Below are 230,686 nucleotides of genomic sequence, written 5' to 3' on the forward strand. Positions count from 1 at the left end.
TTTACAAAACTAGATTCGTTGTTTAATACTTCAATTCTCATTCCATTATTATCTGTATATGTATTTATCCGCACTTTGTCATCTATAAATTCCTCATCATACAACCTATAACTTGGATCCCCTATTATTTTAAAACACGGAAAATCTTTTTCTTGTGCTCTTATGCAACTATTAACAATATTGCACGCTTCCCCTAATGATTTACCAACTTTAATTAGATAATTAAATAAATAGTTCACCCATGTGTTTGTTCCTTTTACCAATGAACTTCCTACATATGCAATTGAGTAACCGTCTAGAGCATTTAATGAAATAGAGTATTCTATTTCTACTAAAGCTTTTGATATTTTCAATGTAGAGCATGAATTTGAAAAGATAATAGGAGATTTAATTTTAGAAGCATCTATTACATTAGGTCCATTAAACTTTTTTCTATAACATAATCCATCAGTGCTACATCCAGGTAACAAAGATTCATTTTCAACTTTATGTTTATATTTATTACTTTTTCCACATATAACAGCATCGCTCAAATGAATACAACAATCCCTTCCATGAGCTACAATATTAAATACTCCTATTATTTCCTTATTATTTGCTTCAAAAGTATCTAAACTACATTTAGAATCTATAATTAATTTTTCACCACCTATTTCCCTATGAATTAAGTTGTCAACACTATTGTAAATGACGTAACTATTGAATTTATTAAGGTTATATAAATCTGTTTTTATGACCAAATTAAGAGTTTCGTTGAAATTTCTTCCAGTCATAATTCCATAACTTGCTTTTGAAAAATTTTTTCTCATTGAATTTATACTGCTAACAATATTTTCTATGGTGTTTATGAAACTATAAGTGAAAATCTCAGGATTTCCAAAAAACACTAAATATTTAAAGCTTTTTTTATCAATCTTATCTAGATCGCTAATATCATCTAAGATAAATAGTGGGACCTTATTTAATATGGAGTATAGTAATGCTGGAATAATAAATTTTTCATTATCAAAGCATATAACTACTTTATCCATTTTAAAATATTCGGTATTTAATAAATTTTGGCTCCCAATATTACAGAAAGCATTATAATCATCTTGAAAAGATGTTTCACTTTCTGTAATTCTATCTAAATATATTTTTTTTCCATTTGTCATAATATCTTTTTTATCGTTGTCATCGTTATTTAAATTCTCAATATTCGCAAAATCATCATAATTAATAATACTTATTTTATGTTTGGATATATCTTCGAATATACTTACATCAACATTAGTTCTATAAAATGGATATATTTTTTTCTTCGTATTATCATCTATAACATACTTTAAAACACTTGATATCTCATCAATATTATTGCATTTTATAAATTTTATCTCATTCATCAATATAACCTTCTCTAAATTTTTAATTAGGAGTTATTATTTTTAATAACTCCTAATTAAATACTTGTTATTTTATCATTCTAGACTCTACATAATACTTCTTTTCATTAGCTTCACCCATAGAAAATGTTTTTCTTGGTAGTTTTCCATCATTAATAACTGTTTTAAATAAACTGCTTTTTTCTATTGATGGTAAAATAATTCCAGCATTATTTTTCACCCTTGCTAATTTTATTGTCTCTTCTTCTCCATGTATATAATCAACGTCTGCTTTTAAATTGTTTTTTATAAAATTTTGTATAAAATCTTCAACTATTGTTACAATAAGAGATTCTTCCATATTATTTATTCTCAATACTTTATTATAATTATTAGTAGTAAAGATAAATTCATTAGAATTGATTTTATCCTCGGAAATATTTCTGATATCTTCTACATCTGTAGAATTAAACTCAACATTCCTATTTTCTAAATATTTCAATAAATTTTTATATAAATTTTCCTCATCAATATTAAATATTACTCTATGTATAGGCGATAGTTTTAATCCACTATCATGTAAATTGACAACTTCCACTAATGCATATCTTGAAGGATGATCTAATAGATTTTCATTTATGCTATTTTTCTTAATATTTTCCCAATGTAATTTTGCAGTTGCTAATGAATGATTTCCATCTCCTACTGCAAACAATAATACATCTTCTTCTGTATTATATTTTTTCTTAAATACCTCTTCAGTTGCTAATTCTGAAAAACCTTCGATAATTTTATCTATAACTTTGCTATTTTGAACACTGTATCCTTTTAAGTTTCCTCCACCTTTCATTAAATCAAAATCATAAAGTTTTTCTAAGGAATTCAAATTATCACTAATTATAGAAAAAATACTATCTTTCGGGTCATCTATTAACAACATTATATGCGGTATTTCAATTGAAGCATTTTTTCTTATTTTTACTCTTGGCGGAAGTCTTTCAATAATAGTATCCTCTGTAGCTCTTATCAATGATTTCGAACCTTTTTGAAACTCATATTTTTCTAAATCAACCGACAATATAAGTCCCTTTCTTTTCCCAGACTCTTTTGTAGTTCTTTCAGTATAGATAAAGCCTGGTTTTTGCCTTTCTAAAATATTTTTTTGCAAATATTCTTCCATTGTGTCATTAATAATTTGTATTCTTTTTTCAATATCTTCTTCATTTTGTTTCAAAAAAACCTCTGGAAAAATTAAATTTAATGTAGAAACTTCATCATTAACAATTTTCTCCACTTCACTCCAGTAATCTGGTTGTGAAGTAAATTGATCACACGCTACAATAGCCCATTTAAAATAATCAACTTGATTGTATGGTAATAAGATTTCAGGAATTTTGATTCCAATATTTTTCATTATTTTTGCCTCCTAAAATTTATTTTTTGTACGTTATTATTCTAACATAAGCTACCATAAACTTATACAAATTCTCCAAGTTTTATATTTGTGTAAATTTCAGTATTTACAAAGTTTTTATAATAATTTTTTCCAACATTGAATCTTGCTACCAATCTATTGATTTGTTTACAAAGATACTCTTGTAATTCTTTATCATCATAAATATCAGATTCAGCTATTTTAGGAATCCAAAAAATTAATCCCATAATATTTATTTTCAATGCAACAAAAAATGATTGGAATTCAGCACAATTAGGCAAGTACTTCCTGTCAATATCTTTTAAATAACTCAAAATGAACTTTTTATAATTTGTACTTAAATTAATTTTAGTTTTAGGGGAAATTCCATTTATTATATTTTCTTTACTTATTGAATTTAATTCATCACCAAATCTCATGCTTGCTGCTACTCCTAAATCAAACCTTATGCTGCTCCATCTACTTAATTCAAAATCAATATATCCATCAATTTTTTCCAAGTTAAATTTGTTAGGTTTAAAAAATGAATTATTAGGACTCATATCTGAATATTGTAGTATTAAATTTTTATTAAAAAATTTCTTTTGCTCACTTATTATTTCTATTAAAAACTCCTCAATTCTTTTTTCCCATATAGAATAAGTGTGCACTAATTTAGGATATTTGGTGTTATATGATTTTATTTGATTGCTAACTAATTGAAAATACTCGAGATTTTTTTCTGCATTACATAAGTTGTATAAATTTATAAACTCATTCTGTAAGAAATATTTATTTTTTATTCGTTCAATTACAAAACTTCTATCTAATTCTATTTGTAAGAATGATTTAATCACGTCCATATCATTCTCAGTAATAAAATTTACAATTTCATCGAATGAATACTTATAAAAACAGTTATCCCATTTAGCTTGTAAATGACCAAATTCTTCTGCAACCCCATCTTTATATTGAAAGTGTTCCCATTCACTCCAATCTAAACAGTCTCCTTGAATTCCTTTGCTAATACTCCATATTTCTTTTTCTTTTGTTTTATACTCAAAAAAACTTGATCCTGTTTTCGTAGATAAGGGTATATCGGTAAGTAACCCATTATTATTACAAACAGTTTTTATGGCAATTTGTAATAATAAACTTTCATATTCTTCATTCACCAAAATTGCACTATACTTACGTGCTGCAAAAAAATCAACGCTACCATTGCTAACAAATTTAAACAATATAGTTCTATTCTTAGACCCATTGCATTCCCAACACTCACTTACAGATCCTTTGATACCAAACTTCAACATCATTATATCTTCTAGAATTTTTTTATACATAATCGGTTATCTCCTATAAAGTGATTTACGCAAGAAATGTTTATTTGGAAATTTTTAATTTTATATTTTTAATAGCATACATAAATAATTCTTCTATTTCATTAAATCCATAATTATATTCCTTTTGAGGGTCCTTTAACAAATTAATATCTCTGTTTATAAACATTACATGTCCTGCCCCTCTCTCTGATTTACTAGAAAACTCAACCTTATCCCCCTTATTGTCATAAATAGTAAAATCAGCTAAATACTTTTGAGATATATTTTTTAGTTCATCATAACCAACCACTTCTTCTAACACGCCAGTTTCCTCAGACCACACATTTAGCATTATAGCTGGATTAAGATATATATTTTTTTCATTGCTTATAATTCCACACGCTTGATTGCATAGGTATGAAATCGAATCAAAACCTGTTGCTTCATACCAAAAAGTTTGCATATATGCTCCACCAAATCTTGATGCTCCTTCTAAAAGAGTAGCTCTCACAGGTACATTATTATAAATTATATCTGCTTCATTTACTGAAACCTTCTCTAGCCTAAACTCATAATGTATACAACCATACTTTAGTCCGAAAGCATCTGTTATTTTTTGAGCTTTAATTTTGATGATCTCTTGAAACTCTCTAGATAACTTAGTTGTCCTCCACATATATTCTCTTCCATCCTTATCATCAGGTATCAATTTATCAGTAATACCATATACATGTAGTTGACCTTCATTTAAGACTCCATCAACGCTTAACTCATGGACACTAAACAATTGCTTAAGCATATCATCTTCACATATATAAGTATTTAGCAACTCTTCAATTACCATATAATAATTTTCTACATTAAAGCCAAACAATTCATTGCAAAGAGGATCTTTCAATGCAAATTCCCATGATCCCAAATAGAATTCATTCCATGTTTTTCTCAAATCATCTATGGATGTAATTTTAGTGCAAAACATACTCCCTGTACCTATAGGCGGTTTTAAAAATGCCTTTTTATTTTTATCTAAAAACTCTTCCTTTACTATCTTTTCAGCCATCTCTAAATTATATATTTTATAGCATTTAGGGGCGTATATATCACTACTATATAATGCTTCTCTCATCATCCACTTATTTCTTGTAATTAAGCCTGAAGAAATACTATTTCCTCTTAGATTATAAATATCACATATTCTATTTGTAATTGGAACTTCGTCTTCACCAAATGATACAGCCCCTAATAGTTGAACAAAATTATTTTTTAGATATTCATCCAAGTTTTTAAATAAACTTTCTTGATTCTCAAAATCTGATACCAATACTTCATCTACATAATTTGCCACGTAATCTTCAGATTTATTGGCTAGAAGCATTACTTTTACCCCTGACTTTTTTCTCCATTCTGATAATAATTTCAGATTTCCTTTTTTTGATCTATTATGATAATATACACAAATTAACACTTGATTTTTTAACATAGCTATTCCTCCAACTATAAATTAGATTTTAATTAGCCAAATTAATTGCATATTTGCATTTAACTCTCTAAATTACATTTTAAATACTCTACATAGAGTTTTATATTTTCATAAAATTTACTATTTAAATTATATTTATCGTATATTAAAATTTTATAGATATTGTCTTTTTCATATCCCAAAACTAAAAATCCTAACCTATATTTATTGGCAATTCTTTCATACAATTCTATTAATTTAAACTTTATTGCAAAATTAAAAGTGACAAAAGGTGTTTCTGTAGGCAATTTAAATATCTCTGTGAATAGTTGATGAACTGTCAACGTTATTAAACATGAACCACTAATTCTTAAATTAGCCTCTAACAAGCATACATCAAACTCATTACTTTCTTTTAAATATCCTGCAAATCCTTCTAATGATATAATAAAATCTTCTTTCAATTTATCGAATAATGATTTACATAAACTCAATAGTGGTTGTTCTAGTTTTTCTATAATTCTACCTTTTAGATTTTTCTCCATATTACCCCAGGCAAATCCATTACCTATATCTTTTTTATCACTAATATTAATTATTACAGGCAAAAATTTTTTTGAAACATCATTGGTATTTATTACTCCTACTTGTATATTGAAATGATTCATATTTTCACTATTAAATTTTGTTCCTATATCTTGTGCTATTTCTAATTCAAAACTGTTATCAATTATACAATTAGGTCTAACTAAATTATTATAAGATTTATTTATTATGTTGATTTTTTCAAAATCTTTAATTATTTTTTCTACATCATCCTTAACATTTAGCTTTAATACAGTACTTCCACTTGTTCCATCTAGTTTAAGCCAATATTCCACTCCTATTTTTCTAATTAATTTATCGAATGATTTCTTTTCATCTTTTTTAAATACATTCCCAAGTGGAATTAGACTTTCATTAAATATTCCACTTTCTTTAATATTATACAAAAAATTTCTTGGACTAAATTTTATTAATTTAGAATTTACATAAATATTTATGCTATTCTTTTTAAGAACATCATGATATTTTGTATAAAAAGGAGTAAAATATTTATAATTCGATAGTATTTTTCTTAGTTCGTCAGGACTTATTAAAGTTATTTTTCCATCTAAAAAATCACTCAATTTAGTCATTGATAAATCTATATTATTATTCAATGAGTAAGCTATAGCTTGGACTACATTTCCTGATTTACTCCAATGTATATTTTTCAAATCATTTATTACGTATATCTTATTTATATCTTCTAAACTTAAAATGTTTTTTTCTATCCATAAATTTAATATACCTATTTGACCTTCTAACGCACTATTACTCACCAGTGATATGTTGTTACCCTTTGTAACTAACAATGATAATACTTGCAAATAATAATTATATCTCATATCTATTTCTTTTATATTTAAACTATCATTTTCATTTTTGATATCTAGGAAATTATCTGAATAGACATCTCCTAAAAATGACCAGTCCAATGCAAATTTCGCTTTATCATTAAATATTTTCAGCAACATAGATTTTCCATTTAGAAATTCTTCTTTTGCCTTTTTAAATGCCTCTATATCACTTTTAGAAATTTCACCTTTTTTTAAAATTTCATCTCTGCAACTTATTATAATTTTTTCTGATGCCATATTTTTATTTAAATCTTCAACTATCTCATCTAAAGATACATAACTCTTCATCTTTTTATCTTCCCTTTCACAACTGTTGGAATTATGCTGAGTTATTATTTCATATGTCAAATTTCATCGAAACGCAGTTAGAATCTACCTGTTACCAAGAATGATTGCACTTTCCTCTTGTTGTCAATCCGCAGAAGTTTACTGTATCTATCAAGGATAATTCTTGCCACTACATTGCTATGTTCTTGACTGATATAGAAAACTTCTTCAAGTACTAAAATCTACTGAGAAATAATCACTTATACTATTTATCCAAGTAACCTATGTTATTTTCTAATGAAAATTTATAAAAATATTTTGCTATAGCAACATCATAAATAGCCATTCCCATTGGATTAAACATAATTAACTCTGAATCTTTATAATCTTTTAAACAATTATTGCACACTACATCAACAATACTTTTAGTCATTTCTTTTAATAAGCCTTTTTCCTTACTAAAATTTTCTATATCAGTATTCTCTCTACACACTTCTTCCCAATCATCAACTATTATAGAGTTTTTCACCTGTTCATAAACATCCGTTTTGAAATCTCGTAGTGAAACATTTAGTATTAATGAGCCTTTTTTAGGGGGTAAATTTATATATGATTTATCTGCAACAGTGCATGTTATAAATATGTCCGAGTCTTTATAAACTTCCTCCCAACTATCACATACCTTTAATTTTTCATCATTTTCAATTTCACTATTTGAATTGTTTTTAAATTTTATATCATAAATACATATTTTTTTAATTTTTTCCCCTAGTATCTCTTTGCACATTTTATAGTGAGTTTGTCCTATCGGTCCCCAACCTATAATTCCAACATTTACATCTTTTAAATGCCTAACTTTATCAAAATATTTTATTAGCGTACCACTAACTGATGCTGTTCTAAACATACTGATTAAGGCAGTATTTATAATTGCTTCAGGCTCTCCAGTCTTAATGTCATTCAGAACAATTACACTATGAGCTCTTGGGATTCCAAAATTAATATTTTTAGGAAAACTTGCAATCCACTTAATTCCTGATGATTGTATATTACCTCCAACATATGCCGGCATAGCTATAATCCTATTACTCATATCATTAAATCTTAAGTAAGGTTTTATAGGTTGTACAGTTTCATTATTGTTAATAGCATCTGTAGCTTCCTCTATGCAATTTATTAATTCGTTCCAATTAAAATTAATACTCGAAATATCTTTTTCATTTAAATATAGCATTACTATCACTCCTCGGAAATTTTATAAATCATGTCAAAATATCTATCCCCTCTGTCTGCAAAGACTGCTACAACATTGGGAACACCGTCAATTTTATATTTTAAAAAATATTGATGAATGGCTTGATATACTGAACCAGATGATCCACCTGCAAAAATACAATACCTTTTTAGCAGCTCATTGCACATATTTATCGAGTCTTCTTCACTAACTATAACCACTTCATCTATGATAGATTCTTCTAATACAGGTGGTCTTATGCTTGAACCTATTCCTGGTATCTTTCTATTACATTCCTCTTGCCCAAAAACTTTTGATCCAATAACATCAACAGCTATAACTTTCGATTCTGGATATTTTTCTTTTACAGCCTTTGATATTCCAGTTATTGTTCCCCCAGAACTTACCCCTATAAATATGTAATCAACCTTTAGGCTTTCACATATTTCATAACCTATTGTTTCTTTGTAACAATCAGCATTTAAACTATTAGCATACTGATTAATCCAATAGGAATTCGGTGTTCTGTCAATTATTTCTTTGACCTTCTGTAAACGTGATTTAAGATACCCTCCACTTTCATCAGCATTAGTAACTTTTATAAGTTTTGCTCCTTGTGATGATATTAGCAATTCATTTATTGGTAATATCTTAGGGTCTATTACACATATAAATTTAAGTCCCAATTCTTTGCAATATGAAGCTAGAGCAATACCAAAGTTTCCTGATGAAGATTCAACAATTGTTGTTTCTTTATTTATAATTCCATTCTCAAGTAAATTTTTTAATATTTTAGATGCTGCTCTGTCTTTTATACTTCCAGTAGGATTAAATCCCTCAAGCTTTGCAAATATATTTGCATTAATTTCTTCATTATTTAGTTTTACTAATGGTGTATTACCAACATTATTTATATATCTGCTTATGTAACTCATATTTCCTCCTATTTTGTTGTTTTTAGTGTTAACCGTATTATAACTATCTATATGTAATTAATATACTCCTATTGATTTATAATTAATAATTAGATATTATTTACAATACACCTCAAATTAATAACATTGTTAGTATTTTAATCAAATATTAACAATGTTATTAATTTAAATAAGATATTAACACTTATTCTTTTTTATGTCAATATATATGTATATATATCATATTTTCTAAGTATTATATAACATTAAAATTTTAATATATTCTGAATAATATACAATTTATTTAAAATATATTATCTAATACTTTGTTTATTTTCTATTCGTGTGGTCTAAAACCATCGACTTAATACGGTGTCTTTTGGAATTAAAATAAACTATCCATACTTATTTATATGAAAGATGATTAGTATGGAAGAATACAATAAAGGAAGTCATAAAGTATATGATATAAAGCTAGATTAAAGAGTACCTTAAGCACAACTGCCCCACCTCTTTAACCTAGCTTCTTTCTTTTATCTATTTATAAAAAGACTTCGGATACCCCTCCCAATACCTTCAAAACCAGTTATAGTACTAGCAAGCAAAGTCTTAATATCAACCACCTTATCTCTCCCTGTGTAATCTATCTTTTCGCAGATAAATACAAGATCAAGGCAATGGATTAAGACTCGTTTAGGTGCACTAGCTAGATTTTCGCCTGCTCATTGTACGGACTTGCGACAACTTGGAATATTTTTTTAAATTCCACCTTAAATCTTTATCAGGAACTATATAAAAATCTACCTAAAGAAACTATTGCAGAAAAAATAATTAAACTTAGAAAAACTCATAACTTGTTTAGCTGATATCTTGGGTTACATTTGGATACTATTATTGGATGGGAAAAAAGAGTGTTTCCTAAACCTGAGAATGTTAAGCTTTTATGTGAGATGTTTTCTATTCCTATGTGGTATTTTCATGAATATTATTCTATATACTATAGTAGGTATAAAGATAAGATCAGAGGATGGAAGGATAGAAATAAGTATTCTTATTCTAGGCTGCTGATATTTTAGGGGTATCTCATTCTGAGTTTGCTCGGTTACTTAGTGGTAAGATTAGGCTTTCTTATGATATGTATTTGAAGTTAAAAATATTGGATGTATTTTAAATATTAAATAACTTTAGCATTAATAGTACTAGAGAATCATCGTATCTAAAAAACAGATATCACTTCGGCAATCCTATATGAATTGATAAGTAATATCTGTTTTATCTCTTTTCTACTAATGTTAGCTGATATTTCTTGTGTTATTAATTATATGGTTATTCCACAGAAAGTATTCTTAACAAAGAATTAGGTAATTTTTATTGTAATAGAATAAGACAGGCACCTTAAATCCTATAGTGGAAATATATTTACAGCTTATTGCGGTTTAATCATCGTATAGATTAAGTAAAATTTTCAATTAGCAACTTTATTACATAACAAATTTTTTATAAATTAACTTTTTATCTTGCAAACAGGGTACTCTTCCAATTTAGTATTAAGTGTTTTGAAAAGTTCACTTGTAGTTGAAGTTCCTGAAGTTTCTGATGCTGTATCATTAAGAATCTCATCTAAATTATTATTACATTCAGTATACTGTACTTGTTGTGCTTTATCTAAAAATGCTTTAAACTTTAAATAATCTTGATTTTTTTCCTCTAATACCGATGCCTTTAGCATGCTAACATATGTCTCAAAATTAAAATTAAAAGTTAATTGTCGTACTTTTGAACAATCACTTGTAAATTCTGTCTGACTAGTATTAATTGAAATGTAATAATATTTAACTTTAGGGATGTAAATAAAGTTAGATTCATCTATCGGCACACCTTCATGGCACTGAGCCATTAACGCTAGTTGATAATTCTTACTAGTTTGATCCCAACAATTTTTCAGTGTTTGTCCTACACCTTGGATAAACTTTGTAGCATCATTTGTAATAGAGTTAGGAATTTCAGCAGCATCAAAAATTTGCTTAAATACGTCTACACTAAAACTCTTAATATTCTGTGTATTGCTATATGTTTCACTTGTAATTTTAAATCCTGAAAATCCACCTGCATCAACTAACATCTCTTCCATGTAATGTGTTACACTCCTATCCCATTGGGTACTAGGATATGCATCTCCTGGCAATACTTTTGCTGGATTTTTTGTCAAATATCTATATGTCTTATTTCTTAGTGTAGCATAAAAGCTACATACATTATCGCATAACTGTCTGCCTACCTTATATTGATTACAATTATTTATAAAAGAGCTTGACAAATTTAGAAATGAAATTAATCCATCAGAATCTTGAAAATTACTTTGTGTATTCTGAACCTCATCACTAGCAAATACCACCTTTTCACCTAAGATTAACTCTAACTCAGTGTTTGAGTTTAACATAATATATTCCTCCTAAATTAAAAATATAGTTTTTAAAAATTCTTTCATTTTGATTTTATATATTACTTTTTAACTTTCTTAGTAATATGTTTAAACTAAATACTAGAGCATCCGGATCGCTATGAGATTATTATAATTGATATTTAAATGAACTATTTATATTTTTCTACGTAATGCAAAATATTGGTTTAAAATACACAAATTACAACTTAAGATGCAATTACTTTAAAAATACAATAAAAGTAGCTTTCTTTATTTTATAGAAAACTACTTTTATCAATCTTATATATTTAATTATTAAAGATTATGTTACTTTTTAGTAATTTCAAGTTAAATGACAGCTAATTGTATGTATAATAATCACTGACTTGCTATTACCTTGCTCTCAAGATAAAAACCAAATGTAGCTACTTCAGTATCATTTTCATGTTCATCTTTATATACACATATAAACTCTCCATCTATATAAACTACTTCTCTATTAAAACCTGCATTTCCTTTAAAGTAAAAAGGTGGTTTAGATGCCTGGTCTACAGACGTATCAATATTTCTATATTGAGAACCTTTTGCTAAAACTGCACTTAAACTTTGTTTATCCTGTGTAATACTAAAATAGCAATTAGATCCAGTTTTTTTTGCTAGAAACACTACATTATTATCAGTATAATTTTCATTGTTAATAGTACTATTAATATCATTAATAGCTTCAGCTTGAGCACTTACGGAAGATACAGAAAATGGATATTCACATAAAACAGTAGGTCTAGGTTCTTTAATATCATTACTATGTTGTAAACCCTCAATTTGTAAAGCTTTATTATTATCAGCTAAAAGTTCCTCATTAATATTTTGTGAAAAATTAGTAAGATTAATAGAAAACTTTTCAGAATTATAAGGTATTATTTCTAGCCAACAATTTTCAACATCCCCACCTAATCTTAAATCGGAGTCTATGATGATTTTTGACATACGGGTATCTAAATACATTTGCCCTGTTACTCCTTCTAATAACTTAGAAAGATCTGGAACCCAATTATTTGCATCTAGAGTAACTGACTTTTGTAAAGGTTCTATAGTTATTTCTACAGATTGCATTATACTATCCTGAAACTTTGGATCAAAAATTATTGATATATTATTTGACATTATACTAATTCTCCTTTTTATATTTAGTGACGAGAGGCTTTTAGACCTCTCACTAACTTATTTTTCATTTTGAATACGCTTCTTTATAAAGACAGGCTAACTATTTTAATTGTTTTATATCATCATAAAGCAACAAGACTCTTAAAATTACCCATATAACTCCTTCTTACAGTTACATTAAATTGCAAATCTTCATCTATTATTAATTTGTATGTATTATTAAACCAAGGTATCACTTCGGTTATTTTCTTAATATTCACAATAAAGCTTCTATGACACCGAAAGAAATTATGTTCATTTAATCTATTTTCATAATAATTAAGAGTTTCTTTACTTTAATTGAGGCTTTTATCCTTTGAGGATCGATGGGTTTTTGTATATAATCAACAGCATTTAATTCAAAGTCTTTTATTGCATATTCATCATATGCAGTAACAAATACAATTTTGATTTCCTCATCATGTGATAATATTCCCCGGCAACAGCTAGTCCATCAACTTAAAGAGAAAAACTCCCAAAGGAATATAGTAGCCAATAGAAATTATGCCATAACTATTTAATATATCATTACCAGCGATTAGTATTACAAACAATACTGCACTAAATACAAGAAAAGAAGATTCTCTTTTCTTCAACAATGCTTTTGCAAGAACAATGAGCAAAGTAACTAATATAAATATACCTATTATTTCATAAGGTATAAAAAATAAATTACTATATTTTTCTACCAAAATTATAGTTATTACAGGAAAGCATAATCCGATAACTTGTGAAAATCTCAAAAACCCTTGTGGTATATCCAATGGAAATAATGATAAAATCCCATTATTAATATACTTCCCAAAAGAAACATATCAACATATTCTTGGGTGTTATTTTGGTTATTAAGTATATTGATATCACCCAACTCTAACCCCGTTACAAATCCACCATAGGCATATCCATAATTTGAAACTTGAACCGTTATGTAAAACTGTCTGTTTTGAGGATAGATTGATATTAACTGTGGTTTGAACGTGCTTTAGAATTATTGTCTTTATAACTAACAATACCTGCCTGAAAAACTTCGTTATCATCTACCCATATTCTGCAAGCAGAAATAAACGCCTTGGTATTAATAGCAAGGTCTTGAGAGAGATAGTCAAGGTCAACTAAGAGTCTGTATGTACCATATCATTCATTAGGGAATTTCTTCCCTTTAAGTTGATAGTTTGTCCACGAACTATCAACTACTACAATGTCTTTTTCATAGAAAGTCAGTCCCTAATTAAAATTCTCTGGATAAAGCAGTTTATTCCAATAAAATTCCCATTTACCACTAAAAAAATTGTTCCATCCTTTTTAAAATCCCAGTTGGAAAGTTTAAACTCTCCCCCAATAGCTTTTGGTGTTTTTTTACTTGCTAATTGATACTGTTTGCATCCCAAAAAGAAATTTAACATTAGAACCATAATAATCAATGCTAAGATTACTTTTAATAAAATTTATATTAAGGCATATATGAAAATAGTTATTTTACCCTTAATATTAACAGATATAAATTAATTTGTATATCATTTACACATACATATTTTACAATATAATGATTTTATTAACAATATAGAATCCTTTGTTTTGTATTAACTTTAATTAATTGGCTCTTATACTTTATTCCCTATATTAGGTCTACTAAACAACTCTGGCTCTCGTGACACTAAAATAATTTCATTGCATGTTATCCTCATTTTTTGTATTTTTTTTACTAAAATAGCAATTATAATAATGACATAGCAATCCGGATGCTGAAAGAATTAATTTTAATATCTATCATGATTACAAAACAATTAATAGAAAGAAGGTTTTAAAATGCAAAACTTAGAAGGAACTTGGACATGTATTGATAACGGAACATATTTTATTAGATAAAAGGAAAATAATATTTATATAAATGGTAGTAATTTTGATGCTACAAGTAACGAAAAGTGGGTAAACGTAGGTTTTGGTATTATTAACCCAGATACAAGTTCAGTTGTAGTTTATTGGAGTGATACACCAAACAGTACATCTCAATCATACGGAGTTGAATATTTAGATGCTGGCAAAGAAGGTGTAATTACTAAAAAATCTGGTAGTAGTTATGGATATGGTAACTTTACAAAAATCAAATAAAATTTTTATAGAACAAAGCGTGTCTCAGGACACGCCTTTTTTTTACCACTCCCATTTTTTTTCACAACCCATAATTCTTAGTCGTACCAATACTTAAAAGGCACTTTTTTATGGCAAAAAAAGTTCTAATTCCTATACAATCAGGACCACCCGTCAAACGGGTGGTTTGCTTTAGCCCTATAAGGGCATGTTACTGGCCGTGCTACTCGCACATTGAGCGGTTTGCCAACCGCATACCTTTACTGGCTGCACCTAAAAGGTGCTTTATTTTTTGCCTTTGTTTACTGATTCACCCGTAAACGGGTCAATAAATTCTTTCAAGCTCATTTGTTCATATGCTAAATCTTCCTGTATTTGATTCTTTATGTATTCTTCTATTATCTTTTTGTTTCTTCCAACTGTATCAACGTAATAGCCTTTACACCAAAATTGCCTATTCCCATATTTATATTTCAAATTTGCATGTCTGTCAAAAATCATCAATGAACTCTTACCTTTCAAATACCCCATAAACTGAGAGACACTTAACTTCGGAGGTATACTTACAAGCATATGTATATGATCCTTACATGCATTTGCTTCAATAATTTCTACTCCTTTATGTTCACATAACTTTCTAAGTATTACCCCTATATCCGCTTTTATTTTTCCATATATGATTTGTCTCCTATACTTTGGTGCGAAGACTATGTGATATTTACAATTCCATTTACTATGTGCTAAACTACTATTATCCATTACGGATATACCTCCTTTGTACTTTTGGTTGTGGTCGGCAAACCTACTACCATTTTACATTGGAGGTATTCTTTTTTTCTACTCATCGCTAGAAGCTTTTTAGAACCACAGGTAAAACCTGTGGTATTCGTAAAACAATAAAGAAGCCCGTCCTAAGGCGCGTCCTTCTCCCATTCACACTTCTAGGCAATAGCCTGTAAATGGCTGTTTACAGTTAAAATTGCTTTATTTATAAAAGGATCTTGGGAATCCTTCCCTATACTTTCCTCTAGTCTGAATACCCCCAATCCCTTCAAATCCAGTTATAGTACTAGCAAGCAATGTCTTAATATCAACCACCTTATCAATACTTGCATAAGCAATCTTTTCACAGATAAATACAGGATCGAGGCAATGAATTAATACCCGTTTAGGTGCACTAGCTAGATTTGCGCCTGCTCACAGTACCAAATTGCGATAATTTGGAAAATATTTTCAAACTACACTTTAAATCTTTATCAAGAACTGTATAAGAATCTTCCTGAAGGAACTATTGCTGAGAAAATAATTAAACTTAGAAAAACTCATAACTTGGAACGCCATGAATTAGCTAATATGTCTAGATTACATTTAGATACTATTATTAGATGGGAACAAGGTGTGTTTCCTAAACCTGAGAATGTTAAGCTTTTAGGTGAGATGTTTTCTATTCCTATTGTATATTTTGATGAATATTATTCTATATATTATAGTAGCTATCAAGATAGGATAAGGGAATGGAAGGATAGAAATAGGTATTCTTATTCTATGGCTGAGGGTATTTTAGGAGTGTCTCATTCTGGATTTGCTCGGTTGCTTAGTGGTAAGATTAGGCTTTCTTATGATATGTATATGAAGTTAAAAACTTTGAATGTGTTTTAATCCTTTACGCATTAACTATTTTCATATAAACACAGATATTAAGTTTAGATTCCTCTCTCTCTAAACTTAATATCTGCTATTCTTATAGTTATAAAATTCTTTCATTATTGATTCGCAAATAATAACTATAAGTTCCTTTCTTTTTTATTTAACTTTGTATCTATAATATATTGAGGTATTGTATTCTTGTCTTCCTGCAATGGAACTCGGGAAAGCTTTCGTAGCAAACTTTTGATAGCATAATAACAGTACCACCTTTGTGATAGCCGCATTACGAAGCCATACCGATGTGTTTCGCAAATCGAACGGACATACATAAGAATCTGGTATAAAGCAATTTTGGCACGGTCATTGTTGTTAATAACTAAGGGCTTGCCGCTTATTTCACTATATCCGGAGATGAAATCTGGTTCTTTTTCTACATCCTCATATAACATTAAAGCTGAGGAAAAACTAGCAAGAGGATCACCAAAAAAACTGCGTTCAAAATCTATAACACCTGATATGTGGAATCTCTTTTTTTTCACTAGAAAGATATTTCCTGCCCACATATCGAAATTTACTAAGCTTGGCGTATGAACAGCATCAAGAATTTCCATTCTAGAGTAGACAGCTCTTCTAATCTCAGTATGTGGAAGCCGAATACCCTGTTGTTCAGCATCTGTCAATGCACTATTCATCATAGCGGTAAAAGCCTTACCCCATGTATTGAAGCGTCCATTTTCGTCATCATTGATATATCCAAACCAATCACCTTTAACACTATGAAGTGCAGCAGTGTATTGACCAAGCTCTCTCATTAACGTAGGTTGCTTAATTGTCCAATGTTCAAACCATACAGTTCCTACAACCTGCTCCATAAAGAAGTAATCACATGGAACCTCCGCTCTGGAAAAATCATGTGCATAAACCTTTGGAACCGGAATCTGTACATCTTCTAAAAGCTTATATACATAAACCTCTGTGCGCAGAATATCCTTTTCATGTTCTGTCACTTGAGCAGAAGCATTTGGTCCTGTTTTTAAGATTAACCCCTTGCTCAGACTTTTGCTGCCTTCAATCAGATAAACTGTATTGAAGGTACCGCCTTTCAATTCCCTGATTTCCGTTATTTCCGCATTTGGAAAATGTTTATGAACCAATGTGACAATCAGCTCAGCTGAAAACATATTTTTTGTTGAAGTTTTCATAATGTTCCCCCTTTCTTATGCAGTTTCAGTAGAAAATTGACTGTTATACAAATCTGCATAGAAACCATTTTGTTTTATTAATTCTATATGTGTTCCCTGCTCAATAATTGTTCCGTTGTTCATGACTAAGATGTGTTCGGCATCACGGATTGTAGAAAGCCTGTGTGCTATAATAAAGCTGGTTCTGCCTTTCATTAAAGCATTCATAGCCTTTTGGATTTCAACCTCGGTACGGGTATCTACGCTTGAAGTTGCTTCGTCCAGAATCAGTATTGCAGGATCGGCGAGTATCGCTCTTGCAATTGTAAGCAACTGTTTTTGTCCAATAGATATATTGGAAATTTCATCATCCAAAACTGTATTATATCCATGTGGAAGTGTACGAATAAAATGATCGACCCTTGCTGCTTTAGCAGCTTGCACAATTTCCTGTTCGCTGGCATTTTCTCGTCCATATGAAATGTTTTCCGCTACCGTTCCAGTAAAAAGCCAGGTGTCCTGAAGAACCATGCCAATCATTGAACGTAGCTGCTTACGACTCATATCCTTAATATCCGTACCGTCAACCATTATTTTGCCGCCATGCAGTTCATAAAAGCGCATCAAAAGATTAACTAGGGTAGTTTTTCCTGCACCAGTGGGACCTACAATAGCAATTTTACTTCCAGCTTTCACATTGATGTTGATATCATCCATCAATATGGCATCATCATCATATCCAAACCGAACATGTTCAAACTGAACTTCACCTTTTGATGAAGGAAGCATGGAAACAGTATCCTCATCAGGTATTTCTTCCGGCTCATCCAGTATCTCATATACACGTTCAGCAGCAGCAACCGCTCCTTGCAGGGAGTTGATAACGTAGGCCAGAGTCATTATTGACTCCGAAACCTTATTGGTATACTGGAAAAATGCGGGGATGTAACCAATGGAAATACCACCTTGCAAAACTAGAATAGCACCGCCCACGGCGACAACAACATAACCCAGGTTATTCAGAAACTGAATTATAGGATTAATGATATAAGTGATAAATTGAGCTCGTATGCCAGTTTTGAGTAGATTCTCATTTAACTCCTTTGCAGTTTTTATCATTTCATCTTCTAGGTTAAATGCCTTGACAACCACATTTCCAGTAAAGGCTTCTTCAATACTAGCGTTCAGTTCTCCAAGAGCATTTTGATTATCTGCTTGATAACGCTGGGTTTTCCCCGAAATCACCCCTGCAATGACAAGGCTAATAAAGACGGTACCCAGTACAATTAGCGATAAAAAAATGTTGATAGAAAACATCATTATAAGAGCACCGATAATGCCAACCACCGAGGAAAGCAATTGTGATAAGCCTTCTTGCAAGGTATCTGCCACTTTTTCCAAATCGCTTGTTATACGACTTAATATATCCCCCTTTTTGTGGGTGTCATAATAGCGTAGTGGCAACTTGTTCAGCTTTGTGCTGATTCTTTTTCTCATGGAAATTGTCAAGTTCTGTGCAATGCCCGCCATAACATATTGTTGCAGATAACCGAATAGAGCTCGTACCAAAAATATGGTAAGCAAGGAAAACATGATAAAACCCATTGTTGACAGGTTTAATTGAAATGTCACACCTGTTGACACCGCATCCTGAACACCATCAGAAATCTGATTTATGGCTTGTGCAAGCAGCATGGGATAGATGATACCTAAAATAGAGCTTATAACGATACCAAAGAGTACGGTAATTATTTTCCATTTTTGCACCATCAATTCCTTGATAAGCCGGGATACGGTTCCTTTAGTGTTTTTATTCTTAACGACACTTTTTTGCTTGTCCACGTTTCTTCCTTCACTCATGCCAATCCCTCCTTACTTAATTGAGATTCTGCTATTTGCTGATACACCTGACAGCCATGCAACAATTCATTATGAGTTCCCTTACCAGCTATCCTGCCATTATCTAGAACAATGATTTGATCAGCATCCATTATAGTGCTAATACGCTGTGCTACAATGATAACTGCAGCGTCCGCAGTTTCGCTTTTCAAGGCAGCCCGCAATTTCGCATCTGTTTTGAAATCTAATGCTGAAAAGCTGTCATCAAATACAAATATCTTAGGATTTCTGATGATTGCTCTGGCGATTGAAAGCCGCTGCTTTTGCCCACCCGAGAAATTTGTTCCCCCTTGTGATACGGGCGAATCAAATCCTTTATCCAAACCAGCTATAAATCCATCTATTTGAGCTATTTTAGTAGCATGGAGCATTTCTTCGAATGTTGCGTCCTTTTTCCCATGCAGGAGATTGTCAGCAATTGTTCCACTGAATAAAAACGCCTTTTGCGGAATATATCCGATTTCGCTCCTAATTGTCTGAACAGAGAGGTTACGGATATCCTCACCATCAATGAAAATGTCACCTTCCTGTGGTTCATAGAACTGCATAAGCAGATTTGCAATTGTTGATTTTCCTGAACCAGTGCTGCCGATTATAGCAGTCGTCTGCCCTTTACCCGTGCAGAAGCTGATATCGTGAAGAACAGGCTCATCTGCACCGTTATACCCAAATGTCACATTTCGAAATTCGACTTTTGTAGTGCTTGAATTTTCATTTTGTTTGGTAAGTTCTTTGGATAAAGATGATTCAATATCTAATACGGCGTTGATTCGCTCTGCACTGATATTCGCTTTTGGGATCACCATAATCGCCGCAATACCCATGATTAAATATGTCAAAGTAATCGTAGCGTATTCAATGATTGCGATAAGATCCCCCAACTGCATCATACCAGAAGATATTCGTAGTCCTCCCACCCATATAATCATCAGAGTGCATAAGTTCATAATGAGAATGATTAGTGGCATCAATACGGCAAACAGCTTGTTGATGCGTATTCCCAGTTTGCCATAGTCTGTGAAGGTTTCATCCATACGTTTTTTTTCGTAACCTGTTCGGCTGAATGCCCGGATGACCCTAACACCAATAATCTTTTCACGGACACTACGGTTCATATTGTCCAGTAAAACTTGTAGTTTACTAAACATAGGCACTGCCTTTTTGCTTAAAAGCAACGCCAGCAGAATCACAATTATCATTACTCCCACAATGGAAAAGGCCAGTATACGGTCTTTTGAAAAAGCCAGTATTAATCCAGCGATAGTCATGAATGGAGCAGGAAGCAGCATTTCTACCACTGTGGAAAATGCCTGCTGTATTTGAATGACATCATTGGTGTTTCTATTAATCATGGACGCTGTACCAAAACGATTAAAATCATTAAAGGATAAATCCTGAATCTTACGAAATAAAGCATTTCGAATGTCCCTACCTATAAGTGCAGCATTATGTGAAGACAGGTATGTCTCTAAAATTGAAACACCAACAACAATTGCCGCTGCCAAGAGCATTACACCGCTGATTCTCCAAATGTAATTCAGATCTGCCCCAATAATGCCTTTGTTCACAATCTCTGCAGTTAATGTAGGAATATAAAGTGTTCCTAACACTTTTAATAACAATAATACCAGCATAGCAGCGACCTGCTTTTTATATGGCTTTAAAAAACGAAAGAGTTTTATCATTTCAACCTCCTGTACCCGATCATGATTTAAATTGTGAATCATCTAGGCTTTCATTTATAGTTATATGTTCCTTGAAAGTATCCGCATAATCTTTTATCATATCAATGGTAAGCTGCATTATTTCAGGAGGCATTTTCTTAAAAGCTGCTTCTTCAGCTTTTACAACCCTCTCCATTATTCCTTTTGCATATTTCTGCCCAGACTCGGTTAATTGTATGGTCTTATTCCGGCGATCTACAGCTATTTCTTTTAGTTCGACAATTCCCCGTTTCCAAAAGTCGCTAATAACTGTGTTTACAGTCTGTTTTGGTAAATATGTCTGTTGACATATTAGTTTTTGCGTGCAATTTTCAGGTGTCCAGTAGATAATCTCTAGCACTGAAAAACTCACATATGATAGCTCAACAGATTTTGCATACTGCTCATACAGTTTCAAAATCGAGTTCCAGCTATCATTAAATTGTCCAATCAGTTCCCTTGTATTAATTTCATCCATGTGGTATCTCTCCTTCATCTGCAATTAGTCCAAATCAATTATAGTCCTAAATCATTACTATTCTTATTTAAGATTAATTATAGTATGTATTATGGTGATTGTCAATCCAAGAATAATAAATTTGCCTAAGCTTAGAAGAAACCTTTTATATTGATATCTTCCAACCCAGTTAATGTTCTCTTCTTATGATTTACTATTTATTTTGACCTTTATTTTTTATGCAATTTTTTGTTATTTTTATCACTTGAAGCCTCCTGAGAAATTATAGCAATTCTCTTGTGAACTTTTCTTAAGCTAAAATATCTTTAAGTTTTTCAGTTTATTATATTAATCTACATTTTTGATTTTTTTAGAGTCTTCTACTATCTTGACATCTAAAATATCTAAAATAAAAATAAATAAAGGTATCCCTAACAATAGCCCCCACATGCCCATAAACTCCTTCCCAAGAATTAGTATTGCAAATATAAAAAATATTGGTAAAGAAGTTTTGTCAGATATTAGTTTAGGATTTAATACATAACTTTCAAAGCTATGTAACAAAGCAATCATTATAATAACAGATATTAATTTAGTTACACCACCAATTTTGAATGCTATTAAAGAAAGTGGTATTAAGGATATTATGACCCCAGCAACTGGTATAAAACTTAATACAAATATCATAAATCCTAAGCCTATTAATTGTGGAAATCCCATAATCCATAAAGCTATTATGGAAAGAATAGAATTCACTAATGCTATTAAAAATTGAGCCTGTATTACCTTTCCAAAGGAATTTATGAAATTTGTGCCAAAATACTCAAGTCGATTATAAATCCTTGATACCTTACTTGCTTTAAATTTGTATAAAAATTTTTTTACTCTTTCTATATCTAAAACGAAAAGCATACTTAATATTAATGAAATTAATAAATTTAAACTTCCCTTCAATAAAGCTTTACCTGTAATGACAACCGTATTCATAAATGTCTCATAAGATTTTGATATATTAATTTGTTTAGTTAAAAATTCTATATATTCAGACCAACTATCGGGAATCTCAATTTTTGATATTTCTCCGTATATAATTTGGACTTCTTCTATAATTTCAGGAGTATATCTAAAAATAATAAATCCCATTAATCCAATAATAACAACATATAAAACAATTATTACAACAGTTCTTGGCAAATGTAATTTACTTGCAATATGTTTTTGTAAATTATACATTAAATAAGAAAATATAAAGGTAAAAATAACTAAATTCAATAAATCCCTCATAAGGTATATTATTAAAGCTATAAGTATAAATTTAGCACTAGCTCTTATTACGCCCTTTGAAAATTCTTCTTTTTTAGGCTACATATGGTAATCCCTCCTTTTTAAGCAATAATACTTCTCTTAAATCTCAATAGTCTACTACATAAAAGTGTTAGGTATTTTTTTATTTTTAAGTACTACTCTAGAAAGTTTAGTTTAAACTAACTACTTAAAATTAAATCTTTTTTAACTTAAGTTTTGATACCATCAGATAAGCAAGAACTATAATTAAAATATTAGATAGAACTATAGATATCCTAGTGCTAGGTACAAATAAAGAAAATAATGCAAGAAAAGAACCTGCAAGTGTTATTGGTATTCCAGTAAAAGTACCATCAAATTCACTCACATTATATTTGGCCAATCTATAGCAACCACATATTATATAAGTCAGTATGAAAATAACTCCAGTAACTCTAAGAATTTGATCAGAAGGAATATACTTAACAAATAGCAATATAGCTGGTGTAACTCCAAAGGAAATTAAATCTGCCAAAGAATCTAGTTCTTTCCCTAATTCACTATGCACATTTAAAAATCTGGCAATCCTACCGTCATACCTGTCAACTAAAGCAGCTAATATTATAAGTATGGCTGCTCCTAAAAAATTTTTATTTAAAATTTCAATTATTGAAATAACCCCAAATGATAAATTTATAAATGTTAATATGTTTGGTATATACTTTTTAAACATGTTTTTACTCCTTTTGTTTGGATTATCAAATTACATACTTTTGTTAATTTGCCTAACCTGTGATAGCTTACTTATAAGTTTATCTTTATAAATTATTACAAGTACAAATATCACTAAAGTTACAAATGAAATTATTATTGTCGATATATAGTTTCCGTAATGAATATTAGCGCCTATACTAACAGAAGCTAAAAGCCAAGGGAATCTACTAATAAGTAAAATTCCAAAGAATTTTGCAGGTTTAATTGGTGTTAAACCTGCTACGTATATTAGGAAGTCTTTTGGTAACCCAGGTATAATAAAAAATATAAATAAAGTAATAGAGAATCTTTTACTGTCCATAATATCTAAAATCAATTGAGATTTTTTCTTTTTAATGAGCTTTTCTATAAAAGAAGCTCCTATTAATCTTGTAAAATAAAAAGCTATAATAGATCCAAGTAATATTCCTAATATTGTATATAATAAGCCTAGAGGCGTACCGTATATATATCCACCAGCAACTTGAATTATTTCACCAGGAATAGGTGCAATAATAGTTTGTAGTATTTGAAAAGAAACGAACATTATAACTCCAAACTTACCAGTAGAAACTATATAATCCCTGAACTTATCAAGTGATACAGTAATTTCAATGAGATACGGTAAATATTTAATAATTAATACAACTGCTAATCCTCCCAATAATGCCAATAGTATTTTTCCTATTAATACAAACTTTGTTCTATTCATAATTTTCTCCTTTCTTTGATGAATTTAATAATTAATAGTTTATCTATCACATCTTAAGATTTGCATATATTAAATCTTAAGAATTCTTAAGTCATCTTAATATTATAGATTTAAGATGGAGTGCATTATATACTAATAACAAGTGGAGGTGATTAATAAATACTATGAGAAATATCTTAATTGCAGATGATAATGATGAGATAAGAGAAATCGTTGGAGTTTTATTGGAGAGTGAAGGTTACAATGTAATAGAGGCTGTAGATGGCGAAGATGCTATAAACAAAGTTGATGGAAGCATAGATTTAATAATACTTGATGTAGTGATGCCTAAGAAAACAGGGTTTAAAGCATGTATAGAAATTCGAGAAAAGACAAGTGCGCCTATTTTATTTCTAACCGCAAAATCTCAAGATTCAGATAAATGCATGGCATTTTCTGCTGGAAGTGACGATTATCTCTCAAAACCATTTTCATATACAGAACTAGTATCAAGAGTTAAGGCATTGCTTAGAAGATACTATGTGTATAAGGGAAAAGAAACAATCGATGTAACAGGTTCAATTGCTATTAATGGATTGAAAATAAGTACAACATCAAATGAAGTTTCAATAGATGACCAGGAAATCGTTTTGACGGAAATCGAATACAACATCCTTTTAGTAATGTCTCAAAATCGCAAAAAAATTTTTTCAGTACAAAATTTATATGAAAGCATTTGGAAGGAACCATATTTTTATTCTTGCAACAATACGGTTATGGTTCATATAAGAAATTTACGAAGCAAATTGGAGCTAGATCCGCAGAATCCTAAATATATTAAAACAGTTTGGGGAAAGGGGTACAGGATTGAATAGAAAATTTCTTTCTACTAAGTTAGAAGTTAAATTAATAATATCACTAATATTTTCATTTATTATATCTGTTTTTATATTTCTTTTAGCACAAACACTAGGTGAAAAGTTATTAAATAATTACTTTGATAAAACTTCTTTTCTCACAAATCAAAAAATTCAGGCTATATCAGAGTTTAAAACATATGTAATAGATAATAATTTATCAATAAATGATTATGATAAAATAAAAAGCTGGACTCGCAAAAATAAGTATGTGAATCTTTTTATTTATAAAGATAATAATTTAGTTTATTATCCTGATAAAAATAATGAATTAACCAATTATGAACAATATAAAGAAAGGCCAATTTTCGCAAGTGATACTCTTGTTGATATATCATTTACTGATACGAATGCAAAAATATATATGGAATGCTTTTTCGAATATAAGTACTACTATATTTTAATCTTCTTTGGTGTAGCAATATCATTATTTTGTTTTATACTTCTTATATTATTTTTCATTAACAAAAAAATAACCTATATTGGACTGCTTGAAAATGAAATAAAAATATTAGAAGGAGGAGATTTAACATATCAAATTACTATAGATAGCAATGATGAACTTTCCTCATTAGCTCAAAGCATTAATGATATGAGAAAATCCTTTATTGAAAGATTGGAAAATGAAGATGAAGCAAAACTCGCAAATAGTGAATTGATTACAGCATTGTCACATGATTTAAGAACTCCCCTCACAGCTTTAGTGGGTTATTTGGACATAATTGAATATAAAAAATATAAAACCGATGAGGCTTTTAATCAGTATATACATAATAGCAGAGAGAAAGCATATCAAATTAAATACCTATCCGATAAGTTATTTGAATATTTTATAGTATTTAACACATGTGATGTTTTAGAACTAGAATCTTTTAACGGAAACGAACTATTAGAACAACTAATTCAAGAACAAATTTTTATGTTGGATAATAAAGGGTTTCTATTCAATATTGTTTCTTGTGACACACCTTTTTTTCTTGAAGTAAATTTAATATCAATACGAAGAGTTTTTGATAACATTTTTTCTAATATTTCTAAATATGCTGATAATTCTAAGGCGGTTAAAGTGAATTACTATGTTGAAAATAGAAAATTATTTGTTACTATAGAAAACAAAATAAATAATTTAAAACCAGTAGCCAGCACAGGTATAGGTCTAAAAACATGCAAGAAAATTATAGAAACTCATAACGGTAAAATCGATGCTAGAAAAACTGGAAACATTTTTGGAGTTAAGATAACTTTAAATATAAACATATGAAAAAGTAGCTATGCTACAATAGAGGATTTTTTATAATAAAAACAAGTAACTATTTTGATAATAGGGTACCTTGTAATCATGTAAAACTACACCATTGTAGTTGATAATTTCAAAAAATTTACTCACCCCAATTTTTATTGCATAATATATTTTTTTAGAAAAGAATTAAATGTTAATTACTATGCATTTTATAATATAGCTTAAGAAGTATTGACAAAATGAGAAAATAGTAAGCAATGGAACAAATATGCTTCATATCAAAGATTCTAAGTTGGTATCTTAATAAATTCCTTCTTTATACAATTTTCTTTATATAGTTATATTATTTTCGTATGAGTTTTTTTAATCATGGTCTGAAATCTCATAGTATAGAGCACCGCCTTCTTCATAGAGGTATTCGTATATCACTTCACAATAATTATCATCTTTACGCTGCATTTGCTTGTATCACTACTCTAATTCATATGAGAAATCACGAGTATAAGCTATATCATCAACTTTCCCACTAAGAAACTCTTTTGTTATGTCCATCATAAAATCAATATTAGGCAGACTCAATGCTAGGTTCCTCCTTTATTTTATTAAGTTTACTTATACTTTATTAATTCTATAAAGACAAAATTCTAATAATCAAACATTTTAATATATGAATTTAAAGCTAGGTGAAAAATCCTTAAGCATAATTGCTTAACTTCTTTAACCTAGCTTCTTTTTCATCTATTTATAAAAAGACCTCGGATACCCTTCCCTATACTTACCCCTAGTCTGAACACCACCAATACCTTCAAAGCCAGTTATTGTACTAGCTAATAAAGTCTTAATATCTACCACCTTATCAATACTTGCATAAGCAATCTTTTCACAAATAAATACAGGATCGAGGCAATGAATTAAGACTCTTTTTGGTGCACTAGCTAGATTTGCGCCTGCATCTAGTATTGCTTCATAATATGATTGGCAAGCTCCAGCGAAAATAACTAAATTATCATAGTTAGGTTCATAGTCCCTTAATCTTGCTACAGATTCAACAAAATACTTTGAATTTCTATAATTATTTATATTCTGATAGTCTTTTACATCCTTATGAATTCCATCATGGCCAGTTATCACTACAATCTCAGCCTTTGTTTCCTTTACCAATTGGACAATTATATTAGGTTGATCTTTCTCGGCTACAACCCGCCCCTCAGCAACCAAGTCAAGTTGTTTGTATACTTTCATACATTCATTTAAATAACGAGGATCTCCGTCTACATGTAGTATCTTCCCTGGTCTTCCAAAAGTTAATTCATTGTCCTTTGGACTTTTATTAACTTCCTTTACTTTTTTTTTTATTCTTTCTTTATCGGTAGGCTCAGTGCAAGGTCCATCGCCTCTACTCATAATTATAGATTTAATCGTTTCATTTACTTTCTTATTAAATAACTGATCTATACTCCCATGCATTTCTTCATCTACTACTTCTAAATCATCTTCTGGAGAATCTGCAAGTATTCTAATGTTAAGTCCAGAAAGCTCATAGATAATCTTTCCTTCAACTTCTTTTTCGCCAACAATTTTAAATATCAAGTCTTTCCCATGAGATTTTCGTGCTACACTATCTCCTATCTTCATTTGTAGTTCTCCTTATAGTTCTGCTCAATATATTCTATGTAGCTTTAAAAGACTTTGTACCAAACACTTCGCCCAAAATTCAGTGACCATACTGCTTAAATTTTTTATTCTCGGCACCCTATTAGTTGCTTAGTTTAAAAAGAAAAAATCCCTACAGGATTTCTAGTTATGAAAATTTCATATCAAAGATTCTGTAAGGATTTTTATATATTTTTCTATAAACTATCTCTTATGATTCCTTTGTTTCTTCCTCAAAATTAACTACATAACATTCCTTAAACTCATTTAAAAAGCTTCTAAAACTATCAAGTTCTGCTATTAACGCTTCAATTTTTTTATCATAAACCTTTTGTCCCCAGTTAACTTCGTTATAATAGAATCTATTTGAAAGTCTCCAGAATCTTTGAGGAAACATTAAAAATGAATAAATAACTTTATACTCATCTCTCATGATAGGCTTTATTGAATTATATCCATCGATTATTATCTTAGCATAACTTATATCCCAATTTACTCTTTTACATACTTTCGTAATAAAGCCAGCAATATCATAAGCTCTTATTTCTCTTTTGCAGTAATCAAAATCTATTATATTTACGTTGTTATCTTTGTCCATGATTATATTATGGTATGTATAATCATGGTGGCATAAACTTTTATCTTCTTCTGCTATTCTGCATAGTTCTGGATAGATTGATGAATCTAGTATAGCTTTTGCTTCTTTACCTAGTGCCTTAAACTCTTCATAATTCTTTATATAGCTCAAATCAAAACTGGTTTTCATGTTCTTTTTTCTTGCCATGTCTCTCATCTTATCCAAGGCTTTAGTCCTTTTTTCCATAAGCATAGGCCATCTTCCTATATCTGTCTTAAGTTTACTATTCTCTGGTGGATCATATCCTTTTGATGCTTCATGTAATTCTGCCATTGCCTTTGCTGCTAGGGTTAAATCATCTATATTTGAAAAGTCACACTCTCTTCCTTCTATCCATTGAGACAAGGTATATATATCCTCATTAACCGAGGCATATATACTTCCGTCTACGTTTAGACAATACCTATCAACTTTTGTAAAACCTTTATTTATCAGATGCTCTTTTGCACCATAGACAAATAGCAATTTTTGCACGCCATAGTTAATTTTCTTAAGGCATCGATTTCCCTTATTGGTCTTCAGAAAGTAAACGCCTTTATTAGGTTTTATGGCTTCAATCTTAATCCCAAATTGTCTTTCTATTTCCTGCTCCCTCATCATTATTAATCACCTCGATAAATTTATAGTTTTGAAGCATCTTAAAGCTTTTATAGGGTTTTCAATTCTAATAGTTTTTCTATATATAAATTATCCTAAAACCCTATACAAAGCTCTTAATCATATTAGAACTCTGCAATATCTTGCCTGCCAAATGGATATAGTGAGCTTGTAACTATATAAAGTGGGTAAGTTATTTTCATCTTCATTCATTTATATGTAAAAATCCTACTAAATAGAATAACCCTCTACAAATTAACATTTTCTTTAGCTATTAATATACTAATATAAAGATGTTTTTGAAAGGATACTACTATGAAGGTTGGATTTGATTCTAGACCAGCTAAATGGTATAGAGGAACAGGCATCGGAACCTATACCTACCAACTGATAAATTGGTTCAACAAAATAGATAAAGAAAATCAATATACTCTCTTTATTCCAGATGATTGGGATTTCAACTTTGCTTTCAAAAAAAATTTCACCTACGAAAATATAAAAGGTAACGCCAATGATAGCTTTTGGGATCAGGTTAATATTCCAAACATAATCGATGATAAAAAGTTATCTATTTACCACGTTCCACAAAACGGTGTTGGTCTCCCAAAAGAAAAAAATTGTCCTTTTATAATAACTCTTCATGATGTAATCCCTTATAGAATGCCTCAAACTTGCAGTGAAAGGCTTGTTTCAATTTTTAATGAAGAGCTTCCAAGAATAATAGCAGAGTGTGATGCTATAATAACTGTTTCGGAATTTTCTAAACGTGATATAACACGAACCTTAAACTTCCCAGCAGAAAAAACCTTTGTTACCCATCTAGCTGCTGAGGATTTCTATAGACCAAAGGGAAAGAGTAAAAGCAGAGCCTATATAAAGAGGATTTATGGTATAGATGGCGATTTCATTTTGTATATTGGAGGTTATAGTCCAAGGAAAAATATTATTGGACTAATCGAAGCTTTTAGTAAAGTTGTACATCTTTATAACCGTGATGTAAAGTTAGTCATTGGTGGAACAAAAGGTCGTTCCTATGATAGATATAAGCAGAGAACCATCGATCTTAAAATAGAAAATAAAGTGATTTTTACAGGTTTTATTCCTCTAAGGGATATGCCTATTATGTACACTGCTGCAAAGCTTTTTGTCTATCCCTCCTTCTATGAAGGCTTTGGTCTTCCTCCTATAGAAGCAATGGCTTGTGGAACTCCAGTAATAGCCTCTAATTTAACCTCTATACCAGAAATAGTTGAAGATGCAGCTCTTCTAATGGACCCTTATGATGTAGATGAACTTTGTTCTGCTATGCTATTAGTTCTTATAGATAGAAAAGTTCGAAAGGAACTTATTATTCAAGGCTTGAAAAAAGCAAAATCCCTGTCTTGGAAAGCTACAGCTGAAAAAACCATAGATATCTATAAAAAGATTACAGATATAAAACTTCCACCTAAAGAACTTTTGGAGTGTTCAACCAACTTATTTTTACCATCAAGGAGAAAAAAGTCCAAATGAATAATAAATATAAAAAGCTGTCTCATAAATCTGTGACAGCTTTTTATATAACTAGCTTCCACTAGCCCCTTGAATATACTTTCCATAGAATTCCTTTAAGAACTCTTCTCTTTCTTCTTTTTCGAATAATTTTCTATCTAATTTATATAAATAACTTTCTTCATCCCAATTCTTTCTTCTTGTATAATAATCCTTACATAATAAATAGAAATCCTGCGGAAATAAAAGCATTCCATAAAGTACAGCGTATTCTTCGCTAGAGAGCTGACTTATTTCATTATAACTATCTATTATTATCTCTGCCTTTTTCATGTCATAGGCAAAATTTTTTAAGACTTTATTTATAAAATTACATAAATCATGAACTCTTAAATCAATTAGTGCATAATCAAAATCTATAAAATATGCTTCATCTTTCTCTATTAGTATATTATGATAAGCTAAATCATTATGACATATCGCAACCTTTTCTTCATCATTACAAAGAGTGTGATATCCCCACTTTTCCAAGAATTCTACACTTTCTTTTGCTTGATTAATATAGTAATCTATTTCGCTAAGTACCGTTTGGTCAAATTTTGTTTTTTCTTCATATTTATTTACGAGAGTTTTAAAAAACTTAAGTTCATTAGTCTCTCTTTTAACATTTGTAATAAAATCAAGTTTTCCCCTTACTTTTTCAAACTTAGATTTAAACCCTATAGATGCTTTATGAAGCTGAGCAATTCCCTTTGATGAAGTTATTAAATGAAATGGATTGCTAAAATCACACTCATTTCCTGGCTCTACTTCTAATAATACGTAACAACTACCTTTAAAAATTACATATAAATCCCCATTTGACGCAGGAGTAAACTTAATGGTCTTTTTAAAGCTTCTATTTATATAATCTAAAGCTTCCTTTAAAAAATTTATTTGATCAATAGTATAGTCAACCCTTTTTAGAATCTTTTCACCTTTATCGGTACTTAAAAAGAATACTTTTCTAATAGGATAAAGATCCGTAACCTTTAAATCGTATGCATCAAATAATGCTGTGTCTAAGTGATACTTTATTAAAGCACTTTTATCCTTGTATTTTATGTCTACCATATTTCTCCTCCTCTTAAATGAGACTGTCTCCGTCTCTTACTATAGCCTTCTTCAGTTTCTTCAAGTACTCATCATAGCCTAATTCTTTTCTATTTAATCTAAAATGATTTACCCATTTAAAATATTCATAAGGGAATGAAACTAAAGCTTTAATGAGCTTTTCGCTACAAGTGTATAAACCATTATAATCACAGAAATCTTCTATAATTGGACCTAACTCTACATCTAGATGTCTTTTTCTTATTACTTTAATCATAAATACTGCGTCCATCTCCATAAAGTTATAGGAGCATTGATCTAAGGAAACAACTTGTATATGCGTATCTTTCCTTTTTATATTTGTCATCAGTACATTTCCAATTGAAATCTCGTTATTATCCATGCTACGTCTTAAAATAGAAATATATTCGTTAAAAGTAACATAACTAAGACTTTCTTTTGCCTTAATTCTAGATTTCTTATCATTACATAATATAAACTCTTCAACTGGATTAAGTTCTTTTTTACATTTTAGTCCTTCAATATACCTTTTATACCTTCTATATAAAACCTTTGTCTCTTCAACATAATGGCCTGTATTATTTCTGAAACTTCTTACTTCTATCCCTCTATAATTTGATGCTATTCTGCTAAAATCACTTAAAGTATATAAATGTTTTCTTAGGGCTTCTTCATAATAGTCTCTATCATCTATTTCTATTTCATCAACGGTGAAAATATTAAAATCTTTTAAATAATCTTTAAAATTATCAAATGTATTATCTTTATTTATCGTAGAGGTTTCCTTTTTATTTACATTTCTTAATATATTCTCCATTTTCAACCTCCCATTTTGTATTTCCTCAATTCTCCTACAAACTCTTGTTTATCTTCTCTATCATCTAGTATTTTGCTTAACTTATTTATGAAAAATTCTTCTCCCCAAGGATGTTTCTCCCAGTAATACTGTATTCCTACTTGCCAAAAATCTTGTGGAAATTCCATAAATGCTGCTATCACTGGGATCTCTTCTTCTTCAACCTCGTTAATACTAGAATATTTGTTTAATATCATTTCTGCTCCTTTTATATTCCATCTTCCATTTTTTAAGCTTCTAAGAATTAAACTAGCTAAATCGTGAAGATGAGTATCAAGAATACAATAATCAAAATCTATTACATATATTTTTTTATCTGCAAATAGAAGATTATGATGAGCAAAATCATGATGACAGAATCCATTGGTTTTTATATGTTTTTCCATAATTTGAACATACTCTGAAGATAATAGGTTACTAATAGCTCTTTCAGCCCTTAAAACTTCTTGTTCTATTTCCACTAAATACATATAGTCAAATTCACTTTTTATATCTTTGTCCAATATTCTTTTTTTGAAATCTAATATTTCATCTTTTCTAGTTCTAAAAGTTTCTATCCACTTAAACCACCCAATTCTTGGGTTCATATTTTCTGTTACTTTAAAACCCCTACTCTTAATATGAAGTTTAGCTAAAACCTCTGCTGCACTGATAATATCTAGTATATTATCATAATTACCTATTCTCGCTTCCTTCCAAGGTATTAAATAGGCAAAACAACTTTTAATTTCAATATAATCTTTATTAGCTATAGTCTTTATTATAGGGATACTTCCTTCAAAATTATTTTCATATAAATGCTTCATAGCACTGATGATAAAGAAAAAATGTCCAAAATTATATTTTATTGTTTTTAGGCAATACTGTTCATTTGGGCAGATAACTTTATATATATTTTTTAATTTAACTACCTCTATTACCCTTATTGGATAATTTTCTTCTATAACTTTTTTAACAGCTTCCTGCTCCATAAGTTACCCCTATTCATTGTTTCATTAATCAGTATATGTTTTTTCATTTTAACTGGTGCTAAATTAGCACTTTTTTAAAATTTCGTAATATTAATATATATATACACAGTTTTAATGAAGGAGGATTTCAATGAAGATATCTATCGATGGTAGAGGAATTAATTGGTATCACGGTACAGGGATAGGAACATATACAGACAACCTCATTCAAGGACTGCTTTCAATAGATAAAACTAATGAGTACCTACTTTACTGGGCTGGTGAAAACTACGACAATTTTAGAAAACCAAATTGTTCTGTAGTTATGGCATCAAATAGACATCATAAATTTTTTGAAGACGTATACTTCCCTCAGAATAATAAGTCTAATAACATAGATTTACATCATATACCGCAAAATGGAATTGGCTTAAACTCTTTAATGAGCTCTAAAAAGATTGTCACTATACACGATCTTATTCCTTACATTATGCCTGAAACTGTAGGACGTGGATATCTAATAAAGTTTCTTCAGGAGATGCCTAAGATAATTAAAGAAGCCGCTTCAATCATAACTGTATCAAATTGGTCGAAAAATGAAATATTAAGATTTTTCCCTAATGCAGAAAATAAAATATTTGTAACCCATCTTGCAGCAAAGACTATTTTCAAACCTTTAAATAAAGTTTTCTGCAAAGATGTTCTAAAAAGTAAATTTAATATAGAAAATGACTTTATTCTTTATATAGGCGGTTTTAGTCCAAGGAAAAATGTTACTGCTTTATTAAGGGCTTTTTCAAAAATCCATAATTCATTACCTTCTGAATATAAACTTGTGATAACAGGTTCAATCAAAGGTGAAGGATCTACCCTTCCTGAAATCTGTGAAAAATTAAAGATTAGAAATAAAGTTATATTCGCTGGTTTTGTAGATGAGTCAAAACTTCCAATTTTCTATAATGCAGCTTCCTTATTTGTTTATCCTTCGCTCTATGAAGGCTTTGGTCTTCCACCACTAGAAGCCTTAAACTGCGGTACTCCAGTAATCGCTTCAAATGTTACATCAATTCCAGAGGTTCTTGGTGATGCAGCGATTCTTATAAATCCTCTAGATGAAGAAACTTTAGCTACTGAAATTACTGCTGTTTTAAGTAATCCTGAGAAAGCTTTAGCTCTATCTACAGCTGGATTAGATAAAGCTAAAGAATACACATGGACTCAAACTGCTGAAAATACCTTATCAGTTTATAAAAGCACTTATGAGCATCTGTAAAAAAGACTAGGTAGTATTTAAACTTTATGCTTATTAGCTTTAAGTTTAATGCTACCTAGTCTTTTATATCTTTTATTTTTGATTTGTCCACATTTGAATCTCAAGCTTCTCGATTATATATTTCAGTTCTTCTTGAGAATCAAGGCTTATTGTTATTGCCTTTGAAAATAATTCTTCCCTACTTCTGTATTCTTCATAAAAGTCATAATTAAAGCCTCTTATAGCCATATTAGTACATAACTCATAGATCTTATTTTCTGCACCATCAACTCCTACTGAAAAGTCTTTAGAATGATAAATATAGTAATGAGCTGGAATCACCTTAAAATTATCATATAATTTTTTCATATTACTATAATCAGAAGATATGAAATTCATAAAAGCTATAGCTGCATCAATGTTCTGTGAATTTTTATTAATAAAAACGTCGCTACCACCTAATACTACATTTCGATTGCTACCATTATAAAGAGCAGGAAGCTTTTGAAACACTATATTATTAAACGCCTCTGGATAGTTTTTTTCAATTTTATTAATCATCATTGGAGTCACAATAAGCGATATTTCTTTTCCTTGAGCAAAACTTTTAATTGCTTCATCCTCGCTACTCAGGTCTCTATTAAGCTTCTTATTAAAGATTCCTCTTATCAAATCTCCAAGGATCAAGGTTTTTTCGCCTTTAACTTGCTTTTCTATATTAATATTCCCTTGGACTAAAAATATTTTTAATAAGCTATTTAAATTATTACGGCTTAAAGAGAGTAATTTTACATCACCTAAGGTTGGTAATTTATCCCCTAAGGCTAAATAATCCCCGTAAGTATTAATAGAATCTATGTTAACATTCAAGGTATTTATGTAGTTTTTATTATAAACAATAGCAACAGGGGTGGTGTACCATGGAACTCCGTATTGTTTGCCATCTATATTCAAATTGTTTAGCTTATCACCCTTAATATTATCTATGTCTACAACTTCTTCATCATTTAGTGTATATAATGACTCATCATTGTTATCTATAAACTCTTTGGCAACTTCATCTTTTATAATCATAATATCTTTATTTTCTATATTATAATCTGACGTATTCTCTACAGTTACATTGACTGTAGGATATTTATTCTTAAATTCTTGAACAGTAAAGTTTATGTAATCATTATCCCCATCAGCGCATATAACTAAATTTCCTTTTACTACTTTTTCTTTAGTTTCCTTTGGCTTAGAACATGCTGTATTTGTAATTAAAAATATCGCAATAAATACTAATAAGATTTTTCTTATTTCTATCTTCATTTTTTAACTCCTAACAATTTATGTATAGACTTATTCTACATCTTAACCTAACTCATATCAAGCTAATTAAATCACAATCATAAAGGAGCTTTCCAAAGCCTATGTAAACTTGCTTTAGAAAACTCCCTATATTAATCACTATATTTTTCTATATCAATTTGCTAATTTGACTTTTAAATCTCCTATATTTAAGGATAAGAATATTTCTATTTCATATGGCCTAAGCTCTTGCATTTCCTCTGGCATATCTTCTTTAAAGATATAAGGATACTCTTTATCATCATTATAGTAATTTAAGGCTTTGTCAAAATTCTCTCCTACTAACTCTCTTGCGACTCTATAAGTTCTATCATTCAAATAGACATATTTCGGATAATATTTATCTTTATAATAATTCATACCTAAATACAAGGCAGCTAAATAACAGACCTCTGGATTGATCTCTGCTCTCTCACAACAATACATAGTATGAAAAATTTCTTCAAAACTACTACAACGCACCAATAAATTTTTAGCTCTAACCATTCTTCCATAAAGGATATCCATCTGCGATGCAGTCATATATGTGATATGATTTTTAACACTAAATGCTATCTTATTTAATAATTCGTTGGTCGTCCTGGAATAGCTTATATATGCATTAGCCTTACTGAAAAATTCCTCTGCTTGCACTCTATCATTTACAGAAAAATGATGAATTAGCTCTTTTAATTCCTCCATCAACATCCCACCTTTACTTTATATATTATATATATATGATTTAGCTTTACATATATAACCCAGCAATAAAAATCCTAGTACATCTTTGATAATTTATTATAAGACGTCTACAAAATTTTCTGAATTTTACGATAATTAAGAAGGAGGTGATTCTTATGAAGAAAAATTATGTAATAGATACAAATGTAATGATTCATGATCCTAATTTTTATAATAACTTCGAAGACAATAACATTATAATACCAATAATTTGCCTTGAAGAGCTGGATAATATGAAGAAAGAAAGTTCTATTAGAGGTTATAATGCCAGGACAGTTCTTAAAAATATAAATAAGCTCAAAGAAGCTTGTGACGGGAACCTTAGTACTGGTATTCCACTCCCCTCTGGTGGTTCATTAAGAATTGAGATTAATAGACTTCATAACTACAAATTACCTGACAGCATGTATTTAGAAAAAAATGATAATAAAATCATTGCAGTAACCAAATCACTCTCCATAGACAATCCTAATATGAAAACAATTTTAGTTACCAAGGATATTGCTGTATCTATCAAGGCAAATAGTCTAGGAATCGAAGTACAAGATTATAAAAATGACCATGTAGAAGTAGAAACCTTATACAAAGGAGTATTAACTTTATTTGTGCCTAGCGATTTTATTGCTAGAATCTACAATGACGAAATAATAGAATTAGATGAACTTAAAGATTTTTTAAGGGATGAGAATGGTGATTACCTTCTAATACATCCTAATCAATTTGTTATATTAAAAGCTATAGAAGACGAAAAAACTAGCGCTATTACAAAATGTGAATTAGATGATATTTCTGGAAAGAAATTTTTAAAGCATAAAAACGTTGATAATCTTAAATATAAAGGGTTCCTTATAAAGCCTAGAAATCTAGAGCAAAAGCTCACGTTGAATTTGCTTATGGATGATGATATTCCTTTTGTAACAATCTCCGGAAGAGCAGGTTGTGGTAAAACTATTCTTGCCATGTGTGTGGCTCTTGAAAAACTTGAAAAAGGTGTTTACGATAAAATTGTATTAGTTAGACCAACCTCATCAGCTGGCGAAGATATTGGTTATTTACCTGGTACTGAAGATGAAAAACTTAAACCATGGATGGGTCCCTTCTATGATGCTATTGAAAATATACTAAGACTAAAGGGTGATGAAAGAACTGCTAAAGAATTTATCGATGGTCTTAAAAAGTCAGGACTTCTTGAAATCAAAACTTTTACTTATATGAGAGGACGAACCATTTCCAATGCTATAGTTTTATACGATGAAGCGCAGGAAACTACTCCACATATAGCAAAACTTATGTTAACAAGAATCGGTGTTAATGCAAAGATAATAATGACTGGTGATCCATCTGACAATCAAATCGATAATACCCATGTAAATAGCAAAACCAATGGTTTAGTTTATGTTATTGAAAGATGCAAGGAATCAAATCTAACAGCTCACGTGGAACTACAAAAAGTTGAAAGAAGTGCTTTAGCCGAGCTTATGAATAGAGTTTTATAATAAAAATCACCTACTAAGATTTTTCCTAGTAGGTGATCTTTTATTATAAATATAGTCAAACTTTTCTAATTCCATCTTTATATAATGGAAATCTTATGGGGATTATCATTTAACTTATATTTATTATCTTCTTTTTTTAGCTATAAAGATTGCTCCTGCAGCTAATGAAAGGAAACCTAATGAAAGTAATGCTTTCATATCAATAGGAGATCCTGTTTGTACTAATGTACCATTTTGTGATACTTGTGCTTGTCCGCCTGCTCGTACTTGATCGCCAACTTGCACTTGAACACCAGGTTTGCCATTTGGATCTACTGGTGGTGCTATTACTGGATTTGTATTAACTATTTCACCAATACTTAAGAAATAGTCACTATGGTGAGTTAATACTACAGTAACATAATAGTTACCATCAGCATCTTTCTCAGGTATTAATCCTTTTTGTATCTCTTGAATCTTCTTATCTGCTTCTGCTATATCTTCATTATAGTAATAAAGGTTTAATGCTTTGTTTACATCGAATTTTACTGGGTCAACTAATATCCTTATAGTCATTGGTGCTGGTAATTCACCATGGTTTACGAAAGAAATAATTAAAGGATTTACATATTTGCTTTCGATAACGTCTTTATTCTTTGAAACATCATTTAATTTTAAATCTAGTTCCTTACTTGTGTCTTTAACATCTTTTCCGTTGAAAGACCATTTTAATGTAACTCCTGCAGAATTAACAGTATCCTCAACAGTGATATCTACACCTTGTACCTTGTTGAATATATTTTTATCGATAACATCGCCTTTTAATACTAGTAACTTGCTGTTATCAATATTTTTTATTTCATATTGTGCAAAATTACTGTAGTTACCAAACTTATCAAAAGTCTTCGCTACAAATTTGCAATTAGCTTTTACTTCCACAGGTTCTTTGTAAATCTTCCATCCGCTTCCATCAATGTTGTACTCTATTAAATCTAATCCTGGATAATCTGTTGGAGCAGTTACTGTAACCTTAACTGGTTTATATGTATCTTCTTCGTTATCAACAGTTATTGTTGGCTTCATCTTTTCTTTGTCAATAACAGTAACTAGACAAGTTGCTGTTTTGTTTCCTTCTACAGTTGTTACTGTAATAGTTGCTTGTCCTACTGATAATCCTGTTACCACACCTTTAGCATCTACTTGCGCAACCTTTGGATCAGATGAAGAATAAGTTACTGCTGGATTTGTACCTTCTGGTACAGTGGATTCTAATGTAACATTCTTTTCACGACTTAAGTCTAAAACAGCACTTGTTTTATTTAACTTAACGGAATCTGGATCTCCTATTACTGTAATAGTACAAGTTTTAACTACTCTAACATCATATTTTGACTTAGCTGTTATTATCGCTACTCCATCTGATACTGGTGTAACTAGACCATTAGCATCAACTGTAGCTATGTTTGCATCACTACTGCTATAAGTTACATCTGTTTCTGAACCTGCTGGTATAACATCTACTGCTAACTGAACAGTTTCACCCTTATATCTATTTAATGTTGCTTCTGTTTTGTTTAAGTTTATCATTGAAGGTGTTCCAACTACTGTAACCTTACAAGTAGATGGTTTAGTTCTTTGATAAGGTGACACTATAGTTATCGTAGCAGTTCCTTCTGATACTGCTGTTATAAAGCCATTTGCATCAACTGTTGCTACCTTAGGATCATCACTAGAATATTCAACCTCTTGCTCTGTATCTGATGGAAGAACTTTTGCTGTTAATTGAGCAGTCTCACCTTTGACTCTTGATAAAGTAACTTCTGATTTATTAATTTCTACTTCTGTTGGTTCTGGAGTTACTGTTACATTACAAGTTGCAAATATGCTTGGATCACTTACAGATGTTGCTGTAACGATAGCAGTACCACCTGATACTGGAATAATTAATCCATCTTCATTTACCTTTGTAACATTCTCATCACTACTTGTAAATGTAACCTTAGAGTTTGCACCTACTGGAGTTACATTTGTAGTTAGTAAGTGGATTTCTCTCTTAGCTCTAGATATTTTTATATCTGATACATCTAAAGCTATTCCTGTTATTTTAGGTAAAACAATAACTTCACAAGTTGCAAATACTGAAGGATTACTTGCTGAAGATACTGTTATAGTTGCAACGCCATCTCTAACAGTAGGGTAAATTTTTCCTGTTGTTGGATCAATTTGAACAACAGCCATATCACTAGATTGATATACTACATCTTGAATTGCATCTGCTGGCTCTAAAGTTGCTTTTATTGTTGCAGTTTGAGCAACATCTTTTTTCTCTAAAGTTATTGAAGTTTTATCTAAGCTTATTCCTGTTACTTGTGGTAAAACTTGTATTTCACAAGTAGCTTGTGCATTAGGATTGTTTATTGATTGAACAGTGATTGTTGCAATTCCCACTGAGTTTAATTGTATTGTTCCTGATTGGTCTGCAACATCTGCAACTGCAGGATTATTACTTGACCAAGTAACACTTTTATCTGTAGCAGTATCTGGATTTACTATTGCAGTAAGACTTACTTGACCTTGAGCTATACATGCTTTTACACTTGTTTCAGTTAATTGAACATTTGAAACCAATTTAGCTGGATCCTTAACAGTGATTTTAAAAATCTTATTTACAGAGCCACAAGTTACTCTTATCGCAGCTATACCTTCTGCAATACCTGTTACATTCCCTTGTGTATCTACTGTTGCATATGCATTAGCAGCTGTCCATACTAATCCATTATCAGTTTCTGCATTAATTGGGTCAATTGTAGGAGTAATTTTTACAGTTTCTCCTATTAGTATTGAACTTGGTTGATTAACAAATGTTATTGAATTTACTGCTGTTACCCCATAAACTTTAGTAAATTCCGATAATTGTAGCACTGAGAAGAGCATGATAAATGCTACAATTCCACTGAATAATCTTTTAAATTTCCTCATTTTTTCCCCTCTTTTACTTAGATTTACGTCATATTCTTTCAATAAGACGCATAATATTTCTAGAATAGATTACTATATTTTCCACTTAAAATCAACATTTTTACATATTTTTAATTTTATATACTTTTTGTTAACATAGTCACATTTAAGTAAATCCATTTATAATATGTTATCTCGATCCTAGAAAATTCGCATTCTCACTTACTTACAAGCTTGATGAAACCCTATAGATTATCTTTAAATAGTTAAACTTTTATCCTATAAATAGAAATAGTGTGGGAAATATCTACAAAATTCACCCTAAGCATTGGAGAAATTTAGATAAATAAAAAGTCCTACCTATTTGTCAGAATTTATCTAAACACAAGGCAGGACTTTTAAACTAAAATTAATTTAGTGTTCTAAAGAAAAATAACTTGTCTATATGTTTTATCACTGAAACTACATATTCTCCACTTGCTCAACAGTACCTTGTACAATTAAAGGATTTTTATCTGCTCTAAGCCAATTTAATAGCTTTATAACATTTTCCTCAGCTACTGCTGTACATCCTGCAGTTCCCTTATAAGGAGAACTCCATATATGAAAAAATATAGCGCTTCCCTTTCCTTTAACAACATTCTCAGTATTATAATTAATTACAAATCCATATTTGTACAAAGAAATTTGATATAATGCTTCAGCAGAATTCCATCGACCAGCTGAATCTCCTGTTTGCCAAGAATTATAATAAGCTGAATTAGGATCATCTACCCAATAATCATTTGGTGTAATATCTCTAAAACTCAGTCCAGTACCAGGGTTACCAACTTGTCCAAAAGCTGTTCCCAAAGTATATATTCCAATAGGGGAAGTATTATTCTGTTCAGTCTTATTGTAAGAAAAACCTTCAAAACCTATTACCCCAGGACATTCTAAAATTTTTCTCCATACTCCATTCTGTTTCTCAAAAGCTTGCACCGTAACTTGAAGACTACTACTGTAATCATTAGTTACAGTTATAACTTGTTCAGCTGAACCTATACCTTGTATTTTCTCGACTAAAAGTTCTTCTTTTTGGGGATTAGCTGCTACATTATTGCTTACATTTATATTTTCATTGTTTTTTTCTTTTCTTGCTGTTTCCTCAGCTTGAGCAGCTTCTTTAGCTTTGGCTTCTTCCTCGGCTTTTAACCTTTCTTGTTCTGCCTTTTGCTTTGCTTCTTCTATCTTTTTCTTTCCTTGTTCAGCAAGATTATATCCATTATCTTGAAAAGGTCTTACACTTGAACTAACCTCATATTTATATTCTAAATCACTTTCCTTAGCTTCTTCTTTCACTTGACAGCTTGTACAAAAAACAACTAATAAAAAGACCGCTACCACCTTTAAAACTGCTTTTGCTTCCATGTATAGACTCTCCCCTATATAAATTTCCTTATAAAAATCTTATCTATAAATTCCTGATTTATTTAAGAAACTCTAATTTTTTAGCTCATTCTACATTATATATTAAACTTTCTGATTGTTTCAATGGAAAAACTTATTTATGCTTAATAAAAAAACTTATATAAATTTTGATAAAATGAATATTTGTTAACCTAATTGTAAATAATGTAAATAGGATGTTCTCACTAAAATATATAAAATAAAACTTAATCTATATAAGCTCCATTATTGAAACTTCACTAAAATTTTAAGACATATTGCAAAATGGATATAATCTATGAAGCTTCTTTATGGCAACTTATATACAAAAATAAATAGTTTATAGTAATTAAACAATTAACTATAAGCTTATTAATAGGAGGAGTAATTATAATGAAAATATATGTTGATGGTGGAGTTAAATGTGGTGAAATGTATATAAGTGTCTATTCAAATTCACCGCAATTCCCTATAAAATTTTCAAGATTTCTTGGACAAGGTCATATACATGAGGCAGAAGAAGAAGCCTTATATCATTGTACAAAAATTTTGAGTGAGACTGCTAATGAATTAACTGAAGACATAACTATATATTCTGATCAAGTGGCTTTAGTAAATACAATTAACAGAAAAAATATTAGTACAAAAGCATCAAAAACCTTTCCAAAAGCTAAGGAAATTCAAAACTTTTGTGAAGATAAAAATATTACACTACAATGGGTACCTGGCAAACGTAATATTGCCCATACCCTTATAATGGAGGCTTATGAAGGAATGTTTTACGATGAAACAATTCTAGAAACCTCTTACGATAATAGCGTTTATATCGCAGCCTTAAAAAAAGAATTACTGAAAAAAGACGAACTTATAAGAGCTTTATTAAAATTTTGTATGCCTTTATTTTAGAATAATCTTTATTTCTATTGTAAAAGTTCCTCTAAATGTGATATTATTAATATCACACATCACTTTAGTGTGCTAAAGTATTTATAAGTTTACATATAAAAAATTTTTTATCAACAATAAAATTTATATAGAGAGGAACTATGCTTATGAGTAAATATTGGAGTGAAATTACAAAGAAAATCGAGCCTTATGTTCCAGGTGAACAACCAAAGGATAGAAAATATATAAAGTTGAACACAAATGAAAATCCTTATCCCCCATCCCCAAAGGTTATTGAGGCTATTAATAAAGAGGCTACTGACTGCCTTCAACTTTACCCTGAACCAAACTGTGATGACCTTAGAGCTACAGTTGCAAAATACTATAACCTATCTCCAAATCAAATCTTTGTAGGTAATGGATCAGACGAAGTTCTCGCTTTTTCTTTCATGACTTTCTTTAATAAAGAAAAACCTGTACTTTTTGCTGATATAACTTATAGCTTCTATGAAGTTTATGTTCAACTTTTTGAACTTAATCACAAGCTTATTCCACTTAAAGATGATTTTTCACTACCTGTAGAGGATTTCATAACTGATAATGCAGGAATAGTTATAGCAAATCCAAATGCTCCTACTAGTAAACCAGTAGAAATTGATGATTTAAAGAGAATTCTTGAAATTAATAAAAATACTGTTGTAATAGTAGACGAAGCTTATGTAGATTTTGGCGGTACTTCCGTTATCAATTTAATTGATTCTTATCCAAATCTTTTAGTAGTTCAAACCCTTTCAAAATCTAGATCTCTTGCAGGACTTCGTGTTGGTTTTGCTTTTGGACATGCTGATTTAATTGATGGACTAAATAGAGTTAAGAATTCATTTAATTCTTATACTATAGACAGACTAGCAGCAGTAGGAGCAAAAGCTGCTTTTGAGGATGTAGAGTACTTTGATACTATGTGCAATAAGGTTATAAGAACTAGAGAAAGGATATTACCTGAACTTGAAAAACTAGGCTTTACCGTACTAGAATCAAAAACCAACTTTTTCTTTGTTAGCCACAAGGAAATGCCTGCTGAAGAAATATTTAAAGAATTAAGAGCTAACGGAATTCTTGTAAGATTCTTTAATAAACCTAAAATAAATAATTTCTTAAGGATAAGCATTGGTACTGATAAAGAAATGGATACTCTTGTAGAAACCTTGAAAAAAATAATTAATAAATAGATACCTTGACTATATTCACAATAAATCCATCATATTTAGCTATAATTATGCTAACTTTTAATCTATTGGTAAATTTATAATATTTTTTTATTTATATCTAATTAACACAACTTTTATCAAGGGTTTATGGTATACTAAATTCAAACAATAAACCTAAGGAGAAATTCTAATGATAGAGATTAATTTATTCGTTATATTATTTTTTCTAATCAATGTTGGATTAATTGGTACAATAGCATTTTTCATTATTAGATATTACAAAATCAAAAATTGCAATAAATAGTTATTATAAAAAGTTTTTTATAAAGATATTTTATTTGATACTTTTTATAATTTGAGTATCTTTACTTAGTAAAAAATTATCTCAACCACAAAGCACTAGAAAAAAGGTTAAAGCAAGTAAGTTCACTGCTTTAACCTTTTTATAATTTAATTAATGCTTACAGCCACAAGGTCCCATAACTAGGTAGTATAAAGTCTTAACTCCAACACCTGTTCCACCCTTTGGATTATAATCAGAGTTACCTTCTCTCCAAGAACTACCTGCTATATCAAGGTGCATCCATGGAACATCCTTTGCAAACTCTCCGATAAATAATCCTGCGGTAATTGTTCCTGCAAGTTTTCCACCGATATTTTTAAGGTCTGCTATTTCAGACTTAATTAATTTCTTATAATCATCAGTGTTTGGCAATTGCCACATTCTTTCATCTGATTTTTTAGAAGCTTCCTCTAATGCATTATAGAATTCTTGATTGTTAGTTATTACTGCTGTAGTAGTGTTACCAAGAGCTACAAGTACTGCACCAGTTAAAGTTGCAATATCAACTACCTTGGTAGCTTTTTCTTTTGATATTACATAAGAAACTGCATCAGCAAGAGTTAACCTACCCTCAGCATCAGTATTAAGGATTTCTATAGTCTTTCCTGCCATTGAGTTTATGATATCTCCTGGCTTATATGAGCCCCCAGAAATTGCATTCTCACAAGCAGCAACTACAGCCACTACATTTCTCTTTAATTTTTGAGAAGCTATAGTTGTCATAGCACCTATTACTGCAGCTGCACCAGCCATATCAGATTTCATTTCATCCATTCCAGCAGCAGGTTTTAAAGAATATCCACCAGTATCAAAAGTTAAACCCTTTCCTACTAATCCAACTATCTCTTCTTTATTTGCTTCATCTCCAAAATACCTCATAATGATAAACTTTGGTTCCTTAGCTGATCCCTTTGCAACCGCAAGAAAGGCGTCCATTTTTTCAGCTTCTATTTGTGCTTTATCTAATACTTGAACCTCAAAGCCATATTTTTCTCCAAGAACTTTTGCTTCATTTGCAAGTGTTTCTGGATATATAACATTTGGTGGTTCATTCACAAGATTCCTAGCAATAGTAATTCCGTTAATTATAGCCTTTGCTTCATTTAACTTTCCATTAACCTTTGCTTTCATTTCTTCTTTTACATCTGTAACATATACATTTATAGTCTCAGCTTTTTTGTCGCTTTTATATTTGTCAAAGCTGTATGCTGTTAAAGCTAAGCCTTCTGCTATAGCTTTTATTGTTCTTCCTTTGCAGAAATTTTCTACATCTATAAATCTAACAGCAACTTCTTTTGCTTTTATTTCTTTCACCTTGTTATAAGCTTTAGACATAGCTATTCTGATTTTTTCTGTAGTAAGCTCCTCTCTTTTTCCAAGTCCTACCAATATATTGTATTTTAGATCTTCCCCAACATTATAAACAAAAACCTCGCCGTCTTTGCCTACAAACTTCTCCTTTTCTTTAAGTACCTTTAGGTCTTTTAAGTCACTTAAGCAATCTTCAAGTTCAGCAAATATCTTGACTTCAACCTCACTTAATTGTACATCTTTAATTTCAATATTCATGTAATTCTCCTTTCTATTTTATCTAATTATTCCAGATAACTAGATTATATTTTTCAAGGCTTTTTCTTATGTATATGTATTTTTTGTATCCTCTAAAAAATGATACTCCATATTTTTTGTTAAGTCTATACTAAATATCCGCTTTAAAGGGAATTATATTCTACTCTAATTACTTTACTTTCCACTCTAATATTCCTGTAGAATAAGTCCCATTAGCTGTTATTTCAATTCTTATTTTATTTGTTGTTATTGGATCAAAGGTAGTAGTGTTATACTTATTTATCTCAATGCCTAAACCTTTAGCATTAGTTACACTAACCCATGATGTTCCATTCCAGTACTTAATTTTATAAGATGATGGTACATCGATTCCTTGATTGTCTTTAAACCAGTAAAGATCACAACTTGATAGCTTGTAACTTTTACTGAAATCATATTGTACCCATACTACTCGTTTAGATGCTGCATTCTCCACCCAGTTTCCATATACAGCAGCACTTCTATCATTAGAATTTGTTGGCTCAATTCCATCGTTTAAAGCCTTTATATCCTCCCATGGAGAACAATAGGAAGTTGATGGAGTTGCATACTTAGCAAGATTATCAATGGTTGGAGTAGAGGTTGTACCAGATTTAACAAAGGTCATAGTACTTCCTAAATTGCTTATTTGTGAAATGTCTAATCCTGAAGCAGTTCCATTCCACCACTTACAATTTGGCATACTATTATCATTAATTGCAGTATTATATCCACCATGGAATAAATCTCCGTCATGTCCACCATTTCTATTGTATTCCATGTCAAATCTACCATCAGCTTGTACAAGCGATACTAGATAATGTCTATCTGCTCTCATATCATTATAAGAATTATCTCCTCTTTGATCCACATGCCAAACTGCTAATCCTTCATCTGGTACATCTGCATATCTACCAACTTTTTTGATATTTTCAACTAGGTAATATTCTTGAAAATCGTTTCCAGACCATTTATATATTTCTTGATTTGCATTCCCATTAGATAAAGCTGTAATTAGAGAACCATTGTTATATGTATTTAAATCTGTTGTTATATTCCATCCTGATATGATATTTCTACAATATGGATCTGGTGGTGCTGGATTTTTAGGATTTGATGTTCCACTCATAAGACTGTATCCGCCAGTCCCTTGAGAGTCACCATCATAATCATACAAATCTGGATAACTACAAATTAAATGTCCATTTTCATGGCATATAGTATCAATAGCCAAATCACTTCCTATATTAGACATTTCATATCTTGTAATTCCCCCAGTGTTTCCAATCTGTCCTTGATGAGGCCATATTCCTTTTCCCCAAGGTGAATCTGCATTTCCAGCATAAAGAAGGTTTACAGCCTTAACATAGCCATATTGATCTTTTGTTAATGTTGAAAAATCAACTCCAGCTGTTCTTGCCCAATTTGCAGCTTCAGTTGCAAGTTCAACAGCTTTGCTATAATCACCTGCACTTGCATTGACATCATCGTAATATGCTTTAGGGTGTTTCGCTGTATAAAATCCAATTACAGAATTTGTATATAATAATTTACCTCCAGAAACATCGTAAAAATAATCTCTAATAGAGCCGTTGTTTCCAAAACCAGTATAGCCTTGTAGATTAAAGAAATTATTTATTTCTTCTTTTGATATGCTACTTTTTACATCTGGAAAATCTATTAAAATCGTTAAACCCTTTACATTTTCTTGAGATACTAATGTGTTTGCAGCCAAGAAGCTATTACTAACTTTACTCTCTAATAATCCATTGCTAGCTTCAGTACCTGTCACTCCATTTGCATACATAAAACTATTTTTTACATTCGAAGCAACTTTACTTGTAGAATCATCAACTTTCAGCGATTTTTTAACGGCATTTTTCTTTTCTTCCTTAGCTTTCTTACTTATTTTTAAATGCTTGTTAGAATTACTATTAGCTCCAGCCTTTGCTGCAAAGTTCATTGCTTTTGTACTACTTTTCCCCTTATAAACCTCACCAGTTGAAATAAGTTCTGACTGATCTTCATTTAGTTTTGCATAACATATCCATCCATCTTTGTCTGTACATAGAGTATAACCGTCTAAGCTTTCAACTTGTTGATAATATTCATCCCCTGTGACTTTAACCTGTACCTTAGTACCATCTGGTTGTTTTGCCTCAAACAGCTTGTCCTTGCAAGGAGCTCCGTTAACACCAGTAGTGAAAACACAACATACTGCTGCTGTGAGAACTGCACCCATTAAAATTTCCTTAACTCTTTTCATTATAATTCTCCCTTAATAAATATATTTCAAAATACATCTATTTCGCCTATTTATATCTCAGTAATTACTCATAATGTTTACTTCTTCTATTGCTTCAACTCATATATGCTAAAAAAATGCATTTCGATGTCATTACATTTTTTATTTTATTGATATTTATAACAAATATATCATTTTTATTCATAAATGTAAATATAGTTTGTCCCAAAATGAAGGCTTTTCAATTAAATTTGAATGAAAAATTTACTTTCACTATAATTTCATTACATCTACTTCGATAAAAATAGGGAAAATTGTAATAATATAACTCGAGAATCTAACATCTTTATTTTTTAATGCATTACTTGTTTATGCCTACATAAAATCATCTTTTAACGTGCTATTCACTAAAGTTACTGATATTTACTTAATTCTAACCAAATTAAAGTAAAAAAAGTACCCTGCAAGCTAACACAGTCTCTTTTCTGTGTTTGTCTTACAGCGTACTATTTTTTTAATCAAGCTGTCTATTTTAAAGGAAACTCCCCAGTCTCAGGACTGGGGAGTAAGTTCTGCTGGCTAAATCAAAGATTTAGAGCGTCACTTACGGGTTTAGTGAAAAGTATTGGTCATTGGTTATTACAGAAACATGATTCTTTAAATCAGTAGGCTCTATAGTTGACCAATCTTTTTTAAGTACATCCATTCCATCAACATTAACTTGATATATTTGTTCATTAGCACCGTTTTGACCTATTGGTAAAAAGAATGTAATTACTATGTCTTGTGCCAAATTATCCTTTTTAGTAAACTCTTGAGTTTTAATTATAATATCCTTGCTTATTTTATTCATACTTGCCAATACTTTTTTAGAAGACTCATTTGAATCAGCATTAATTTCTATCATTAAGGTCTTTGCTCCTGTGCTTCCAGGTTGCATATCAATGTTATTAATTCTATCTTTTCCTATGTTTGATTTATCTCCATAGGTATTTTTAAGATATTGTGCTATAATCTCCTGTAAGGTTACCTTTTCAGTAGAAGCATTAGTTTCCTTATTATTGTCTGTACCTGTATTTGCATTGGTATTTGTGTTTTTATTGTCTGTATTATTTGTTTCTGTTTTATTTTCTGTAGTATTCTTATTATCAGTTGTATTAGTATTGTTATTTGTATCTTCTTTCTTCTCTGAATCTACTGTATCCTCATTTTTATTGCTTTCAACTTTTCCGTTATTAACTGTACTTCCATTATTACTCTTAGTATCATTGCAACCTGTTATTGCAAATAATGAAGCTATGATCAAAGTTGAAACTAGGACTTTTGTACTTTTATTCATATAGCACCTCTCCTTTTCTTGGGTATTTCGTATCTATATTTTAACACTATCTATAAATTATATCAAAAAAAGATAATGCAAACCTAATATCTTAATTATCACTGCATTATCTTTATGTAATAGATTATTTTTCTATATAATTTGAGATGTTCTTTATCACCATATTTATAGTACCATCTCCATTGCGCTTTATCTCAAACCTAAGCGGATCGTTATAAGCATCTTGATTAATATAAATATCTATGTCTTTATCAATCTTTAGTCTAGCTCTTTTTAGTTTTTTTTCAAGATATTCCTTATCTAAAGCTACAGTCTCTTGCAATCCTGCCTTCTCCATATACTGGCTAAAGCTTGCTTTTGATTCCATAGAATCCTTAAAAAATTCCTCAACTAAATTTGGAATTTTAATTTCGTCATCTTCTTGAAGCTTTCTTCTTATGGTGCGTCTAAAAGCTTCAGCATCATCAGCACTTTCTTTCAAGTTTTCCTGTGTCCACTTTTCAGCAGACTGTATAAAACTTTTAGTCATGTCTCTCTCATTTTGAAAAAAGTCACACTGCAAAAATTTTTCTACGAAATAAGTTTCTTCTTCGCCTTCTGGATTTTTAACCTTTTTATCTAGGACCATCAACCTATGAGCATTGTCATTTTCCGTAACTTTTATGAAAGCACATTTTTGAAGTTTTTGCCCTCCACCTGGTAAACCAGAATATTGCTCAATAATTTTAATGCCAACTTTTTCATCCACTATATCCACTGAATGGGCATAGTTTTTTATATAATCAAGCTTTAAAATACCAACTATATGTCCATACTCTGTTAAAAAATCAACTATAAGCACATCACATGGTCCAGCACAATTATCTTTCATTACGGCAAATAAATTTTGTGCTATAGCTTTTGACATAGAAATAAAGTCAATAGTACTATATCTATAATTATCGATTATAGTCTTTAGTATATTCTCACCTTCATTAAAGACACCATACTTCAATTCTTCGTCTCTTAAAGATTTTTTTAGGTGCTTTAATAAATATTCTTGGACCTCTTCACCTAAGGCTAAAGGAAATTCTGTCAATATCGGTTCCTCTATACTGGTATCAAGAATGTGGATTATCCCTTTGTTTATACTAATGTCATTAATATACTCCACTTTCTAAATCTCCTTAAGTCTATTTTATTTTCTAACCTTTCTAGGGTTCATAGCAAAACATATTCTTATCATTTCTTCGTCCGGAACGATAAGATACTTCACCTTTTTACCATTTTTAGTTGTTATTACTGCATACTTATTTGCATCTTCATAAGCACTTGTATAGCATTTTTTTACTTTAGCATCTTTATGAGCTAATACTTCATGTGAATTTTCTGGTGCCATTATTTCTATATCTTTTACGTCAAAAGATGCAAAAGCTTTTCTTCTTTGCTTATCATATATTACTGAAATATCAAATTCGCTCATAGTAAGCTCATATTCATATTCAATATAGGCATTTCTCTTTACAAAATACATAGCTATTGCTATTAAAAAAGCAAGAATTGCTAAAGCTATTTGTCCAAGCAGCATGCTTAACAAACCAAGACCAAGAGTAAAATAGTGTAATGCTACTGCCACTGTATATATTGCTGGCTTTTTCGATTCTAAAAATTGTTCATGAAATCCATCCATATGTCACACCTCTTCTCTAATGTTACGTTTAATTATAGCATATTTTAAAGGTTTATTTAATATTTTGTGCTATAATAAAATAAATTATTATTTATATATTTCATCAAAGATTCTACATAAAATTCACTTATATTTAAATAGTCTTATGGATTTTTTATATAGTTTCAATGAATAAGAAATATATCTTTATTAGTAAAATTTTTAACCTTGAAGTTTATCCTAGGAGTTGAATTTATGAATGAACTTGAAACAAAAATTATAGATATTTCTGTAGATGATATAAAAGATAAACTAGCAAATATTAATGCTACTCTAGTAAAAAAAGAAAACCAGATAAATTATATCTTTGATTTTGAAGACAGAAGATTATTAGCTAAAAAAGGTTATGCAAGAGTTCGTGTAGTAGAGGATTTATTACACAATAAATCAGTAACTTATATGACTACAAAAAGGCTTATAAGCGAAGAAGTATATAAACTCATGGAAGAAAACGAAACAATAATAGACGATTCTGAAGCTGGAATCAAAATCTTTAAATCCCTAGGTCTCTTAATATGTGAAGAAGTGAAAAAATACAGAGAAAGCTATAGCTATAAGAATACTCTTGTAGAAATAGATATCAATGATAAATCTTTCTGCCCTTTTCCATATCTAGAGATAGAAAGCGAAAGTGAGGATGAAGTAGCTGAAATAGTTAATTTACTTGGCTATACTATGGCAGATACAAACCCTAAGAGCATCTATGAAATCATGAATGATAAAGGCTTATAAAAGAAAGGATAAATTATATGTTTGGTTACGTTACACCTTGTAAAAGCGAACTAAAAATAAAAGAGTATGAAGTATTCACTGCCTACTACTGTGGACTGTGTAAATCTATAAAAAGCAATTTCGGTAATATGCCTCGCCTTGCTTTAAATTATGATATGACCTTTCTTGCAGTATTACATGATTCACTGAGTGATGGCTGTTTAAAACCTACTCAAAGTTTTTGCATTCTACATCCAAAGAAAAAGAAAAAAGTCATAGTAAATACCGAAGCTTTAAACTATGCTTCCTTTTGTAATGTGGCTCTAACTTATTATAAGCTTGTTGATGATGTTGTTGATGATAAATCCTTGAAAAGTAAAGCTCTTTCCCTAGCATTAAAGCCTTACTTTAAAAAGTTCCCAGACAACTATAGACCAATGCTTGACATCATATCCCAGCGACTGAAAGAATTGTCTTCTATAGAAGCTAAGGAGACTTTTTCCTTAGATGAGATTGCTGATCCTTTCAGTGTGTTGACAGGAGAAATTTTAAGTTTCAATCAAGATTCTTCCATCAAGGAAGATTTATACTGGCTAGGATATAATCTAGGAAAATGGATTTATACTATAGATGCCATTGATGATTTGAAAGAAGATATGGATAAAAATAAGTTTAATCCTATTACTAAAATTTATAATAAAGACAACTTATCTTATATTGAATTATATGGGTCTATAAAAGATAGGCTCGATTTTATTTTATTTTCTTGTGGACAACAAACCTTAGAATGTTTTAATAGACTTCCTATAAAAAAGAACAAAAATTTACTTCTAAATGTCTTAGAGTTTGGATTACAAGAGAAAATTTATAAGGTTTTAAAAGGAGTAACTGAAAATGCGTGATTCCTCTGATGTAAGAGTATCCATAGAAAATCATCGCTACGACGTTGCTATGCGCATACTAGATTCATATGATACTAGAGATGCTGAATGGCATTATTTAATGGGAATATGCCATCTAAAAAAAGGCTGGTATGATTCGGGATTAAATTACATTACCCAAGCTATTAATATGGATCCAAATAACATAGAATACAGAAATACATATAACAAAGTCATAAATAGAAATCATAAATATAAAAAAAGTTACTCGCACAGGCACAGACATCATAGCAGAAATCATATGAATTGTACTATTTGTGTTGATATTGATGCTAGTGATAGTAATAATACCTATTATGTTAATAATACTAATGGTGACGATATTAATACTAATACTACTAATAATGATACTATTAATAATAATAACAGTTCTTGCTGTGGTAATAGTGATCATAATACGTCTGACAGTAATTGTTGCTGTGGTGATCATAATGACCAGGAGCGTAATTGTTGCTGTGGCAGTCATAATGAACATGATTGCAATTGTTGTTGTGGTAGTCATAGTGACCATGATTGCAATTGTTGCTGTGGTAGCCATAATGACCGTGATTGTAATTGTTGCTGTGGCAGTTATCATAACCATGATTGTAGTTGCTGCTGCGGTAATGATCATGACTACAATTGTAGTTGCTGCTGTAGTGATGACTAAGCTTGTAAATAAAGAATCTGGCACTGCTAAAATTTACAACAACAACAATTTGTCTTATAATGAATTATATGAGTCTATAAAAAATAGAATAGTTTTCCTCTCACTCTCCTGTGAACAACAAACAGTGGGATGTTTTGATAGGCTCTCTATAAAAAAGAATAAAAATTTACTTCTGAACATTTTGGAATTTGGATTACAAGAGAAAATTGATAAAGTTTATAAAGGAGTGACTGCAAATGCGTAATCCCTATGAAGTATTAGAAATAAAAGAAGGCGCTTCCATGGAGGAAATTACAAGAGCCTACAGGGAAATAGTTAAAAGATATCATCCAGATCAATATGGAAATAACCCACTTAAAGATTTAGCTGAAGAAAAATTGAGGGAAGCAAACGAAGCCTATGAAACTTTAAAACAAAGGGGCTCTAGCTCAAGTAGTAACCGTTCAAACAATAATTATTCTAATAACACTAGCCAATCAGCTGGCTATTCCAATGACAGCTATAATTTTTACAATGAAGTAAGAATGTCTATCCAAAGAGGTCAATATGAATTTGCATTACAAAGACTAAATTCTTGGAACAATAGAGATGCTGAATGGAACTATTTAATGGGCGTATGTCATATGAATAGAGGTTGGTATGACTCTGGTATAAACTATGTAACCCAAGCTATTAATATGAACCCAAATAACTTAGAATATAGAAATACTTATAGCAAAATGACTAATAGAAATCATAACTACAGACAAAGTTATTCTCATAGACACCATGGTCATGGCGGTTTCTGTGGCAACGATGACTGTTGCGATACTTTTTGCAAGATTTGGGCATTAGATACATGCTGTGAATGTATGGGTGGAGATTGTATAGATTGTTTATAAAACTATAGATAGGAGGATGAGTATGAAAGGAAAAGCTCTCTATATATCAAGAGGCGGTATTTTAACTGCTCTCAGCTTTATGTTAGTATACATATCTACAGTTATCCCCACCTCGAGGCTTACAGTTTTAGCCTTAACTTCCCTTATCGTTCCTATTGCAATACTAACAACAAATATAAAAACATCCTTAGTAATTTATATTGCTACTTCTGTTATATCATTGATGTTTTTAGGTTTAAGAGGAAATGTACTTTTATATATTCTTCTTTTTGGTATCTACGGGCTAATAAAACTTTTTATAGAAAAATTTAAAAACCTACCTCTAGAAATTTTTTTAAAACTAGTTTACTTTAACTGTGTTCTACTAGTGCTATGGCTTAGTGCTAGTTTATTTACTGATGTAACAGGAATTAAACTTCCAGAGATACCTTATATCATTCCTATAGCCTTCGTAGTTATGCAATTTATATTTATTGTATTTGACTATGCACTTACTCAAGGAATAAATTACTTTCTAAATAAAATTTACGATAAAATTAAGTTTCGTAACTAAATCCTTAAAAGTTTGTAATAATAACTTTTAGTATTAAGAAATAGACAAATACCTTTGACTAACATAATCATTGTTAATCAAAGGTATTTTTTACTAGCATATGGCAATCTATCTCAAAGTTCTTAACGATAACATCTTATTCTCTTCCTTTCTCCAAAACATTAACTGATATATATTTGTGAAAAAACCACTCTCCTATAGCTATAAGAGCCGCAGACATTAACGCATCTAATAGGGATATTGTCATAGTACCCCATAAAGAATCAAAGGCATATATAATGGCTAATGCCAATACCGCATCTGCAATAGTAGCTATAGTATTATTAGTTGAAGGGAGTATTAATAAATCACCTATTACGTAAGAAATTATTGTAATAAAAGCAGACATATATAATATATCTGTGAAAGCTAAATCAGAAAATAAATAGACAACAATTTCTAAGCCTATTGCTGTCATTGCAAATTTCATAAGTAATGCTCTAACATGTTTCATATACTCCTCCTTCAATTCTTTTATGAAATTAGTTTCCCTAATCTTAAAAAAAATATCCCTTTGTCCGTATAATTATCCAATAAGTTTTGTATCCTCTTGCAGCAACTATGAAATAAATATAGTTTTCCATTAGTAAATATTTTTCACTTACCGCTCTTATTTATCATATTTTTACTACATTTGTTTACCATTTTATTTACTAACATTTTTATCATCAATTCAATTATTGATAAATTTTTTCAGATTGTTACAATGATTTTTACTAACTTTTCTTATCCAATCACCTATTTTTTAAATTTTAATAATTAAATATTTATACGAAACCTTTTAACACTTGTCGTACATTGTCGCATTTATAAAAAAATGTCTTGATATTAATTAATAAACTTGGTAAAATTATATTGTCAAAGCAGATTTTTTTAAGTTTCTTTTACTTGTACGTAAATATTATAGAAGTAAGTATCACTTTAAATCCGTAAAGAGAACAAATTTATTTCTTCTGTAATTTTTATCTGTAATTATTTTTTAGACGTTTTGTAAACGTTTAAAATTTCTCAACTCTGAAACTACTTACTTTTTATTTATGATCCAAGAAAAAGTAATTTTTTTCAGCTTTGATAGCAATCTATAAAAATAAATTTTCAGAGGTGGATTATATGTTTAAAAGAAATGTTAAATTTATTTTCTCAATGATTATGTGCGTAATCATTACTTTAAGTTTTAGTTCAAGCCCAGTTTCGACCAATGTATTAGCTGCTACATCTTTTTCGAAAGGCGCTGATATTGGTTGGCTAAATCAATTAGAAAGCATGGGTGTTAAGTGGCAAAATGACAGTGGAGTTCAACAAGACCCTCTTCAAATTTTAAAAGATCATGGAATCGATTCTATAAGATTAAGAGTTTTTGTAAATCCTCCATCAAACTTCCAATGGAATGGATGTCTACTAGGCTACTCCGATTCAAAGGGTGTAATTTACATGGCACAGCGTGCAAAAAAACTTGGAATGAAAATAATGATCGACTTCCATTATAGTGATCACTTTGCTGATCCAGGCCGTCAAGATATGCCTGCTGCATGGGCATCTCATAGTTTCTCTCAATTACAAACAGATGTATACAGCCATACTAGTTATGTTATGAATGAACTTAAAAAAGTTGGCATCTATCCTGAATGGGTACAAGTAGGTAACGAAACAAACGGAGGGATGATGTGGCCAGCTGGAAGTTCCTCTAACTTTGGTCAATGGTCTCAATTAATAAACCAAGGCTATAACGCAGTTAAAGCAGTAAGTCCATCTTCAAAAGTTATCATTCACTTAGCAAACGGACCAAAAAACAGCTTATATAGATACGTTTTTGATGGATTAAAAAATGCTGGTGCTAAATATGACGTAATCGGTTTTTCTTACTATCCACATTGGGACGGCGTTGATTACACTCAAAGCATCGATGCTTTAGCTTACAATTTAAATGACATGGCATCTCGCTATGGAAAAGAAGTTATGGTATGCGAAGTTGGTGGACACGAAGGAAACCCTAGCAATACTTACAATATGATAAAAGCAGTTATTAGTAAAGTACAAGCTGTTCCAAATGGAAAAGGCTTAGGTGTATTCTATTGGGAACCTGAAGCTAATACAACTGTTCTTCCTGATAAGTATCCACTAGGTGCTACTACTAAAGTAGCTACTAACGTACTTAAATTTACAACTGCTATTGATGCTTTCAAATAATAAATAAATCTAAAAACACTGTTAATAAACCGTATTAACAGTGTTTTTCTATAATTAATTTAATATTATTACTTATGTATTTTACTTGCAAATGCTATTTTCGAAATCTTCAACTGTATAAGCTTTATATGTTTCTTTCAGAATATCACTTTGAGGTTCAGCAGTTTCATCGTTTTTAATCTTAAATCTACCTTGGTAGTCACCTGTAGCTACAAAGCCATCCTTAACAATTGATCCTTGATATTTTTGCAAGAATATTATAGCAGACTCTCCTTCTTTTAGAACTGGAACCCCCTCTAATGCTATCTCTACTTTTTTCCCTATATTTTTTTCAACTTCTTTTGGATCATCAAATTCTTTGGCTGTACTAGGATTTGATTTAACAGTCATAATGCCTCCAGTTTGAAGCATTTTTACCGTATCTCCAGCTTTAACAACATCATTCCCCTTTAAAACCTTTGTAACCTTTACAGTTGATATTGTAAAGGTAATTAAATTTTCTTCAATGTATTCATTACTTATTACAGTACCTTCTACAACTAAACCACTTTCCTGTTCTAAGCTATCTACATCTCTATAGATTTTACTCATCTTACCTGACATATTGACAACTTCTATATTTTCTTTCTCTACCTTAATTTCTTTAAGTTCTTTATTTTCAGCATCATCTTGTGAAATCTCTTCCGCTGAATTATTAGTTGTATTTATTGAAGAAGACTTTGAATCTCCTTTTGAACTTATGGTATTTATTCCATAAAATGATCCTGTTATTGCTATTATTAAAATCGAAGATATTATCAATTTTTTCTTCATACTATTCCTCCTAGTGTATATTTTATGAAGTTTCTAATAGAAAAAGGCGTCATAAGCACGCCTTTTTTCTCTATTAACTAAGTAATTTTTTCTTTAAAAGTGCTAAATCGATGGCATTTACTTTACTATCATTATTCATATCTGCGTTCTTTAAATTTATCTTTGTTGAATTAGCCAGTAAATAGCTCTTAATATTGGCATAATCAATTGCATTTACACGACCATCTTCATTAACATCACCAATTATAGAAATTGTATATGTAGCAGAAGTTATATCAGAGTTTGTCATTCCACTCTTTATTGCAACAGCCTTAATAGTTGTATTTTTTGATACTACTATCGGACTACTATAGGCAGTAGATGAAGCTGTTGGAGTACTTCCGTCAAGTGTATAATATATAGTTGTACCTGAAGTTTTACTGCTAAGTGATATTGTTTGTGCAGCATTGTAACTACCTGCTGCTACACTAACAGTTGGCATTTCTACCTTTGAAACAGCGCTATTCGTTGATATTTGCACTTTATATGGATATCTTGTTCCTACTACATCTAAATCAAATGAAGTTAAATTAAGCATTTCCTTCGGAGTTGCACATACTACAAGATAAACTTTTTCTTCATCTCCTTGTAGATTCAAAGTGTTAGTTCCACTATTCCACATTGTAGAATATCTAGTTTGTCCAGTTTTTGTTTTAGCAACAATGCTTGCACGCCAATCTGCCCCTACTTCTGAACTATTTCCTTGAAAATTAACGACTACCTGCTTACTCTTTAGATCTATGTTAAGTGGAATAATATTATATCCACCTTGTTGTGGAGCCCTTGAGCTAGGAACCTTAAACCATCCATTACTATCATTTTCTAAGGTTGTATAAATTTTATTATAATTTGCACTGTCCTCTGCTATTAATTCATCATAATATTTTTTATAATTAGCTTGTCTCTTAAAATCAAAGGTTACCATTCTTCTAGCATAGCCACCTAACATATCTTTAGCAGATGTTCCAGATAATCTCTCTAATTTCTTAAACATAACTTCATTATTAGTGTCCTTAAACATCGCTTTCATTACTTCAAGACCTAATCCTTTCATTTGGTCAGGATTTTCAGTTACATATAGTAAGAATGGCCAAGCATCATAATAGTTCTTCAAATGTGGAAAGTAGTAGTCTGAGTTCAAGACTATTGGCCTAAAGAAGTCTGAATCAGGTCCATAAACATTATTTCCATACTTATAAAAACTACTTCCTAAATATTGATCTCTGAACCAATTTGCTGTTACTTCATACCAAGGAGCATCGATAACACCACGTTGATGCATAGTAATGGCATGAGCATATTCGTGAGGAACTACCCAACTTGGTGGGTCAACACGCATAGCTCCTGGATGTAAAACTAAGAAAGCAAAGCCTTCTCCGTCAGAAGACATATATGCCCAATCATCTGTAATCTTTGAAAGTCCAGTATTGGATATGTACACATTTGTTTTGTAGTGATTGCTGCTAGTTAGTGGACTATTAACAGATACACTAGTATCTACAAAGCCCATTACATTAACATAGAAATCTCTTATTGCCTCTAGGTTTTGTAAATTACCTTTTACTAATTCTTGATTAACAGTTCCTGTAGTATCACCATTTCCCCAAATTATTTGGAAATGTTCTGAAGTAGCTCTGTTAACTGAATTATCATTCAAATCATAAAAGGAATCTCTTGTTGCACAAGTATAATTTTCAGTCTTTCCCACTGCTGAAGTATAACTTACAGTGAAATTTATTTTAGCTTCTACGGTCTTAACGTTAATTGTGCTACCTAAAATTCCAACTAATAAACCTGCTGCCATCAATATTTGGCAAATCTTTTTCATTTTCATCTTCTTTACCTCTCCTAAAGATTATAAATATTGTCCTTATACAAAGTATTAAGCTTTCGTCTTGGTTCTTTTAACATAATTCTCTCTTCTTATTAGCTATTTTTTCTTATTGCTTAATTTTTCCATATACCATGAATAAAATTCTCCCCTCCCCTTTTATGATTTAAAACTACTCTTTAAGCCTACTCAGGTTTATGTAAACCTTTTCTTTGAACTGGAAACTTTTCCACAAGTTGCGCAGACATTAAAGTTTTCGACTATAAATTTGAGTTATCTCAATAATAAGTAAAACTTACACTTATATATAATCTATAGTTTTATATATCATTTTATATTTATTGTAACTAATTATACATTAACTTACAATATGTAATCGTATTTTTAGAAGAAATATATTACTTTATTAGGATTTTATTTCTATAAAATCTAAAAAACAACCCTTTCTTATGATATAGTAGGATCATTAAGAAAGAATTGTTTCTATTTAATTTATAAAAATCTATAATAAAGCTATCTGCTACTCAGCAGGAACATAACTCTTCAAAAGATTCATTTGGCCTTTAAAAACATATTGCCCAGCTGTTGCAGGAATTAAAATGCTATCACCTTTTTTTACTTCTGTCTTATAACTTGCAGTTTCTAAAGTTCCATTTCCTTCTACACAAGTAAATATAAAAAATCTATCTTCTTCACTATTTTCCTTTAACGTTGCTTTAACTTCATACATTTCTAAAGCAAATTTATCACAAAGAATATAATTAAGCTTTTTATAATCTTGATCTTCATAAGCAATTTGTCCAATACTTGCTTTACCTCTAAGATTCATATTCATTACATCAAGGGCTTTTTCAATATGTAGTTCTCTACCCCTATTGTAATCATAAACTCTATAAGTTGTATCACTATTTTGTTGGATTTCTGCTAAAACTATTCCTTCACCTATAGCATGAATTAATCCACTTTCAACAAAGTACACTTCACCACTTTTAACTTCTATATAGTTCATCAATTCTTCAACTGTTCCATTTTCAATAGCAGTTTTAAACTGATCTTTAGATACACCTTCTTTTGTTCCTAAGATAAGCTTAGCACCTGGTTTTGCATCAACTATATACCAACATTCAGTTTTTCCCAATTCATTTTCAACGCGTTTGCCATATTCATCATCTGGATGAACTTGAACTGATAAGCTTTCATTTGAATTTATTATCTTTATTAATAATGGGAAAACTTCTTTATCAATCTTTTTTCCTAATAACTCTTCTGGATAAGTATCTATAAGTTCTTTCAAAGATTTTCCTTTCAATTCTCCTTCTGCTACAACGCTCATACCATTATCGTGGCAAGCTACATCCCAGCTTTCACCGATGTCACCTTCTGGCAGATTACCCCTAAAGGCTTCCATATCTCTTCCGCCCCAAATTTTATCATAATATAAATTTTCGAATTTTAATGGATACATAATTGTTCCTCCTTCTTATATCCTATAGCCTAATCTATTCATATCGGTTTAACTTGTTTCATACTTAGAATCTTAGTACTCAGTTTAAAAATATTATATATTGTTAAACTTACTGTAAATCGTGCTTATTTTATCGAATTATACTTATCACCATATTTTTCTTTTGCCTTTTTTGTATATTTTAAAACAAAATCAGATTTAGCCTCTGCAGGTAATTAATTTTACTTATTTAACAATTGAAAATCAACACACAATTTAACAATATGTTGAACTATATATTCTTTTTCATATAATACCGTTTATGCTCCATTGGACAATCATCCAATACACCAAAAACCTCATATCCATGCTTAATATAAAAATCTTTTGCTTGAAAATCAAAGGTATCTAAATGAATTAATTTGCACCCTTTTTCTTTGGCAACTTTTTCTACTTCATTTAAAAGTCCAGAGCCATATCCCTCTTTACGAAAATCTTCTTTCACCCAGAGAACATCTATATATAAGCACTTCCAACAGTATAACGAACTGTTTATTCCTGCTATTATATCTCCATTCGAATCTTTTATCATTCGATTGATTGCTAAAAAAGTTGGTTCTTGAGTGAAAGGTACTTTTGAAGAATTATATTTAATTATTCCGTTATCAACTACGTGCCATCCTTCATCTGTACTTTCTTCTATAACATAATTTGTCACAGTTAGTTGCCCCCAGTTTAATTTATAGATTTTTTATACATCTCAATTTACAACTTTATTCCTTTACATAACCTACATCAATTATATATAGGCTTCTTAATTATATAAACAATTACTTAAGAAAAAGATTCAGCTAATGCTGAATCTTTTTAGCTTACAATATTATCTTAAAGCAATTTCATCTCCAGGAACTAGTTCAGAGTTAGCTTTTATATACTCAACAAGTTCATCAAGTTTTGTATAAGCTACTCCAACATGAGTATCAGCTGCTCCGTAGTATATTGCTATTCTATTAGTTTCGCTGTCATGAAGTGTTGCACATGGGAATACAACGTTAGGAACAAATCCTGATGTTTCGTATATCTTTTCTGGTGTTAATATATAATCTCTGCATCTATATAATACTTTTGATGGCTCATCTATATCAAGGATAGCAGCACCCATACTGTAAACATAACCGTTACAAGTCCAGCTAACTCCATGATAAAGTAATAACCACCCTTCTGAAGTTTCTATTGGAACTGCCCCAGCACCGATTTTAGTTCCTTGCCACCAGCCGCTTCCGCCTTTAGACATAACCTTTCTGTTTCTTCCCCAGTGAGTAAGGTCTGGGCTCTCGCTTATGAATATATCACCAAATGGAGTATGTGCACTATCACTTGGTCTGCTTAACATTAAGTATTTTCCATTAACCTTTCTTGGGAATAATACACCGTTTCTGTTGAAAGGAACAAATGGGTTTTCAAGTCTTGTAAAAGTCTTGAAGTCTTTAGTCATACCAAGACCTAAAGCTGCACCACCACCAAATTCTGTACACCAAATCATGTAGTAAGTGTCTTCGATTTTAACTAGACGTGGGTCATATGCATAGCCTGGTTGGAATGGCTTTCCTTCTTCGTCTATCCATTGGATTTCATCATTTTCAACTTCCCAGTTTATAGCATCGTCACTCCAGCCAAGATGAATATGAGCTCTACCATTTTTGTGGTCTGCTCTGAAAATACCTACGAATTTATCACCATAAGGCATTACTGCACTATTATATATTCTTGCACATTTTTTAGTTGGGTTCCATGGCATTATAGGGTTAGTGTCATGTCTCCAAACTATTTCTTCGCTGCCTTCTGGTCTATCCTGCCAAGGCATATTCTTTAATGGTTCGCTTATCATTTTAATGTTACTCACGTTATTACCTCCATCATTTTCATGTTATTTACATATTAAAATATTATATACATTCCACTACATTTCTTAAGTCCACGATATTTGAGTCTGTGTAGAAACTTTGTTGGAACTTATATATTTCTAAATTTCCCTGGACACTTATCGAATACAAGTTATTTTATTGATTTTAGTAACTCTTTTAATTCTGCATCTTCGCAGTTTTCTATAAATTCAAAGTTTTTAGAAATTATTTCACATCTAGCTTCTACACAGCCTCTTGATATTAATGCATCCTTAGGTGTGTTCATGTTGTAATCAAGTAATTGTGCAATTGAAGTTTTTGCTACATGGCATCTTGTATCTGATGAAGCGTAGTATATCAATACTTCTCCATTATCTCTTACAACTAGACCGTTTGTGAATACAACGTTAGAAACGTCTCCTACTCTTTCTTCTCCCATTGGTGCGATTAAATGTCCAGCTGGTGAGTAGATTACCTTTGTTGGGTCTTCAAGAGAAGTCATAAAGCTATATATTACATATCTTAAACCAGCAGCTGTATTTCTAACACCATGAGCTATGTGTATCCAGCCTTTATCAGTTTTTATTGGTGCTGGTCCTTGACCATTTTTAACTTCTTTAATTGTGTGGTATAACTTTTCATCCACAAGAACTTCTTTTTCGATAACAGCATTTTCCATGTTATCAGCTAAGCCCCATGCTATTCCGCCGCCATTTCCAGTTTCAATGAAACCATCTTGTGGTCTTGTGTAGAAAGCATATTTTCCATCAACGAATTCTGGGTGAAGAACAACGTTTCTTTGTTGAGCTGATGCTGTTTTAAGATCTGCTAATCTTTCCCAAGTCTTTAAGTCCTTTGTTCTTACTATTCCACATTGAGCATCAGCACTTGAAGTATCACCCTTTGGTGCATTTGGATCTTTTCTTTCTGAACAGAATAATCCATAGATGTTTCCATCTTCATGCTTTGTAAGTCTCATATCATAGACATTTACGTCTGGGTTTTCTGTTTGTGGTAGTAATATTGGGAAATCCCAGAACTTAAAGTTGTCAATTCCATTTTCACTTTCAGCAACAGCAAAGAAAGATTTTCTGTCAACACCTTCTGTTCTTACTATTAAATAAACTTTTCCGTTTAGTTCAATAGCACCTGGGTTGAAAGCACAGTTAACTCCATCTCTTTCCATTAAGAATGGATTTGTTTCTGGATTTAAGTCATATCTCCAAAATAATGGAGTATGTTCTGCAGTTACTACTGGGTATTTATATCTTTTGAATATTCCATTGCCTAAAGCTTCTTCTTCATTTGGTCTTGTAATTAATTCATTGTGTTCTCTGATTAAGCCTTTTAATCTGTTTTCAAATAAACTGTTCATCCCTATTCTCTCACCCTTCCAACTCTTTGAATTATTTCGTAACACATTCTGCTATTATGATATGGACACTTCCACATACTTACCTTTGGTTCATCATTATAATTTACACAGCTGCTAGGTGCTTTCCAGAACCACTCACCGTTATCATGATCTACTACATGTTTATTTATAAAATCCCAAATCTTTTTTGAAGCTTCAAGATATTTCACATCACCTGTTAATTCATAAGCATTATAGAAACCTACCACAGCTTCTGCTTGTGGCCACCAATGCTTTTCTCTATCAAGTGCTCCATTTTCATGGACTTCATAAATTAAACCATTATCTTCATCTATTCCTTGTTCTAGAGTTATTTCAGCCATTCTAAGAGTTACTTCCTTGCAACGGTTGATTACAGCTTCGTCGCCAAGAACTTCTGCTGCTTCATATAAAAGCCAGCTACCTTCTATATCATGACCATAAGATATTACGTTAGATTTTTGAGTCCATTTTTCATCAAAGAATAATTTAAATTGATAAGTCTCATTGTTTATTATGTGTTTGATTGTTACATCTATCAATTCAGTCAATTTATCTTTAAGAATTTCATCTTTAAAAACTCTATAAAGATTAGTATAAGCTTCTAAAACATGCAAATGAGTATTCATTGATTTCTTTTCATTCATATCTTTTTCGCTTAATCTTAAGTCCTCAAGCAATACCCATGCATTTGAATAAGCTTCAAAATAACCTTGATTTTCTTTGTCATATCCATGTTCTTCAATTAAGAAGAATATTTTTTTAGCATATTCTAAAGCTTCTTGATTTCCGGTAGCTTTATAGTATTCAGTTAAACTATATATTCCAAAGGCTTCAGCGTAGATTTGTTTCTTTCCATCTAATACTGTAGCGTCTGCATTAAGCGACCAGAAAAATCCACCAAACTCTTTATCCCAGAAATTGTTAATCAAATAATCGTATGCATAAGTTGCCATTTCTTTATATTCTTCTTTTTTAAACATTCCATATGCATAAGAGTATGTCCATAGAATTCTAGTACATAAAATAACGCCTTTTTCCGAATTTTTGTTTATTTCTAGTGAATTAGTAATAAATCCATAGAAACCACCATTTTCATCATCCTTAGTATTATTTAGCCAAAAAGGAAGAATATCCTCTAATAATTCTTTTTTTATTTCTTCAACCATACCATTTATTATAGTTTTTTCGCTCATCATACCACCTCGTTTTACATCAACTCAATGTTCATTTGCAACATTACTAAATCAAAATTGTTGCATTTATATTAATAATATATTACATCCCGAAATTTTTCAATAACTATCTAGTAAGTTTTCGAAGTTTTTATTAGTTTTCAAAATGTGAATACTACTTTTTTTGAATAAAAAACTGCACATTTTATGTAACATAAATTGTGCAGTTGTGTTTTTACATCATTAATAGTCTTCCCTAAATAATCTTTCCTACTCCTTTACAGCTCCATCTGTAATACCTGCAAAAATAAATTTTTGTAGGAATAAATATAGTACTAAGGTAGGAACCATAACAGCCATAATACCCGCGCCCATGATGTTCCACTGTGAATTCTGGTCTGATGAGAAAGACATCAGGGCTGTAGAGACTGTTTTTAAGCTAGTTTTTGGCATGTACAAGTAAGGTGTTAACATATCATTATAGATACCAATTACCTTTAATATTATTACTGTAGCCATAGCTGGTTTTAATTGTGGTAGAATTATTGATCTATATATTTTAAAGTAAGATGCTCCTTCTATTACAGCACTTTCATCTAAAGAATATGGTATATTGTCCATAAATTGAAGGAATATATATATCTGTGTTATATCTGCACCAGCATATATAAGAATCGCTGCTAATCTTGTATTAAATAAACCTAAGCCTTTGATGATACTAAAAGTAGCAACTTGAGTTGTTATACTTGGGATAAATGTTGGAATTAAGAATAACAATAGTATTAATTTCTTATGTTTGAAGTTAAATCTACCTAAAACATAAGCAACCATTGATCCTAACATAACACTTAAGAATACAGAGATGACGATCAAAATTACCGTATTCTTGAAGGCAAGAAGCATCTTACCTTTTTCCACTACTTGTTGATAGTTTATTAATGTAAAGTTCTTTGGAAGTTCAAAGATGCCACTGTACATATATTCTTCATTGCCTTTGAAAGATCCGTTAAACACTATAAAGATTGGTCCTAACACCATTATTGATAGTATACCTAACAATAGATAATTTACCGCTTTACCTATTGGGCTTTGTATTTCAACTGCTGTTAAAACTGGTCCCTTCCTCTTCTTAAACAACATCTATAGTGCCTCCTTTCTTTCTTTTAATGCTACATTAGTGATAATAAGTACTACTGCAACAATCGCTAAGGTTATGACGGACATGGCCGAAGCTTTACCAAACTTATTGTATTTAAATGCTATGTCTAGAATTTTGTACACAAAGGTAGTACTGTCACCTGCTGGCCCACCTTTTGTGATAAGGAATGCAGGCATGTATGCTTGAATAGCACCATTTATACATAAAATTAAGTTTAATTCTAATACTCTTTTTACACTTGGTAATGTTATATATCTAATAGCTTGGAAGAAAGTTGCACCATCTAAACTGGCTGCTTCATAAATATCGAAAGGTATTGATTGAAGAGCACCTAAGAATATTACCATAGCAAAACCTGTAAATTGCCATAGCCCCATAAATGCAAGGGAGAAGTTTATAGCATATCCCTCACCTAGCCATTTTATAGCAAATTGTTCTAAGCCGATATTTCTCAAAATTACATTAATTGGTCCATTGTTATAGTCGTAGATATAGTTAAACATATAAGCCACAGCAACCCCATTAAGTATGTATGGCATAAAAATTATTGATTTGAAGAAGTTTCTTCCTCTTAATTTTCCATTAAGAATTATTGCAAGATATAAAGCAAGTAATGTTTGAATAATTCCGATGACTAAATAGGCAAAGTTATTTCCAAAAGTCTTAAGAGTTTCTGGCTCTTTTAATACTTCCGTGAAATTTTGAAGTCCAACATAATTATAACTAGGTTTCATACCATCCCAATCCGTAAAACTCTGTTGGAATAATTTGAGTGCTGGATAATAAGAAAACATTAAAGTCAGTACTATTGGTACTACTAGGAAAACTACTATTAAAATTCTTTTTTGAATCTTTACATTCTGACTTGTAAAGATAGAGAAAGGATTTCTATTTCTTTTGGTAGATGGTAACTTTTCCGTTGTAGGCTGCATAACATCATTTCTCCTTTACTTTTTTATAGAGCTTGGATTTTCATCCAAGCTCCTAAATTGATTCTCATTTTTTTGAGTTTGTTACTTAATTACATTCCTGCACTTTTCTTTGCTTTAGCAAACTTATCATTGTATTCTTTAACAACAGTAGATTTGTCCCCTGTTAAGTAAGCTTGTAATGCAGTGTTTAAGTCTATTTCTGAATTTTTGTAAACATTGTCTATTTCAGTTTTAGTTGCTTCTGGAATTATAATTGTTTTATTAGCTGCTAATAATTCTTTTAATGCTGGATCAGTTTGTTGTCCACCTTTCAATGGAGAACCGCCACCAACAGCTTTTATATAGTTGTCGCCTTCCCACATCCATTTTAAGAAATCTTTAGCTTCTTTTTGGTGTTTAGAGTTTTTAGCAACTCCGTAGCACCAGTCTCCACCTAGGAATTGTCCTTTAGCACCTGGTAATGGGAACATTCCGATATCTTCTAAGTTTGCACCATTCTCAGCCATTTGTGGTAAGTACCAGCTTCCAAGGTAAGTCATAGCGATTTTACCTGAAGCATGATCTTTCTTAAATTGATCCCAGTTAGTTGACATTAAGTCTGGTTCAACATAGCCTTTTTCTTTCATTTTAGCTAAGAAATCAAAGGATTGAGTTAATCCATTGTTCGCTGTAAATAAATCTTCTTTTACAGAGTCATTTGTATAGTTTGCATTTCCAGTCATTTCTATAGCAAATATCTTGTCATTGGCGTATATTGATAAAGGCCATTGATCCTTAAAGTTTGTTCCAAATGGAATTACTCCAGCATCTTTTAATTTTTGGCAATCAGCAAAGAACTCGTCCATAGTTTGTGGAGTCTTAGTGATTCCAGCTTTTTTAAATGCTTGTTTATTGTAGATTATTCCTGTGTATGAAGTAGCACTATTTAAACCATATTGCACTCCATCATCGCCTTCACCACTGTCATAACAATAGATTTTGTCTTTAGTAAATCCTAAATCCGAAATATCTACAAAGTATAAACCGTAATCTGATTTTTTAGCAGATGTAGGAAGTTCACAAACATCTGGCAATTCTCCAGCAGCTGCTCTTGTTTTAAGCGTTTGATCTGCATCCTTAATAGCTTCAATTTCGATAGTTATGTTTGGATTGTCTTTTTCGTATCTGTCTGCCATTTCTCTTAAAGTTGTATCTGCCTTATCCGTTCTATGAGTAGCAAATGTTAATGTTACCTTCTCATCTTTTGAACTACCTTTACTATCTGAAGATCCACAACCAACTAGCACTGACATTGCCATGGCTGCAACTAATGCGATAGATACTATTTTCTTTGTCTTTTTCAATGTAATCCCTCCAAATTAATTAATAATCAATGAATCTAATAACGTTTACAAGTCATATTATAAAATAATATGACTTGTTTTAGTATCACAGTAATTCAGTTTTATTAGCATATATTCAGCACTTAATATAAATTCCTATTTAATACACTTAAAATTAACATTTTTCCAGTTTATCCATTATTAAAAGTTAGCTTCTTTTCAGTTCATCCATAAGCTATTTTAATTTATTTAACCAACTTTATATATTCACTTGGTGATATTCCAACCACTTTCTTAAAGGCTCTATTAAAAGAGGTAACTTCCTGGTATCCAACCATTTCAGCTACTTGATATATCTTATAAGTGGATTTTCTAAGCATTTCTTGAGAGGATTTAATTCTTTTCTCAATTAAATAGTCTATAAAGTTTTTTCCTGTTTGAGCTTTAAACAACTCACTGAAATAATTAGGATTTAGATATACTTCCTCCGCAACTTCCTTTAAAGTAAGCTCCCTATCATAATTTTCTTCAATGTATGTTTTTGCAAGTTCTATTATCTTTGTACTTCTGCTAAGTCTAATATCTTTAATCTCTTCACTCATCTTATAAATTAACACCGGCAATTCTGTCTTCATCTCCCATAATGTTTGTAAATTATCTATTATAAATAAAATCTTATTTTCATCGCTCTCTTCATTGAAATATTGAACCTCTGGTATAAGAGCGATTATCGCACTTATTATGTTATGAAGTTTTCTTCTAAATACATCAGGTGGAACGTTTTTCTCTGCTAAGAAGGTAATTATTCTTTCTACAGCACCCTTCACTTCTTTTGACTTACATATTTCGATTGATTTTATCAAAGCTTCCTCAAGTTCATTGATTTTTTGAAGATCAACACTATTTTCTCTTTCTTTTATTTCATTAAAATCAATTATAGAGTTAAAACCAAAGTAAAATCTGTATGACAAAGCTTTTAGTGCCTGTGGGAAGTACTTCTCTGTAACAGTTATACTTCCATACTCTTCACTGATACCAACTGATGCAGAAATATCCTCTGTATTAATAGCATTTAAAAGAATTTTTATACAATCTTTTATCTCTTCTGGCTCCTCATATTTTATAATTATAGCTATATTCCCTTTCACTTCTCCAAATAAAGTTTTATTACTTAAACCTGCTTTCCTAATAACATCTACAAGTTCTAATTTTAAAGAATCAAAAATATTAGAAATAGGCTCCTTTTCAATAATCATTTTTGAAAAGATATCTCGTCCAATGACAATTGCTCTAAACTTCCCATCCTTATCAAAGTTATCCTTTCCAATTCTAGAAAGCCCCTCTTTGATGAATTCTTGTGAATTGTATATTAGTTTTAATAAATACTTCTCTTCCACTAAGTTTTCTATACCATTTAAAGATTCATTTACTTCTTTTAGTATTAATTCTTCTTTTGTTATGCTAGATAACTTTTCTTCAGCTTCCTTAAAAATCCTCTCAAGTTCATCTTCAGAAATTGGTTTTAAAAGATAATCAACTGCACCTTTTTTCATTACGCTTCTCACATACTTATAATCATCAAAACCACTAAGAACTACTGTGATTATGTTCGGATATAACTTAGAGATTTCCTCCACAAGTTCCGTACCATCCATGATAGGCATCTTTATATCAGTTATAACAACATTTACGTCCAACTGCTCAAGTTGATGTAATGCATTTTTCCCATTAGTGGCTTCTCCAGCAATAATCACCTCTGGGCATTTTCTACTGATTATCTTTATCAAACCTTTTCTTATTATCTTGTCATCATCAACAATTAATACCTTAAGCATGACCTTCTCCCCTTTTAAGAATTATTTCTAACCTTACGTTATTCTCAAACATCTTTTTCTCTTTTTACATCTTGCTATTATTATTGTTTTAATCAATAATATATCTATCAAAATCTTTCATCATTAGAGGTAATCTATGTTTAAAAAAACAAGTAAAATAATTAATCTTTTCAATAACTTATCTCTTAACCTAAAGCTTAGATTATGTTTTTCAGCAATAATCATAATAGTAGTAGTAAACTCCTTAAGTAGCTTTTATTTTTACAGAAAAGATAAAAGCGTTTCTACTGTAGCCTTAGTAGATCAGATGAATAGCCAAGCTATATCAGAGATCAATAATTATATTAATGATTTAATGAATCTTGTTAACATACCCTATTACTATGACAATTTAAACTATATAAAATTTCTTAGTGAAACAGACCTTCAGAATGCAGATTATGCAACCACAAAAAAACTTAATGATATCAACCTTTATATTTCATATATGAAGGATAGTCTTCACTCATCATTTATTTTCGATAAAAACGGCTTGTACACATATATAATGAAATCTACTTCTCTTTCTGGACCCTATAGCTTTTCAACAGAACCTTGGTTTCAAGAAGCTCTCACTAAGACAAGCCCTGTTTTAATACCAACTTATAAGTTACCAGTTTCTGATAATAGCAAAAGTGCTTCTCTAGTGTTCTCTGTTGCAAAGGGCCTAAGATCCTTTGGCTCTGATAAAGCAGTAGGAGTCGTTTTGGTTAACAGCAGTATAGATACACTAAATAAAATTACTGATAAAATGCTTGTATATGATAATCAAAGAATTTTGATTGTTGATAACAATGATTATGTTATCTATGACAGTAACAATGCTTATACTACTGACTATCTTTCTAACATAGATAGTTTAAAACCTCTCGTAGGTATATCTGAACCTAAAAATATCAAGCTAGATTCCACTAACTATTCTATTACAATATTGAAATCTAAAACTGTTAATTGGAAAATAATCAATTGTATACCCCTTTCCTCTCTTAACAAAAACATCATTAAGGTTGAAACTCGAAACTTCACCTTAGCATTTATTGTAATAATAATAATTTTCCTTATTACTTTACTGATAACAAATCAGTTTATTACACCAATAAAGAAACTATCTTTACTTATGAATATAGTTAAGCAAGGTAATTTTTCTATTAAAGCAAAGGTTAAGTCCACCGACGAAGTTGGGCAATTGGTCTCAACTTTTAATGACATGACTACCAAAATCGAAGAATTAATTGAAGAAACTTATGTAGATAAGCTTAATCAAAAGGAACTGGAACTGAGGATGCTTCAAAATCAAATTAATCCTCACTTTATATACAACACCTTAGAATCTATAAGAATGATGTGTGAAATCAACGACGATATAGAAGCTTCAGAAATGACCATGGCTCTTGGGAAAATAATGCGTTACGGCTTATCAAATAAACTTAAATATGTAACCGTTGCCCAAGAAATCGATAATATCAAAACCTACGTGAAGCTTCAGGAATATCGATTTGATAACTTTGAAGAGTTAATTTTCGATATAGATCCTTCTTTGTATGATAATGAAATTGTAAAATTAATCTTCCAACCTATAGTTGAAAATGCAGTATATCACGGTCTGTCCACTTTAGAAACTGGTGGCATAATAATTATCTCAGGATATAAAGACACTGAAAACTGCGATATAATTTTCACCATCAAAGATAATGGCATAGGTATGGATAAAGACACTCTGTCACTTCTTAACGACTATATAAATGAAAGAAATGAAAGTTTTAACAGCATTGGTCTTAGAAACGTAAATATGCGAATTAAGCTTTCCTATGGTGAAAAATATGGAATAACCATCTATAGTGATATAAATGAAGGTACTACTGTAAAAATAATAGTTCCTGAGATAAAAAGTGTATAAAATAAGGAAGTTAGACACTTCCTTATTTTTTTATTTACTTTCTATCTTTTTTTCTACAGCATCCATCCAAGCTTGTGATATAAGTCCAAAACCCGCTTCTGATGGGTGAACCCCATCAATAGTCCAATATTCTGGACCATTTACATTAATAGCTGCACTATTAAATAATCCATCTAGCGGTACCATTACTGCATCAAATTCTGCCGCTAATTCACGTACAGCATGGATTCTTGGATCTAAATCTTCTCTCCAAGCTTTTCTATCTTCTGGGTAAGGTACTACGAATGGTTCCATAATAACTATTCTTGCACCTAATTTTTCTTTTACATCAGTTAATAATTCTCTAACTGTAGCCTTATATTCCTCAGTAGTAGTTGCATCATTTTCATCAAATTTTCTCCAAGTGTCATTGATTCCTATCATAAGTGATACAACTGTAGGTTTTAAATCTAAACAATCCTCTTGCCATCTATTTTTTAAGTCAATGGCTCTATTTCCACCAATACCTCTGTTTAAAAATTTTAATTTTAATTCTGGATACTTAAAGGATAACATTGCTGCAACAATTGACGCATAACCATGGCCTAAGCTGTTTGGATCATTACGGTCACGTCCCCAATCAGTTATACTGTCTCCTTGAAATAAAACTACATCATTTTCTTTTAATAACATTCTCTTCACTCCCATATATATAATATCAATAATAATCATCTACAATTCTTCAAAAACACTTATAGAAATCATCCACAGCTTTGTAAATAATATCAACAGTATTCATACACAATTCTATAATGAAAATCTTAATAACTATTTACAAGACTTCTAATTTTCAATTGTTCCTCTAACTCTTCTAAGGTAAAATCCTTCCTTAGAGTATTTTTTGAAATTATAACTTCCTTTTCAACTCCTGGTGCCAAATCAAAATAGTTATCTTCAAATCTACCTTGATCAGCAATTGATAGTTCAACATACTTAGCAAGATTTTCAGCCTTAAGCTTTACAATAAACTTATCTTTATCATCAATAACCTTTGCTTCTACCTTAGGATCAGCAAGTTCAAAATGTTTTGCCTTTTCACCTAATATTACACCCTCGGATATAATTTTACAATTGTTCTTAAAGGTATAATGTAAATATGTGTTTCTAGCATCAAGGTTATCTTTTATAAATTCAGTGATATCTATCTCCGTTATCATTTGTGCTGAAAGCGGCTCTAAAACTACATCGATACTCTTCTCTAAAAGTACACCTTTCACATTATTTCTAAGAGTTAAATCAACAGTACCTTGTACTTTCTCTAAAGTATCATTAGTAACGTATACCTTGTAACTTTCGGCAGTATCCTCTACAGAAGCTAATACAGGATTAAAGAATCGTTTTGCAAAATAGTGAAGGGCCTTCCAAGTTCCAAGACTATCTATACTTGACCAAGAAGCTACTGGCCAACAATCATTTAGTTGCCAATAAATAGCTCCCATACATCTTCCTCTATTACGTCTAAAATGTTCTACAGCATATTTCATCGCTTCACCTTGCAGTAATTGTGAAACATATAATAATGCATCAAAATCCTTTGGATATTTATAGTTCTGTGCTAGATAATATAATATTTTTCCGTTTGCCGCACCATTCTTCTGATGACTTTCCATTACATAAGAGAAAATATTTCTATCCTCTTCTTTAGTAAAAGTTTCTACAGTTTTTAAACAAGGAAAGCTTTGGAATCCAAACTCTGAAGCAAATCTGAAATAGAACTTTCTGAAGTCTTCAAATGGCTTTAATCCATGCCAAACATCCCAATAATGTTTATCCCCTCTATTATCATCACTTGGATCATCAAAGCTACCTCCAGAAGATGGTGAAGATCTCCAATAAAAAGTATTAGGATCAACTTTCTTTACAACCTCTGGCAATGCAATTTCAAAAAGCTTCACATAATCTGTTTTAAACTTTGATTTTGGATTCCAACCCCAATCAATCCAAGCTGATTCAATTTCGTTGTTTCCACACCATAAACCAAGAGAAGCATGATGTCTTATCCTTCTAACATTATCCTCTGCTTCTTTTACGCAATCTTCCTTAAACTCATCATCCACTTTGTAAACTGAGCAAGCATACATAAGATCTTGCCACACTATAAGTCCATATTCATCGCATAAGTCAAAGAAATAATCTTCCGGGTAAATACCACCACCCCAAACTCTAATACAATTAAAGTTTGCTTCTATGCAATCTTCTATAAGCTTTCTGGTTTTTTCTTTATCACATCTTCCTAGTATGTTGTCTTCTGGAATATAATTTGCTCCCATAGCAAAAATAGAAATTCCATTTATATTAAATTCGAAGCTTTCACCATACTGATCTTTTTCTTGCTTTATAGTTATAGTTCTAAGACCAATTTTATAATCCTTTTTATCTAAAAGCGTCTGTCCACTGAATAAGCTAAACTCAATTTCATATAAAGGCTGTTCTCCATAACCTCTTGGCCACCAAAGTTCAGGATTCTCAATATCAATTAGAATAGACTCATCACTGTTAGCTACAACCTTTTTATAGTTCTTATGAGTTCCATTAGGTTCCTTCACTTCCACAACTATATTTAGATTTTCATCCTCTTTTAAAATCTCATAAGCTACCTTTGCGTCAATTGTAACTTTGTTCTCATGATGAATTTGAGTCATATAAATATCGCTGAATTTAGCTGTGCTGTAACTGTAAATTGAAATTTCTCGCCATATTCCCATATCAGGCAACTGTGGGCCCCAATCCCAGCCAAACATATAATGGGCTTTTCTTATATGGCTATAACCATCAACCGCATCACCAACACCCCAAAGTCTTGCTTCTTTTTGCTTTTCTCTTATATATTTCAATGGTGAAGAAAAAATTATTTCAATTTCATTTTCACCTTCTACAAGCACATCCTTTACATGAAATTCATAGGTTCTATGCATGTTTGTAGTCTCTGCAATAAGTTTATTGTTGACTTTGATTTCAGCTAAAGTATCCAAGCCATCGCACTTTAACACAACTACCTCTTGAGCCAACAATTCTTGATCTATTACAAAACTTCTTTTATAAATAAAATCATATTCTGAATACTTATATGCCTCTTTTTCGTTATCTCTGTAAAAAGGATCTTCAATAATATTTTCATCGATTAATGCTTTATATACGGAACCTGGCACTACAGCAGATATATCAATATCTTTATCTTTGCATTTAAGATTCCAACTACCACTTAAATTAATACTTTTCATTCTTTTCTCCTTTACACCTCTACACATTTTGCACCATTTGTAAACTTCTTTGCACATTGTATATATACTATAATATCGTAAGTCACTAATTTTTTCAACAACTTTAACGTTTTCATATAATGAATTTTTGTGTTTTTTGCCATAGAAATGCACTATTTATGTAACATAAATAGTGCACATCTTATTCTTTGAATTTTACCGTTGTTCTAATAGTAGCTATCTCTAGTTCTCTATCAATATTATCAATTCGCCACAATAGTTCTTCTACAAGCCTCTTTCCAACTTGCAAATTATCAACCTCAGCAGTAGTTAAAGTAACCTCAAAACTTCCGTTGTCAGCAGTTCTATCAAAACCTGTTACTTCTATAGCATTATTCTTATCGCCTAGATTTTCAAAATATTTGTTTACTATTAAAGCGATTGCATCATTAGCACAGACAAAAGCATCTGGTATATATTCAAGTTTAGAAAGTTCATCTGTTAACTCATTACCCCAGTAATAATGATTAGCTGTACTATCTATTATGCATATTTTTTCATCTACTTCTATATTAGAATCGACCAACGCTCTCTTATAGCCAACCCATCTATCATAAATAGTTTTACAGTAACTTACATCACCAATAAACCCTATTTTTTTCTTCCCCTTTTGTATTATATTCTTAGTTATCTTATATACACTATGTTCTCCTTCAACAAGAACTATATCTCCATACATCTCTTCTTTTAACAAATCAATAGAGTAATCTAAAAACACCATAGGAATCTCTAACTTATTAAGCTTCTTTATGTAATCATCGGTAAAAATATTCAAAATAATTATACCATCTACATGGTTATTATGAACATTAGCAGGGATAATAAGGTCTCTTTGATCATCAACATTTATGATATTAAATAATAAATTGCAATTATTTTTATTTAACTCAGCAGAAACACCATTAATTATCCTGTGCCAAAATTCACTTAACTCCCCTGATGCAAATACAGCTATGTTTTTTCTCTTATTAATAAACTCAGCTTCTATTACATCTTTAAGCTTTAAATCAATTTTGGAATAGCCCATTTCAATAGCTTTTTCAACAATTCTAGCTTTTGTATCGTTAGATACGCTTTTGCTATCATTCAAAGCTCTAGAAACTGTATTTCTTGATAAGTTTAAAGCTTCCGCAACATCTTGTATTGTAACCCTCTTCATCTTAGTATCCCCTTTTTTTTATAGTCATATGTTAAAATTCAAACTTCCTTGTTCTTCCGAATAAGTTACCTAGAATCTCCTTAGGTTCTTGTTCCTCACCAATTATAGAATTTATAGCATTGCATATAGGTAAGTCTACATTATAAGTCTTAGATAATAACTGTAGAGCTTTAGCAGTAGAAACTCCTTCTGCAAGCTTACTAAACTTATTTTTTTTAACAAAATCTTCGCCAAATTGTCTATTATTACTATGACTAGAGAATAACGTAGCTTCATAATCACCAAGATGACTAAGACCATATGCTGTCAGTTCATTACCACCCATAGCACGAACCAATTTTGAAACTTCTCTTGCACCTCTAGCCATAAGGGCACCTTTTAAACTTCCATAGCCTACCCCATCAAGCATTCCTGCCGCTATTCCTATAACATTTTTAGCAGCTGCACCAATTTCATTTCCGATCAAATCCTGACCATAATAGAACCTAATAAGATCACTGCTTAATTCATCAGCGATTTTCTTAGTGACCTCTATATTATCAGAACCTATAACCATACAATTTGGTATTCCTGCTACAAAATCTTGCACGTGTCCTGGTCCTACCCAAATAGCTAAGTTACACTTATATCCAACTTCTTCTCTAAAAACTTGAGTCAGTCTTTTTCCTGTAGTACTCTCAATACCTTTCATACAAAGTATAAAAGTCTTTCCTTCAACATTATACTCATTAATTTGTTTTGCAAGTGCTCTTAACTGCTGAGCACTAATGGATATAACGATATACTCTCCAAAGCTTATAGCTTCATCAAGGGAGCTTGTAAGGTTCATTTCATCCTGTAGGGTAAGAAATTGATTTTTTCTTGTTTCCTTTAGTTCCGCAAGTGCTTTTGAGTTTTCCCTTCCCCATAAAGTAACTTTATGGTTAAGCCCACAAACGTACCAAGCAATAAATGCACCCCATCTACCGCAACCTAAAACAGATATATTCAAATCCATCAACCTTTCTAAATTACATTGTATAATCGTTCATTTACTTATTATATCAATATTTCCTTTGAAAAGGACATATCAAATATAAATTATTTATTGTATCCTACAATTCATTATATTATCATAGAATTTATATACATAGTTTTTACACTTTTACTAGCTTTTAAAACTTAATACAACCACTAAAGGGGGCAAAACATTGAATAACTTAATTAACCTAAATAATGAACTAGATAATTTAATTATCTATAGAAACCTATTAGAAGATCCAATAATTCTTTCTTTTAGGGAATATATTAGTACAAATTCAATAAAAGCAAAAAACGATTTCTGTTATCAATTAATAACTTATGGAGAATCCAAAGGATTGTGTGGTAACCTTTGGCAAAGCCACATAATTACTATTCTAATAAATGATGAAAATCCCTTTTCCCTATTAGCAGAAAAAGACGATTCTCAAATCACTTTCGAAAAGTCAAGTTTAGCTAAACTACTAAAGAATGAACTTTCAATAATTAAATCCATATATAACTTGGATTTTTCTTTTCTTGCAATGAGTCAAGAGGACCAATTTCAAATAATACAAAATTATATTCCATCATCTTCTATATCTAACAATAGTAAAGATAACACATTAAGTGAAATTTTTAAAGAGATGCCAATAGAAAATTTAATAAATGCTCTTTATCGCTATTATAATACTAATGGATGTGGAATATTCAGTAGATATAATGCATTTAAATACGATAATAAAAAAGGACTTATCGGTATAGACTCAAAGGATACTGTAAGATTTAGTGATTTAGTTGGTTATAAAATCCAACAAAAGACTTTAATAGATAATACAGAAGCTTTTATAAAGGGCCATCCTGCAAATAACGTTTTGCTTTTTGGAGACAAAGGAACAGGAAAATCTTCTTGTATAAAAGCATTACTTAACGAATATTCTAGCACTAAGCTAAGAATTATCGAAATATCCAAAGAGCAGTTAAAGGACTTTTCAAATATAGTAAGTAAAATAATGAAAAGAGCCTACAAATTTATAATTTTTATGGATGACCTTTCCTTTGAAGAGTTTGAAGTTGAATATAAATATATGAAATCTATTCTAGAAGGAAGTATAGAAGTTAAACCTTCAAATGTGCTAGTTTATGCGACCTCTAATAGAAGACATCTTATTCGTGAAACTTGGAAAGAACGTGAAGAATCTATCAGTGTTTCTGAAGCAATGGAGGAAAAACTTTCCTTAGTTGACAGATTCGGAATAACCATCACCTTTTCAGCTCCTGATAAACAAGAATATCTAGATATAATATTTAATTTAGCTGAAAAACATAATATTCAACTTTCCAAAGAAGATCTAACCCGTGAAGCTCTTCGCTGGGAGATGAAATACAATGGCCGTTCTGGAAGAACAGCAACACAATTTATAAATCATCTTTTAGGTAGATAGCAAACAAATACATTGATTTATTTTTTAATTTAATAGATAAATTAACTTACATTTTTCCCATTATGTAAGCTTTATATACATTATATCTCTTTGATTTATCACTCGACATGATATATAATATTTCTACAGACATTAAAATTCAAAAAAATTTAATCATAATTTGAATCTCTCTTTATGAGAAGTTCATAAAACAAGAAATAAATTTCTATAATAGAAGTTTATTATTATTGACGTTTTAAATTTTTTATCAATTAAAGCTTTCAGTTAAGAACTATTTTGTAACCCTGGAGGTGAACATGAAAACTAAATTTTTTTCGGCATTCACCATACTATTAGTTATTGGTGCTACGCTTTCAATAGCATTCATAGCGTATATGGCTTCAAATGATAAAATATACTCAACTATGGAATACATCGATTCTAAATATTTAGATTCACGCTTTAGTGCTTATTATAAAGATACAAGTAATGCTAATGGGAATCCTAGCCCAAACACTCGAATTCCTAATGCTGTTGCTGGAAATCAACCTATTCAAGAGCCTCTTACATATTTCAAAATAACAGAGGTTCCGAGGATAAATCAACACCCTGAACTTCCAACAGGTTGCGAAGTCACTTCAGCAGCAATTGCATTGAATTATCTAGGAATAAATGTTTCGAAAATAGATCTTGCAAATACTATAGTAAAAAGCCCATTACCAGCAAATGGTGTTGGTAGCCATCCCAATGAAGCTTTCATTGGTTCACCTTATGATAAGAACGGCTATGGAGTATTTCATAGTCCTGTGTTTAATCTAATGAGAGGTTATACAGATAAGGTACAAGATGTCACTGGCATAAGTTTTGAAGACTTGCTGTCTCACATTGCAGCTGGTCATCCCGCTATAGTATGGACTACAACAAATTTAGATGAATTTGAATATACAGATACCTGGAGTGTTAACGATATTCCCTTTACTTGGCCAGGGAATGAACACACTTCAGTTTTAATAGGATATTCTTCAAATCAAGTTATAGTTAATGATCCGTATACTGGTCTTGAAAAAACCTTTGATAAAGCAACCTTTAAAGCTAGATTCGAAGCTCTAGGTCACCAAGCTATAATTGTGATAAAATAATATAATGAATATTAGGATATGTATAAACTACATATCCTAATTATTTTAGTTCAAAATATTCAAATACATTGAAAAATGAATTTTTATCTCATTAACTACATACTATAAGCTTAAAATTTAATAATTTATATTTGATTTAACAATTTAACTCCGGATATAGTTAAGGTATAATATAATATAATACATAAAAATTATTTCTGCTTTGTTTAAGATATAACTTAATTTTCAATTTTGGAAAACTATAGATATGTGCATCATTACAAATACAAACATCTGGAAATTATCATTTTTTCTAAAATACTCCAACAAATTTGAAAGTTTTTTATAATTCGGCGGATTTTTTTGCAAATTTACTCTTTATCTTTTGTGAAAATTGTCATATAGTAAAATTATGTGATTTTTATCATATCATTTATTATTAGATATTATTATCTTATAAGTTAATTAATTCAGGAAAGGATGAACAATATATGAACAGAGAAATAGATATCGAAAAAGTGTTGAAACATGCCATAATAGATGTAAAATTTCAACCAGTTGTATCAGTAGCAAGAAAATCTGTTATCGGCTTAAAAGGTATTAGCTTTGGTGCAACTTTGGATGGAAATTTTATTCCCCTAGATACACTTCTTACAACTGCTAGAAATGCTGATTTAGAAATAAATTTGGACAGACTGATAAGAGAAAAAATCTTTAAGGAATATAATAAGGTATGTACTGGCGACGATAAATTATTATTTTTAAGCATAAACATGGCAATAATCGAACAATTTGTAGGCTCAGGCTTAATACAAGATGTAGTTAATAAATATAATATAAATCCTCAAAACGTAGTCCTTGAAATCTTTGAAAACAATATTGATGATGTAGAAGTCTTAAAAGAATTTATAACTACGTATAGAAGTAAAGGCTTCCTAGTTTCTTTAACTATAGGCTCTGGCTTTGCTAATTTAGATAAACTCTCCAACGTTGAGCCAGATATAATTAAAATCAGTGAAGCTATAACTAAAAATATTGAAGTAGATTTCTACAAGCAAGAAGTATTCAAATCACTTGTTAACTTATCTAAAAAATTAAGTGCTATAGTAGTTGCTGAAGGAATAAATCTAGAGGCTCAATCAATACTTGCAACGGAACTTGGAACTGATATCCTTCAAGGAGATTACTTTGGAGAATTTACAGCAATCAGCCCAAAATTCTTAAAAGCTTGTGCAGATAAGGTGGAATTTACATCTTCTCAATATAAAAAATACAAATCTGAACAAATAACTTATGAACAATCAACTCACAAAGCTTGCGACGACTTATTAACAAGTATCATATATGAACTTTCAACAATAGATATATCTTCATATGACGATAAGCTTCAGGAAGCTATTGATAAGCATACTGACTTTGAATGTTTATATGTTTTAGATAACGAAGGTAAACAAATAACATCCACAGTGACAAGATTTAAAAACATGCTTGCTCAAAATGCATTAGTTTATAAACCAGCTAAAAAAGGTACGGATCATTCATTAAAGAAGTATTACTACTTCCTTAACAATCTTAAGCTAGAGAAATATGTTACAGAACCATATATATCTTTAGCCAGCGGTAACTTATGCATCACTATCTCAGAAAAATTTATAGGTATGGACAACAAAACCTACATCATTTGCATAGATTTCAATCCAAACTATATAACGCTATAATTGAAAAACTAAAGCTTAAATTTGCTTTAATAGAACTTACCCCTCATTCTTAAGATTGAGGGGGTTCTTTTTATAAGACTTCTTTAGCAAGCAAAACTTCCCCCCCTAAAATTAAAGGGTTCCTTTTGTAAAACTTCTACTTTAGTCTGCAAAGTTTACTCCCCACTTCTAAGATTCCTGAGTTTATCTAGAAAAATATACTTAAATCTTTTAGCAACCTCATTACTATTCCAGCAGAAATTTTATTCTAGCATCATCTTTGACAAAATCAAGAGTTTTATCTTTTTTTAATGCTTCTTTTACTAAGATTTCATACTTTTCCTTGCTCCAACTATTGGTTACAATCCATTTTTTATGCCTATACAATTTCGACTTCATTCCATTATCCATGCTGTCTGCTTCATTGATCATATTTATAATTGTCTCTATAGCTTTTTCTTTGTCCTGTTTTTCTTTTGCCAAAGATAAATCTAATGCAAATTTACGGTATGACCCTAAATCAAAGGCTTCAACCAGCTTTTTAGAACGCTCTGTATATTCTTCTACTTCACTAAGTTTATTTTCTTTTAATAACAACTCTATTATAAAAGCTAAAGCTCCCAAAGCTTCATGAGCATGACTAAATAATATTTCTTCATAAACACCGTAAGCTTCATCAATTTTTTTACAGCTTTCAAATAATAATGCCTGTTGAATTTTTTTATAAGTATCCAGACCTAGTTCTGGAATTTTATCTAATAGTTCTTGAGCTTTTTCATATTCTTTCCGTTCTCTATATAGTGCTGCTAAGTCTAATTTTGCCATAGAAGCTGTCTTTTCTTTACTACTTGCTGCTACAAGTTCTAGCCAAGCAATAATTTTTCTTTCATATTTATCTTTTTCCTCAATTTCAGGATTCAACAAATATATTCTTAATACTGTTGATATACTATACATTAACTCATCACAGCTTAGATATTGTTTAATCAAATCACTAGCTTTCTCAAAAGCCTTATTGAAGCCTTCTTTTGATGCCGTTTCGCCTATGCCTTTTGTAAGAATTTTTACTTCTGCATCCGTTAGTTCGTCATCAAATGCTACTAAAGTATTAACATCGATTTTTAAAACACGTGCAAGTGGTGCTAACAGTGTTATATCTGGATATGACATTCCACTCTCCCACTTATTCACTGCTGGTGCAGTTATATTTAAATAATTAGCAACTTGTTCTTGTGTAAGATTTTCCTTTTTTCTATAATTTCTAATAACCTCACCTATTCTCATAAAATCAATTCCTCCATTTAATCAACTTAGGATTTCGTTAATTAAATGATATCAAAGCTATATATTTTAAACAATTGAGCTATTTTCATCTTTTAGTTACTAAAATTAACTATTGGTTAATTTTCTTAACAAAATTTACTTATGATAAAGTATTCAAATTTGCAAATATAGTCTTAATCCAAACTTATCTTATAGCCAAACAATTCCCTTTTTAATATTTAACCAAAATAGTGATATAATTTAAATTAAGTAAAAAAGTTTAATATTTCTTTTACAGCTTACAATATAGAATTTTCTATTGTATCATTATTGAATTGAAAGGATTGAGTAGAATGAGGGATAAAGTTAAAACTATTGGAGGATTAATTGATAAGGTAAGTGTTTCGCTTATAGGTTCTGTTGATGATGAAGGTTTTCCAAATATCAAAGCCATGCTTCCACCAAGAATGCGACAGGGAATAAAATATATATACTTTTCCACAAACACTTCGTCAATGAGAGTTAGCCAATACATAAATAATCCCAAAGCATGTGTATATTTTTATGATAAAAGATTTTTTAGAGGCGTGATGTTAAAAGGCACAATGGAAGTTTTACAAGATGCTTATTCAAAGCAACTAATATGGCGTGATGGAGATGAACTGTATTATCCTGAAGGTGTCACTGACCAAGATTATTGTGTTCTTAAGTTTACAACACAAAGCGGAAGATTTTATAGTAAATTTAAATCTGAGGATTTTGAAGTTGAAGATTAGCTATATAATCGCAGATATATATTATAAAACCAAAAATAAATTTCTTCACTAAACCTTGAAAAGCAAGTTTTATCATCTTACTCAAAACTTTATAAAAGAATACAACTCCCCAAATCTAAAACTGGGGAGTAGGTTCCACTAACAAGTCGTCCTAACCATTAAGATAAAATCTTTTTATAAACCCTTAACCAATTCTCCTAGACGCTTCTTCACATCACCCTTATATAGCCCACCATGATAGCAAATTACTGTTTCGATATCATATTTCATAAGTTTTTCTATAGATTTTATATTGAGTTCATTATTAAAATTGATATCTTCTTTTGTTTTATTAAGTATCCCATCTTCAACATTTAGAATATCTCCAGCGATTAGTAGCTTCCATTGCTGAAAATATAAGCAAATATGTCCTGGAGTATGACCAGGGGTGTAAACAACAGTGATTCCTCCACAATAAGGTAGCTCTTGTCCATCAACCAAGGTTTTATCTACATCTACTCTGCTAGCCTCAAATCCTATTTTTAGTTTTTCATAAAACATCTTTAAGTTATCAGGCAAATAATCAAGCTTCTCTCTTAGCTGAGCAAGTTTAATAGGTGTCTTTTCACCATTTATATATTCTTTTTCTTCCTCATGAGCAAGAACCTCCACCTCACCAGATATTTCTTTTAATATACTAGCACAACTTCCTATGTGGTCGATATCCTGATGTGTTAGAATTATCGCCTCTAGTTTATTAAAAGGTATACCTTCTTTTTCAAAGACGTTACTAATTTCCTGAAATTGACCTGGAAATCCAGTATCAATCAAAAGCAGTGAATCTTTATCCCAGATTACTGTTGGATAAATGACACTCTCCCTTTCCATTATATTTGCCGATATTTCAAGCATATAGATTCCATTTTCAACCTTCATAACTTATCTTCCTCCCTTGACGTAAAATCACAATATACTATAAAATAATCCAAGTATTTTTTTCATATTATATATTGACTTTTAATTACTTTTATGTTATAATTATTAAATATTGTTTGATATATTGTATACAATTATTAGCTGATAGTCAATAGAAATATAAATAAAAAAGGCTATACCGATAGTATAAAATACTTTTTGGTATAGCCTTTCAATTTTAATTATTCTATTTACATTAACGTCTACCAGAAGAATCATAAAAAAATAGTATTTCTTTTATAAATAAGCGGCTTTCTATTTTTTTATTAACCCCCTTACAGGCTTATGCATATCTGTATCTTCTGGTGCATCTGTAACTTTTCCTTGCTTTTTATAATTCTCTTTTTCTTTATCATACTTGTGTTTTAATTTTTCCTTCATAACCACAGTAAATCACTCTCCTTTAAATTTATTGTCTCAAAAAACAAAGGAGTTATTCACCGCTTTTCCTTAAAACAATTCTACAGTTTTATTACCAATACGTCTTCCATAGATAAAGAATTCTTCTCTTACCTCTTCCATTCTTCCCTTTAATGCCACAGGTCCAAAATGCAGGAAAGGTTGTCCAAGTGCAGATCCTCCTGAATAAACAAGCATTCCTTTTACCATCATATGATTTATGATAGTGAGCATAGCCGTACTAGCTCCACCTTGAACATAATCACAAGTTGCAAAAGTTGCCCCTAACTTTCCTTCTAATGATATGTTTTTGGATTCATCAAACCATTTTTTAATTTGCCAACAAGTATTTCCATAATATGTAGGCGTGCCAAAGATAACGGTTTTACTTTCTCTTAGAAAATCTTCATCAACAGAATCAACGCTAAAGACACCTACTTCTATATCTTTTACAGATCTTAATCCATTAGCTATAATGTCTACCATCTTTTTAGTATTCCCCATTTTACTATAGTATATGATAGAAACCTTCTTATTCTCCATAATTTTACCCCTTCCCCTATTAAATATCACATTTCTATTTTATCACGACTTATTTGTAAAAAATATATAGTTTTTCATTTAACTATTATAATTTCATATTGTTTGTATGATCCCCCAAAGGCAATTCCTTAAATTCATTACTCTTACATACAATACTACCATTGGTAACCATTGTTATCAACTTCAATTCAATTCCTTTGCATAAATAATAGAAGATCCACTTGCTATTTTAATAGAAAGAACATTTTTACAACTAAAAATATATAAATTCCAATAATGTTTCTACGCCAAATCCATTTTTTATTGAAAGGATCAATTTATATTTTTTAATTAGAACATTATATACTTATTTTAATTTCCACTTTTGAAAAATATATAAGTTTAAATATTAAAGAAATACATAAAAGAATTCAAAAAAGAAAACTGCAAGCTATTTATGTCAATCATCATAAATAATCGCTTGCAGTTTTCTTTTTGTACTATTGAGGGAATCACCCTATAATACTTAAAATCAATCAATCAATTAATCAATAAAATCAATAAATAAATTTCGGTTGGAAATCTACTTAACTGTTTCTATTGATTAATATATCACCACCATCTGTCACAGTCAATAGTTTTTTTCAAAAATTCTATATTTTTTATTATTAAACTAACTTTATATATTGAATATCATGTCGTTTACCCTAAAACACTGTTGTTTCTTAGCATTTTTTCGGTTGTTTTATATTTCCAAGTCGCTTTTCTTGTCGTATCGTGACATTTCACAAGGATCCCTATATTATTTTATGCATTTCTCCAGGGCTTTAATTCTAATAAGTAGAATTAAATTAAATTTCCACTTAAACTACTACCTTAGTAAAGCCTTAATTAAACTATGTTTTATAAAATACTTAGTGTCCATTGAATTTTAAAACGATAACATTTAGAAATCATTTCTCAAAACCAGATAACTTCAACTAATTTTTAACTAATTCATCAAATTGCCACTATATATTTTTTTCAAAAAAAATTTATTATCTTGTGAAAAAAATAATTATTCCATAGGAATTTTTATGATCTTATAAAAAATCAACTATTATACAAAAACTTTATTATCTTAGAAAAAATAATTATTATATAAAAATTTATAAAATCCTAAAAGAAAAGTCACATCCTTTTATCATTGCATATGTAAAAGCTGAAGGAGGTGGTAAGGATGATAAATAAAATAATTAATTCAACATCCCTTATCCTAGAAGTTGAAAATGGTACTGACAGTAAAGGAGCTACAATTTATAAGAAAAAAACTTTTTCTGGTATAAAGACAAATGCTACAGTTGACGATGTCTTTGCTGTAGCTGAAGCAATCAAATCAATTTTATCCAAAACAACTAAAGGTTATTACTTAAATGAAAGTTCAAAATTACTTAATAACTAAAATTAAAATTGGAGGTAAAAATCTATGGAGTTCTCACTAATCATGACTTTTTTAACAGCTTCAGGAGAAAAAATTAATATGACTATCTCAGATGTAAAACCTAATTTAGCTGAACCTGAAATTTCATCCTTAATGGACGTAATAATTGCTAAGAATATTTTCTTAAACAACGGTAACACACTAACTGGTAAAGCTGGTGCTCAAATCGCTCAAAAACAAACCACTAAAATAGCCCTTCAATAAACTTATAAATAAAAAAACTGCTGACAGCCTTAAACTGTCAGCAGTTTTTTATCGTAAAGATCTTGGTCAAGCTTCTCTTTACTTAAGTTCAGAATAAGCTTTGCATTCATGCAAAACACACACTTTTTATCTTTATTTATCAAAGCAGGATTTCTTCTAAGTAATTCAATAATTTTATCATAAAGACAAAGCAGTTCATCTTCATTTAATCCAGCTCTAGTGATATTAAAACATAGAAGCAAATAATCAAGGAAAGCTTCTTTATTTTTTATTTTACCATTCCAGCTTATAATAATTCTTTTAGCTTCCAAAAGAGTTATTTTAGAGTTTATTATTCTCTCTATAATAGCTTCTTTAGCTACTACAGTAGAGATATTATTAAAGTTTTCTATTTGAGCTTTAAAAGAAAGTCTTTGAGGATTAATCTGAATTGGCTCTATAAAAGCTGAAAGTTTTAATATCAAAGCCTCATAAGTGCTAATCCCTTGCTCCTTAGTAAGTAAGTTCTTCAATTTCCCTATAATAATTGCCTCTTCTTTTGTAGTATTCTCTTCTTGCTTAGCCTTAACTATTGTGTTTACATAAGCCATAATAGCTTTAACGTTAAGTTCTTCATCTATATTGCCGTATTTCGCATCCTCTAAATAGGAAAAGTGTCTTGGAATTATTATCTCTTTGCTATACATTAATTCCTCTAAAGTAAATTCATCAATAGTAAAACCATGCTTTGTTAACATCATTTGGAACCTTATTAGTTTTAATATATTTCCTAGAACAATATTTATCTTATGTATAATATATTGTCTTTTATAATGCACTTCTTTAAAAGCTATGATATTTTCACTGATATCAACTATATATTCAAAAGCATTTTTATTCATATAATTTGCTAATAAGTTTTTGATTTTGAAAGCTTGTACATCTTTCCGATCAAAAGCAATATACCTGTACTTTTCATTTTGCTCTAGAATGTTTATAAGTTCACCAACCTCACAAACTCTATTTCTTGACTCTACAAGCTTTTCATATTTTCCTATTATACTTATTTCTTCTGAAGTTCCACTGCTAAATTTATCTATAATATTTTTGTAGGCTATTAAAATACTATCTTTGTTTTTTACTGCATTAAGCAATTCCTTAACATAATGAAGGTCAAAAGATAAAGTTTCTCGTATCTTTCTATTAACTAGTTCTAGCACCTCTAAGCTACAACTATCAATAGCTACTATTTTTAAAAATTCTTCATTAGCACCAAAATACTGCTTTGCTAAAGCATCTTTTAATTCTCTTGAATAAATGTCTTTCCTTATAAATGCAGCATAAAGAATCTGTAAATTCCCCTTGTTCTTATATAAACTAAAAAACTCTAGCCTTATTTCAATAGGAAGTTCCTGTCGTTTTGTCATTTCTTCATATAAATTCACTTGCTTATCTCTAGGTAAAATCCTTAGAGTTTCTGATAGTACTTTATATTCTTCATCTACTATAACCTCACAAACGCTTAAGTATTTCAAAGCTAACACATAACCAGCTCCTGGAACCTTTTTTTCCTCTAAGTATTTTAACGCGTTTATTATAGAACTATAATTCTTCGTAGCAATTACCCTGTCACAAGCTTCATCTATTATGGCATTTAAAGTTCTTACCTCTATCTTATTTATGGATAGTAGTATTGCTTCACCGATGTATTTTGTCTTTTGAGTTTTTATAAGTTCTGTTAGCAATCCATAATTATCTACCAAAGCTAATTGATAAACATAAAAATCAACATATTTTACTATATTGTCATAATCATCTCTTTTGCAGAAGTATATTATTATAGCTTTTATCATTGAAATAGCTTTTTTCTTCACAAAGTTTTCTTGCCATACAAGCTCTTTTAAAGCTTCTATCAGTTCTTCTAGCTGCTCTTTACTATTTATCCCTTGGTGAGCAATTAAAAGAAGATAAGCATCTTTTATCTCAGGATCATCTTCTCTGTATTCTTGTATATAACTTTTCATCGTTATAAGCTTTTCTATCTTGCTATGTGCTGATATTACAGCTTTTTTTGTGATATCAACAATGGTTTCCTGTATTTCTTTGTAACCCTTATAATAATCAAAAAGCCTTAAGACTTTTATTAATTCTTGCAAATCTTCCTCTTCTTTATATATATTTATTAAATTTACGATGTCTTCTATGGAAATACAAGTCTCTTTGAGATTTATTTTGTTTTCGAGAAGTTTATCTACAAGAATTCTCAAACTATTAATATCATTATTTCTTTTATAAAAATCATAAATAATATTTATAAGCTTAGGCTCAAAAATAAAATCTTTCTTATTAATCATTCTATTGATTATCTTATCAAATTCTAGTATCTCTCCACTTCTGTACAACCTTGCAAGTCTATCATTGAAGACTAAATCAAAGCAGCCTACTTTACTTTCAGCTACCAAAAGAACTTTATCAATTTCCCTATCTTCTTCAGCAGCAATTCTTATATAACTTATACATTGGGCAGATTTTTTAGTATATATACCGAGCCTATACATCTTTATTAAAGCAAAGATTATCTCATCTGTTATCATGGGTACAGCCGTTAATTTCTCTTCATATTTTAAAGAAGTCCACAAATCATTGAACATGCTATTATTTTCTTTTAGTATATCTTGAAAATTTTCTGAGCTGATTTCATAATTAATTAAGTTTTTAATCAATTTCACACCACTACCCTTATTTATTTTCGCTTTTCCTTATATAAAGTCCATTATTGAAGCATTATCAAAATCCTAGGGCCATATTGAAAATTCAAATCTACCCTACGAAGATCCTTTACGAAACCTTATATGACTTATAAGGTTTCACCCTTAACTTGGACTTGGTTTTTATTTCTCTGGAAAAGTAACTACAAATTATCACTTTCTTTTCTTTGATTTAAATAGAATTTTCTCTAACGTCTTCCTAACACTGTTAATGGGAGTATTCTTTTTCTTTCTTCCCTTACTCTTTTTCTTTTTAGCAGTTTTACTTGATTCCTGCTTTTCTTTATCCTTTAAGGAAGACTTTTCTGTAGGTGCCGTTATATATGCTGTAACTTGCACGGTATCCTCACCTTCAGTATCCTGCCAACTGTTAGTGATTGTCTCAGAATTGCTATTTTCTCCTTGGATTACTTTTGTATTACGGTGATTTTCCTTTTCAGCTTCTATAGTGAAATGAACTTTCTCTGTATTGTAATTAGTAATAATAATAATTTCTTCAGTGACGTTGTAGATTTTTTCAACACCACTTGGTATAACTATATCCACAGTTACAGTATTTTCACTACAACTCCCTTTAACAATCTCTTCATTTTTAGCTGCTATATGAATTATCTTTAACGGATAATTGTAAGAAGTAATAATGATTTCTCTTCTAAGTTCCAGACCTTTAGCTTGTTTATAAAGTATTCTAGATTTTTTTTCAAACCCATTATTTATATTGATTCTCGGCTTATCAATTAAATCAACATCTATCAGAAGCTTTAGGATTTCTTCAACACTGTTTTCTTTATTATTTTCAACTACCTTCTCTATCTCATTTACTATATAGCCATAGCCTCTTTTTTTAAGATAAGAAATTAATCCTTTTAAATAATCCTCACTGTTATAAAGCTTTAAATAGCTAATTGTTCTTTTTTTTAGGTCTTCGCCTATAATTTCCTCATACTCCATTCTATCACCCGATAAGGAAGACATCTAAACTCAATTAACAGTTCATAAATATCACTTATACTTTATAGATGTCTAATTAATCCCTTTCTTCACTTTTTCTTTAACAGCATTATTTATATTGTCATCCTTGAAAATTATTCTAACTTCAATTTTTCTATCTTTTTCAGTTGCTTCTTCATTGTATTGATCTTGTCCTCTATCTCGCAACTGCTTAGTGGCATTAGTTTCAAATTCAGACATACCTGAAGCTTTAAATTTATAACCATAGGTATTCTCCAATTCACTGTCCATAGGCATCATAGCATTTAAAAAGCTTACTGCTCTTTGTGTAGATAACTCTCTATTATCAATAGTGTTCCCTATATAATCTGTATGTCCAACTACCTCAATGTATTGAATAGCATTCTCTATATTTTTGTCTTTTAATAATTTAGAAAACACTTCATTAAGCATATTAGCTGTATTAATTCCCTCTTCTTTTAAAGTAAACTGACCTAAATCAAAGAAACTCTCAGTTTTTATGATTATACGACCTTCACTTTTATCAAAATCTATCACCTCAGGATTTGCTTGCTGTTGACTTAGAGCGCTTTCTATATTTACATACAAATCTGCTCTTTCCTCAGCAGTATCCTCTACAAACACTGTAAGATATCCCAAGGCAAGGATTAAAATGAAGAAGAAAACCAAGGCTGTTGAGGTCATAATATCTACAAAGGATTCCCAATAAGATTGTGGTTCATAATTGGCTCTATGTCTCCGACTTCTTGCCTTCATAATATTACTTCCTCTCTAAATAATCCTGTGCAATTTCATCCTTATCAATAGTTTGAAGCCACTGATTAGTCCCTTTAACCATTTGCCCTACTATCAAAGAATTTTTAGCTAGTTCGTTAGTAGCGTTCTTAATAGCATTTAAGGTCATATCTAATTCCTTAACAGCCTCAGTAAGCTCCTTACTTTGATTTACTTCAATATCACCATTATTTTTTGCAGTACTATTCATAAGTTGTGCCAAACTACCTTTTAAAGTTTCCCCAATTTGCTTAATGCTCTCAAGTTGTTTCATTGTAGCAGATTTTAAAATATCCACACCTTCTGTCAACCCTTGATAACTATTAGTAAGATTCTTACTTTGAACCTTTAAGGTTTCTTCGATATTCTTTATATATGAGTTGTTATTTTCAATTGTATTCTGAATCCCACCTAGGTTTTCATCAAGTCCAGAGATATTATCTACAAGCCTTGTAACACTATTATCAAAGCGTGTATTTAAATCCTCTGATATAAGAGCGAAGTTGCTTATGACATTTTTAAATTCCTCAATAGGCGCACTGATATTGCTTAAATTACTATTTATACTTAGGACTATAGAATTCAGCTCATCTGTATAACTTAAAAATTCGTCCTCTGTGATCTTAGAACCTAAACCACCATCTCGACTGTTTTTGATACCTTCTTTTATAGATGTTGATATTTTTTCTGCCATATCATTAAAGGTCTTTTCTAAAGAAGCTACTAGTTCTTCAGATATACTCTTTGATTTTCTTGATCCTTCTACTATAATCACATTATCTAAATAATCTTCAAGTAAATCATAATACTCATCCTTAGATTTTCTCATATTAACTATAAGAGCATTCATAGTTAAAGATACAACTACCCCTACAATACTTGTCCAAAAGGCAGATGCCATACTTGCTATTGGCTGCTGAAGTTTTATAGTAAAACTAACTATACTACTTACCCCTGCTAAAGAATTCTTTGTTTGAGCGATAGCTAAAGTAAGCCCTAAGAAAGTACCTAATAACCCTAGACCTGTAGCAACTGAAGGGATTATCTTTACAAATTCCTCAAAGAGATACATTCTACCCTTTATGTTTTTTGAAATAATTACTTCAGTATTTACATTTTCAATTCCAGCTTTTGCAGATCTCTTAAATTCTTTTACGATGCTTCTAACCTCTGAATCTTTAAATTCTATTTCATACAGTTCTTGACTGTTTACATTCTTTGTCGCCTCTTTAAATCTTGTTGAAAGTCCATTAAAGTAACTCCAGACACTTCTCAACATAAGGATTCCTAAAATAAACACAATTAATGTCATAATTATAACCGCAAAACCTACCTCATTTTGCTCTTGAAAAGATTTTACTAACTGAGTAGTTATGCTAGAAGTATCCACTGTGGTTGCAGTTATAATCTCAGAACCTGCCCCATCTAAATTTAACTTACTTGTATCTATCTTGCTCATATCAAGCTTACTTGGGTCTATCTTACTTAAATCTATCTTACTTGGATCAATTTTACTTAAGTCAACATTACTTAAATCTATGTTACTTAAATCTACGTTGCTCAAAATTTGTTTATCAGTAGTTACAGTTTCAAAACTTATATTATTCAAATCGTTTCTTCCCCCTATACTTCCGTTTCCTATCATATATTTGTTTTTAAACTAAAGCCATACATAATAGTCCATTCTTGCTTTTCGCAAAAACTGTCTATTTACAAGGCCTTATGTATATTTATCAGTTTAATCCATTGATTTTTTCTATAATAAAAAAGGAGTAAATATAATCATATCTACTCTTTTTTATGCAGCAATCTTTAATGTAAACTTTACTCATAGAGTTTCTTTATAAAACTTTACTTTGAACTAGACATCTCTTTTCCGATAATTCGGCTTTGTCTTTGCAAAGATTCTGTATCTTCTATATTGAATATCCTTGCTGAATGTTTTATAAAGTTTTCTGTAGAAACAGAATAATATAGATGCCTCGTAGAATCATAAAACTCTTTGATTAATTCATTTCTAGGCCCCAACTCCATGCCATTTAGAGTATCACACCAATCTTCATTTCTATCATCAGATACAAAGAGAACATCCATATGAGTTGACTGACCAATGGTTATAATTTCGTTCCAAATAATTAGATCTCTGTATCTTTCACCTTCTGGTCTGGCACTATCCATATATCCCGGTGGCATTTTAGTTTCGTACCTTTTCTGTCCTTCTTCAAATAATTCTGCAAGGTAATCTTTTGTAAATTCCTCGCTTACCCTATCATCGAATAATTTTTGCATTTTATCTAAAACAGTGTCTTTTTCCATATAATTATCATCGATGTCTATAGTATGTGAATCTATAATATGCTCAAGTTCTAGCTTTGTATTATTCAAAATTTCTTGTATACTTTCTTGAAGTCTGCCTTCATATTTTATGAAACTATTTATAGCCTGTTTTCGTCCATTGAAGTCTCCAGTATTAATACTTACAATTAGTTTATCAATAGCAAATTCCACTTCACTTTTTAAAGTTTCCTTTACCCTTGCTTTATTTGATATAAGCTTTAACCTGTTAGTATAAAACTCCTGAGCAGATAAATTAGTAAGCATTAATCTATTCTTTAAAATCTCAAGGATTTCAAAATACTTTTTTCTATCAAAATTATCATATATATAAGCATTAAGTAATGAATTAGAATCTAATATTACAATACCGTTCTTTAATAGTTTTTCTATTAATTTATCCTTTTCTACATATTGCGAAAAAACAACTTCTTTCATCTAATATACCTCTATATACACACTTGAAATCAATTATTTCTTTGTGATATTCTCCATAGTTTCTTACTAACATTATACTTTAGCAAATCCATAGTTTACAAGTAAATTTTGCTTCTATCCACAATGTATCAAGGTATCCTTTATATATGCTTTCAAAACTGTTTCTCAGCTTACTAATAAGATTCACTATTTTACCAAGTTCGACAGCCTACGTGTCTCATTAACTTTTTTACGAACACTAAACTTTTGTCCTAAACTCAGTGCTAATATTCCTTGTCCAACATAGTAAATAATTAAGTTTGAATACTCTAAATATTTTAAATTATCTGGTTCAATAAAATCACCTTTGCTGAATAACAAGAATAATAAAATAATGTCTGATACTAAGAACATCATTGCTCCTGTGATAGTCATTATGACAGCTTTTTTATTTCTTAGGTAATATTTATAAAGAGAGATAGCTTTACTTACCATTAGTGAAATTAATATTGTATATCCTATAACTACTAACTGAAGCCCATTAAATTGAAAATCTCCAAATAGCTCAAGAAAAATCATCGGAGAAGCGATGGCTATAGTAATAACAATATCCACTAAAGTTACCTTTCTTAAAGTGCTAAATCCTATAAAATACATTATATGTGCTAAAGCAAAACTACCTACACCATTTATAAATAGAACCCCTTTAATATGCGTTAGATCTAAAGTTAGAAATTTAGGAGTATTATTCAATTCCAAAAATACATCTCCACAGAATGAAAAAATTAACCCAAGCAAAATCCATATAAAATACTTTTTATTCTCTTTTTTAGTCTTATAGCTTACTATTCCTGTAATAACAAAAAGTGCACTAGCCAGTGCCTTTAAAATAACAAAGCTTCCTGTTATAGCAAAAAATTTCATAGTTATTAATGCTAGCGTGGCTACCAACATCAATAGAAAAAATAACATTTCCATAGTATTCCTCCTCCATAAAATGTTATGCTTCTTCCTCATAAATACTGTTATAAATTATTAATAATACTACGTCTTAATAACCCTACCATAGGGTTCCCAGCTATAACTTTAACTAGGTATATATAGCTGATACTACAAATGCTTCTATTAGTTCATTTCCCCAAGATATTACAAGGATAAGTCAACATCTGAAGCTGGAATTCTTTATAATATATTTATTTAATCGCTTATTTTACAATATCCTAAATAGTTTTTATAGCTAATCAAGTTAAAATTTTACTAAAGGACTTTAATATACGACAATAATAATACTATTTTGTTAAGCACATATCAAGACTTTAACTTACTTTGTAAAAAATAAACTTTATGGAAAACGTTATCTTATAGCTATATTCTCTTTATATCTATATAAAACATTACAATAATTTCTAAAACTATTTTTCTATATTTTTTACAACTAATAACTTTTTATTCTATTTCATTGATTAAAACTATAGTTAAGTGCTAAATTAAATTCCTTTGATTTTTTAAAATCGGAGGTATATATATCATTATTACTATTAAAGTAATTATTATTATAAAGATCATTATTTAATAGCATTGGATTTTCCCATTTCGGTGATTCTCCATTTTGGTAAAATTCCACTTTGGTATTTTCACCTATGTGGTATTTCTCCATTTTGGTATTTTCACCGATATGGTATTTCTCCATTGCGGCTCTTTCACCGATATGGCATTTCTCCATTGCGGCTTTTTCACCAGTATGGAACTTTCCTACCTTGGTATTTTTTCCAACATGTTGATTTCCTTCTTTTAAGTTTGCTGAATAACAAAAAGAGAGAGCTTGTCTATCTTTCTCTTTTTTCTGTACTGGATAACTTGAATCCACAGCTTGTTCTTGTTCTTGTTCTTCTTCTACTTGACAACACAAAGTAGTGCCTTCTTCTTTCTGTACTATATAACATGAGCCAACAACCTGTTTCTCCTCTTCTTCTACTTGACAACACGAAGTAGTGGCTTCTTCTTCCTGTACTATATAATATGAGCCAACAACCTGTTTCTCCTCTTCTTCTACTTGACAACACGAAGTAGTGGCTTGTCTTTCTTGTTCTACTGAAATAAAACTATTATCCTCTGGTACTTCATAGACATCATAAACATATCCACCAAGGAATTTTCCAGCTTTTCTTTTGAGAGTTCTTTTTATGTACCCTACCTCTAACAGTTCCTTTATAGTTGAAGCAATGGCAGTTTCCTTATCCTTTGTATGTTTCTTTATCTCTCCTACATAAAATTCCCAATGATCAGGCTTACTAAGGAAATAAAGCATCAAACCTTTTGCTTTAAGGCTTAATCTTTCATCATTTATAAAATCTTTATTAACAATCACATAAGGATTATTTGAATCCTTAATTACTCTATAAATTGGCATAAATATTCCCCTTTTCAATTAGTAATTGAGAGTTGAGAATTATAACTTTACATTTTTAATTATTAATTCTCAATTATATTTATGCGATTATTTCTTTTTGTATCATTTCCAATATTTTATGAAATATTTTGCTTTTTAACTGATGTAATAGGATGATAAAATATATATATTCCAATTAAAAATCTACATTGCTAGTATAAACGGTATTTGAATTTAATGTAGAAACATCATTAGAACTTATATAATACAATTCTACTAGTCGGTCCCTTAATATTTTACAATTATCTTAGAAAAATATATTTTAAGTTTCCACTGAAAAACTTCAACTTTAAATCTGGAGGATAAACTTATGATAAAAGCAGAACTAATTTATTTAAGCTTTCTTATTTTCGCATTGTGGTCAGCATATTCGTTGATTAGATCCAGAAAGCTTAAGGATAAAACTAAAAAAATTAATGAAAAACACATAGTTGCTCTAAAGAATGATAAGTTGACTATTATTCTTGCAATATGTGCTTGCTCTATTTACAGTCTTATAGGATATCTATTTAAAATTGAAATATTAATACCCTTTGAAATTTATAAAAACGGTGGGAGTATTAATTTTGTATTTCCTATATTATTGATTATTACCATAGTGCTGCTTAGACCTATGATAGCTTTTATGATGAAAAAATATAAAGAAAAATCTTAAGTACTTTCAAAAGATGGCTTGAAAGTAGCACAGTTGCCAAACTTAGTTCCTGGATACTAAGGAAGGACCAAATTCATCGCATTTACCTTAGCTATAACTATACATCAAAAGCTCCCATTAGACAATATTTGTATTTAAGTTTGTAACTTTGTCATTTTTGTTAAATTATTAAATTAAAGATAACTTCGCCTTTTGCTATTTTATACAAACTATCTTTGTTATACTATAAAATACTTTAAGATTACTTTGTAAATATTATACTATTCAATATATTTTATAAAGGAGGTATTTTTTTTGATAAAAGAGATCGATGCTAAGGTTTTACTATCTCCTAATAAAAAACCCTCAGGTTGGTTTGGCACTAACTATTTATTCAATATCTATAGAGGCTGCGAACATCGCTGTATATATTGTGACTCTAGAAGTTTGTGCTATAAGATAGAAAATTTTGATGAACTTATTGTGAAAAGAAATGCTATAGAGTTGCTTAGGAAAGAACTGAAAGGTAAGCGAAAAAAAGGCACCATAGGTACTGGATCTATGAGTGACCCCTACACTATCTCTGAAAAAAAATATTCCTTGACTAGAGGATGTCTTGAAGCAATTGCTGAATATAACTTTCCTGTCCATATCACTACTAAAAGTAATTTAATATTAAGAGACATAGATCTACTTGAGGAGATTAATAAAACCTATGCTTCTGTAGCGATTACTATCACTACCACAAATGATGCTTTAGCAAAAAAAATTGAACCCTTTGCGCCGTCATCTACTGATCGTTTCAAAGCTCTTGGTGTTCTTGCTACAATTGGTATATGCACAAGTATAACAATGATGCCTATACTACCTTTCATTGAAGATACTGAGGAAAACATACTTGATATAGTGGAAAAAGCAAATTACTATGGCGTTAAATACATAGTTCCATGGCTTGGGATGTCCCTTAGAGATATGCAGAGATACTATTATTATGAGAAGCTAGATGAAAACTTTCCTGGTATTAGAGAAAAATACGAAAAAAGCTTTGGCAACAACTACAAATGCTCTGCTAGAAATATGAATAAGCTTTGGTATCTTCTATCAGATGCCTGTAACAAGTATGGAATTTCTCTAAAAATGCCATCATACCAAAGCAAAATTTCTTCTGTGCAATTAGATTTTCTAGATAAGCTATAAAAGACTAATGCAGATGATATTACACCCTTCAATGGTATTCCGAGATTTTTTAGCATTAAGCTGTATCGAATAATTAATCTAAAATAAGCCCTATAGAGTAGAAACCTTGGTTTTATACTCTATAGGGCTTTTATAAACACAAATATTTAGTTTAGATCTCTAAAAAATTCATAGCATATTATACAACTTTTGTAAATACTAGTTTCTATTACTCTCCTACTATTTGAGAGATCACATCTTCCTCTTCCCCTAAAAGTTCTTTTTCTATAATTTCTTCATTAATAACTGACTTTTTCAGTGGTAAATTGTACTTTTGTCTAATCAGGTTTTCTATCTCAGAAGCTACAGCAAGATTCTCTTTTAAAAACAGCTTAGAATTTTCCCTGCCTTGTCCAAGCCTTGTTGCTTTATATGAAAACCATGCTCCACTTTTTTCAACTATACCTTCGTTAACAGCTATATCAATAAGGTCACCCTCTCTTGAAATACCTTCATTATACATTATATCAAATTCGATTTTTTTAAAAGGTGGTGCAACCTTATTTTTGATTACTTTTATCCTAGTTCTGTTCCCAAGAATCTCTTCACCTGATTTTAAAGTATCAATTTTTCTTATATCTAACCTTATAGATGAATAAAACTTAAGTGCACGTCCACCTGTTGTTGTCTCTGGACTACCAAACATAATACCAATTTTTTCTCTTAATTGATTTATAAATATAACAACGCACTTTGATTTATTAATTGCAGCAGTAAGCTTTCTTAAAGCTTGAGACATCAACCTCGCTTGCAACCCAATATGAGAATCCCCCATCTCTCCTTCTATTTCAGCTCTCGGAACAAGTGCTGCCACTGAGTCAACAACAATTACATCTACAGAATTTGATCTTACAAGAGCTTCTACAATCTCCAAAGCTTGTTCCCCATTATCTGGTTGGGAAACTAGTAACTCATTTACCTTAACACCTAATCGCCTAGCATAAGACGGGTCTAACGCATGTTCAGCATCAATAAAAGCTGCAGTGCCACCCATTTTTTGTGCTTCTGCAATTACATGTAAGGTAACAGTAGTTTTCCCCGAGGATTCTGGTCCATATATTTCTATTATCCTTCCTCTAGGGACTCCACCAACTCCAAGTGCTATATCTAAAGCCAAACTCCCTGTTGATATAGTCTCAATATCCATTACTGAGGCTTTATCAAGCTTCATAATAGAACCTTTTCCAAATTGTTTTTCTATTTGGCTCATAACTGTTTCTATGGCTTTAATTTTATCATTATTTATATTCACTTACTTTCATCACCTCTCATAAGCCTTTTCACTTTTCCATTTTTTAAAGATTAAACACTATCAACTTGTAATTTTCTTTTTTGTTACCCTAGTTGTTGATTTTTTCTTTACGGTTGTGGACTCTTTCTTTTTTTCTAATTCAGCAGCTTCTAGTTCTTTTTCTTTACGCTTACGTTCTATCTCCGCTTGTTTTATATTCAATTCTTCCATTATATTGTTCTGTATCGTTGTATTTACTGCCTTTAAAAACTTTCCAAATGCATCTGGATATATAAATGCCTTTATTCCTACCTCTTGTTTAAAATCCACCCATACTTTACTACCATCTATTTCATTAATGACTCCAGCACCAAAATTAATGTGTTCAACCCTCTCATTGATCAAGTCCATTTCTCTACCTCCTTAATTTATCCAAATTTAATATCAACACTAATGATTTTTACTTAAAACATAACTTCCAAGTATACTCTAAAGAATCACTTGTAAACGTTTTCATGCAACAATATATAGAAATTTCATTTAGTCTTCTATATATTTTTTATTATTTACTCATAAAATATACTTTCATGAAGCTTACTGGTTCTTTCTTGCAATTAAAAGATAACACTCTTCAATTTATAACTCTTACTTTCTTTATTCCAAGGCATAATACCACCATAATATTTCCTAGCAATTTGTTTTTGTTTTGAAACATCAAGGCTTAGTAGCCTTTGATATGCACTACTAATTGAAGCACGCTCTTCTTCTTTAGTGCTTTTAAAAGTACACCCTTCCCCCTGGCAATAAAAAACATTTAATCTAGTGCATCTTCCATGTTCTGATAATCCACTACACTCTGGCAAGTTAGTTAATTCTAATAATGAGTATTTATTCATGTAAACCTCCCATTCCACAGTATTTTTCAATTGCTACTACTAAACACCTTCTTCCAAGTTATAGGGTTTCCTTACTTGTTGATCTATAAAATCTTTAATCTGTTCCTTCGTCCTATTAAGTGTAATAGCAAGTTCTCCAAATAAATTTTCTTCGGCAATTTTTAGATATTTATCATCTATCATAGTATTTTTCTTTCCTTGTTCTAAGCGTTCCTTTGTTCTTGAGTATGAAGTTTTAATTATTTTGATCATTTCTGTACAGTCATATTTATTCATAACTTCTTTGTATCTTTCTTCAAGCATTTTATCGTCATCAATAAGTAATATTTCTATTGAATCAAGATTCCGAGTTAACTCTTTAGCCTCTTCCTTTGATATTAACTTTCTCATAACAACTCTATCATTATCAACTGGAGTATATATGACACTTCCATTTTTATAGACTTGTTGTAGAGTGTAATATTTTCTTTTGCTATCACCTATATTTATCGCTGGTATTCCTATATCCAATACCCTGCATACTCCATTTCCACCATAGATAATATAATCATTTATTTTAAACATAGTCTTTGCTCCTCTTTTTTCGGATTTTTTTAGATACTAAGTTAGAACTGACAGTTTTACTTTTGTAAACGTTTTCAGGTGTATATATAAAAAAAAGTGCAAAACTGCTCTATCGTTATTGGAGTTTTTATTTCAAAATCTTACAGGTAATGTGTCTGATATGTCAAAATCTCAACTTAAAATTCTCTACTTATATTTTATCAAATAATTTTTAAATTTTGCAAACAATTTTTTTTATTTTATATAAAATTATGTTAGGATATTTAATTTAAAATAGAACCCTACAGAGTAAGAATACTATTATTGCACTCTATAGGGCATTTTTCAACACAAGTCTTTAGTTCTTATTATTCCCCTATTACTTGAGAATTATTAACTTTCTCTGCTTTTTGAGATATTTTAGGCATGATTATTGATAAAACTACCGCTAAAGCAGAGATAATTATAAGTATTATGAATAACCCATGCAAGCAATTGTTTATTGAAAGTTTTACCTGATCACTACTAATAACACTGCTATATGTAGATGATGTATATAAATTACTTGGATCTACTCCATTTATTCCTCGCTGAGTAAAATATTTAACTATGTATAAATTGAATATACTTCCAAATACGCTTACCCCTATAGTTTGTCCCAATGTTCTAAGCAATGAATTAGCTGCCGTCGCAGCACCTCTTTTGTTATACACTACAGATTCTTGGATAACTATTGTTAAGGTAGTAAAAGCACCACCAAAACCAAAGCCCATTATAAAAACATAAATTATTACTAATATTAGGGATGATTTTATTCCTAAGGTCGGTAACAATAATACACTAACAAGTATAATAGCATTTGAAATTAGTATTATTGCTTTTCCACCGTATTTTACTATAGCTTTACCTAATATCACTGAAGATATCAGCCAAGCAAATGACATAGGTGCTAAAGCTAGTCCCGATATTTTAGCATCATATCCCAAGACATTTTGCATATATATTGGCAAATAAACATCCGCCAATATTAGTATTGCTGATGATAAAAAACTTATTATATTTACAATTGCATTGGTCTTTGTAAATATATCAAAAGGAACAATTGGTTCCTTTGCTTTTCTTTCAATTTTATAAAATGCCACTAATAAAATCCCAGTTATAATTAGTGATATTATAATGAATTTATTATCAACAGAACTACTATTTTTCGTGGTTAGAAAAATATTTAGAAATATAAGCATAGCCACAGATAAGGTGATGATTCCTGCAAAATCTATAGTGTGTTTCCTTTTCTCAAAGTTCTCTTGTAGGTTTCTTTGTATCAGTATAACCGATAATATTCCAAAAGGTATATTGATAAAAAATATCCAATGCCAAGACAGAACATCTATTAATATTCCACCAAGCAATGGGCCAGCAAGACTTGCAATCCCCCATACACTGCTTATAATTCCTTGGATCTTTGGTCTTTCTTCTAATGTAAAGACATCCCCAATAATTGTATATGTAACTGTAAATATAGAACCTGCTCCAAGCCCTTGAATTGCACGAGCTCCTATTAACATAAACATATTCTGTGATAGTCCACATAAAAAGCTTCCTGATAAAAATATTATTATTCCTACGGTGAGCACATTTTTTCTTCCATACAAATCTGATAGCTTTCCATATATAGGTGTAGAAATTGCAGATGCTAATAAATATACAGAAAAAACCAAGCTGATAATTTCAAACCCCTGAAGCTCTTTTACTATAGTTGGAATAGCTGTGGTTACAACAGTTCCTTCGATAGCACCTATGAACATTGCCACCAATAGTGCTATTACTAACTTTTTCTTTTTTAAATCCATCCTTTGAATCACTTCCTTTATCTTAAAGTTTCTAACTAAAAACCTTGTCTTTCCTAAAACAATAAATATATGCCCACTAAAATATCACTAAGTTCTATGTAACGATTTAAAGAGTTATACAATTCTCTATATAGCTTCCATTATTGAAACTTCATCGAAATTCTATAAACATATTGAAAAATCAGTATAACTTATGAAGATTATTTATCTCAATTAATATATTAATCAGACTTTATAATTATATAGATAGTTAACTGATTATACAAGGAAATAATGTATAAATTCTCAAAACACACCTACCCTATCCTCCATTTATTGATAAATCTAAGTTTTAACCCTTATTTAACATCAAGGCAATAGAATAATTCTTATTGGTAGACACATAATTAACTCCAAATATTATATATGATTTATTAGAATGATAACTAATTATTTTATGGTGAAAATCATCAATACTATGTAATATAAATCAAACTAATCTATCCAAAAAAGGATAACTATAAAAAAAGCAAAAGTAATACTTCTGCAGTATTATCTCCATCATTTCAAAGGATGAAAGTATACAGATTAAGTACAAAGAAGCTTTTTAAATTACGCTATTACAAAATATGTTTCAACATAGGCTACCATTTGGTCAGCTAAATTTATATAATAATAGACTGGAATCAAATAACTAGAATAAAATAATTTTTTAGCATCAATTTTATCATTTTCCAAGGCTACTATTAAATTTTGCTGTTGCCTTAGACAAATACTATAGCTATCAACAATAAACATAATTTGCTCCGCAAAAAACAAGTCTGGTAAAGAATTTTTATAGGTAATTTTATGTCTTTCTAAGTTGCTTTTAATTATGTTAAATTGTGCTATGTATCCCTCTAAATCTTTATAAATCTTTTGTAATTGTTCCTTAGAGGTTGTTTCTCTTATATCTATAATTGTTAAAGTTCCTCTTACCCTCTTTATAGCTTCAAAATTTTGCACTATATCATTTTTTCCCTTTAGTGCTTCAACCTTTGGACCGTAGGGAGAACTTTGCCCAATTGATAATTGCATCACATTAGACATAGCTTGCAATAATAATTGTTCCTGTGCTGGATTAGCTATATCTAATACTGTGTTTTTCTCGTTCCCAATATTATTAAAGGATGCTTTTGTAAGATTAAAGAGCAATTTTGCAGTTTGTGTATTAGTTATCTTTTCAACAGTAGCTTTCATAGTATCCCCATAGCTTGCCTTGGGACTAATAAATACTATAAGCATCATTACTGCTATTATTTTTCTTATCTTTGATTTCATTATATATGTCACTCCTCTTAAGCTATCGGAATAAATCTATTGCGTTTTTGTAACATATATATCATTAGTCATTTACATTATCTTATTCCCTTCAAAGATTTTTACTGAGAAAATATATAAGCTTATTAGGATTCATAGATTAAAAAGTATTACTTTGTTGCTAGGTTTTGAATTGGATATTTAAGTTTATATAGAAATAAGCTTGGATGCAGTCCAAGCTCATTAATTTAGAAAAGGTAATAACTAATTTTAATTTATGTATAAACTATTTTCATTTACACAAAAGAAACAATATATAATCTAAATATTATTTGAAAACTTCCTCAGTATTAAGGTGAGAACTTTGGCTTTCATCTACTTGTCCTATTTTTTTATAAATATTAGCTAAATTATTACGGAAAATTAATAGATTAGGATGGTTACTTGGTAATACTTTTTCAGCAATATCTATAGCTTTTAGTTGAAATTCTAGGCTTTTTTCTAGTTCTCCTAATCCTTGATATATGCTACACAAATTGTTGTACGATATTGCCATATACAGATGATTTTCTCCTAATGCTTTTTCATTTATTTCTATAGCTTTCTCCTGATATTTTAAACTTTTTTTCATATTTCCGAAATCCTTATATATAAGAGATAAATTATTATATGATGTTGCTAAAGATGGATGTTTTTTTCCTAACATTTCTTCATATATCTCTACAGCTTTCTGCTGATATTCTAGGCTTTTTTCTAACTCTCCTAAATCTCGATATATCATAGATAAATTATTGTATGATATCGCTAAATCTGGATGTTTTTTTCCTAACACTTTTTCTCTTATATCTACGGCTTTTTTCTGATATTCTAAGCTTTTTTCTACCTCCCCTAAATCTTGATATATAAGAGATAAGTTATTGTATGATGTTGCTAAAAACGGATGTTCATCCCCCAACATTTCTTCATATATTTCTACAGCTTTGTGCTGATATTCTGGGCTTTTTTCTGGTATTCCTAAAATTTTATATATACTAGATAAATTATTATATGCTGTTGCTAAATCTGGATGATTTTCTCCTAATACCTTTTCTCTTATATCTACAGCTTTATGCTGATATTCTAGACTTTTTCCTAGGTTTCCCAAATCTATATATATACTAGATAAATTATTGCTTAGTGTCGCGATTCTCTCAGTTTCTTCATCTATATATTTCAATATATAATCACCAAAAATAGTATATACCTTTTTATCTAATGAATTGTCTGTAGGTCGTGTATGTAGCGCTCTTATTATAGCTTCAATCAGTTTAACACATTTATCAGTGGTGGGGTTTAGCTGGTAGCGAATTGTTTCTTGTATTAACGGATGAACATATATTATATCTTTTGCATCAACACTATTAATAGAAATCCAGCCTTTTTTCTCTAAAGAATTAATCTCTTCCATTGTCTCAAGTTCAATCCATTCTACTAGTTCTTGCAAACCGACTTGAGGTAAAATCGAAAGATTCATCAGTATATATTGCTCTTCTTCAGAAATCGTTGATAGATCGAAAATTTTCAACAGTTGGTTAAAAAGTTGCTCTGAAACTATATTTCCATCCTTGATCATAGATACTTTTTCTTTTATTACTTCATTTAGATTAAAGCCCTTATCTAAAAGTATTTCATATAGCTTCTTTATGCTTATCCTTGAATTTTGGGCTGTTTTTGCAAGAAGCTCGATAATCAGTGTGTGACGCGCTGCCAGGCTAATGATCTTTTCTAAGTTACTGTCGTCTTCTTGTCTTTTATAATATTGGTAGAAAAGTTTTTTACAATTATCTTTATTTAAAAACTCTAATGAATAAGTAGAATAACCTTCTATTACCATTCTAGATGTTACAAGTATTCTTATATTATTTGAAATAAGATTTGTTATTTGTAGCAAACTCTGATCCTCTTCATTGTCTACATTGTCTATGATTATTAATGAATTGCTATTATTTTCATCTTCATAATATTTAATAACTTTTTCAAATCGCTGATCTATATTATCATCTTCAATAAAAGAATCTAATTTACATTGGTTAGCAAAAGATTCCTTCAAACTTCCCTTATAATCTATCCAGATGGCACTATTATATTTAGTTTTATACTTATTAAAATAAGACTTACAAAGTTCAGTTTTCCCTACTCCTCCAATGGCACTTACAAGTATAACCATATCACCACTACTAAGTTGTTCATCAACTTCTTTTAATTCAGCCTCTCTACCGATTAATTTAACACCATTTACCGGCAAAGAGGCTGTTATTTTTTTGGCTCTTTTTTCGCCTCATTACCTATATTTATATTGATGGTAGAACCTTGAATATTGTTAGCAGTAATACTTCCAACATTATTATCTCCACCATTAACATTAGTTTGCGTATTCTTGGTTTCAGGATTTTTATCAACCTTATTTGTACTAGGTACTAAATCACAAATTACCCTTGCAAGTTCTTTTATTAATACTTCAAGGGCTTCATGCTTTTGATGTGGATACCAGATACAACTGATCCTATGATTTGCAAGATGCTTACGCCTTTCATTGAATTTAGGTATAAAACTTCCATTTTCGTTCCTCAATTTAGGCAAATATGGCTCATCATCATTAGCAGTTTCCTCTGGAAGTTCAACAAGCGCGAAATGACGCAAGTTTGTACATGCTTTTATAACCTGCAATGTCCTATCATTGCCAAGACCACATCCTAAAAACAACATCATTTTTGAGTGTATTATATCTGTTAACATTTCCGTCATAGGTAACGTTAAATCCACACCTTTTTCTTCTTTACCATATGTCTCATCATATTCTTCCTTTGTTAAAACTAAATGATTGTAGTCTTCTATATCACCGTGAAGTTTTATAATAAGCTTTAACCCCTGTTGAATTGCATTAAGTATTCTATCCTTTTCTCTGGCTGAATGAGGTACTATGTTATCTATTTGTATTTGTTCTTGCATAAATACGGTTTCTATTACTCGGTCAAAGTTTGTAGTAATAATATTTCCCTTCCATATATGTGGAATAAGTTTTATATATTCTGGTAGAGTTACATCTTTCAATTTACTTAATCCAAAAATACGATGTAATTCTAATAAGAAATCATTGCGAACAATTTCTTCTTCTAGAAGTGATGCCGCTTCTTCATACTTTCCCTGATTAAGTAATTGATTTGCTTCCTCAAAAATACCATATTCTTGAGCCAAATTTTTAATAAGACTTGTCCATGTTGGATATATCCAAGCTGATAATCCCGCTCCTATAAAAGGAATTACAGCATTCTCTTTCATTCTTTCAACTAATTCATTGAATACTGTTTTATTTTTCCGATGGCAGCTCATTAGTTCTTCAAAGTTCATTTTTCTCAACTCCTTTTCTATAAATGTCCTATTGTTATTTATTTTTTATAATATCTTTTAACTCACTGATACTAATATCTTGGTTTCTTCTATGAATAACTGCATGACAATTTGGACATATTGGCACTAGATCTGTTTCTGGATCAATTTCATACTCCTGATTTATACTTGAAATAGGTTTTATATGATGAACATGAATAAATTCTTTAGCAATTTCACCATAAATCTCTTCAAGATTGACTCCACAAACAGAACAGTTATATCCATAAATTTCAATACACTTGTTTCTTGCTTTCTTATTTCTTTCATAAGCATTAACATATATCTGTCTAGTTGAACCTTCAATATATCTTTCAGGATTAATAACTTCTTCTGCTAACAAATCAACTTTTGTTCTTATAATTTCAGTAGTTTTACCACTAAAGCTACTCCAAAGTTCTTCTAATTCATTTAAATCAACATCTTTCATTTCAACTCCTGATGCTCTTTGAGACCAATTCATGCTAGGAAAATGCTTATCTAAAATCTCCTTAGAAAGTATCTTTCCCTCATGTGGATTTACAATGCAATCAAACTCAATGTCTACATAGTTTGTATATAAGCCTTCCTCAGCTTTAGTTTCAATCCAATGCAGCGCTGAATATGACGGTTCATTAATCCATCCAGATGCAAATATACCCTTTTCCTCAACTCCAAGTTGAATCAAATATACCCGTGCACCTTCCTCAAAATTTTTTCTTGCTCCGCTACTCCATGAATCTAAATAGGATCCATCCATCTTAATTTTTTCAATTGCATCATTAATATTATGCCAATAATATTCCTCTGGGTTATAAATCATTAAATAAGCTTTATTCCATAAATCCATAATATATTTTGGATTTATCCTCACGCCCTCATTAGCAAATAACTTCTGCCATGCTTTATTATTTCTTGCTGAATCATTACATATCTCTGTAAGATTCCTCTTCACAGAGGGTTTTACAAAATTAAAATAATCCCTACCTTTTTGGCCTGCAAACATACTCATAAATGAATAATTATATGTAGAATACTTCTCTATATTAGATAATTTATAAGGAATTAAATCAGCTATTTCTTGTAATGTAAATACTTTTAGTGGATTCAAATTACAACTTTCTACATTTTTAAGGAACTCCTTAAATAACTTATCTGCCTTATATGACAATTTAATTTTTTTATAACAAAATCTATTTCTAATCATGAAATACCTTCCTCTTATTATAAATATTAATCAAGCATTATGTATTTAAAAATAGCTGGAAACAAATATTGCCTATATAACTGAAGTTATATACCGCGAAAAACAGCATATATGCTACCCTTTATAATCACAATACTTCAAAGTCCTAATTTTACCTCTAAATTATACCATCACCAGCCAATATATTACAACAAACCATCCCTACATATTACTAAGTATACTTATGTATTACAAAAGAAAAAGCCCAGCATCCTGGACTTTTAAATTACTATGCATAATGTTCTAAAAATTCATGTCTGTCTTATCACCAGTGAATGGAAATAAGCTATAGTTAAAAGTTGAAGTTAATTGCATTGGTACTCTGTTAGCTGTAAATTTATCTTAGTTCTTTAAAGCTGGAATAATAATATAACCACTCACGTCATTTACCGATATATCAAACCTATAAACAGGCTGGAAAAAGCCTTTTGAATCTGAAATATAATCTAGTTTCACAGCTTGTACATCAATAGATTTAATAGCTTCATTATTCATAGACTCCGTATATATACAATTCTTGAATTTTCCTTCTTTTATATGATTGTAAGCCTCCGCTTCACTAATAATCTCACAGTCCTTCACAGGCTTATATTCTATTATTTTATTATCTATCCGTGATATAGTTCCATCGTTATAATCCTCACAAGTAAGGATACCATCATAAAGTTCTTCCTCAACCTTGGTTTTTGAGACTTCAAAGGAATAACAATTCCCTTGTTTAGCTTTAAACACTGCCTTTTCAGGAACATCGATGCCAAAATCTTTTAAGGCTGATTTTATTTTATTTTCATCAGCTGTTGTCGCTTGATTTTTTTCTTCCTCTCTATGCTTTGAAAAAGAATATGTAAAGCCTTTAAAATCAATCCATATACTTGTAAATCGATCCTTTGAATAATAGATGATTGTATCATCATAAACATCTGTCATGCTATCATCTATTTCTTCACTGAATTTACCGAAAAATTTTTCTGCAAAATCATAAGCTTCTTCCTTTGTTGCGACCTTAGATGAAAAAACTTCTGCTGTAGAACCTTTGTCATCAAAGGCTACCTCTGAAGTAACAGTAATTCCTTTCATATTCTGTTTATAAGTATAATTCTCTTCCAAATTTCCAAACTCTTGATTATTATAAATAGCAAATATCCCCAGAAAGGTTCCAAGTGTTAGAAGAAGTGGTGATAAACAAGCGGCAACCTTTAAACCTTTCTTTTTCACGTCTTTTCTAAGCAGAAAAATAATCATTATAAGACAATAACCGATGACAGCACCTAAAGTATTATCAAAGATATCATCTAATTCAAAAATCCCTCTTTTCATAAGCAATTGGCAAAATTCAATTATAAAAGTCATTGCAATACTTGCCGCAAAGGCTTTCCAAAAAGTTTTAAGCTTCTCAGACCACAAAGGCAGCAAGATTCCAATGGGAACAAACATAATAATATTTAAGATAATTGGTCTCCACGCCACTTTTGAGAAAGAATTCCAGGCATCTAAATAAGAATTAAATAATTGCAAATCATAGGCACTATAATAATGACTTCCCCTATCTAAAAGTACTGCTCCCACAACTAATATAAAGTAGCAGAAAGATACTGCTGATAATGCCAATTTTCTTTTATTAAGCTTTTTAGTGCCTTTTAACAATTTCTTGTATATTAAAAAGTAGTTAACTGCAAATAATATTGCAATGGCTAAAACCAATACAATTCCTACTTTTAAATAGTTCATTCCTAAATTTGTAATACTATCTAATCTCATTAAATAATTTCCTTTCCTCTAAAAGTTTTTTCTATAATTCATCAAACCGTTAATAACCATTTGGACACATTAAGGATTTCTTATTGAATTATATCCAGTTATTCGTTTAATTTCAACTATATCACAATTTATAACAACTCTAGTTCTAAAAAAATCATATACTTTTCTAATTTATTATTTTGTTATTATTCTTTGTTAACCTTAATATAAATTTTTTCCAACACATAAATACCAGGACATAAAAATCCTATAAAACCAAACAAGTATGAAAATATTTCTGTATTTCCTAACCTACCTCCTATATAAGAACCTATACCTGCTGTTATTAATGAAACTAAAATTAAAACCATATTCTCCTCCTAAATTTATTTGATAAATCGTAATTTTATGGTATATACAGTAAATTAAGTATAACTAGTAGTAACTGAAACCCCAATAGTTACCCTTAATTTAAAAATTTTATAATTCCCTATAAAGTAAAAAAGAGAAGCTAAAAAGCCCCTCAGTAAGATTAAATTCGGTTCTAACTATCTAAAGTTTCTATCTTTACCCGCCAAAAAAGTATAGTAATCAGATAGTATAAAGATAAATGTCTGTATAGTGTAAATAACAAATCGTTCTGTTAAACCTAATATATTTAATTCTAAATTCATAGAAATTGGATTAGAGACTCCAAAGACAGTGATAAGTATTGCCATCACTAAAGCGAATTTTCCTAGTTCCTTCGTCTTTTCCTGCTTTAAGTATCCAAATGCAATGAGGAAAGATGCTGCAATTGTTGTAAACACTACAACCACAGTGACTATAATGTGCATCATATTTTGAAAATTCATCTCTGTTTTATCTCCACTTAAGGGAAATAAGCCATAACCAATCATTGAAGTTATTTGCATTATCATTAATATTATAAATCCACTTCTCAATAACCTGCTGTAGCTAATAAAAGCTTTTTCTATCAACGCCGCTACAAATAAAAACATACATATGCCATAAATAAGCGTAAATACCTTTAATAAATCTGCATTAGGAGCACCATCAGCAGTAAGTGAACTAATATCTGTGGTTATTGGATTATACTCATTCCACAAAATCTGCCCTATAGTGATATGTGCAAAATAAAATAGTACCCCTACCATTCCTAATGGCATTAGTAATCTCCTGAGTTTCTCCATTCTTCTACCTCCAGAAAATATAAGAAATCTTTATTTTAATGCTGGATTTACTATATCTACATCTTGTCCATCTATAGAAGTCTTAAAGCTATAAGCTGGCTGAAAATAAATTCTGCTTCTCTCGGAATATTTATCTCATAACCCTTTAAGGTTTCACATATAGTACTTTCATTTACCTCTAATGCTCCATTATCTCTAATATACCCGCTATTATAATAATATGACATCCCATTAAAATTAATACTTATACTTGAGTTATCATTTAGTGATCCATAAACAACTATATCCCTAAAAACCTTTGTCTTTTTACATCACTTATAATTCTCATTTTTTAACTTACTCCGTTGTAAAAAAAATCCTCCTTGTTCCATTATACTTAGATATCAATTACATTTTCAATTAGATTTTATAGGTTACTACATTTATACCGTAAAAATTTCAAAATTCCTTGAAAGACTGGCATGACGATGTTAAGTAATAAAAATAACGTTAAAATTATCCTTTTCAGTTTCTTTCTTAAATTCTCTACTAAATAAAGCAAGTAAAGACCTCTAATCAACATGTTTAACTGTTAATTAGAGGTGTTATATATGATTTAATAAATTGATTTTCACACTTTATTCAAAGTACTTTTATCAACTAATTTTCTAAACTATAAAATTATATTCCAAATTTCTAACTGTATTATTTAAATACCTTAACTCGTTCTTCTAATGGATTAAACTGCTTTTCATCTGGCTTAGCTGTAGGTTTTCCAAATGGCATTTGCGCTATGAGTTTCCAGTTACTTGGTATATTCCATTCTTCCTTTATATCATTCTCGATAAGTTCATTATAATGTTGTAAAGATACTCCAAGACCTTCATTTTCTAAGGCAGTCCAAACTACAAATTGATGCATTCCGCTTGATTGTTGAGACCAAATTGGAAAGTTATCTTTATAGAGTGCAAATTGTTCTTGAAGCCCTTTAATTACATTATCATCTTCGAAGAATAATACTGTACCGTAACCATTTTTGAAGGAGTTTATCTTTTCTTCAGTAGAACTAAATTGATCTGCTGGTACAATTTTTCTTAAAGCTTCTTTTGTAATGTCCCATAATTTATCGTGATGATTTCCCAATAATAAGACTACCCTTGCACTTTGTGAATTAAAAGAAGATGGTGTGTGCTTCACAGCATGATCTATAATCTCTTTAATCTTATCATCGGAAACAGTAGTTTCCTTGCTAATTCCATAAAATGTACGTCTTTCTGCTACAGCAGTTAAAAATTCCTTTGACATTGTCCATTCCTCCTAAATCTTGTATTCTTTATTAAACTAATTTTTTTTCTTTGACATTTTAACTTTTTTCAAAAATTGATATACCTTATCAATTTTTGTTTTAGTCTATTTTTCTACTCTGCTAGGGATTTATACTCCTAATTAACTTTGCTTAAAGCTTATTTATTATCTTAGTATAACTTATTAATTTATTTACCAAACCTAATACTAGCGTTGTTTTTTCATTTCTAAAATTAGAATATGAGAGGTCTCCTTTACATTAATTGAAATATCTTCCTCAACGATTTCCATGGCATCTCTTTCCTCTAGTTCAATATTATTTATTGCTGAAGTTCCTTCTATTTGAACTAAATATGCTTGTCTTCCCGATTCAACAGTAAAACCTATATCCTTTCCTTTTTCAAGTTCTAAGGAGTAAATATTCATATCTTGATTTATTTTTATTGCTGCATTCCCATCTTTACTTGAAACCATATGAAGCCATTTATTTTCCCTATCACTCCACTGAAATCTATGATCTCCGTAATTTGGTTTATAACCTTTCTTATCAGGTAGAATCCATATCTGTAAAAGCCTCGCTGTATCTTTTGCTAAGTTATGCTCACTATGATAAACTCCCGTTCCTGCACTCATGTATTGAACCTGTCCACGAGATATAGTATTTTTATTTCCCATACTATCACCATGAGTAAGTTCCCCATCCACTACATAAGATATTATTTCCATATCTCTATGTGGATGTGTATCAAAGCCAGTATTAGGCTCAATTAGATCATCATTAATGACTCTTAGTACACCAAAATTGGTATTAGCCGGATTGTAATACTCAGCGAAGGAAAAGTGGAATTTACTTTTTAACCATCCTAGGTCGCTACTGCCCATATTTTTGCCTAATATTCTTCTTAACATCCACTATCACTCCTCTTAAAATTTTAGCAACTTCAATTTTAATATAGTTAATATCAGCCTTAATTGAAGTTATTGACTAAATAAATCCTCTTATATATTTAAAAGATAGTTCATCATGTTAAATAATGTAAACTTGGATATTATTATCTATCTAGTCCTAGCTAATAAAATTAATTTTATTAATCTTAATACTTTAAAGACCAGTTGAATTTTTTATGAACTTCTTTTTATATACAACAGTATATTTTTATACTTAATTACTTTTAGTAAGTAACTTTTAATTAATTATCACACATTCTTTTCTATTAGTCAAGAATGTTTTTCAATAAATAATAATTATTATTTATATAGATACCCGAAACTTAAACTTAAGTTATTCAGAATAAATAAAAATTAGTTTTACTACCGAGATGCGTTCAGATTTACTCAAAACTTTAAATACAACTGGATCTAATGCTCACAATCTACTCCATCATAGATAGACTGCGCCACTTCTTGGTGAATATATTTACCAAGAATATGGCGAAAAATATTCAAATCACACTATTAGACGAATCTAAAGAAATGAACATAAGTTTTTTTATAATAGCTGAATAGTTATAAATTTAAGACTCTATAGCTAAAAATTTAAGCACAAAAGCTATCTAACAACAGAAGGAGTATAGTATCCTCCAAGTGTCTGATTATAGATAATTTGGGGACCAATCATTGGAATATTCACATTTATGGTTATATGTAAAGAGATGGAGTGATTCTGTAAATCAGAATTAAAATTGCTAACTGTAACAAGTACATCGGGATTGTTGTTAGCTTTAATTCTAGTATTTCCTGAAATAGCAATTGGCCCTCCTTGAACATGACCAGCTTTTACTCCTGAAAACCACGAATTATAATTAATTGCAAAGTTGTTATTTCCCATATAGACAAGAGATAATATGGTTCTTATATTCTCTTGTGTGAAAAATACTTTGTAAGAATGTCTTTCTGACTTAGAATCAATAATAGTTTGTGACATAATTAATCTCCCTTCTCATTTTTATAATAGGCTTGAAAACTTTAATGGTTTTCATGAGTTATGTATCAATATGTGATATTATTATCACTATCAAAATAACCTCATTTATAAATATATGAGCTGTATCCCCTAAACTTAACCAATTAGAGTGGTTAATCTTATAAATTTTTTAAACTATCAATTTTATCCTCAGATATGCCAATCATCTACTCTGATTTATCATAAAAAAAATGTATCTCAGCACCTTCTCTTGGCTGAGATACATTAGAGTTTATAATTAAAATTAATTTTTCAATATTTCCTGGAACAATTATTTCATGTAAAATCTATTTTACTGTGCATTCAGTACCATTCACTGTGAACCCAGTTGGTTTGCTTAATACTCCACTATAGTTTATATTGAAGCCAAAGCTTTGAGTACCTCCGTTAGCTGCTATTGTACCATTATAACCTGCGTTAGTTACTGATAAAGTAGTTCCACTTGCTACAAAACTAGCACTCCACATATTTGTTATAGTTTGGTTAATAGGCATTGTCCACTTTAATGTCCATCCATTAATAGGTGTTGTACCATTGTTCTTTATTGTTACATTAACAGAAGCTCCTGATCCCCAACTATTTGTAATAGCATATGTAACCTCAACTGCTGATTGTGGTGTTGTAGGTGTCGTTGGTGTTGTTGGTGTTGTTGGCGTTGTTGGTGTTGTTGGTGTTGTTGGCGTCGTTGGTGTCGTTGGCGTTGTTGTGCTTGACCCACCAATACCTTTTATAAAGGCTTTCATAACTTCTGGAGCATCCCATGTAAGATTGCTTCTATTAAATATACCAAAAGTCTCTGCTTTTCCAGCAACAGAATATCCGTTATCCCACCATATAGGAGTAAGTCCTCTAGCTTTTGCTGACTTAGCATAATATTCTGCATGAGTTACTCTAGCAGCTGTATTATTTTTATTAATAGAGCCCATTTCACCAATAACTACAGCTCTACCATTTTTCACAAACTTATTGTAAACAGCATCAAATTCTGAATCAAGTGAACTCTTATCGTAATCACTTCCCCAAGATGATGTTCCGTTAATATCCATAGCAAAGAAATATGGTGAATACATATGTAAAGATACGATGACTTTGCTATCGTTATTTGGAATCACTAAATCATTTATTGTAGTACTCATCGCAGAAGCTGCAAGAGTTGGTACCATGATATATCTTGTTGCGTTATTTCCTCCAGTTGCTCTAATTGCATTTACAGCAGTTAAATTATATCTATTAACTACTTCACGATTTTCATAAGAACCGCCTGTCCACTCATTGCTTGCGCCTACTGGTCTTGGCTCATTCATTGTTTCGAAAATTAAATGATCACCATATTTTTTGAAGTTATTTGCAATTTGAGTCCAAACTTTTGTAAGTTGCGCTTTTACTTGAGCTTCATTTGCGTAGAAAGGCTTAAGCCATTCATTCTCATGATGGAGATTGATAATAACATACATATCATTATCAAAAGCATAATTTGCTATTTCCTCTACTCTTTTCATCCATGTTTGATCGATAGTATATTCAGGTGCTGCTCCCATATGACCATCCCAAGTTACTGGAAGTCTTAAAGTATTAAAGCCTGCTTCTTTAATTTTATTAATCATAGCGTGAGTTGTCATAGGATTTCCCCAGTTAGTTTCTCCACCTATGGCATCCATTGTATTTCCTAAATTCCAACCAACCTTCATTTCATTAACAATCTGTTGTGCTGGTACGTCACGTACACCTGTAAAAGCAGTAGAACCATAAGCATTTCCACCAGCAATAATAGATGAAGTAGCCATAACAGATACAAAAAGTAATAATTTTCCCCGTGATAATAGATGTTTAATCATTTTTTTCCCTCCGCCTATATAATTTATGAGTTGGTTTAATTTTGCACATATAGAACATATATGTATACATATATGTTACTATATGCATAGCCTATTGTAAAAGTTTTTTTGAAATTTTGAGGATTATTTTGGATTTAAATAAACATATATATATAATTTTACACAAATCACTATTTTATCAAGTCTAAAATGGATAAAAAAAGAAGATACTCCCACATAATTTTCAATTATTATGAGATATCCTCTTTCATATATTCTTATATTTATGAACCTAGTTCCACTTTTCTGCCCATTTTTGAATTTCATTCATAACAGTTTCAAGTTCATGGCCTTTCTCTGTAAGTTCGTACTCTATACGCACAGGAGTTTCTGGATAAACCTTTCTAGTGATTATTCCCTCATTTTCTAGTTCTTTAAACCTTTCCGTAAGCATACGAGAACTCATATTAGGAATTGCATCTGCTATATCAGAAAATCTTTTTTGTCCATTTAATAATACTCGTATAATTAGTCCAGTCCATCTTTTTCCTAATAACTCAAAAGCATTTTCAAACTTTGGACACATATGATACCCTTCCATCTATAATCACCACCCATTTATATCTAGTTATAAAAGTTTTTCAACTACTACACTGATTTATTTTTATTCTAATACATATTTTATCATAGTTACTTAACAAAATTAACTATATTATAATATCTGCCTTATATAAAGTAAGTAAACTATTTTTTTAAAGTTGTACCCCTGCAAACTTACAGTTATGTCTAAATTCCATTAGTGGAATTTCATTAAAACTCTATATAGAAAATAGAAACTATCACTTAGAGTTAGAAAAACTTGTTTTATAAGATGCTTTATACTATTGCATTAACGATTGTTACAAAAATTTAGCCTATATTCATGTATAAATATTGCATTTATTTAATTTTTTTATCTTTTTGTGAACTTTTTGTACATTTTTTCTTCACTATAAGGTATAATAATACATAATTATTAATAATAAGATAATAATGAAAAAATTATGAGGTGACAATTATGTTAAGATTCAAAAAAAGTATTGCTTGTTTAATTACAGCATCTACAGTTATACTTTCATCTGCTATCCCGGCCCTTGCTACAGTAGGTATGACTGAAAGTACAGCTAATGATTCAGTGGCTACAGCTACTGTAATCCCATCAAACTTTGATTTAACCCAAGAAATCCAAGGTTCCATCGAAAATCCTGGAGATGTGGACTACTACAAATTCGTACCATTAAACAGTGCTGGCTATTCAATATCAACCTTAGGCTCCACTGATACCTTTGGATATTTATATGACAGCGATATGAATATCCTTGATGTAAATGATAATGAGTCTTATCCCTACACTAACAACTTTCAGCTATGCTATAACCTTACAGCAGGCAATACATACTACATAAAGGTTAGTCATAAAAATACTACTGACACAGGCAGCTACACATTAAAAATTGATCCTATCTGCAATTATTACAACAAAGAGATAGAATCCAACAATTCGTTTGAAACAGCAACAAGTTTACCTACTGTTGTTACAAATATGCCTGCAGCAATCGGTACAGCAGGTGACGAAGATTACTATTCATTTACCCTTCCTGGTGGCGGTAATTTTACAATTGAAACAACAGGTTCTACAAATACCTTCGGTTCTTTATATGACAGTAACCATAACCTAATTGCTTCAGATGATAACAACGGTGATGATAACAACATGAAAATTGTTTCCGCTTTAGCTGGTCGTCAAACATACTATGTGAAGATAAATCACGCTTCAACAAGTGGGACAGGCAGCTATAACTTGAAAATATCAGAAACTGCTTCAGACTACGATTTAGATGGCAATGATTTTACCTCCGCAAGAGACTTAACCCTAGCTACTAATAATGCTGTGTCGTATTCAGGCTCAGGTATAAATTATTCAGGTGACATAGACTACTTTAAATTTGTACCTAAAAAAGATGGAATATACACCTTCAAAAGTTCTGGTCTAACTAATGTAGATGGAGCTGTTTTAGACAGCAACAATCAAGTTATTAAAAGTGATACGAACAGTGGTCATGATGGCAACTTCATGATAGATGTTTCGCTTACTGCTAACCAAACATATTATTTAATGGTTGCTTCTTCTCAAGGTGTTACTGGAAAGTACTCACTTGATATTGGAAGAGGAAAATGCTTAAATGTACCACAATATCTTCAATTACCACATGATATGCTTTGCTGGGCATCAACTGCATCAATGGCAATATCATATTTAAATCACGATACAATAGATCGTACTTTAGAAATTGCACAAAAGAATGCTAAAACTAATTATGCTTCTTCTAACGAACCTACACTATACGGACCTGACTATTACAAATATCCTTCTGTCTTCAACAAGCCAGGATATCTTCAAGACTGTAGCGGATATATAGATCCAAGTATTCATCCTAGCGTACATACAAGACCATCTGATCTACATCCAGGCGTTGATTATTCATGCGGTTACACACAAGATGAATTAATGCAAAGTATTGATAAAGGATATCCTATAATAGTTATGATTTCAAATGGGAATGGTGGAAATCACTCTGTAATTTTAAAAGGATATATTGAAGATACTAATGGGGTTATTAACACTATTTACAATGATCCACTAGACGGACAGGAACATATGGTTTCAGCTATATCTCCTCTAGGTTACGTAGCCTTCTGTTCTTATACTCCTCCTGTTCCTGTTCCAGACCAAGAACCTGCGAACAATACTAAAGAAGGAGCAGATTATTTGAGTAGTGATCAACCAATTCAAGGAAGTATAGGACAAGCTGGTGATGTTGATTTCTATAAGTTTGGGTTTGGAAACACTCAAAATCGTCAATGCATTTTAGAAACAACAGGTACTACCGATACTTATGCTGAAGTATATGATAGCAATGGAAATCTTGTTGCATCAGCAGATAATGGTGGAGAAGGCACTAACTTTAAAATTCAGTTCACTGGTAGCCCTTACTCAAATTATTACATTAAGGTAAGTGGTACTGGTACAGGCAGCTATACGCTTAGCTATACTACTAACTAAGAGTTATAAATTGACAAATATAAAGCCCATACTACCAGTACCGCAATATTAGTTTTAGGATGGATACTTGTCCTACGGTTAGGTTTAACCAAGAAGAAGTTCGATAACTAGTTAAATAAAAACACCCTACTATCAAATTTACCTCTTGATAGTAAGGTGTTTTTTGACTATTGAATTCTCTTCCCAACAACCCCAAGTCTTCCATCCTCCACATGATATGCACAAGTGGACAATGTTATAAACTCGTCCCTGTATTCTGCTGTAACTCCTGTATCAAATAAAGACAACCTTTTTATGTTAGTATAAAAGTCATTAAACTCCTCTTCACTATTTGCTTGAAAGAATTTGTAATACTTAAATACCTCTTCCGATTTTTTATATACCTTTGATAAAAACACAGCACAAATTTGATACTCTCTATGTTCGTAAATAGTGTCTAGTTCAATTATAGAATGGGTATTGCAGTATTCTTGTTCTTGGAAAAAACTTAGCTTACCAAACATCTCTCCTGAGTTCATATTATGCCCATGAATAATCAGGTTAGTAGAGGGTTTTATATGGTAACTTTCTTTTTTTCCAACACCTATAACACTATCTGTATCAAGAATCAATGAGCCATTCTCGTTCTCTTCTTTGTCAAAACCTTTATTCAAGTAGTAATTTTCATCTTCCATAGTTTGCATAATGGGATAATCTATTTTTGTATCCTCTATCTTAATCCACCCTACAAAATCAGGATTCTTATCATAGATTACTTTATATTTACTTTGTGAATCCTGGGACTTAACTTCAGTCCTCTCATCCTCGTAATCTTGGTTCATATATACCTTTAATCCATCAACAATTTCCTGCAGATGTCTCTTATCATACTGGCTCTGTATGAAAATTGTACTAGCTATAATTAAGGAAACAATTGCTATAGTTCCAAGAAAAACTGTAATAGATCTTCTCATACTACTTATCCCCCTGTTAGACCCAAAATCCCCTCTATTTTTGCAAATTTTCTTACCTCTTCTTACCTAACAGAAGTTTTTTACTATTTATAAACACAGCTGCTGTTCCAGACATAAGTGATACTATAAACAACCACACGAGAGACTTGTCCTCACCAGTGTTTGGGACATCATCAAGAGAATCATCAGCTTTATTTGAATTATTATCTGTCTTTATTGCATTATTATCATTAGTGGAATTCGTATTATTGTTACTATTATTGTTTTTGTCACTGACATTGCTATTGTTGTTATCACTAGTGATTGTAAATGAAGTGGTCTTAATATCAGTGGCACCTGCTACATCCACCCATTCACTTCCATTATAATTCTGCTCTTGATATACAACCTTTAAAGTATAGTTTCCTACATTATTGATTTTAAAGGTAGCTGTATAAGGAGCACTTGTCCATGTTCCATTTGGATTAACGCTCCAACTCACTGGTACATAACGTATATCACCACTGATTGGAGAGGTATTGTCCATAGAGTTACCTGTTGCATCAAAGGTTATATCTGTCCCTACCGTATAGGATGCTCCTTCATTAATTCCAGTTATCTTATTACTTGTATCGCTTTGTATTATATTATCTCTTACTATAATCACTGTAGCTGTTGAACTCTTTGTACTATCCTCTACTGAAGTTGCTTTTACAGTAAGCTTTGATGACGTTTCATCACTACCAACCATTAGTTCACCACTTCCACTGATAGTGGTATTAGAACTATTGGCTCCTTCTACAGTCCATGTAACATTCTGGCTTGGAGCATGAGCTCCTATAACAGTAGCCGTAAAACTTTGAGTTTTTCCCTTTTGGACTGTTGTTGATGTAGGAGATACTAATACTGAATCTATAGAAATAAGATTTTTAATAGTAAATGAGACTGCCTTTGTATCTGTGTCACCTACTATATCCGCCCATAAAGTTCCATCATAATTTTGCTTTTGATATACAACCTTTAAAGTGTAGTTTCCTACATTATTGATTTTAAAGGTAGCTGTATAAGGTGCACTTGTCCATGTTCCATTTGGATTAACGCTCCAACTCACTGGTACATAACGTATATCACCACTGATTGGAGAGGTATTGTTCATAGAGTTACCTGTTGCATCAAAGGTTATATCTGTCCCTACCGTATAGGATGCTCCTTCATTAATTCCAGTTATCTTATTACTTGTATCGCTTTGTATTATATTATCTCTTACTATAGTCACTGTAGCTGTTGAACTCTTTGTACTATCCTCTACTGAAGTTGCTTTTACAGTAAGCTTTGATGACGTTTCGTCACTACCAACCATTAGTTCACCACTTCCACTGATAGTGGTATTAGAACTATTGGCTCCTTCTACAGTCCATGTAACATTCTGGCTTGGAACATGAGCTCCTATAACAGTAGCCGTAAAACTTTGAGTTTTTCCCTTTTGGACTGTTGTTGATGTAGGAGATACTAATACTGAATCTATAGAAATAAGATTTTTAATAGTAAATGAGACTGCCTTTGTATCTGTGTCACCTACTATATCCGCCCATGAAGTTCCATCATAATTTTGCTTTTGATATACAACCTTTAAAGTGTAGTTTCCTACATTATTGATTTTAAAGGTAGCTGTATAAGGTGCACTTGTCCATGTTCCATTTGGATTAACGTTCCAACTCACTGGTACATAACGTATATCACCACTGATTGGAGAGGTATTGTCCATAGAGTTACCTGTTGCATCAAAGGTTATATCTGTTCCTACAATATAGGAAGCCCCTTCTGCAATTCCACTTATCTTATTACTTTCAGTACTTTGTACTAAGTTAGCTCTTATTACAGCTACATTAGCTACAGAACTCTTTGTTGCGTCTTGTACTGAAGTTGCTTTTACTATAAGATTTAACGCTGTTTCATCACTGCCAACCTTTAATTGACCACTTCCACTGATAGTTGTATTAGCACTATTTGCTCCTTCTACAGTCCAAGTAACAGCAGTATTGGGATCATAAGTTCCACTAACAGTAGCAGTAAAGTTTTCTGTATCTCCCTTGTGCATTGTTATTGCCATAGGTGCTACTGTTATAGTATCTACTGTTGGCGGAATTTTAGAAAAAGTTCCTGATACCTGAACATTATATGCTGGCATTGTAAAGGTTCTTGCACTTCCTGTATCTGAAACTACTAAATCATTATTTTTGGCATCCTTTACCGAAACACTTTCAAATTCATAACCGTAATTTGGTGTTATGTTAAGTGTTACTGTATTGCCTCTTGTAGTCTTTGTTGTATCTGCTGCTATTGTTCCATTTTCAATATTACTATCTATTGTAATATCATAGGAAATTAAGGGATAAATCTTGTAAACAGGAAAGTCTCTATAATAAGTCTCCGGTCCATCCATACCTATAGTTTCTTCAGCTACGGTTCTATTTTCTTTTCTTTCAACAACCCAAGTTATCATTCCACTATCTGGCACAATATAACCTGAGGTTTGCAAGGCTGCTTTGTATTCATTGCTGAGCTGTGCATATGTTGGAAGTACATACCCTTGATAACTATTACCACGCACTTCATTATATTGTGCTACTGAATTATAATCTTCTGATAAATAATAGTACTGTTGAGAAGGAAGACTTTTTGAAGCTTTTATATTAGTCCCCTCTGCAAAAGTTGTTGTTTCTCCCACTTGAATAGTTAAATTGTTATCAGCCGCTGATACTGTGGTAATTGGTACATTAAAGAAAATCAATGCTACTGCCATCACCCATGCCAATATACTCTTTTTTAATTTCATAGTTTTCACTCCTAATTTTATCTTTAGCAAGAGATTGTATAATAAGTCCCAAACTCTCGCTAAAATTAATTTATTTTTTATACCTTGTACTAATTTATTTTTCCTCTTGTTTGTACATCAATTGCTTTTCAATACTTCTCATTCTACGTGTAATTATGTATTTCTTTATATAGATGTTCCAGTTTTAAATTTTTATTATGCCTTAGCCCTATATAAATAGCCTGATTCATTGTGATATATCAGCTCATAATTTTTCAGCAATTCCTCCATCAAATTGTGATTTGTACCTGCTGCTTCATTATAAGCAATAATCCATTTTGGCTGTTCTTTTAATACAAAAGCATTGATATCTTCCTTTATTTTCGGATTAGTTTTTGCCATCCATTCTTGCATGGTGTAAAACTTATAGCAAGGTGTAATATCTGTTATGTAATACCACATAGCTGGCACATCATAACCAAAAACTTCCTTTTGTTCATCAATAGGAATATAACTACTAAGCTCTATACATGCTTCCTTATAAGACTGAATATTCGCCTTTATTCTCACTGGATTTTTTCCAAAGTTAATTATTAATCCAAGAACTATAAGATTTAATAAAACTGCCTTTTTCCACTCTTTTTTAAGATACTCTTTTAAATCCTTTGTCCCATGAACCAATATAAGAATACTAGAAAGTGCCATCACAGGAGTTTCTAGCAATAAATAATATTGGAACTCCCTTCCTGATATAAAGATACTAATCACTGTTGTAATAGAAGCTAAAATTAGAAAAACTCCATATTTTCTATTCTTATAAATGAAACATCGTATTATGGAATATCCAACAAAAGCATTAATTAGAATCATCCATTTCTTAAATGAATTGTAAATCAAAGGAATTGTTTGCTTGGCTCTTATCCCTTCTCTGCAGTAATCTAGATTATGTAAGACAGTTGCATATATCATTTCTCCTAAGGTATGTTGTTGTATATGATAAATCACTATAATTCCTGTTATTATGCTTATTCCCACAATAACCATTGCAGCAAAATTAAAAGCTTGTTTTATATTTCCTTTTAACAATGATATACCGATATAAGCAATGACAGAGATGATAAATACAATATTATTAGGTCTTGTAAAGAATACAATTGCTAAAGAGATGCCCAATATCACTCCTTGGTTTTGAGATATCTTTGTCTCGCGACTCTCCATCCAAGTTACAAAAATATATAAGGCTATGATACTAAAAAGATTGGAATATTCCTCTGTATAATTTCCACCATTGAATAGTAAACCTGAAATAATCAAATACAACAATGGCGGCAAAATAGCTGAAGGATTTTTTAGAAGTTTATAAGCGGTTTTGTATAACAAGCATAGAGACATTGCCATAAAAATTATTTCTAGAATCCATACACCTACAGTTCCTTTTACAAAGAGTTGAGGCAATGCATTCAAGAAAAATATCACTGACCCTTTATGGTCAAATAAATCCTTATAGAGAGTTCCACCCTCTGCAAGATTACGTCCCATAAGCAAAAATATCCCGCCATCTTCTCCCATACGTTCTACAAGAGGACTGTTGTTATATGCAAAAAACAACATAGTGATGATTGTAATAAAACTTAAAAATATATAACCTGTTCTTAAGTCTTGTTTACCTGCTGTCACATTCTTCATAGGTTTCTTTTTCTTCATCCCACACCTCCCTCGAAAATATATAGAGTTTCTGATTAAAAATCTACATTGATTTTATCAACAGTATATAAATTTAATGTATATACCTTATTGGAACTTATATAGACCTATATCAAAACAAATTAAGCATTAACGCAAATCAGCATGTCCCCCATAGTAACCTTAAAATATATCCTTGCTACTATCGATAATAAAAAACTTCACTTAATATCAATTTTCACAAAGTATACAATAGTAGATTTATTATATACTTTGTAAGTATTTTTCATAACTAGCCAAGTGGCTAGGTTTTTAAAGTTTTTTTATACATTCCACAATATAAAGATTTCTTTTTTGTATCTATTTTATTACTTTGCATAAATCAACTTTATCCATTTATAATTTTGGAGATACTTTTAAAAGTGCAAAAATAGGACAAGGTCGTGTCTACCTGTCACCTTGTCCTTAAAAATTAATCTACATCATATCTTCCAATTACATGAAACCTATGTTCATATGCTATTTGATTATAATAATAAAACTCTTCAGATGGTTCCTGGAAGCGAACAGTAGCATATTCTCTAGCTTTGTAACCTCTTTCATCTTCAACCTCGTACAAATCTTCAGTACTATATCCATGCTCAGCTAAACTAACATAATCTGCATCCTCAACGGCCGCAACGTTAAGCCCAAAATATCTCATTTTTCTATAATCATATATGTAATTCGGGAAATATTTCTTCCAGTTGCTTGTAAGTTTTTTCAAGTCAACTTCTTCCTTCTCATTTTCCCCTTCAACTGCAAGACCTGCTGCACTAATCAATAAGTTTTTAATGCTCATAAAAGTTTCTTGATCTCTATTTGTATACTCATTTCTAAGATATCTGCACATAAATTCATAAATTCTCCCTGCACATATCATAAATGTATCCATATTATATCTACTTCTAGTTGTATCTAAGTCCCCACTACCAGAACTTTTTTTAGCTTTATAATTAAACTGCAGTGCGAAAGCATCCGGTATATGTCTTATTTTCATATGTCCGATTGCTAGAATTTCTTTCTCCCTAATATTAGGATCTGGACCAAGATTCTTATTACTTTTTCTAAATTTATTATAGCAATCTGTCATTCTAGCAACGTTCATCCAACTTTTCATTCCTGAAAAATGTTCATGTGCAAAAGAATCAGCATAGACATGTAATAGCATTCCAAACTTAATAGGAAGTTTTTTTAATAACCCTTCATCTTTCTTTGCTTTTGCCTGCTGAACCTCATACAATACCTCATCTACCAATTTTGTAACTAATGCTCCATTAGTATCCCCCCTTTCGCATCTTGCTATATTCTCATCAGAGTAACCTGATGAAACCTTTGAAAGTGGAATAAAATGAAAAGGCAAAATTGTTTTTAATTGCACTTTTCTTGACACAGAAGCTACTTCCGCAATTCCAGTAATAACAGGGTCAAACTTATAACCCCTTCTGATTTTATTTTTCCATGCAAATCCATGGTCGAAGAAAAATTGAGGTGGTCTTTTCAATACATTCATGTTGGTTTTCTGAAACTCGAAATCATCTACCATCTGAGAGAATGTTGCAACCTTTTCTGATTGTTCATTATCAAAACCTGCTGTCAAAGCTAGAGACTTTATTAGGTAATAATGAAAATTAATATCCATATATAGTTCTCCTTTCTAATCCAAGAGTTTATATTATTAAGTGACTATTATCTAAATTAGAATTATTTATCTCTAAAATTAAAATAAGCAAAACCAATCTTCATATCCACTTTTTTACAATCAAATTATAACTTTAATCACCCCGGATTATAACTAGCCAAGTGGCTAGGTTTTTAAAGTTTTTTCATTATCCCTTTGTTTAGGACTGAAAATGAAAAACAGACCATTAATCCCCTCCGGATATCAATAGTCTGTAAATATGGGCGTTCCAATAAATGAAATATCTTTCCTAATTGCTACAGTATGTGAATTTGTACAAAAACATTGTTGGAACTTATATATTTTTTAACTGAACTTATTTAGAGCGTTTCTTGGATAATGATAATCAAGTGAAAATTCAAGTTTACTTATCCATAATAACAGCTTTAGAACAAGTCATTTTCGCTTGCTATCTTCACTGCCATAATACGATTTTCTGCATTAAGCTTTTTTAAAAGATTTGCTATATGAAACTTAACTGTCGCAGTACTTATATCTAACCTAGCTGCTATCTCTCCATTGGTGCACCCTTCTGCTATCAGACGGATAACCTCTAATTCTTTTTTACTTAGTTCTTCAAAATCATGTTTCTCTTTTATGTAATTAGGATAGTATATGGCCATTTTCTTCAATTCACTAGTAACAGCTTTTATATACGCAGGTTTTATTTCAGAAGAATTCCAATCAAATTTTCTCCATAGTGGCAACAAAGCTGCTCCTTGATCAGAAATAATATGTATATACGGATATTCCGTTGCCTTTTTCACTGCTACAAGAAAAAGTTCTTCCCACTCTTCACCACGTCTAAATAGGATAATAGCCTTTAAAAGATTTATTTCAATCTGAAGATAATTTCTATGATACAGTTGAGTATATTTCTCTAAGATATTTAAAATATATAAAGCCTCCATATACCTTCCCATACTCACATAAACCCGTGCTTTGGTAAACAAACAGAAACGATCTGTTATATAGAAGCTTTGATGTTCATTAGGAGCATAACTTTCCATCCACTCTGATGTTTTATTTGTCTCCCCCTTCAATAAAGCACAATAAGCAAGACTTGCATGAATATTAGGCAGTATTTCTTTAAACCCAATTTCTTCTGCTTTATCGCGAATATTAATAAGTATCCCCTCAGCAGTATCTGCTTGTCCCTCAGATTGAAAATTTCTTGCCATTACCCCAATTGCTGCATATTGAATACGAATAGATCCTTTGTAGTTAGCATCAGAAAGTCCTCTAGTTAAATAACTCATTGCCTCTGTCTTTTTATTTTTTTCATATAGATTTTCACCCATACATACCTCTGCAAGTCCAACAGATTCCTTTCCAATTACTGCTTCTACTGCTTTTTTCATAACTGGATATAGAATTTTATCGTTTTTAGACCACTTGGAAAAGTCAAGTCCTCCATTTATGACACTTGGCATATTTCCAGTAGGTATTATATTTTCTATACAAATACCATACCTCAAAATATATTTGGACAGGAATATTAATTTTTTTCTTACATCTTCTGAAGTTCCATGTGGAAGTGCTACAAGGGTACGCACATAAACTTTTAAGGCTTCTCCTCTTCCCCCTTTTTTCTTTTCCTCCTCCACTTTTTTCTTTAACTTTTGAAGATATAGGCTACTTTCCTCCACCTTCATTTGATAAGAAAAAAGTAAGGTTTTCACTCCTAAAAGCTTAGGAAATTTCTCCTCCATCTCTTTTGGAAGCTCCTTAAGATAGACTTCACTATTTTTTATAAAATCTCCATCTACATTTTCACTGAGATATATCACAAGCTCTGCAATTTTTTCAACTTGTCCTGCTTCCTTATAACACCTTAATGCCTCATTTAATTCTCGCCTTTTTTCATAGCATTTTCCTGCGTTAGCATAAATAAGAACTCTTTCCTCCTTTGGAAGAGCCATTTGCTTTACCCTTAAAAACTGTAAGAAGAACCTATGAATCTCATAAGTATCTGGTGGAGTGAAAATAAAAAAGCTACTAATTACCATAATACTATCTATTATTTCTTTAGCTTCTTCCCCTAAAACACCTTCTGCCATTTCTAAATTAAATTTCGAATATGCTGACAGCTTAATCATGGCTTCTATCTGTCTTTTCTGCCACCTTATAAAAAGTGTTCTATCTAGATAATGAAAAAGGTCCTGCCTTCCAATTTTATCTATAGCTTCATAATCTCTATAGCCTTCGTTCAAAGTCCTGATAATAGAACATAATGCAATAGGATAACCTTTGGTAATATTCATAGAAAGCCTTACCAATCCTTCTATTTCAGCTTTCTGTAAATTATCAAAAAGATTCTCCTTCTTTAACAACATTTGAATATGCCTCTTCTCTAACCAAAGAGATTCTTTATTTACAATAACAAGTTGTTTTGTTAAATAGAAAGGCTTCAAATAAATAGGTAATGGTGCTCTGCTTAATAGCAAACACTGTAGTTTCCCTTGACCCTTATTTAAATTTGCAAGAAGCTCTACTAATTTATCCTGTGCCGGCTCTTCTAAAAGCCATTGCAAACCATCTAATATAAGTAGTGTTCTAACTCTTGTATTTTTGTTTTTTATTAAGTAGTCCTCAATCTTTTCTAAAAAACCTTCTTCTTCTATGCTAATACTTGTCCATTTGCTAAACTTTCTTTCAGCAAAAGCTTCAGCAACCGAACTTTTCCCAAAGCCTGTCATAGCAAAAAGATAAATCATTCCAAACTGATTTAATTGATTTTTCCATTCTCTTTCCAGTTCTTCTGAAATGGCTATATTTTTTTCCGTAACATAGATTTTATTCATAAGTGCATATACCCCTTTATCAAATATACGGTTTCAATTTAAAATTCAAATTCATTTCAATTTATTTTCTATATTACTAATATTATCGCATACATTCCAATTTATTTAAATTTCCTACTCCAAACTATGTATATTATCCATATGCTGAAATATTATTATAGTAAAGCATGTTGTGTTCTATTAAGGAAAATGAAAATGTTTTCAGACAAAGTTCAAAGTACTACTCTTGATCTAGCCACACATAGAAGTAACCATGAGTATATTAAAACTATCAACACCACTGACCTTGATGACATCTATTTTGTAGACACAAGCCACCACATTACTCTTGATACCATGTTAAGTGACATTTATGATGTTGGTATTGATGATAGTAGTCTGGTAATTTCAACTTATAACGAAAACCTTTATCCAGAGATTTTCTATGAAGATAACCCTGAGGATATTGCTATCGCAGCCTATGATGATTCATCTTTATTAGAGGAAGCTCTTTACCCCTTTAATTATGTTAATATCGATGATTCTGTTAGTGTTGGTGGCTACCATAACAATGATTGGCTCTACTATTGGGCAACTTCAAAAACATCTACTTGATTAATATAACGACCTAGTAGATGATAAAACTTGTATATTTGAATGAACTTTTAATGGTCTAAGACAAATAAACTACTTTTTGCAGCTTTCATTCATCTTAGACCATTTATTTTATATTCTTAATAGAATTTATTATCAGCTATCATAGGTTGTAAGTTTCTAATATACTTCCTTTGCATCTTTAGGCAACTTATGTACATCCCTTAAAAACTTTAAACTATTATTTGCTTCTAGTTCGTTATAAATAATGTTCATTTTATTTGTTACCTCTTTGGCGATATCATTAAATAAATCACACATAATAAAAACAGCTTGCCAAATATCCTCTACCTTTCCAGCAGGATAAGTCTTTAAAAATTTATCCCAGTTATCCTCTTCAAGCCATCTGTACATATACTTTCCCGACTTACCAGCACTAACAGAAAAAGAAGTCTTAAACCCTATCTTCCATTCCAATAAAAGAATTAATTGAGGACGTACGCAATAATTTAGCATATCCATTACGTATGGTATTTCCTGTCGCCATAATCCCTTGGCAACGTTATTTAGACCCCACCAATATTCATTGCAAGTCTCTAAGAATTGACGATTTGTAGGTTGTTTTATCCAATAATCCTCGTCAGTTTCCTTTGGCATTTGTGGTAAACAACTATCCTTATCCAATAATATCTTGCAAAGCCTTTCTTTCTTAATTGTATTTAATACATAGGATAAAGTGCATACATGTAAATCCAATCGATTTCCATCAGCAAACTGAATAAGCCAACCATAGCAGTTTTCTACATCACTTTCGTATTTAGAATTCTCCTCAGGATATTGCATATATAGCCGTTGTCCAAATCTATCAATCCAACTTCTATCTTCGCGAAAGGATTTTGTATCATTAACAACATATATAACATCATAATCCTGAAAAATATCTTTTATGGCATTAGGATTTGTCCTTGATCCATTTATATAAACTGCACGAATCCTTTCATCTTCTTTTGCTGTATTTAATATTAAATCAAACATTTCTTGTTCAGTACGCATTTTAATCCCCCAAGTTTTAATTATTAAATTCATCCAAAGAGACTTGACTATGTATATATTTTTCTCTAAACTCGTCTTCCAAGATACTCATGGTAATCATGTCATAATATTTATGATTATAGAACCAACCATCTCGTTTAATTCCTTCTTTTTTAAAACCTATTTTTTCATATACATGAATTGCCCTTTCATTAAATACAAATGCTTCTAACTCAATTCTATGCAAGTTAAGCATTCCAAAGCCATAATTTAGAGCTAAGATTATGGATTCACTACCATAGCCCTTATTAAACTCTTCTTTTCTGTATATAATAATTCTCATATTAGCACTTCTGTTATTTCTATAAATATCATTAATTACAACTTCACCTACTGCTTTATTTGATTCCTTAGAAAATATTAAAAAATCAATCCTACTTCTATCACTACATATATCTTCTAAATATGTAGTGATATCTGATTTACTAAATATTTGTTGCGTCCCAGTAAAAATCATGGCTTCTATACTACAGTCATCAAAATTTGACCAATATTCATCTGCATACTCTGGGTCCAATTTTTTTAAATAGACTAAATCTCCTTTTAGTTCTAAAAAGTTTCTCGTATCTATTCTCATATCTTATCTCCTTTAAATCATGCCTTCATTCAGCATAAAAATTATTTTTTACATCTGAACAAATCTATTTTTATCTTAACATTGTTATATTTCATATCTTTACTCTTTCAAAAATTTATTTTTCCTGAAGTAAACATCGAAAACTGTTACAAACCTATTTTAAGAAAATAGTCTCAAATCAAAGCATAGGGGGTACTTAGGATGTCATACTAATGATTTTGACAAAAATAAAATTAAATCATCATTATTATTACAAGTAGTGTATGGTTCCAACTGTTTGTTCATAAACCACACACCTGAACCGTCTGGAATATACCCTCTTTTAACGTAAATTCTTTGAGCAACTCCATATCCTGAATGAAGTCCTACTCCAAGAGAAACTGTGTTACTAATTTTTCCTGCTATCTTTTCCGCAACATCAAGGATTATATTTCCAATGCCTTTTCTTTGATATTTTATTAGCACATTAAAATCACAGATTTCTGGAATCTTTCTATCAGCAAACGGTCCCTCTAATGCTTTCGGTAATATGGTTGTGTAGCCTGCAATATCACCGCAAAATTCTGCTATTAATATGTATCTTGCATGATTTTTTTGCTCATTAAAATAATAGTTAAATAGTTCTATTGATTTATTCCACCCCTGCTCCTGAAAGGCTTTAACCAATTTTCTTGCATCCTCTTCCTGCATAGAACGTATTAAGACATCTTCGTTCTTGTGATATATCATTTTTCCCTCCGAATTTTCTTACCTATTTTCTAATTCTTTTAGTTTCAGCATTAATTCTAAAAACCAAGTTTCAGCTATTTGTGGTATGGTTCACCGTCACCACAGCCGGTTATTACATTATTTCTACTTTATTCCTATACCTTTGTTATTATCTTTCTAATATGGCTTTGATACACTTTTATAATATCCTTCACAAATAGGATTAATAGTTTCCCAAAATTTTAAATATTCTGGTTACATTTTAGGAATTCAATAAAAATTATCTATATTATTTTTTGTGTAGCCGTAAAAAAGCAAGGAATTGACAGTGATGCATCGCCTACTCTCATAAAATTTAAATTAGGAGTTGCTTTTATAAGTTCAAAAATGATACAGAATATAAATAATGTTAAAAACGGAAGTATAAAATCAGAATCAATTGTAAGGAAATTCTAACTTATAGCTTCAACCACAATGAGGGACGAACACCACCTATACATTTTCCATCACTGATATTGCCTTTCAATATATTGTTGCCTTGGATACCTATATTACCGTCACCGTGGATGTACACGGCTTTTACATTAACGCGGCCAGGGGACCGAAGCCACCACCAAGTACTCCATTTTTCACCCGGAAGTCTTGCTATTCGTTTACTGTTGTTTTCATCTTTTTTTTCAAACCAGTATCTTTGATTTTTTCCTGGGTTATACAGTTTTGAACTACTATCACCGAAATATTTGCACACTACTTCCTCAATGCTTAATAAAAATATACTATCCTTTGTATCTGCTCCGCCCTTTGAACCATACCACTGATTATCAGGATTTTTATTTATTACCGGAATTATTCTTGATTTATCAGTTACGTTGAATTTATCATAAAATTCACCATTAAGATATTTTCTTAATGCGCAGTCAGCCCATGTTATATCTTTATAAGCATCATGGTAAGCACGCTGTTCTATAATATATTCTGTCATAATCAAAGCCCTATTGTTTTGTATGTCAAGGACACGCCAATTATAACCGCCAAATAATAATGATGAGTCGATTTTTATATCTCCCATTTAAACACTCATTTCTTTGTAATAGGCAATCTCTTAACCTTTAAATATAAACCGTTACACGGTGTACGAGTGAAATTTACCTGTGCTTTTATTCCGCACTTCCCTTGTTTTCTTTAGTCTTTTTGTCTACAAGTTCCATAACGTTTTGTCGCCAGTTACCATCTTTTGATAAAGCATCTTGAAAAGAACAGAAATCCGGGTTGTCGCTTTCTTGCAGTGCAGCTTGGTAAATCTTCAACTGCTCAATCAGTGATAAAATCAGATCAAGGATTAATAATGCCAACCCAATATATAAACAAGACTCAATAAATGAACCAATTATTAGCAAGATTATGCTTGGAATAAATAACCAAAAGAAACGAAAAAGTACATTTGTAATAAACCCAAAAACAAATAAACTTAGCGGATATTTTCTTTCATTCATAATAAAATCTCCTTTCTTTAATTCCGCGACAAATTCCTATTTGACAGTTAGTTTTATCGCTATTAATTTACGTTTTCTATGAATTGATTAATAATTACTATATATAATTATATCTCGCATAAATCATTTGGTAAATCATTGAAATAGAAGAATTTCTCAACCACCGTATATAATCCTAAACTACCAAAAGTATAAACCCCACTACATTATTTGTAGCAGGGTTTGATAATAAAATTATAATATATAAAATCTTCTATTTTAAATTTTCCTCAACCTCTGGAGATATTAATTAAAAGTTCATCCTTAAGGAGTGGTGTACACGCGCCCCAATAGTATATACATAAAACATGAAGGGCTCTTGTACATGCAGTATAAAGCAGCAATCTCTCCTCTTCACAGTTGTAGTTACCATTACCTGCATTATAGATAAGCACTACATCAAATTCTAAACCTTTAGCAAGATAAGCTGGTATTATTAAGGTATCACTTACATATTCGTCATCATCTTTCATTATAACTTTAACAGGAGTCTTGTCTTTTAAGGAATGATATACCTCAGCTGCTTCCTTTGCAGTTCTTGTTATTATGCCAATTGATTTGTAGCCTTTGTCCTTATATAATTCTATATCTTCAAGAATTCTTTTTCTTATGGCTTCTACATCAGAAAAACCAAGTAATAAAGGCTCATCTCCGCTTCTTTCAACACATCCATCAGTAATATTCTTATGAAGAAGATTCCTTGAAAATCTAGTTATCTCTAGTGTAGATCTATAGCTTTTAGTTAAATTTACAATGCAAGTGTTCTCAAGAGGCAATATATTAGAGATATTATTATAACTTCCAACATTCATATATGGATTGATAGATTGGTGTATATCTCCCAATATGGTGATATTAGCATTATTAAAAAGCTGATAAAAGATTTCATACTGCAACGGTGTATAGTCTTGTGCTTCATCAATAATAACATATTTGATATCTGAGGTCTTAGGCATGTCTCCAAAAGCACCTTTTAGATATAACAAGATAGGCTGATCCTCATAATTAAGTGTTCTAGCCTTTAGATTTTCTAATGTATATTTCTTGATTCCATCAACTTCCTTCTCACTGTATTCATTGTTTGAAACAGCAGAAAAAAACTCCAATTTCTCAAAAAGATTTTTATAAATATCTACTAAATCAAATTTTGTCATCTTATCTATGCCGTAGTATAAGTCCTTCATTTCACTTTTTACAGTTTGTATACTACATTCCGTAATTTCTACTTTATCTATATAAGAACCAGAGTCCCTAAGTTCACTAGCAATTTCCTCTACTCGCTGCTTTTCATAAGGCTCTATAAGGAATAATATTCTTTCTCTTATCTTCTTAAGTCTCCTTTTAAGTGGAAGTTGTACATAATCCTTGAAAAATGATTCTTTTAAATCTTCAGCTGATATTACTAGATTATCTCTGAAAATTATATCTTTAAAGTTTCTATCTGCTTTTTCAACATAGTCTACATATCTTTTTAATATCCCAATAAACTCAGTGGAAGACTTATATTTTATGCTATCGATTCGTCTATAATAGTTTAATCCTTTTTTAGCCCCAAGAATATATTCCATCATTGCACTATAATCTTCTTTTTTAAACCCATTGCCAAGTGATTTATGCATATACTCTTTAAAAGTTGTCTGATGCATGTTGTCTTCTCCAAGCTGAGGTAATACGTTTGAAATATAATCGTTAAAAATATCATTTGGCGAAAATATTACTATATTTTGAGCTGTTATTTTGTCTCTGTGCTTATATAAAAGATAGGCAATTCTATGAAGGGCAACAGAGGTTTTGCCACTTCCAGCAGGGCCTTGAACAATGAGATTTTTATACTCCTCATTACGAATCACCTTATTCTGCTCTCTCTGAATGGTCGTTACTATAGCCTTCATCTTACTATCAGTACCTTTACCCAAAATATCTTGAAGTATTTCATCATCAATTTTAAGATTGCTATCAAACATATATTCAATTTCGCCATTATTAATTTTATACTGCCTTTTTAACGTAATCTTTCCATGGATAGTTCCTTCAAGACATTTATACTCCGCGTCTCCAATCTCATAATCATAAAACATACTAGAAATCGGGGCTCTCCAATCATACACGAGAATATCATAATTATCATTAGTGAGATTAGAAATTCCAATATAACACTTCTCTTCTTCCTCTCCAGCTTCAATAAAGTCTATTCTTCCGAAATATGGCGATAAAATTATTTTCTCATATTTATCTTGAAATTTTCTTGCAAGCTCATGCCTTTTCTTTTGAATTTTCATAGTAGTAATGTATTCCATAAAGCCTACAATCTGCTCCATTCCATTACTTATGGAAACAGGTCCTATGTCATTCCAAAGTTCCCTTTGTGTTTCAATAGCGTCTTTTCTATAATTTTCTTTAAAGTTGCGTTTTTTATCAAACTGCTTTTGAGCCTCTTTAAGAACTTCCTTCAGCCATCGATTTTCAACCTTCCATTCATGATCATTCCTATCCATGCGCATCCCTCCTAAACTTAAATAAAGCAAAACTTAATCTAGCCTTTGAAGAACGTTAAAAGCCATAGTTACTACATTCTAGCAGTAGTCCATAGAAATGAACAGTCTATATTTAAGATTTTACATATGCTATAATTAAAGTAGGGATAGAACTTTTCCTATAAAATTTCTTTAAAAGTTATACCATTTTTCTTCTATTATCTTTTTATCAAGCCTTTCAAATAATATTGTAACTTCCTCAATTGAAACCCCACAATTTGGATTAATGGCTTCCCACTTATCTTCATTAATAGCTAACCATGCTTTTATTTTCGCTGAAGATTCTGGTAAAAATGGTGATAGTAAATTTGCTAAATTTGCTATTGAATAAATACAATTGTATATTGTATTACCGCAAACCTCTAAATCGTCCTTTACAGTAATCCATGGAGTCTTTTCATCAAAATATTTATTGATACTTCTTATAAATTCAAAAATTTTCTCAAGTGCAACTTTTAAATTTCCTTGTTCAATAAATTTACCTATAAGATCATATAAACTCTCTATTTCTTTTTTTATATTACTGTCTACTCTTCCATTTGGAATTTTATTATTGAAATATTTTTTAGCAAAAACTAAAGTTCTATTAACTAAATTTCCATATGCCCCTAACAATTCACCGTTATTGCTATTCACAAATTCTCTAAAAGAAAAATCCGTGTCTCTTTTTTCAGGTGAATTAATTAAGAAAAAATATCTTAAGGCATCAGAGTTATAAGCCTCTATTATATCTGGTACCCACACAGCCCAGTTATTACTTGTTGATATTTTTTTACCTTCTAAGGTTAAATGTTCACTAGATATTATCCTTTCAGGTAACTTATTATAACCTATACCCTTTATTAAAGCTGGTAAAATTATAGAATGAAAAGGTATGTTATCTTTACCATGCACATAATATGAAATAGCACTTTCATCCCAAAACTCTTCGTAGGATTTTTTATTTTCCAATGCCCATTTTTTACTCATTGTAAGATATCCTAATACAGCATCTATCCATACATAAACCTTTTTATCATTAAAGCCTTGTATAGGTATATCTATTCCTAAGGATAAGTCCCTTGATATAGCTCTATCGCATAACCCTTCCTTCAGATATCTTTCTGTATTATTTACTGCATTAATTCTCCAGTTTCCTTGAGTCTTATCTAGGTTTTCTTTAATAGTGTTTTGAAATTTAGATAAAGAGAAGTATAACTGTTTTGCATTCTTCACTATTGGTTCACTATTACATAACTTACATTTTCTTTCCGAAAGTTCTAAAGGTTCTAGCAAAGAACCACAATTATCACATTGATCACCTCTTGCTATTGAGTGACATTTTGGACATACTCCTTCAACATATCTATCTGGTAAGAATTGATTGCAGTGTTCACAGTATATTTGCTCTACTTCTTTTTCATAAATCAATCCTTTATTATATAGCAAAAGGATCGCTTCTTGTACTTCCTTCTTATGAAATTCATCATCTGTTCTACCATAATAGTCATAAGAAAAATTTAATTTTTCAAAACACTTTTTAAATTCTCCATGATATTTATCTGCTATATCCTTTGGCGATACACCTTCTTTTTTTGCTCTAATTGATATAGGAGTTCCATGGCAATCACTTCCTGAAACATACAAGACATTATCTCCCTTTCCTCTATAGTATCTTGCTAGTACATCTCCTGGTAATAATGCAGCTATATGACCTATATGTAGTGAGCCATTCGCATATGGCCACGCTCCTCCAATTAAAATATTCATTATATAATTCCTCCTCAATAATAATTTAAAATATAAAAAAACTCCCGTCCTAAGAAATTAATCTTAGGAACGAGAGTTAAACTCCGTGTTACCATCCTACTTCATACATATCTCACAATATGCACCTCATCAAGTACGTCATATAAACCATATGATTATACTCTATCACTATAACGGGTGAACCCGTTGCAGCCTTAATTTTTATAATAAAAATCTCGGTGCATCACTCCAAGGCCATTTTCACTTTAATATCCTTTGCTTCCTCTCACCAATAGAAACTCTCTGTAAAAGTATTCTTAAAGCTACTTTCCTCTTCTTTGCATTTATTGTTATTATACTCTTCTTGATTACATTGTCAATATATTTAATGTAAAAGTGGTAAAAGTCAACATTTCCTAGGTAATTTTTCACCTCAACGCTATAAAATCTAAAATCTTTATTACTTACTATTTAGTTTCTAAAGCTATTTTCCATGCATTATAAAAATCACTAATTGATTGATAACGTTGATTTCTATCATTACTTGTAGCTTTCTTAGCAACCTGAAATAACTTTTCTGATGCTTTCCATTCTTCAATACTTCTATTATAGTTATTTCCTAATAACTCAAAAGCCACTGCTCCCATTGTAAATACATTAGTAACCTCATCAATAGATGCTTCTAATTGAAATTCCTCTGGTGACATAAATCTTGATGAGCCCCACATACGTCCCATTTCATTTTTCACTGGCGATTTTGAATAGAAATCAATATCACAAATTGTTGTTGTATTGGTATCAAAATCATACATTATGCTACCATCATAAAAATCTATAGCAACATACTTTTGTTTAGCAACTTCCTCATGAATATTAAATATAACATCTAGACAGTTCAACTTATGCTTAAGTTCTAGGTTATTGAATTTAACATTAGGTGATTGTGGATGAGTATATTTGGGATATTTTTCAAAGTCCCAATGAGCATGTAGACATTCTCCATTAACCCATTTATAAATACATGCATATCCTTTTCCAATTTCCCCATGCCAAATTAGCTGAATTAAATTAGGATGTTTAATATCCTCATAGATTTGTGCAGAAGCTTTCATTCGCATAATTGCATCTTCCACTTTGCCCTTATACTCTTTTGTACAACAACCAGCATATTTTATAAAATACTTATTTTTTCCATCCTCTATTCCAAAAGCGATATTTCCAGAATCCTGCTCTGAAAAAACCGTAAACACTTTTCCATAGTTACTCAGCCATGAAAAATTATGCTCCTCTTTTAACTGAAACTCACATTGATCAATTGTTTTTAATATCATATAATCCTCCTTAAATATAGAGGGCTATCTTTTAATTTCCCTCCAAAGAATAGTTGTAAAAGTTTTTATAACCATACTACACTCCCCTTTCACTGATAAATTTATCATAATTATATCATTCTTTAGTGAAACCCTCTAATTATATTATTAAGTTGGTTTTACAACATCATCTTTTTATTTCGTAAGCGTGAAAAAACTCTACCTTTACTTAACAATAACTCCAGTAGTTAGCTATAAGTGCTTTCTACTGGAGTTTATTTCTAAACATTATCCTCTGAATGATTTGCAACGTTCCTATCAACTACTCCTTGTCTGAGACATAAAGACCAAATCTCCGTCATCGTTCCCAATATAAAGTGCATAATTTTCGTTACCTAATGTAGCTACGGATATTCCGCCTTTTGTTTTAAAATCATTATCTAAATCATTTCCTACTATAGTTGTTATTATAGAATTTTCAGTGACCTCTTCTTTTGTATCAATATGGTATTGACAAAGATTTCCGTCATTTGTCCCATTGACTTGTAAATAATGATCAACAATGCTTCCTCTAGGTTCCCCGCCAGAAATATTTTGGAGTTCTAAATCTGTCCTCATTGGTCCCCTTAAATCATACACATATATGCTATTTTTTTTATCACTTGCTTTATAAATATATGAGTGGAAATACTTTCCCGGTGAACATATATATCTTGTTGATGTGTATTTCTTTCTTGATACAGTTTCTCCTGTCTCGTATACTTTTTTCACATCTTTATCCAGCCAGAGTAAGACATCAACAAATTCTGCATTCGTAACATAATTCAGTAATATCTTATCATCAATAATGGTAGCAGAAGGTGAGAATAATATCGATGTTGTATTATTTACCCCTTCAATCTTATCTTTACAGCTCCAACTGCCTGGTTGAATTTTATCCAATGGGCAAGTCATATACTTTAACGTATGATCTTTACTGCTGTTATAAAACACATAACAGGTATCATTAAATATAACTGCTGCTGGATTATTGTTTGTAGTTGGTGGATTTTTAGATGAATAAATTGGATAATTTGTCATCCAAGTTTTACTATTTCCATCATAAATAAGCACATGAATACAATTATCAGTTCCTTCAAAAAAACCATATAGCTTGTTCCGTTTCGTATCAGCTATCAATGTTGGATTCTCCTTTGCCTTCGGCTGCATAAAAGATATATCTTTAACATATCCAAGTTTTTTCCAATAAGAAAATATAGTTGAAATAAACCATGCATAATTATCAGCATTCAACACGGCCTTTTCTGGACTCTCCTTTGCCAGTTTCCTACAATTAGTTATACCATATTCATAATCTATAATAGGATTTGTTTTACCTATTCTAACTGTATGTGATAATTCATGGTAAATAGTAGCCACCTGACTATCCATATCCCCATATACTGCTTGCTCATAAAAAGCATTCAATAAAAAAATATGATTTTGATATAGCATATTATAAGGCATTACAAACGCTACAACTCCCTGTTTGTTTTTTTCCGCAACCCCTGGTACACTTTCATTCCAAAGATGATAACTAACTTTATTCTTTAATCTGCCATTGATTCTTTTCATAATGTCTTTTATAAAATTATATTTATCATAGCTATTAAAAATATCTTTAAATTGTGGAGAATTTTCTGTCGTAAATCCAATTTTGTCAACACATTTCTGACTCAGCCTTTTTAACTGACGATGCACTAAAAGCATCATACTTTGTAAATCTGAAGGTTTCAATTCCTGTCTACCATTAGAATACACAGTTCCTTCTCTATAATACAAGACACTCTCTGAATCCCCATAAAGTATTGCTTCTTCGATATCATCAAAAGGAATACTTTTCTTTATTCCCACCTGTACGATACTTTGTACATTAATCTTTACCACATCTGTCTTTATACTTTCCGTCATTGTCAGCATATCTGATAAATGTTCTTTTATCCCAATATTTCTGTTGCAGAAAATACTATATTGACCCACTTTTTTCATTTCATAATAGGAAGAAAGATTATGTTCCTTTTTAAGAGTCTGTCCTGCTCCAATTTTTATAAAATTTGAATCAATTGGTTCCTTGTACGAAAAATACGCACCCATATACATCATGCGTTTTTCGCCATAATATAACTCAACAGAATCTGTGTCAAAATCAACTAATGGTGTATATCGTGGCAATATATAATAATCCTTATCAGTGATATTTGTAAGAGAAAACACTACCTTTACATTTGCATTTGATTCATAACTTGATTTTACTTCCCATGTTGCTTTAAGAATTCCCATAAAATTCCCCTCCATAAAAAACAAAATAATTTGTCATTTTTATTATTTCCAACTAGTGTTTAATACCTCATGTTATCTCAACTATTACAATTGAAGTCATCGTAAATGTTGATGCATCATTATCTGTTTTAATTTTCATTCTATCTAACCTTCTTTTTTCAGATTATCTTTCTCTTTCTTGCCTCGGTAACAGCTGCTGTTTTGCTGTTCACTCCAAGTTTTTTAAAGTTCTGCTTATTATGATATTTTACATTTTCTACTTTAAGTCCAAGTTCCCCCGCGATCTCTGCACTAGAAAGTCCCTCTGCCTGAAGCTTTAGGATTTTAATAGCATTTTCACTAAAAGTTGCACACTCTGTGACTTGTTTCAAATATCCCGGGTAGGCAAGTGCTATCTTTTCTGTCTCCACAAATACTGCCTTATAGTATTGGGTCTTATTACCTTTTAAAGTGAATTCCTTAAGCATCCGGTTTACTGCAGCTCCTTCTCTGGAAATAAGACGTACAAAGTGATAACTTTCTGCCTTAGTTAATACTTTATGTAAATTTTCTTCCCATTTGCCATTGCCCATTCTGTACTGAGTAATGGCTAACAAAAGATCTGCTTCCATGGATATGTAAGTACGATGCATCAGTTCCGCATAATACTGGATACGTTGCAAGAGACTAATCGCCTTTTCATATTTCCCCATTAACAGGTAAACACGTACCTTTGTCAGATACCGAAAACGCTCCATAGTACAGAATTCCATTTCCTCATTTGGTGCCTGCTCCATCCACTCCAGCGCCTCAGCTGTCTTTCCCTGATAGAGACCAATCCGTATCTGCAAAGCAGTTAAATTGGTTAACAGCTTTACTGACCCTTCCTGTTCTACCTTCTTTTGAAAGTTAAGTAACAGTTCTTTTGCATCCTCTGCATGATCATTAATAATATTCAGCCATGCAAAAATCCCTGTCGCCACAAAGCACCGCTCAATCTTACCTCCTGCCTGTGCCTGCATCATGCCCTTATTGGTCAGATTGGCGATTTCATAACTGTCTTCTCCTTTTTCCAGAAAGCTTTCCGCAAGAGCCAGGTTTACTAGTCCTTTCCCATATTTCCCCAAGGTAAATTCTATGATTTTCCCAATACTCTTTGCCAGTTCCTTATCCCGCTTACTCCATTCGCAAAAATCTTTTGCCCCGTTCATCTGGGATGGCAGATTACTGGTAACGGAGAATTCCGGCAGGACGATGTTACTGCTTATTAAGAGGTTTCCTGCATTTTTTATGATATCAATCAGGGTACTGCTTCCACGGTGTGGCAATCCAATGTCCAAATAGACAAGCTGCCCTTTTGCTTCTTTTTTAGCACTTCCACTTAAGGTTCCCTCCAACTGCTTTAATTCCTCATACCAGCGTTCACTTTCTTCTATGTTCAAAAGCATGGACTGGAGCATGCTCATGCCTGCTATCAATTCTACGTTTTCCCTGATTTTTTCTTCCGGCAGGGTAAGATAATATTGTCGCAACTCATAATAATGACCACTTGCTGGATTTTTTCTTGCGTTAAAAATCAACAGTCTGGCAATTCTTTCCGTGTCATGGCATATCTCATACATCTTCAGTGCATTTGGGGTATCGCCTTCCAATTCATAGTAAAGACCTGCATTATAATAGAGTCGTTCCCATCTTTCCTTATGATAAGTCCTGATAAGTCTTCGCCTCATGGAACGCCTCATAGCATGTCTGATTTCATAAATCCTTTTACCACCAGCAGTTTCTTTAAATAGTAAGAAGTTTCCAAGCTGTTCAGCTATGCAGATCATTCTCTCCACATCGCTTCTGCCTGTAATCATTTCTGCCAGATGCTTATCAAACTCATCTACAATACATACCTGCATAAAAAATTCCTGAATTTCTATTTCCCAATGGTCATAGACCTGGCAGTCAAGGTAATCCCAAAAGTCATTTCTCATCCTTTCAATATGGTTTACATCAAATGGTCTGCCATCTGCAAGATCCATAGCAATCAACCTTGCTACAATTCCGATCCCGGATGTAAGTCCCATAATTTTCTTGAAATCTTCTTCTGTAGGCGTTAATCCCCACAAATTTAGATATTCTATCATCTCATTTTCTGAAAGCAATAATTCCTCTTCCTCTATCACCGTGAACACTTTCCGATAATAAACAGGACGCAGCCAGGATGGCATCCTGCTTCTTCCTGACATGATACACCAAATATCCGATCTCCTTGCAAGTATTTCAATCTTTTTTATTAATGCTTCTCTTAACTCATCCGTCCTCAGCTGCTGCAAATCATCAATGACTACAATCTGCTGTTTTTCACTAATAGGAAAATCGATTTCATCCTCCTTCAGCTGCTCTGCAGAATAATAGTGATACTTCCTTTTACCTAAATAATCATGGATAAAAGCCGTTTTCCCACAGCCTGATATCCCATAGAGATATACGGTCTGTGACAAAGTCTGGGCTGCCTTCATCTTCTTATTTGCTATTCTTGGGCGTATGTAGAATCCATCTTCAGCCTGCAATCCAATTTCTAAATACTTTTCTTCCATTTTCATCCCCATCTTTAAAAGTTATACCCCTGTTCTTTTACTATATAATGAAAATTTTACCATATAAAATTTTGAAAAGCCACTCCTCAAAAGGGTAGTTTGTGTGGTAAAAAGATCTAATTTAAATTCAGTTCCTACAATCATAACTAAGCCATCTATACTTCTCCTTAAATCTGTTACGCTACAAGCTGAATAAACAACTATACAATATTCTGTTGATTTAAATTATCTATTATGCTAAAATCCATTTATAATAACATATAGTTTAGTTTTCTAGGGTTCCGCAACTTATTGTTGGCAGGTCCGAGAGAAAACGCACAGTTCATTGTGTACACGGAAGGATAAAAGCCTGGGAGATATTTTAATAATATTTCCTTAGGCTTTTTTTGATTTTTATATATTACAAGGAGTGTGAAAATTATGACATGGTTTTTTTTGATTTTAGCTGGTCTTTTTGAGGTAGGTTGGGCTGTGGGATTAAAGTATTCACAAGGATTTACAAAACTTACACCAAGTATATTCACAATAGCAGGTATGATAGCAAGTTTCTATTTTTTATCCTTAGCATTAAAAAATATTCCCTTAGGTACAGCTTACGCAATTTGGACTGGGATTGGGACCGTTGGTACAGTAATTTTAGGAATACTCCTATTCAAAGAGCCTTTTGATATAATTAGGTTAATTTGTATAGGGTTTATTGTAACTGGAATAGTTGGCTTGAAGCTTGTATCATCCCATTAATTATTATTTCTATTATGGAAGCTTTCTTTAGATATGAATCCAAAGGCTATGGTACTGAAATTAGTCCATAGCCTTCCTAACTTATAAAAAATAAATCCCAACCCGAGAATTTACCTATTAGGATTTATCATTCTTTTGATGAATAAATCGTATTCGCCTCTCTGACCATCGATGCATATACTTTTTTCAATTCATTGAATGCAGTTTTTACTTCATCAGGTATCTCTACATGTGCAATATAGTTTTTCCCTCTTGGTCCATATCCTTCTTCATCATCGGTCAATCTTGGTATTTCACCCATCAAAAGCGTAATGTACCGTTCCATATCCCATATTCCCCATACATCCTGTTCAAATGCTAGTTCATTATCTTTAACAATAACATCTATTTCATATACCGCAAAATTTATAATAAGAATGTCATTAGTAACATACTTTCGGAGACCTGCCTCCATACGATACTGCATAGTTGCGTCCTGAGCAAGAATAATACTCTTAACCGTGATATCATTTTCTTTTAGCAACTTCAACATATATATAATATTGTTACCACAGTTTGTTGACTCACACTCTAAAAAGTCAGGTACAAGATTATATTTATGCTTCAAATACGCTGCAAAAATTTTTGCTTCTGATAGTCCTTTTGTTTCAATGTTGGGAAATTCTTGGTGCATTTTTACACGTAAGGTTTCTGTTGTATGTCCAACACCACCAATAATAATATATTTCTTGGCAATATTGTTTTTCATTGCTTCAGCTAGTATATCACCGCCAGCCATTATACTTCCACCAAACAAAATCATTACATCTGCCTGAGTAATTCCATACTTATTATTTAATTTATTCTGTGTTAGAATTGGGATATCTCTCTTGCCACAAAACTTGCCTAATATGTTTATATATTCTGTAATTTTTTTCTTCATAATCCACCTACTATAATTTCAATTGCATATAGCGATTTTTCAAATATGTTCCAAGTTAATCATTTACTATCAATGCACTATTTATTATTATTTTATATATAATACTTACGTCACAATAAGCTGAAAATATATCTATCAAATTTAATTATTTTTTGAGAGGAGTACTTATATGAAGAAACTATTAATTATTAAAACAGGTACAACCTTCCCCATTATTAGTGAAAAGTATGGTGACTTTGAAGATTTTATAATTAAACAAATAGATTTATCAAAAGAAGATGCTATTGTATGTCCAGTTTACAACGATGATATATTACCAGATTTAAAAGAAGTATCTGGCGTCATAATTACAGGCTCACATTCTATGGTTACAGATCAGGATTCATGGATTAAAATTTTGGAAGAATACTTACGAGAAATAGCTGAAAATAATATTCCAGTATTGGGGATTTGTTACGGTCATCAATTAATTTGCCAAGCTTTTGGTGGTACTGTAGGATATCATCCTAAAGGAAAAGAAGTAGGCACAGTAAATATACAACTAACAGAAGAAGGAAAGAAGGATCCATTACTTAGTGTACTTCCAGAAAACTTTTTAGGTCATGTAACCCATTCACAAACAGTACTTAAATTACCCAAAGGTGCAAAAACACTAGCCTTAAACGATTTTGAAAACCATCACGGATTTGTTATATACGAAAAAATCTGGGGAGTTCAATTTCACCCAGAATTTAATTTAGGAATTATTAAATCTTATATTTTAGAACAAGAAGATACTCTAATTAGGGAAGGACATTCTATGGATACTCTATATAATTCTTTAAAAGATCATGACTATGGGAAAATCCTACTAAAAAGATTCATAAATCTTATTTAAATATATATTGCAGTTAGGCTTTGTAGCTATAATATAGAACATGTATTATGCTGAAATCCATCTATAATAATATATAGTTTAGTTTTCTAGGTTTCCGTAATTTATTTTGTCAGGTCCGAGAGAAAACGCAGCAAAACAGGACATGTCTTGTAAAATTTATCTGTTATCATAATATTAGCAAAAGAACTTGCAAGGATTATTTTGCCGAAAGGAGTGCAGTATGAATTATCTAGATATGATGCAAAGCAGCATTGATTATATTGAAGTGAATTTGAAGTCAGAATTGTCAGCTTTGGAACTGGCAAAAAATCAAGGTTTCTCCCTATTCCATTATTATCGCTTGTTTCAAGGAGTAGTAGGTATACCTGTTATGCAGTATATCTTAAGACGCAAACTTTATAATGCTATATATGAAATTAGCTTAGGTAATAAAATGATTGATGTTGCTTTGAGTTACGGCTTTGAGACTCATTCTGGATTTTTCAAAGCCTTTAAACGTGAATTCCACTGCTCTCCCACTGAGTATCTAAAAAAATATAAGGTGACGAAACCTTATAAAATCAATTTAAGGCAGGAGACATTCATTATGGTTACACATAAAAAATTAAGAGAAGTACTAGCTAATTGGAAATTGAAAGAACCAATTGAAATTAAAGATTTATATTATGGGTCTAGTGGTAATAAATCTGAAAACACTTGGGTTGTCAATGATGATTTTATAATTAAGGTTGGTACAAATATTACAGGCTTAAAACAGCATATTGTTCTATCAAGATCACTTGCAGATGTAGGTCTTGAAACAGCTATACCAGTAGTTACAAAAGATAACACTGATTATTTTATAGATGGCGAATTATACTTTTGCTTAACAAATCAAATTCATGGACATTGTATAAAAAGCGGTGAAATGTACCAAGGAGATTTTCAAGCTAAAGCAAGATACTTAGGCGAGATTATTGGTCAGCTACATTTAATTCTCCAAAAGCAAGATAAAGAAATAATATGCAACGAACCAAATATTTATGAGATTATTAAAGATTGGGCAATTCCAGAGGTAAAAAAACATATGGCAATTCCAAGTAGCTTTTATGATGATTACTTAGAAAATTTCCAAAAGCTTTATATACACTTACCAAAGCATGTTATTCACCGTGATCCTAATCCAAGTAATATTATAATGAAGGATGGGAAATTAGCAGGCTTTATTGATTTTGAATTATCTGAACGTAATATCAGAATTTTTGACCCATGCTATGCGGCAACTGCTATTTTATCAGAAAACTTTGCAGAGAATGATAAAGATAAATTACAAAAGTGGCTTACTATTTTCAGAAATATAATCGCTGGATATGATAGTGTTTGCAAACTATCCGATGAAGAGAGACAAGCTATTCCTTATGTTATCTATTCAATTCAAATGATATTTGTTGCATATTGTAGCAGTATCGATAAACTTGTAGACCTTTCAATAGTTAATCAAAATATGCTTATGTGGTTACTTAATACCAAAGGGCTACTAATGTTATAAAAATTAAGTAAGTTAAATAGCTTGGTGGCTGAATATTCAGTATTATAAAATTAACTTGGTATATCAGAACAACTTAAATATGAAACAGTTAAAAACTTTCTAGATAAAAGTTTCAAAGTTAAAGTACCTTAAGTATTTTTAAATATTACAGTTTTTAATGGCAATAATAGTATTATCCACACCATGGTTCTTTATAGCCATGGTTCCTTATCTTTCTTTAAATTAACCTGTTGTGCTAACAGATAAGTTTTCATTAATAGGATATTTATTCCATATATTTGAGCAGACTTCTCCTAATGAAGATGTCGCCAAATCCTTAGGAATTATTATCCAAATATTAATGTCTTAATCTTTGCTGTATCTATACCTATATTTAAGATTTTATTTATAAAATAACAAAGATTATGAGCTAATATTTTATTTACTATTCTTGTAGCAAAGCCCCAAGTTGACTTTGCAAGAACCCTCTGTATATTCAATTGCTCGGAGAGCTGAGAAAAAGTGGTTTCTATTCTACGACGAGCCTTGAATATGAGTTGCCTAAGTGGTTTTAAAAGTTTAATTTTACTGTTATTACGACTTATGGTTAGAAGATTAATATCCATTATCTCTTTTAATTGCGAAGCAATCTTTTGACCTATATAGCCTTTATCGCCTATTAGTGTATTAACAACTGAATTATCTATAAGTTCCCAGACTGCGTCTCTATCATCAATGTTTGCAGCAGTAATAGAGAAGTCTGTGATATAGCCATCTAAAGCAACTAATGCATGTAATTTGAAGCCGTAATATGTCTCTTTTTTCGAAGCGCATCGCCCGTAGGCAGCCTTCGGCTTAAATGACTTATGAAAGTGAGCTCTACCAAATTTACACACAGGAATAGGCATACTATCTACAATTCTTATTCGATCATATTGATAGTTAAGAAATTTCATAAATTCCTTACGTATTGCATCTGTGACTCGAAATAAGGATTTTCTTACTCTATGAAATCTTGTTCTACTACAAAAATTAGGGAACAGATCTCGTAAGTTTTTAGAACAAAACCCAAACCAAGCTTTTTCAGAGTCAATGGTTAAGAGTTCGCCTACTAAAGATAAAGTAATGATTTCGCTATCAGACATTACTGACTTATCAATATTGCGACGGTTCATAATAAATGCTGGAGTTACCTTTTGGTAAAAATCATCAATTATAACATAAGTGACAACAATAAAATCTTTTAAGTTGTTTATTGTTATGATAAAATCTTTATTAAACTCTGGCATATAAGTTAGCCTCCTATCATTAGATTAGTCGTGTTTTTTAATGATAGGTTAGCAAATATGCTGGAGTTTTTCTATTTGTAAGTATTGCCAACGTATTTAACTAGCACAACGAGTTAAATTATATAAAAAATGAAAGTAGGCGATAATATTGAAAGCAATAGTATATGAAGGCATAAGAGATGTAAAAGTTAAAAATGTTGACGACCCTAAAATTCAAAAGGATGACGATATAATTGTAAAAGTAACCTCAACAGCAATTTGTGGCTCAGATCTTCATTTAATTCATGGCTTTATTCCTAATCTTCCAAAAGGATTTATATTAGGTCATGAAACTATGGGAATTGTTGAAGAAGTAGGAAAAGAAGTAACTAAGGTAAAAAAAGGAGATAGAGTTATAGTCCCTTTCCCTGTTTCTTGTGGCCACTGTTGGTATTGCGAACACGATTTATGGAGCCAATGCGACAATTCCAATCCCAATGGTGAAGTTGGTGGAATATTTGGATATAGTAACACCTACGGCGGATATGATGGTGGGCAAGCGCAATTTTTAAGAGTTCCTTATGCCAATGTAGGTCCTAAAGTTATTCCTGAAAACTTAACCGACGAGCAAGTATTATTTTTAACTGACATACTTCCTACCTCGCTTTGGGGAGTTGATATTGCTGGTGTAAAATCTGGAGATACAGTGGTGGTTTTAGGCTGTGGACCTGTAGGCTTGTTAGCTCAAAAATGGGCAATTTATAAAGGAGCTAAACGTGTAATTGCTGTTGATTGCATAGACTATAGATTAGAACATGCTAAAAGATATAATCAAGTAGAAACAGTTAACTTCCAGCAACATGATAATACAGGAGAACTCTTAAAAGAACTTACCCATGGTGGTGCTGACGCTGTAATTGATTGTGTTGGAATGGATGGTAAAATGTCCAATATAGAAAAAATAGAAAGCGTATTAAAGCTTCAAGGTGGCTCAAAATCTGCTATTGAAATGTCAGCACAAGCTGTAAGGAAAGGTGGCACTGTCGCTCTTGTAGGAGTTTACGGCTCTAAATATAATGGATTTCCTCTAGGAGATTTTTTCGGTAGAAATGTAACATTAAAAATGGGTCAATGTCCTGCTCATTCTTACGTTGATCCGATTTTAGAATTAATCAAAAACGGAAAATTTGATGCAACAGACATAATAACCCATAAACTTTCCTTAGATAAAGGTGAGCATGCCTATAAGATTTTTGATGGCAAGGATGATAACTGTATAAAGGTTATTTTAAAACCTGAAGCTTGACATGGAATAAATTTATTTTTACTTTATTAAAGAACATAAAAGCTATAGTTGTGATGTTCTTGCTCCAACTAATAGAAATAAGATTATGCATTAACTTATAAAAAGTATACACATACACTACAAATATCAAAAGCATAGGAAGACTTATGGAACTAGATTTTATTAGCAACATAAGTCTTTATTATGTTTAGAAAGATTGGAAAAGTAAAATACAAATGAAATAAATGCTATAATTATATATAAATAATTTATTACACAGTTTTAAAATACTAGTTCTATATTTTAAAAAGGGGAATTTTAAGATGGATTTAAAATCATGGAATAATGATTTAAAAAATTTAAGACAAATAATTTTAAAAGAAGATAAGCTTGAAGAAAGTAAGAAGCTTTTTTTCTGTTTACATGCTAGAGTTCATTCATCAAATATATCAGAAATAAATGAAAAAACCTTTGAAGATGAATTATGGGAAAACTTAGATGAGGATAAGTTTAGGACTGCAACAAATGAAAAAGGTCGTACAATTGCATATGGTATGTGGCATTGTACCAGAATAGAAGATATAACGATGAATATATTAGTGGCTAAAGGTGAACAAGTCTTACATAGAGGAAATTGGAAAGAAAAAATTAACTCTGGAATAATAGATACAGGAAATTCACTGACTCCAGAGCAGATATTGGAATTTAGTAAAACTATCAATATGAAGGAATTAAAAAATTATAGAGCCGAAGTAGGAAGAATGACAAGAAATATTGTAAAAAGTCTAACTTTTGAGGATATGAAAAAGACTTTTCAAAAACATCAATTACAACGAATAATAGATGAGGGTGCTGTTTTAGATGTTGAGGCTTCAAATTGGTTAATAGATTTTTGGGGAAAAAAGAATGTATCAGGAATTCTATTAATGCCAGGGACAAGACATCATGTGGTTCATTTAAACGAATCTTTCCGTGCCAAAAAGAAATCTTAACTTATTAAACTTCACCATTTCACTACAACATATATAACGTACACTTTTTTTATTGCCTAAAAATTATATAGGCTTACATTTCTTAATGTAAGCCATTTTGCATATTTTCTATTAACTATTCGTTCCCCCCATGAGCTTGCCTACTATTAGAATTTTCTGCTCCAATCCCAAGTTTCATAAGTTGTTTCAACTTTAAAACCTAAATCCCAATAGAATTGTTGGTCTCCACCAAGCATTCCTCTACAACTTGGAGCTATCTTCATAATACGATTGGCTGCTTCATAAATCAACGCTCTTGCTACTCCCTTTCGTCTGGACCACCATACAACTCCAAGTGGCTCTAATTCACAATAGGGCATTTTTTCATTATACCAGATGATAGCCATTCCCACTGGCTTTCCTTCCTGATCCAAAACACACAAATCAAGTTCTGGTTTATATCCTGGCATTGTTCTCAAGTCATGAAATCCTTTCTCACCAGTCTCTGCAATTGGAAGTGTATAGTTAAAGGAAAACATATGTGTATTGGAAAGAAAAAAGTCTGGTGTTTCATTTCCATCAGCTATTCTATATCCTTCTGGAAGTACAACATCAAATTTATCACCTCTAAATGGGAGTATCAGTGATCTTTCTGTATGCTGTGATAATCCATACCCTCTTTCTTTTGCCATATTTTTTACACAGCTATATTCTTTCGGAATCACAATGTGTAAATATCTACTCTGTTCTTTATAATCATTTGTAAAACAAGATAGATGTGTTTCTGCATGATGAAACATTTTCTCAAGTAATTTGCTGTCTTTCTGTCGTTCTAGCGAATCAAAAAGAAAAAATGCATCTCCGTGCCATACGCCTTCACATATAACTGCTGAAATAATCTTGCCATCTTCTTCCCATATACCAACAGTATGCCTCCAATTATCTTTTACATTTGCCCATGCACTATGAACTCCTCTACAAAACTCATGTCTACTAAAGCTCCATATTGGCTTTCCCCATTGGTAGCTTGCTAAAATAAGCTCTTCTAATTTTAAGAAATCCTCATCTGTATAATATCTAAAAGTAATACTCAAATTAATCCCCCTCTTCCCAGTGTGATTTATAATTACCATTTATAAACTTTCTGCTTCTAATTAAACTTACCCCACCTTTCAAAGTACAATTGCTATTCACAATTTTAGTGAGTTATGCGTTCTCTTTAATTTTAATATCTCCTCACGTTAGAATTAAAGGGAATAATCATTTCTATATCATTCTTTATACAAAAAGCTACTATCCATTATATATAGTCGTAGCTTAATCCTAACTTGCATTCTTAACTATGTGCTAACCTAAAATTACACTAATTATGATTATATTAAGTTTAATTAATACCTATAGTTTCTTAGGCGCTTCTAATCATGTTAATAAGCTATGTTCTATAGTATTAAATGAAAAATAATCATAATTTTCAAAAAAAATACATAAAAGTGCCAACGAGCCCTTTTAAATCGTTGGCTTGTTGGCACCTTTTCTACAACTTGGAGCAAATTATATCTACTCCCATGAAATATTTTCACAACAGATTATCTATTATTTCTGTTGTTATCATTGTTATCATTGTTATTATTGTTATCATTGTTTCTGTTGTTATCGTTATTTCTGTTCTTCTCGTTATTTTTATTGTTATTATTGTTTCTGTTGTTTCTGTTGTTTCTGTTGTTTCTGTTGTTATTATTCATTAGTCTCACCTCCTGACTTTTATATTATTATCAAAAGCAGCTTCCATTATGTATTGATAACAATATAAATTGATATGTGTGTTTTTTACTATCCTATAGACCTGTATAAGATAACTTCAGTTGTACTTTTAGCTTTATCTCTAGAGATATTTCATTACTTATCTCTGTTCATAAAAATATCTCCTGGGAACCCTTTCAGGCTAACTATTTCATTTTTTTCAGCTGCACATTTATCTAAAGCCTTTATAATTTCTTCATTATCTACCATGGGAGTAATATCATGAGTAATAATCCACGAGGTTTGCGAGGGCATAATTGGTGAAATTATCATAATAGGAATTTTAATGCCAGCTTTTCTTAAAGTAAGAGCTTCACTTAATCGAACAACTCCCAAAGCATCAGAGTTATAATTTATAAGTTCATTTGCAATAGGTATCATTCCATGTCCACAAGCATCTCCCTTTAAAACTATCATAAACTTTGTATTGGGTTTAATTAGACTGCGAAGGATATTAAAGTTACGCTGAAGCTGGCTTAAATTAATATATATTTGATTCACTTCAGGTATAGTATGTTTTAAGTCATCCTAATGGTTTACTTCATTAGTCTTTGCGAGATTATATATTATTTTGCTCCCCATATTGCATACCCTTTCTTATACTGTTTAATATATCTCATAGTATAATTCTAGCTATGCTGATTTATTCATCATAACAGCTCATTGATATTACTATTAGGATTTCTATATGACTTTCTTTTTGAAGTTTTCTTCCCCCATTGAATGGCTTGTCTAGGACAATATTGAATACAGGCTGTACATTGCTCACAATTATGCTTCCATACTGGTTTGTCAGTATTAGATCGTATGTTTTTTACAGGACAAATCTTTTCACATAACTTACAACCATTGCAATTATCATTAATCCAAAAATCTTTATCGCTTAAATGAAGATTTTTCACTATCTTGTCTGTTGCCTTAATAAAAACTCTATCAATTAATATATCAATTACTAGTTTACTGAATTCGCATTTGTAATTTTTTCTTTCTCTAATTATTGCAGCTATCTTACCTACTTTGTTCTTTTCTCTCTCAAAAATCTTGTTTTGTTTTTCAATAGAACTTGCCCCATATGCAAAAATATTGTTTCCTGGCATGTTAATTAAAAAACCAGAATTTAATACTCTATCTTTGCTCTGTAATATTTTTCTCAATTTAATTAATACTTCAGCAGAAGCTCCTCCATGAGTTGCTATTGCAAAAACATAAGTATCTTCATTTTCCTGAAAAATATAATATTGTATCCTTATCTATGACCATAAAACTTCTCCTTTTATCAATATCTCCAAGTAATTTTTACTTTGTTTCATTTTCAAAATTGCTTTTTCTAAAATTGATATTTTGATTTCTAATGGTATTATAGGCTAAGTACTATAGTACACAGTCAAGTTCTATTTTTTCAAATAAATTTCTATATCCTCGCACCCTTCTATATTCTTTGATAATATAGTTCCTTTGACTTTTTCAAGTAACTTTTTAGTTTCCTCTAGATTATTTATCTTCTCATTTACTTCATTTATTTTACTTTCAACAATTTTTTTAATATCTTCAATATTTCCACATAATATCTCGTCATGCATCAATATGCTTATTTCCCTTAATGAGAAACCAAGATTCTTAACTATAAGAATAAACCTAATTATTTCTATATCTTTTTTTGAATAAATTCTATATCCATTCTCATCTTTTTTAGGTTCAGAAAGCAACCCAATTTTTTCATAATACCTTATAGTCTCTTTATTTATATTTAATTCCTTAACCAATTCTCCAATATTATAAATATCTTTCATATACATCTTCCTATCAGCAATTTAACATCATTATCTTCTTATCTTAAGTGAATAAAAATGTTCTTTTAATTTTTCCTTTTTTGCTCCTCCAATAATCCGAATTATATTTACCCTTTATTTAACTCTTTTAAACATCGGATGTTCTTTGTTGAATTCAACTAAGTCCCACAAGTTCCCGTATAAATCTTTAAACACTGCAACAGTTCCATAGTCCTGACTTTTAGGTTCCCTAACAAACTCTATTCCTATTTTTTTCATTTCATTATAATCACGCCAAAAATCATCAGTTCCTAGAAAAAGAAAAACTCTTCCTCCCGCTTGATTTCCTATGAAATCCTCTTGCTTTACATTAGAAGACTTTGCAAGTAATATTGTTGTCCCATTTGAACTTGGTGGAGACACTACTACCCATCTCTTTTCTTGCTCCGGCTGATATGTATCTTCTATTAATTCAAAATGAAGTTTTTTTGTATAAAATTCGATTGCTTCATCATAGTCTTTTACTACTAAAGCAATATGCACCAATGATTGAATCATTAATTATCCTCCTCATTCTGTTACAATTAAGTAACAAACAAATTGATATTTACCTTGTACTTAAAAATTCTACGCCCGCCGATTCCTGTTCCTTTAATTGTAACATATTCTGTAAAATTCTATTATTAACTTTATTCTCTTACCTATAATGCGATGTTTTTACATATAAAATAACCCTAATCAAACCATCCTTATACTCTCGATCCTCTAACTAATAATAAATATACGTCCATTTCTAGATACACCTTCAGTTGCATATATTTACATTATATCTTTTAAGATGTATAATTATAAAATAGTTTACATTTTTCTAAATTTAACTTATTTCTAAATTAATTTACATATTTGTAAACTTAAATCATTCTATATTAGGGGGTGAATATAGACGCTTGACACTTTAGGAAAACGTTTTATGGAGATTTATTACTAAAATGTACGTTAAAAATTTAAAAAAGGGGGGAAAGATATAATTTTTTATATCGAATAATAATGAGTAATAAAGTAAAAAAACTCACGTCTTTTATCTTAACACTATGCTTACTGCTGACGCTTCAATTTGTTCAACTTCCAATTCATATGTTTAATAATACAATCACTGCTTCAGCTGCTGCCCTAACAACTTCAAGAATATCTGTTCATGATCCATCAATTGTCAAAGCAAATGGCAAGTATTATCTCTTTGGAACACATAGAACAAATGCTGTTTCATCAAACCTAACATCTTGGAGTTACTTTCAAACAAATACGGACTATGCAAAAGTATTTTCTATTGGAGGCAAATGGGCTTCACACGGAAGCAGTACTTATGATATCAATGGAAACCTTTGGGCTCCTGATGTTATCTACAATCCAACTATGAAAAAATGGTGTATGTACATGAGCGTTAACGGGGACAAGTTCTACTCTTCTATTGCTCTTGCAACAGCTAGCAATATAGAAGGTCCATATACCTATGCAGGAACAATAGTGTATTCAGGTTTTGTTAATTCTTCACAGGCTAGTGAGACAGACTACAAGACTGTTACAGGGAAAACAACTGTAGATAGCAAATACCTATCTAATGGAGCTTGGAATTCATCATATGGTCCTAACGCCATTGACCCTTGCTTGTTGTATGATAAGAACGGAGATCTATGGATGTCCTATGGTTCATGGTTTGGCGGAATCTTTATGCTAAAATTGAACAAGTCTACAGGCTTAAGAGATTATTCTTACACTTATCAAACCACTACAAATGTGTCAGATAAATACTTTGGTACAAAGATTTCTGGAGGCTACGGAACTACTGGAGAAGGTTCCTATATTGTATATGACAAAGCTTCAGGTTATTACTACTTATACGAATCTTATTGTGGCCTTGATGCTACTGATAATTTCAGTGGGTACCACATTCGTCTATTTAGATCAAAAAATATAACTGGTCCTTATGTAGATGCAAGAGGAAATTCTGCTATTTGTAAAAGTGCCAATGATGATAAGTCTACTAAAGGTATAAAACTCTTTGGTAACTACTCCTTTTCTTCCTTAAGCTCTGTGGCAAGCTCTGAACTTAGTTCAAAGGGCTATATGTCTGGTGGACATAACTCTGCTTTCATTGATGATTCTGGTCAAAGATATTTAGTTTACCATACAAGATTTAACAATGGTACTGAAGGTCATCAAGTTAGGGTTCATCAACAATTCCTAAATGAAGACGGCTGGCCAGTAACAGCAGTATATGAATATTTAGGTAGTACTATATCATCATCAGGTTATTCAAGCAGTGATATTGTTGGTACCTATGAATTCGTAAATCATGGTTTAAATGCAACTACTGCCTACACTGGTATGCTAAAGACCTCTAAAGTTTCCTTAAATTCTGATGGAACCATAACTGGCGACTATTCTGGAACTTGGAAAGAAACTTCTGGTTCATATTTCTGTACTATGGTAATAGGCAATGTTACTTACAAAGGAGTATTCTTCAAACAATACAATGAATCCTCAGCTCACAATAACACTATGACTTTCTCTTTGATAGGGTCAAATAATGAATCTATCTGGGGCTCGAAAGTTTCTAATTCTACCATAAGTGCACCTAAACTAGATGGTACCTATTACATCAAAAACTCTTTAAGCGGATTGTACTTAGATATTACCCAGGGTTCTTCTGCTGATGGTACCAATCTTCAACAATGGGGACTTGGAAAATACGATTCACAAAAATTTAAGCTAGTGTCTGACAGTGATGGCTATTACTCTATATTGACTGGTGCTTCTAATTATAAAAGTTGTCTTGATGTAACAAATGGTGCTGCTACTGATGGAGCAAATATCGCTCAATGGACCTATTGGGGTGGCGATATGCAAAAATTTAAAATTGTAAAGGTTTCTGATAATAAATACGCATTTTTAACCAAATGCTCAAATTTTAATTCTTGTATGGACCTTTACAATATGAGTAAAGATTCTGGGGCAAATATTTGTCAGTGGACTTACTGGGGCGGCGATGGCCAGCTTTGGGAACTAGTATCTCCTTAAGATTTATCCACAATGAAAAAACAAACCTCCTCAAGACAATACTTCTTGCGGAGGTTTGTGCGTTATTGATTGCCTATGAAACTCAAAAGATTATATCTTATTAAGTTACAGTAATATTTTTGCATTTGCCTTATTTCCGATATATAATCTTTCTAATAGTTTCTATAGATAAATTAAAAATACCTGCCAATTCTTCCATAGAGGCACCAGCTTCATGCTTTTCACATATTTTCTGGTTTCGTTCCTCATAATACCTTCGTGCACCAGATCCTTCCCCCCATTTCTGTCTTTCAGTAACCAGAGGAATATAGATTGCTTCTCCTGATGCGTATTTCTGAATTTCGCGAAGCAATTTATCTGGCAAAATTTCTGAAGCATTTCTATATTTCATAACTACCACATTCCCAATTTTAAATTTTATTCTATATTCCTCTATCCTTGCTTTAATAAAAATTCTTCCAGATTATCATACTTCCTTAGAACTACTCCACGTCTTTCTATCTCACTAAGGATATATTTCTCTATATCATCTGCACGTTTTTCAAAGGCAGAGAGATTATCATCCTCATAAACACCAAGCAAATCCATCTTTTTTAATCCTGCCTCTTCAGTAAGAATATCAAACTCTACTTGTAAATAGCATCCCAAATGAAAACACTCCATAAACTTATTGTTTTTGCAGGCATAAGCAATGCGTCTGAAAGTATATCTGGCTTCTTCATACCATCCTGCCAGCTCCTCATAATTATAATTTCCTGACTTTACTTCCGGAGTGAACTGCTCGAAAAACTCTCTTGTTTCTTGTATCAAACTATGAACCGCTTTGACTATAACCTCAGTGTCTTTAGCCCTAATAATTTCTTCATAGTCTTTCAGAAAGTCAGTAGGAATTTTCGAAAATGTCTTGAGCTGTTCCATTCTCTCTGAATATCCATAATCCCTCTTAATATAAGTTCCATTAATAATTGCCAGTGCCTGGCTTAGATATTCAATAATTCCTCCCGCAGCCTTTCTCACATTGCCGAGAGACTTTTCAAAGAGCATAGTTTTATATATATCCATTGCTGTATTAATTTTTTCCAATGACTTCATATATATATAATCTTTATTTTTCAGGTTATTAAACATAGTTTTTCTTAGCAATTCAAACCGCTCTCTATCAGCATCATTTCTGGCATACAGGATTTCACTGTCTGCTAAACAAAAGGCAATACCTTCATTTAAGGCTGCTAGCCCCTCTATCCTTGCCCAGGACATTGGAAATAAATCATAGCCCATATCATCAATTATAAAAGTTCTTGCAAGAGAATATCCATGATCGCAAGCCGGTATAAAAAAGTCAAAAGCCATATCATCACCGTCTTCCGGTACCTTACCTATTCCTTTTCTTCCAAGTAGCAGACTAATCTCTCCCTTATATTCTGTTTCTATTTTATTTATAGCCCATACAATTAGATCTTTATCTATTTTTTTCATATATGATATCCTCACAAATTCTTATTTTTAGAATTAACAGCTGTTCTCTATACTTTGATTTTATAGAAAAACATGTAAGTCCACAATGCCATCTATTTCTCTTAATTATTCTCTACCAAAGCGAATAAGCTTTTAGAATCTACTAATTTCATATTTATTTAAAATCATCAGAACATTATCCAAAATTGACTTATATGCTTCAATACTTCCAAGCTTTGCCCAAAACCTCATTCCATCCAAGCTATGACAGAGAGCTGCACAAAGAAATCTTTGATTAAAATTGGAAGTATCCATATTATTCTCTTTATAAAAAGCCTGAAATTCATTTAAAAGATTATAATCTGGAAATTCCATAATTAATCTTGCCAGATCAAAGATGAAATCTAAATAGCTTACCCCTCCCCAATCAATTATTCCTACAAGTTTTAAATTATTAATAATAAGATTGTTATAATGAAAATCTGTATGTGTTAGATATCTTCGACCCTCACAATATGGTGCTAGCTCCATCATCTTTTTATATAAACCCTTAAATATATCATAATCTAAAAAGCTATTTTCAAAGAGGTCATACCATCCTTTCCAAAAGCCCTCCTGTTCTCTGCTGAAAAAGCTTTGTAAGAATCCCGTAAAAGTATCAAAAGTTCCATCTCTATTACTGTCCAACCATCCATAGCCTGTTGCCTCTGCTAAATCAATAGAATGAAGCTTAGTTAAGGCTTCCATAATACTTGGTAGTGTATTTTTTACTTCCTTTTCACTTAATGTATTAATCGCAACACCTTCAATCTTTTCTGAAATAGCATAGTAGTAATTATTAAAGGAACCATTATACAAAAGTTTTGCTAAAGGAAAATCTTCCCCCTTTAAAGCTTCTTGTAAATATTTTTCAAATTTAAATTCTTTATCATCCTTTGAAAAGCGAATTACATAAGCTTTGCCCATATATTTTAAAAAATACACTTTTTTTATTTTCCCTGTAGGAGCTTCTTCTATTTGCTCAACAGGATATGGAAAAATCTTTTCTAACAGAATATTAATCTCATCAAGATCTATCTTTGGCTTTACTGTAGCATATGACATTCAAAAACTCCCCTTTTAATTTTTGTAAATATATATCATTTTATCTAAGCCCTAGATTAATTTATATACTAACTTTGATTATATTTATTTAATACATAAAAGCTGTCCGAAAAGACTTGATCTTTTCTAGACAGCTTACTATAAAAAATATACGTAATCTATATATTCACGAACAAAATCTTCAATATTTTGATTCTTTCTTTTTTGATGTATGGTAAACCCAACACTCTCATACATTCGTTGAGCAGAGATTAAGTCATCATTGGTGGTTACAATAATTTTTCTTACATCATTTTGTATGATTCTATTGACTGCTTCTTGAAGCTGTATTTTGCCATAACCATTGCCTTTGTATTTTGGAACAATGCAGTTATGGCCAATTTCCGCATACTCAGGCATATTTCTCGGATCCCATACAACAAATCCGATGGCTTCATCGTTCAGCGTTGTGATGAACCCACATTTATCTGCAATTTGTAAATTGTCAAAGAAAAAGTTATCACAATCTTGCCAATTAGAATACCAGCTTTGTTCATATCTACAATCAAAGGAATACGCATCTTTCAATAATTGAAAGAGTATTCCTCGATTAAAGTCGCTGACTTTTTTAAACTCAATACTCATGTACTAATCCCCAATTTCTTTATTTAATAAATTTACCTAGATCTTTCTTTTAAAATTATTTTTCATTTAAACTAACATCCTAAGCCTCACCAATTATTACTTCTAATTCTTGTATCCATCAATATAGCATACAAATATGATGGAGCTTGTAACCTTTGTAAAGGAACTGTGTTCACTAATGGCACGTGTTTTAACGCTTCCTCAAATGTAGATTTGCATACAACTCTATTTGTTCTATTTAACTCTATAACATTCCCTTTTACTTTATAAGTAAATTCACCACCTCTAATTTGTCGGAAAACTTGACCTTCACACTCTTCTATTCTTTTCCACAATTCTTCAATAGTCATAATATCATCCCTTAAACAAAATTCTTACTTCCATTAACCTTATGTTAATCTCTTATTTGCTATAAAACAAATTCAATCATTTAGCCTCTAGATTGTTTATATACTCCTTAAACAAATTTCCACGGACCTCAAAGTCCTTAAATTGGTCCCATGCAGCACATGCAGGGCTTAAAAGAACAACATCCCCTTCGCTAGCTGAATTGTATGCTATTTCAGTAGCTTCACCTAAACTATTAACCAAATTACAAGGAATGCCGCATTTCTTAGCAAAGTCCTCTATCCTTATTTTTGCCTCACCAAATGCCACAATTAGTTTTACATTTGATAAATACTCCTTTAGACTATCAAAACTATGACCTCTATCTAAGCCACCTAACAATAATATTGTTGGTTTTGTAAATGAAGATAGTGCAGTTTGAGTTGATTTTATGTTAGTAGCTTTAGAATCATTATAAAAATCTATATTGTTTATAGTTTTAACGTATTCTATTCGGTGCTCTACTCCACCAAAAGTTTTTAATAAATCAGTGATAACCTGATTTTCTATACCTAACTCTTTGACAACTGCAATAGCTGCCATAACATTTTCATAATTATGCTTTCCTTTAATTTTCACTTCATCTAAAGATATTATTTTATCGTTATTATAATAGATATATCCATCAGTTATTGTACAACCTAATTTATTTGAAGAACTAAATGAAAAATACTTTTTAGTAGATTTAATATCCTTTGTTAAGTCAAGTACTTCTTTATCATCCAAATTAAGAATTGCCATATCACTCTTGGTATGATGATTAAAAATTCTTTTTTTCATGCTTTTATAAATATCGTATGATCCATGGAAGTCAAGATGAGCTTCAGATATATTAGTTAATACCGATATATTGGTTTTAAACTCTATTACATTACACAACTGATGGTCTGATACTTCCATAAGCGCAATATCATTATCTTTTAATTGAGATACAAAAGAACAGACTGGATATCCAATATTGCCCATCAAAAATGCATCTACTGCAGCCTTTTTTAAAATTTCATAAATTATCGTTGTTGTAGTTGTTTTACCATTAGTCCCTGTAATCCCAATAATTTTTACCCCTTGTGGAAAATAGCGAAAAGCTAATTCCAATTCATTTATGACAGGGATATTAAGTTTGCAAGCTTTCTCTATATACTTATGATTATTTGAAATACCTGGATTTTTGACTATCATTTCAAAAGTGTTATCAATCAAATCATCAGGATGACTTCCTAAAACAATACTGACACCCAAGGATTGCAATTCTTTCATCTGCTCTAAGTTTTGTTCAGTATTAGCATCATTAACAATAACTTCATAGCCTTTGCTTACTAGCAACTTTGCAGCTTCATAACCACTTCTAGCCATCCCTAGTACAAAAACCTTTTTGTTCGCACTCATTCAATCAACTCCTCTTTAATATCTATTATACTAAATAACAAACAACTAAGTGATGCCATTATTTGAATATAGACCATGCTAATTATTCCTACTGCTACAGTATTAATAATTATTATACATATAACCAACTTACATAAATAACTTCCAAACTACTTCACAGTTTCTGACACTATATAATTATAGGATAACTGAAAAAGAAGAAGAAGCCCAATTCCCAGAAGATTCTCCTTCTTTTTTATTTATGAAATATTTATATAAGTTCTAATAATAAAACTGCATTTTAAGTCCTGTACCCTAGACAAAAACTGGATAAGTTATGAATCAACTTTATTGGAACATATCTACCTTATGCTATTTAAAATAACTCCTTGTAATGCCTTTACTAACAAAGGTATTTCTTTCATAAAATCTCTGACCACCTAAATTATTCTTTGCGGTATCTAAATCTAATTTTTCATATCCCTTTGTCCTTAAATCATTACAAATCATTTTAATAAATTTTGAACCAAAACCGTTATTAGAATACTTATTATCTATCCATAGGGTACTCATATATACTGTTTTGACATTATCTAAATATAGAACCACACTTTCTCCTATTTTTTCACCCTTGTAAATAAAATCAATAACTTCTTTATTGTATTCATTTATTCCATTTTTAATAACTTTAATATCTTCATCTATTTCTACCTGTTGTTTAGTCGTTAAGTCTATAGTATAGTACACATTTTCATGCTCAATCTCGTATCCATATTCTCCTAGCAACTTAGCAATATATATCTTACTTTCATGAAGCTTTCCATGGTATGCAGTACAACTTAAACCTAATACATGATTAAAAGCAAAACAATTATCGAAACTACTATTTTTGAAAAAATCTTCTGCTTTATTAACCAACATCTTTCCAGCTTCATGTCTATCTTCATTGAAATATATATGTCTTATTACTCCAATATTAGGATCATAAACTTTCTTTCCGTTAGTATCCCAATAAATATGGGGTTCTCCAAATTGAATAAATCCCAATATTTCATTATCTTCTTCTATTAAATAGGTTTCTAAGTAATTAAAAATTATTTCTCCATATCTTCTATCCTCTAATAAAGAATATATTAATTCATCAGTAGTTACTGGATAGAAATATGGTATATTTTTTGAAAGTTCATCCCAATAACCTTTTAACTTGCTACAATTTTCTTTATTAACCCTTACTATTTCCATTTTATGTACTCCTCACCTATAGCATATATAACCTTATTTGTGTTTAAATCTTCAATAATAACATTTTATTTCGATTACTTAAGTACATAAACCTAATTTATTTTTGATAAATAAAAATGAGCCAAAACTTAATAGTCTTAGCTCATAAATCTACCTAGGTTTTTCTTTTAAATTTATTCTTCATTACTGTACCTAAAAGTTTTCCTTATTATATTCTGTTGCTGTTTTAAAATCTCAGGAATTTTGTATTTATCAATTTATCTCTTCCAATATGATAAATGTCCAAACTCTTTCCTATTTAGTCTTTGTTATAAGTCCTTTTAAAGGGTACCATTACTTATTATTTTCTTGTTTACCTAGAGTAACGTTATTAGTTCATCAATACGCTTAAAAACCCATCTAAATTAAATACCTCGTTAGTTTCAAATATCTCTGCTAACTTTTCTATATTTTCCTCTAAATGCTCAACGTCTTTAGAATACATGTGCATTATGTCTACTGCATCCTCATCAGTAAACTTTCCACTTTCTATCCATCTAAACAAAAATAATTCCTTAATTATTAAATAACTAACCACTGCTGTTTTCACTTTCGCAAATGCATCATAATCAAAAACAGATTTCATAAAATATCTAAATACAAAGTAAACTAACATGTTTTCAAACTTGTAAATCTTATCTTTATAATATTGATTAAATTCTTTATGTTTATTTAAATAAACCTCTGCATTACCATTTCCCTGCCAAAAACAGTTTAATACCTTGTCCAAGCCTAATGGATCATTAGGGGTTATATGTTTTAATTCTTTGAAGACTTTTAAAAATTCTTCTATGTTATGATATTTAATACTCCCCTTATCTTTATATTTATCTAAAATATCAATAGATTCATTTTTAACGTCGTTGTTTAAATATTTTTCATTAATAGCTTTTATTCCCTGCATATTATCTTCATCTATTACTGCTTGAACTTCACTAATAAACTTGAGAATTAAAGAAGCTCTATCATCTAGAACAATATCACGATTTTGAAGAATATCAAAAACTATTTTTCTACTTTGCAAAAGATTTATAAAAAGCATAGCATTAATATCATGATATGAAGTGATTTCTTCTTGAATTTCACTTACTTGAAACTCTACCTTTTTACAGTCTCTTAATATTATCCGTGCTGCTTCTGGGCATGACAGTGATATCCCTATCTCACGTAAGCCTCCAAACTCTTCAGTGTATCTTGGATACTGCCTACAAGTATAACAAAGACTATCATCTCCAAGTTCAGTATATATATCACACAGTTTGCTTTCATTTAGAAATGCACAATCCTTACCTTTTAATACAAATATATTTTCTCCATCACGATGTATTATCTTATCCCGTAGTGTTTTTCCAAAGTTTCCATCTACCCTTTTGTATTTATTATATGTTTCATCATCGATTACAATTTCCCATCCAGCACAGCAGGTATCTTCACACTGTGAAGCTATGCACTTAAATTCTTTAAAATAATCTGGTACTCGAACCTTCATTTTTTACCTCATCTTACTTATGTTTTTTAAAGTTCCTTGAATATATGTCTATAATCCTATTTTCATAATAAATGTTTCCCCAAACCCAAGTACTTTTAATCACAATTACTATTTATCTGACACAAAAAATCTCTTACTTTTTTAAGTATAGCATATTTTGTATATGTCATATTGTTTAGAAATAAATCTGCAAATAAAAACTTGTAACCACATAGAAAAATTTATTATAATAAATTAACATATACTCAATGAGGTGAATTTTTTTGAATAAACAATCAAATATAGATATAAAAAAATTTATAGACGCGTTCGAAGCTTTAGCAAGAATTGAAAGACATAATCAAACTATAATGGGAATAAAGAAAAGTGAAGCTCGAGTTTTACTTTGTATAGAATTTCTTTCTAAGGAAAAAGGATATAAAGTTAATATTTCAGAAATTAGTAAAAGTCTATCTATTACCTCTCCAAGTACTACTGAATTCGTAAAAAATTTAATTAATAAAGGGTACATAGAAAGACATGTTAATCAAACTGATAAAAGAGTTATTGAAATAACTTTAACTGATGAAGGGAAAAAAATAGTAGAGTCTTTAAAAAAGTATTTTAATTCTTTATTTTCTGGCATTGTAGAAAGATTAGGAGCAGAACAAAGTGAATTACTAATTGATTTATTAGATAAAGTTAATATCTATTTCAATGAATGGTATGCTAGCCCCAAATAGAAACTAAATTTCTATTTGGGGCTAATCTATTTTTTATTAGACCTCTAGAATTACTCTATTGACTAATTATTATAAGCATGTTAGCATATTGCTTAGGTAACCTAACTAATTATTTCACTGTGGAAATATATGAATATATTTTACTCTATTTAACATATTATCCAATATTAAAATAATTAATATGAAAAAAATTATGTAGCTTAATAAACTAAAGCTATATAAATTAAATATAAAAATATAAATTGTTGAGGTGAAAGTTATTGAAAAAGTCCTACATTGTAATGGTATGTACATTCCTAATTGCCCTAGGTTTAATTTCAAAGGCATTTGTATTAAATGAAAGTATAAAATTATTTTTAGTAATATTCTTTTTTGTTGGTTGTGGAGTAGGTTCATTAAGATTATTTGTTAATAGCCAAATTAAAAAAATGAAGGGAAAAAGCTTAATAAGAAAAATTCTCTTCTTTGCAGTTTTGTTGGGTATAGGTATTCCTTTCCAAAATTGGTTCAGAGTTAATGTAATAATGACTATGGATAGAGCCTTTATGCCATGGAATATTTCTATAATGGTAACAGGTGCTATTTTTATTACAACTTTCTTTGGTTTTATAAAAGATAGAATGACTAAAGAAACAATAATTTAGGATGACTTAGAAGCAGTAGCATAATATTTATTTAATCTAATATATTAAAGTTTAAATAAACCTTATCATTTAACGGTAAATGATAAGGTTTATTGTTTTTAATTTCATATTTAGTTAACCATTCTCTACAGTTCTCCTTTGTTGCTATCCAATCAAGTAGAAATTTCGCTATTTCAGGCTGTAAGGATTAATTATTTAGTTATATATTACCTACCTTGAGTCTAACAGTAATAATGAGTTTAGTGAAGTTTTAATTATTCCATTATATTATTATACCTTCAAAATGATCCATTTCATGTTGAATTATTTGCGCTGTAAATCCAGTAAACACTTGCTTTTGCTTCTTAAAAGCTCTATCAAGATACTCCACCTCTATCATTTCATATCTCTTTGTTTTTCTAAATCCAATTAAAGATAAACAACTCTCTTCTGTTTCATAGAGCTTTTCTTTCTTTAATATAACTGGATTTATCATAGGTACAATAATATCGCCTATAGTAAATACCAATATACGCTTTTTTACTCCGATCATGTTAGCAGCCAATCCAACACAATTCTCTAGGTTTGATCTTAATGTATCTATTAAATCATCAACTACTACTATATCATTTTTAGTTGCCTCTTCTGATTTTTGTCCTAAAAACAATACATCTTTTACAATTGGTTTTATCATAATTTATGCCTCTTCCTCAGTTATATTTTTTTATAAAAAATTAAGATATGCTTTTTAAAAATCGTTTTTGGCTTTCTACCATCAAATACTGTTCTTTCCAAGCCTGCAGGTGGTCAATGGCGATCTATGAGATTTTCTCAAGACCTTTGACAGCACCCTACGATTACTCATTTCAATAAAATAGGAATCAATATGTACATGGACGGGTATTCCTGCTTCATTGTATCTATTGGATAAACCTCCACTGTATAATCTGGATTACACTTTATTTTATTATTCTTTGCCCACTTTTTTGCTTCTTTCTGCATTTTCATAAGTTTTTTATCAACTAAAGTATCATGATTTTCTGCATTGAAGGAGACTTTTATGCAATCGCCAGCTGGAATCGTATAGCTAAAATAATCCTGCGAAACATCGGATATCCCAGATACTTCAATACCCACTATATAGTCTGGCACCTTATTCAGGCAGATTCCATACTCAGTATGCTTCTCTAGTCGATTTGGAGTTTTTCTTCTTATTTCCTCCGTGTAAAGTCCCCACATCTTACCCAGACTGTCAAAACTAATTGGTAACCCGGATTTCTGAAGATTTAAACCGGCCACTATAATTGAATCTGATAAGCTGATTATCTCTATTTTACTTTCTTCCACAAACATAATTCACCTCTTCCTGCACCCCTATTGTGCAAATTAAGTTTGAGCAAATGTGACGCATTCACAAACTCGTTATTATATAATCATTGTACTTTTTCCCGTAGAAAACTATAATTCATCACATTAACTCATGGTTCCTTTAATTTCATCCATATTTCCATCGCAGTAATTGTAAAATCCTTTTTCAGAGCAAGATAACATAACTCCCATTCTTCTGAACCTACTACCATTACCTGTACCTGTTTTTTATATGCATGTACCTCTTCCCAGAGATTACCCAATACATCAATGCCCGGTTCACTTCCAAGTCCAGTTCCATATTCAAGCGGTAACTTCTTTGTTTTAGCAATTTCTGTTCCTTTTTTTCTGTATATTTGTTTCAGCCTTTTCTTTATTATCAATATATATTTGAAGACATACTTTGTCCTTCAGCAAAAATAACCTATATCATAATTTTATATAATATAAGTTATTCCTTCAATCTACATATTCAATTTTAATTGATAATCATTACTTTTCAATTCATTTTTATTAAGTTTATAACAATGAAATTTCCTATCATCTATCTTAATATCATTTAAATATCTAAATTCACACTTTTGTATAACTCTGTTAGAAGCTGCATTATGGGTCAAAGCCATTGCATTCAAAACCTCAACATTTATTTCCTCAAACAAATACTTAATCAATGCTTGAACTGCTTGTGCTGTATAACCTTTATTTCTATGATATTTTGAAATAGCATAACCTATTTCCCGATTCGGTTCAATCAATTCATCCTTGGGCCCTGTTAAACACCAACCAACGAATTCATTTGTTTCTTTTAGTATAATTCCCAAATTTAACCATCGGCAACTAATATCAGGAATGGCTTTTAAAAAATCTTTATTACCTTTTATATGCATATTTATTAGCCACTCTTTACGTTGCTCTTTTGTTGCTTTCCAATCTGGTAAGAAATCTGTTATCTCAGGCTGTAATGTAAGATCATATAATTCTTCTAAATCTTCAACTCTAAACTCCCGTAACTATTAATCTATTCTTAACAACACTTATAAATTATTCAAGTATACATACACTAACATTGCATACTAATTTTATATTAAAGGAGTTGTTACTTTGAAAAAGCTATTATACATTACCGTTAACTCTAAACCAGAGAGCTTATCAGCAAGCAAAACCATTGGTAGAGACTTTGTCAATAAATTTCTTGATAAATATCCCGATTTTGAGATAGAAGAGTTAGATTTATATAAAGAACATATACCTAGATTGGAATATGCATATTTTGAAGGTAGAAATTGCGTTGTGAGTGAAGAAGCAGCAAGAAAGCTTCCTGAAAAAGAGCAAACGGAAATTCATAAAATATTAGAGTTATGTAATCAATTTATACAAGCAGATGTTTATGTAATAGCTTCGCCTATGTGGAGTTTATCCTTTCCTGCTCCATTGAAGGAATATATAGATTGTATAGTGCAAGTTGGTAAGACAATTACCTTTCCTAAGAAAGCAGATAAACCTGAAGGACTTCTAAATGATAAACCTAGGACCGCAGTTTATATTCAATCTTCTGGTGGAAACATTGCATGGATGATGAGACCGATGCTTAATAAAGGGTTAGACTATATCGAGGATATTATGAAGTTCATGGGTATAAGCGAATTTGAAAGACTATTGGTAGATGGCACAGGCACTACCAAAGAAGAAATGACAATTGCTATTGAAAAATCTAAGAAAAAAATTGGCAGCATTATCGACAAGATGGATATAAAAGAGACTGTACTTTCATAGACAGTTTTTTTGTAATAAGTATCTTTTATTTCACAACTTAAAACAAATTCTCATTAATTATATTATACATAAGGTTCTGACATCATGCACTAATTCTAAACTTTACACTTAACTGACCAATTAGATTAACTTCCTCCTCACTCAGTTTAATAGAAAAATTAATGAACTCTTATTTTAGAACCACAGATAAAACCTGTGGTATTCATTAAACAAATGGTAACAAGTAGCCCCTCATCCTTGAAGGATTCTACTTCTTACCATTTGTTTAATCTAATGCGATTCTTATGATACTCTTTTATCAAAACCATTTGTATCTCACTTCTATCTTTTATTATGTTATATACCATATTGTCCACTCCTACAATTTAAAGGTTAATTCATAGCTTCCTTTAATTTCATCCATATTTCCATCTTTGTTGTTTCAGAAGTATGTGTTTCTTTACTTATGCTATCCATAACGGGTAGAACATAGACTTTTTTGTAAACCATTAATTGATAATCATAAATATTTTTTGCAAGATTCAACAAATACTTTGATACGTGAAATATATCCAAATGGCTTATCAGGAGCAAATTCTATGGAAGCTAAGAAAACTGTTAACTCCAGATCAAATAACAACTCAGTAGCATCAAATTCATCCTTGGTAATATTATACTTCTTCAATACATCTATTTCATTGAAATTCCAACCACCATATTTTCTTATACCATAATCAAAATTATAGAAAGGTACTGCTAATGAAAGACCAAAATCAATTATAGCTCCAACTTTAGTCACTCCCTCTGAATTAATAGCTATCACATTATGCGTTCCTAAATCTCTATGATTAAATGAAGACGGAACATTGGTAGAAAGCTTTAAAGAACAAAATTCGGTAGCCCTTGAAATTAGCGCAAGCTCATTTTCAGTAAAAATATTAAGTTGCCTAGCATCTTCAATTAATATTTCACTTATTGATAAATATGCCTCTCTCCAAGTAGCGTATTTACCTATAATACTATTTTCATAAATATCACCATAATATGAAAAATTAATATTTCTCATCTTTTCAACGATATCCTCTATCTCATTCGCAATATTTTGCTTTTCACTTTCATTCAAGTCATTCCATATTTCTATAAGGAGTTCTCCTTCAATAAATTCTTCCAATACATATCTGGTATCTATCTCTTCTTTAGTAAAATCATATTGTATTATTTTTTTGCAAGGTATCCCTGCCTTATTCATTAATTTAATGCCTTCTACCTCACGTTCAATTTGGCCACATCGTGTCCTAGGCATTATAGTAGCATTCTCACACTTTAAGAAAAATTTATTATCAGGATTTTTAGTAACAAGATAATAACAAGTATTATTGGCACCTACTGCATAAGGTTCTATAACTTTTAACTTACATTTTTCACCTTGTGATTTTTTAAGTAACTGTTCAACTCTGCCTATAAATTCTTCTGATATTTCTAAATTCATAAAATATCTCCTTTTATTCTATTCATTCCGATGTATTAGCATACTTATTTAAATATAGATTTACAATTATGGTATGTAATGTAGGACCTTTAAGTCCGGTTTAATAAGTCTTTTTTATGACAGGTATCCAAATCTCACATCGACAGCCTGTATCATTATTACCATAATACCTCTCCATTTCAGGGGCATCAGCATGTTCATAACTTGATGCAGGAAACCATTCAGATCCAATTCTTCTCCACATTTCATGAATATCTTCATCACTATTATTCTCAACCTCAAAAATTGCCCATGTTAAAGATGGAATTTCTAGTATTCTAAACTCTGTTAGTATATTTGTATTTGTATCAGTAACATCGCAGCCTATCATGTACCTCATAGAACCATCTTGAGGATTATGATTGAAAAGAACACCAACATCCAAAATCCCATTTTCCGGTTTTCCAGCATTTCTGATTATTTTTGCACTTGTACCATCAGAAATACATTTTGCATAAAACTCAGGAATTTCACTAAAACATCTACCACCGATGATATTTGTTTTGAAATCCTTACCGAATATTTTAAAAGGTTCTTTTTCAATAATTTTATAATTCATCTCTTTATCCCCTTTCAAAGTAACCTGAATTGATAGACTATTAAAGGACTTTAGTTTAACACCTGACTCTCGCGCAGCCGTAGGAGTTATCCCATGAAATCTTTGAAAAGCTTTTGTAAAAGCTTCTGATGTTCCGTAACCATACTTAATGGCGATATCTGTAATCCTTTCCTTTGAAAATGATAGTTCCTGTGCTGCAAGAGTTAATCTCCTATTTCTTATATATTCTCCAACCGTAAACCCTGTCAACATGCTAAACATACGCTGAAAATGGTATGTTGATGAATAAGCGCATTGGGCTATCTTATCATAGTTAATTTCCTCCAAGATATTATCTTCCATATAATTAATAGCGTTCTGCATACTATTTATCCAATCCATAGCTCTCCTCCATATTTTGATAATAACACTTATATGTAATATCTGCCTGTTTTATATTGCTAATAAATGTCCTATTTATAATATTGTAATATAATTTTCAACACTACTATGCTTTCATAATTATTTATATCAACATTTTTAGTGTAAGCGTGAAAATTTCTCCGTAACTATTTTTATAAATATCTTTAATAAACTAAATCCAGTAGAAAGCAAAAAAATGCTTTTCTACTGGATATCATTTTAACCATTTTTACCGTTGAAATTTACGTTCTTAAACCTCACATTTTTTGGAAGTACCTTTGTCTAATGCATGTATTTTGTTAGCATATCTTTGTATTTATTTTCTAGATTACACCGCACATCCGTTAAGTATATCGAGTACTTTTCAATTTTATGAAGCTCTTAGTAAAAATAAAATTTTTGATATAGATTCTCTTGCTCTTATGCGATAACTTCTAAAACTAAAAATCTGCTTAATACTAGCAATATCAACGAGGGCAAATAAATCCTACGTCATTTAGGTACGGTTCATGCCTCATCATCCTAAAATCCATTTGAATTGCATGTAGATTTCTCTCCCCTTATAGCTAATATTGCTAACCCTTCCCTTGACAAAGCCATACATATCCAATAAAATAGTAGATAATTGCATATTATGCTTTGAAAAGAAATAGTAGTATCGATGCATTTTTAGAGAACTGTCGGTTGGTGTAAGACAGTAATGATAAGATATGAACTCGTCTTTGAGCTTGCTGCAGGAAATGGCAGCACGGAGAAAACCGTTATTCTAATTGAGTGAAGGCATTTTTATGCTTTAACTAGAGTGGTACCGCGGAAGTTAGCTTTTCGTCTCTAATTGTGAGATGAAGGCTTTTTTTATTTGAAAAACTATAATACTTAAGGAGTGAATATAAATGGCATACGGAACTTCAATAGATAAGAAGTGGCAAGACAAATGGGAAGCTGCTAAGCTTTATGATTTTAAGGAAGACAGTGAAAAAGAAAAATTATATGTTCTTGAAATGTTCTCCTACCCTTCTGGTGCTCAGCTTCATGCTGGTCATTGGTTTAACTACGGTCCAGTAGATAGTTGGGCAAGATTTAAAAAGATGCAAGGCTACAATGTATTCCAACCAATGGGCTTTGATGCTTTTGGTCTACCTGCTGAAAACTATGCGATTAAGACTGGAATCCACCCTATGGATTCAACTTTAAAAAACATAGAAACTATGGAAAAACAATTAAGAGCTATGGGAGCTATGTTTAACTGGGATCATGAAGTAGTAACTTGCAAACCAGATTACTACAAATGGACTCAATGGTTATTCTTAAAATTATATGAAAAAAATCTAGCTTACAGAAAGAATGCTCCTGTAAACTGGTGCCCAAGTTGTAACACAGTTCTTGCTAATGAGCAAGTTATAGACGGTCACTGTGAAAGATGTGACTCTGAAGTTACAAAGAAAAATCTTACTCAATGGTTCTTAAAGATAACTGATTATGCTGATGAGCTTTTAGATGGTATCGATGGTCTTGATTGGCCTGAAAAAACTAAAGCTATGCAAAAGCATTGGATAGGAAAGTCTAAAGGAGCTGAAGCTACTTTCAAAGTTAAAGATAGCGATTTATCCTTTGATGTATTTACTACAAGGGTTGATACATTAAACGGTGTGACTTATGTTGTTCTTGCTCCAGAAAGTCCACTTGTTGATCAGGTTACAACTGAGGAAAACAAATCAGCTGTTGAAGCTTATAAAGTTGAAACTTCAAAACAAAGTGAAATCGAAAGACAATCAATAACAAGAGAAAAGACTGGTGTCTTCACTGGTTCTTATGCTATAAATCCTATAACTCATGCTGAAGTGCCAATCTGGGTTGCTGACTATGTTCTTGCTACTTACGGTACTGGTGCTGTTATGGCAGTTCCTGCTCATGATGATAGAGACTTTGCTTTTGCTACAAAATACAACCTACCAATAATCAGAGTTGTTGAAGGCGATGAACTTCCATACACTGGCTACGGAAACCTTGTAAACAGTGGGGAATTCAACGGCAAAGCTTCCGATGCTGCAAAAGAAGCTATCGTTAAAAAGCTTGCTGAAAACAACCTTGGAGGCTGGAAAGTAAACTTTAGATTAAGAGACTGGCTAGTTTCAAGACAAAGATATTGGGGTGCTCCAATTCCAATGATCCACTGTGATTCTTGTGGAATAGTACCAGTACCTGAAAAAGATCTTCCAGTTGAACTTCCATACGATGTTGAATTCGCTCCAGATGGAAAATCTCCATTAGCTAAGAGTGAGTCTTTCGTTAACACTACTTGTCCAAAATGTGGTGGCCCAGCTCATAGAGACGTTGATACTTTAGATACTTTCGTTTGCTCATCTTGGTACTTCTTAAGATACGTAGACAATCTAAACAGCGAAAAAGCTTGGGATGTTGACAAAGTAAATGCTATGGTTCCAGTTGACAAATACGTTGGTGGTCCAGAACATGCTACAATGCACCTTCTTTACGCAAGATTCGTAACTAAGGCTCTACGTGACATGGGACTTGTAAACATCGATGAACCATTTAAATCACTTACTCATCAAGGTTTAATCCTTGGACCAGACGGTTTAAAAATGAGTAAATCAAAAGGAAATACAATCTCTCCTGATACATATATCAGCGAGTTTGGTGCCGATGTATTCAGAATGTACTTAATGTTCGGCTTTGACTATACTGAAGGCGGCCCATGGAGTGATGATGCTATAAAATCTATGGCACGTTTCGTCGACAGAGTTGAAAGAGTTATAACTTCTGCTGTTGAAGAAATGAAGAAATCAGGCAAGACTTCAATAGATAAAGCAGAAAAAGATCTTAATTTCGTAAGACACAACACAATAAAGAGCGTTCTATTCGATATGGATAAAATGCAATTTAACACATCAATAGCTAGAATCATGGAATTCACTAACGCTTTATCAAAATACTTAAATGAAGAAGAAAAGAACTCTGCCTTCATTAAAGAAGTAGTTATAGATTATTTAAGAATCTTAGCTCCATTTGCTCCTCACTTTGCAGAGGAAATGTGGGAAACTATTGGTGGAAACTTCTCAATCTTCAACGAAAGCTTCCCAACCTTTGATGAGAAAGCTTTAGTTAAGGATGAAGTTGAAATAGCTATCCAAGTTAACGGTAAAATCAAAGCTAAAATAATGGTTGCAACTGGTCTTGAAGAAGATGTAATTAAAGAAACTGCTCTTGCTGATGCTGATGTTAAAGCTGCTATCGGTGATAAGACAGTAGCTAAGGTCATCGTTATTAAAGGAAGACTTGTTAATATCGTTGTAAAATAGAATATCTTAAATAAAAACCAAGCTAGTATACTGGCTTGGTTTTTTATAAAATCAAATTAATATATTTTTACTTTTTTAATTTCTTCAATACTTAATCCCGTTTATACTAGCTATTGTTTCATCTTCTAGTATATGAAATTTAGTGTGTATTTTATCTACAGGTATTGTCTGAAAATCCACTTTAGCTAATTGATGAATGCTCATAAATTTTTGCTGGCCTACCCCAAACAAACATATCTAACGCTATTTCTTTAAAGCCATATTTTTCATACAATCCAATGTGGTTTGTTGAAAGATATACTTTATCAAAGCCTAAATCTCCAGCTATTCTTCTACCATGTAAAAGTATTTCCTTGCACAACCCTTGTGCTCTTTCCTTTTCGTCAATAAAAATCATTGCAATCCATGGTGATAAGTCTTTTCTTTCCACTAAGTCTTGATTCACCAATGTGTATAATCCAATGATTCGTTGATTTTTGAGCAATATAAAACATTTCGGCAAACTTTCATCGGTGTCCAAAACTTGTTGCACTACCTCAGTGAAATACTTACTTATAGGCGGCCAATTTTTGTTTGCATAGTCGATAACTTCATTAGCAAGTTGCGGTTTTTCATGCAATGAAATAATCTTTATATTTTTATCTATCATTATCCTACTCCTGAAATATAAATAATCTTTATTTCACGTTGATTTGTAAATATATATAATACACTTTACCTATATAATCACCACAACATTTCTTTCACTATATTTTATATACCTTAGAAACCATAATTGTCATTAGTTTGGGAAAACACCTAAAAATCATCAACGGCCCATACTAGTAATTTAGATACATCTCCGTCCCCTTTTAAGATTTCTAGTAATTTTTCAGAACTATCAACCTTTAAATTTCCAATTAAAAATGGTGTAATTAGTTTATACATAAAACAACAAGGCTCCCAAGAAGACTCTACTTCCATGCTAGAAGTAATGTTCATATCATATATTACCTTAAAATTATCACCATCCATGTCACTACTTATCTTCTCAATCAGTGAATCAAAAATATTTATGTATTCTGATAAACAACCAAAATCTAATATCTCTATATTATTGTTATCTACTTGAAAACTTATATAAGCTATCACTTTACCTGAATTATCATAAGCTATTTTACAACTACACGTTGTATTAGATACAATCCATTCTTTCCAATATTCCATACTACGTACTATACTACCATTAAACTTACTTGAAAATTTTTCGTGAATATCAGAAATATCTCTTATATCACCTTCAATATTTAAGTCTCTTATACAATAATCATAACTATCATTATTACACTTATTTATACTAGAATACTTTATATATCTTGGACACTTGTAATAACCATATCTATTATAATATTTTTCATTGTAGTCTCCAGATAGCAAGTACGAAATACAAATGTTTCTATCTTCCATATACTTTATACTCATTTGAACAAGAGTCGTAGATAGCTTTTGGCCTCTATATTCCTCCTTTGTCCCAACACAGCTTATGCCTCCACAGCTTATTTTCATCCCATTAATATAAATATCTCTTACCAAAACCCTTAAGGTACTTAAAAAGTTACCATCAGCATCGACAGCAACAAAAATCCCGTTGATATCTTTGTATGGGTCATTGTACCAATGATTACTAAAGAACTTCTTCGATTCACTTTTGAAAATTTCTTCAACTAAAAAATCAAACCATTTTTCTAATTCATTTGGGTATAAATTTCTAAATACTATCATTATATCTCCCTATTGACTCTATTTCATTATAAATATGCTCATAAATTAATTTTAGCATTTTTAGACATAATCTAGAAGATTACAGTTATTTCTATATTATTCTTTACACAAAAGTTACTCTCCTCAACTCTTCATTAATTCCTTCTTTCATTTTTAGAAAGATTATTCTTCATAAAAAACTCATCTTGTCCTTTTATTAACGCTTTTAGTTCAGAAATATTTTCAGGGCCAAAATTATGTATTGATATTAACTCACTGCCACAACGAAATATTTTTTTGCCATCACTATAAGTATAAGTATATCCTTCCAATTCACCTTTGCATCTTCCACAACCATAACAACCAGTGTATCTACCATCATATTCTTCTATAACTCGCTGTATGCCTTGATTGAAAATTTCTGAATAACCCTTGTTAGCATAAAACTTTAATCTTAGTCCTGGCTTATTATCTTTTATACTATTGTCGCGAATCTCCAATTTCATAATAGTTCTCTTAACCTTGCTTTTTGAAAAATCGAGAATAAACTCTTTTGTTTTCGTCTTTTTAGGTGTATAACCTAATGATATTGCGTATTCTGCAATTTCCCGAAACATCTCCCTATAACTTTCAGGCAACTTAGATATAAAATCCTTAAGTAATTGATTAGTTTTCTCATTACCCATTTTTGTTCCCCCACTACTTAACTAATGTTGATTCTAACTATTCTAAAATCAAATTCCAAGCTATATGACATTTTCTATATTATAACATGGATCCAAATGACAGGTCTCTCCTTTTCTATATACTACTATCAATTACTTTCATCACAAACTTTGCCTCCCATAGGAGTTAAAAAAACATCCTCTCTTCAACTTCTTACTAAATTATTTTAATGTTTTTACTAAGGCACCCCTAGTCTTTGAAAGAAGCTCATTCTTAATGATGAAATTCCATACTGGCTCAAACTTTTTCCAGGCACCTGCATAAGTGAAATGTTTCAATTTCATCTTTATCTCTTCGTGCTCCTTTGATGACTTATATATATTGCTCCACTTATAAAAGTTTTTATATGCTCTATTATATCCACTTTCCATTTCTTCTTTTGTCATATTAGGATGGCTGAACACTAAATGTCTAGTATCATATAATCTCCAATCCTTAGTAATAATCCTCTTATCAGTATCCATTTTATCATATATGGAAGTACCAGGGTAAGGTGTAAGAATGTGGTTAGTCGCTGTGGTTATACCACTACTAACAGCCCATTCTGTCGTTCTATCAAAAACATCTAAGTTATCATCATCCAATCCAAAAATAAAACTTCCATTTATCATTATTCCTAATCTATCTAATCTTTTTATTGCTGCAATATAATCTTTGCCAATATTTGAACCCTTATTTGCTTGAATTAAATTCTGCTTATTAATACTTTCAAAACCAATAAAAGCACTTCTAAATCCAGCCTCATATGCAAGTTCTATGGTATCATCTTGGAGAATAGAATCCACTGTTATTGCACCTTGGAAATATTTATTCATTCCTCTCATTTCCTTAAAGATTTGTCTTGATAACTTTTTATTTGCGAATATGTTATCATCTAGAAAATATAAATGCTTTCCCTTCATACTTTCAATCTCTTCTAATACCCTGTCCACTTTATATGCAAAAAAAGATTTTCCACCTTTGTAAAATGAACTAACATAACAAAATGAACACTTATTAGGACATCCTCTTGAAAAGACCATTGAATTAGGGACTAAGTATTTCTCCTGTTTAAATAAATCCCTCCTTGGAAGAGGAAGATTGTCCAATGACACTTCTCCTTGCTGATAAAATTCCTTACAGTTTCCATCTTTAAAATCCTTTAAAAATTTAGGAAAACTATTTTCACCAAGTCCGAGCAAAATAGTATCTGCATGATTTTTTGCCTCTTCTGGTAATGAAGTGGCATGCAGTCCCCCAATAGCAACTTTAATTCCTCTTTTTCTGTATGAATCTGCAATTTCGTAAGCTCTATACGCATTAGTTATATAGCTTTCAATACAAACTAAGTCTGGCTCATCATTTAAATTAATTTCTTCCACATGTTCATCAACTATTTCTACCTGGTCAGATTCATCACACAAGGATGCTAAAGTAGCTAAACCCAATGGAGGAAACAATGAATACTTTATAGGTCTCCAATATGGACTTTTGGCTTCTTCTAAAGCTGGTAGTATAAATTTTATTCGCACTTATAACTTCTCCTTTGCGTAAAATGATTTTAACTATAATAACCGTATTATTTGCCTCAGGCTGTTAAACCATTTTTAGATTTCATATTAATGATAGCAGAATTATTATCGTTTATCAATAAACTTTTATCATTTAATGCAACCTATTTATTGTTTTGAGTATAATACAATTAAGGTTCGGTGAATTGTAACACGAGTTTCCCATTTGTAGCCCAAGAATCCCATTTTGAAAATGAAGTTCTCCTTTTGTAAGCGAAAGTCCCATTTTGAAAACAAATATCCAATTTTGTAATCCAAAATCCCGGTTAACATACTGTTTTTTCAGGAATTTTGCTATAATTATCTTACTGACATTTAAAAAAGTGCATGCCAAATAGAAGGTCGATCTTCGGTCGATTTTTTGTAATCGGAAAATCCACCCCTGCTGTAGTCATATATAAGGTAAGGTTTGCCGGTAGCCACTACTTATTTATATGTTATTTTTTGAGAAGTGCTGGTTTTAGAATGATTTCCTCAGCTGCTACTGAGAAACAATCTAACCTGTGTAGTAAATCTTCTCCATAGTAAAAGCTGAACGCCTGGAATGGACTCCTGTTGTTCAGCTTTTTTCTTTTGTATGAATTTATATGGTTCATCATAAGACATATGTCTTTTTGGTCTAAAAGCTCAAAAGTAGTCCCTTTAGGGAGAATTCTTCGAACTAACTCATGATTTACCTCTATGGAGCCCTTTTGATAAGGGCTGCTTGGATCACAATAAAACACATAAGTTCTTCTAAGTCCATCAGGTCCAAATTCAATGGCTTTCGGATTGGAGAACTCACTGCCATTATCCGTAAGGATGACTGGAAACAAATTCTTAAACTCTGTTTTTCCTATTACCTGATAAATATGTTCAAAAACATCAATAACCGACTGTGAGGTATTTGAATCACGCACGAACGCCAACATAAGACTAGTATTCACAAAGTGAATGGTTAATAGGACATTTCCACCTTTGCTTCCTATAACGGAATCCATTTGTACAATAGAAAGCTCTGGATTCTTTTCCATAAAGGCTTGAAAATCTTTGTAATTCCGGCCTATACGGCATCCTTTATCAACTTTGAATTCTGATTTCTTGTAGCGTGGTCGATATTTTACCTTGCGTGGTAAGTCAATGTTTCGTACATCAAAGAGGCATGCATCTATGTAGTTATAGAGTGTCTTTTCACTACACATGAGCTCATTTATATGATCGATATATATCTGGTGTATCGATTGACCTTGTTTAATCAGTGGTGAAATCAAAGTATTCAGTCTTGCAAGCTCCGCTTCACTTGAGAGAATTCCACTCCTTGCATCTGATATGTTTTCTTCAAAGGCGGTCTGGGCATCATCTGCATAATACATCATTTTTTTAAGAGTACATCTGTTAAGCTGTCCACACCCATTACAAACATAAGGTGGTTTAAAACTACTTGAACAGATTTCTTCTTCAAACTCTGAACAAAGATCATTGCAGTTGCGACAAATCTTACAGTACTGTGCTGAAGGATGAGTACACTCTTCTTTTTTGCATATACGTTTTAGTTTGCAGCTTGAGCGGCGTTTACAGGTATTGTATGGCCACCCACTGTATCCAGTTTTTATTTCAGTTGCATGCTTTTTTATCTCCTTGGCGATAGTAGTACGATCTTTCTTAACTATCTTGCCAATTGCTCCAAAAGAAAGATTTTCTTTTAAACACGCCTGAATATCAAGGCGTTCTTCGTAAGTTAAATATTTAGACATGATTATCTCCTTATCCGCCACCAGCATAACAAGGATAGCAATCATGTTAAACTATTTCAATCATCAAACAAAAGAAGACCAACCATTAACATTGATTAGTCTTCTAGCATTACTATTTGTAAAGGAAAAATCTATACACCCTTTATCAATACAAACTATATTAATCCTACTAGAAACAAGCCTAATAGCATGGATTTTCATTTTACAATTAAGGTTCGATTTATAATCACGTTTAAATTTCCAATTCACATTGGATTTACAATCCATATTCGATTTATAATCCACAAAAACAAAAAAGACTGGCTCATAACCAATCTTTTTTACAGACCAAAATATACCCTTTTGAATACATATATTTTAAAGCGACTTAATTTACAAAATATCTTTTAGCCTTATCCATAATTCTCATAATACATTCATACTTTGCATCAACATATTCAGAAGGACTATAGCGAAATTTTAGTGAAGCTTCTATTTTTACTTTTTCATATTCTTTAAAAGACTCACTATCAATACGCAAATAATCTCTAAATATCAATTCATCAGAAATATGTTGATTCCCTTTTTGATATATATGTAAGTGATAGTTATGGTTACCTGAATTATCTGGACTTAACTTTACGAAATATCTTCTGTTTTTAATCCCATTTTCTCCTTTAACAAGATATCCATGCTGCTTCATAATATCGTCATATGTGTCGATTTGCTTTATATCATCAACTACAATCATAATATCTATAGTTGGTTTTGCAGACATTCCTTTGATTGATGTTGACCCAAAGTGCTGTATATCCAGTATTACCTTACCAAAGATTTTTGATAGTACTTTCTTCTCCTCTTCATATATTTGAGGCCACTCATCATTATAAGGAACCACAAGCATTTCTCTTAGCATAGAGCTGATCCCTCCACTATTTATACACTAGTATACACTTATTTTCAGCTAGCTTAAAGCACTTCTACTAATATGTGTTTCTAAATCAGCTAATCTAACTGGGATTGGTAATCTACTTTCATTGTTAATTAAATTTAGTACTATTTCTGTAGAAGTTTCTAGATCAATATAGTTACCACATGATATAAATATAGGTTTCACATCTTCTCTTGTTCTAAGGACTCTACCATATACTTCTCCGTTTATTATAATATCAGTGAAGGAGCCTTCTTCATTTTGAGGCATTTGAAAATCTGCTTCATTAACTCTTAAATAACTTTTTGCCACTCCTATAGTTGGTTTATTTAAGAAAAATGACGCATGAGTAGCTATACCCATATGATTAAAATGCAAGTATCCATTACCATCAAAGATAAATATATCAGGTTCCACTACTAATTTTTTTAAAGCTTCCGTAACTAAAGGTAATTCCCTAAATGCTAAAAATCCAGGTATATACGGTACTTTGATTTCTCCTACACTATTAACTTTTTCAACTACCTGTTTTGTATTATAATCAATAACGACTATACAACAGGTGCCATACTGCTTATTTTCTTTTTCCCAATAAGCTAAATCTACACCTGCAACTAGTTTAATACTATTTTTACTAAAGGTATTTTTTAAGCTTATTTTTTTCTTCAATTGATTTTGTATATTAATGAATTCCGATTCCTCATAAATATTAAAATTATGAACTTCTTTTATTTCCATACTATTCTCTTTCCGTTCCTTTAAATTTAAATTACCTGACCTTCTAAACCTGAAAAATGTGATTATATAAGCATATTTTTATTAAAGCAATTAAAATCTTTCTTCATACATATTAAATACCTAAAAATAATATTTGACTTTCAATTATCATAAATTCATTTCCATTTAATACAATATACAGTAAAGTATTTATAACAGCGAGCCATGGAGGTGAATTATATGGTAATTAACGGCAAAGTAGGCGATGGTAGCGCAATGCATACCTTAGTATTAGTAACAGATTCTGGAGAAACTTTACAAGTTAGCATAGATGATGCTACGAAAATAAATTGTCCAAATGGACTTTTTATCGGTGAGAAAGTTTCTGTAGATGTACCTCTTGTTGCAACTTCTATTACATCAGTATAAGAGATACTCTAAAGTAGCAATGTTATGCTACAAGTACTTATTTATACAAAAGTTAATTGCAATTCGTTGTACTACTTAATAAATGAATATAAAGAATGTAAAAGAGCATTTTCCCCTATATAGGATTATGCTCTTTTTCTCCATTTTATAGAGATTTAATTTTAACAATTATATATAATCATTTTCATAAACATTCTCACTAGTTCACTTATCACCTAGAACAAATAAAATTTTCTCAATATCATTTTGCTTCCATATAAAACGCTCTTAACTAGACTATATATTGGCGAAAGAATTCTATTTGTTCATTATTTAGTTTTATAGCTTCCTCTTTTCTTATATTAAGATGGAATACATGATTAATAGACTTATCATTATGTCCATATTCCTTATAGATATAAGTAATCCCTGAATTTTTCAGCTTAGCTAGAAAGCTAGGTTTGCACCCTACTAATATATCATTGACACTACATGTTACAAAGGATATTGGATACGATGCTGTGATATTAGATTGGAAATCCATTTCTCTTTCATATCTGTAGAGTTCTTTACCTAGATAATCTCGTAGCAAATACTTTAAAAATCTATTCATCAATAAATTTCCTTGATTTCTTACCCTATCAAGAGGATCAAAGATTCCACAGTTTAATCCCATAGCTTTTATTTTAATATCCGTAGTTTTAAAGTCAAAGATTTTTGCATATTCTTCGTTAGTAGTGATTGCTGCATATTGAGCTGCAAGCTGTGCTCCTGCTGAATCCCCTACAACAAATAAATTCTCTAGGTCAATTTGAAACTTCTCTGAATTTTCCTTTATCCAATGAAAAACTGAATTCACATCCTCTAAAGCAGCAGGAAATTTATGTTTGGGTGCAAGACGATAGTTAAAGTTCACTACTGCAAATCCATTCTCAGCTAGATTCATACAATAAAATTGATATGCTTCCTTATTACCATATACCCATCCACCACCATGAATAGAGACAATTGCAGGCAGCAACTTAGTCTTGTCAGTTGGAATGTATATATCAAGCAAATGTTCTTCAATTTCATCACCATAGTAATCTATATTGTCATACCTTTTGATATTTTCAGGGTTAATTAGTCCTTTATCTCTTATAGCATCACCCTTTCTAAACAATACATTTAAAACAATTGATGTCGCTGACATTTACCTATACTCCTTATTTTTTCTTAAAATTCCCACAGCCATAACTTAAATTCTTCTTTTAAATTTATTGTCTTACGCTTTAGTGATATCAAAAAAGTGTTTATGAAAACTTGTATTATGCATAAGAGTTTTTATTGATAATATTGCATCTCACATTAATAACCTTAATGATTGGTTGTGGAGGTCTATAGCTCTAATTTAATAATTTTAAGTATCGTCTCTGAATTCTAAAATATCTCCTGGTTGGCATTCTAAAGCTTTACAGATTGCTTCTAATGTTGAAAATCGAACAGCTTTTGCCTTTCCATTTTTCAATATAGAAAGATTGGCCATGGTTATTCCAACCTTCTCTGTGAGTTCTGTTACACTCATTTTTCTTTTAGCCAACATCACATCAATATTAATTATAATCGCCATATTTCCCACCTCATATTGTTAAATCATTTTCTGATTTCATATCTATAGCTTCTTTTAAAAGCCTTTGAAGAACACCAGCAAAGACTGCGATCACTAAAGAAGCAAAAGCAATGATCAATGGAAATGCTACAAGTCCTGGTGCATCATCTGCATCTGCTATAGGAAATAAGAATGGGACTAGCACTATAAATATACTACTGATTACGATTGCACAATATTTTATATTCTTTAACGATCCTACAGATAATTCTGAGAAAGCTTTGTTCTTATCAATATATCTTAAAAGTTTTAAAGCCTGATATAGCGCAACGAAATACGTTATCGCCGATGCATATACACTAATTAAAATTGGATAAGGTATATAACCTATAAATCCAGGCACCCAAAATATACACAAAGCAAGAACTGGAATTCCTATAAGAATAACAGCTATCTTTAAGAAAATTGTTGAATATGATTTCATAAAAAGTCCTCCTGTAGTCATTATCTGTGCACAAAGATTATTAACCTTTATGTCTAATTTCTATTATTATATGTATAGAATAACAGAATCTTTATCGATTATCAATAAATTTTTATTATTTACTCAAACCCACTTGCTATTTCCAATAAGTTTACAATTAAAAGTTCAATTTAAATCCAGCTGTGGTTACAATAAAAAAGAGCAATTCTGACTTATACAGAAATACTCCCTATTAATTTAGCACTACTATCTACATATTTATAGTTTCTGATATTTACTGCTAGATAATCGTTGATAGTAAAACCTTCAAAGATATACCATTCCACATTAATGCCTAGTAAACTCTCATATAAATCATTTAATAATTTCATTTTGAATCATTTTCTCCAATATAATATTGAAATCATTAATTGATTTTTCATTATTTAGTTCCTTTGAAATAACCATTAATTGAGGTCGTATCCTATCTATATTTTCATTGATATATTGATTAGAATTCAGCACAAAAAACTTACTCAAATTCATTACTAATACTCGATATTAATATACCCTTCCAAATAAGGGGCTGCCTCCCCAGCCATCTTTACCTTTTCACCTAAATAAGTACAGTGAAGTTTTCCAGTTCTTTGTGATAATTGCAACGCCACGAAGTCACTTTTATTTAATTTCTTTTGCCAGTAAGGTATTAAAGCACAATGAGCAGAGCCAGTTACAGGGTCTTCGTCTACACCAAGCTTTGGAGCAAAAAACCTTGATACAAAATCAACATCTTTCCCCTTTGCTGTGACAATAACACCATGAGCATCAAGCTTTTTTAGTTCAGCCATATCCAATTGCAAATCAAGAATCTCTTCTTCAGTTTCAAAAACTGCCATATAATTTGTTGCTTTATAAACTTCAATAGGCCTTTTACCAAGGCCTTTGATAAGTTCCTTAGGCGCTTCACATTTCTCACTTTCTATTGACGGAAATACCATTGAAAATAAGTTTCCTTCCTTTGTAACTTCCAATACACCACTGAGGGTATGGAACTTGATATGACTTATATTTTTGTCTAAATATGTAAATATAGCATAAGCAGATGCCAAAGTAGCATGACCACAAAGTTCTATTTCTGCTTTTGGTGTGAACCATCTCAAATGATAATCTTCTCCTTCCTTTACGAAAAAGGCTGTCTCTGATAAATTATTTTCTGCTGCTATTTTCTGCATTAATTCATCACTAATCCAGCTTTCTAATGGACATACTGCTGCTGGATTCCCTTTAAACTGTAAATTTGTAAATGCATCTATTTGATATATTGGTATTCTCATCTATAATTCCTCCTATTATCATTTACTATTTTATATTATTATACCAATTTTTCAGACTATTAGAGTTTCTTTCATCCTTAATATTGCTATGAAAATTAACAGGGCTGTTGCATTAGCATCAACAGCCCTGTTTAAAAACACTCTTTAACCTTTACTTAGATATTCCTCCAATCAACAAATAGCATTTGTTGATCATTATCAGCATCCCAACATTCTCTAATAAATTCAGGATAAAATACAGCTGATCTACATGGGCTGCTTACACCAAATTTTGTTTTAAATATACTAATTGACATAATATCATCAACAAGAACAGCAAATAATTTATTAGGTTGATCCCAATCGGTATTAACGATAAGTGCGTAGTTTGTAGAGCTATTAGCTGCAAAAGAAGTTTTAGTTAATCGAAATTGATTATATAAATCTACTACTGGTACCTTTATTCCCTTTAAATTTATTGTATTATCTTTAAAATCAAATATAGTTTTATCATTGCTAGTAAATCTTATGATTTGTTGAATATATCTTATATTTTCTACAAAGACATTTCCACCTATTCTAGCTTGTAATAAGAATAACCTCATATCTGTAACACTGCTATAACAACTTAATTCAACAGCCTCAATGGGTTCTATTTTTTTATATTTAAATAATTCCATAAGATCACATACAAGCATCCTAATTTCATCCAATATTATAGATACACTAATTCCATCCCAATTTTTAGATACACATTCATTAAGCCTTATCAATTCAATAAGTCCATTTAAAATTAATAAATTTAATTGTTCTAATATATTAGAAAAATCATCATTAATTATTCTTCCATCTTTTATTTGTTCAAGCTTCATGTAAAGCTTATTTGCAATGCACCTTGTTTCATCAGCAACAACGGCAAGTCCACCACCATTTTGTGGTAACTTAGCACTCTCAATAGCAATATCCATTGAAAGTCTCCATGCTCTTTCTGCGTATACTTGCAACTTCCACATTTTTGTATCATCAAACATAATCCAATCCTCCATTCATAGGAATTTAGTAAAGTGTCCTGTTCTTCTTTCTTGTTTAAGTGTGGTTTGGTTTTCTGAAAAATCGAAAAATTTTGCAAAGGTAGGACGTAGCTTTTGAAGTGCCCGACGATGATGTGACAAAACAGTATTCAATTTTATCCCGTTTTTTTCTGCAATTTCGGCAAATGTATAGTTACCATAATACCTTTGGGAAATAATAATTCTCTCGATTTCTTTTAGTATCTCCAAGGATTTCAGCACCTCAGAAGTATCCTCATTTCGCATTATGTCTTCCACAAAATCTTCTTCACTAATAAAATCTAGACAAGCATCTAAAGAGATTTTATATTTTTCATTGTCATCTAGTTTTTTGAAATATTTAAATGCAATTCTTATACAAACAACTGAAAGATACCCAAAATTCTCCTTATCTATACTATAATCTTTATTTTCTAAAAGCGCCAAAAAAGCTTCATCAACTATATCTTCTGCACACTCTGCTATACCTGCTCTGCTCCAAAATTTTGCCTTGATAAACCGTAGAAGCTTGTCTCTTAATTCGCCTCGTTTATCCATAGCTTATCACTCCGTTCTCCATGAAAGGCCTTTCACTATATAAAGGCATATAAATTATCATTTTATTGCAAAAATTTTCAATAACTTAATGATAACTATTTCGTGAAGCTTACATACTAAGCTATATGTACTATTCTACCTGAAACCAACTTACAACCTTATCTTTCTTAAACCCCAAACCAGTTACCAAATTCATAGAATTTATATTGTCTTCTTCTATATGAGCAAATAGAATTTTATTTTTTCAATGACCTTATTTATTAAATCCATTGTTACGATTCTGCCATACCCCATTTTTCTGTGTTCTGGCAAAACGTGAAGAAATCCTATATCTCCATCATCTTGAGTTATTGCCCAGGCAATTAATTTGTCGGATTCTTGTATGCATGAACTTTCTCCATTAGTAATCCTACTCATTTCCTAACCTACTTTTTATTACCTTAAGCTCTTCAATAGAATCATTACTTATGTATACCCATCTTCTATCACTAGTTCCTTTATGAAGTATTGAATCTCCTATCTTCTCCACATAATCAATTTGATAATTCTCAATGAAATTTATTATATCAATATTTTCAATTTCGTCCTTTTTTAAGTATTTTAATATCACTTCTTTTTTGTTGATATTTTTTCACTTCACATAATCTCTAAAGTAAAAAACCTTATCATTTTCTTTGTTCCAGCAATCTTTCCAGGTAACTTTATATCTAAAATCTTGTAAAATGTTTCTTAATTCATTTTCTGATATATCACTTAAGTAAATCTCACTATTCTCTTCATATTCTTTTCCCTCACCATACTCAAATAAACCTCCACCAATTACTTGCAACTTATTATTTTTTAGATATTTTTCAAGGTTATCTCGTTCTATTTGTATGTCATTTTCTATTCCTATTGGCTCTATAACTTTTATCTCTACCCTTATATGTCTAAACTTCTCAATATCCTTGTTAGCATACATTCCATGATCATCATTAAGTATCCTCTCATAATCTTGGCCACTTACCTTAGTAATTTCTGCTCTAAAAACTATCTTAGGTTGAATGAAAGCTGAAAAATAAACTCCAGCTAAAAAATTAAATACCAAAACAATTACTAGTAAACTACTAAAAACGTTCTTTTTATTCATCATATACACCTTTTAAGCTAAAATCTTAAAATAGCTTTTTACTCACTACATATCTAGGTCAATCTATCAGCAGTCCCATGAATAGAGAATCATAGAACTTCCCATTTATATAAAAGTCTCTAGAAATAACGCCTTCATTTTTAAAATTGAATTTCTCATACATCTTAATTGCATTTTCATTGTCTGTTCTAACTCTTAAATTTATTTTTTTAATAATACCTGTTTCCTTTGCCCAGTTAATTAAAAATTGAAGAAGAAAGCTTCCAATTCCTAACCCATGATAAGCTTTTTTTACGGTTACTCCCATCTCTCCAATATGCTTTATCCTAACTTTGTCACCACTTCTAAGGACGATTAAACCAACAATTTCTTCATCAAGTAAAGCCACTGCTAACAAGGAATTCTTTCTACTATTTATGGCTTGAATATTTTGTTGTTCTTTTTCAATAGTTATCTTTATTTCATTCTCTCCAAATGTAAGAAAATCTGATTCTGAACCTATAACCTTTTTATATTGTACTAATTTCTCTGCATCATATAAAATTGCTTTTCTTATAGTTAGTTCTTTTTCATTTTTTAATTTTACTTTTCGCATACTCTTTTTCCTCAACCGTAAATTTTAATATAATAGCCACCTTAAAATCTTAAAATCTATAAAACCAATACTTAGTATCAATTTCCTAATTTAAAGATAATTATATATATTATTATCGTTACATAAATACAATTTCTTTCTAATAATTTTAAATATTACATCATGTAAATATTATACACAAAGGAGTCATATATTATATACTGTGAAAGTATCCTAAAATATATAGCTATTTAAAAAGGTTTTGTATATAGAGTTTATAAATTAAATCTTCACTCATTGAAATAATTCAGATTTTCAATAAAAGTAAGTGCTTAAAGAGTTGAAAAACTTACTAACTTTCTGGGAAAGATAACTTAGGTTATTCATAAAAAAGGAGTGTTAATTATGGTATTTTGCTCAAAGTGTGGATCTAAATTGATGGGGAATGAATTGTTTTGTAGTGTTTGTGGCTCAAAACTTAATGATATAAGTTTAATTGATAAAACAATAAGCTATGAGAAAGCTACTGAAAAACCAGGAGATATTTTTTCTGAAATTACTCCTGTAAAAGCTAGAAACTCTATTTCAATTAGTGACATAATTAAATTAATGCTAGCCACACCAATTACTTCTATTAATAGGCTTGTTCATAGAATTGATAAAAAAGGGATTCTTATTTTGGCTTTAGTTTTAGCTACTGTTCAAGGATTTTTTACAATTTGGAGCTTTAAACTAGTTCTCTCAACCATAGATAAAACCTTCTCTAATTTTTTATCAGATTTTTCCGATGTATCGCTTAGTAATATAGGCAATTCTCTAGAGATACCTTATGCAAGAATTTTCTTTCATGGTGTTATATTGTATTTTATTATTATTATAGTTTTATATTTAGGAATTTATTTTATATTCAACGGAATTCATAAAACCCAAGTTCCTAGCTTTAAAATAATTAAAGCTAACATTCTTTCTACAATACCAGTTTTGAGTTGTGAATTATTATTCTTATTATTTTCATATATTAATACAACCCTAGCATTTATTGTTTTATTAGCAGGAGTATTGGTTTTCTTTTCAGCTTTACTACATAGCCTAAGAAAATTAATGAAAATATCTGACAATGTGGTACTCTATAATGTTGCAGCAATATTCTCTGTAATGTTAATATGTTTTCTTTTTTCTTCTTTAAGGTTCACACTCCTAAACATAGAGAGTTTAAATTTACCTAATTTCATAAGACATTAGAGTATCAAAGCTTTTATAATGAAAGATATCGTAATTTTCTCTTTGAGTTACGATATTTTTTATTTTGTTCAGAAAATGTTTTACATGGAATGTTATAATATAATACAAGCTTATTAACAAAGGAGGCAATATTATTGAAAAATTTGTGCAAAAAAATCTTTATACATATCTTGTGCTTAGTATTAATCCTCACCTATACCGTAACTACTCATTCACAAAAAGTAGTAGCTGGCACTTCTGGCTATATAGCTGTTTCAGCTGGTAATACTACTACAATTGCTTTAAAGAATGATGGAACTGTTTGGTCTTGGGGTTTTAATCAGAATGGTCACCTAGGTGATGGAACTACTTCAAATAGTAATTCCCCGGTGCAAGTTAAAGGTTTAAATGGAATAACCGCTATTTCAGCTGGTTGGGCACATTTCGTAGCTTTAAAAAGTGATGGTACCGTTTGGACCTGGGGTGTTGGCTATAGCGGAGAATTGGGTGATGGTACTAATAGCCTTAGGACTACCCCTGCACCAATAAACGGTTTAACCGGGATAACTGCTATTTCAGCTGGTTGGAATCATACCCTAGCACTAAAAGCTGATGGTACGCTTTGGAGTTGGGGGCAAAACCAATATGGACAATTAGGTACTGGTAACACCACAAACAGTAATATTCCTCTACAAGTTCCAGGTCAAATTGGAATAACATCTATTTCAAGTGGAGGAGGTCATTCATTAGTTATAAAAAATGATGGCACTGTTTGGAGCTGGGGCTGTAATAACTTTGGCCAATTAGGTAATGGTACTAACAGTAATAACCCTACTCCTCATCAAATTAGCGGTTTAAATGGAATAATAAATGTTTCTGCTGGAGTAATTCATTCAACAGCTTTAAAAAGTGATGGTACTGTTTGGAATTGGGGCTGCAATTTTAGAGGCGAATTAGCTAATGGTAATAAGATTGATAGTTATATACCTGTACAAGCCAACGGTTTAAATGGAATAATAGCCATTACAGCTGGATGGGAGTTCTCATCAGCTATAAAAAGTGATGGTACTTTTTGGGTTTGGGGTGTCAATGACTATGGACAACTTGGAAATGGTAGTAAAAGTGATGTTACTTCTCCAATGCAAGTTAGTAGCTTAAGCGGAATAACCGCCATTGATACTGGAGCAACCTATACAGTTGCGTTAAAGACTGATGGCAACATTTTTGCTTTTGGGGAAAATACCTATGGTCAACTAGGTAATGGCACAACTACAGGTAGTACTACTCCAGAGTTGGTGAGTATAGGTGATACATATGTTGCTACTGATAAATCTGCTCTTTCCATTGGTTATGCTAGTGGTGATAGCGATACTAATGTAACGCAAAACCTCTCATTACCTACTACTACAACTAACAGATCCACTATAACCTGGAGTTCAAGTAATCCAGCTATAATTTCTGATACTGGTGTAGTAACTAGACCAACTTATACTGTTGGAGATACCACTGTAACTTTAACAGCAACAATAACAAAAAGTTTGACCACTGATACAAAAACTTTTCAAGTAAATGTCATTGCAAAAGCTACGGATGCAGAGTCAGTAATGTTAGACAACACTTCTCTGCAAATTGGCTATGCACCTTTAGATAGTTCAAGTAATGTTACTCAAAATCTTCTATTACCTACTATTGGAGCCAATTACACAAATATAACTTGGACCTCAACAGATTACACATTAATTTCATCTACTGGTGTAGTAACTAGACCAAGCTTTACAGAAGGAGATGCTACTGTAATTTTAACTGCTACAATTTCAAAAGGACTAATAACTGCTACTAAAGTCTTTAATGTAACAGTAACTAAACAGCCTCCAACAGATACAGAGTCAGTAGCTCTTGATAAATCCTCTCTTAAAGTGGGCTATGCACCTTCAGATAGTTTCGATACTGTTACTCAAGATGTGGTTTTACCTACTCTTGGTACCAATGGGACAACTATAACTTGGAATTCCTCTGATTCTTCAGTGGTTTCAAATGGAGGTACTGTAACTAGACCAATCTATACTAATGGTGATGCTTCTATAACTTTAACTGCCACAATTACAAAAGGCTTAGTAACTGATACTAAAACCTTTAATATAACTGTTATTAAGAATCCTATTACCGATTATGAGGAAGTTGCTTTAGATAAAGCATCCTTACAAATTGGCTATGCTAGTGGTGATAATTCTAATTCTGTAACACAAAATCTTGGTTTACCTACTACTAGCACTAATGGTACTACTATAACTTGGAGTTCAAGCAACCCTTCATTGATTTCAGCTTCTGGTTTAGTAATTAGACCAAGCTATACTAATGGTGATGCTTCTATAACTTTAACTGCTACAATTACAAAAGGTTCTATCAGTGATATAAAAACCTTTAATGTAACTGTTATTAAAAATCCTATTACCGATGCTGAGGAAGTTGCTTTAGATAAAGCATCCTTACAAATTGGCTATGCTAGTGGTGATAATTCTAATTCTGTAACACAAAATCTTGGTTTACCTACTACTAGCACTAATGGTACTACTATAACTTGGAGTTCAAGCAACCCTTCATTGATTTCAGCTTCTGGTTTAGTAATTAGACCAAGCTATACTAATGGTGATGCTTCTATAACTTTAACTGCTACAATTACAAAAGGTTCTATCAGTGATATAAAAAACCTTTAATGTAACAGTTATTAAATTGAATAAAGACGTACAACCAGAAAATCAAGACCAGAATACTCCTCCAAAGGTGGAACCAGTTACTACAGATACAAACTCTGAAATACTTCCTAAAACAGGAACAACTTTTGACTTTATATATTTAACTTTCATGGGGTTATTTTTAATCCTTAATGGTTCATTAATTATTAGAAAAAAACTTAAAACTTCATAGAAAATCCAAGGGAACTGTCAAATAAGACTAGTTCCCTTAAAATTTTACATTATTCTTATTTACATATATTAATAATTACTGTAGAATTATTCTATAAATCGTTTTTTATTGTTAACAAGTAAAAAAATGATTAATATACAAACTTGGAGGAGTAAATAATGGAAAATTTTGTATCATTAACTGAAGTTGAATTACAAGAAGTCGAAGGCGGAAAATTTAAGTGGAAAAAATTTGTTGCTATTGTAAAAGCAGCTGTCCCAATAATTTCAGCTATTGTTAACCCTAACCCATACAGCATAATTAAAGCTATAGCTACAGCACCAGGTAATTATAAAGACCTAGAAAAGGAAAATGTAATATAATCACTTATATTTTCACTATTAAAATTTGAAATAATTTAAATAACCTAAAAGTACTTTTATTGGAGGTAGTTATGATGGATAATTTTTCACCATTAACTAAAACTCAATTAAATGAAATTAATGGCGGATGGAGTTTAAGAAAAGCTTTAAAGAAAATTATTGATGCTATTGTTAAACGCCCACCTGGTCAAGAACTTTAATAGAGTAGTCAGTGAAGGATTGTTTCCTTCACTGACTACTTATACCATAAGCATGCACATTCAGTATGAAAACATTCAATATAAATTAATCTATTCTATCCTACCTTTTATAACATCTTATTCGCTATGCTCAAACTCACAGCAGATTTCATCTCAAATTGCAACTAATACTAAACTTCTAAAAAACTACAGACCTTCACCTTCATGAAATCCTGTAGTTATTTTTGTTATTCTAAATCAATAATATTAATTTTTTTCATAGAAATGTATCTAAAAACATGTATTTTCTAAAATATTAACTTTTCTATACACCTTAAATTTAGTTGTTTTCACTTGATAATTACTTCGCCATTACCAATAATCACGATCCTGTACTCAGGTTTAAGTGGAAGTAAATCATAACTTTTTGAGTTTGGTTCTAATCTAATAGATTGTAATGTACGCTGATCTTCATCAAAAAGAATTATATATGCATTATTCTCTTTGGAAATGTTTTGAATAGTATACAAATTACCCGGTGAAACATTAAAATTAGATAATTGATAAACTCCTTCTTTGAAGTTAGTAACTGCAAATGTAGGTGTTGTAAAAAATATATTGAATACTAGACATATTAAAATTAGCTTCTTAGCACAATTTTTCATTTTATAACCACCTTCTATTTTATAGTTAACTTATACCTTACGATTATAAATATAGTTAATTAAGAAGAGATAAATATTTCTCCATTCCCAATTATCGCAATTCTATAGGAAGATCTAAGCGGAACTAAATTATAACTTCTTGATCCAGGGTTTAAGCGAATATATTGGATTTCAGCTTGATTTTCATCAAAAACAAATATAGATGCATTTTTGTTTGATATATTTTGAACTCTATAAAGACTTCCTGATGAAAAATTAAAGTCAGCAGCTTTATAAACTCCTTCTTTAAAAACATTAGAAGCATATGTATCCATTGTATTAATCATAGTATACAAAAGGCATGATAGAACAATTAAAATAGCGTACTTTTTCATTTACTTTACCCCTTACATGAGAATCGCTATATACGTTAGTACCTCAAATTTTATTATGTGAATAAACTTCAATTATATTCCCTAAAACAAAAGAGACTTCTAAATATCAAAATTACTAACTGTCTTTAGCCTACATTTTTTAATGGCACAGTTTATTTAATGCATGTGAAACTTCACTATGGTAAATTAAAATTATTGTGAAAATACTATATATATTCCATTACTGAAGCTACGTCAAGACTCTGGAGAAATATTGAAAAATCAATGTATTCTATGAAGAATCTTTATTGAAAAGTATATATAAACAATTTCTTTAGAAGTTGTTTATGAAATTGTTATATATTTAAGCTATCATTATATTAATATATAAATTCCAAAATAGAATCTACTTTAAAACCATATATTAAAATTGAAAATTTAATATATCTAATGAAGCATCATTAGATATACTTATATAGCTTGATTCATTAAAAAATTTTTAGTTCTATCTCAAAAGTGGAAGATATTTTTAATAAAAAGTAATTAAGTTGATAAATATCTGAATTTTTAAGTACAGAAAATATATAATATAAGATTTCTATAAAAAACATTTGTGGAGGATATTATGAATAAAAAATTATTACTGATTACATTAATTTCAACTAGTATTATTATTGCAGGTTGTACTAATAAACAAGTTACTTCTGAAACTGTCACTACTTCTAATGAAAGTACATCTAATAATACTAATAACGGAGAAGCTAGTACTGTCGATGATGTAAATACTAATACTAACAACGATAATTCAAATGAGAATTCTAATAATAAAGTACCAATTCAAGTAAATCACTACGAAATTACTCCAGCTGTTTATACAGATAAAAATGTAAAAATAAATTATCCTCAAATAAATAATTTAAGCGATATTAACAATCAAAATACAATTAATCAATTAATCAAAGATGGTGCTCTCTCATACATTAAAAATGGCGTTGATGATGCTTTAAATCTAGAACTTAAATACACAATCACTTTGACAAATTCAGAACTATTAAGCATTCAATATTCAGGCCTAGCATCTAATAAAAATGCTGCTCATCCAAATGATATTTTTTATACTACCAATATAGATATAAACAATGGAAAAATCCTAAGATTATCTGATCTTATTACAATAGATGAGAATTTTATAGAAGCCATAAAAAAAGGCGAATATAAAGGGAAATTTTTCGATTTGGTACATGATAATACTTCTGAAGAAGGCAAAAAATACCTACCATTATTAATGGATTATATAAATCAAACTGATACTAAAACTTTGATTAAAGAATTGAATCAAAGTTATTACACAGAAAGTGGCAAAACACCGCCTTCATCAGCATATTACTTAACAAAAGATTCCATTGGAATTAGTCTATCTATTCCTTTTGCTATAGGTGACCACGCTGAGTTTGAAATAAAATATAAGGATATACCAAATACTATAATCACTGAAAATGCTATATGGAAAAGCTTGTTAAATTATAATTAATAAAAGTTTTTAGTATACTACTTATCTTGATTGCTATAGGTAAAATTTTATCCAGAAAAATTATCCCCAAAGATTAGCTATACTTATCTTTGGGGATAACTCCCAATCACTAATTATTTCTATTTAAATTTTCTAAAATACTCCCTTCCTTTTTCATAGTCTTTTCATATATATAGCTATCAAAAGCTTTAATTCCTCTTCTAGCTAATTTAATAAATAATACTAATTCATAAATAGAAACACCAAATCTTTTCTCATTATGTTAATAAAAAAATCTTAACAAATCATATTATTACAAAATACTTAATATAATACATTTCTTCTGTTATACTATGTGTTATAGTGATAGGATTTATTTCAATCTCCCTACTTCAGGTAGCTTTCTAGAGGTTTTTGTGAAATCTAACATTAAATCTTATTTATGAGTTTATATAATATTCTGGAGGTAATTTATGAAATATGAAATTATTATATTTGATGCTGACGATACTTTATTCGATTTTAAAAAATCAGAAAGAGAAGCTTTTAAAAATACTATGGTTGAATACGATGTAGAATATGATGAAAATTATCATCTTAAAATATATCATGATATAAACAGTATTATTTGGAAGGAACTTGAGGACAAACTTATAACCCAAGAGGAGCTTAAAGTTGAAAGATTCAGAAGACTATCAGAAGCTATAAATAGTAAATTGGATGAAAATAAGCTTGCAAAATCTTATATAAAACATTTAGGCAATGCATCTTTCTTATTTGAAGAGACTCTTGGCCTTATAGAGAGTCTTCATAAGGATTATAAACTTACCATTGTTACTAATGGACTTACTGATGTTCAAAAAAATAGGATTAAAAAGTCTACCATCGCAAAATATTTTCAAGATATAGTTATATCTGAAGAAATCAAAGTAGCAAAACCAGATCCTAAAATCTTTCAACATGCTTTAGACAATATAAAACATACAGATAAAAGTAAAGTCTTAATGGTTGGTGACAGTTTGACTTCTGACATCCAAGGCGGAATAAACTTTGGCATAGACACCTGTTGGTATAACCCAAATAAAATGGAGAACAAAACAGAAATACATCCTACTTATGAAATTTCTAATCTAGCAGAACTGAAAGCTATTCTTGAAGATGAAAGGTCATAAACTTAGGTTTATGATTTTTCATCCTATACGCAGAAATAATCATCGATGTATAGCAGATATTTCTTCTTTTCTCAATCTGCTTCCTTCGTAGATTCACCTCGTATAGCAAGTTGTATATATTGGTGAATAACATCCAACGCTCCTCCATCTTTATTTATTAGCATTATTGTTGTCAATTGTGTAATACTTCTTTAGTATAAACTTTATATTTTTAAGGAAGAAACAACTGGTAATATTGATCGTCCATTCCACACATCACCAACCCCTAATTCCTTTGGTGTAATGTTTTGATAACTTCCATTGATACCTTGAATCTCTATTCCACCAGCTTCTGTAATTGTTATAATGCTATATAACCCCTCTTTATATAAAACGATGTCCTTTAAAAATGGATATTGTTTATGTATTTCATCTGAGTAACAAAAATGTTCATAATCATTACCAAACCAAACATAAGACATTGCATTTAATCCAAAATAATAAGTCTGTCCAATTTTAACAAGAGAATCTCCATGGTCATGCCCATTAACACACAAAAGAACCTTCTTTCCTGTGTTATTTACATTATTAATTATCTCCCTTATATCCTCTCTATTATAGACACCTCTTTTGGCAAAATCATTTTCTAAACTATGATGCGAAAAAATAACAAAATACTCACTACCATCATCTAGCTCACCTTCTAACCATTGAAGTTCAAAATCAGGTAAAATCGGATATATATCTTTTGACTTATCATAATTTCTTTTAAAATATTCTTCATAGCCTTTAAAAGTTTTTATAAAACAAGTATCCAATATTATAAATTTAACTTTTCCGTACTTAAAAGAATAATAACTCTCCTCCATCTTCAAGAATTTCCTAACGCTTTTCTTTGAAAATGAATCCGAGTCATGATTTCCTATTACATGATAAAGAGGTTTTCCTACACTATAAAGTAAGTTTAATAATCCTTGATTTTCTTCTTTTGGACAACAGAAATCTCCAAGCTGAATAATAAAATCCACCTGATCATCTTTTATACTATTAATAAAGCTTTCTATCCTTTCCTCTCCATCATGAATATGCTCATAATGTAAATCAGTAAATACAGCAAATTTAACTTTTCCCATCCTTATACCTCTATAAAATTTATGAATTCAGTAATTAATCATCACTATCCATATTCTATCAATATCATAATAGTCCTTTTCTTTATTAGTTTTTTACCTTATTTAATAATTTTGTATGTAATCCTAGCTAAATCAACTAGTTTACGTGATTCTCTATTAGGTTAAACTTCTTCTTCAATCTAATATTTGCAGCAGAAAAAGAGATAGTACTGGAACAATACTATCTCTCATATATAACTTCTACATACTTTTGCTTTTAGATTTTCAAGAATCTTTTATAATGGGATTGTTGTATGTCGATCCCACGGATCTGTAAAGCCTACTTTATCATGTAAATAGTATATTTTTAGGTTAGGAGAACAACTGCCAAATGCGGTGGGTCCATACATTTCATCACCTAAAGTTGGTGCATCACCTAAAAACTTAACCTCAATTAAATTTCTGCAATCATAAAATGCATTGGCATTAATATTTGTGACACTACTTGGTATTATTATACTCGTTAAATTATAACAATTTGAAAATGCTTCCCGTCCAATACTAATTAAGTTATTTGATAATGTTATACTGTTTAAATTTAAACTAAAGAAAAACGCATAATTGTGAATATCTGTTACAGTATCTGGCATATTAAATGTCGTTGCTTTTCTTCCACGAGGATAAGATAATAAAGTAGATTTAGCTTTATTATAAAGAACTCCATCTACATCTGCATATACTTGATTATTACTACTAACATATATTGCTTCTAAATTTGGACGATTAGCCAGTGACTCCTCGTCAATATTTGTTACGCTACCAGGTATAGTTATACTCTTAAGATATTGACACTCATCAAACAATTCTAATGAAATACTCTCTACGCTATTTGGTATATCAAATGTGGATTTTTTTCGTCCCTTTGGATAATGTAATACTTTAGTTTTAGCTTTATTATAAAGGATTCCATCTATATCTGCATATACTCCATTATCACTATCAACATATATTGATTGCAAATTATAGCAATAAACAAAAGCTAAGTTTCCAATACTTGTTACACTGCTTGGAATCAATATACTTTCTAAACTTTCACAACTATTAAACGCGAAAAACCCAATATATGTTACATTGTTTGATATGGTAATATCCGTTAATTTTTTGCAAGATGCAAATGAACAATTTCCAATAGTCGTTATACTATCTGGTATTGTTATACTTATTAAACTACCACACCAAGAAAATGCTCTGTCTGCAATATCTGTTAACCCAGTTGAAAGTGTTACACTTGTCAAGTTTGTACACTGAGAAAAAGCCTCTTCTCCAAGACTAATTACACTGTTTGGTATTATTATATTTATTAAGCTTGAACAGTTATAAAATGCACTGCTCCCTATAGTTATGACACTATTTGGTATTATTACATTTGTTAAACTCGTACAATTATAAAATGTATTGTTTCCTATGGTTGTGACACTACCTGGAATTATTATACTTGTTAGACTCGTGCAATTAGAAAATGAATCATTTCCCACATATGTAACATTATTTGGTATTTCAATACCCTCTAAACTTGTACAATATTCAAATACATTATCTTCTATCCTTGTTATATTGCTTTGTATCTTTATACTCGTTAATCTTGTACAATTAGAAAATGCACCAGTTCCAATAGTCATTACACTACTTGGTATTATTGTATTTGTTAAATTGTTACACTGATTAAATGCATAATTTCCAATACTTATTAAACCACTTGGCATTACTACATCTATTAAATTATTACACTGATTAAATGAATATTTTCCAATACTTCTTACACTACTTGGTATTAGTATACTTGTTAAGCTTGTACAATTACTAAATGCATTATCTGCAATGCTTGTTACACCATCTGGTATAGTAAAGGTAGATTCAGTTCTTCCATTAGGGTAACTTATTAATGTTAATTTATCTTTACTATAAAGAACTCCATCTACATCTGTATATACTGTATTACTATCATCAACATTTATTGATTGTAAAAGTGGACAGCAATCAAATGCAGAAACTCCAATATTGTTTACACTAGCTGGGATATTTACATTTACTAGATTCCTACAGTTATAAAATACATAAGGTTGGATCGATCTTAACCCATTCTGTATTGTTATATTCGTCAAGCTTCTACAATTGCTAAATGCATAATCTCCTATCCATATTACACTACTTGGTATTGTTATACTTGCTAAACTTGTACAATTACCGAATGCATTCTTACAAATATAAACCACACTATTTGGTATCGTTATATCTGTTACATTATCACAACCATTAAATGCATTTTCCTCAATTTTTGTAACAGTGTCTCCATAAAATGTTGATGGAATAGAAACACTTCCACCAGCACCATAGTAAGCTGTAATTTTGGCAGTACAATAATCACCTTGTTCGTACTCAAAATCACCACAAGTAATGGCTGATGCCAATTGTGGCTTTAATACTGAGATCAGTATTAACAGAGTCATTATCATAGCGCCTATGGATCCAATCTTCCATATTAATCTCTTCATACTAATTCCTCCTTATGTATCGAATATTGTAATTTGATTTTGAATTTGAAAATCATTAATTAATACTGAAATATAAATCACTCATCCCTTTTCTATTAAAAATTTATAAGAGCGATTTTAAAATGCATCTTTCTCTTTTAAATTAATTTATTATACCATTTTATTGATTTTCATACAATGTAGACCTTTTTATATTGTATTTTCCATATATTGATGAATTATTTTATCAATATATATCTAAACTATAACTAACAGGAGTGTATACAAAGAACTTTCTACATTAATATTTAAGTTACAATCTTCATAACTTTATAGTAATCTGAACATTTTATCTTTATTTTTTCTTTATATTAGATTAGAATTATTATTATTAAGTAAAAGTAACAACTATTGTCATAAGAGAGGTAAAACTATGTCAAACGAAATTAATTCTTCTAATTTTATTAGAAACATCGTTGTAGAAGATCTAGAGAGCGGAAAGCATAAAGAAATAATTACACGTTTTCCACCAGAGCCTAACGGTTATTTACATATAGGTCACGCTAAATCTATTCTTTTAAACTTCGGTTTAGCTGGTGAATTTAAAGGAAAGACTCATTTAAGATTTGATGATACAAATCCTGTTAAAGAAGATACCGAATACGTTGAATCAATTAAAGAGGACGTAAAATGGCTTGGTGGAAATTGGGATGCGCTTTTCTTTGCTTCTAACTACTTTGATGAAATGTACAACAGAGCTATTCTATTAATTAAAAAAGGTAAAGCTTATGTTTGTGACTTATCCCCTGATGAAGCTAAAGAATATAGAGGAACTCTAACTCAACCTGGTAAAGAAAGTCCTTACAGAAGTAGATCTGTTGAAGAAAATTTAGATCTATTTGAAAGAATGAGAAAAGGAGAATTTGCTGATGGTGAAAAAGTTCTTAGAGCTAAAATAGATATGGCTTCTCCAAACATCAATATGAGAGATCCTATCATATACAGAATATCTCACTCAACTCATCACAATACTGGTGATAAATGGTGCATATACCCTATGTATGACTTTGCTCATCCGTTAGAAGATGCTATTGAACATATAACCCACTCTATTTGTACTTTGGAATTCGAAGATCACAGACCTTTATATGATTGGGTAGTAAGAGAATGTGAAATGGAAGCTATTCCAAGACAGATAGAATTTGCAAGATTAAATATGACTAATACAGTTATGAGTAAAAGAAAACTTAAGCAATTAGTTGATGAAAATATTGTTGACGGTTGGGATGATCCTAGAATGCCTACTATTTGTGGACTTAGAAGAAAAGGCTGCACTCCTGAAGCCTTAAAGAATTTCTGCTCAGCTATTGGAGTTGCTAAAGCTAATTCAGTTGTTGATTCTCAAATGCTAGATTATTTTATAAGAGAAGATTTACAACTTAAGGTTCCAGCTGCTATGGCTGTAATAAATCCTTTAAAGCTTGTAATAACAAACTACCCTGAAAATGAAACAGAGCTACTTGAAATAGAAAATAACGCTAAGGATGAATCACAAGGTACAAGACTTGTTCCATTCTCTAGAGAATTATATATAGAAAAAGAAGATTTCATGGAAAATCCACCAAAGAAATATTTCAGATTATTCCCTGGCAATGAAGTTAGACTAAAAGGAGCTTACTTCGTTAAATGCAACGAAATAATTAAAGATGAGAATGGCGAAATTATAGAGATTCACTGTACATATGACGCAGAAACAAAGAGTGGTTCAGGATTTACTGGAAGAAAAGTTAAAGGAACTATCCATTGGGTAGATGCAAAAACTTGCGTTCCTGCAGAATTCAGATTATATGAACCATTAATCTTAGATGATGTAGAAGAAAATGAAGGAAAACACTTCCTAGAACAAATAAATCCAAATTCAATGGAAATACTTCAAGGCTTCATCGAACCAACTGCAATCAAAGATGCTAAGCCTCAAGATAAATTCCAACTTGTTAGAAATGGTTTCTTTAATGTGGATACTAAGTATACTACTGAAGATAAGTTAGTATTTAACAGAATAGTATCTTTGAAATCATCTTTCAAATTAAGTTAATCATTTGATTTTTTATTTAAAGTATAGTATAATGCACAAAGAATTGAATAGTAAGCTTAGTTAACGACACATGTGGTGCTTTGCACGTAAATCTGATTACGGTACAAGGTGCTCACATGTGTTTTTTGCTGTTCAAAAATAAAAATAAACGTAAGTTTCCTAAGGAAATTTGCATAAATCCCAAGACCCAAACAAACATTTAGAATGTCACTTAAAGAAAGGAAGGTATTTTTATGCCAACAACAAAGTTCCAAAGGATGGTTTTTGCTTTTTTAACAGTAATAATAACCGTTCATTTATTCGTGTTCTACAATCTTGCTATTAAAATGGGAGGTATGTCTAATCAAGTATTTATGGAATCTTGGAAAGTAGTCCCGATAGAGTTTGCATTTGCGTTTTTACTCGAAATGCTTTTTGTAGGCCCACTTTCAGAAAAACTAGCTTTTCGTGTTGTAAACCCAAAAGATTCTAAACCATATGTTATCACTACAGCAATCATATGTACAACTGTAGCCATAATGTGTCCAACCATGTCCTTCATCGCAACTATTCTATATGATGGTATAACTATAGAATTTCTTGCTCAATGGTTGCAGAAAATAGTATTTAATTTTCCGTTTGCACTTCTTACACAATTATTTTTCATACAACCTTTTGTAAGATTTGTTTTTAGAAGCATTTTTAAAGGTAAACAAAAAAAGTATAAAGTAGATAAAGAACTTGCGTAAATATTATTTATAAAACAAGAATATACTCTTAAAACTCCCACTAGTTATGATTAATAATTACATTTTAGTAATTATTAATCATATTTTCAATTAATCCACACAAATAGAATATTACCCTCGAATTACTTTAATGAGAAGTATATATGTTCAGATGCTGTTTCTACATTAATTCCATAATTTTTTCTATATTACATCAAACATTGTAGATTCTTAACTCTAATATATATTCACATTAATTGAAAGCATCAAGGGGGAAAAGTAATATGAAAAAGAACAAAAAATCCTATCTAATCGTAGCTTTGATGATGCTACTTTCAGTAATTATACCTTCAGTACCAGTTTTAGCATCCTCATCCTTATCATCACCAACAATTCAAATGTATAATTCCAATAAAGAAATAGAAACAAATACAATTTCACCAACTTTTAAAATTATAAATTCTTCATATTCTCCATTAGACTTGAAGGATGTAACAGTAAGGTACTATTATACAAGCGATGGTAACCAAGAACAAAATTTTTGGTGCGATCATGCTGATGCTCTATTAGGATACAACTACGTAGACAATACAAGTAAAGTAACAGGTAAATTTGTTAAATTCCCAAATGGTATAGGAAATTGTGATACTTATCTTGAAATTGGTTTTACAGATGATGCAAGCATCCTTGAACCAGGTCAATCGATATCTATTCAAACTAGAATAACAAAAGCAGATTGGTCAAATTATAATCAATCAAATGATTATTCCTTTGATCCAATAAATTCATCACCATGTGAAAACCTTAAGGTTGCAGAATATTTATGTGGAACCTTAGTATGGGGAACTCCTTATTTTCCCCCAATAATCCATCCATCAATCAGTCCTACAACTGCATCTTTTGATAGAAATTTATTTCCTCAATTTGATATATATGTTAGGTTAACCTTAAACAATACTTCTTTAAGATCAATTAGCAATGGTAACCAACTTCTGGTTCTTGGGGTTGATTTTACTATAAATGGAATTTATGCAATTATAAATAAAGGCTATCTTGCAAAGCAATCCTCTATATCTACAACATTAACTTTTTCATTTAGTGATGGCACTAATTCAAATTTAGAAATCTATTTTGCACAGCCAGATGGAAGGTTTAGTGTTAAACTTGGTTCTGCTACAGGTGCATGTGGAGATACTGTATCAGTTCCTATAACATTTGAAAATGTGAAAGAGTATAGCAAATTAGTAGCTTCCGAATTTAATGTATCTTTTGATCCAAGTGTATTGGAGGTATCCTCAATAACTCCTGGCGATATTGTGACAAATCCAACAGTAAACTTAACATATACTGTAAGTAAAGATACAATTCATTTTATATTTATAGATGATACATTCGGAGAACAATTGATATCAAATGACGGTACTTTTGCTAATATAAACTTTAAAATAAAAAGTGGTTCAGCAGCTGGAGATTCACCATTGAAATTTAGTTCCCCAGGAATATTTGGAGATATGAATTTAAATGAAATTCAAGCTCTTTTGCAAAATGGATATATTCACATAAATACACAAGTATGATTTTGTGCAAGCTTATTAAATGTTGTCTCAAGAAAGGTTATCTGCAATAACTTGTGAAGTTATTTCCTTAGCTAAAGACAATGATAATATATTACAGTATATCATCTTGCCAGATAACACTAATAGTTTAGGAACTATCTGAGGAACAGAATCTGTTCTTCAAGCCCGAAACATCTATATACATTAATTAAAAATATTAAGGAGGAATTAATATGAAAAAGAAAAACATAGCCTATTTAGTCATAGCTTTGATGATGCTACTTTCAGTAACAGTACCTTCAATACCAGTTTTAGCATCCTCATACTTATCGTCACTAACAATTGAAATGTATAATTCCAATAAAGCATTAGAAACAAATACAATTTCACCGACTTTTAAAATTAAAAATTCTTCAGATTCTTGCTTAAACTTGAAGGATGTAACAGTAAGATACTATTATACAAGTGATGGTAACCAAGAACAAAATTTTTGGTGTGACCATGCTGGTGCTCTATTAGGATACAACTACGTAGACAATACAAGTAAAGTAACAGGTAAATTTATTAAAGAACCAAATAGCACACCTAATTATGATACTTATCTTGAAATTGGTTTTGCAGATGGAGCAAGCACCCTTGCACCAAATGAAGAGATATCTATTCAAACTAGAATAACAAAAGCAGATTGGTCAAATTATAATCAATCAAATGATTATTCCTTTGATCCAATAAGTTCAGTACCTACTACAAATGATAAAATTGTAGTATGCATATCTGGAATCAGAGTTTGGGGACCTCCACCGATTTCTCCAATACTCCCTCCATCTATCAGTCCTACAACTGCATCTTTTGACAAAAACGTAACTCAGCAAGCTGACATAAAGGTTATGTTGACCTTAAACAATACTTCTTTAAAGTCAATTAGTAACGGTACCCAAGTTCTGATTGCTGGAACTGATTTTAACGTAAGTGGGAACTACGTTACTATAAGTAAAAATTATCTTGCAAAACAACCCTTTGGAACTACAATATTAACTTTTTCATTTAGTGATGGTACTAATTCAAATTTAAACATATATTCTGTACATCCAGATATAATTTTGAATGTTAAAGTTGGTACTGCTACAGGCACATGTGGATCTAACGTATCAGTTCCTATAACTTTTCTGAACGTGTCAACTTATAATAAATTAGCAGTTTGTGAGCTTAGCGTATCTTTTGATTCAAATATGTTGGAGGTGTCCTCAATAACTGCTGGTGATATTGTAACAAACCCGGCACAGAACCTATCATATACTGTAAGTGGAAATACAATCCGTTTTGCATTTCTCGATGATACATTGGGAGAACAATTGATATCACATGATGGTACTTTTGCTAATATAAACTTTAAAATAAAAGGGACTCCATCTGTTTCAACTTCACCATTGCAAATACCCCTAGGAGTATTTGCAGATGGTCAACTCAACGAAGTTCCATTCAATATACAAAATGGATATGTTAGAATAAATGCAACTGCATAATTTTTGTACAAACTCAACATAAAGTTGTCTTGAGAAAAATCATGTGCAATAGCTTATACTAGTTTTTTCCTTAACAAAATAAAAAATAGTAGCGCCAATCTACAATTGGTTGCTACTATTTTTTATTACTTAATTTAGGTATATAACTTACTTAATCGTTACTTTTATAAATATCACTTGCCTAGCAACTGATTTTATAGATAACTTACAATTTTGAAACAATTATCTGCCTTGGAGATTCTGCATAAAATTTTTTCATATCATATGTTCCATACTTCTCCTCAACTTGAAAACCATTGAATTTCAAATAGCCCTCTAACTCCTGTGGAAAGTATATCCTCATATCTAAGACTTCATTGCTAATTTCTCTATCACCTATTCTGTAACTTAATCTATGCTCTGTTACCTGTGTTTCTCTATGATACTTAGTTCTTGCATATACTTCTATTGTTTCCTGATTCCCAGAAACCTTATATTTGTTAAAGATAAATTCATCCCCAAATTCCTTTGGTAAATACTCGATTATTGGATTGAAGAAATCAATAATGAATCTTCCGCTATCTTTCAAATGCTTCTTCACACAGTTGAAAAACTTTTCTATATCATCAAGAGTAAGCAAATGAGTAATTGTATTTATCTGTATAATTATTAAATCAAACTTTTTATCAACACAAAAATCTCTCATGTCTGCTTTTATAAATTCTATATCAACTTTTTCATTTTTAGCTTTCTTTTTACCTATATCAATCATAGCTTTTGAAAAATCTATACCCATAACCTTGTTGCCTTCTTTAGCTAACTCAATTGCTATTCTACCTGTACCAATTCCGATTTCTAGTACTTCTCTCCCATATTTACTAGCAAATTTTTTATACATTGATATATCTTCAGTTTCTTGAAAAAAATTATCATAATGTTCTCCGTTAAAAATATACATGCGACTCTCCCTAATTCATGTATTTTACCCATTACTTCTTATTAAATCTATTTGTTCTACTCAATATCATCAATAAAAATTAACACTAATGTATTTAATTTCAAATATAATTTATTCTATTATACATAAAGCAGATGTACATTGTAAATATTCACAACAAGGCTAGATATCTATTTTCTTTTATTAATATATATATCCAACCTAAGATTTGAAATTTCTCTATATATTCTTCTTTAACCATTCTATCGCATACCCTGCATATACTGCAGCTCCTTTTGAAAGAACTGTCTCATCAAAAATAGCTTTCGGATGATGAATTGGGTAGATATACCCCTCCTCTGAATTACCAGCACAAAGAAAAAGTTGTACTGACGGGACTTCTTGAGATATAAAAGCAAAATCCTCTGAAATCATATTTTTGCCTCCTGGCGTTAGCTCTCCCATTGGTATAAAAGAATCCACTCCAAAATACTTTGATAAAAATTCCCTTGCAACTGCTACATTCTTAGCATCATTCATTAGAGCTGGAGTATAATTGGACATTTCAACAATCGCTTCTGCCCTATATGCTTTAGCAATTCCTTCTGCTACCTCTCTAATTCTTTTAATAATAAAGTCCCTGTTGTTCTTACTGAAAGTTCGAAGACTTCCTCTTAATTCAGCTTTATCTGGAATGACATTATTTACAGTTCCACCTTGCATAGTTCCTACCGTTAAAACAGTATTATCAAGATTATCTATTTCCCTACTAATTATTTCTTGTAGCCCTAAATAGACATGTACCATTACATTTAATGGATCAACCCCAGTTTGCGGCATTGCTCCATGAGCTCCTTCTCCTTTTATAGTTACCTTAAACCAATCACTCCCCGCCATAGAAGCTCCTGGCTCTGCTACTAGAACAGTTCCTTTTGCTATTGGACTCCCCACTGAGACATGTATCATCATAGCAGCATCGACCGTAGGATTTTCTAAAATTCCTGCTTCTATCATTGAAGTAGCACCATAGATAGTTTCTTCTGCAGGCTGGAACATTAGCTTAACATACCCTTCTATTTCAGCTTCTCTTTGCTTTAATAGTTTTGCTGCACCTAACAACATAGTAGTATGAAAATCGTGACCACAAGCATGCATATTACCATTTTTAGATTTAAATTGGACCTCAGCTTCTTCCTCTATATTTAATGCATCCATATCTGCTCTTATAAGAATGGTTTTATCTACAGTTCCTTTTCCGATTAATACCCTTATCCCTGAACCAACAATTCTTTCTGGCTTACATCCCATAGCTTCTAAAGTTTTGAACACATATTCAGAGGTTATAGTCAAATCAAAGCCTATCTCCGGATTTTGATGAAGAAATCTTCTATGTTTTACTAGCTCTGCTTGCAAAGCTTCAGCATCTTTAATTAATGAATTCATAATGTCTCCTCCACATATTCTCATACCAATCAAGATAAATTACCATTAAACTAAAATAATTGTGAATGTCAAAAATTTAATTTTCATTATTATGTATATTATACCATTAACAATTAATAAATATAAAAAGCTATTTCAATCTCCAAAGACTGAAATAGCTTAATTACATATGTTCCAACTAAACTTATCCGTTGATATTGTATTATAGTGAGAATGTTTCAGTTTCACCTTTAAGAGAAGAAATAGTAGCTGTTCCTTTTGTAAAGTACAGAACCGCAAAAATTCCATCCTCTATGTTATACATAGATTTTAAAAATGGGAAATTTTCAAATGCTAACTCTTTTACTTCGCGTCTATCGTCATTGGCAACTTCTCCAGTAACACGAATCCATTGTCCTTTTTTATTCATACTAGAGATTTCAACCTTAGGATTTTCTATCATTTCCTTAAAGCATTTTTTTGTATTGTTTGTAACAATGTATAATCTTCCTTCGTATTCAAAAACTGCACCAAAAGGTCTTACTCTTGGTTGATCTCCATCCATAGTTGCTAAATAAAAAGTACTACTTTCTTTTAAAAATTCTAAAGCTTTTTCCATAATTATTATTCCACTCCTTATATACCTGTGCTAAAATTTATCATATACCAATAATAACATGTACATTTTAAACAACAAGTACGATTTTTTACTAATGTAAGTATAAAAAATATACTAATGAGAGGTTATACCATGGAAAATACGAAAAATCTTTTTGGAAAATGTCCATATTTCACTGCTCAGAAAGTACTTGCAGGAAAGTGGTCAATATTAATAGTGTATCATCTAAATGATGGAACTCTACGTTATGGAGAACTACAAAGAAGGCTTTGTGATATTACTCAAGCGACCTTAACAAAGCAGTTAAGAATGCTCGAAGATTTCGGATTGGTTAATAGGCATGTTTATTCAGAAATTCCACCTAAGGTTGAGTATTCACTAACTGAATTAGGCAAGGCATTCAATCCAGTGTTAGAACAACTGGAAATTTGGGGTAATAAGTATATTGAATCTCTTGAAGAAAGCGATTAATAATCCTCTATCTCATACTTAGAGCTATAAAATCATAGAGAATTATTATGAACTTAAAAGTATTAAACTTAGCATAGACTTTCATCTAAAAACCCACATTGTGATGTTAAATGAAATCACAAGTGGGCTTTATAAGCAATATTACATAATTAAATTTTTATCTAGTTCGCTATTAAGACTTTCATCCATATGTCTCACCTTAACAACTTCAGCCAAAACATTTGCGTATATATCTATTTTATAATCACAAACCTTAGCTTTTCTCTGGAATGGATTTTGAATTTTTTCTATAGATTGAATACTACTTTGCTTAATAAGAGTCGTTGTTTTTGTTAAACTACCACTGCTTGCTATTATGCTTTTTTCTGTCACTCCTAATGAAGTGTTTTTATAATTTAAATAACCTAATAACATACTAAATAAAGTTATAACAACAATAACACCTACCTTAATTTCAACAGGTATAGCATAAATAATAAAATATAATCCTATTAGTATTACTAGAAATATTAAAGTTCTCATAAAAATGAATCTTTTTAGGCTACTTTTAGGTGGTTTTCTCACTTCTCCTGAAAAAATCATTTCTGGCAGAATACTTGATAAAAATTCCTCTTTAAACTTATCATTTGCTATAGGATATAATATAGCCTTTTCATTTTTTTCATCACCATACCCAATGGTTATAGCCTCCAAGGTATATATCCCTAAAAGTTGCTGCATTATACTCTGCTTATACTTTAAAGCATGTATCTTTTCTATTGGAATAGAATATTCTTTTTTACTAAGCAAGCCATAGCTTATATTAAAATTTTTATTTTGAACTTTTACAGTAAAATTATACATCTTTATTATTTCAAATATAATAGATACTATAGTAACCACAACATACACCATTATAAGCATACCTAATATCATGGCTATAAGCTTTATCCTATTCTCTAAAAACAAATTATTAATATCGATAGAGTCAGTTAAGTTTTTGATTATAGATGTTTCTGTAAACTTTTCTATATCATCTGCAAAATTCATAACAGCAAAATAAGCTCCCATAGCCCAAACTAATTTTCCTTTGGTTACTGCATACTTAACAATTTCTTTTATCGTAATAACTCTTTTGATAGTGTTTTCTTTTTTACCTTCTTCAATATCCTCAAAATTTGTATTCTCATCTTGAACATTCAATATAGTATCTCTAAGCTTTTCAGCTATTTCATATGATGTTTTTATCTTGAACTCTGAATCTTTGTTAGCAGTACTTCCACTATCAATTTTCACAGTACAAATACCAAAAATCCTATCAAGTAAGCTTTGCCCTATATCTATGGTACTTATCTTATCAAAAGGTATTTCTTGCTTAGACATTTCAAATACGCCAGTGTTATAAAATAATATATTATCCTTAGCATAATACACGGTGTTATACCATCTTTTTATTGCCATAAACACTAAACCAATTACAAATATTATCCCACAAGGAATCGTATATTTTCCTCTAACAGATACTACCGCTATTATAAATACAATAAGTGATCTTATTGACTTAATTAGGTCTTGTATTATGATGATCCAATGATTTCTAGTAGGTTTATCTATCATTTTCTGTCACCTTTTCTTTAACCTTGTCCTTTAAGAAATCACTTATTTCTTCTGCTTTCTTCATCTCGATATTAGGAATTCTATAACTTCCTCCTGCAGTATAGATATGAAGATTCGCTAAGTTAAATTTTCTGTTTATAGGACCTTGATTAATCTTGATATGTTGAACCCTTACTATAGGAATTACAACAGTACTAATCCAATATATACCTTCTGAAAACTCTATTTTATCTTTTGTTATTATATAACGCCATTGCTTGTACTCCAGTGATGGATATACTATTGTATTTAAAAGCATTAAGAATATTATTACCCCTATTGCTATATTGGCTAGTAAACTACTCGTATCATTAAAGAAATCTCCCTTTTTTGTTAGGTAGTAATCTCCGCCTATTAATATAGCTGAAATTATTATTGTTGGTATTGCTCTTGCTATAAACCAAGCTTTCTTTGAGTTTATGTTTAACTTATTGTACTCCATAGTTCCTCCTCGAAAAGTTATTGTAGTTTATTATATCGACCAATTTTATATTAATTTTATCATAGTTTCAGCTTTTATCCTAATATTTCAATAGAAACATAAAAGTGTTATACAGTCATTACACAAAGAGAACTTTGTACAGTTAAACGAATCAATGGTTATACTTAACAATTTCCCCTTTTTATATGACGCTAGATAAGAGTCCAAGGTTAAACATAAAGTAATTGATATTATTTCTGCTGTTGTTAGTAGGGACAGCAAATGGAATAGACTAGTATTTTTTATCCCCCATATTATGTATATTTTCCAAGTAATTAATATAGAAATATAACAGTATAATTTAATCTTACATGCTGGGGAGAATGATGAAAATTAAAGTTTTTCCACAAATTAAATTTGCAGTAACATATACAATACTTATAATAATATATAATTTTTAATGTTCGAGAGTATTAAAGCGTTGCAAATATAGTAAATTGATATTAAGTAAATGATTTAATAAATAGGTGATGAATATGTATTTAGCTATACCAAATAGTTTTTTTATACCAGTTTGTTATGTTGATGATATTTTTAATATAGAAGAAACAATACAAGTACAAGAATATATTAGTCAAAGTTGTTTTCTAAATAAACTTGAAGCTAGAGAAGAATTAGTAATAGGCGTATCTTTACCTACTCAAAGAGATGAGAGATGGGTTAGGGATAGGAAAGCTATGGAAGCATATGCTAAAGAAAAAAAAGTTACTCTTAAGATAGAAATTTGTGAATATGATGTAGTTAAGCAAATTTCACAAGTAAAGAATCTAATATCACAAGGCATAGATATATTAATTTTGGTAGCTGTAGATGTAAAAACGGCAGGAGCTATGGTTGAAATGGTTAGGAATGCAGGAGTGAAGTTAGTAACTTATGAAGCACTTATAATAAATACTGACATAGATATTTTTGTTGGCTTCAATCACTTGAGAGCAGGACAAATTCAAGGACGGTTTCTTATTACGAAAGTACCTAAAGGAAATTATATTATTATGTATGCAGACTTACCTTATGATACCTTTTTAAAGGATGGTGCAATGGACTTTATAACCCCTCTAGTTATTATAGGAAATATAAAAATAGTTGCAGTAGGTTCAATTAAAGACTGGAGTCCGAAGATCGCTTCGAGTTTTATGGAAAATGCTTTAATTTCTAATAATAAGATTGATGCTATATTGGCTCCAAATGATTCTATAGCAGGTGTTGCAATTGAAGTGTTACAAAAACAAGGATTAGCAGGTAAGGTAGTAGTAACAGGGATGGATGCAGAATTGTCTGCTATTCGTAGGATAATTAAAGGAACTCAAGCAATGACTCTATTCAAAGATACTAGAGAATCGGCAAGGAAGACTATAGATGTTGCAATAAAATTAGGTAATGGAGAAAAGGTTTTAACGGACGAATGGATGTATAATGGCAAAAATCATATACCATCAATTCTTATTACACCAGTGTTTGTAGACAAGGATAATATAGATGAGGTTCTTATAAAAAGTGGATATTTAACCAAAGAAGATATATATGGAAGTAATATTCAATAAAAAATACTAAGAAAATTTTTTCTATGGTATAATTATGAAATTAATTTATAATATTGAAGTTTGAAGAATCAGTAACTATTGATTTCTTTAAGAATCAAGCCACCAATAAAAATATAAATATTAGCTTTGGATATGTTGAGAAATCAGATAGTACAGCATTAAACAAATTTATCGGTATAAATACTCAAGGGTAACTAATATGTAATTATACTCAAACTTCGCAAATGAGAATATAGCTTAAATTATTCAAAAATAAAGGTTTTTAAGCATTCAAATACAGAAAAATCCTCTTAGAAATGATATAATTCAAATAAGCATAAATACAAAAATATCATACCTAAGGGGATTTGTTTATATGAACAATATACCACAAACTAACGAAAATGATTATATAAAATATATCATAAACTTTGTTAATCAACTTAATGTTATGAGTGCTAAAAAAGCAAATTGCTACAAAGAAAAAGATATCCGTATTAATGATATTTTTTCTTATCTTCTTCATCTTGTTTATACAGGTAAAAGTATGTATATGAACTATACAATAAAAAAAAGCCCTAACTAATATAGTTAAAGCTAATCTTTCAGTCTATTATCCATTTTATATATTATCGGTTCACTAAAACCTCTTTAATATACCCAATCAACTCTTTTGCTGCCCTCTCATGGGATAACCTTCCCGGATGATTTCTTGAGCCTACAGCTTCATCTGTAGTATTTGGAAGTTGGAAAACAGAAACTTTAATATCTCCTGAATTTTTCTTATAATTATCCACTGCACGATAAATTGCTGGCATAATTATTGAGCCTAACATTCCGTAGACCCATACAATATTTGCAGTTCTATTGTGTTTTCTAAGCTTAACAAGAAAACCTTCCACTGCATTTTCAAAAGCTTTTATATCTTCCTCATTAAAGGTTCCATCATCATTTAAACGTTGCTTATGACTTTCACCTGTTGCTTCGTCTCTCCATTCTGGAGAATTGAAAGCTCCCATATCATTGGTTCCAAGGTTAACTACCACCACATCTGGTTGCCAAGATTCAAAATCATTTTCTTCAAAGGCCCCTAAAGCTTCATTCTTTTCTCCATTTAAAAGTCCACAAACTTTATCATAGTACTTAGGGATATTACAATATGGGTTGTTATCCCAGCTAGTAAAGACGCCCCATCCACTTTGAGAAATTACTCTATATTCTGCATTAAAAGCTGCTGCTGTCATTGCTGTATAGTTATATACTGCACTAAACCACATAGAAATCCAATCGTCTTCAACTTTAGCTCCTATTATTCCTTCACCAGAAGTAATACTGTCTCCTATAAACTCAAATTTATATAGTCTTTCTTCTACTGGTAGAAATTCTCCATCGAACTTCACTGCATGTATTTTTAAAGAACAGCTAGGATCAGCACTCATTGCCTGAACATCTCTTATAATGCGAAGATTCTTTACAATACCTTCACTCATACCTCTAAATAAGCAAACCCAATATCTACCTGATATTAACATTTGTCTGCTTACAGGAGCAGAATTGATAACTACACTAATCCAAGGTTCATAAATATCATAATCTACTTCTACCTCAACCCAAAGTTCAGAACCCTTAACATTTAATTCAATACCGCCACCTGTCCAAAACACTGTTAATGGTGAAAGACATTTCGTCGTTCTTCCATGAATCTTTAAATATTCTATATCAGATAATGGATATACCTTTAGTTTTTCATTTTCTTTCATTACATTCGACCTCCTAGTTTTTTACTTATCTTAAATTACATCTGCAACTTCTTCAATTTATAGAATTCACCCTTCTTTTCCATTAATTCATCATAATTACCTATCTCCTGCAAACCACCATTGCCAATAACTGCAATTCTATCTGCATTTCTAATTGTAGATAATCTATGAGCAACAACCAAAGTTGTCCTGTCTTTTACAAGTCTTTCAATGGATTCTTGTATCTTTTTTTCTGAAATACTGTCTAGTGCAGATGTTGCTTCATCGAGAATCAATATTTTAGGATTCCTAACAAAAGCTCTGGCTATAGAAATCCTCTGGCGTTGTCCTCCAGAAAGATTGCTACCATGCTCATTGATTTTTGTATCTAAGCCTTCTGGTAAAGATTCAATCAATTCTTCTAAGTTTGCTGCCTTAATTATTTTATCTAATTCTTCCTCCGATATATCATCTGTACCATAAAGAATATTTTCTCTAATAGTATCAGAAAATAAAATAGCATTTTGAGGTACAACGGCAATATGCGAGCGATAACTTGGCAAATTTATATCCTTTATATCTTCACTATCAATGAACACTTGTCCTGCTGAAGCTTGGAAAAATCCGATTACAAGGTTTAAAATTGTTGATTTTCCTGCTCCTGAAGGTCCTACAAAGGCTATAGTCTCCCCAGGTCTTATTGAAAAACTTAAATTCTGCAATACTGGAGTTTCACTATCTTTATATTGAAAATTCACGTTCTTAAAGGTAACTTCACCAGTTATGCTCTTGATTTTCTTTTTCTTACGATTATTCTCTATATCATCACAAAGTAATATGTCACCAACAGAATTGACTGATTCTAAACCTTTTGCAATAGTAGGCAATAATGTAATAACACCAGAAACCTGCGCTACAATAGATGCAAAATAAGTCTGGTACATTACAACCTCTCCTACTGTAATATACTCCTTAACTGCTAAATATCCTGTGAACCCAAGACAAATTATTTGAAAGACCTGAAAGGCAACCCAACTAATAGATGAAAAATATGATTGAATAATATCTAACTTTAAACCTTTTTTAGCCACATTTATCAGTTGGTTATCCATCTTCTTTGTCTCTTGTTTTTCTAATCCGTGAGCTCTTGTAACAGGAATTAATTCTACCATTTCCATTACACGAACAGAGGTTTCTTCCATTTCTTTTCTATAATCACTATTGTATCTTTTAATCTTCCCTCTAAATACCACAATAATAAGTACAGCCACAGGTATTGTCGCAAGAAAAAATAGGAATACTGTTAAACTCTTAAAAATGACAATACTTAATGCTACAACTATATTTAGCATAATACTTAGTATTGTTATAAAAATCTGCGCTGATAAATTTTCAATCTGCTCTACATCACGCATAATCTTTGATTGTAATCTTCCTGACTGCATTTCATTATGATATGCAATAGAAAGTTGCTGCAACTTCCTTACAAGTGAGCTTCTAAGGTCTCTTTCTATACTTCTTATGGCTTTTGCATAAAGTACAGTATGAATATAATTGGTTGGTACATTTTGTATTACCATAACAAGGATTACAATGACGTTAATAATAATTACCTTTACTGCGTTTTCTCCTCTGTTAGTAGCTGCATTGATAATATTTGAGGTTACAATTGGCAACACCCATACGGATGAATGTTTAATTATAAAAAACACAACTGAGAAAAACAACTTCAAGTAATGACCTTTATACAATCCAATGAGGGTTTTTAAAGTATGATTCTTGTTACGTCTAAAGTTTTCTAAAAGTGCTTCCTCCGATGGTCCTAACTTATACTTCTCTGTCTGCTCTGACTTCTCCACTATTTCACCACCGCATCATAGTAATTCTTTATCACTTTCTCTGCTGGCTTTCCATATACATCATAGCCTTTATCAGCTTCTACTTTGTTTAAAGAGTATTGATTCCATGCCCAATCCCACATAGCAAAACCAGATACCCAATGACGTTTTAGTGACGCCTCAAACATAGCTTTATACCACTGTGCTTGTTCCTCTAAAGCAACTTCCCCCTCCATATTCCAATCATTTGGAGTTGATGAAGAACCCTTTGTTGACATACAGCCTGCCTCTGCAAAGAAAAATGGTTTATTAAATTTTTTTACTACTTTTTCTATACGATCTAATTCCTTTTCCCAATCCTTAAGAGGATAATATCCACTTGAAGAAATTATATCTACACAATCCCACCACTTCACATTATGCTCTTGATATTTATCAGTATTATACGATACTAACCCATGATAAACTCCTCTAATATCTGCTATAAGCTTACGCCATTCTTCCTCTCTACGCTCTGACATGACCATCTCACAACCTGCAATAAACATTTCACAGCCTGTTTTTTCAGCAAGGTTGGCATAATGAAGTTGAAAATCTGTATATGATTTAAACCATTTACTCCATTTTGGCTCGCAATGAACTTCTTCATCGAAAAAATTTATATGAGCTCTCCAGGTTCCATTTTTACAATTAGCTGTTGGTTTAAGTGCTACTCTAAGACCTATTTTTTTAGCATATTCTATCATATCTATTAATTCTTCATCAGATACTGTTGAATTAGAAGTATAACAAATCTCTTCTGATTGAGCAGTATCCTGAAGTCCATTCGGTACTAAAATTATAAAATTAACTCCAACTCTTTCTTTTAAATTGTCCAAACTCTTATAAGCTTCTTTCTTTGTATAACTGCCTCTTTTAGCAAAAGGTGCAAAAGTAAATCCCTTAATAAATTCCATAGTCTTCTTCCCTTCCTTATCTTTAAGAAAAATTTAAATTATTTTATTCCATGTCCTTGAATTATCTACCTTAACTATAACAATTCTATCCTTTATCTGATATAATACAATTATTTAAAAATAGAACAAATCTATTTTAGGAGGCTACTATGAATTATTTATTTGAGGAAGGAAACATCTTAACTTCACCTTTTGAAGCCTTTTTCTTTGATACAAAATACAACGTATTTCCGATAAAAGCTCACTGGCATTATTTTATGGAAATTATTTTTATGATTAAAGGAACTGCAATAATAAGTTGCAACAGTGAAGAATATGTATTAGAATCTGGAGATTTAATTCTATTTCATCCGCAATCAGTACATTCAATTTTTACAAATTCTCATCAACAGTTAAAATATGCAGTGCTTAAATTTGATATAAATACCCTTAGATTAAATAGCAGCTACACACCAAAACTTAGTTCAATTTTTAAATACGCCGTAGATAACCCTACCGCACCTATTTTTCTTTCTTCACAAGCTTTTAAAGACTTTCCTTTGGACAATTTATTTAATAGTTGCATTGAAGAAGTAAAAAATAAAGATTACGGCTATGATATAAGATTTCAAGCTTTAATTTCCTCTTTATTAATAGAAATTCTTAGAATTTGGAGACGAAGAGGATTTGATACAACTAACACTGCATTAATGCCTTCTAATTCAGATTCCTTATACACAATTTTGCAATATATCGACGAGCATTCCCATGAGTCTTTAAGGGTTGAAGCTTTAGCAGAAATGTGCCATATGAGTTATTCTTACTTTGCAAAGAAATTTCATGAATTATACGGCCAATCCTGCAAGGACTATATTGAATTTATAAGAATCAGTAAGGTTAAGGATTTATTGCTGTTCACCAGCTTTGACCTTAACTATATAAGTCAAGAAACTGGTTTTGCTGATTGCAGTCACTTAATACGTACCTTTAAAAAGAAAACAGGAGTAACACCAAAGCAATTTCGTATGCAACACTTGATAGATAAACAAGGTGAAAATTAACTGACAAACAAACACATAATTGTGTTATAATATATGAAATATTGAAAAACCACCAACTAAATTATATAAAGGAGATATATGTATGAGTGGTCTCTACAATAATATTACGGAAGTTTTTAAGAAAAATTCTGATATTCTATTTGGTATTTCAAATATAGAGTTTAGTGAATATAAATCAGATTATAAGTGTGCATTAGTTTTAGCTGTTCCTCATGCAGAGTTATTAAATATATATCATTACAAAGAAGATAAGCTTGAAAACTTGATATGCAATGCACGTGATAAGATTAACTTGTTATTAGAAGACATTACTACTATATTGGAAAAACATAAAGTTCAATATTATATACCACCTGTTGCACAATCAAATGAAGAAACTCTCCTTGCACCATTCTCATTCAAATTTGCAAGTGTTAATGCAGGTTTAGGTTGGATAGGCAAGAATGGTGTTTTAATCACAGAAATGTATGGACCAAGGGTAAGACTCTCTGCAATACTAATTAATTCTGATTTACCAATAGGAAATCCAATTACAAAAAGTAAATGTCCGCCAGAGTGTAATGTATGCATTGACGCTTGTCCTCATAAAGCTTTAACTGGGCATCCATGGAATATAGCTACAAAACGTGAAACTTTAATTGATTATAAATTATGTAATAAAAAAAGGAGCCTTTATATAAAGACTCATAACAGAAAACACTCCTGTGGCTTATGTCTATTGTCATGTCCTATTGGAATATAAAAATGCATCTGATACCAATACAGCTTTTAACATACATTATTTCTTTCAATGTCCTACTTAAATAAAGTTTTTACATTAGCGTTAAATTTTTTAATTAACCTATCTCTTCTTTACAGGCTCTAATAGATTAAGTATAAACTGGCTACCTTGTCCATCCGCATTATCATTTCTTATATGCTCTTCAAAACACAACCTAGAACTATCTGGTTTATATTCATTATTCTCCTCAAGCTGCTTCATCAATAATTGCCATGAACCATAAATATCATCACTACTTGGCATTACAGCATACAAGCCACCTGGAAGTCTCATTTCTTTTAAATGTGCTGGAATTTCAACACTTTCTGGTATTGCTGCACACATTCCATATCCATATTCGGGACTTGACTCACTTGGAAAGGGCTTAACATTTCCACCAAGTAATCTTGTAATTCCCATAAGCTTTGATTCTTCTACCCATTTTACCACTGGTGCTATTGCTTCATCTTCTGGTGAGATTCCAACAGCTATGTTATAAGCTACTCTCATTGGCGGAAGCGTTATGAACCTCACGTTATTATTATCAGCGTTTACTGAATTTGTTTCATTATCAATCATTTTAATATCCTCCTGTTTTTCACCTTTACTATCTTCTAATATATTGTGAAAAATATGACTAAGCTCTTCTAATGAGTTACCTGTATTATGCTGATTAAAATTCATTAAAGAATTTAAGAAATCATTTAATATACTCTTATGCTCTATTAGTTCATTAGTACTTTTAGCAATGGAAGTTAACTGATTCTTTATAATTCTCTGGACTATTTTTAAGTCTTTAGTGTCCAATATCAACTTTATATCCTTTAATGGAATATTCAACTTTCTGAGATAAGTGATAATCCTTATAGCTAAAATCGCTTCCTCATCATAAATTCTCCACCCTGATTCATAATCACGGCTACTTTTAAATAATCCTTCTGACTCCCAGTGACGTAAAGTACGACTTGTTAATCCTAATTGCTGTGAAAGTTTATTAATTGAAATAGGTAACATCATTTTTAAAACTCCTTACATATTTTAGAGGATCCTCATAATATAATCATATCACTTGACGCTACGTCAAAAGCAAGAGTTTTATTTATTTTTAATATTTATCTTCAGGCTTAAAACTTCCTTCTTGCTTTAGATAGCAGTCAAAAAACTCTAATGCTATATCATTCATTTTTTCAATGACATAATATTTATCTGCCTCTTCCTTTCCAATCTTATTTTTAGCAGTGCTACTTATCATTCTCGTAAGTAACGGTGAAACTATAGGAAGATCCGTAAAGCTCATATGATTTGTGCCTTCAAAATAAACTTCGAAGGAATTAGGTGCAGTAGCTAATATAAGTCTTTGGGGTATAATGATATCTGGATCAGTTATCTTTTCATACAATCGCTTCATATCGTCGCTATATATACTTAGTATCGGAACGGTATAAATCTTATCATTAACTCTACACCTACCATTTTCAAAGCCTATATACTCACCAAGTAAATCAGCATCAAGATTTATAATAGCTCCGATATCATTTCGCTCTCTTCCCACTTGTGCACTGGCTGCTCCCCCTAAGGAATGACCTATCAAACCAATTTTACTAGTATCGATAAGTTGATAAACCTTATCACTGTTACCTTCATTTACCTTTTGAAGAATTGTATCAATGATAAAATTTATATCATCAGTACGAACTTTTAGCCAATTCTGCTGAAGCTTGTACTCAGTCTCAGCATCATAAATATCATTGTTAACATCATTGACTTCCTTCATAAAATTTTTATCCACCATCGTAACTTTTTTATCAACATTCACAGTGATTAAAGAGTGATGTGGATGATCAATAGAACATACTACATATCCGTTGCTAGCTAACTCATTAAAAGTAGAAGTATTACTGGTTTTTACTCCAAAGGCTCCATGAGAGAATATTACTAAAGGACACTTTCCTGTAGCTTCTTCAGGATACCAAAACTCTGCCGTACCTTCTCTTTTCTCATTAGTATTACTAAAAGTATCAATACGATTATTATCTTTAAAAGTATAGGTCGCTGCTTTTATCTTATATTTACCTGTAGTTTCAGGAAGCTTGTATTGTGGGAATATTAATGCAGGACTAACAGCTAAAAATATAGTAACCCACATAGAAAGTCCCTTGATAATTATACGTGAAGTCCTATATTGCTTTTTACATTCTCTTCTGCGTACCAAAGATATAACGCTAATTACTGACCATATAAATAATATAACTGCTAAAGGCTTCCACTGAAAGCTCCACTGAATAATAGACAACAATATAAATAAAAAAAATACTATAAACGTACTTATGCGAATTATGTTTCTCATTTTCTTTTCATTGGATTTTCTTTTAAAGCAGTATATTCCAAAAATTATCTCTATCACTGCTGCAATAGTAAGTATCACTGTTCCCATAATGCTTTTCCTCTCTATTCTTTAATTTTATAGATATATAAGTTCCATTATTTTTTCACCATAAAACCTAGGTTTAAGTAATTATTAATAATTTGTTCTGCTATTGATAATTAGCTCAAAGATTTTAACTTTTATTATTGAAACATATATAATTTATCTATAAAAATAAAATACATCATGATTTTTCTAATGTATATACGATGAACAGTATCCTGCAACTACAACTAAGTAAGCTGCAAAATGAGAGAGGTAAGTTGCATAACCAATATATAAATTTATTTAAAGACATTATTAGAATTTATATAATTTATTCTTTTTATAACTATAATTCATCTCTCATAGCCTTTAATTTTTCGTTAATTTTATCAGTAGTTTTTTTATCATAAGTCCAAGAAATAAAAAGTACAGAAATATAGATTACAGCTATCTGAAACTGTAATAAAACTATACCACCGATTCCACTAATAGAGCCAACCAAGTTAGCTAGAATCAATAATGCTGCCTCTAATACAAAAAAATGAATAATTCTCCTAATCCACATTTCCTTTTCAGAGATGCTTCTTTCAGAATAAAAAATCAAACTTAGCAAATCAACTATTAAGGAACAAATCATATATATATACATATCCCTTAGTTCAATAGAATCATTGGGCTGGAAAATTTGGCGTGTTATAGTTAAAGAAATTACAATAAGTGCAAATATAATAAAAAAATCTCTAATTAATTTTTTAATAAACTCTATTAAATTCATGTACCTTCTCCTCCTATAAACCCAACATCTTTTTTAATATAGGAACATATTGTCTTGAAACAGTAATCTTCTCTCCATTATCAAGCCTTGCTTCAAATCTTCCACTTAGGGATGGCCTTATATATGAAATTTTAGTTAAGTTGAGAATGGTAGATTTTGATGCACGAAAAAACTTCTTTCCTTGGCATATTTCCTCAAGCTCATATAACTTTTCCTTTACTTCAAAAACTTTATCCTTACAATAAATAAACACTTTATTATCCACAGTTTCAAAATAATATACATCAATAAGGTTTATCCTGTGGATATTATCTTCTCTATAGCCAAGTAACACCGATTTTTCACTTTTCAACTTATGTAATATTTTTAGGATATTATCATTAACCTCATGACATTTTATAATTATCTCCTCATCGAATTCTCTATCTATCTGTTCAATTGATATCTTCATATTTCCACCACTTTAAATCTGATTTTAAATATATAATTTATCCTTAATTAGAGTACTACCTTTTTTTATTTCTGTACTACAATAGTTGAGGCTTAACAATGTTTATAAAATGATTTCTTTAATAAAAGCTTAGTGCAAAAACACTAAGCCTCACAAATTTATATTATATCAAATCAACCGAAAATTTTATGCATTTTTACCAATAACTCACAACTAAAAAATTCTTCATTTCCTATATAGTAGTTTGTTTACCTTTAAGCTTTTATCCTATACTCATCAATGATAATGATATTTAGTTAATTTTTGACTACTGGCACCCAAGCTTCTACTATCATCTTTCCGTCATCTCTCCAATGGCAACGCTCTTGCCACGATCCTTCATCTAGTTCGTAGCCAGAATTCGGAAACCATTCAGTGAATATACGCTTCCATATAGATGTAATGCTATCTTCTGGTTTTTCAAGCACAAGTGGGAATACTGCCCATGTCTTAGCAGGAATAGTAACAACCTCAAATTCATCAGAAACTCCTTCCTCTGGCATATCTAAACCAATCATATACTTCATCATTTCGTTATCCATATCATATAAAACCGATTTTAACAACGTCCTTTCATTACCATGACCAGCCTCAACAATTTTATAAGTGATGCGTTCTTCTTCACATTTGTTCCAAAAATCTGGAATAGTCTCAAATGATTCTTCTCTCCTTGTAGTAAGTGATATCCCGAATAATGTTAAAGCATCTTCTTCAACAATTCTATAGTTCATACCTATACCTCCATTAATTGTAATAAGAAAGGAAATAGGTGCATAGGATTTTATTTCGACTCCTAGTATACGTGCCTCTGATGGCGTAACACCATGCATTCCTTGAAATGCCCTAGTAAATGAATTAGGAGAATCATAACCATATTTGTTGGCAAGATCAATGATCTTAATGTCGCTATTTTTAAGCTCAAATCCAGCCAATGTAAGTTTTCTTCGCCTAATATACTCATTCAACGGAATGTCGGTAATAAATGAAAACATACGAGTAAAGTGATATTCTGAACAACACGCTCTACGTGCCACTTCTCCCATTTCAATCTCGCCATCAAGATTTTCTTCAATATAGTTAATTGCAGAATTCATACGGTCAAGCCAAACCATAACACCTTCCCCTTTCATTATGAAGTATAAGTCTTTTCAAAATAGTCATCTCCACATTTATTGCACCAAAATGTGTGGTATATTTTCTAATTTATTTTATTGATGTAGTTATTTTAAAGTTTATCATACAATTCTATAGATGTGGATAGGTAACTCTTTGAGGTTATCTCTGAGTTTTCCCCCCACCCAAACGGTACGTGCGACTTTCACCGCATACCGCTTTCCA

204 protein-coding genes, 4 pseudogenes, 1 riboswitch and 2 other annotated features (1 of these 211 only partly in view) are annotated in these 230,686 nt (G+C 30.8%); of the genes and pseudogenes, 54 read left to right on the top strand and 154 right to left on the bottom strand.

The genetic code is table 11. The annotated features are described in order from the left end of the window. From CLOCEL_RS15745 to CLOCEL_RS22415, 15 genes and pseudogenes are all read right to left on the bottom strand, one after another. Positions 1–1,382, bottom strand: the 5' portion of a protein-coding gene (locus CLOCEL_RS15745; RefSeq protein WP_010073211.1) for a hypothetical protein. The gene continues 961 nt to the left of window position 1, outside the view; only the first 1,382 of its 2,343 coding nucleotides appear in the window; the start codon lies at positions 1,380–1,382; its stop codon lies off the left edge, out of view. A 67-nt stretch (positions 1,383–1,449) separates the two neighbouring features. Continuing rightward, positions 1,450–2,775 (bottom strand): DUF1015 domain-containing protein, encoded by a 1,326-nt coding sequence (locus CLOCEL_RS15750; RefSeq protein ID WP_010073212.1) that lies wholly within the window; start codon positions 2,773–2,775, stop codon positions 1,450–1,452. Positions 2,776–2,837: 62 nt separating this feature from the next. Continuing rightward, entirely contained in the window at positions 2,838–4,118 is a 1,281-nt protein-coding gene (locus CLOCEL_RS15755; RefSeq protein ID WP_010073213.1) for a hypothetical protein, read from the bottom strand. A gap of 40 nt (positions 4,119–4,158) precedes the next feature. Continuing rightward, positions 4,159–5,577 (bottom strand): ATP-grasp domain-containing protein, encoded by a 1,419-nt coding sequence (locus CLOCEL_RS15760; protein ID WP_010073214.1) that lies wholly within the window; start codon positions 5,575–5,577, stop codon positions 4,159–4,161. A gap of 59 nt (positions 5,578–5,636) precedes the next feature. Further along, a complete protein-coding gene (locus tag CLOCEL_RS15765; protein ID WP_010073215.1) occupies positions 5,637–7,286 on the bottom strand; it encodes a hypothetical protein in 1,650 nt (549 codons plus the stop codon). Between the two features lie 244 nt (positions 7,287–7,530). Then, positions 7,531–8,499 carry an ornithine cyclodeaminase gene (locus tag CLOCEL_RS15770; RefSeq protein ID WP_010073216.1) on the bottom strand — a complete coding sequence of 323 codons (969 nt, stop codon included), beginning with the start codon at positions 8,497–8,499 and terminating at the stop codon, positions 7,531–7,533. A 5-nt stretch (positions 8,500–8,504) separates the two neighbouring features. Then, complete coding sequence (sbnA, locus tag CLOCEL_RS15775) at positions 8,505–9,434, bottom strand: 2,3-diaminopropionate biosynthesis protein SbnA (RefSeq protein ID WP_010073217.1); 930 nt, start codon at positions 9,432–9,434, stop codon at positions 8,505–8,507. Positions 9,435–9,946: 512 nt separating this feature from the next. After that, a pseudogene (locus CLOCEL_RS22400) lies at positions 9,947–10,135 on the bottom strand (sporulation peptidase YabG); the annotation flags it as partial. 782 nt (positions 10,136–10,917) lie between these two features. After that, a complete protein-coding gene (locus tag CLOCEL_RS15780; RefSeq protein ID WP_010073218.1) occupies positions 10,918–11,853 on the bottom strand; it encodes a hypothetical protein in 936 nt (311 codons plus the stop codon). Positions 11,854–12,213: 360 nt separating this feature from the next. Next, positions 12,214–12,999, bottom strand: a complete 786-nt coding sequence (locus tag CLOCEL_RS15785; RefSeq protein ID WP_010073219.1) for a hypothetical protein — start codon at positions 12,997–12,999, stop codon at positions 12,214–12,216. Positions 13,000–13,121: 122 nt separating this feature from the next. Continuing rightward, positions 13,122–13,271 (bottom strand): annotated as a pseudogene (locus CLOCEL_RS23555) (LytTR family transcriptional regulator DNA-binding domain-containing protein); the annotation flags it as partial. A 26-nt stretch (positions 13,272–13,297) separates the two neighbouring features. After that, positions 13,298–13,471: a response regulator gene (locus CLOCEL_RS23810; protein ID WP_087943107.1), complete on the bottom strand. Its 174-nt coding sequence runs from the start codon at positions 13,469–13,471 to the stop codon at positions 13,298–13,300. A gap of 13 nt (positions 13,472–13,484) precedes the next feature. Beyond that, positions 13,485–13,802 (bottom strand): 7TM diverse intracellular signaling domain-containing protein, encoded by a 318-nt coding sequence (locus CLOCEL_RS22055; protein WP_010073221.1) that lies wholly within the window; start codon positions 13,800–13,802, stop codon positions 13,485–13,487. A gap of 1,609 nt (positions 13,803–15,411) precedes the next feature. After that, on the bottom strand, positions 15,412–15,885 hold the full coding sequence (gene tnpA / locus CLOCEL_RS15795) for an IS200/IS605 family transposase (protein ID WP_013291570.1): 474 nt from the start codon (positions 15,883–15,885) through the stop codon (positions 15,412–15,414). A gap of 225 nt (positions 15,886–16,110) precedes the next feature. After that, positions 16,111–16,323: pseudogene (locus CLOCEL_RS22415) on the bottom strand (sporulation peptidase YabG); the annotation flags it as partial. 156 nt (positions 16,324–16,479) lie between these two features. On the opposite strand from CLOCEL_RS22415, the gene CLOCEL_RS15800 reads away from it, so the two are divergent. Further along, a complete protein-coding gene (locus CLOCEL_RS15800) occupies positions 16,480–16,785 on the top strand; it encodes a helix-turn-helix domain-containing protein (protein ID WP_010073224.1) in 306 nt (101 codons plus the stop codon). A 125-nt stretch (positions 16,786–16,910) separates the two neighbouring features. Here the strand turns inward: CLOCEL_RS15800 and CLOCEL_RS15805 are convergent, their stop codons facing one another. The 7 genes from CLOCEL_RS15805 to CLOCEL_RS15835 all read right to left on the bottom strand — a co-directional run bounded on the left by CLOCEL_RS15805 (position 16,911) and on the right by CLOCEL_RS15835 (position 24,762). Then, a complete protein-coding gene (locus CLOCEL_RS15805) occupies positions 16,911–17,975 on the bottom strand; it encodes a phosphotransferase family protein (RefSeq protein ID WP_013291829.1) in 1,065 nt (354 codons plus the stop codon). 15 nt (positions 17,976–17,990) lie between these two features. Then, positions 17,991–19,814 carry an ABC transporter ATP-binding protein gene (locus tag CLOCEL_RS15810; RefSeq protein ID WP_010073227.1) on the bottom strand — a complete coding sequence of 608 codons (1,824 nt, stop codon included), beginning with the start codon at positions 19,812–19,814 and terminating at the stop codon, positions 17,991–17,993. Next, positions 19,811–21,538 carry an ABC transporter ATP-binding protein gene (locus CLOCEL_RS15815; protein ID WP_010073228.1) on the bottom strand — a complete coding sequence of 576 codons (1,728 nt, stop codon included), beginning with the start codon at positions 21,536–21,538 and terminating at the stop codon, positions 19,811–19,813. The genes CLOCEL_RS15810 and CLOCEL_RS15815 overlap by 4 nt, the downstream gene beginning before the upstream one ends. 19 nt (positions 21,539–21,557) lie before the next feature. Continuing rightward, positions 21,558–22,034 carry a MarR family winged helix-turn-helix transcriptional regulator gene (locus CLOCEL_RS15820; protein WP_010073229.1) on the bottom strand — a complete coding sequence of 159 codons (477 nt, stop codon included), beginning with the start codon at positions 22,032–22,034 and terminating at the stop codon, positions 21,558–21,560. A 327-nt stretch (positions 22,035–22,361) separates the two neighbouring features. Beyond that, on the bottom strand, positions 22,362–23,345 hold the full coding sequence (locus CLOCEL_RS15825; protein ID WP_341271466.1) for an AI-2E family transporter: 984 nt from the start codon (positions 23,343–23,345) through the stop codon (positions 22,362–22,364). Positions 23,346–23,511: 166 nt separating this feature from the next. Then, positions 23,512–24,030: a CDP-diacylglycerol--serine O-phosphatidyltransferase gene (pssA, locus tag CLOCEL_RS15830; protein ID WP_013291830.1), complete on the bottom strand. Its 519-nt coding sequence runs from the start codon at positions 24,028–24,030 to the stop codon at positions 23,512–23,514. Between the two features lie 30 nt (positions 24,031–24,060). Next, complete coding sequence (locus CLOCEL_RS15835; protein WP_010073232.1) at positions 24,061–24,762, bottom strand: TVP38/TMEM64 family protein; 702 nt, start codon at positions 24,760–24,762, stop codon at positions 24,061–24,063. A 164-nt stretch (positions 24,763–24,926) separates the two neighbouring features. On the opposite strand from CLOCEL_RS15835, the gene CLOCEL_RS15840 reads away from it, so the two are divergent. Next, complete coding sequence (locus CLOCEL_RS15840; RefSeq protein WP_010073233.1) at positions 24,927–25,616, top strand: response regulator transcription factor; 690 nt, start codon at positions 24,927–24,929, stop codon at positions 25,614–25,616. Further along, positions 25,609–26,919, top strand: a complete 1,311-nt coding sequence (locus CLOCEL_RS15845) for a sensor histidine kinase (protein ID WP_010073234.1) — start codon at positions 25,609–25,611, stop codon at positions 26,917–26,919. Before CLOCEL_RS15840 ends, CLOCEL_RS15845 begins: the two co-directional genes overlap by 8 nt. A gap of 717 nt (positions 26,920–27,636) precedes the next feature. Here the strand turns inward: CLOCEL_RS15845 and yabG are convergent. Further along, a complete protein-coding gene (gene yabG, locus CLOCEL_RS15850; RefSeq protein ID WP_010073236.1) occupies positions 27,637–28,533 on the bottom strand; it encodes a sporulation peptidase YabG in 897 nt (298 codons plus the stop codon). Positions 28,534–28,762: 229 nt separating this feature from the next. After that, on the bottom strand, positions 28,763–29,788 hold the full coding sequence (locus CLOCEL_RS15855) for a CotS family spore coat protein (protein ID WP_013291831.1): 1,026 nt from the start codon (positions 29,786–29,788) through the stop codon (positions 28,763–28,765). Between the two features lie 312 nt (positions 29,789–30,100). Here CLOCEL_RS15855 and CLOCEL_RS15860 point away from each other — a divergent pair, with 312 nt between their 5' ends. Next, positions 30,101–31,297, top strand: a complete 1,197-nt coding sequence (locus CLOCEL_RS15860) for a glycosyltransferase family 4 protein (protein ID WP_010073238.1) — start codon at positions 30,101–30,103, stop codon at positions 31,295–31,297. 51 nt (positions 31,298–31,348) lie between these two features. On the opposite strand, the gene CLOCEL_RS15865 is transcribed toward CLOCEL_RS15860, so the two are convergent. Genes CLOCEL_RS15865 through CLOCEL_RS15875 form a run of 3 tightly spaced genes read right to left on the bottom strand, consistent with a single transcriptional unit; the run spans position 31,349 to position 34,216 of the window. Next, on the bottom strand, positions 31,349–32,389 hold the full coding sequence (locus CLOCEL_RS15865; protein WP_010073239.1) for a CotS family spore coat protein: 1,041 nt from the start codon (positions 32,387–32,389) through the stop codon (positions 31,349–31,351). Positions 32,390–32,402: 13 nt separating this feature from the next. Then, positions 32,403–33,206, bottom strand: a complete 804-nt coding sequence (locus CLOCEL_RS15870) for a protein kinase family protein (protein WP_010073240.1) — start codon at positions 33,204–33,206, stop codon at positions 32,403–32,405. Positions 33,207–33,208: 2 nt separating this feature from the next. Further along, entirely contained in the window at positions 33,209–34,216 is a 1,008-nt protein-coding gene (locus CLOCEL_RS15875) for a CotS family spore coat protein (protein ID WP_010073241.1), read from the bottom strand. A gap of 130 nt (positions 34,217–34,346) precedes the next feature. Between CLOCEL_RS15875 and CLOCEL_RS15880 the strand changes: the two genes are divergently transcribed. Beyond that, positions 34,347–35,468, top strand: coding sequence for a glycosyltransferase family 4 protein (locus CLOCEL_RS15880; RefSeq protein ID WP_010073242.1), 1,122 nt, complete (start codon positions 34,347–34,349; stop codon positions 35,466–35,468). A 72-nt stretch (positions 35,469–35,540) separates the two neighbouring features. Here CLOCEL_RS15880 and CLOCEL_RS15885 read toward each other — a convergent pair whose 3' ends face one another. After that, a complete protein-coding gene (locus CLOCEL_RS15885) occupies positions 35,541–36,761 on the bottom strand; it encodes an ABC transporter substrate-binding protein (RefSeq protein WP_010073243.1) in 1,221 nt (406 codons plus the stop codon). A 153-nt stretch (positions 36,762–36,914) separates the two neighbouring features. Then, positions 36,915–37,481, bottom strand: a complete 567-nt coding sequence (locus CLOCEL_RS15890; protein ID WP_010073244.1) for a hypothetical protein — start codon at positions 37,479–37,481, stop codon at positions 36,915–36,917. 155 nt (positions 37,482–37,636) lie between these two features. Between CLOCEL_RS15890 and CLOCEL_RS15895 the strand changes: the two genes are divergently transcribed. Further along, positions 37,637–39,016, top strand: coding sequence for a PhoH family protein (locus CLOCEL_RS15895; RefSeq protein ID WP_010073245.1), 1,380 nt, complete (start codon positions 37,637–37,639; stop codon positions 39,014–39,016). A 123-nt stretch (positions 39,017–39,139) separates the two neighbouring features. On the opposite strand, the gene CLOCEL_RS15900 is transcribed toward CLOCEL_RS15895, so the two are convergent. Then, positions 39,140–41,974 carry an Ig-like domain-containing protein gene (locus tag CLOCEL_RS15900; RefSeq protein WP_010073246.1) on the bottom strand — a complete coding sequence of 945 codons (2,835 nt, stop codon included), beginning with the start codon at positions 41,972–41,974 and terminating at the stop codon, positions 39,140–39,142. A 441-nt stretch (positions 41,975–42,415) separates the two neighbouring features. Continuing rightward, a complete protein-coding gene (locus tag CLOCEL_RS15905; RefSeq protein WP_010073247.1) occupies positions 42,416–43,363 on the bottom strand; it encodes a L,D-transpeptidase family protein in 948 nt (315 codons plus the stop codon). Positions 43,364–43,774: 411 nt separating this feature from the next. Here CLOCEL_RS15905 and CLOCEL_RS15910 point away from each other — a divergent pair, with 411 nt between their 5' ends. Both CLOCEL_RS15910 and hisC read left to right on the top strand, forming a co-directional pair. After that, on the top strand, positions 43,775–44,287 hold the full coding sequence (locus CLOCEL_RS15910; protein WP_010073248.1) for a ribonuclease H family protein: 513 nt from the start codon (positions 43,775–43,777) through the stop codon (positions 44,285–44,287). Between the two features lie 146 nt (positions 44,288–44,433). After that, positions 44,434–45,495 (top strand): histidinol-phosphate transaminase, encoded by a 1,062-nt coding sequence (hisC, locus tag CLOCEL_RS15915; RefSeq protein ID WP_010073249.1) that lies wholly within the window; start codon positions 44,434–44,436, stop codon positions 45,493–45,495. A gap of 433 nt (positions 45,496–45,928) precedes the next feature. Here the strand turns inward: hisC and CLOCEL_RS15920 are convergent, their stop codons facing one another. The 5 genes from CLOCEL_RS15920 to CLOCEL_RS15940 all read right to left on the bottom strand — a co-directional run bounded on the left by CLOCEL_RS15920 (position 45,929) and on the right by CLOCEL_RS15940 (position 52,657). After that, entirely contained in the window at positions 45,929–47,386 is a 1,458-nt protein-coding gene (locus CLOCEL_RS15920) for a leucyl aminopeptidase (protein WP_010073250.1), read from the bottom strand. Between the two features lie 169 nt (positions 47,387–47,555). Further along, positions 47,556–49,670 carry a M6 family metalloprotease domain-containing protein gene (locus tag CLOCEL_RS15925; protein ID WP_010073251.1) on the bottom strand — a complete coding sequence of 705 codons (2,115 nt, stop codon included), beginning with the start codon at positions 49,668–49,670 and terminating at the stop codon, positions 47,556–47,558. Positions 49,671–50,253: 583 nt separating this feature from the next. Further along, complete coding sequence (locus tag CLOCEL_RS15930; protein WP_010073252.1) at positions 50,254–50,988, bottom strand: hypothetical protein; 735 nt, start codon at positions 50,986–50,988, stop codon at positions 50,254–50,256. Between the two features lie 124 nt (positions 50,989–51,112). After that, positions 51,113–52,141, bottom strand: a complete 1,029-nt coding sequence (locus CLOCEL_RS15935; RefSeq protein ID WP_010073253.1) for a nucleoid-associated protein — start codon at positions 52,139–52,141, stop codon at positions 51,113–51,115. A gap of 24 nt (positions 52,142–52,165) precedes the next feature. After that, entirely contained in the window at positions 52,166–52,657 is a 492-nt protein-coding gene (locus tag CLOCEL_RS15940; protein WP_010073254.1) for a DUF6106 family protein, read from the bottom strand. 234 nt (positions 52,658–52,891) lie between these two features. Between CLOCEL_RS15940 and CLOCEL_RS15945 the strand changes: the two genes are divergently transcribed. Genes CLOCEL_RS15945 through CLOCEL_RS15970 form a run of 6 tightly spaced genes read left to right on the top strand, consistent with a single transcriptional unit; the run spans position 52,892 to position 56,431 of the window. Next, positions 52,892–53,428 (top strand): class IV adenylate cyclase, encoded by a 537-nt coding sequence (locus CLOCEL_RS15945; RefSeq protein ID WP_010073255.1) that lies wholly within the window; start codon positions 52,892–52,894, stop codon positions 53,426–53,428. A gap of 17 nt (positions 53,429–53,445) precedes the next feature. Continuing rightward, a complete protein-coding gene (locus tag CLOCEL_RS15950) occupies positions 53,446–54,309 on the top strand; it encodes a DUF5685 family protein (protein WP_010073256.1) in 864 nt (287 codons plus the stop codon). Beyond that, the gene (locus tag CLOCEL_RS22420; protein ID WP_010073257.1) at positions 54,302–54,997 is read left to right on the top strand and encodes a tetratricopeptide repeat protein; all 696 of its coding nucleotides are present in this window, start codon (positions 54,302–54,304) and stop codon (positions 54,995–54,997) included. The genes CLOCEL_RS15950 and CLOCEL_RS22420 overlap by 8 nt, the downstream gene beginning before the upstream one ends. Continuing rightward, positions 54,960–55,241 (top strand): DUF5685 family protein, encoded by a 282-nt coding sequence (locus CLOCEL_RS22425; protein ID WP_041707184.1) that lies wholly within the window; start codon positions 54,960–54,962, stop codon positions 55,239–55,241. Before CLOCEL_RS22420 ends, CLOCEL_RS22425 begins: the two co-directional genes overlap by 38 nt. Next, positions 55,234–55,878, top strand: a complete 645-nt coding sequence (locus CLOCEL_RS15965; protein WP_010073258.1) for a J domain-containing protein — start codon at positions 55,234–55,236, stop codon at positions 55,876–55,878. The genes CLOCEL_RS22425 and CLOCEL_RS15965 overlap by 8 nt, the downstream gene beginning before the upstream one ends. A gap of 22 nt (positions 55,879–55,900) precedes the next feature. Continuing rightward, positions 55,901–56,431 carry a hypothetical protein gene (locus CLOCEL_RS15970; RefSeq protein WP_010073259.1) on the top strand — a complete coding sequence of 177 codons (531 nt, stop codon included), beginning with the start codon at positions 55,901–55,903 and terminating at the stop codon, positions 56,429–56,431. Between the two features lie 136 nt (positions 56,432–56,567). Here CLOCEL_RS15970 and CLOCEL_RS15975 read toward each other — a convergent pair whose 3' ends face one another. Continuing rightward, the gene (locus CLOCEL_RS15975; RefSeq protein WP_010073260.1) at positions 56,568–56,924 is read right to left on the bottom strand and encodes a DUF2512 family protein; all 357 of its coding nucleotides are present in this window, start codon (positions 56,922–56,924) and stop codon (positions 56,568–56,570) included. Positions 56,925–57,580: 656 nt separating this feature from the next. On the opposite strand from CLOCEL_RS15975, the gene CLOCEL_RS15980 reads away from it, so the two are divergent. Next, on the top strand, positions 57,581–58,657 hold the full coding sequence (locus CLOCEL_RS15980; protein WP_010073261.1) for a glycoside hydrolase family 53 protein: 1,077 nt from the start codon (positions 57,581–57,583) through the stop codon (positions 58,655–58,657). A gap of 81 nt (positions 58,658–58,738) precedes the next feature. Here the strand turns inward: CLOCEL_RS15980 and CLOCEL_RS15985 are convergent, their stop codons facing one another. The 11 genes from CLOCEL_RS15985 to CLOCEL_RS16035 all read right to left on the bottom strand — a co-directional run bounded on the left by CLOCEL_RS15985 (position 58,739) and on the right by CLOCEL_RS16035 (position 72,504). Then, positions 58,739–59,470, bottom strand: coding sequence for a hypothetical protein (locus tag CLOCEL_RS15985; RefSeq protein ID WP_010073262.1), 732 nt, complete (start codon positions 59,468–59,470; stop codon positions 58,739–58,741). 73 nt (positions 59,471–59,543) lie between these two features. Further along, positions 59,544–61,343, bottom strand: coding sequence for a DUF6055 domain-containing protein (locus tag CLOCEL_RS15990; RefSeq protein WP_010073263.1), 1,800 nt, complete (start codon positions 61,341–61,343; stop codon positions 59,544–59,546). A gap of 517 nt (positions 61,344–61,860) precedes the next feature. After that, entirely contained in the window at positions 61,861–62,805 is a 945-nt protein-coding gene (locus tag CLOCEL_RS15995) for a type I phosphomannose isomerase catalytic subunit (RefSeq protein WP_010073264.1), read from the bottom strand. A 271-nt stretch (positions 62,806–63,076) separates the two neighbouring features. Further along, positions 63,077–63,502 (bottom strand): GNAT family N-acetyltransferase, encoded by a 426-nt coding sequence (locus CLOCEL_RS16000; RefSeq protein WP_010073265.1) that lies wholly within the window; start codon positions 63,500–63,502, stop codon positions 63,077–63,079. A gap of 162 nt (positions 63,503–63,664) precedes the next feature. Further along, the gene (locus tag CLOCEL_RS16005) at positions 63,665–64,687 is read right to left on the bottom strand and encodes a glycoside hydrolase family 130 protein (protein ID WP_010073266.1); all 1,023 of its coding nucleotides are present in this window, start codon (positions 64,685–64,687) and stop codon (positions 63,665–63,667) included. Between the two features lie 152 nt (positions 64,688–64,839). Continuing rightward, positions 64,840–66,063 carry a glycoside hydrolase family 130 protein gene (locus tag CLOCEL_RS16010; RefSeq protein WP_010073267.1) on the bottom strand — a complete coding sequence of 408 codons (1,224 nt, stop codon included), beginning with the start codon at positions 66,061–66,063 and terminating at the stop codon, positions 64,840–64,842. 2 nt (positions 66,064–66,065) lie between these two features. Then, a complete protein-coding gene (locus CLOCEL_RS16015) occupies positions 66,066–67,277 on the bottom strand; it encodes an AGE family epimerase/isomerase (RefSeq protein WP_013291832.1) in 1,212 nt (403 codons plus the stop codon). A 249-nt stretch (positions 67,278–67,526) separates the two neighbouring features. Next, positions 67,527–68,396 carry a carbohydrate ABC transporter permease gene (locus tag CLOCEL_RS16020; protein WP_010073269.1) on the bottom strand — a complete coding sequence of 290 codons (870 nt, stop codon included), beginning with the start codon at positions 68,394–68,396 and terminating at the stop codon, positions 67,527–67,529. Further along, positions 68,397–69,347, bottom strand: a complete 951-nt coding sequence (locus CLOCEL_RS16025; RefSeq protein ID WP_010073270.1) for a carbohydrate ABC transporter permease — start codon at positions 69,345–69,347, stop codon at positions 68,397–68,399. It abuts the gene before it with no gap. Positions 69,348–69,436: 89 nt separating this feature from the next. Next, on the bottom strand, positions 69,437–70,645 hold the full coding sequence (locus CLOCEL_RS16030) for an ABC transporter substrate-binding protein (RefSeq protein ID WP_423200092.1): 1,209 nt from the start codon (positions 70,643–70,645) through the stop codon (positions 69,437–69,439). Between the two features lie 269 nt (positions 70,646–70,914). Then, positions 70,915–72,504 carry a response regulator transcription factor gene (locus CLOCEL_RS16035; RefSeq protein ID WP_010073272.1) on the bottom strand — a complete coding sequence of 530 codons (1,590 nt, stop codon included), beginning with the start codon at positions 72,502–72,504 and terminating at the stop codon, positions 70,915–70,917. 136 nt (positions 72,505–72,640) lie between these two features. Here CLOCEL_RS16035 and CLOCEL_RS16040 point away from each other — a divergent pair, with 136 nt between their 5' ends. After that, complete coding sequence (locus tag CLOCEL_RS16040; protein WP_010073273.1) at positions 72,641–74,440, top strand: sensor histidine kinase; 1,800 nt, start codon at positions 72,641–72,643, stop codon at positions 74,438–74,440. Between the two features lie 30 nt (positions 74,441–74,470). On the opposite strand, the gene CLOCEL_RS16045 is transcribed toward CLOCEL_RS16040, so the two are convergent. The 4 genes from CLOCEL_RS16045 to CLOCEL_RS16060 all read right to left on the bottom strand — a co-directional run bounded on the left by CLOCEL_RS16045 (position 74,471) and on the right by CLOCEL_RS16060 (position 79,889). Next, positions 74,471–75,112, bottom strand: a complete 642-nt coding sequence (locus tag CLOCEL_RS16045) for an SGNH/GDSL hydrolase family protein (RefSeq protein WP_010073274.1) — start codon at positions 75,110–75,112, stop codon at positions 74,471–74,473. A gap of 128 nt (positions 75,113–75,240) precedes the next feature. After that, on the bottom strand, positions 75,241–77,700 hold the full coding sequence (locus CLOCEL_RS16050; RefSeq protein ID WP_010073275.1) for a beta-mannosidase: 2,460 nt from the start codon (positions 77,698–77,700) through the stop codon (positions 75,241–75,243). Between the two features lie 181 nt (positions 77,701–77,881). Continuing rightward, positions 77,882–78,898: a LacI family DNA-binding transcriptional regulator gene (locus CLOCEL_RS16055; protein WP_010073276.1), complete on the bottom strand. Its 1,017-nt coding sequence runs from the start codon at positions 78,896–78,898 to the stop codon at positions 77,882–77,884. A gap of 31 nt (positions 78,899–78,929) precedes the next feature. Further along, positions 78,930–79,889 (bottom strand): NAD(P)H-dependent glycerol-3-phosphate dehydrogenase, encoded by a 960-nt coding sequence (locus tag CLOCEL_RS16060; RefSeq protein WP_010073277.1) that lies wholly within the window; start codon positions 79,887–79,889, stop codon positions 78,930–78,932. A gap of 199 nt (positions 79,890–80,088) precedes the next feature. On the opposite strand from CLOCEL_RS16060, the gene CLOCEL_RS16065 reads away from it, so the two are divergent. The 3 genes from CLOCEL_RS16065 (at position 80,089) to CLOCEL_RS16075 (ending at position 84,157) form a co-directional block, all read left to right on the top strand. Next, positions 80,089–81,342 (top strand): ATP-binding protein, encoded by a 1,254-nt coding sequence (locus CLOCEL_RS16065; RefSeq protein ID WP_010073278.1) that lies wholly within the window; start codon positions 80,089–80,091, stop codon positions 81,340–81,342. Between the two features lie 296 nt (positions 81,343–81,638). Next, complete coding sequence (locus tag CLOCEL_RS16070; protein ID WP_010073279.1) at positions 81,639–82,460, top strand: C39 family peptidase; 822 nt, start codon at positions 81,639–81,641, stop codon at positions 82,458–82,460. A gap of 470 nt (positions 82,461–82,930) precedes the next feature. Next, positions 82,931–84,157, top strand: a complete 1,227-nt coding sequence (locus tag CLOCEL_RS16075; RefSeq protein WP_010073280.1) for an EAL domain-containing protein — start codon at positions 82,931–82,933, stop codon at positions 84,155–84,157. Between the two features lie 225 nt (positions 84,158–84,382). On the opposite strand, the gene CLOCEL_RS16080 is transcribed toward CLOCEL_RS16075, so the two are convergent. Continuing rightward, a complete protein-coding gene (locus tag CLOCEL_RS16080) occupies positions 84,383–85,420 on the bottom strand; it encodes a helix-turn-helix domain-containing protein (RefSeq protein WP_010073281.1) in 1,038 nt (345 codons plus the stop codon). Positions 85,421–85,752: 332 nt separating this feature from the next. Here CLOCEL_RS16080 and CLOCEL_RS16085 point away from each other — a divergent pair, with 332 nt between their 5' ends. Then, positions 85,753–86,175 carry a pyridoxamine 5'-phosphate oxidase family protein gene (locus CLOCEL_RS16085; RefSeq protein WP_010073282.1) on the top strand — a complete coding sequence of 141 codons (423 nt, stop codon included), beginning with the start codon at positions 85,753–85,755 and terminating at the stop codon, positions 86,173–86,175. A 174-nt stretch (positions 86,176–86,349) separates the two neighbouring features. Here the strand turns inward: CLOCEL_RS16085 and CLOCEL_RS16090 are convergent, their stop codons facing one another. The 3 genes from CLOCEL_RS16090 to CLOCEL_RS16095 form a co-directional block, all read right to left on the bottom strand. Then, positions 86,350–87,090 (bottom strand): MBL fold metallo-hydrolase, encoded by a 741-nt coding sequence (locus tag CLOCEL_RS16090; protein WP_010073283.1) that lies wholly within the window; start codon positions 87,088–87,090, stop codon positions 86,350–86,352. A 294-nt stretch (positions 87,091–87,384) separates the two neighbouring features. Beyond that, positions 87,385–87,516, bottom strand: a complete 132-nt coding sequence (locus CLOCEL_RS23715) for a hypothetical protein (protein WP_010073284.1) — start codon at positions 87,514–87,516, stop codon at positions 87,385–87,387. Positions 87,517–87,579: 63 nt separating this feature from the next. Beyond that, positions 87,580–88,071: a flavodoxin family protein gene (locus CLOCEL_RS16095; RefSeq protein WP_010073285.1), complete on the bottom strand. Its 492-nt coding sequence runs from the start codon at positions 88,069–88,071 to the stop codon at positions 87,580–87,582. Between the two features lie 1,198 nt (positions 88,072–89,269). On the opposite strand from CLOCEL_RS16095, the gene CLOCEL_RS16100 reads away from it, so the two are divergent. Both CLOCEL_RS16100 and CLOCEL_RS16105 read left to right on the top strand, forming a co-directional pair. Beyond that, positions 89,270–89,491: a DUF1659 domain-containing protein gene (locus CLOCEL_RS16100; protein ID WP_010073286.1), complete on the top strand. Its 222-nt coding sequence runs from the start codon at positions 89,270–89,272 to the stop codon at positions 89,489–89,491. Between the two features lie 24 nt (positions 89,492–89,515). After that, complete coding sequence (locus CLOCEL_RS16105) at positions 89,516–89,734, top strand: DUF2922 domain-containing protein (RefSeq protein WP_010073287.1); 219 nt, start codon at positions 89,516–89,518, stop codon at positions 89,732–89,734. 29 nt (positions 89,735–89,763) lie between these two features. Here the strand turns inward: CLOCEL_RS16105 and CLOCEL_RS16110 are convergent, their stop codons facing one another. From CLOCEL_RS16110 to CLOCEL_RS16140, 7 genes are all read right to left on the bottom strand, one after another. Continuing rightward, on the bottom strand, positions 89,764–92,442 hold the full coding sequence (locus CLOCEL_RS16110; protein ID WP_013291833.1) for a hypothetical protein: 2,679 nt from the start codon (positions 92,440–92,442) through the stop codon (positions 89,764–89,766). 192 nt (positions 92,443–92,634) lie between these two features. After that, entirely contained in the window at positions 92,635–93,456 is an 822-nt protein-coding gene (locus CLOCEL_RS16115; protein ID WP_013291834.1) for a hypothetical protein, read from the bottom strand. A 48-nt stretch (positions 93,457–93,504) separates the two neighbouring features. Further along, the gene (locus CLOCEL_RS16120; RefSeq protein WP_010073291.1) at positions 93,505–94,209 is read right to left on the bottom strand and encodes an OmpA/MotB family protein; all 705 of its coding nucleotides are present in this window, start codon (positions 94,207–94,209) and stop codon (positions 93,505–93,507) included. A 4-nt stretch (positions 94,210–94,213) separates the two neighbouring features. Beyond that, positions 94,214–95,836, bottom strand: a complete 1,623-nt coding sequence (locus tag CLOCEL_RS16125) for a hypothetical protein (protein WP_010073292.1) — start codon at positions 95,834–95,836, stop codon at positions 94,214–94,216. A 242-nt stretch (positions 95,837–96,078) separates the two neighbouring features. Further along, positions 96,079–96,999, bottom strand: a complete 921-nt coding sequence (locus CLOCEL_RS16130) for a PIN-like domain-containing protein (RefSeq protein WP_010073293.1) — start codon at positions 96,997–96,999, stop codon at positions 96,079–96,081. A 186-nt stretch (positions 97,000–97,185) separates the two neighbouring features. Further along, the gene (locus tag CLOCEL_RS16135; protein ID WP_010073294.1) at positions 97,186–97,956 is read right to left on the bottom strand and encodes a lysoplasmalogenase family protein; all 771 of its coding nucleotides are present in this window, start codon (positions 97,954–97,956) and stop codon (positions 97,186–97,188) included. Between the two features lie 478 nt (positions 97,957–98,434). Next, a complete protein-coding gene (locus CLOCEL_RS16140; protein WP_010073295.1) occupies positions 98,435–99,388 on the bottom strand; it encodes a helix-turn-helix domain-containing protein in 954 nt (317 codons plus the stop codon). A 349-nt stretch (positions 99,389–99,737) separates the two neighbouring features. Here CLOCEL_RS16140 and CLOCEL_RS16145 point away from each other — a divergent pair, with 349 nt between their 5' ends. After that, entirely contained in the window at positions 99,738–100,082 is a 345-nt protein-coding gene (locus tag CLOCEL_RS16145; RefSeq protein WP_010073296.1) for a hypothetical protein, read from the top strand. A gap of 294 nt (positions 100,083–100,376) precedes the next feature. Next, positions 100,377–101,258: an SPL family radical SAM protein gene (locus CLOCEL_RS16150; RefSeq protein ID WP_010073297.1), complete on the top strand. Its 882-nt coding sequence runs from the start codon at positions 100,377–100,379 to the stop codon at positions 101,256–101,258. Between the two features lie 208 nt (positions 101,259–101,466). Here the strand turns inward: CLOCEL_RS16150 and recA are convergent, their stop codons facing one another. The 18 genes from recA to CLOCEL_RS16230 all read right to left on the bottom strand — a co-directional run bounded on the left by recA (position 101,467) and on the right by CLOCEL_RS16230 (position 120,338). Beyond that, positions 101,467–102,543, bottom strand: coding sequence for a recombinase RecA (gene recA, locus CLOCEL_RS16155; protein WP_029169165.1), 1,077 nt, complete (start codon positions 102,541–102,543; stop codon positions 101,467–101,469). Positions 102,544–102,609: 66 nt separating this feature from the next. Further along, entirely contained in the window at positions 102,610–102,939 is a 330-nt protein-coding gene (locus CLOCEL_RS16160) for a hypothetical protein (RefSeq protein WP_010073299.1), read from the bottom strand. Between the two features lie 203 nt (positions 102,940–103,142). Next, positions 103,143–103,424: a hypothetical protein gene (locus tag CLOCEL_RS16165; RefSeq protein WP_010073300.1), complete on the bottom strand. Its 282-nt coding sequence runs from the start codon at positions 103,422–103,424 to the stop codon at positions 103,143–103,145. A gap of 39 nt (positions 103,425–103,463) precedes the next feature. Then, complete coding sequence (locus CLOCEL_RS16170) at positions 103,464–103,988, bottom strand: CarD family transcriptional regulator (RefSeq protein WP_010073301.1); 525 nt, start codon at positions 103,986–103,988, stop codon at positions 103,464–103,466. Positions 103,989–104,335: 347 nt separating this feature from the next. Beyond that, the gene (locus tag CLOCEL_RS16175; protein WP_010073302.1) at positions 104,336–105,817 is read right to left on the bottom strand and encodes an MDR family MFS transporter; all 1,482 of its coding nucleotides are present in this window, start codon (positions 105,815–105,817) and stop codon (positions 104,336–104,338) included. 591 nt (positions 105,818–106,408) lie between these two features. Next, on the bottom strand, positions 106,409–107,116 hold the full coding sequence (locus tag CLOCEL_RS16180) for a hypothetical protein (protein WP_010073303.1): 708 nt from the start codon (positions 107,114–107,116) through the stop codon (positions 106,409–106,411). A 307-nt stretch (positions 107,117–107,423) separates the two neighbouring features. Continuing rightward, positions 107,424–109,379 (bottom strand): tetratricopeptide repeat protein, encoded by a 1,956-nt coding sequence (locus CLOCEL_RS16185; RefSeq protein ID WP_010073304.1) that lies wholly within the window; start codon positions 109,377–109,379, stop codon positions 107,424–107,426. Positions 109,380–109,387: 8 nt separating this feature from the next. After that, entirely contained in the window at positions 109,388–110,482 is a 1,095-nt protein-coding gene (locus CLOCEL_RS16190) for an SIR2 family NAD-dependent protein deacylase (protein WP_010073305.1), read from the bottom strand. A gap of 34 nt (positions 110,483–110,516) precedes the next feature. Further along, positions 110,517–111,707, bottom strand: coding sequence for an HNH endonuclease (locus CLOCEL_RS16195; protein ID WP_010073306.1), 1,191 nt, complete (start codon positions 111,705–111,707; stop codon positions 110,517–110,519). Between the two features lie 381 nt (positions 111,708–112,088). Continuing rightward, positions 112,089–113,504, bottom strand: a complete 1,416-nt coding sequence (locus tag CLOCEL_RS16200; RefSeq protein WP_010073307.1) for a VanZ family protein — start codon at positions 113,502–113,504, stop codon at positions 112,089–112,091. A 185-nt stretch (positions 113,505–113,689) separates the two neighbouring features. Next, positions 113,690–113,854, bottom strand: a complete 165-nt coding sequence (locus tag CLOCEL_RS23305; RefSeq protein ID WP_010073308.1) for a hypothetical protein — start codon at positions 113,852–113,854, stop codon at positions 113,690–113,692. Positions 113,855–114,031: 177 nt separating this feature from the next. After that, a complete protein-coding gene (locus tag CLOCEL_RS16205; protein WP_242655172.1) occupies positions 114,032–114,676 on the bottom strand; it encodes a DUF998 domain-containing protein in 645 nt (214 codons plus the stop codon). Positions 114,677–114,747: 71 nt separating this feature from the next. Continuing rightward, the gene (locus CLOCEL_RS22870; protein WP_010073310.1) at positions 114,748–114,903 is read right to left on the bottom strand and encodes a hypothetical protein; all 156 of its coding nucleotides are present in this window, start codon (positions 114,901–114,903) and stop codon (positions 114,748–114,750) included. Positions 114,904–115,360: 457 nt separating this feature from the next. Next, positions 115,361–115,960 carry a nitroreductase family protein gene (locus tag CLOCEL_RS16210; RefSeq protein ID WP_010073311.1) on the bottom strand — a complete coding sequence of 200 codons (600 nt, stop codon included), beginning with the start codon at positions 115,958–115,960 and terminating at the stop codon, positions 115,361–115,363. 207 nt (positions 115,961–116,167) lie between these two features. Beyond that, a complete protein-coding gene (locus CLOCEL_RS16215) occupies positions 116,168–116,869 on the bottom strand; it encodes a pirin family protein (protein ID WP_010073312.1) in 702 nt (233 codons plus the stop codon). Between the two features lie 640 nt (positions 116,870–117,509). Then, complete coding sequence (locus CLOCEL_RS16220; protein ID WP_010073313.1) at positions 117,510–117,884, bottom strand: hypothetical protein; 375 nt, start codon at positions 117,882–117,884, stop codon at positions 117,510–117,512. A 326-nt stretch (positions 117,885–118,210) separates the two neighbouring features. Further along, positions 118,211–119,758 carry a cellulase family glycosylhydrolase gene (locus tag CLOCEL_RS16225; protein ID WP_010073314.1) on the bottom strand — a complete coding sequence of 516 codons (1,548 nt, stop codon included), beginning with the start codon at positions 119,756–119,758 and terminating at the stop codon, positions 118,211–118,213. Positions 119,759–120,029: 271 nt separating this feature from the next. Then, positions 120,030–120,338: a winged helix-turn-helix transcriptional regulator gene (locus CLOCEL_RS16230; RefSeq protein ID WP_010073315.1), complete on the bottom strand. Its 309-nt coding sequence runs from the start codon at positions 120,336–120,338 to the stop codon at positions 120,030–120,032. A gap of 456 nt (positions 120,339–120,794) precedes the next feature. Here CLOCEL_RS16230 and CLOCEL_RS16235 point away from each other — a divergent pair, with 456 nt between their 5' ends. After that, positions 120,795–122,840, top strand: coding sequence for a pre-peptidase C-terminal domain-containing protein (locus CLOCEL_RS16235; protein WP_013291835.1), 2,046 nt, complete (start codon positions 120,795–120,797; stop codon positions 122,838–122,840). A gap of 167 nt (positions 122,841–123,007) precedes the next feature. Here the strand turns inward: CLOCEL_RS16235 and CLOCEL_RS16240 are convergent, their stop codons facing one another. The 5 genes from CLOCEL_RS16240 to CLOCEL_RS16260 form a co-directional block, all read right to left on the bottom strand. Beyond that, positions 123,008–123,793 carry a class B sortase gene (locus CLOCEL_RS16240; RefSeq protein WP_010073318.1) on the bottom strand — a complete coding sequence of 262 codons (786 nt, stop codon included), beginning with the start codon at positions 123,791–123,793 and terminating at the stop codon, positions 123,008–123,010. Between the two features lie 52 nt (positions 123,794–123,845). Further along, complete coding sequence (locus tag CLOCEL_RS16245; protein WP_013291836.1) at positions 123,846–126,608, bottom strand: InlB B-repeat-containing protein; 2,763 nt, start codon at positions 126,606–126,608, stop codon at positions 123,846–123,848. Positions 126,609–126,803: 195 nt separating this feature from the next. Then, positions 126,804–128,291, bottom strand: a complete 1,488-nt coding sequence (locus CLOCEL_RS16250) for an ArnT family glycosyltransferase (RefSeq protein ID WP_010073321.1) — start codon at positions 128,289–128,291, stop codon at positions 126,804–126,806. Between the two features lie 451 nt (positions 128,292–128,742). Continuing rightward, entirely contained in the window at positions 128,743–129,951 is a 1,209-nt protein-coding gene (locus CLOCEL_RS16255; RefSeq protein WP_010073322.1) for a DUF6765 family protein, read from the bottom strand. Positions 129,952–130,376: 425 nt separating this feature from the next. Then, positions 130,377–132,794: a helix-turn-helix transcriptional regulator gene (locus CLOCEL_RS16260; protein WP_010073323.1), complete on the bottom strand. Its 2,418-nt coding sequence runs from the start codon at positions 132,792–132,794 to the stop codon at positions 130,377–130,379. 189 nt (positions 132,795–132,983) lie between these two features. On the opposite strand from CLOCEL_RS16260, the gene CLOCEL_RS16265 reads away from it, so the two are divergent. Continuing rightward, positions 132,984–133,388, top strand: a complete 405-nt coding sequence (locus tag CLOCEL_RS16265) for a hypothetical protein (protein WP_242655173.1) — start codon at positions 132,984–132,986, stop codon at positions 133,386–133,388. A 159-nt stretch (positions 133,389–133,547) separates the two neighbouring features. Here CLOCEL_RS16265 and CLOCEL_RS16270 read toward each other — a convergent pair whose 3' ends face one another. From CLOCEL_RS16270 to CLOCEL_RS16315, 10 genes are all read right to left on the bottom strand, one after another. Continuing rightward, on the bottom strand, positions 133,548–134,420 hold the full coding sequence (locus CLOCEL_RS16270; RefSeq protein ID WP_010073325.1) for an aminoglycoside 6-adenylyltransferase: 873 nt from the start codon (positions 134,418–134,420) through the stop codon (positions 133,548–133,550). 16 nt (positions 134,421–134,436) lie between these two features. Then, on the bottom strand, positions 134,437–135,036 hold the full coding sequence (locus tag CLOCEL_RS16275; RefSeq protein ID WP_010073326.1) for a GNAT family N-acetyltransferase: 600 nt from the start codon (positions 135,034–135,036) through the stop codon (positions 134,437–134,439). A gap of 204 nt (positions 135,037–135,240) precedes the next feature. After that, the gene (locus CLOCEL_RS16280; RefSeq protein ID WP_010073327.1) at positions 135,241–135,765 is read right to left on the bottom strand and encodes a GNAT family N-acetyltransferase; all 525 of its coding nucleotides are present in this window, start codon (positions 135,763–135,765) and stop codon (positions 135,241–135,243) included. Positions 135,766–136,201: 436 nt separating this feature from the next. After that, entirely contained in the window at positions 136,202–136,813 is a 612-nt protein-coding gene (locus CLOCEL_RS16285) for a DUF6273 domain-containing protein (RefSeq protein WP_010073328.1), read from the bottom strand. Positions 136,814–136,901: 88 nt separating this feature from the next. After that, the gene (locus CLOCEL_RS16290; RefSeq protein WP_013291837.1) at positions 136,902–137,237 is read right to left on the bottom strand and encodes a hypothetical protein; all 336 of its coding nucleotides are present in this window, start codon (positions 137,235–137,237) and stop codon (positions 136,902–136,904) included. Between the two features lie 269 nt (positions 137,238–137,506). Next, positions 137,507–139,771: an RNA polymerase recycling motor HelD gene (gene helD, locus CLOCEL_RS16295; protein WP_010073330.1), complete on the bottom strand. Its 2,265-nt coding sequence runs from the start codon at positions 139,769–139,771 to the stop codon at positions 137,507–137,509. A 171-nt stretch (positions 139,772–139,942) separates the two neighbouring features. Continuing rightward, a complete protein-coding gene (gene metG / locus CLOCEL_RS16300; RefSeq protein ID WP_010073331.1) occupies positions 139,943–141,559 on the bottom strand; it encodes a methionine--tRNA ligase in 1,617 nt (538 codons plus the stop codon). A gap of 62 nt (positions 141,560–141,621) precedes the next feature. Beyond that, positions 141,622–141,886 (bottom strand) — a binding site (T-box leader). A 119-nt stretch (positions 141,887–142,005) separates the two neighbouring features. Continuing rightward, entirely contained in the window at positions 142,006–142,869 is an 864-nt protein-coding gene (locus CLOCEL_RS16305) for a serine/threonine protein kinase (protein ID WP_010073332.1), read from the bottom strand. A 297-nt stretch (positions 142,870–143,166) separates the two neighbouring features. After that, positions 143,167–145,167, bottom strand: coding sequence for a M35 family metalloendopeptidase (locus tag CLOCEL_RS16310; protein WP_010073333.1), 2,001 nt, complete (start codon positions 145,165–145,167; stop codon positions 143,167–143,169). Between the two features lie 158 nt (positions 145,168–145,325). After that, complete coding sequence (locus CLOCEL_RS16315; protein WP_013291838.1) at positions 145,326–147,731, bottom strand: winged helix-turn-helix domain-containing protein; 2,406 nt, start codon at positions 147,729–147,731, stop codon at positions 145,326–145,328. Positions 147,732–147,993: 262 nt separating this feature from the next. Beyond that, positions 147,994–148,089, top strand: a riboswitch (guanidine-I (ykkC/yxkD leader). A gap of 62 nt (positions 148,090–148,151) precedes the next feature. On the opposite strand from CLOCEL_RS16315, the gene sugE reads away from it, so the two are divergent. Further along, positions 148,152–148,472, top strand: a complete 321-nt coding sequence (gene sugE, locus CLOCEL_RS16320; protein ID WP_010073336.1) for a quaternary ammonium compound efflux SMR transporter SugE — start codon at positions 148,152–148,154, stop codon at positions 148,470–148,472. A 127-nt stretch (positions 148,473–148,599) separates the two neighbouring features. Here sugE and CLOCEL_RS16325 read toward each other — a convergent pair whose 3' ends face one another. Then, complete coding sequence (locus tag CLOCEL_RS16325) at positions 148,600–149,394, bottom strand: hypothetical protein (RefSeq protein ID WP_010073337.1); 795 nt, start codon at positions 149,392–149,394, stop codon at positions 148,600–148,602. 169 nt (positions 149,395–149,563) lie between these two features. On the opposite strand from CLOCEL_RS16325, the gene CLOCEL_RS16330 reads away from it, so the two are divergent. Together CLOCEL_RS16330 and CLOCEL_RS16335 are read left to right on the top strand one after the other, a co-directional pair. Next, positions 149,564–150,271: a glutamine amidotransferase gene (locus tag CLOCEL_RS16330; protein WP_010073338.1), complete on the top strand. Its 708-nt coding sequence runs from the start codon at positions 149,564–149,566 to the stop codon at positions 150,269–150,271. Between the two features lie 220 nt (positions 150,272–150,491). Continuing rightward, positions 150,492–151,799 (top strand): helix-turn-helix domain-containing protein, encoded by a 1,308-nt coding sequence (locus CLOCEL_RS16335; RefSeq protein WP_010073339.1) that lies wholly within the window; start codon positions 150,492–150,494, stop codon positions 151,797–151,799. A gap of 326 nt (positions 151,800–152,125) precedes the next feature. Here CLOCEL_RS16335 and CLOCEL_RS16340 read toward each other — a convergent pair whose 3' ends face one another. Next, positions 152,126–153,067 (bottom strand): IS982-like element ISClce1 family transposase, encoded by a 942-nt coding sequence (locus tag CLOCEL_RS16340; RefSeq protein ID WP_010076700.1) that lies wholly within the window; start codon positions 153,065–153,067, stop codon positions 152,126–152,128. A gap of 148 nt (positions 153,068–153,215) precedes the next feature. On the opposite strand from CLOCEL_RS16340, the gene CLOCEL_RS16345 reads away from it, so the two are divergent. Continuing rightward, complete coding sequence (locus CLOCEL_RS16345) at positions 153,216–154,352, top strand: zinc-dependent alcohol dehydrogenase (RefSeq protein WP_010073340.1); 1,137 nt, start codon at positions 153,216–153,218, stop codon at positions 154,350–154,352. A gap of 302 nt (positions 154,353–154,654) precedes the next feature. Next, positions 154,655–155,323 (top strand): DinB family protein, encoded by a 669-nt coding sequence (locus CLOCEL_RS16350; protein ID WP_010073341.1) that lies wholly within the window; start codon positions 154,655–154,657, stop codon positions 155,321–155,323. A 146-nt stretch (positions 155,324–155,469) separates the two neighbouring features. Here the strand turns inward: CLOCEL_RS16350 and CLOCEL_RS16355 are convergent, their stop codons facing one another. The 6 genes from CLOCEL_RS16355 to CLOCEL_RS16375 form a co-directional block, all read right to left on the bottom strand. After that, complete coding sequence (locus CLOCEL_RS16355) at positions 155,470–156,396, bottom strand: GNAT family N-acetyltransferase (protein ID WP_010073342.1); 927 nt, start codon at positions 156,394–156,396, stop codon at positions 155,470–155,472. 492 nt (positions 156,397–156,888) lie between these two features. Next, on the bottom strand, positions 156,889–157,044 hold the full coding sequence (locus tag CLOCEL_RS23310) for a hypothetical protein (RefSeq protein ID WP_010073343.1): 156 nt from the start codon (positions 157,042–157,044) through the stop codon (positions 156,889–156,891). Positions 157,045–157,198: 154 nt separating this feature from the next. Next, positions 157,199–157,603, bottom strand: coding sequence for an alanine racemase (locus tag CLOCEL_RS22070; RefSeq protein WP_157629749.1), 405 nt, complete (start codon positions 157,601–157,603; stop codon positions 157,199–157,201). Positions 157,604–157,752: 149 nt separating this feature from the next. Further along, a complete protein-coding gene (locus CLOCEL_RS16365) occupies positions 157,753–158,352 on the bottom strand; it encodes an EFR1 family ferrodoxin (protein WP_157629772.1) in 600 nt (199 codons plus the stop codon). A gap of 141 nt (positions 158,353–158,493) precedes the next feature. Then, positions 158,494–158,892, bottom strand: a complete 399-nt coding sequence (locus CLOCEL_RS16370; RefSeq protein WP_010073346.1) for a MerR family transcriptional regulator — start codon at positions 158,890–158,892, stop codon at positions 158,494–158,496. A 114-nt stretch (positions 158,893–159,006) separates the two neighbouring features. Further along, entirely contained in the window at positions 159,007–159,429 is a 423-nt protein-coding gene (locus CLOCEL_RS16375) for a VOC family protein (protein WP_010073347.1), read from the bottom strand. A gap of 489 nt (positions 159,430–159,918) precedes the next feature. Between CLOCEL_RS16375 and CLOCEL_RS16380 the strand changes: the two genes are divergently transcribed. Continuing rightward, positions 159,919–161,949, top strand: a complete 2,031-nt coding sequence (locus tag CLOCEL_RS16380) for an RICIN domain-containing protein (protein ID WP_013291839.1) — start codon at positions 159,919–159,921, stop codon at positions 161,947–161,949. A gap of 130 nt (positions 161,950–162,079) precedes the next feature. On the opposite strand, the gene CLOCEL_RS16385 is transcribed toward CLOCEL_RS16380, so the two are convergent. The 8 genes from CLOCEL_RS16385 to fliB all read right to left on the bottom strand — a co-directional run bounded on the left by CLOCEL_RS16385 (position 162,080) and on the right by fliB (position 169,654). Next, the gene (locus CLOCEL_RS16385) at positions 162,080–162,340 is read right to left on the bottom strand and encodes a CD3324 family protein (RefSeq protein ID WP_010073349.1); all 261 of its coding nucleotides are present in this window, start codon (positions 162,338–162,340) and stop codon (positions 162,080–162,082) included. 41 nt (positions 162,341–162,381) lie between these two features. Next, positions 162,382–163,425: a hypothetical protein gene (locus tag CLOCEL_RS16390; RefSeq protein ID WP_010073350.1), complete on the bottom strand. Its 1,044-nt coding sequence runs from the start codon at positions 163,423–163,425 to the stop codon at positions 162,382–162,384. Between the two features lie 132 nt (positions 163,426–163,557). Then, entirely contained in the window at positions 163,558–164,508 is a 951-nt protein-coding gene (locus CLOCEL_RS16395; RefSeq protein WP_010073351.1) for a phosphotransferase family protein, read from the bottom strand. 138 nt (positions 164,509–164,646) lie between these two features. Continuing rightward, the gene (locus CLOCEL_RS16400) at positions 164,647–165,132 is read right to left on the bottom strand and encodes a GNAT family N-acetyltransferase (RefSeq protein WP_010073352.1); all 486 of its coding nucleotides are present in this window, start codon (positions 165,130–165,132) and stop codon (positions 164,647–164,649) included. 86 nt (positions 165,133–165,218) lie between these two features. After that, complete coding sequence (locus CLOCEL_RS16405) at positions 165,219–165,482, bottom strand: hypothetical protein (protein ID WP_010073353.1); 264 nt, start codon at positions 165,480–165,482, stop codon at positions 165,219–165,221. A gap of 76 nt (positions 165,483–165,558) precedes the next feature. Further along, positions 165,559–166,905 (bottom strand): UDP-N-acetylmuramoyl-L-alanine--D-glutamate ligase, encoded by a 1,347-nt coding sequence (gene murD, locus CLOCEL_RS16410; RefSeq protein ID WP_010073354.1) that lies wholly within the window; start codon positions 166,903–166,905, stop codon positions 165,559–165,561. Positions 166,906–167,256: 351 nt separating this feature from the next. After that, complete coding sequence (locus CLOCEL_RS16415) at positions 167,257–168,126, bottom strand: GNAT family N-acetyltransferase (protein WP_010073355.1); 870 nt, start codon at positions 168,124–168,126, stop codon at positions 167,257–167,259. A gap of 370 nt (positions 168,127–168,496) precedes the next feature. Further along, on the bottom strand, positions 168,497–169,654 hold the full coding sequence (fliB, locus tag CLOCEL_RS16420; protein ID WP_010073356.1) for a flagellin lysine-N-methylase: 1,158 nt from the start codon (positions 169,652–169,654) through the stop codon (positions 168,497–168,499). 263 nt (positions 169,655–169,917) lie between these two features. On the opposite strand from fliB, the gene CLOCEL_RS16425 reads away from it, so the two are divergent. Together CLOCEL_RS16425 and CLOCEL_RS16430 are read left to right on the top strand one after the other, a co-directional pair. Then, on the top strand, positions 169,918–170,376 hold the full coding sequence (locus CLOCEL_RS16425; protein WP_010073357.1) for a MarR family winged helix-turn-helix transcriptional regulator: 459 nt from the start codon (positions 169,918–169,920) through the stop codon (positions 170,374–170,376). Between the two features lie 260 nt (positions 170,377–170,636). Further along, positions 170,637–171,020: a hypothetical protein gene (locus CLOCEL_RS16430; RefSeq protein ID WP_010073358.1), complete on the top strand. Its 384-nt coding sequence runs from the start codon at positions 170,637–170,639 to the stop codon at positions 171,018–171,020. 262 nt (positions 171,021–171,282) lie between these two features. Here the strand turns inward: CLOCEL_RS16430 and CLOCEL_RS16435 are convergent, their stop codons facing one another. From CLOCEL_RS16435 to CLOCEL_RS16450, 4 genes and pseudogenes are all read right to left on the bottom strand, one after another. Beyond that, positions 171,283–171,693, bottom strand: a complete 411-nt coding sequence (locus CLOCEL_RS16435; protein ID WP_010073359.1) for a peptide deformylase — start codon at positions 171,691–171,693, stop codon at positions 171,283–171,285. Between the two features lie 167 nt (positions 171,694–171,860). Beyond that, positions 171,861–172,352, bottom strand: coding sequence for a GyrI-like domain-containing protein (locus CLOCEL_RS16440; protein WP_010073360.1), 492 nt, complete (start codon positions 172,350–172,352; stop codon positions 171,861–171,863). A gap of 125 nt (positions 172,353–172,477) precedes the next feature. Beyond that, positions 172,478–172,750 carry a hypothetical protein gene (locus CLOCEL_RS16445; protein ID WP_010073361.1) on the bottom strand — a complete coding sequence of 91 codons (273 nt, stop codon included), beginning with the start codon at positions 172,748–172,750 and terminating at the stop codon, positions 172,478–172,480. 81 nt (positions 172,751–172,831) lie between these two features. Next, positions 172,832–173,365: pseudogene (locus tag CLOCEL_RS16450) on the bottom strand (GNAT family N-acetyltransferase); the annotation flags it as partial. A 103-nt stretch (positions 173,366–173,468) separates the two neighbouring features. On the opposite strand from CLOCEL_RS16450, the gene CLOCEL_RS16455 reads away from it, so the two are divergent. Continuing rightward, a complete protein-coding gene (locus tag CLOCEL_RS16455) occupies positions 173,469–174,140 on the top strand; it encodes an FMN-dependent NADH-azoreductase (RefSeq protein WP_010073363.1) in 672 nt (223 codons plus the stop codon). Between the two features lie 499 nt (positions 174,141–174,639). Here the strand turns inward: CLOCEL_RS16455 and CLOCEL_RS16460 are convergent, their stop codons facing one another. Together CLOCEL_RS16460 and CLOCEL_RS16465 are read right to left on the bottom strand one after the other, a co-directional pair. Beyond that, the gene (locus tag CLOCEL_RS16460) at positions 174,640–175,608 is read right to left on the bottom strand and encodes a phosphotransferase (RefSeq protein ID WP_010073365.1); all 969 of its coding nucleotides are present in this window, start codon (positions 175,606–175,608) and stop codon (positions 174,640–174,642) included. Between the two features lie 100 nt (positions 175,609–175,708). Then, a complete protein-coding gene (locus CLOCEL_RS16465; RefSeq protein WP_010073366.1) occupies positions 175,709–176,587 on the bottom strand; it encodes an AraC family transcriptional regulator in 879 nt (292 codons plus the stop codon). Positions 176,588–177,238: 651 nt separating this feature from the next. Continuing rightward, positions 177,239–177,444 (top strand) — a binding site (T-box leader). 57 nt (positions 177,445–177,501) lie between these two features. Here CLOCEL_RS16465 and leuS point away from each other — a divergent pair. After that, a complete protein-coding gene (gene leuS / locus CLOCEL_RS16470; protein WP_010073367.1) occupies positions 177,502–179,928 on the top strand; it encodes a leucine--tRNA ligase in 2,427 nt (808 codons plus the stop codon). Positions 179,929–180,109: 181 nt separating this feature from the next. On the opposite strand, the gene CLOCEL_RS16475 is transcribed toward leuS, so the two are convergent. The 8 genes from CLOCEL_RS16475 to CLOCEL_RS16505 all read right to left on the bottom strand — a co-directional run bounded on the left by CLOCEL_RS16475 (position 180,110) and on the right by CLOCEL_RS16505 (position 187,325). Then, entirely contained in the window at positions 180,110–180,577 is a 468-nt protein-coding gene (locus CLOCEL_RS16475; protein WP_010073369.1) for a GNAT family N-acetyltransferase, read from the bottom strand. 149 nt (positions 180,578–180,726) lie between these two features. After that, positions 180,727–181,689: a GNAT family N-acetyltransferase gene (locus tag CLOCEL_RS16480; RefSeq protein ID WP_010073370.1), complete on the bottom strand. Its 963-nt coding sequence runs from the start codon at positions 181,687–181,689 to the stop codon at positions 180,727–180,729. Positions 181,690–181,823: 134 nt separating this feature from the next. Then, the gene (locus CLOCEL_RS16485; RefSeq protein WP_010073371.1) at positions 181,824–182,354 is read right to left on the bottom strand and encodes a hypothetical protein; all 531 of its coding nucleotides are present in this window, start codon (positions 182,352–182,354) and stop codon (positions 181,824–181,826) included. Between the two features lie 201 nt (positions 182,355–182,555). Continuing rightward, positions 182,556–183,905: a B12-binding domain-containing radical SAM protein gene (locus CLOCEL_RS16490; protein ID WP_010073372.1), complete on the bottom strand. Its 1,350-nt coding sequence runs from the start codon at positions 183,903–183,905 to the stop codon at positions 182,556–182,558. A gap of 476 nt (positions 183,906–184,381) precedes the next feature. Then, positions 184,382–185,677, bottom strand: a complete 1,296-nt coding sequence (locus CLOCEL_RS16495) for an IS30 family transposase (RefSeq protein ID WP_010077604.1) — start codon at positions 185,675–185,677, stop codon at positions 184,382–184,384. A 63-nt stretch (positions 185,678–185,740) separates the two neighbouring features. Beyond that, positions 185,741–185,962, bottom strand: a complete 222-nt coding sequence (locus tag CLOCEL_RS22875) for a hypothetical protein (RefSeq protein WP_157629750.1) — start codon at positions 185,960–185,962, stop codon at positions 185,741–185,743. Between the two features lie 82 nt (positions 185,963–186,044). Next, positions 186,045–186,572, bottom strand: a complete 528-nt coding sequence (locus CLOCEL_RS16500; protein ID WP_010073373.1) for a GrpB family protein — start codon at positions 186,570–186,572, stop codon at positions 186,045–186,047. A gap of 48 nt (positions 186,573–186,620) precedes the next feature. Continuing rightward, a complete protein-coding gene (locus CLOCEL_RS16505) occupies positions 186,621–187,325 on the bottom strand; it encodes an endonuclease V (protein ID WP_010073374.1) in 705 nt (234 codons plus the stop codon). Positions 187,326–187,544: 219 nt separating this feature from the next. Between CLOCEL_RS16505 and CLOCEL_RS16510 the strand changes: the two genes are divergently transcribed. After that, positions 187,545–187,733, top strand: coding sequence for a hypothetical protein (locus tag CLOCEL_RS16510; protein ID WP_010073375.1), 189 nt, complete (start codon positions 187,545–187,547; stop codon positions 187,731–187,733). 271 nt (positions 187,734–188,004) lie between these two features. Here the strand turns inward: CLOCEL_RS16510 and CLOCEL_RS16515 are convergent, their stop codons facing one another. The 11 genes from CLOCEL_RS16515 to CLOCEL_RS16560 all read right to left on the bottom strand — a co-directional run bounded on the left by CLOCEL_RS16515 (position 188,005) and on the right by CLOCEL_RS16560 (position 194,407). Continuing rightward, positions 188,005–188,904 (bottom strand): alpha/beta hydrolase, encoded by a 900-nt coding sequence (locus tag CLOCEL_RS16515; RefSeq protein ID WP_010073376.1) that lies wholly within the window; start codon positions 188,902–188,904, stop codon positions 188,005–188,007. 207 nt (positions 188,905–189,111) lie between these two features. Then, the gene (locus tag CLOCEL_RS16520; protein WP_010073377.1) at positions 189,112–189,321 is read right to left on the bottom strand and encodes a helix-turn-helix domain-containing protein; all 210 of its coding nucleotides are present in this window, start codon (positions 189,319–189,321) and stop codon (positions 189,112–189,114) included. Positions 189,322–189,331: 10 nt separating this feature from the next. Further along, a complete protein-coding gene (locus CLOCEL_RS16525) occupies positions 189,332–189,784 on the bottom strand; it encodes a DUF2975 domain-containing protein (protein ID WP_010073378.1) in 453 nt (150 codons plus the stop codon). 212 nt (positions 189,785–189,996) lie between these two features. After that, on the bottom strand, positions 189,997–190,155 hold the full coding sequence (locus CLOCEL_RS23315) for a hypothetical protein (RefSeq protein ID WP_010073379.1): 159 nt from the start codon (positions 190,153–190,155) through the stop codon (positions 189,997–189,999). 156 nt (positions 190,156–190,311) lie between these two features. Further along, entirely contained in the window at positions 190,312–191,097 is a 786-nt protein-coding gene (locus tag CLOCEL_RS16530; RefSeq protein WP_010073381.1) for a PhzF family phenazine biosynthesis protein, read from the bottom strand. 155 nt (positions 191,098–191,252) lie between these two features. Next, positions 191,253–192,107, bottom strand: coding sequence for a chemotaxis protein CheW (locus tag CLOCEL_RS16535; RefSeq protein ID WP_010073382.1), 855 nt, complete (start codon positions 192,105–192,107; stop codon positions 191,253–191,255). Positions 192,108–192,122: 15 nt separating this feature from the next. Further along, on the bottom strand, positions 192,123–192,683 hold the full coding sequence (locus CLOCEL_RS16540; RefSeq protein ID WP_010073383.1) for an RNA polymerase sigma factor: 561 nt from the start codon (positions 192,681–192,683) through the stop codon (positions 192,123–192,125). A 216-nt stretch (positions 192,684–192,899) separates the two neighbouring features. Further along, positions 192,900–193,100, bottom strand: coding sequence for a GNAT family N-acetyltransferase (locus tag CLOCEL_RS16545; RefSeq protein ID WP_010073384.1), 201 nt, complete (start codon positions 193,098–193,100; stop codon positions 192,900–192,902). Then, positions 193,093–193,293: a hypothetical protein gene (locus CLOCEL_RS16550; RefSeq protein WP_010073385.1), complete on the bottom strand. Its 201-nt coding sequence runs from the start codon at positions 193,291–193,293 to the stop codon at positions 193,093–193,095. Before CLOCEL_RS16550 ends, CLOCEL_RS16545 begins: the two co-directional genes overlap by 8 nt. Positions 193,294–193,314: 21 nt before the next feature. Further along, on the bottom strand, positions 193,315–193,812 hold the full coding sequence (locus CLOCEL_RS16555) for a hypothetical protein (RefSeq protein ID WP_010073386.1): 498 nt from the start codon (positions 193,810–193,812) through the stop codon (positions 193,315–193,317). A gap of 58 nt (positions 193,813–193,870) precedes the next feature. Beyond that, positions 193,871–194,407, bottom strand: coding sequence for a GNAT family N-acetyltransferase (locus CLOCEL_RS16560; protein ID WP_010073387.1), 537 nt, complete (start codon positions 194,405–194,407; stop codon positions 193,871–193,873). Between the two features lie 384 nt (positions 194,408–194,791). Between CLOCEL_RS16560 and CLOCEL_RS16565 the strand changes: the two genes are divergently transcribed. The 5 genes from CLOCEL_RS16565 to CLOCEL_RS22430 all read left to right on the top strand — a co-directional run bounded on the left by CLOCEL_RS16565 (position 194,792) and on the right by CLOCEL_RS22430 (position 199,094). After that, entirely contained in the window at positions 194,792–195,628 is an 837-nt protein-coding gene (locus tag CLOCEL_RS16565) for a zinc ribbon domain-containing protein (protein ID WP_010073388.1), read from the top strand. 134 nt (positions 195,629–195,762) lie between these two features. Beyond that, complete coding sequence (locus CLOCEL_RS22075; protein ID WP_013291841.1) at positions 195,763–198,321, top strand: immunoglobulin-like domain-containing protein; 2,559 nt, start codon at positions 195,763–195,765, stop codon at positions 198,319–198,321. A gap of 16 nt (positions 198,322–198,337) precedes the next feature. Next, positions 198,338–198,532, top strand: coding sequence for an LPXTG cell wall anchor domain-containing protein (locus CLOCEL_RS16575; RefSeq protein WP_041707188.1), 195 nt, complete (start codon positions 198,338–198,340; stop codon positions 198,530–198,532). Between the two features lie 158 nt (positions 198,533–198,690). Continuing rightward, complete coding sequence (locus tag CLOCEL_RS16580) at positions 198,691–198,894, top strand: bacteriocin class II family protein (protein WP_010073391.1); 204 nt, start codon at positions 198,691–198,693, stop codon at positions 198,892–198,894. A gap of 74 nt (positions 198,895–198,968) precedes the next feature. Beyond that, a complete protein-coding gene (locus tag CLOCEL_RS22430) occupies positions 198,969–199,094 on the top strand; it encodes a bacteriocin (protein ID WP_010073392.1) in 126 nt (41 codons plus the stop codon). Positions 199,095–199,423: 329 nt separating this feature from the next. On the opposite strand, the gene CLOCEL_RS16585 is transcribed toward CLOCEL_RS22430, so the two are convergent. Both CLOCEL_RS16585 and CLOCEL_RS16590 read right to left on the bottom strand, forming a co-directional pair. Further along, positions 199,424–199,738 (bottom strand): hypothetical protein, encoded by a 315-nt coding sequence (locus CLOCEL_RS16585; protein WP_010073393.1) that lies wholly within the window; start codon positions 199,736–199,738, stop codon positions 199,424–199,426. A 59-nt stretch (positions 199,739–199,797) separates the two neighbouring features. Then, on the bottom strand, positions 199,798–200,112 hold the full coding sequence (locus tag CLOCEL_RS16590) for a hypothetical protein (protein WP_010073394.1): 315 nt from the start codon (positions 200,110–200,112) through the stop codon (positions 199,798–199,800). Between the two features lie 604 nt (positions 200,113–200,716). On the opposite strand from CLOCEL_RS16590, the gene CLOCEL_RS16595 reads away from it, so the two are divergent. Next, complete coding sequence (locus tag CLOCEL_RS16595; RefSeq protein WP_010073395.1) at positions 200,717–201,622, top strand: polysaccharide deacetylase family protein; 906 nt, start codon at positions 200,717–200,719, stop codon at positions 201,620–201,622. 452 nt (positions 201,623–202,074) lie between these two features. Next, positions 202,075–202,773, top strand: a complete 699-nt coding sequence (locus CLOCEL_RS16600; RefSeq protein WP_010073396.1) for a YjjG family noncanonical pyrimidine nucleotidase — start codon at positions 202,075–202,077, stop codon at positions 202,771–202,773. A 203-nt stretch (positions 202,774–202,976) separates the two neighbouring features. Here CLOCEL_RS16600 and CLOCEL_RS16605 read toward each other — a convergent pair whose 3' ends face one another. Beyond that, positions 202,977–203,885 carry a metallophosphoesterase family protein gene (locus CLOCEL_RS16605; RefSeq protein ID WP_010073398.1) on the bottom strand — a complete coding sequence of 303 codons (909 nt, stop codon included), beginning with the start codon at positions 203,883–203,885 and terminating at the stop codon, positions 202,977–202,979. A gap of 275 nt (positions 203,886–204,160) precedes the next feature. Further along, on the bottom strand, positions 204,161–206,416 hold the full coding sequence (locus CLOCEL_RS16610) for a leucine-rich repeat domain-containing protein (protein ID WP_010073399.1): 2,256 nt from the start codon (positions 206,414–206,416) through the stop codon (positions 204,161–204,163). 412 nt (positions 206,417–206,828) lie between these two features. On the opposite strand from CLOCEL_RS16610, the gene CLOCEL_RS16615 reads away from it, so the two are divergent. From CLOCEL_RS16615 to CLOCEL_RS16630, 4 genes are all read left to right on the top strand, one after another. After that, positions 206,829–208,490, top strand: coding sequence for a glutamine--tRNA ligase/YqeY domain fusion protein (locus tag CLOCEL_RS16615; protein ID WP_010073400.1), 1,662 nt, complete (start codon positions 206,829–206,831; stop codon positions 208,488–208,490). Positions 208,491–208,723: 233 nt separating this feature from the next. Beyond that, positions 208,724–209,218 carry a DUF2798 domain-containing protein gene (locus CLOCEL_RS16620; RefSeq protein ID WP_010073401.1) on the top strand — a complete coding sequence of 165 codons (495 nt, stop codon included), beginning with the start codon at positions 208,724–208,726 and terminating at the stop codon, positions 209,216–209,218. A 263-nt stretch (positions 209,219–209,481) separates the two neighbouring features. Beyond that, complete coding sequence (locus CLOCEL_RS16625; RefSeq protein ID WP_010073402.1) at positions 209,482–210,774, top strand: cohesin domain-containing protein; 1,293 nt, start codon at positions 209,482–209,484, stop codon at positions 210,772–210,774. A gap of 212 nt (positions 210,775–210,986) precedes the next feature. Then, complete coding sequence (locus CLOCEL_RS16630) at positions 210,987–212,276, top strand: X2-like carbohydrate binding domain-containing protein (protein WP_010073403.1); 1,290 nt, start codon at positions 210,987–210,989, stop codon at positions 212,274–212,276. A gap of 205 nt (positions 212,277–212,481) precedes the next feature. On the opposite strand, the gene CLOCEL_RS16635 is transcribed toward CLOCEL_RS16630, so the two are convergent. From CLOCEL_RS16635 to CLOCEL_RS16645, 3 genes are all read right to left on the bottom strand, one after another. Next, positions 212,482–213,213 carry a class I SAM-dependent methyltransferase gene (locus CLOCEL_RS16635; RefSeq protein ID WP_010073404.1) on the bottom strand — a complete coding sequence of 244 codons (732 nt, stop codon included), beginning with the start codon at positions 213,211–213,213 and terminating at the stop codon, positions 212,482–212,484. A gap of 219 nt (positions 213,214–213,432) precedes the next feature. After that, a complete protein-coding gene (locus tag CLOCEL_RS16640) occupies positions 213,433–214,635 on the bottom strand; it encodes a M20 metallopeptidase family protein (RefSeq protein WP_010073405.1) in 1,203 nt (400 codons plus the stop codon). A 202-nt stretch (positions 214,636–214,837) separates the two neighbouring features. Further along, positions 214,838–215,233, bottom strand: a complete 396-nt coding sequence (locus CLOCEL_RS16645) for a pyridoxamine 5'-phosphate oxidase family protein (protein ID WP_010073406.1) — start codon at positions 215,231–215,233, stop codon at positions 214,838–214,840. A gap of 132 nt (positions 215,234–215,365) precedes the next feature. Between CLOCEL_RS16645 and CLOCEL_RS16650 the strand changes: the two genes are divergently transcribed. Then, positions 215,366–215,704: a winged helix-turn-helix transcriptional regulator gene (locus CLOCEL_RS16650; protein ID WP_010073407.1), complete on the top strand. Its 339-nt coding sequence runs from the start codon at positions 215,366–215,368 to the stop codon at positions 215,702–215,704. A 141-nt stretch (positions 215,705–215,845) separates the two neighbouring features. On the opposite strand, the gene CLOCEL_RS16655 is transcribed toward CLOCEL_RS16650, so the two are convergent. Beyond that, positions 215,846–217,300, bottom strand: coding sequence for a PH domain-containing protein (locus tag CLOCEL_RS16655; RefSeq protein WP_010073408.1), 1,455 nt, complete (start codon positions 217,298–217,300; stop codon positions 215,846–215,848). Beyond that, entirely contained in the window at positions 217,290–217,781 is a 492-nt protein-coding gene (locus tag CLOCEL_RS16660; RefSeq protein ID WP_010073409.1) for a PH domain-containing protein, read from the bottom strand. Before CLOCEL_RS16660 ends, CLOCEL_RS16655 begins: the two co-directional genes overlap by 11 nt. 515 nt (positions 217,782–218,296) lie before the next feature. Between CLOCEL_RS16660 and CLOCEL_RS16665 the strand changes: the two genes are divergently transcribed. From CLOCEL_RS16665 to CLOCEL_RS16670, 3 genes are all read left to right on the top strand, one after another. Next, positions 218,297–219,361 carry a sugar ABC transporter substrate-binding protein gene (locus CLOCEL_RS16665; protein ID WP_010073410.1) on the top strand — a complete coding sequence of 355 codons (1,065 nt, stop codon included), beginning with the start codon at positions 218,297–218,299 and terminating at the stop codon, positions 219,359–219,361. 53 nt (positions 219,362–219,414) lie between these two features. Further along, positions 219,415–219,555, top strand: a complete 141-nt coding sequence (locus CLOCEL_RS22880; protein ID WP_157629751.1) for a hypothetical protein — start codon at positions 219,415–219,417, stop codon at positions 219,553–219,555. Between the two features lie 161 nt (positions 219,556–219,716). Next, positions 219,717–219,926, top strand: a complete 210-nt coding sequence (locus CLOCEL_RS16670) for a hypothetical protein (protein ID WP_010073411.1) — start codon at positions 219,717–219,719, stop codon at positions 219,924–219,926. Between the two features lie 43 nt (positions 219,927–219,969). On the opposite strand, the gene CLOCEL_RS16675 is transcribed toward CLOCEL_RS16670, so the two are convergent. From CLOCEL_RS16675 to CLOCEL_RS16685, 3 genes are read right to left on the bottom strand one after another with little or no spacing between them, the layout of a single operon-like run. Further along, a complete protein-coding gene (locus tag CLOCEL_RS16675) occupies positions 219,970–221,100 on the bottom strand; it encodes an SGNH/GDSL hydrolase family protein (protein WP_010073412.1) in 1,131 nt (376 codons plus the stop codon). A gap of 35 nt (positions 221,101–221,135) precedes the next feature. Further along, entirely contained in the window at positions 221,136–222,938 is a 1,803-nt protein-coding gene (locus CLOCEL_RS16680; RefSeq protein WP_010073413.1) for an ABC transporter ATP-binding protein, read from the bottom strand. Then, on the bottom strand, positions 222,938–223,873 hold the full coding sequence (locus tag CLOCEL_RS16685) for a glycoside hydrolase family 113 (protein WP_010073414.1): 936 nt from the start codon (positions 223,871–223,873) through the stop codon (positions 222,938–222,940). Before CLOCEL_RS16685 ends, CLOCEL_RS16680 begins: the two co-directional genes overlap by 1 nt. A gap of 149 nt (positions 223,874–224,022) precedes the next feature. Here CLOCEL_RS16685 and CLOCEL_RS16690 point away from each other — a divergent pair, with 149 nt between their 5' ends. Further along, a complete protein-coding gene (locus CLOCEL_RS16690; RefSeq protein ID WP_010073415.1) occupies positions 224,023–224,913 on the top strand; it encodes an AraC family transcriptional regulator in 891 nt (296 codons plus the stop codon). Between the two features lie 82 nt (positions 224,914–224,995). After that, positions 224,996–225,655 carry a 4Fe-4S double cluster binding domain-containing protein gene (locus tag CLOCEL_RS16695; protein WP_010073416.1) on the top strand — a complete coding sequence of 220 codons (660 nt, stop codon included), beginning with the start codon at positions 224,996–224,998 and terminating at the stop codon, positions 225,653–225,655. Between the two features lie 99 nt (positions 225,656–225,754). Here the strand turns inward: CLOCEL_RS16695 and CLOCEL_RS16700 are convergent, their stop codons facing one another. The 5 genes from CLOCEL_RS16700 to CLOCEL_RS16720 all read right to left on the bottom strand — a co-directional run bounded on the left by CLOCEL_RS16700 (position 225,755) and on the right by CLOCEL_RS16720 (position 230,478). Then, entirely contained in the window at positions 225,755–226,690 is a 936-nt protein-coding gene (locus CLOCEL_RS16700) for a MerR family transcriptional regulator (protein WP_010073417.1), read from the bottom strand. An 88-nt stretch (positions 226,691–226,778) separates the two neighbouring features. Beyond that, the gene (locus CLOCEL_RS16705) at positions 226,779–228,107 is read right to left on the bottom strand and encodes an alpha/beta hydrolase family protein (RefSeq protein ID WP_010073418.1); all 1,329 of its coding nucleotides are present in this window, start codon (positions 228,105–228,107) and stop codon (positions 226,779–226,781) included. Between the two features lie 322 nt (positions 228,108–228,429). Further along, a complete protein-coding gene (locus CLOCEL_RS16710) occupies positions 228,430–228,858 on the bottom strand; it encodes a DUF3021 domain-containing protein (protein WP_010073419.1) in 429 nt (142 codons plus the stop codon). 13 nt (positions 228,859–228,871) lie between these two features. Continuing rightward, on the bottom strand, positions 228,872–229,309 hold the full coding sequence (locus tag CLOCEL_RS16715) for a LytTR family DNA-binding domain-containing protein (RefSeq protein WP_010073420.1): 438 nt from the start codon (positions 229,307–229,309) through the stop codon (positions 228,872–228,874). A 296-nt stretch (positions 229,310–229,605) separates the two neighbouring features. Continuing rightward, positions 229,606–230,478, bottom strand: coding sequence for an AraC family transcriptional regulator (locus CLOCEL_RS16720; protein ID WP_242655174.1), 873 nt, complete (start codon positions 230,476–230,478; stop codon positions 229,606–229,608). Positions 230,479–230,686: the final 208 nt, after the last annotated feature.

Origin of the sequence: Clostridium cellulovorans 743B (assembly GCF_000145275.1) — a bacterium.
In the GTDB taxonomy this organism is placed as follows: domain Bacteria; phylum Bacillota; class Clostridia; order Clostridiales; family Clostridiaceae; genus Clostridium_K; species Clostridium_K cellulovorans.

What these genes read in the sequence shown, in the direction of transcription:
- CLOCEL_RS15750 (WP_010073212.1), bottom strand. Translation starts at nt 2,775, where the DNA reads ATGAAAAATATTGGAATCAAAATTCCTGAAATCTTATTACCATACAAT.
- CLOCEL_RS15755 (WP_010073213.1), bottom strand. Translation starts at nt 4,118, where the DNA reads ATGTATAAAAAAATTCTAGAAGATATAATGATGTTGAAGTTTGGTATC.
- CLOCEL_RS15760 (WP_010073214.1), bottom strand. Translation starts at nt 5,577, where the DNA reads ATGTTAAAAAATCAAGTGTTAATTTGTGTATATTATCATAATAGATCA.
- CLOCEL_RS15765 (WP_010073215.1), bottom strand. Translation starts at nt 7,286, where the DNA reads ATGAAGAGTTATGTATCTTTAGATGAGATAGTTGAAGATTTAAATAAA.
- CLOCEL_RS15770 (WP_010073216.1), bottom strand. Translation starts at nt 8,499, where the DNA reads ATGCTATATTTAAATGAAAAAGATATTTCGAGTATTAATTTTAATTGG.
- sbnA (WP_010073217.1), bottom strand. Translation starts at nt 9,434, where the DNA reads ATGAGTTACATAAGCAGATATATAAATAATGTTGGTAATACACCATTA.
- CLOCEL_RS15780 (WP_010073218.1), bottom strand. Translation starts at nt 11,853, where the DNA reads ATGTTAAACTCAAACACTGAGTTAGAGTTAATCTTAGGTGAAAAGGTG.
- CLOCEL_RS15785 (WP_010073219.1), bottom strand. Translation starts at nt 12,999, where the DNA reads ATGTCAAATAATATATCAATAATTTTTGATCCAAAGTTTCAGGATAGT.
- tnpA (WP_013291570.1), bottom strand. Translation starts at nt 15,885, where the DNA reads ATGGATAATAGTAGTTTAGCACATAGTAAATGGAATTGTAAATATCAC.
- CLOCEL_RS15800 (WP_010073224.1), top strand. Translation starts at nt 16,480, where the DNA reads ATGTCTAGATTACATTTAGATACTATTATTAGATGGGAACAAGGTGTG.
- CLOCEL_RS15805 (WP_013291829.1), bottom strand. Translation starts at nt 17,975, where the DNA reads ATGAAAACTTCAACAAAAAATATGTTTTCAGCTGAGCTGATTGTCACA.
- CLOCEL_RS15810 (WP_010073227.1), bottom strand. Translation starts at nt 19,814, where the DNA reads ATGAGTGAAGGAAGAAACGTGGACAAGCAAAAAAGTGTCGTTAAGAAT.
- CLOCEL_RS15815 (WP_010073228.1), bottom strand. Translation starts at nt 21,538, where the DNA reads ATGATAAAACTCTTTCGTTTTTTAAAGCCATATAAAAAGCAGGTCGCT.
- CLOCEL_RS15820 (WP_010073229.1), bottom strand. Translation starts at nt 22,034, where the DNA reads ATGGATGAAATTAATACAAGGGAACTGATTGGACAATTTAATGATAGC.
- pssA (WP_013291830.1), bottom strand. Translation starts at nt 24,030, where the DNA reads ATGTTTAAAAAGTATATACCAAACATATTAACATTTATAAATTTATCA.
- CLOCEL_RS15835 (WP_010073232.1), bottom strand. Translation starts at nt 24,762, where the DNA reads ATGAATAGAACAAAGTTTGTATTAATAGGAAAAATACTATTGGCATTA.
- CLOCEL_RS15840 (WP_010073233.1), top strand. Translation starts at nt 24,927, where the DNA reads ATGAGAAATATCTTAATTGCAGATGATAATGATGAGATAAGAGAAATC.
- yabG (WP_010073236.1), bottom strand. Translation starts at nt 28,533, where the DNA reads ATGAAGATAGGAGATAGTGTAGCACGAAAATCTCATGGGAAAGACTTG.
- CLOCEL_RS15855 (WP_013291831.1), bottom strand. Translation starts at nt 29,788, where the DNA reads ATGATGAGGGAGCAGGAAATAGAAAGACAATTTGGGATTAAGATTGAA.
- CLOCEL_RS15860 (WP_010073238.1), top strand. Translation starts at nt 30,101, where the DNA reads ATGAAGGTTGGATTTGATTCTAGACCAGCTAAATGGTATAGAGGAACA.
- CLOCEL_RS15865 (WP_010073239.1), bottom strand. Translation starts at nt 32,389, where the DNA reads ATGGTAGACATAAAATACAAGGATAAAAGTGCTTTAATAAAGTATCAC.
- CLOCEL_RS15870 (WP_010073240.1), bottom strand. Translation starts at nt 33,206, where the DNA reads ATGGAGAATATATTAAGAAATGTAAATAAAAAGGAAACCTCTACGATA.
- CLOCEL_RS15875 (WP_010073241.1), bottom strand. Translation starts at nt 34,216, where the DNA reads ATGGAGCAGGAAGCTGTTAAAAAAGTTATAGAAGAAAATTATCCAATA.
- CLOCEL_RS15880 (WP_010073242.1), top strand. Translation starts at nt 34,347, where the DNA reads ATGAAGATATCTATCGATGGTAGAGGAATTAATTGGTATCACGGTACA.
- CLOCEL_RS15885 (WP_010073243.1), bottom strand. Translation starts at nt 36,761, where the DNA reads ATGAAGATAGAAATAAGAAAAATCTTATTAGTATTTATTGCGATATTT.
- CLOCEL_RS15890 (WP_010073244.1), bottom strand. Translation starts at nt 37,481, where the DNA reads ATGGAGGAATTAAAAGAGCTAATTCATCATTTTTCTGTAAATGATAGA.
- CLOCEL_RS15895 (WP_010073245.1), top strand. Translation starts at nt 37,637, where the DNA reads ATGAAGAAAAATTATGTAATAGATACAAATGTAATGATTCATGATCCT.
- CLOCEL_RS15900 (WP_010073246.1), bottom strand. Translation starts at nt 41,974, where the DNA reads ATGAGGAAATTTAAAAGATTATTCAGTGGAATTGTAGCATTTATCATG.
- CLOCEL_RS15905 (WP_010073247.1), bottom strand. Translation starts at nt 43,363, where the DNA reads ATGGAAGCAAAAGCAGTTTTAAAGGTGGTAGCGGTCTTTTTATTAGTT.
- CLOCEL_RS15910 (WP_010073248.1), top strand. Translation starts at nt 43,775, where the DNA reads ATGAAAATATATGTTGATGGTGGAGTTAAATGTGGTGAAATGTATATA.
- hisC (WP_010073249.1), top strand. Translation starts at nt 44,434, where the DNA reads ATGAGTAAATATTGGAGTGAAATTACAAAGAAAATCGAGCCTTATGTT.
- CLOCEL_RS15920 (WP_010073250.1), bottom strand. Translation starts at nt 47,386, where the DNA reads ATGAATATTGAAATTAAAGATGTACAATTAAGTGAGGTTGAAGTCAAG.
- CLOCEL_RS15925 (WP_010073251.1), bottom strand. Translation starts at nt 49,670, where the DNA reads ATGAAAAGAGTTAAGGAAATTTTAATGGGTGCAGTTCTCACAGCAGCA.
- CLOCEL_RS15930 (WP_010073252.1), bottom strand. Translation starts at nt 50,988, where the DNA reads ATGAATAAAAGTACAAAAGTCCTAGTTTCAACTTTGATCATAGCTTCA.
- CLOCEL_RS15940 (WP_010073254.1), bottom strand. Translation starts at nt 52,657, where the DNA reads ATGGATGGATTTCATGAACAATTTTTAGAATCGAAAAAGCCAGCAATA.
- CLOCEL_RS15945 (WP_010073255.1), top strand. Translation starts at nt 52,892, where the DNA reads ATGAATGAACTTGAAACAAAAATTATAGATATTTCTGTAGATGATATA.
- CLOCEL_RS15950 (WP_010073256.1), top strand. Translation starts at nt 53,446, where the DNA reads ATGTTTGGTTACGTTACACCTTGTAAAAGCGAACTAAAAATAAAAGAG.
- CLOCEL_RS22420 (WP_010073257.1), top strand. Translation starts at nt 54,302, where the DNA reads ATGCGTGATTCCTCTGATGTAAGAGTATCCATAGAAAATCATCGCTAC.
- CLOCEL_RS22425 (WP_041707184.1), top strand. Translation starts at nt 54,960, where the DNA reads ATGACTACAATTGTAGTTGCTGCTGTAGTGATGACTAAGCTTGTAAAT.
- CLOCEL_RS15965 (WP_010073258.1), top strand. Translation starts at nt 55,234, where the DNA reads ATGCGTAATCCCTATGAAGTATTAGAAATAAAAGAAGGCGCTTCCATG.
- CLOCEL_RS15970 (WP_010073259.1), top strand. Translation starts at nt 55,901, where the DNA reads ATGAAAGGAAAAGCTCTCTATATATCAAGAGGCGGTATTTTAACTGCT.
- CLOCEL_RS15975 (WP_010073260.1), bottom strand. Translation starts at nt 56,924, where the DNA reads ATGAAACATGTTAGAGCATTACTTATGAAATTTGCAATGACAGCAATA.
- CLOCEL_RS15980 (WP_010073261.1), top strand. Translation starts at nt 57,581, where the DNA reads ATGTTTAAAAGAAATGTTAAATTTATTTTCTCAATGATTATGTGCGTA.
- CLOCEL_RS15985 (WP_010073262.1), bottom strand. Translation starts at nt 59,470, where the DNA reads ATGAAGAAAAAATTGATAATATCTTCGATTTTAATAATAGCAATAACA.
- CLOCEL_RS15990 (WP_010073263.1), bottom strand. Translation starts at nt 61,343, where the DNA reads ATGAAAATGAAAAAGATTTGCCAAATATTGATGGCAGCAGGTTTATTA.
- CLOCEL_RS15995 (WP_010073264.1), bottom strand. Translation starts at nt 62,805, where the DNA reads ATGTATCCATTAAAATTCGAAAATTTATATTATGATAAAATTTGGGGC.
- CLOCEL_RS16010 (WP_010073267.1), bottom strand. Translation starts at nt 66,063, where the DNA reads ATGAACAGTTTATTTGAAAACAGATTAAAAGGCTTAATCAGAGAACAC.
- CLOCEL_RS16015 (WP_013291832.1), bottom strand. Translation starts at nt 67,277, where the DNA reads ATGAGCGAAAAAACTATAATAAATGGTATGGTTGAAGAAATAAAAAAA.
- CLOCEL_RS16020 (WP_010073269.1), bottom strand. Translation starts at nt 68,396, where the DNA reads ATGTTGTTTAAGAAGAGGAAGGGACCAGTTTTAACAGCAGTTGAAATA.
- CLOCEL_RS16025 (WP_010073270.1), bottom strand. Translation starts at nt 69,347, where the DNA reads ATGCAGCCTACAACGGAAAAGTTACCATCTACCAAAAGAAATAGAAAT.
- CLOCEL_RS16030 (WP_423200092.1), bottom strand. Translation starts at nt 70,645, where the DNA reads ATGGCAATGTCAGTGCTAGTTGGTTGTGGATCTTCAGATAGTAAAGGT.
- CLOCEL_RS16035 (WP_010073272.1), bottom strand. Translation starts at nt 72,504, where the DNA reads ATGCTTAAGGTATTAATTGTTGATGATGACAAGATAATAAGAAAAGGT.
- CLOCEL_RS16040 (WP_010073273.1), top strand. Translation starts at nt 72,641, where the DNA reads ATGTTTAAAAAAACAAGTAAAATAATTAATCTTTTCAATAACTTATCT.
- CLOCEL_RS16045 (WP_010073274.1), bottom strand. Translation starts at nt 75,112, where the DNA reads ATGTTATTAAAAGAAAATGATGTAGTTTTATTTCAAGGAGACAGTATA.
- CLOCEL_RS16050 (WP_010073275.1), bottom strand. Translation starts at nt 77,700, where the DNA reads ATGAAAAGTATTAATTTAAGTGGTAGTTGGAATCTTAAATGCAAAGAT.
- CLOCEL_RS16055 (WP_010073276.1), bottom strand. Translation starts at nt 78,898, where the DNA reads ATGAAGAGGGTTACAATACAAGATGTTGCGGAAGCTTTAAACTTATCA.
- CLOCEL_RS16070 (WP_010073279.1), top strand. Translation starts at nt 81,639, where the DNA reads ATGAAAACTAAATTTTTTTCGGCATTCACCATACTATTAGTTATTGGT.
- CLOCEL_RS16075 (WP_010073280.1), top strand. Translation starts at nt 82,931, where the DNA reads ATGAACAGAGAAATAGATATCGAAAAAGTGTTGAAACATGCCATAATA.
- CLOCEL_RS16080 (WP_010073281.1), bottom strand. Translation starts at nt 85,420, where the DNA reads ATGAGAATAGGTGAGGTTATTAGAAATTATAGAAAAAAGGAAAATCTT.
- CLOCEL_RS16085 (WP_010073282.1), top strand. Translation starts at nt 85,753, where the DNA reads ATGAGGGATAAAGTTAAAACTATTGGAGGATTAATTGATAAGGTAAGT.
- CLOCEL_RS16090 (WP_010073283.1), bottom strand. Translation starts at nt 87,090, where the DNA reads ATGAAGGTTGAAAATGGAATCTATATGCTTGAAATATCGGCAAATATA.
- CLOCEL_RS16095 (WP_010073285.1), bottom strand. Translation starts at nt 88,071, where the DNA reads ATGGAGAATAAGAAGGTTTCTATCATATACTATAGTAAAATGGGGAAT.
- CLOCEL_RS16100 (WP_010073286.1), top strand. Translation starts at nt 89,270, where the DNA reads ATGATAAATAAAATAATTAATTCAACATCCCTTATCCTAGAAGTTGAA.
- CLOCEL_RS16105 (WP_010073287.1), top strand. Translation starts at nt 89,516, where the DNA reads ATGGAGTTCTCACTAATCATGACTTTTTTAACAGCTTCAGGAGAAAAA.
- CLOCEL_RS16115 (WP_013291834.1), bottom strand. Translation starts at nt 93,456, where the DNA reads ATGTCTTCCTTATCGGGTGATAGAATGGAGTATGAGGAAATTATAGGC.
- CLOCEL_RS16120 (WP_010073291.1), bottom strand. Translation starts at nt 94,209, where the DNA reads ATGAAGGCAAGAAGTCGGAGACATAGAGCCAATTATGAACCACAATCT.
- CLOCEL_RS16130 (WP_010073293.1), bottom strand. Translation starts at nt 96,999, where the DNA reads ATGAAAGAAGTTGTTTTTTCGCAATATGTAGAAAAGGATAAATTAATA.
- CLOCEL_RS16135 (WP_010073294.1), bottom strand. Translation starts at nt 97,956, where the DNA reads ATGGAAATGTTATTTTTTCTATTGATGTTGGTAGCCACGCTAGCATTA.
- CLOCEL_RS16140 (WP_010073295.1), bottom strand. Translation starts at nt 99,388, where the DNA reads ATGCCAATTTATAGAGTAATTAAGGATTCAAATAATCCTTATGTGATT.
- CLOCEL_RS16145 (WP_010073296.1), top strand. Translation starts at nt 99,738, where the DNA reads ATGATAAAAGCAGAACTAATTTATTTAAGCTTTCTTATTTTCGCATTG.
- CLOCEL_RS16160 (WP_010073299.1), bottom strand. Translation starts at nt 102,939, where the DNA reads ATGGACTTGATCAATGAGAGGGTTGAACACATTAATTTTGGTGCTGGA.
- CLOCEL_RS16165 (WP_010073300.1), bottom strand. Translation starts at nt 103,424, where the DNA reads ATGAATAAATACTCATTATTAGAATTAACTAACTTGCCAGAGTGTAGT.
- CLOCEL_RS16170 (WP_010073301.1), bottom strand. Translation starts at nt 103,988, where the DNA reads ATGTTTAAAATAAATGATTATATTATCTATGGTGGAAATGGAGTATGC.
- CLOCEL_RS16175 (WP_010073302.1), bottom strand. Translation starts at nt 105,817, where the DNA reads ATGGATTTAAAAAAGAAAAAGTTAGTAATAGCACTATTGGTGGCAATG.
- CLOCEL_RS16180 (WP_010073303.1), bottom strand. Translation starts at nt 107,116, where the DNA reads ATGAAATCAAAGATAAGAAAAATAATAGCAGTAATGATGCTTATAGTA.
- CLOCEL_RS16190 (WP_010073305.1), bottom strand. Translation starts at nt 110,482, where the DNA reads ATGAACTTTGAAGAACTAATGAGCTGCCATCGGAAAAATAAAACAGTA.
- CLOCEL_RS16195 (WP_010073306.1), bottom strand. Translation starts at nt 111,707, where the DNA reads ATGATTAGAAATAGATTTTGTTATAAAAAAATTAAATTGTCATATAAG.
- CLOCEL_RS16200 (WP_010073307.1), bottom strand. Translation starts at nt 113,504, where the DNA reads ATGAGATTAGATAGTATTACAAATTTAGGAATGAACTATTTAAAAGTA.
- CLOCEL_RS23305 (WP_010073308.1), bottom strand. Translation starts at nt 113,854, where the DNA reads ATGGTTTTAATTTTAGTTTCATTAATAACAGCAGGTATAGGTTCTTAT.
- CLOCEL_RS16205 (WP_242655172.1), bottom strand. Translation starts at nt 114,676, where the DNA reads ATGGAGAAACTCAGGAGATTACTAATGCCATTAGGAATGGTAGGGGTA.
- CLOCEL_RS22870 (WP_010073310.1), bottom strand. Translation starts at nt 114,903, where the DNA reads ATGTCATATTATTATAATAGCGGGTATATTAGAGATAATGGAGCATTA.
- CLOCEL_RS16210 (WP_010073311.1), bottom strand. Translation starts at nt 115,960, where the DNA reads ATGTCAAAGGAATTTTTAACTGCTGTAGCAGAAAGACGTACATTTTAT.
- CLOCEL_RS16215 (WP_010073312.1), bottom strand. Translation starts at nt 116,869, where the DNA reads ATGTTAAGAAGAATATTAGGCAAAAATATGGGCAGTAGCGACCTAGGA.
- CLOCEL_RS16220 (WP_010073313.1), bottom strand. Translation starts at nt 117,884, where the DNA reads ATGTCACAAACTATTATTGATTCTAAGTCAGAAAGACATTCTTACAAA.
- CLOCEL_RS16225 (WP_010073314.1), bottom strand. Translation starts at nt 119,758, where the DNA reads ATGATTAAACATCTATTATCACGGGGAAAATTATTACTTTTTGTATCT.
- CLOCEL_RS16230 (WP_010073315.1), bottom strand. Translation starts at nt 120,338, where the DNA reads ATGGAAGGGTATCATATGTGTCCAAAGTTTGAAAATGCTTTTGAGTTA.
- CLOCEL_RS16235 (WP_013291835.1), top strand. Translation starts at nt 120,795, where the DNA reads ATGTTAAGATTCAAAAAAAGTATTGCTTGTTTAATTACAGCATCTACA.
- CLOCEL_RS16240 (WP_010073318.1), bottom strand. Translation starts at nt 123,793, where the DNA reads ATGAGAAGATCTATTACAGTTTTTCTTGGAACTATAGCAATTGTTTCC.
- CLOCEL_RS16245 (WP_013291836.1), bottom strand. Translation starts at nt 126,608, where the DNA reads ATGAAATTAAAAAAGAGTATATTGGCATGGGTGATGGCAGTAGCATTG.
- CLOCEL_RS16250 (WP_010073321.1), bottom strand. Translation starts at nt 128,291, where the DNA reads ATGAAGAAAAAGAAACCTATGAAGAATGTGACAGCAGGTAAACAAGAC.
- CLOCEL_RS16255 (WP_010073322.1), bottom strand. Translation starts at nt 129,951, where the DNA reads ATGGATATTAATTTTCATTATTACCTAATAAAGTCTCTAGCTTTGACA.
- CLOCEL_RS16260 (WP_010073323.1), bottom strand. Translation starts at nt 132,794, where the DNA reads ATGAATAAAATCTATGTTACGGAAAAAAATATAGCCATTTCAGAAGAA.
- CLOCEL_RS16265 (WP_242655173.1), top strand. Translation starts at nt 132,984, where the DNA reads ATGAAAATGTTTTCAGACAAAGTTCAAAGTACTACTCTTGATCTAGCC.
- CLOCEL_RS16270 (WP_010073325.1), bottom strand. Translation starts at nt 134,420, where the DNA reads ATGCGTACTGAACAAGAAATGTTTGATTTAATATTAAATACAGCAAAA.
- CLOCEL_RS16275 (WP_010073326.1), bottom strand. Translation starts at nt 135,036, where the DNA reads ATGAGAATAGATACGAGAAACTTTTTAGAACTAAAAGGAGATTTAGTC.
- CLOCEL_RS16280 (WP_010073327.1), bottom strand. Translation starts at nt 135,765, where the DNA reads ATGATATATCACAAGAACGAAGATGTCTTAATACGTTCTATGCAGGAA.
- CLOCEL_RS16285 (WP_010073328.1), bottom strand. Translation starts at nt 136,813, where the DNA reads ATGGGAGATATAAAAATCGACTCATCATTATTATTTGGCGGTTATAAT.
- CLOCEL_RS16290 (WP_013291837.1), bottom strand. Translation starts at nt 137,237, where the DNA reads ATGAATGAAAGAAAATATCCGCTAAGTTTATTTGTTTTTGGGTTTATT.
- helD (WP_010073330.1), bottom strand. Translation starts at nt 139,771, where the DNA reads ATGGATAGGAATGATCATGAATGGAAGGTTGAAAATCGATGGCTGAAG.
- metG (WP_010073331.1), bottom strand. Translation starts at nt 141,559, where the DNA reads ATGAATATTTTAATTGGAGGAGCGTGGCCATATGCGAATGGCTCACTA.
- CLOCEL_RS16305 (WP_010073332.1), bottom strand. Translation starts at nt 142,869, where the DNA reads ATGATATTAAAAACAATTGATCAATGTGAGTTTCAGTTAAAAGAGGAG.
- CLOCEL_RS16310 (WP_010073333.1), bottom strand. Translation starts at nt 145,167, where the DNA reads ATGGGAATTCTTAAAGCAACATGGGAAGTAAAATCAAGTTATGAATCA.
- CLOCEL_RS16315 (WP_013291838.1), bottom strand. Translation starts at nt 147,731, where the DNA reads ATGGAAGAAAAGTATTTAGAAATTGGATTGCAGGCTGAAGATGGATTC.
- sugE (WP_010073336.1), top strand. Translation starts at nt 148,152, where the DNA reads ATGACATGGTTTTTTTTGATTTTAGCTGGTCTTTTTGAGGTAGGTTGG.
- CLOCEL_RS16325 (WP_010073337.1), bottom strand. Translation starts at nt 149,394, where the DNA reads ATGAAGAAAAAAATTACAGAATATATAAACATATTAGGCAAGTTTTGT.
- CLOCEL_RS16330 (WP_010073338.1), top strand. Translation starts at nt 149,564, where the DNA reads ATGAAGAAACTATTAATTATTAAAACAGGTACAACCTTCCCCATTATT.
- CLOCEL_RS16335 (WP_010073339.1), top strand. Translation starts at nt 150,492, where the DNA reads ATGAATTATCTAGATATGATGCAAAGCAGCATTGATTATATTGAAGTG.
- CLOCEL_RS16340 (WP_010076700.1), bottom strand. Translation starts at nt 153,067, where the DNA reads ATGCCAGAGTTTAATAAAGATTTTATCATAACAATAAACAACTTAAAA.
- CLOCEL_RS16350 (WP_010073341.1), top strand. Translation starts at nt 154,655, where the DNA reads ATGGATTTAAAATCATGGAATAATGATTTAAAAAATTTAAGACAAATA.
- CLOCEL_RS23310 (WP_010073343.1), bottom strand. Translation starts at nt 157,044, where the DNA reads ATGAATAATAACAACAGAAACAACAGAAACAACAGAAACAACAGAAAC.
- CLOCEL_RS16370 (WP_010073346.1), bottom strand. Translation starts at nt 158,892, where the DNA reads ATGAAAGATATTTATAATATTGGAGAATTGGTTAAGGAATTAAATATA.
- CLOCEL_RS16375 (WP_010073347.1), bottom strand. Translation starts at nt 159,429, where the DNA reads ATGATTCAATCATTGGTGCATATTGCTTTAGTAGTAAAAGACTATGAT.
- CLOCEL_RS16380 (WP_013291839.1), top strand. Translation starts at nt 159,919, where the DNA reads ATGAGTAATAAAGTAAAAAAACTCACGTCTTTTATCTTAACACTATGC.
- CLOCEL_RS16385 (WP_010073349.1), bottom strand. Translation starts at nt 162,340, where the DNA reads ATGAAATATAGAAATGCTTCAGAAATTTTGCCAGATAAATTGCTTCGC.
- CLOCEL_RS16390 (WP_010073350.1), bottom strand. Translation starts at nt 163,425, where the DNA reads ATGAAAAAAATAGATAAAGATCTAATTGTATGGGCTATAAATAAAATA.
- CLOCEL_RS16395 (WP_010073351.1), bottom strand. Translation starts at nt 164,508, where the DNA reads ATGTCATATGCTACAGTAAAGCCAAAGATAGATCTTGATGAGATTAAT.
- CLOCEL_RS16400 (WP_010073352.1), bottom strand. Translation starts at nt 165,132, where the DNA reads ATGAGTATTGAGTTTAAAAAAGTCAGCGACTTTAATCGAGGAATACTC.
- CLOCEL_RS16405 (WP_010073353.1), bottom strand. Translation starts at nt 165,482, where the DNA reads ATGACTATTGAAGAATTGTGGAAAAGAATAGAAGAGTGTGAAGGTCAA.
- murD (WP_010073354.1), bottom strand. Translation starts at nt 166,905, where the DNA reads ATGAGTGCGAACAAAAAGGTTTTTGTACTAGGGATGGCTAGAAGTGGT.
- CLOCEL_RS16415 (WP_010073355.1), bottom strand. Translation starts at nt 168,126, where the DNA reads ATGGAAATAGTAAGGGTTAATAAAGAAAATTGTAGCAAGTTAAAAGGT.
- fliB (WP_010073356.1), bottom strand. Translation starts at nt 169,654, where the DNA reads ATGAAGGTTCGAGTACCAGATTATTTTAAAGAATTTAAGTGCATAGCT.
- CLOCEL_RS16435 (WP_010073359.1), bottom strand. Translation starts at nt 171,693, where the DNA reads ATGATAAAACCAATTGTAAAAGATGTATTGTTTTTAGGACAAAAATCA.
- CLOCEL_RS16440 (WP_010073360.1), bottom strand. Translation starts at nt 172,352, where the DNA reads ATGTTTGTGGAAGAAAGTAAAATAGAGATAATCAGCTTATCAGATTCA.
- CLOCEL_RS16460 (WP_010073365.1), bottom strand. Translation starts at nt 175,608, where the DNA reads ATGAATTTAGAAATATCAGAAGAATTTATAGGCAGAGTTGAACAGTTA.
- CLOCEL_RS16465 (WP_010073366.1), bottom strand. Translation starts at nt 176,587, where the DNA reads ATGGATTGGATAAATAGTATGCAGAACGCTATTAATTATATGGAAGAT.
- leuS (WP_010073367.1), top strand. Translation starts at nt 177,502, where the DNA reads ATGGCATACGGAACTTCAATAGATAAGAAGTGGCAAGACAAATGGGAA.
- CLOCEL_RS16475 (WP_010073369.1), bottom strand. Translation starts at nt 180,577, where the DNA reads ATGATAGATAAAAATATAAAGATTATTTCATTGCATGAAAAACCGCAA.
- CLOCEL_RS16480 (WP_010073370.1), bottom strand. Translation starts at nt 181,689, where the DNA reads ATGATAGTATTTAGAAATTTATACCCAAATGAATTAGAAAAATGGTTT.
- CLOCEL_RS16485 (WP_010073371.1), bottom strand. Translation starts at nt 182,354, where the DNA reads ATGGGTAATGAGAAAACTAATCAATTACTTAAGGATTTTATATCTAAG.
- CLOCEL_RS16495 (WP_010077604.1), bottom strand. Translation starts at nt 185,677, where the DNA reads ATGTCTAAATATTTAACTTACGAAGAACGCCTTGATATTCAGGCGTGT.
- CLOCEL_RS16500 (WP_010073373.1), bottom strand. Translation starts at nt 186,572, where the DNA reads ATGCTAAGAGAAATGCTTGTGGTTCCTTATAATGATGAGTGGCCTCAA.
- CLOCEL_RS16505 (WP_010073374.1), bottom strand. Translation starts at nt 187,325, where the DNA reads ATGGAAATAAAAGAAGTTCATAATTTTAATATTTATGAGGAATCGGAA.
- CLOCEL_RS16510 (WP_010073375.1), top strand. Translation starts at nt 187,545, where the DNA reads ATGGTAATTAACGGCAAAGTAGGCGATGGTAGCGCAATGCATACCTTA.
- CLOCEL_RS16515 (WP_010073376.1), bottom strand. Translation starts at nt 188,904, where the DNA reads ATGTCAGCGACATCAATTGTTTTAAATGTATTGTTTAGAAAGGGTGAT.
- CLOCEL_RS16520 (WP_010073377.1), bottom strand. Translation starts at nt 189,321, where the DNA reads ATGGCGATTATAATTAATATTGATGTGATGTTGGCTAAAAGAAAAATG.
- CLOCEL_RS16525 (WP_010073378.1), bottom strand. Translation starts at nt 189,784, where the DNA reads ATGAAATCATATTCAACAATTTTCTTAAAGATAGCTGTTATTCTTATA.
- CLOCEL_RS23315 (WP_010073379.1), bottom strand. Translation starts at nt 190,155, where the DNA reads ATGAAATTATTAAATGATTTATATGAGAGTTTACTAGGCATTAATGTG.
- CLOCEL_RS16530 (WP_010073381.1), bottom strand. Translation starts at nt 191,097, where the DNA reads ATGAGAATACCAATATATCAAATAGATGCATTTACAAATTTACAGTTT.
- CLOCEL_RS16535 (WP_010073382.1), bottom strand. Translation starts at nt 192,107, where the DNA reads ATGTTTGATGATACAAAAATGTGGAAGTTGCAAGTATACGCAGAAAGA.
- CLOCEL_RS16540 (WP_010073383.1), bottom strand. Translation starts at nt 192,683, where the DNA reads ATGGATAAACGAGGCGAATTAAGAGACAAGCTTCTACGGTTTATCAAG.
- CLOCEL_RS16545 (WP_010073384.1), bottom strand. Translation starts at nt 193,100, where the DNA reads ATGAGTAGGATTACTAATGGAGAAAGTTCATGCATACAAGAATCCGAC.
- CLOCEL_RS16555 (WP_010073386.1), bottom strand. Translation starts at nt 193,812, where the DNA reads ATGAATAAAAAGAACGTTTTTAGTAGTTTACTAGTAATTGTTTTGGTA.
- CLOCEL_RS16560 (WP_010073387.1), bottom strand. Translation starts at nt 194,407, where the DNA reads ATGCGAAAAGTAAAATTAAAAAATGAAAAAGAACTAACTATAAGAAAA.
- CLOCEL_RS16565 (WP_010073388.1), top strand. Translation starts at nt 194,792, where the DNA reads ATGGTATTTTGCTCAAAGTGTGGATCTAAATTGATGGGGAATGAATTG.
- CLOCEL_RS16580 (WP_010073391.1), top strand. Translation starts at nt 198,691, where the DNA reads ATGGAAAATTTTGTATCATTAACTGAAGTTGAATTACAAGAAGTCGAA.
- CLOCEL_RS22430 (WP_010073392.1), top strand. Translation starts at nt 198,969, where the DNA reads ATGGATAATTTTTCACCATTAACTAAAACTCAATTAAATGAAATTAAT.
- CLOCEL_RS16585 (WP_010073393.1), bottom strand. Translation starts at nt 199,738, where the DNA reads ATGAAAAATTGTGCTAAGAAGCTAATTTTAATATGTCTAGTATTCAAT.
- CLOCEL_RS16590 (WP_010073394.1), bottom strand. Translation starts at nt 200,112, where the DNA reads ATGAAAAAGTACGCTATTTTAATTGTTCTATCATGCCTTTTGTATACT.
- CLOCEL_RS16595 (WP_010073395.1), top strand. Translation starts at nt 200,717, where the DNA reads ATGAATAAAAAATTATTACTGATTACATTAATTTCAACTAGTATTATT.
- CLOCEL_RS16600 (WP_010073396.1), top strand. Translation starts at nt 202,075, where the DNA reads ATGAAATATGAAATTATTATATTTGATGCTGACGATACTTTATTCGAT.
- CLOCEL_RS16605 (WP_010073398.1), bottom strand. Translation starts at nt 203,885, where the DNA reads ATGGGAAAAGTTAAATTTGCTGTATTTACTGATTTACATTATGAGCAT.
- CLOCEL_RS16610 (WP_010073399.1), bottom strand. Translation starts at nt 206,416, where the DNA reads ATGAAGAGATTAATATGGAAGATTGGATCCATAGGCGCTATGATAATG.
- CLOCEL_RS16615 (WP_010073400.1), top strand. Translation starts at nt 206,829, where the DNA reads ATGTCAAACGAAATTAATTCTTCTAATTTTATTAGAAACATCGTTGTA.
- CLOCEL_RS16620 (WP_010073401.1), top strand. Translation starts at nt 208,724, where the DNA reads ATGCCAACAACAAAGTTCCAAAGGATGGTTTTTGCTTTTTTAACAGTA.
- CLOCEL_RS16625 (WP_010073402.1), top strand. Translation starts at nt 209,482, where the DNA reads ATGAAAAAGAACAAAAAATCCTATCTAATCGTAGCTTTGATGATGCTA.
- CLOCEL_RS16630 (WP_010073403.1), top strand. Translation starts at nt 210,987, where the DNA reads ATGAAAAAGAAAAACATAGCCTATTTAGTCATAGCTTTGATGATGCTA.
- CLOCEL_RS16635 (WP_010073404.1), bottom strand. Translation starts at nt 213,213, where the DNA reads ATGTATATTTTTAACGGAGAACATTATGATAATTTTTTTCAAGAAACT.
- CLOCEL_RS16640 (WP_010073405.1), bottom strand. Translation starts at nt 214,635, where the DNA reads ATGAATTCATTAATTAAAGATGCTGAAGCTTTGCAAGCAGAGCTAGTA.
- CLOCEL_RS16645 (WP_010073406.1), bottom strand. Translation starts at nt 215,233, where the DNA reads ATGGAAAAAGCTTTAGAATTTTTAAAAGAAAGTAGTACTTTTTATTTA.
- CLOCEL_RS16650 (WP_010073407.1), top strand. Translation starts at nt 215,366, where the DNA reads ATGGAAAATACGAAAAATCTTTTTGGAAAATGTCCATATTTCACTGCT.
- CLOCEL_RS16655 (WP_010073408.1), bottom strand. Translation starts at nt 217,300, where the DNA reads ATGATAGATAAACCTACTAGAAATCATTGGATCATCATAATACAAGAC.
- CLOCEL_RS16660 (WP_010073409.1), bottom strand. Translation starts at nt 217,781, where the DNA reads ATGGAGTACAATAAGTTAAACATAAACTCAAAGAAAGCTTGGTTTATA.
- CLOCEL_RS16665 (WP_010073410.1), top strand. Translation starts at nt 218,297, where the DNA reads ATGTATTTAGCTATACCAAATAGTTTTTTTATACCAGTTTGTTATGTT.
- CLOCEL_RS16670 (WP_010073411.1), top strand. Translation starts at nt 219,717, where the DNA reads ATGAACAATATACCACAAACTAACGAAAATGATTATATAAAATATATC.
- CLOCEL_RS16675 (WP_010073412.1), bottom strand. Translation starts at nt 221,100, where the DNA reads ATGAAAGAAAATGAAAAACTAAAGGTATATCCATTATCTGATATAGAA.
- CLOCEL_RS16685 (WP_010073414.1), bottom strand. Translation starts at nt 223,873, where the DNA reads ATGGAATTTATTAAGGGATTTACTTTTGCACCTTTTGCTAAAAGAGGC.
- CLOCEL_RS16690 (WP_010073415.1), top strand. Translation starts at nt 224,023, where the DNA reads ATGAATTATTTATTTGAGGAAGGAAACATCTTAACTTCACCTTTTGAA.
- CLOCEL_RS16695 (WP_010073416.1), top strand. Translation starts at nt 224,996, where the DNA reads ATGAGTGGTCTCTACAATAATATTACGGAAGTTTTTAAGAAAAATTCT.
- CLOCEL_RS16700 (WP_010073417.1), bottom strand. Translation starts at nt 226,690, where the DNA reads ATGATGTTACCTATTTCAATTAATAAACTTTCACAGCAATTAGGATTA.
- CLOCEL_RS16705 (WP_010073418.1), bottom strand. Translation starts at nt 228,107, where the DNA reads ATGGGAACAGTGATACTTACTATTGCAGCAGTGATAGAGATAATTTTT.
- CLOCEL_RS16710 (WP_010073419.1), bottom strand. Translation starts at nt 228,858, where the DNA reads ATGAATTTAATAGAGTTTATTAAAAAATTAATTAGAGATTTTTTTATT.
- CLOCEL_RS16715 (WP_010073420.1), bottom strand. Translation starts at nt 229,309, where the DNA reads ATGAAGATATCAATTGAACAGATAGATAGAGAATTCGATGAGGAGATA.
- CLOCEL_RS16720 (WP_242655174.1), bottom strand. Translation starts at nt 230,478, where the DNA reads ATGAAAGGGGAAGGTGTTATGGTTTGGCTTGACCGTATGAATTCTGCA.